Annotated in this window: 226 protein-coding genes, 5 tRNA genes and 7 pseudogenes (2 of these 238 only partly in view); 100 read left to right on the forward strand and 138 right to left on the reverse strand. The window is 65.1% G+C overall.

Annotated features, from left to right (window positions below; all coding sequences use genetic code 11):
• Positions 1-478: the 5' portion of a nitroreductase gene (locus tag ACMT1E_RS05490; RefSeq protein ID WP_414902672.1), read on the reverse strand. Its footprint begins 107 nt before the window's first position; the window shows 478 of its 585 coding nt (coding positions 1-478); its start codon is at positions 476-478; the stop codon falls past the left edge of the window.
• Between the two features lie 102 nt (positions 479-580).
• Here ACMT1E_RS05490 and ACMT1E_RS05495 point away from each other — a divergent pair, with 102 nt between their 5' ends.
• From ACMT1E_RS05495 to ACMT1E_RS05510, 4 genes are all read left to right on the forward strand, one after another.
• Positions 581-1,567 (forward strand): M48 family metalloprotease, encoded by a 987-nt coding sequence (locus ACMT1E_RS05495; protein WP_414902673.1) that lies wholly within the window; start codon positions 581-583, stop codon positions 1,565-1,567.
• A gap of 92 nt (positions 1,568-1,659) precedes the next feature.
• On the forward strand, positions 1,660-3,417 hold the full coding sequence (locus tag ACMT1E_RS05500; RefSeq protein ID WP_414902674.1) for a peptide MFS transporter: 1,758 nt from the start codon (positions 1,660-1,662) through the stop codon (positions 3,415-3,417).
• Entirely contained in the window at positions 3,404-4,813 is a 1,410-nt protein-coding gene (locus ACMT1E_RS05505; protein ID WP_414902675.1) for an amidohydrolase, read from the forward strand. The genes ACMT1E_RS05500 and ACMT1E_RS05505 overlap by 14 nt, the downstream gene beginning before the upstream one ends.
• Positions 4,810-6,108 carry an amidohydrolase family protein gene (locus tag ACMT1E_RS05510; protein ID WP_414902676.1) on the forward strand — a complete coding sequence of 433 codons (1,299 nt, stop codon included), beginning with the start codon at positions 4,810-4,812 and terminating at the stop codon, positions 6,106-6,108. The genes ACMT1E_RS05505 and ACMT1E_RS05510 overlap by 4 nt, the downstream gene beginning before the upstream one ends.
• Here the strand turns inward: ACMT1E_RS05510 and ACMT1E_RS05515 are convergent.
• Genes ACMT1E_RS05515 through ACMT1E_RS05525 form a run of 3 tightly spaced genes read right to left on the reverse strand, consistent with a single transcriptional unit; the run spans position 6,096 to position 8,846 of the window.
• Entirely contained in the window at positions 6,096-7,319 is a 1,224-nt protein-coding gene (locus ACMT1E_RS05515; protein ID WP_414902677.1) for a glycosyltransferase family 87 protein, read from the reverse strand. The genes ACMT1E_RS05510 and ACMT1E_RS05515 overlap by 13 nt on opposite strands.
• Before the next feature lie 37 nt (positions 7,320-7,356).
• Positions 7,357-7,839, reverse strand: coding sequence for a YaiI/YqxD family protein (locus ACMT1E_RS05520; RefSeq protein ID WP_414902678.1), 483 nt, complete (start codon positions 7,837-7,839; stop codon positions 7,357-7,359).
• Between the two features lie 8 nt (positions 7,840-7,847).
• A complete protein-coding gene (locus ACMT1E_RS05525; protein WP_414902679.1) occupies positions 7,848-8,846 on the reverse strand; it encodes an aldo/keto reductase in 999 nt (332 codons plus the stop codon).
• 54 nt (positions 8,847-8,900) lie between these two features.
• Between ACMT1E_RS05525 and glmM the strand changes: the two genes are divergently transcribed.
• The 5 genes from glmM to folP all read left to right on the forward strand — a co-directional run bounded on the left by glmM (position 8,901) and on the right by folP (position 14,349).
• Positions 8,901-10,238, forward strand: a complete 1,338-nt coding sequence (gene glmM, locus ACMT1E_RS05530) for a phosphoglucosamine mutase (RefSeq protein WP_414902680.1) — start codon at positions 8,901-8,903, stop codon at positions 10,236-10,238.
• Entirely contained in the window at positions 10,235-11,359 is a 1,125-nt protein-coding gene (gene thiD / locus ACMT1E_RS05535; protein ID WP_414902681.1) for a bifunctional hydroxymethylpyrimidine kinase/phosphomethylpyrimidine kinase, read from the forward strand. Before glmM ends, thiD begins: the two co-directional genes overlap by 4 nt.
• Positions 11,356-11,958 carry a ribonuclease HII gene (locus ACMT1E_RS05540; protein WP_414902682.1) on the forward strand — a complete coding sequence of 201 codons (603 nt, stop codon included), beginning with the start codon at positions 11,356-11,358 and terminating at the stop codon, positions 11,956-11,958. Before thiD ends, ACMT1E_RS05540 begins: the two co-directional genes overlap by 4 nt.
• 193 nt (positions 11,959-12,151) lie before the next feature.
• Complete coding sequence (locus tag ACMT1E_RS05545) at positions 12,152-13,270, forward strand: site-specific DNA-methyltransferase (protein WP_414902683.1); 1,119 nt, start codon at positions 12,152-12,154, stop codon at positions 13,268-13,270.
• A gap of 2 nt (positions 13,271-13,272) precedes the next feature.
• Entirely contained in the window at positions 13,273-14,349 is a 1,077-nt protein-coding gene (gene folP / locus ACMT1E_RS05550) for a dihydropteroate synthase (RefSeq protein ID WP_414903289.1), read from the forward strand.
• Positions 14,350-14,398: 49 nt separating this feature from the next.
• Here the strand turns inward: folP and ACMT1E_RS05555 are convergent, their stop codons facing one another.
• From ACMT1E_RS05555 to ACMT1E_RS05565, 3 genes are read right to left on the reverse strand one after another with little or no spacing between them, the layout of a single operon-like run.
• Positions 14,399-15,109, reverse strand: coding sequence for a glutathione S-transferase N-terminal domain-containing protein (locus ACMT1E_RS05555; RefSeq protein ID WP_414902684.1), 711 nt, complete (start codon positions 15,107-15,109; stop codon positions 14,399-14,401).
• A gap of 10 nt (positions 15,110-15,119) precedes the next feature.
• Positions 15,120-15,449, reverse strand: a complete 330-nt coding sequence (locus ACMT1E_RS05560; RefSeq protein ID WP_414902685.1) for a DUF167 domain-containing protein — start codon at positions 15,447-15,449, stop codon at positions 15,120-15,122.
• A 52-nt stretch (positions 15,450-15,501) separates the two neighbouring features.
• A complete protein-coding gene (locus ACMT1E_RS05565; RefSeq protein WP_414902686.1) occupies positions 15,502-16,935 on the reverse strand; it encodes a sigma-54-dependent transcriptional regulator in 1,434 nt (477 codons plus the stop codon).
• Positions 16,936-17,092: 157 nt separating this feature from the next.
• On the opposite strand from ACMT1E_RS05565, the gene ACMT1E_RS05570 reads away from it, so the two are divergent.
• The 8 genes from ACMT1E_RS05570 (at position 17,093) to ACMT1E_RS05605 (ending at position 22,810) form a co-directional block, all read left to right on the forward strand.
• Entirely contained in the window at positions 17,093-17,215 is a 123-nt protein-coding gene (locus tag ACMT1E_RS05570) for an aa3-type cytochrome c oxidase subunit IV (protein WP_414902687.1), read from the forward strand.
• 8 nt (positions 17,216-17,223) lie between these two features.
• Entirely contained in the window at positions 17,224-18,351 is a 1,128-nt protein-coding gene (locus ACMT1E_RS05575) for a Re/Si-specific NAD(P)(+) transhydrogenase subunit alpha (RefSeq protein WP_414902688.1), read from the forward strand.
• Positions 18,352-18,373: 22 nt separating this feature from the next.
• Positions 18,374-18,655, forward strand: coding sequence for an NAD(P) transhydrogenase subunit alpha (locus ACMT1E_RS05580; protein ID WP_136161714.1), 282 nt, complete (start codon positions 18,374-18,376; stop codon positions 18,653-18,655).
• Positions 18,656-18,659: 4 nt separating this feature from the next.
• Positions 18,660-20,078, forward strand: coding sequence for an NAD(P)(+) transhydrogenase (Re/Si-specific) subunit beta (locus ACMT1E_RS05585; protein ID WP_414902689.1), 1,419 nt, complete (start codon positions 18,660-18,662; stop codon positions 20,076-20,078).
• An 85-nt stretch (positions 20,079-20,163) separates the two neighbouring features.
• Entirely contained in the window at positions 20,164-20,343 is a 180-nt protein-coding gene (locus tag ACMT1E_RS05590) for a hypothetical protein (protein ID WP_414902690.1), read from the forward strand.
• 98 nt (positions 20,344-20,441) lie between these two features.
• Positions 20,442-21,380 (forward strand): hypothetical protein, encoded by a 939-nt coding sequence (locus tag ACMT1E_RS05595; RefSeq protein ID WP_414902691.1) that lies wholly within the window; start codon positions 20,442-20,444, stop codon positions 21,378-21,380.
• Positions 21,381-21,453: 73 nt separating this feature from the next.
• Positions 21,454-21,529 (forward strand) — tRNA-Val (locus ACMT1E_RS05600).
• 150 nt (positions 21,530-21,679) lie between these two features.
• On the forward strand, positions 21,680-22,810 hold the full coding sequence (locus tag ACMT1E_RS05605; RefSeq protein ID WP_414902692.1) for a cobalamin-independent methionine synthase II family protein: 1,131 nt from the start codon (positions 21,680-21,682) through the stop codon (positions 22,808-22,810).
• Between the two features lie 21 nt (positions 22,811-22,831).
• Here ACMT1E_RS05605 and ACMT1E_RS05610 read toward each other — a convergent pair whose 3' ends face one another.
• The 3 genes from ACMT1E_RS05610 to ACMT1E_RS05620 all read right to left on the reverse strand — a co-directional run bounded on the left by ACMT1E_RS05610 (position 22,832) and on the right by ACMT1E_RS05620 (position 25,139).
• The gene (locus ACMT1E_RS05610) at positions 22,832-23,668 is read right to left on the reverse strand and encodes an alpha/beta fold hydrolase (protein ID WP_414902693.1); all 837 of its coding nucleotides are present in this window, start codon (positions 23,666-23,668) and stop codon (positions 22,832-22,834) included.
• Positions 23,669-23,678: 10 nt separating this feature from the next.
• Entirely contained in the window at positions 23,679-24,221 is a 543-nt protein-coding gene (locus tag ACMT1E_RS05615; RefSeq protein WP_414902694.1) for a VOC family protein, read from the reverse strand.
• A gap of 117 nt (positions 24,222-24,338) precedes the next feature.
• Complete coding sequence (locus ACMT1E_RS05620; protein ID WP_414902695.1) at positions 24,339-25,139, reverse strand: citryl-CoA lyase; 801 nt, start codon at positions 25,137-25,139, stop codon at positions 24,339-24,341.
• 206 nt (positions 25,140-25,345) lie between these two features.
• Here ACMT1E_RS05620 and ACMT1E_RS05625 point away from each other — a divergent pair, with 206 nt between their 5' ends.
• From ACMT1E_RS05625 to ACMT1E_RS05645, 5 genes are all read left to right on the forward strand, one after another.
• Positions 25,346-26,494 carry a CaiB/BaiF CoA transferase family protein gene (locus tag ACMT1E_RS05625; RefSeq protein ID WP_414902696.1) on the forward strand — a complete coding sequence of 383 codons (1,149 nt, stop codon included), beginning with the start codon at positions 25,346-25,348 and terminating at the stop codon, positions 26,492-26,494.
• Between the two features lie 61 nt (positions 26,495-26,555).
• Complete coding sequence (locus tag ACMT1E_RS05630; RefSeq protein ID WP_414902697.1) at positions 26,556-27,365, forward strand: IclR family transcriptional regulator C-terminal domain-containing protein; 810 nt, start codon at positions 26,556-26,558, stop codon at positions 27,363-27,365.
• A 213-nt stretch (positions 27,366-27,578) separates the two neighbouring features.
• Positions 27,579-29,777 carry a TonB-dependent receptor gene (locus ACMT1E_RS05635; RefSeq protein ID WP_414902698.1) on the forward strand — a complete coding sequence of 733 codons (2,199 nt, stop codon included), beginning with the start codon at positions 27,579-27,581 and terminating at the stop codon, positions 29,775-29,777.
• A gap of 17 nt (positions 29,778-29,794) precedes the next feature.
• A complete protein-coding gene (gene wrbA, locus ACMT1E_RS05640; protein WP_414902699.1) occupies positions 29,795-30,406 on the forward strand; it encodes an NAD(P)H:quinone oxidoreductase in 612 nt (203 codons plus the stop codon).
• Positions 30,406-30,801: a nuclear transport factor 2 family protein gene (locus tag ACMT1E_RS05645; protein ID WP_414902700.1), complete on the forward strand. Its 396-nt coding sequence runs from the start codon at positions 30,406-30,408 to the stop codon at positions 30,799-30,801. The genes wrbA and ACMT1E_RS05645 overlap by 1 nt, the downstream gene beginning before the upstream one ends.
• Before the next feature lie 31 nt (positions 30,802-30,832).
• Here the strand turns inward: ACMT1E_RS05645 and ACMT1E_RS05650 are convergent, their stop codons facing one another.
• Positions 30,833-31,282 carry an Lrp/AsnC family transcriptional regulator gene (locus ACMT1E_RS05650; RefSeq protein ID WP_414902701.1) on the reverse strand — a complete coding sequence of 150 codons (450 nt, stop codon included), beginning with the start codon at positions 31,280-31,282 and terminating at the stop codon, positions 30,833-30,835.
• A complete protein-coding gene (locus ACMT1E_RS05655) occupies positions 31,279-33,210 on the reverse strand; it encodes an isoaspartyl peptidase/L-asparaginase (protein WP_414902702.1) in 1,932 nt (643 codons plus the stop codon). Before ACMT1E_RS05655 ends, ACMT1E_RS05650 begins: the two co-directional genes overlap by 4 nt.
• A 194-nt stretch (positions 33,211-33,404) precedes the next feature.
• Here ACMT1E_RS05655 and ACMT1E_RS05660 point away from each other — a divergent pair, with 194 nt between their 5' ends.
• Positions 33,405-36,149: a TonB-dependent receptor plug domain-containing protein gene (locus ACMT1E_RS05660; RefSeq protein ID WP_414902703.1), complete on the forward strand. Its 2,745-nt coding sequence runs from the start codon at positions 33,405-33,407 to the stop codon at positions 36,147-36,149.
• A 49-nt stretch (positions 36,150-36,198) separates the two neighbouring features.
• On the opposite strand, the gene ACMT1E_RS05665 is transcribed toward ACMT1E_RS05660, so the two are convergent.
• The gene (locus ACMT1E_RS05665; protein WP_414902704.1) at positions 36,199-36,762 is read right to left on the reverse strand and encodes a helix-turn-helix domain-containing protein; all 564 of its coding nucleotides are present in this window, start codon (positions 36,760-36,762) and stop codon (positions 36,199-36,201) included.
• A gap of 104 nt (positions 36,763-36,866) precedes the next feature.
• Between ACMT1E_RS05665 and ACMT1E_RS05670 the strand changes: the two genes are divergently transcribed.
• Positions 36,867-37,388, forward strand: a complete 522-nt coding sequence (locus tag ACMT1E_RS05670) for a DUF6456 domain-containing protein (RefSeq protein ID WP_414902705.1) — start codon at positions 36,867-36,869, stop codon at positions 37,386-37,388.
• Between the two features lie 20 nt (positions 37,389-37,408).
• Here the strand turns inward: ACMT1E_RS05670 and ACMT1E_RS05675 are convergent, their stop codons facing one another.
• The 3 genes from ACMT1E_RS05675 to ACMT1E_RS05685 all read right to left on the reverse strand — a co-directional run bounded on the left by ACMT1E_RS05675 (position 37,409) and on the right by ACMT1E_RS05685 (position 39,585).
• Complete coding sequence (locus ACMT1E_RS05675; protein ID WP_136161689.1) at positions 37,409-37,540, reverse strand: entericidin EcnA/B family protein; 132 nt, start codon at positions 37,538-37,540, stop codon at positions 37,409-37,411.
• 248 nt (positions 37,541-37,788) lie between these two features.
• Positions 37,789-39,366, reverse strand: a complete 1,578-nt coding sequence (locus ACMT1E_RS05680) for a sensor histidine kinase (RefSeq protein ID WP_414902706.1) — start codon at positions 39,364-39,366, stop codon at positions 37,789-37,791.
• A gap of 12 nt (positions 39,367-39,378) precedes the next feature.
• Positions 39,379-39,585 carry a NepR family anti-sigma factor gene (locus ACMT1E_RS05685; protein WP_414902707.1) on the reverse strand — a complete coding sequence of 69 codons (207 nt, stop codon included), beginning with the start codon at positions 39,583-39,585 and terminating at the stop codon, positions 39,379-39,381.
• A 209-nt stretch (positions 39,586-39,794) separates the two neighbouring features.
• On the opposite strand from ACMT1E_RS05685, the gene ACMT1E_RS05690 reads away from it, so the two are divergent.
• The 9 genes from ACMT1E_RS05690 to xth all read left to right on the forward strand — a co-directional run bounded on the left by ACMT1E_RS05690 (position 39,795) and on the right by xth (position 47,518).
• Positions 39,795-40,589, forward strand: a complete 795-nt coding sequence (locus ACMT1E_RS05690) for a response regulator (protein ID WP_414903291.1) — start codon at positions 39,795-39,797, stop codon at positions 40,587-40,589.
• Between the two features lie 6 nt (positions 40,590-40,595).
• Positions 40,596-40,790, forward strand: coding sequence for a hypothetical protein (locus tag ACMT1E_RS05695; RefSeq protein ID WP_414902708.1), 195 nt, complete (start codon positions 40,596-40,598; stop codon positions 40,788-40,790).
• Positions 40,791-40,800: 10 nt separating this feature from the next.
• Positions 40,801-41,430, forward strand: a complete 630-nt coding sequence (locus ACMT1E_RS05700; protein WP_414902709.1) for a sigma-70 family RNA polymerase sigma factor — start codon at positions 40,801-40,803, stop codon at positions 41,428-41,430.
• 80 nt (positions 41,431-41,510) lie between these two features.
• Positions 41,511-44,210 carry a bifunctional [glutamine synthetase] adenylyltransferase/[glutamine synthetase]-adenylyl-L-tyrosine phosphorylase gene (locus tag ACMT1E_RS05705; RefSeq protein ID WP_414902710.1) on the forward strand — a complete coding sequence of 900 codons (2,700 nt, stop codon included), beginning with the start codon at positions 41,511-41,513 and terminating at the stop codon, positions 44,208-44,210.
• Positions 44,207-44,674 carry a peroxiredoxin gene (locus ACMT1E_RS05710; protein ID WP_414902711.1) on the forward strand — a complete coding sequence of 156 codons (468 nt, stop codon included), beginning with the start codon at positions 44,207-44,209 and terminating at the stop codon, positions 44,672-44,674. Before ACMT1E_RS05705 ends, ACMT1E_RS05710 begins: the two co-directional genes overlap by 4 nt.
• Complete coding sequence (locus tag ACMT1E_RS05715) at positions 44,671-45,540, forward strand: ferritin-like domain-containing protein (RefSeq protein WP_414902712.1); 870 nt, start codon at positions 44,671-44,673, stop codon at positions 45,538-45,540. The genes ACMT1E_RS05710 and ACMT1E_RS05715 overlap by 4 nt, the downstream gene beginning before the upstream one ends.
• A gap of 51 nt (positions 45,541-45,591) precedes the next feature.
• Positions 45,592-46,317 (forward strand): M23 family metallopeptidase, encoded by a 726-nt coding sequence (locus ACMT1E_RS05720; RefSeq protein ID WP_414902713.1) that lies wholly within the window; start codon positions 45,592-45,594, stop codon positions 46,315-46,317.
• Between the two features lie 55 nt (positions 46,318-46,372).
• Positions 46,373-46,690 carry an iron-sulfur cluster insertion protein ErpA gene (erpA, locus tag ACMT1E_RS05725; protein ID WP_414902714.1) on the forward strand — a complete coding sequence of 106 codons (318 nt, stop codon included), beginning with the start codon at positions 46,373-46,375 and terminating at the stop codon, positions 46,688-46,690.
• Positions 46,691-46,741: 51 nt separating this feature from the next.
• Positions 46,742-47,518 (forward strand): exodeoxyribonuclease III, encoded by a 777-nt coding sequence (xth, locus tag ACMT1E_RS05730; RefSeq protein ID WP_414902715.1) that lies wholly within the window; start codon positions 46,742-46,744, stop codon positions 47,516-47,518.
• A 29-nt stretch (positions 47,519-47,547) separates the two neighbouring features.
• On the opposite strand, the gene ACMT1E_RS05735 is transcribed toward xth, so the two are convergent.
• The 5 genes from ACMT1E_RS05735 to lptF form a co-directional block, all read right to left on the reverse strand.
• On the reverse strand, positions 47,548-48,702 hold the full coding sequence (locus ACMT1E_RS05735) for an N-acetyltransferase (RefSeq protein WP_414902716.1): 1,155 nt from the start codon (positions 48,700-48,702) through the stop codon (positions 47,548-47,550).
• Between the two features lie 55 nt (positions 48,703-48,757).
• Complete coding sequence (locus ACMT1E_RS05740) at positions 48,758-49,531, reverse strand: sterol desaturase family protein (protein ID WP_414902717.1); 774 nt, start codon at positions 49,529-49,531, stop codon at positions 48,758-48,760.
• 86 nt (positions 49,532-49,617) lie between these two features.
• Complete coding sequence (locus ACMT1E_RS05745) at positions 49,618-51,129, reverse strand: lipopolysaccharide biosynthesis protein (protein WP_414902718.1); 1,512 nt, start codon at positions 51,127-51,129, stop codon at positions 49,618-49,620.
• A complete protein-coding gene (gene lptG / locus ACMT1E_RS05750) occupies positions 51,126-52,220 on the reverse strand; it encodes an LPS export ABC transporter permease LptG (RefSeq protein ID WP_414902719.1) in 1,095 nt (364 codons plus the stop codon). The genes ACMT1E_RS05745 and lptG overlap by 4 nt, the downstream gene beginning before the upstream one ends.
• A gap of 6 nt (positions 52,221-52,226) precedes the next feature.
• The gene (lptF, locus tag ACMT1E_RS05755; protein WP_414902720.1) at positions 52,227-53,429 is read right to left on the reverse strand and encodes an LPS export ABC transporter permease LptF; all 1,203 of its coding nucleotides are present in this window, start codon (positions 53,427-53,429) and stop codon (positions 52,227-52,229) included.
• A 124-nt stretch (positions 53,430-53,553) separates the two neighbouring features.
• On the opposite strand from lptF, the gene ACMT1E_RS05760 reads away from it, so the two are divergent.
• Genes ACMT1E_RS05760 through ACMT1E_RS05770 form a run of 3 tightly spaced genes read left to right on the forward strand, consistent with a single transcriptional unit; the run spans position 53,554 to position 55,920 of the window.
• On the forward strand, positions 53,554-54,069 hold the full coding sequence (locus tag ACMT1E_RS05760; protein WP_414902721.1) for a DUF2141 domain-containing protein: 516 nt from the start codon (positions 53,554-53,556) through the stop codon (positions 54,067-54,069).
• A gap of 4 nt (positions 54,070-54,073) precedes the next feature.
• Positions 54,074-55,039, forward strand: a complete 966-nt coding sequence (locus tag ACMT1E_RS05765; protein ID WP_414902722.1) for a diacylglycerol/lipid kinase family protein — start codon at positions 54,074-54,076, stop codon at positions 55,037-55,039.
• 14 nt (positions 55,040-55,053) lie between these two features.
• Positions 55,054-55,920 carry a hypothetical protein gene (locus ACMT1E_RS05770; RefSeq protein WP_414902723.1) on the forward strand — a complete coding sequence of 289 codons (867 nt, stop codon included), beginning with the start codon at positions 55,054-55,056 and terminating at the stop codon, positions 55,918-55,920.
• Here ACMT1E_RS05770 and ACMT1E_RS05775 read toward each other — a convergent pair.
• From ACMT1E_RS05775 to ACMT1E_RS05805, 7 genes are all read right to left on the reverse strand, one after another.
• A complete protein-coding gene (locus ACMT1E_RS05775) occupies positions 55,877-57,892 on the reverse strand; it encodes an ATP-binding protein (RefSeq protein ID WP_414902724.1) in 2,016 nt (671 codons plus the stop codon). The genes ACMT1E_RS05770 and ACMT1E_RS05775 overlap by 44 nt on opposite strands.
• 36 nt (positions 57,893-57,928) lie before the next feature.
• The gene (gene spt, locus ACMT1E_RS05780; protein WP_414902725.1) at positions 57,929-59,140 is read right to left on the reverse strand and encodes a serine palmitoyltransferase; all 1,212 of its coding nucleotides are present in this window, start codon (positions 59,138-59,140) and stop codon (positions 57,929-57,931) included.
• A 41-nt stretch (positions 59,141-59,181) separates the two neighbouring features.
• Positions 59,182-59,424, reverse strand: coding sequence for an acyl carrier protein (locus ACMT1E_RS05785; protein WP_414902726.1), 243 nt, complete (start codon positions 59,422-59,424; stop codon positions 59,182-59,184).
• Positions 59,425-59,496: 72 nt separating this feature from the next.
• Entirely contained in the window at positions 59,497-60,420 is a 924-nt protein-coding gene (locus tag ACMT1E_RS05790) for an SDR family oxidoreductase (RefSeq protein ID WP_414902727.1), read from the reverse strand.
• Positions 60,417-61,559 carry a glutamate 5-kinase gene (gene proB / locus ACMT1E_RS05795; protein ID WP_414902728.1) on the reverse strand — a complete coding sequence of 381 codons (1,143 nt, stop codon included), beginning with the start codon at positions 61,557-61,559 and terminating at the stop codon, positions 60,417-60,419. Before proB ends, ACMT1E_RS05790 begins: the two co-directional genes overlap by 4 nt.
• The gene (gene obgE, locus ACMT1E_RS05800; protein ID WP_414902729.1) at positions 61,544-62,587 is read right to left on the reverse strand and encodes a GTPase ObgE; all 1,044 of its coding nucleotides are present in this window, start codon (positions 62,585-62,587) and stop codon (positions 61,544-61,546) included. Before obgE ends, proB begins: the two co-directional genes overlap by 16 nt.
• 106 nt (positions 62,588-62,693) lie before the next feature.
• Positions 62,694-63,284, reverse strand: coding sequence for a TetR family transcriptional regulator (locus tag ACMT1E_RS05805; RefSeq protein ID WP_414902730.1), 591 nt, complete (start codon positions 63,282-63,284; stop codon positions 62,694-62,696).
• Between the two features lie 46 nt (positions 63,285-63,330).
• Here ACMT1E_RS05805 and ACMT1E_RS05810 point away from each other — a divergent pair, with 46 nt between their 5' ends.
• Positions 63,331-64,179 (forward strand): metal-dependent hydrolase, encoded by an 849-nt coding sequence (locus tag ACMT1E_RS05810; RefSeq protein WP_414902731.1) that lies wholly within the window; start codon positions 63,331-63,333, stop codon positions 64,177-64,179.
• A 60-nt stretch (positions 64,180-64,239) separates the two neighbouring features.
• Here the strand turns inward: ACMT1E_RS05810 and ACMT1E_RS05815 are convergent, their stop codons facing one another.
• From ACMT1E_RS05815 to rplU, 4 genes are all read right to left on the reverse strand, one after another.
• A complete protein-coding gene (locus tag ACMT1E_RS05815; protein WP_414902732.1) occupies positions 64,240-64,488 on the reverse strand; it encodes a hypothetical protein in 249 nt (82 codons plus the stop codon).
• 68 nt (positions 64,489-64,556) lie between these two features.
• Positions 64,557-65,111, reverse strand: coding sequence for a GNAT family N-acetyltransferase (locus ACMT1E_RS05820; RefSeq protein ID WP_414902733.1), 555 nt, complete (start codon positions 65,109-65,111; stop codon positions 64,557-64,559).
• 168 nt (positions 65,112-65,279) lie between these two features.
• Positions 65,280-65,549: a 50S ribosomal protein L27 gene (gene rpmA / locus ACMT1E_RS05825; RefSeq protein WP_136161663.1), complete on the reverse strand. Its 270-nt coding sequence runs from the start codon at positions 65,547-65,549 to the stop codon at positions 65,280-65,282.
• Between the two features lie 6 nt (positions 65,550-65,555).
• Positions 65,556-66,008: a 50S ribosomal protein L21 gene (rplU, locus tag ACMT1E_RS05830; RefSeq protein WP_414902734.1), complete on the reverse strand. Its 453-nt coding sequence runs from the start codon at positions 66,006-66,008 to the stop codon at positions 65,556-65,558.
• Between the two features lie 225 nt (positions 66,009-66,233).
• Between rplU and lepB the strand changes: the two genes are divergently transcribed.
• The 3 genes from lepB to era are packed head-to-tail and all read left to right on the forward strand — an operon-like array spanning position 66,234 to position 68,574.
• Positions 66,234-66,998, forward strand: a complete 765-nt coding sequence (gene lepB / locus ACMT1E_RS05835; RefSeq protein ID WP_414902735.1) for a signal peptidase I — start codon at positions 66,234-66,236, stop codon at positions 66,996-66,998.
• Positions 66,998-67,681, forward strand: a complete 684-nt coding sequence (rnc, locus tag ACMT1E_RS05840) for a ribonuclease III (protein WP_414902736.1) — start codon at positions 66,998-67,000, stop codon at positions 67,679-67,681. Before lepB ends, rnc begins: the two co-directional genes overlap by 1 nt.
• Positions 67,678-68,574 carry a GTPase Era gene (gene era, locus ACMT1E_RS05845; protein WP_414902737.1) on the forward strand — a complete coding sequence of 299 codons (897 nt, stop codon included), beginning with the start codon at positions 67,678-67,680 and terminating at the stop codon, positions 68,572-68,574. Before rnc ends, era begins: the two co-directional genes overlap by 4 nt.
• Before the next feature lie 31 nt (positions 68,575-68,605).
• Here the strand turns inward: era and ACMT1E_RS05850 are convergent, their stop codons facing one another.
• The 8 genes from ACMT1E_RS05850 to ACMT1E_RS05885 form a co-directional block, all read right to left on the reverse strand.
• Positions 68,606-70,375: a right-handed parallel beta-helix repeat-containing protein gene (locus ACMT1E_RS05850; protein WP_414902738.1), complete on the reverse strand. Its 1,770-nt coding sequence runs from the start codon at positions 70,373-70,375 to the stop codon at positions 68,606-68,608.
• Positions 70,376-70,798: 423 nt separating this feature from the next.
• Positions 70,799-72,295 (reverse strand): undecaprenyl-phosphate glucose phosphotransferase, encoded by a 1,497-nt coding sequence (locus tag ACMT1E_RS05855; RefSeq protein ID WP_414902739.1) that lies wholly within the window; start codon positions 72,293-72,295, stop codon positions 70,799-70,801.
• A 7-nt stretch (positions 72,296-72,302) separates the two neighbouring features.
• On the reverse strand, positions 72,303-73,007 hold the full coding sequence (gene epsI, locus ACMT1E_RS05860) for an exosortase-associated protein EpsI, V-type (RefSeq protein WP_414902740.1): 705 nt from the start codon (positions 73,005-73,007) through the stop codon (positions 72,303-72,305).
• The gene (gene xrtV / locus ACMT1E_RS05865) at positions 73,004-73,882 is read right to left on the reverse strand and encodes an exosortase V (protein ID WP_414902741.1); all 879 of its coding nucleotides are present in this window, start codon (positions 73,880-73,882) and stop codon (positions 73,004-73,006) included. The genes epsI and xrtV overlap by 4 nt, the downstream gene beginning before the upstream one ends.
• Positions 73,882-74,610, reverse strand: coding sequence for a CpsD/CapB family tyrosine-protein kinase (locus tag ACMT1E_RS05870; RefSeq protein ID WP_414902742.1), 729 nt, complete (start codon positions 74,608-74,610; stop codon positions 73,882-73,884). The genes xrtV and ACMT1E_RS05870 overlap by 1 nt, the downstream gene beginning before the upstream one ends.
• Positions 74,611-74,612: 2 nt before the next feature.
• Positions 74,613-75,941 (reverse strand): GumC family protein, encoded by a 1,329-nt coding sequence (locus tag ACMT1E_RS05875; protein WP_414902743.1) that lies wholly within the window; start codon positions 75,939-75,941, stop codon positions 74,613-74,615.
• 25 nt (positions 75,942-75,966) lie between these two features.
• Complete coding sequence (locus tag ACMT1E_RS05880; protein ID WP_414902744.1) at positions 75,967-76,788, reverse strand: SLBB domain-containing protein; 822 nt, start codon at positions 76,786-76,788, stop codon at positions 75,967-75,969.
• Positions 76,789-76,807: 19 nt separating this feature from the next.
• On the reverse strand, positions 76,808-78,013 hold the full coding sequence (locus ACMT1E_RS05885; protein ID WP_414902745.1) for an outer membrane beta-barrel protein: 1,206 nt from the start codon (positions 78,011-78,013) through the stop codon (positions 76,808-76,810).
• Positions 78,014-78,310: 297 nt separating this feature from the next.
• Here ACMT1E_RS05885 and ACMT1E_RS05890 point away from each other — a divergent pair, with 297 nt between their 5' ends.
• Genes ACMT1E_RS05890 through ACMT1E_RS05900 form a run of 3 tightly spaced genes read left to right on the forward strand, consistent with a single transcriptional unit; the run spans position 78,311 to position 80,941 of the window.
• Entirely contained in the window at positions 78,311-78,556 is a 246-nt protein-coding gene (locus tag ACMT1E_RS05890) for an XrtV sorting system accessory protein (RefSeq protein WP_136161768.1), read from the forward strand.
• Positions 78,557-78,608: 52 nt separating this feature from the next.
• On the forward strand, positions 78,609-80,015 hold the full coding sequence (locus ACMT1E_RS05895) for an AAA family ATPase (protein ID WP_414902746.1): 1,407 nt from the start codon (positions 78,609-78,611) through the stop codon (positions 80,013-80,015).
• An 11-nt stretch (positions 80,016-80,026) separates the two neighbouring features.
• Complete coding sequence (locus tag ACMT1E_RS05900) at positions 80,027-80,941, forward strand: glycosyltransferase (protein ID WP_414902747.1); 915 nt, start codon at positions 80,027-80,029, stop codon at positions 80,939-80,941.
• Positions 80,942-80,949: 8 nt separating this feature from the next.
• Here the strand turns inward: ACMT1E_RS05900 and ACMT1E_RS05905 are convergent, their stop codons facing one another.
• Entirely contained in the window at positions 80,950-81,648 is a 699-nt protein-coding gene (locus ACMT1E_RS05905; protein WP_414902748.1) for an NAD-dependent deacylase, read from the reverse strand.
• 128 nt (positions 81,649-81,776) lie between these two features.
• Between ACMT1E_RS05905 and dapB the strand changes: the two genes are divergently transcribed.
• The 4 genes from dapB (at position 81,777) to ACMT1E_RS05925 (ending at position 84,016) form a co-directional block, all read left to right on the forward strand.
• On the forward strand, positions 81,777-82,517 hold the full coding sequence (dapB, locus tag ACMT1E_RS05910) for a 4-hydroxy-tetrahydrodipicolinate reductase (protein WP_414902749.1): 741 nt from the start codon (positions 81,777-81,779) through the stop codon (positions 82,515-82,517).
• Positions 82,518-83,162, forward strand: a complete 645-nt coding sequence (gene nth / locus ACMT1E_RS05915; RefSeq protein ID WP_414902750.1) for an endonuclease III — start codon at positions 82,518-82,520, stop codon at positions 83,160-83,162.
• Between the two features lie 11 nt (positions 83,163-83,173).
• On the forward strand, positions 83,174-83,605 hold the full coding sequence (locus ACMT1E_RS05920; protein WP_414902751.1) for a hypothetical protein: 432 nt from the start codon (positions 83,174-83,176) through the stop codon (positions 83,603-83,605).
• A 334-nt stretch (positions 83,606-83,939) separates the two neighbouring features.
• Positions 83,940-84,016, forward strand: a tRNA-Arg gene (locus tag ACMT1E_RS05925).
• Between the two features lie 576 nt (positions 84,017-84,592).
• Here the strand turns inward: ACMT1E_RS05925 and ACMT1E_RS05930 are convergent.
• The 4 genes and pseudogenes from ACMT1E_RS05930 to ACMT1E_RS05945 all read right to left on the reverse strand — a co-directional run.
• A pseudogene (locus tag ACMT1E_RS05930) lies at positions 84,593-85,645 on the reverse strand (recombinase family protein); the annotation flags it as partial.
• Entirely contained in the window at positions 85,642-86,040 is a 399-nt protein-coding gene (locus tag ACMT1E_RS05935; protein ID WP_414902752.1) for a helix-turn-helix domain-containing protein, read from the reverse strand. The gene ACMT1E_RS05935 and the pseudogene ACMT1E_RS05930, both read right to left, overlap by 4 nt.
• Positions 86,037-86,390 carry a toxin-antitoxin system TumE family protein gene (locus ACMT1E_RS05940; protein WP_259583935.1) on the reverse strand — a complete coding sequence of 118 codons (354 nt, stop codon included), beginning with the start codon at positions 86,388-86,390 and terminating at the stop codon, positions 86,037-86,039. The genes ACMT1E_RS05935 and ACMT1E_RS05940 overlap by 4 nt, the downstream gene beginning before the upstream one ends.
• Complete coding sequence (locus ACMT1E_RS05945; RefSeq protein ID WP_231771426.1) at positions 86,387-86,704, reverse strand: hypothetical protein; 318 nt, start codon at positions 86,702-86,704, stop codon at positions 86,387-86,389. The genes ACMT1E_RS05940 and ACMT1E_RS05945 overlap by 4 nt, the downstream gene beginning before the upstream one ends.
• Before the next feature lie 483 nt (positions 86,705-87,187).
• On the opposite strand from ACMT1E_RS05945, the gene ACMT1E_RS05950 reads away from it, so the two are divergent.
• A complete protein-coding gene (locus ACMT1E_RS05950) occupies positions 87,188-87,985 on the forward strand; it encodes an MFS transporter (RefSeq protein ID WP_414902753.1) in 798 nt (265 codons plus the stop codon).
• Here ACMT1E_RS05950 and ACMT1E_RS05955 read toward each other — a convergent pair.
• Positions 87,982-89,159 (reverse strand): IS3-like element ISSpma1 family transposase gene (locus ACMT1E_RS05955; protein ID WP_145923348.1). Its coding sequence is split into 2 segments (ribosomal slippage): positions 87,982-88,895 and positions 88,895-89,159, totalling 1,179 coding nucleotides; the frame shifts between segments, so codons are not numbered across the junction. The genes ACMT1E_RS05950 and ACMT1E_RS05955 overlap by 4 nt on opposite strands.
• A 65-nt stretch (positions 89,160-89,224) precedes the next feature.
• Between ACMT1E_RS05955 and ACMT1E_RS05960 the strand changes: the two genes are divergently transcribed.
• A complete protein-coding gene (locus tag ACMT1E_RS05960) occupies positions 89,225-89,995 on the forward strand; it encodes a LysR substrate-binding domain-containing protein (RefSeq protein ID WP_414902754.1) in 771 nt (256 codons plus the stop codon).
• On the opposite strand, the gene ACMT1E_RS05965 is transcribed toward ACMT1E_RS05960, so the two are convergent.
• From ACMT1E_RS05965 to ACMT1E_RS06030, 14 genes and pseudogenes are all read right to left on the reverse strand, one after another.
• On the reverse strand, positions 89,992-90,216 hold the full coding sequence (locus ACMT1E_RS05965) for a DUF2274 domain-containing protein (RefSeq protein ID WP_414903293.1): 225 nt from the start codon (positions 90,214-90,216) through the stop codon (positions 89,992-89,994). The two genes, ACMT1E_RS05960 and ACMT1E_RS05965, sit on opposite strands and share 4 nt — an antisense overlap.
• Positions 90,217-90,218: 2 nt before the next feature.
• Positions 90,219-91,335 (reverse strand): annotated as a pseudogene (locus ACMT1E_RS05970) (TrbI/VirB10 family protein).
• Entirely contained in the window at positions 91,332-92,333 is a 1,002-nt protein-coding gene (gene trbG / locus ACMT1E_RS05975) for a P-type conjugative transfer protein TrbG (protein ID WP_231771430.1), read from the reverse strand. The pseudogene ACMT1E_RS05970 and the gene trbG overlap by 4 nt, the downstream one beginning before the upstream one ends.
• Positions 92,330-93,019, reverse strand: coding sequence for a conjugal transfer protein TrbF (trbF, locus tag ACMT1E_RS05980; RefSeq protein ID WP_414902755.1), 690 nt, complete (start codon positions 93,017-93,019; stop codon positions 92,330-92,332). The genes trbG and trbF overlap by 4 nt, the downstream gene beginning before the upstream one ends.
• Positions 93,016-94,374 carry a P-type conjugative transfer protein TrbL gene (trbL, locus tag ACMT1E_RS05985; protein ID WP_414902756.1) on the reverse strand — a complete coding sequence of 453 codons (1,359 nt, stop codon included), beginning with the start codon at positions 94,372-94,374 and terminating at the stop codon, positions 93,016-93,018. The genes trbF and trbL overlap by 4 nt, the downstream gene beginning before the upstream one ends.
• Positions 94,375-94,376: 2 nt before the next feature.
• Positions 94,377-94,643 carry a putative entry exclusion protein TrbK-alt gene (gene trbK-alt, locus ACMT1E_RS05990; protein ID WP_414902757.1) on the reverse strand — a complete coding sequence of 89 codons (267 nt, stop codon included), beginning with the start codon at positions 94,641-94,643 and terminating at the stop codon, positions 94,377-94,379.
• Between the two features lie 14 nt (positions 94,644-94,657).
• Entirely contained in the window at positions 94,658-95,440 is a 783-nt protein-coding gene (gene trbJ, locus ACMT1E_RS05995) for a P-type conjugative transfer protein TrbJ (protein ID WP_414902758.1), read from the reverse strand.
• Complete coding sequence (trbE, locus tag ACMT1E_RS06000) at positions 95,437-97,893, reverse strand: conjugal transfer protein TrbE (RefSeq protein ID WP_414902759.1); 2,457 nt, start codon at positions 97,891-97,893, stop codon at positions 95,437-95,439. The genes trbJ and trbE (ACMT1E_RS06000) overlap by 4 nt, the downstream gene beginning before the upstream one ends.
• Before the next feature lie 10 nt (positions 97,894-97,903).
• Positions 97,904-98,185 carry a VirB3 family type IV secretion system protein gene (locus tag ACMT1E_RS06005; protein WP_024353499.1) on the reverse strand — a complete coding sequence of 94 codons (282 nt, stop codon included), beginning with the start codon at positions 98,183-98,185 and terminating at the stop codon, positions 97,904-97,906.
• Entirely contained in the window at positions 98,185-98,517 is a 333-nt protein-coding gene (locus tag ACMT1E_RS06010) for a TrbC/VirB2 family protein (protein WP_024353498.1), read from the reverse strand. Before ACMT1E_RS06010 ends, ACMT1E_RS06005 begins: the two co-directional genes overlap by 1 nt.
• The gene (gene trbB / locus ACMT1E_RS06015; RefSeq protein WP_091517359.1) at positions 98,514-99,497 is read right to left on the reverse strand and encodes a P-type conjugative transfer ATPase TrbB; all 984 of its coding nucleotides are present in this window, start codon (positions 99,495-99,497) and stop codon (positions 98,514-98,516) included. The genes ACMT1E_RS06010 and trbB (ACMT1E_RS06015) overlap by 4 nt, the downstream gene beginning before the upstream one ends.
• 147 nt (positions 99,498-99,644) lie before the next feature.
• A complete protein-coding gene (locus ACMT1E_RS06020; RefSeq protein WP_024353496.1) occupies positions 99,645-100,124 on the reverse strand; it encodes a hypothetical protein in 480 nt (159 codons plus the stop codon).
• A 10-nt stretch (positions 100,125-100,134) separates the two neighbouring features.
• Entirely contained in the window at positions 100,135-102,120 is a 1,986-nt protein-coding gene (locus ACMT1E_RS06025) for a conjugal transfer protein TraG (protein ID WP_024353495.1), read from the reverse strand.
• A gap of 124 nt (positions 102,121-102,244) precedes the next feature.
• Positions 102,245-103,204, reverse strand: a complete 960-nt coding sequence (locus ACMT1E_RS06030; RefSeq protein ID WP_035302746.1) for a LysR family transcriptional regulator — start codon at positions 103,202-103,204, stop codon at positions 102,245-102,247.
• Positions 103,205-103,399: 195 nt separating this feature from the next.
• Here ACMT1E_RS06030 and ACMT1E_RS06035 point away from each other — a divergent pair, with 195 nt between their 5' ends.
• A complete protein-coding gene (locus ACMT1E_RS06035) occupies positions 103,400-103,909 on the forward strand; it encodes a winged helix-turn-helix transcriptional regulator (protein ID WP_042061242.1) in 510 nt (169 codons plus the stop codon).
• A gap of 4 nt (positions 103,910-103,913) precedes the next feature.
• A complete protein-coding gene (fabF, locus tag ACMT1E_RS06040) occupies positions 103,914-105,176 on the forward strand; it encodes a beta-ketoacyl-ACP synthase II (protein ID WP_081650885.1) in 1,263 nt (420 codons plus the stop codon).
• Between the two features lie 34 nt (positions 105,177-105,210).
• Here fabF and ACMT1E_RS06045 read toward each other — a convergent pair whose 3' ends face one another.
• The gene (locus ACMT1E_RS06045) at positions 105,211-106,128 is read right to left on the reverse strand and encodes a LysR family transcriptional regulator (protein ID WP_035302745.1); all 918 of its coding nucleotides are present in this window, start codon (positions 106,126-106,128) and stop codon (positions 105,211-105,213) included.
• An 89-nt stretch (positions 106,129-106,217) separates the two neighbouring features.
• Complete coding sequence (tet(G), locus tag ACMT1E_RS06050; RefSeq protein ID WP_024353491.1) at positions 106,218-107,393, reverse strand: tetracycline efflux MFS transporter Tet(G); 1,176 nt, start codon at positions 107,391-107,393, stop codon at positions 106,218-106,220.
• A gap of 104 nt (positions 107,394-107,497) precedes the next feature.
• Here tet(G) and tetR(G) point away from each other — a divergent pair, with 104 nt between their 5' ends.
• A complete protein-coding gene (gene tetR(G) / locus ACMT1E_RS06055) occupies positions 107,498-108,124 on the forward strand; it encodes a tetracycline resistance transcriptional repressor TetR(G) (protein WP_024353490.1) in 627 nt (208 codons plus the stop codon).
• Here tetR(G) and ACMT1E_RS06060 read toward each other — a convergent pair.
• From ACMT1E_RS06060 to ACMT1E_RS06105, 10 genes and pseudogenes are all read right to left on the reverse strand, one after another.
• Positions 108,121-108,237 (reverse strand): annotated as a pseudogene (locus ACMT1E_RS06060) (DUF3363 domain-containing protein); the annotation flags it as partial. The gene tetR(G) and the pseudogene ACMT1E_RS06060 sit on opposite strands and share 4 nt — an antisense overlap.
• Before the next feature lie 93 nt (positions 108,238-108,330).
• Positions 108,331-109,545, reverse strand: a complete 1,215-nt coding sequence (gene floR / locus ACMT1E_RS06065; RefSeq protein ID WP_414902760.1) for a chloramphenicol/florfenicol efflux MFS transporter FloR — start codon at positions 109,543-109,545, stop codon at positions 108,331-108,333.
• 217 nt (positions 109,546-109,762) lie between these two features.
• Entirely contained in the window at positions 109,763-110,995 is a 1,233-nt protein-coding gene (locus ACMT1E_RS06070) for a DUF3363 domain-containing protein (protein ID WP_414903295.1), read from the reverse strand.
• A gap of 216 nt (positions 110,996-111,211) precedes the next feature.
• A pseudogene (locus ACMT1E_RS06075) lies at positions 111,212-111,670 on the reverse strand (hypothetical protein); the annotation flags it as partial.
• A 460-nt stretch (positions 111,671-112,130) separates the two neighbouring features.
• On the reverse strand, positions 112,131-113,063 hold the full coding sequence (locus tag ACMT1E_RS06080; protein ID WP_050450562.1) for a lytic transglycosylase domain-containing protein: 933 nt from the start codon (positions 113,061-113,063) through the stop codon (positions 112,131-112,133).
• A complete protein-coding gene (locus tag ACMT1E_RS06085) occupies positions 113,060-113,395 on the reverse strand; it encodes a DUF736 domain-containing protein (protein ID WP_029074268.1) in 336 nt (111 codons plus the stop codon). The genes ACMT1E_RS06080 and ACMT1E_RS06085 overlap by 4 nt, the downstream gene beginning before the upstream one ends.
• A 35-nt stretch (positions 113,396-113,430) precedes the next feature.
• On the reverse strand, positions 113,431-113,976 hold the full coding sequence (locus ACMT1E_RS06090) for a S26 family signal peptidase (RefSeq protein ID WP_029074269.1): 546 nt from the start codon (positions 113,974-113,976) through the stop codon (positions 113,431-113,433).
• On the reverse strand, positions 113,973-114,491 hold the full coding sequence (locus tag ACMT1E_RS06095; protein ID WP_029074270.1) for a DUF2840 domain-containing protein: 519 nt from the start codon (positions 114,489-114,491) through the stop codon (positions 113,973-113,975). The genes ACMT1E_RS06090 and ACMT1E_RS06095 overlap by 4 nt, the downstream gene beginning before the upstream one ends.
• A 301-nt stretch (positions 114,492-114,792) precedes the next feature.
• Positions 114,793-115,626: pseudogene (locus ACMT1E_RS06100) on the reverse strand (replication initiator protein A); the annotation flags it as partial.
• Complete coding sequence (locus ACMT1E_RS06105) at positions 115,627-115,896, reverse strand: helix-turn-helix transcriptional regulator (RefSeq protein ID WP_018426335.1); 270 nt, start codon at positions 115,894-115,896, stop codon at positions 115,627-115,629.
• 463 nt (positions 115,897-116,359) lie between these two features.
• On the opposite strand from ACMT1E_RS06105, the gene ACMT1E_RS06110 reads away from it, so the two are divergent.
• Positions 116,360-116,647 carry a DNA -binding domain-containing protein gene (locus ACMT1E_RS06110; RefSeq protein WP_029074272.1) on the forward strand — a complete coding sequence of 96 codons (288 nt, stop codon included), beginning with the start codon at positions 116,360-116,362 and terminating at the stop codon, positions 116,645-116,647.
• Between the two features lie 105 nt (positions 116,648-116,752).
• Complete coding sequence (locus tag ACMT1E_RS06115; protein ID WP_033450617.1) at positions 116,753-117,565, forward strand: APH(3')-I family aminoglycoside O-phosphotransferase; 813 nt, start codon at positions 116,753-116,755, stop codon at positions 117,563-117,565.
• 294 nt (positions 117,566-117,859) lie between these two features.
• Here the strand turns inward: ACMT1E_RS06115 and ACMT1E_RS06120 are convergent, their stop codons facing one another.
• The 3 genes from ACMT1E_RS06120 to ACMT1E_RS06130 form a co-directional block, all read right to left on the reverse strand.
• Positions 117,860-118,381, reverse strand: a complete 522-nt coding sequence (locus ACMT1E_RS06120) for a DUF2285 domain-containing protein (protein WP_029074274.1) — start codon at positions 118,379-118,381, stop codon at positions 117,860-117,862.
• Between the two features lie 46 nt (positions 118,382-118,427).
• The gene (locus ACMT1E_RS06125) at positions 118,428-118,643 is read right to left on the reverse strand and encodes a transcriptional regulator domain-containing protein (protein WP_080700689.1); all 216 of its coding nucleotides are present in this window, start codon (positions 118,641-118,643) and stop codon (positions 118,428-118,430) included.
• 189 nt (positions 118,644-118,832) lie between these two features.
• A complete protein-coding gene (locus ACMT1E_RS06130) occupies positions 118,833-119,360 on the reverse strand; it encodes an antirestriction protein ArdA (protein WP_029074275.1) in 528 nt (175 codons plus the stop codon).
• A gap of 523 nt (positions 119,361-119,883) precedes the next feature.
• On the opposite strand from ACMT1E_RS06130, the gene ACMT1E_RS06135 reads away from it, so the two are divergent.
• The 4 genes from ACMT1E_RS06135 (at position 119,884) to ACMT1E_RS06150 (ending at position 125,695) form a co-directional block, all read left to right on the forward strand.
• A protein-coding gene (locus ACMT1E_RS06135) for an IS3 family transposase (RefSeq protein WP_414899752.1) occupies positions 119,884-121,055 on the forward strand; the annotation gives its coding sequence in 2 pieces (ribosomal slippage) (positions 119,884-120,157 and positions 120,157-121,055; 1,173 coding nt in all).
• Positions 121,056-121,148: 93 nt separating this feature from the next.
• Complete coding sequence (locus ACMT1E_RS06140) at positions 121,149-121,472, forward strand: hypothetical protein (protein ID WP_414902761.1); 324 nt, start codon at positions 121,149-121,151, stop codon at positions 121,470-121,472.
• Between the two features lie 19 nt (positions 121,473-121,491).
• Complete coding sequence (locus ACMT1E_RS06145) at positions 121,492-124,995, forward strand: protein NO VEIN domain-containing protein (RefSeq protein WP_414902762.1); 3,504 nt, start codon at positions 121,492-121,494, stop codon at positions 124,993-124,995.
• 10 nt (positions 124,996-125,005) lie between these two features.
• On the forward strand, positions 125,006-125,695 hold the full coding sequence (locus ACMT1E_RS06150) for a DUF262 domain-containing protein (RefSeq protein ID WP_414902763.1): 690 nt from the start codon (positions 125,006-125,008) through the stop codon (positions 125,693-125,695).
• On the opposite strand, the gene ACMT1E_RS06155 is transcribed toward ACMT1E_RS06150, so the two are convergent.
• The 5 genes from ACMT1E_RS06155 to trbB (ACMT1E_RS06175) form a co-directional block, all read right to left on the reverse strand.
• Positions 125,684-126,801 (reverse strand): IS3 family transposase gene (locus tag ACMT1E_RS06155; RefSeq protein WP_234716247.1). Its coding sequence is split into 2 segments (ribosomal slippage): positions 125,684-126,597 and positions 126,597-126,801, totalling 1,119 coding nucleotides; the frame shifts between segments, so codons are not numbered across the junction. The genes ACMT1E_RS06150 and ACMT1E_RS06155 overlap by 12 nt on opposite strands.
• Complete coding sequence (gene trbE, locus ACMT1E_RS06160) at positions 126,705-128,975, reverse strand: conjugal transfer protein TrbE (protein WP_414902764.1); 2,271 nt, start codon at positions 128,973-128,975, stop codon at positions 126,705-126,707. Before trbE (ACMT1E_RS06160) ends, ACMT1E_RS06155 begins: the two co-directional genes overlap by 97 nt.
• Positions 128,976-128,985: 10 nt before the next feature.
• Complete coding sequence (locus tag ACMT1E_RS06165; protein ID WP_414902765.1) at positions 128,986-129,267, reverse strand: VirB3 family type IV secretion system protein; 282 nt, start codon at positions 129,265-129,267, stop codon at positions 128,986-128,988.
• Entirely contained in the window at positions 129,267-129,599 is a 333-nt protein-coding gene (locus ACMT1E_RS06170) for a TrbC/VirB2 family protein (RefSeq protein WP_414902766.1), read from the reverse strand. The genes ACMT1E_RS06165 and ACMT1E_RS06170 overlap by 1 nt, the downstream gene beginning before the upstream one ends.
• A complete protein-coding gene (gene trbB, locus ACMT1E_RS06175; RefSeq protein ID WP_414902767.1) occupies positions 129,596-130,576 on the reverse strand; it encodes a P-type conjugative transfer ATPase TrbB in 981 nt (326 codons plus the stop codon). Before trbB (ACMT1E_RS06175) ends, ACMT1E_RS06170 begins: the two co-directional genes overlap by 4 nt.
• A 609-nt stretch (positions 130,577-131,185) precedes the next feature.
• Here trbB (ACMT1E_RS06175) and ACMT1E_RS06180 point away from each other — a divergent pair.
• Together ACMT1E_RS06180 and ACMT1E_RS06185 are read left to right on the forward strand one after the other, a co-directional pair.
• Entirely contained in the window at positions 131,186-132,124 is a 939-nt protein-coding gene (locus ACMT1E_RS06180) for an ATP-dependent carboxylate-amine ligase (protein ID WP_414902768.1), read from the forward strand.
• The gene (locus ACMT1E_RS06185) at positions 132,121-132,951 is read left to right on the forward strand and encodes a hypothetical protein (protein WP_414902769.1); all 831 of its coding nucleotides are present in this window, start codon (positions 132,121-132,123) and stop codon (positions 132,949-132,951) included. Before ACMT1E_RS06180 ends, ACMT1E_RS06185 begins: the two co-directional genes overlap by 4 nt.
• A 100-nt stretch (positions 132,952-133,051) precedes the next feature.
• Here the strand turns inward: ACMT1E_RS06185 and ACMT1E_RS06190 are convergent, their stop codons facing one another.
• The 16 genes from ACMT1E_RS06190 to ACMT1E_RS06265 form a co-directional block, all read right to left on the reverse strand.
• Positions 133,052-133,471: a CopG family transcriptional regulator gene (locus ACMT1E_RS06190; protein WP_414902770.1), complete on the reverse strand. Its 420-nt coding sequence runs from the start codon at positions 133,469-133,471 to the stop codon at positions 133,052-133,054.
• Positions 133,472-133,485: 14 nt separating this feature from the next.
• On the reverse strand, positions 133,486-135,474 hold the full coding sequence (locus ACMT1E_RS06195) for a conjugal transfer protein TraG (protein WP_414902771.1): 1,989 nt from the start codon (positions 135,472-135,474) through the stop codon (positions 133,486-133,488).
• A 175-nt stretch (positions 135,475-135,649) separates the two neighbouring features.
• Positions 135,650-137,722 (reverse strand): relaxase/mobilization nuclease domain-containing protein, encoded by a 2,073-nt coding sequence (locus ACMT1E_RS06200; protein WP_054589592.1) that lies wholly within the window; start codon positions 137,720-137,722, stop codon positions 135,650-135,652.
• Complete coding sequence (locus ACMT1E_RS06205; protein ID WP_414902772.1) at positions 137,719-138,039, reverse strand: hypothetical protein; 321 nt, start codon at positions 138,037-138,039, stop codon at positions 137,719-137,721. Before ACMT1E_RS06205 ends, ACMT1E_RS06200 begins: the two co-directional genes overlap by 4 nt.
• A complete protein-coding gene (locus ACMT1E_RS06210) occupies positions 138,036-138,746 on the reverse strand; it encodes a lytic transglycosylase domain-containing protein (protein ID WP_035746332.1) in 711 nt (236 codons plus the stop codon). The genes ACMT1E_RS06205 and ACMT1E_RS06210 overlap by 4 nt, the downstream gene beginning before the upstream one ends.
• Before the next feature lie 4 nt (positions 138,747-138,750).
• Positions 138,751-139,086, reverse strand: coding sequence for a DUF736 domain-containing protein (locus tag ACMT1E_RS06215; RefSeq protein ID WP_009450545.1), 336 nt, complete (start codon positions 139,084-139,086; stop codon positions 138,751-138,753).
• Positions 139,087-139,121: 35 nt separating this feature from the next.
• On the reverse strand, positions 139,122-139,667 hold the full coding sequence (locus ACMT1E_RS06220; protein ID WP_414902773.1) for a S26 family signal peptidase: 546 nt from the start codon (positions 139,665-139,667) through the stop codon (positions 139,122-139,124).
• On the reverse strand, positions 139,664-140,182 hold the full coding sequence (locus ACMT1E_RS06225) for a DUF2840 domain-containing protein (protein WP_414902774.1): 519 nt from the start codon (positions 140,180-140,182) through the stop codon (positions 139,664-139,666). Before ACMT1E_RS06225 ends, ACMT1E_RS06220 begins: the two co-directional genes overlap by 4 nt.
• Positions 140,179-140,433 (reverse strand): hypothetical protein, encoded by a 255-nt coding sequence (locus ACMT1E_RS06230; protein WP_009450548.1) that lies wholly within the window; start codon positions 140,431-140,433, stop codon positions 140,179-140,181. Before ACMT1E_RS06230 ends, ACMT1E_RS06225 begins: the two co-directional genes overlap by 4 nt.
• A complete protein-coding gene (gene parA / locus ACMT1E_RS06235; protein ID WP_414902775.1) occupies positions 140,430-141,083 on the reverse strand; it encodes a ParA family partition ATPase in 654 nt (217 codons plus the stop codon). Before parA ends, ACMT1E_RS06230 begins: the two co-directional genes overlap by 4 nt.
• Positions 141,080-142,225 (reverse strand): replication initiator protein A, encoded by a 1,146-nt coding sequence (locus tag ACMT1E_RS06240; RefSeq protein WP_414902777.1) that lies wholly within the window; start codon positions 142,223-142,225, stop codon positions 141,080-141,082. Before ACMT1E_RS06240 ends, parA begins: the two co-directional genes overlap by 4 nt.
• 19 nt (positions 142,226-142,244) lie before the next feature.
• Positions 142,245-142,526, reverse strand: coding sequence for a helix-turn-helix transcriptional regulator (locus ACMT1E_RS06245; RefSeq protein WP_035746363.1), 282 nt, complete (start codon positions 142,524-142,526; stop codon positions 142,245-142,247).
• A gap of 136 nt (positions 142,527-142,662) precedes the next feature.
• Entirely contained in the window at positions 142,663-143,166 is a 504-nt protein-coding gene (locus ACMT1E_RS06250; RefSeq protein WP_035746338.1) for a DUF2285 domain-containing protein, read from the reverse strand.
• Complete coding sequence (locus ACMT1E_RS06255) at positions 143,096-143,428, reverse strand: transcriptional regulator domain-containing protein (protein ID WP_219436409.1); 333 nt, start codon at positions 143,426-143,428, stop codon at positions 143,096-143,098. The genes ACMT1E_RS06250 and ACMT1E_RS06255 overlap by 71 nt, the downstream gene beginning before the upstream one ends.
• A gap of 128 nt (positions 143,429-143,556) precedes the next feature.
• A complete protein-coding gene (locus ACMT1E_RS06260) occupies positions 143,557-143,832 on the reverse strand; it encodes a DNA -binding domain-containing protein (RefSeq protein ID WP_309588308.1) in 276 nt (91 codons plus the stop codon).
• A 60-nt stretch (positions 143,833-143,892) separates the two neighbouring features.
• Entirely contained in the window at positions 143,893-144,159 is a 267-nt protein-coding gene (locus ACMT1E_RS06265) for a helix-turn-helix domain-containing protein (RefSeq protein ID WP_035746341.1), read from the reverse strand.
• A 318-nt stretch (positions 144,160-144,477) separates the two neighbouring features.
• On the opposite strand from ACMT1E_RS06265, the gene ACMT1E_RS06270 reads away from it, so the two are divergent.
• A complete protein-coding gene (locus ACMT1E_RS06270; protein WP_009450556.1) occupies positions 144,478-144,798 on the forward strand; it encodes a helix-turn-helix domain-containing protein in 321 nt (106 codons plus the stop codon).
• Entirely contained in the window at positions 144,776-146,017 is a 1,242-nt protein-coding gene (locus tag ACMT1E_RS06275) for a type II toxin-antitoxin system HipA family toxin (protein WP_414902780.1), read from the forward strand. The genes ACMT1E_RS06270 and ACMT1E_RS06275 overlap by 23 nt, the downstream gene beginning before the upstream one ends.
• A 94-nt stretch (positions 146,018-146,111) precedes the next feature.
• On the opposite strand, the gene ACMT1E_RS06280 is transcribed toward ACMT1E_RS06275, so the two are convergent.
• Entirely contained in the window at positions 146,112-146,438 is a 327-nt protein-coding gene (locus tag ACMT1E_RS06280) for a DUF736 domain-containing protein (RefSeq protein ID WP_009450558.1), read from the reverse strand.
• 566 nt (positions 146,439-147,004) lie between these two features.
• Positions 147,005-147,445 carry a hypothetical protein gene (locus ACMT1E_RS06285; RefSeq protein ID WP_009450559.1) on the reverse strand — a complete coding sequence of 147 codons (441 nt, stop codon included), beginning with the start codon at positions 147,443-147,445 and terminating at the stop codon, positions 147,005-147,007.
• 232 nt (positions 147,446-147,677) lie between these two features.
• On the opposite strand from ACMT1E_RS06285, the gene ACMT1E_RS06290 reads away from it, so the two are divergent.
• Positions 147,678-148,178 carry a hypothetical protein gene (locus ACMT1E_RS06290; RefSeq protein WP_009450560.1) on the forward strand — a complete coding sequence of 167 codons (501 nt, stop codon included), beginning with the start codon at positions 147,678-147,680 and terminating at the stop codon, positions 148,176-148,178.
• 32 nt (positions 148,179-148,210) lie between these two features.
• Here ACMT1E_RS06290 and ACMT1E_RS06295 read toward each other — a convergent pair whose 3' ends face one another.
• The 11 genes from ACMT1E_RS06295 to ACMT1E_RS06345 all read right to left on the reverse strand — a co-directional run bounded on the left by ACMT1E_RS06295 (position 148,211) and on the right by ACMT1E_RS06345 (position 161,436).
• The gene (locus tag ACMT1E_RS06295; RefSeq protein WP_009450561.1) at positions 148,211-149,137 is read right to left on the reverse strand and encodes a DUF2493 domain-containing protein; all 927 of its coding nucleotides are present in this window, start codon (positions 149,135-149,137) and stop codon (positions 148,211-148,213) included.
• Between the two features lie 307 nt (positions 149,138-149,444).
• Entirely contained in the window at positions 149,445-150,482 is a 1,038-nt protein-coding gene (locus ACMT1E_RS06300) for a toprim domain-containing protein (RefSeq protein WP_414902782.1), read from the reverse strand.
• The gene (locus tag ACMT1E_RS06305) at positions 150,482-154,804 is read right to left on the reverse strand and encodes a strawberry notch-like NTP hydrolase domain-containing protein (RefSeq protein ID WP_414902784.1); all 4,323 of its coding nucleotides are present in this window, start codon (positions 154,802-154,804) and stop codon (positions 150,482-150,484) included. Before ACMT1E_RS06305 ends, ACMT1E_RS06300 begins: the two co-directional genes overlap by 1 nt.
• Positions 154,805-154,963: 159 nt before the next feature.
• A complete protein-coding gene (locus ACMT1E_RS06310) occupies positions 154,964-155,608 on the reverse strand; it encodes an antitoxin of toxin-antitoxin stability system (protein WP_414902786.1) in 645 nt (214 codons plus the stop codon).
• Entirely contained in the window at positions 155,601-156,017 is a 417-nt protein-coding gene (locus ACMT1E_RS06315; protein WP_414902787.1) for a hypothetical protein, read from the reverse strand. The genes ACMT1E_RS06310 and ACMT1E_RS06315 overlap by 8 nt, the downstream gene beginning before the upstream one ends.
• 65 nt (positions 156,018-156,082) lie before the next feature.
• Positions 156,083-156,631, reverse strand: coding sequence for a hypothetical protein (locus ACMT1E_RS06320; protein WP_414902789.1), 549 nt, complete (start codon positions 156,629-156,631; stop codon positions 156,083-156,085).
• A 198-nt stretch (positions 156,632-156,829) separates the two neighbouring features.
• A complete protein-coding gene (locus tag ACMT1E_RS06325; RefSeq protein WP_015740132.1) occupies positions 156,830-156,994 on the reverse strand; it encodes a hypothetical protein in 165 nt (54 codons plus the stop codon).
• A gap of 422 nt (positions 156,995-157,416) precedes the next feature.
• Entirely contained in the window at positions 157,417-157,722 is a 306-nt protein-coding gene (locus tag ACMT1E_RS06330; protein WP_414902790.1) for a hypothetical protein, read from the reverse strand.
• Between the two features lie 96 nt (positions 157,723-157,818).
• On the reverse strand, positions 157,819-159,957 hold the full coding sequence (locus ACMT1E_RS06335; RefSeq protein ID WP_414902791.1) for a ParB/RepB/Spo0J family partition protein: 2,139 nt from the start codon (positions 159,955-159,957) through the stop codon (positions 157,819-157,821).
• Between the two features lie 124 nt (positions 159,958-160,081).
• Entirely contained in the window at positions 160,082-160,477 is a 396-nt protein-coding gene (locus ACMT1E_RS06340) for a DUF2958 domain-containing protein (protein WP_414902793.1), read from the reverse strand.
• On the reverse strand, positions 160,474-161,436 hold the full coding sequence (locus ACMT1E_RS06345) for an ArdC family protein (RefSeq protein WP_414902796.1): 963 nt from the start codon (positions 161,434-161,436) through the stop codon (positions 160,474-160,476). The genes ACMT1E_RS06340 and ACMT1E_RS06345 overlap by 4 nt, the downstream gene beginning before the upstream one ends.
• Before the next feature lie 178 nt (positions 161,437-161,614).
• Between ACMT1E_RS06345 and ACMT1E_RS06350 the strand changes: the two are divergent.
• A pseudogene (locus ACMT1E_RS06350) lies at positions 161,615-161,875 on the forward strand (IS91 family transposase); the annotation flags it as partial.
• Between the two features lie 235 nt (positions 161,876-162,110).
• Here the strand turns inward: ACMT1E_RS06350 and ACMT1E_RS06355 are convergent.
• The 4 genes and pseudogenes from ACMT1E_RS06355 to ACMT1E_RS06370 form a co-directional block, all read right to left on the reverse strand.
• A pseudogene (locus ACMT1E_RS06355) lies at positions 162,111-162,353 on the reverse strand (phosphoglucosamine mutase); the annotation flags it as partial.
• Between the two features lie 86 nt (positions 162,354-162,439).
• Complete coding sequence (gene sul2, locus ACMT1E_RS06360; protein WP_001043260.1) at positions 162,440-163,255, reverse strand: sulfonamide-resistant dihydropteroate synthase Sul2; 816 nt, start codon at positions 163,253-163,255, stop codon at positions 162,440-162,442.
• A 261-nt stretch (positions 163,256-163,516) separates the two neighbouring features.
• Entirely contained in the window at positions 163,517-164,872 is a 1,356-nt protein-coding gene (locus tag ACMT1E_RS06365) for an IS1380-like element IS1247 family transposase (RefSeq protein WP_078527637.1), read from the reverse strand.
• Between the two features lie 105 nt (positions 164,873-164,977).
• Complete coding sequence (locus tag ACMT1E_RS06370; protein ID WP_414902798.1) at positions 164,978-166,333, reverse strand: tyrosine-type recombinase/integrase; 1,356 nt, start codon at positions 166,331-166,333, stop codon at positions 164,978-164,980.
• Positions 166,334-166,768: 435 nt separating this feature from the next.
• Between ACMT1E_RS06370 and ACMT1E_RS06375 the strand changes: the two genes are divergently transcribed.
• From ACMT1E_RS06375 to ACMT1E_RS06390, 4 genes are all read left to right on the forward strand, one after another.
• Positions 166,769-167,940 (forward strand): IS3 family transposase gene (locus tag ACMT1E_RS06375; protein WP_414899752.1). Its coding sequence is split into 2 segments (ribosomal slippage): positions 166,769-167,042 and positions 167,042-167,940, totalling 1,173 coding nucleotides; the frame shifts between segments, so codons are not numbered across the junction.
• Positions 167,941-168,079: 139 nt separating this feature from the next.
• Complete coding sequence (locus ACMT1E_RS06380; RefSeq protein WP_414902800.1) at positions 168,080-168,991, forward strand: tyrosine-type recombinase/integrase; 912 nt, start codon at positions 168,080-168,082, stop codon at positions 168,989-168,991.
• Positions 168,992-169,094: 103 nt separating this feature from the next.
• Complete coding sequence (locus ACMT1E_RS06385) at positions 169,095-169,349, forward strand: antitoxin (protein ID WP_414902801.1); 255 nt, start codon at positions 169,095-169,097, stop codon at positions 169,347-169,349.
• Positions 169,346-169,660, forward strand: coding sequence for a type II toxin-antitoxin system RelE/ParE family toxin (locus tag ACMT1E_RS06390; protein ID WP_414902803.1), 315 nt, complete (start codon positions 169,346-169,348; stop codon positions 169,658-169,660). The genes ACMT1E_RS06385 and ACMT1E_RS06390 overlap by 4 nt, the downstream gene beginning before the upstream one ends.
• A 371-nt stretch (positions 169,661-170,031) precedes the next feature.
• Here ACMT1E_RS06390 and ACMT1E_RS06395 read toward each other — a convergent pair.
• Positions 170,032-171,203 (reverse strand): IS3 family transposase gene (locus ACMT1E_RS06395; RefSeq protein WP_414899752.1). Its coding sequence is split into 2 segments (ribosomal slippage): positions 170,032-170,930 and positions 170,930-171,203, totalling 1,173 coding nucleotides; the frame shifts between segments, so codons are not numbered across the junction.
• Positions 171,204-171,313: 110 nt separating this feature from the next.
• On the opposite strand from ACMT1E_RS06395, the gene ACMT1E_RS06400 reads away from it, so the two are divergent.
• A complete protein-coding gene (locus ACMT1E_RS06400) occupies positions 171,314-172,405 on the forward strand; it encodes a hypothetical protein (RefSeq protein WP_414902805.1) in 1,092 nt (363 codons plus the stop codon).
• A gap of 582 nt (positions 172,406-172,987) precedes the next feature.
• Here ACMT1E_RS06400 and ACMT1E_RS06405 read toward each other — a convergent pair.
• Together ACMT1E_RS06405 and ACMT1E_RS06410 are read right to left on the reverse strand one after the other, a co-directional pair.
• Positions 172,988-173,443, reverse strand: a complete 456-nt coding sequence (locus tag ACMT1E_RS06405) for a MaoC family dehydratase (protein WP_414902806.1) — start codon at positions 173,441-173,443, stop codon at positions 172,988-172,990.
• 67 nt (positions 173,444-173,510) lie between these two features.
• Positions 173,511-175,283, reverse strand: coding sequence for a DUF885 domain-containing protein (locus ACMT1E_RS06410; RefSeq protein WP_414902808.1), 1,773 nt, complete (start codon positions 175,281-175,283; stop codon positions 173,511-173,513).
• A 108-nt stretch (positions 175,284-175,391) separates the two neighbouring features.
• Between ACMT1E_RS06410 and ACMT1E_RS06415 the strand changes: the two genes are divergently transcribed.
• Positions 175,392-176,225, forward strand: coding sequence for an HpcH/HpaI aldolase/citrate lyase family protein (locus ACMT1E_RS06415; protein WP_414902810.1), 834 nt, complete (start codon positions 175,392-175,394; stop codon positions 176,223-176,225).
• 25 nt (positions 176,226-176,250) lie between these two features.
• Here ACMT1E_RS06415 and ACMT1E_RS06420 read toward each other — a convergent pair whose 3' ends face one another.
• Complete coding sequence (locus ACMT1E_RS06420; protein ID WP_414902811.1) at positions 176,251-176,898, reverse strand: PilZ domain-containing protein; 648 nt, start codon at positions 176,896-176,898, stop codon at positions 176,251-176,253.
• A 19-nt stretch (positions 176,899-176,917) separates the two neighbouring features.
• Positions 176,918-177,247, reverse strand: a complete 330-nt coding sequence (locus tag ACMT1E_RS06425; RefSeq protein WP_414902813.1) for a PilZ domain-containing protein — start codon at positions 177,245-177,247, stop codon at positions 176,918-176,920.
• 404 nt (positions 177,248-177,651) lie between these two features.
• On the opposite strand from ACMT1E_RS06425, the gene ACMT1E_RS06430 reads away from it, so the two are divergent.
• The 3 genes from ACMT1E_RS06430 to ACMT1E_RS06440 all read left to right on the forward strand — a co-directional run bounded on the left by ACMT1E_RS06430 (position 177,652) and on the right by ACMT1E_RS06440 (position 179,422).
• Positions 177,652-177,930, forward strand: a complete 279-nt coding sequence (locus tag ACMT1E_RS06430; RefSeq protein ID WP_414902815.1) for a helix-turn-helix domain-containing protein — start codon at positions 177,652-177,654, stop codon at positions 177,928-177,930.
• Positions 177,931-177,997: 67 nt separating this feature from the next.
• Positions 177,998-178,603 (forward strand): NADPH-dependent FMN reductase, encoded by a 606-nt coding sequence (locus tag ACMT1E_RS06435; protein ID WP_414902817.1) that lies wholly within the window; start codon positions 177,998-178,000, stop codon positions 178,601-178,603.
• 84 nt (positions 178,604-178,687) lie between these two features.
• A complete protein-coding gene (locus ACMT1E_RS06440; RefSeq protein WP_414902819.1) occupies positions 178,688-179,422 on the forward strand; it encodes a 3'(2'),5'-bisphosphate nucleotidase CysQ in 735 nt (244 codons plus the stop codon).
• Positions 179,423-179,426: 4 nt separating this feature from the next.
• Here the strand turns inward: ACMT1E_RS06440 and ACMT1E_RS06445 are convergent, their stop codons facing one another.
• From ACMT1E_RS06445 to folK, 3 genes are all read right to left on the reverse strand, one after another.
• On the reverse strand, positions 179,427-179,561 hold the full coding sequence (locus tag ACMT1E_RS06445) for an entericidin A/B family lipoprotein (RefSeq protein WP_414902820.1): 135 nt from the start codon (positions 179,559-179,561) through the stop codon (positions 179,427-179,429).
• A 105-nt stretch (positions 179,562-179,666) separates the two neighbouring features.
• Positions 179,667-179,742: transfer RNA gene (locus tag ACMT1E_RS06450), tRNA-Lys, on the reverse strand.
• Positions 179,733-180,227: a 2-amino-4-hydroxy-6-hydroxymethyldihydropteridine diphosphokinase gene (gene folK, locus ACMT1E_RS06455; protein WP_414902822.1), complete on the reverse strand. Its 495-nt coding sequence runs from the start codon at positions 180,225-180,227 to the stop codon at positions 179,733-179,735. The genes ACMT1E_RS06450 and folK overlap by 10 nt, the downstream gene beginning before the upstream one ends.
• Before the next feature lie 23 nt (positions 180,228-180,250).
• On the opposite strand from folK, the gene ACMT1E_RS06460 reads away from it, so the two are divergent.
• Complete coding sequence (locus ACMT1E_RS06460) at positions 180,251-180,925, forward strand: uracil-DNA glycosylase (protein ID WP_414902824.1); 675 nt, start codon at positions 180,251-180,253, stop codon at positions 180,923-180,925.
• On the opposite strand, the gene aguB is transcribed toward ACMT1E_RS06460, so the two are convergent.
• Together aguB and ACMT1E_RS06470 are read right to left on the reverse strand one after the other, a co-directional pair.
• Positions 180,898-181,746: an N-carbamoylputrescine amidase gene (aguB, locus tag ACMT1E_RS06465; RefSeq protein ID WP_414902826.1), complete on the reverse strand. Its 849-nt coding sequence runs from the start codon at positions 181,744-181,746 to the stop codon at positions 180,898-180,900. The two genes, ACMT1E_RS06460 and aguB, sit on opposite strands and share 28 nt — an antisense overlap.
• Entirely contained in the window at positions 181,743-182,738 is a 996-nt protein-coding gene (locus ACMT1E_RS06470; protein WP_414902828.1) for an agmatine deiminase family protein, read from the reverse strand. The genes aguB and ACMT1E_RS06470 overlap by 4 nt, the downstream gene beginning before the upstream one ends.
• A gap of 110 nt (positions 182,739-182,848) precedes the next feature.
• Between ACMT1E_RS06470 and ACMT1E_RS06475 the strand changes: the two genes are divergently transcribed.
• Positions 182,849-184,819, forward strand: a complete 1,971-nt coding sequence (locus tag ACMT1E_RS06475) for an alpha/beta fold hydrolase (protein WP_414902830.1) — start codon at positions 182,849-182,851, stop codon at positions 184,817-184,819.
• Between the two features lie 60 nt (positions 184,820-184,879).
• Here the strand turns inward: ACMT1E_RS06475 and rpsD are convergent, their stop codons facing one another.
• Entirely contained in the window at positions 184,880-185,494 is a 615-nt protein-coding gene (gene rpsD / locus ACMT1E_RS06480) for a 30S ribosomal protein S4 (protein WP_414902832.1), read from the reverse strand.
• Between the two features lie 195 nt (positions 185,495-185,689).
• Here rpsD and ACMT1E_RS06485 point away from each other — a divergent pair, with 195 nt between their 5' ends.
• On the forward strand, positions 185,690-185,998 hold the full coding sequence (locus tag ACMT1E_RS06485) for a chorismate mutase (RefSeq protein WP_414902833.1): 309 nt from the start codon (positions 185,690-185,692) through the stop codon (positions 185,996-185,998).
• A 159-nt stretch (positions 185,999-186,157) separates the two neighbouring features.
• On the opposite strand, the gene ACMT1E_RS06490 is transcribed toward ACMT1E_RS06485, so the two are convergent.
• Genes ACMT1E_RS06490 through rpiB form a run of 4 tightly spaced genes read right to left on the reverse strand, consistent with a single transcriptional unit; the run spans position 186,158 to position 189,714 of the window.
• Complete coding sequence (locus tag ACMT1E_RS06490) at positions 186,158-187,417, reverse strand: TrmH family RNA methyltransferase (RefSeq protein WP_414902835.1); 1,260 nt, start codon at positions 187,415-187,417, stop codon at positions 186,158-186,160.
• Between the two features lie 16 nt (positions 187,418-187,433).
• Entirely contained in the window at positions 187,434-187,898 is a 465-nt protein-coding gene (gene nrdR, locus ACMT1E_RS06495) for a transcriptional regulator NrdR (protein ID WP_414902836.1), read from the reverse strand.
• A gap of 47 nt (positions 187,899-187,945) precedes the next feature.
• Positions 187,946-189,259 (reverse strand): serine hydroxymethyltransferase, encoded by a 1,314-nt coding sequence (glyA, locus tag ACMT1E_RS06500; protein ID WP_414902838.1) that lies wholly within the window; start codon positions 189,257-189,259, stop codon positions 187,946-187,948.
• Positions 189,256-189,714: a ribose 5-phosphate isomerase B gene (rpiB, locus tag ACMT1E_RS06505; RefSeq protein WP_414902839.1), complete on the reverse strand. Its 459-nt coding sequence runs from the start codon at positions 189,712-189,714 to the stop codon at positions 189,256-189,258. The genes glyA and rpiB overlap by 4 nt, the downstream gene beginning before the upstream one ends.
• Before the next feature lie 153 nt (positions 189,715-189,867).
• Between rpiB and ACMT1E_RS06510 the strand changes: the two genes are divergently transcribed.
• Entirely contained in the window at positions 189,868-190,311 is a 444-nt protein-coding gene (locus tag ACMT1E_RS06510) for a hypothetical protein (RefSeq protein WP_414902841.1), read from the forward strand.
• 64 nt (positions 190,312-190,375) lie between these two features.
• Positions 190,376-190,897 (forward strand): GNAT family N-acetyltransferase, encoded by a 522-nt coding sequence (locus ACMT1E_RS06515; protein WP_414902843.1) that lies wholly within the window; start codon positions 190,376-190,378, stop codon positions 190,895-190,897.
• Between the two features lie 9 nt (positions 190,898-190,906).
• On the opposite strand, the gene hemA is transcribed toward ACMT1E_RS06515, so the two are convergent.
• Positions 190,907-192,148, reverse strand: coding sequence for a 5-aminolevulinate synthase (gene hemA / locus ACMT1E_RS06520; protein ID WP_414902845.1), 1,242 nt, complete (start codon positions 192,146-192,148; stop codon positions 190,907-190,909).
• A gap of 115 nt (positions 192,149-192,263) precedes the next feature.
• Positions 192,264-193,058, reverse strand: a complete 795-nt coding sequence (gene murI / locus ACMT1E_RS06525; protein WP_414902847.1) for a glutamate racemase — start codon at positions 193,056-193,058, stop codon at positions 192,264-192,266.
• A gap of 59 nt (positions 193,059-193,117) precedes the next feature.
• On the opposite strand from murI, the gene plsY reads away from it, so the two are divergent.
• From plsY to topA, 3 genes are all read left to right on the forward strand, one after another.
• Entirely contained in the window at positions 193,118-193,741 is a 624-nt protein-coding gene (gene plsY / locus ACMT1E_RS06530) for a glycerol-3-phosphate 1-O-acyltransferase PlsY (RefSeq protein WP_414902849.1), read from the forward strand.
• The gene (dprA, locus tag ACMT1E_RS06535; protein WP_414902850.1) at positions 193,734-194,837 is read left to right on the forward strand and encodes a DNA-processing protein DprA; all 1,104 of its coding nucleotides are present in this window, start codon (positions 193,734-193,736) and stop codon (positions 194,835-194,837) included. The genes plsY and dprA overlap by 8 nt, the downstream gene beginning before the upstream one ends.
• Positions 194,838-194,953: 116 nt before the next feature.
• Positions 194,954-197,503, forward strand: a complete 2,550-nt coding sequence (gene topA / locus ACMT1E_RS06540) for a type I DNA topoisomerase (protein ID WP_414902851.1) — start codon at positions 194,954-194,956, stop codon at positions 197,501-197,503.
• Positions 197,504-197,509: 6 nt separating this feature from the next.
• On the opposite strand, the gene ACMT1E_RS06545 is transcribed toward topA, so the two are convergent.
• The 6 genes from ACMT1E_RS06545 to ACMT1E_RS06570 are packed head-to-tail and all read right to left on the reverse strand — an operon-like array spanning position 197,510 to position 201,861.
• Positions 197,510-197,815 carry a hypothetical protein gene (locus ACMT1E_RS06545; RefSeq protein WP_414902853.1) on the reverse strand — a complete coding sequence of 102 codons (306 nt, stop codon included), beginning with the start codon at positions 197,813-197,815 and terminating at the stop codon, positions 197,510-197,512.
• Positions 197,803-198,552, reverse strand: a complete 750-nt coding sequence (locus ACMT1E_RS06550) for a HesA/MoeB/ThiF family protein (RefSeq protein WP_414902854.1) — start codon at positions 198,550-198,552, stop codon at positions 197,803-197,805. The genes ACMT1E_RS06545 and ACMT1E_RS06550 overlap by 13 nt, the downstream gene beginning before the upstream one ends.
• On the reverse strand, positions 198,549-198,989 hold the full coding sequence (dut, locus tag ACMT1E_RS06555; RefSeq protein ID WP_414902856.1) for a dUTP diphosphatase: 441 nt from the start codon (positions 198,987-198,989) through the stop codon (positions 198,549-198,551). The genes ACMT1E_RS06550 and dut overlap by 4 nt, the downstream gene beginning before the upstream one ends.
• Complete coding sequence (locus tag ACMT1E_RS06560; protein WP_414902858.1) at positions 198,986-200,245, reverse strand: bifunctional phosphopantothenoylcysteine decarboxylase/phosphopantothenate synthase; 1,260 nt, start codon at positions 200,243-200,245, stop codon at positions 198,986-198,988. Before ACMT1E_RS06560 ends, dut begins: the two co-directional genes overlap by 4 nt.
• A gap of 30 nt (positions 200,246-200,275) precedes the next feature.
• A complete protein-coding gene (gene ruvX / locus ACMT1E_RS06565; RefSeq protein ID WP_414902860.1) occupies positions 200,276-200,734 on the reverse strand; it encodes a Holliday junction resolvase RuvX in 459 nt (152 codons plus the stop codon).
• Positions 200,731-201,861 (reverse strand): DUF3089 domain-containing protein, encoded by a 1,131-nt coding sequence (locus ACMT1E_RS06570; RefSeq protein WP_414902862.1) that lies wholly within the window; start codon positions 201,859-201,861, stop codon positions 200,731-200,733. The genes ruvX and ACMT1E_RS06570 overlap by 4 nt, the downstream gene beginning before the upstream one ends.
• Before the next feature lie 106 nt (positions 201,862-201,967).
• Here ACMT1E_RS06570 and gatC point away from each other — a divergent pair, with 106 nt between their 5' ends.
• The 9 genes from gatC to clpX all read left to right on the forward strand — a co-directional run bounded on the left by gatC (position 201,968) and on the right by clpX (position 211,468).
• Positions 201,968-202,255 carry an Asp-tRNA(Asn)/Glu-tRNA(Gln) amidotransferase subunit GatC gene (gene gatC / locus ACMT1E_RS06575; RefSeq protein WP_414902864.1) on the forward strand — a complete coding sequence of 96 codons (288 nt, stop codon included), beginning with the start codon at positions 201,968-201,970 and terminating at the stop codon, positions 202,253-202,255.
• Entirely contained in the window at positions 202,255-203,736 is a 1,482-nt protein-coding gene (gatA, locus tag ACMT1E_RS06580) for an Asp-tRNA(Asn)/Glu-tRNA(Gln) amidotransferase subunit GatA (protein WP_414902866.1), read from the forward strand. The genes gatC and gatA overlap by 1 nt, the downstream gene beginning before the upstream one ends.
• 96 nt (positions 203,737-203,832) lie before the next feature.
• Positions 203,833-204,993 carry an acyltransferase family protein gene (locus tag ACMT1E_RS06585; protein ID WP_414902867.1) on the forward strand — a complete coding sequence of 387 codons (1,161 nt, stop codon included), beginning with the start codon at positions 203,833-203,835 and terminating at the stop codon, positions 204,991-204,993.
• 38 nt (positions 204,994-205,031) lie between these two features.
• Positions 205,032-206,504, forward strand: a complete 1,473-nt coding sequence (gene gatB, locus ACMT1E_RS06590; protein ID WP_414902869.1) for an Asp-tRNA(Asn)/Glu-tRNA(Gln) amidotransferase subunit GatB — start codon at positions 205,032-205,034, stop codon at positions 206,502-206,504.
• Positions 206,505-206,585: 81 nt separating this feature from the next.
• A tRNA-Leu gene (locus tag ACMT1E_RS06595) sits at positions 206,586-206,670 on the forward strand.
• 59 nt (positions 206,671-206,729) lie between these two features.
• The gene (tig, locus tag ACMT1E_RS06600) at positions 206,730-208,358 is read left to right on the forward strand and encodes a trigger factor (RefSeq protein WP_414903297.1); all 1,629 of its coding nucleotides are present in this window, start codon (positions 206,730-206,732) and stop codon (positions 208,356-208,358) included.
• A 65-nt stretch (positions 208,359-208,423) separates the two neighbouring features.
• Positions 208,424-209,398 (forward strand): glycosyltransferase family 2 protein, encoded by a 975-nt coding sequence (locus ACMT1E_RS06605; RefSeq protein WP_414903298.1) that lies wholly within the window; start codon positions 208,424-208,426, stop codon positions 209,396-209,398.
• A gap of 38 nt (positions 209,399-209,436) precedes the next feature.
• A complete protein-coding gene (clpP, locus tag ACMT1E_RS06610; protein WP_414902871.1) occupies positions 209,437-210,087 on the forward strand; it encodes an ATP-dependent Clp endopeptidase proteolytic subunit ClpP in 651 nt (216 codons plus the stop codon).
• A 109-nt stretch (positions 210,088-210,196) separates the two neighbouring features.
• Complete coding sequence (gene clpX, locus ACMT1E_RS06615; protein ID WP_414902873.1) at positions 210,197-211,468, forward strand: ATP-dependent Clp protease ATP-binding subunit ClpX; 1,272 nt, start codon at positions 210,197-210,199, stop codon at positions 211,466-211,468.
• 289 nt (positions 211,469-211,757) lie between these two features.
• Here clpX and ACMT1E_RS06620 read toward each other — a convergent pair whose 3' ends face one another.
• Together ACMT1E_RS06620 and ACMT1E_RS06625 are read right to left on the reverse strand one after the other, a co-directional pair.
• Entirely contained in the window at positions 211,758-212,549 is a 792-nt protein-coding gene (locus ACMT1E_RS06620) for a toll/interleukin-1 receptor domain-containing protein (protein WP_414902875.1), read from the reverse strand.
• Positions 212,550-212,604: 55 nt separating this feature from the next.
• A tRNA-Ser gene (locus ACMT1E_RS06625) sits at positions 212,605-212,694 on the reverse strand.
• Positions 212,695-212,910: 216 nt separating this feature from the next.
• Between ACMT1E_RS06625 and ACMT1E_RS06630 the strand changes: the two genes are divergently transcribed.
• The 10 genes in view from ACMT1E_RS06630 to mazG are tightly spaced (at most 53 nt apart) and all read left to right on the forward strand, a layout consistent with a single transcriptional unit that may run on beyond the window.
• Positions 212,911-213,939, forward strand: coding sequence for a lytic murein transglycosylase (locus tag ACMT1E_RS06630; protein ID WP_414902877.1), 1,029 nt, complete (start codon positions 212,911-212,913; stop codon positions 213,937-213,939).
• The gene (locus ACMT1E_RS06635) at positions 213,923-214,732 is read left to right on the forward strand and encodes a septal ring lytic transglycosylase RlpA family protein (RefSeq protein WP_414902879.1); all 810 of its coding nucleotides are present in this window, start codon (positions 213,923-213,925) and stop codon (positions 214,730-214,732) included. The genes ACMT1E_RS06630 and ACMT1E_RS06635 overlap by 17 nt, the downstream gene beginning before the upstream one ends.
• A 53-nt stretch (positions 214,733-214,785) precedes the next feature.
• Positions 214,786-215,925 (forward strand): D-alanyl-D-alanine carboxypeptidase family protein, encoded by a 1,140-nt coding sequence (locus ACMT1E_RS06640; RefSeq protein WP_414902881.1) that lies wholly within the window; start codon positions 214,786-214,788, stop codon positions 215,923-215,925.
• The gene (gene tmk, locus ACMT1E_RS06645; RefSeq protein WP_414902883.1) at positions 215,922-216,548 is read left to right on the forward strand and encodes a dTMP kinase; all 627 of its coding nucleotides are present in this window, start codon (positions 215,922-215,924) and stop codon (positions 216,546-216,548) included. The genes ACMT1E_RS06640 and tmk overlap by 4 nt, the downstream gene beginning before the upstream one ends.
• Positions 216,545-217,543, forward strand: coding sequence for an AAA family ATPase (locus tag ACMT1E_RS06650; RefSeq protein WP_414902885.1), 999 nt, complete (start codon positions 216,545-216,547; stop codon positions 217,541-217,543). The genes tmk and ACMT1E_RS06650 overlap by 4 nt, the downstream gene beginning before the upstream one ends.
• Positions 217,544-217,547: 4 nt before the next feature.
• Positions 217,548-219,113, forward strand: coding sequence for a methionine--tRNA ligase (gene metG, locus ACMT1E_RS06655; protein ID WP_414902887.1), 1,566 nt, complete (start codon positions 217,548-217,550; stop codon positions 219,111-219,113).
• The gene (locus ACMT1E_RS06660; protein ID WP_414902889.1) at positions 219,113-219,889 is read left to right on the forward strand and encodes a TatD family hydrolase; all 777 of its coding nucleotides are present in this window, start codon (positions 219,113-219,115) and stop codon (positions 219,887-219,889) included. The genes metG and ACMT1E_RS06660 overlap by 1 nt, the downstream gene beginning before the upstream one ends.
• Complete coding sequence (locus tag ACMT1E_RS06665; RefSeq protein ID WP_414902891.1) at positions 219,886-220,650, forward strand: MBL fold metallo-hydrolase; 765 nt, start codon at positions 219,886-219,888, stop codon at positions 220,648-220,650. Before ACMT1E_RS06660 ends, ACMT1E_RS06665 begins: the two co-directional genes overlap by 4 nt.
• On the forward strand, positions 220,647-221,246 hold the full coding sequence (locus ACMT1E_RS06670; protein ID WP_414902893.1) for a TIGR02281 family clan AA aspartic protease: 600 nt from the start codon (positions 220,647-220,649) through the stop codon (positions 221,244-221,246). The genes ACMT1E_RS06665 and ACMT1E_RS06670 overlap by 4 nt, the downstream gene beginning before the upstream one ends.
• A gap of 46 nt (positions 221,247-221,292) precedes the next feature.
• Positions 221,293-221,574 carry the start of a nucleoside triphosphate pyrophosphohydrolase gene (mazG, locus tag ACMT1E_RS06675; RefSeq protein WP_414902895.1) on the forward strand. Its footprint extends 492 nt past the window's final position, so 282 of the gene's 774 nt are visible here — the first part of the coding sequence; its start codon is at positions 221,293-221,295; its stop codon lies beyond the right edge, outside the window.

The raw sequence follows: 221,574 nt of genomic DNA on the forward strand, positions 1-221,574 counted from the left end.
GTGGCGCGGCGCCGAATGCGTCGCGGACCCGGTTCGAATAGGCGGCCCAGCCGGTCAGCCAGCCGGCGCCGAACCCGGTGGCCGTCGCCGCTGCGACGAGCGAATGGCAGGCGGCGCCGGCGGAAAGTTCCTGTTCCCACAGCGGGATGTGGCTGTCTTCGCGCGGGGCGGAGAGAACGACGATTAGCGTGGGCGCTTGGTGGGCGAACTGGGCGATCGCCTCCATTTCCAGCCGGCCGGCGTCGGGCTTGTCGGCGCGGTAGGCGTCGGCGAGGAGGGCGGCGAAGGCATCGCGCCGGTCGGCGCCGACGATGACGAAGCGCCAGGGCGCCAGCTTGCCGTGATCGGGCACCCGCGCCGCCGTGGTCAGGATGGCGCGCAGCGCCGCATCGTCCGGCCCCGGCGCGACAAGATCGCGCGGCTTGGCCGAGCGGCGGGTGGCGAGGAATTGGGCGGGGCTGCTGGGATCGTTGAACATGGCGTGGAGATATGGACGGGCGGGCGCGGCGGCAAGGTGGAGCGGCGGCGGCGCGCGCGGGCGGTTGGCGAAGCGACGGGTTTATGCGCTACAAGCGGCGGCATGTTTGCGCGGATGCTGCTTGCCCTTGTCTCTCTGTGCCTTGCCGCGCCGGTGGCGGCGGCCGGGGTCGATGCCTCCGGGCTGGCGGCGTTGCAGCAGCTCGATTCGCGGCTGGCACAGGTCGGCAACCGGCTGGCGGTGGCGGCGGCCGGGCTGTGTGCCGATGCGCGGCCGTTGCCGGGCTTTGCCGTCCACGCGCTGAAACAGTACCAGCCCGCCGCGCGCGCCGCCGCGGCCGAACAATTCGGCCTTGGCGAACAGCCGGCGGTGCTGGCGGTGGTGCCCGGATCGGCGGCGGAAGCGGCCGGGCTGCGCGCCGGCGACGCGATCCTGGCGGTGGCCGGTGCGGCGGTGGCGCCGGTGCCGGCCGAAGGGCGCGCCGACTATGCGGGGGTGGCGGCGGTCGAGCAGCGGATCGAACAGGCGCTTGCCCAACCGCCGTTGCGCCTGTCCGTCGCGCGCGACGGCGGGGTGGCGGCGGTGGCGTTCACGACGGACAGCGGCTGCCCGACCCGGTTTCAGGTGCTGGCGACCGACGGGTTGAAGGCGTCGGCCGACGGCACCTATGTTCAGGTATCGGCGGCGTTGATCCAGTTTGCCGCGAGTGACGACGAACTGGCGATCGTCGTCGCGCACGAACTGGCCCACAACATATTGCGCCACCGCGAGACGCTGGACGCGCAGAAGGTGTCGCGCGGCATGCTCGCCGCGTTCGGCAAGAACCGCAGCCGCATCCGCGCGACCGAGCGGCAGGCCGACCGGCTGGCGATCTGGCTTGCCGCGCGCGCGGGCTATGCGATCGCGGCGGCGCCGGCGTTCTGGGACCGGTTCGAACGGCGGACGGGGTGGGGTATTCTGTCCGACGGCACCCATGACGGCCGGCGCGAACGGGTAGCGGCGGCCGAGGCGGAAATCGCGGCGGTGGAAGCCCGGCGGGCGGCGGGCCTGCCGCTCGATCCGCCCCCCGCGCTGCGCCCCGCGCAATAATCTTCTTCACACGCGCAATTTTCGCGTTAGTTTCACGGGCTTAAAGCGGGGGGTGCCCGACGCCCGTCGCACAGCGCGAGGGAATAGTACGCATGGCGACGCCGGCAGCCGACACACAAGGGGGCAAGACCTGGTTCGGGCACCCGCCGCAGCTTGCCCGCCTGTTCACCACCGAGGCGATGGAGCGGTTCGGTTTCTACGGCATGCGGGCGCTGCTGACGCTCTACCTTGCCAATTATTTCCTGTTTTCGGACCAGACGACCAACGGCCTGTATGGCGGGTTTACCGCGCTGGTCTATCTGACCCCGCTGATCGGCGGCCTGCTCGCCGACCGCTATCTAGGGTCGAAGCGGTCGGTGAAATTCGGCGCCGTGCTGATGGCGCTCGGCTATTTCATCCTGTGTTTCGAGGGCGGCGCGGCCAAGCCTTATGCGACGATAGAGGGCGCGCGGTACGAGGTTGTCGTTGGCTCTGCCTCCGATGCCAAGCAGCAATATGTTATCGACGGCGACCGCCATCTGGCGATCAAAGGCCAGGAAGACGGCACGATCCAGCTACTGGCCGAAGACGGCGCCGTTGCCCGCACCATTGGCAAGGGCGGTTTCGTCGCCGGGGCGGACCGGTCCGAATTCTACGTGCTGCTGATGCTGATCGGGCTGACTTTCGTTACCATCGGCAATGGTTTCTTCAAACCGAACATTTCGACGATGGTCGGCACGCTTTACGCCCCCGGCGACCGAAGGCGGGATGCCGGTTTCACGATATTCTACATGGGCATCAACCTTGGATCGCTGTTTTCGCAGCTTTTGTGCCCGTTGCTGGCGACGACGGTCGGCTGGTGGGCGGGGTTTGGCCTGGCCGCGATCGGCATGATGCTGTCCTGGTACCTGATCCAGTTCGACCATGGCGCGCTGGACGGGGTCGGCGAGCCGCCAGAGACCGGCGGGCGCGACCGCAGCCTGCTGATCTATGTCGGTGCGTTGCTTGCCGGGCCTGTCGTGCTGTTCCTGTTCTACAACCTGATGAACACCCCGCATGTCGAGCCGGGGGCCGGTTTCCTCGGTTATCTCGCCGGGCTGCCGCTGATGGGCAAGCTGCTGTTCGGCACCTTCCTGCTGTCGGTCCCGGCGATCCTGATCTGGTCGGCGAAGGTCGGCAGCCGGGTCGAGTTCCAGATGATGCTGGCGGCGATGGTGCTGGTGGTGTTCAACGTGGTGTTCTGGACGCTGTTCGAACAGGCCGGGTCGTCGCTGACCTTGTTCGCTGACCGCAATACCGACCTGTCGGTGTTCGGCCTGTTCTCGATCTCCGCCGGGCAGACGCAGTTCTTCAACGCCTTCTTCATCGTCACGCTGGCGCCGTTGTTCAGCATGCTGTGGGGCGCGCTGGGCCGGCGCGGGCTTGAGCCGTCGATCCCGGTCAAGTTCGCGATCGCGCTGATCGGCGTCGGCGCCGGTTTCCTGCTGCTGGTCTGGGGCACGCAATATGCCGATTCCGGGTTCAAGGTGGCGCTGTGGTGGCTGGCCGGCCTGTATTTCGTCCATTCGGCAGCGGAACTGTGCATTTCGCCGGTCGGGCTGTCGATGATCACCAAGCTGTCGATCGCCCGCGTCGTCGGCCTGATGATGGGCGTGTGGTTCCTGTCGATCAGTTGCGCCCAGTACGTCGCCGGGCTGGTCGCCCAGGTCGCCAGCGTTCAGACCGTCGGCGGGCAGGTGACCAATCTGAAGGTCAGCCTGGAAACCTATGCCGGGGTGTTCTGGACGATCGGTGTCGCCGCCGCCGCTATCGGCCTTGTCCTGCTTGCTCTGTCACCCCTGATCAAGAAGTGGATGCATGGTGTTCAATAAGCGCTTCGCCGCCCTCCTCGCGACTTCGCTGCTCGCCGCGTGCGCGAACGGCGAGGCGCCGAAATCGGCCGCCGCCACGCCGCCGCCGAACAAACCGGCGTTCAGCGCCGACCCTTATCCGTCGACCTACAAGCCCTATCCGGGCGTGCCGACGGTGGTTACCGGCGTGACCATTTACGATGGCGAGGGCGGTCGGATCGACAACGGCCAGATCCTGTTCGCCGACGGCAGGGTGGTGGCGCTGGGCGAGAGTGTCGACGCGCCAGCCGGGGCGACCCGGATTGACGGCACCGGCAAATGGGTGACGCCGGGCGTGATCGACATTCACAGCCATTTGGGCGTCTACCCAAGCCCGTCTGTCCGCGCCCATTCGGACGGCAACGAGGCGACGGCGCCGGTGCGGGCCGAGGTGTGGGCGGAACACAGCGTCTGGCCGCAGGACCCGGGGTTCAGCCGCGCGCTGGCCAATGGCGGGGTGACGACGCTGCAGATCCTGCCCGGTTCCGCCGACCTGGTCGGCGGGCGGTCCGTCGTGCTGAAGAACGTCTATGCCCGCACCGCGCAGGGGATGAAATTTCCCGGTGCGCCCTACGGCCTGAAGATGGCGTGCGGCGAGAACCCGAAGCGGGTGTTCGGCAGCCGCAACCAGATGCCGTCGACGCGGATGGGCAATATGGCGGTCGACCGGCAGGCTTGGGCCAAGGCGGCGGAATACAAGCGCAAATGGGACAAGTATAACACCAGCGGCGGCGAGATGCCGGCGCGCGACCTGCAGATGGAGACGCTGGCCGGGGTGCTGGCCGGCGAAATCCTGATCCAGAACCACTGCTATCGCGCCGATGAGATGGCCAATGTCATCGATATGGCCAAGGAGTTCGGTTACAAGGTCACCGCGTTCCACCACGCGGTCGAGGCGTACAAGATCGCCGACCTGCTGAAGGCGAATGACGTTTGCGCTGCCGTCTGGGCCGACTGGTGGGGCTTCAAGATGGAAAGTTACGACGCGATCGACGAGAATCTGGCGCTGCTCCAGAATGGCGGTGCGTGCGCGATGATCCACAGCGACGACGAGAACGGCATCCAGCGGCTGAACCAGGAGGTGGCGAAGGCGCTGTCCGCCGGGCGGCGCATGGGCCTGACCATTCCCGACGAGGTGGCGTGGACCTGGCTGGCGATCAACCCGGCCAAGGCACTGGGCATCGCCGACAGGACCGGCAGCCTGAAGCCGGGCAAGGAAGCCGACGTGGTGCTGTGGAACGGCGATCCGCTCAGCGTCTATTCGCGGCCGGAGAAGGTGTGGGTCGACGGGGCGCTGCTCTATGATTCGAGCGACCCGAAACGGCGGCCGGTCAGTGATTTCGAGCTGGGCCAGCCCGGCGAGGGAGACGTGAAATGAAGGGGCTGCTGCTTGCCTGCGCCGCATTGATCGCCGCGCCCGCCGCCGCCGAGACGATCGCGATCACCGGCGGCACTGTCGCGATCGGCGACGGAACGGCCCCGGTCGAGGGCGGCACCGTCGTCATTCGTGACGGCCGGGTGGTTGCCGCCGGCAGCGGCGTCGCCATTCCCGCCGACGCCCGCCGCATCGACGCGACCGGGAAATGGGTGACGCCCGGCATCTTCGCCGGGTTCAGCCGCATCGGCCTGGTCGAGGTCGACGGGGTTGACCAGACCAACGATACCAGCGCGCGCAACGCGCCATTTTCCGCCGCGATCGATATCGCGCCGGCGGTCAACCCGCGCAGCAGTGCGATCACCGTCAGCCGCGCCCATGGCGTGACGCGGGCGATCGTCGCGCCGGAAACCGGGCCGGGGATGTTCGCCGGGCAGGGCGCGATCATCGACATGGGCGCCGACATGGACGCGGTAAGCCGACCGCGCGCCTTCCAGTTCGTCGCGCTGGGCGAAGGCGGGGCGGCGAGCGCCGGCGGCAGCCGGGGCGCGGCCCACACCTATCTGCGCAACGCGCTCAATTCGGCACGCGACTATGCGCGCAACCCGGCCGGCTATGGCGGCGGCGACAAAACCGCGCTGTTCAACCGCGCCGACGCTGCGGCGCTGGTGCCGGTTGTCACCGGCAAGGTGCCGTTGCTCGCCCATGTCGAGCGCGGCAGCGACATTCTGGCCGCGCTGGCGCTGGGCAAGGAGTTCCCGGAGCTGAAGCTGGTGCTGGTCGGGGTCAGCGAAGGCTGGACGGTGGCGCCGCAGATCGCCGCCGCCGGGGTGCCGGTGATCGCGTCCGCGCTGAACGATTTGCCGGCGGCGTTCGAGACGCTGGCGGCGACCCAGTCCAACATCGGCCGGATGGTCAAGGCCGGGGTCACGGTCGGCATCGGCATGATCGGCGACAACGATACGCGGCAGGCGCGGCAGGAGCTGCAATATGCCGGGAATCTGGTTGGTCTGGCCAAAGTGCCGGGTGCGACCGGGCTAAGCTGGGCGCAGGCGCTGGCGGCGATCACCTCCGGCCCGGCCGAGGCGATGGGACTGGGCGGCGAATATGGATCGCTGCGCCCCGGCCGCCGGGCTGACGTGGTGGTGTGGAGCGGCGATCCGCTGGAGCTGAGTTCCGCCGCCGAGGCGGTGTTCATCGACGGCGTCGCGCAGCCGACCGTCACCCGCCAGCAGCGGCTGCGCGACCGCTATGCGGTGCCGGGCGAGGGGGCGTTGCCGAAAGCCTATGATCGCTGACCGGCCACGCGCCGCCACGGCGCGCGGGCGTTGAGATCGAGCAGCCAGGCGCGGCGGAGGGCGACGGCGAACAGCGCCGCCGTCGCCAGCCAGTCGACCGGGATCAGGCTGAACGCCGCGACCTGCCGGCCGAACAGCGGCGCGGCATAGGCGAGGACGAGCAGGCTCTTTTCCCAGCTCAGCCAGCCGCGAGCGCGGGCGTCTGCAACGATGAAGGCGATCGCCGGGCCGAGAATGACCAAATCATAGTCGAGCACATAGGGTGTCGACAGCACCGCCGCGCAGCAGACGGCGGCGCCGCGCACCGCCGGGCTGGCCCAGCGCGCGGCGGCGGCGGCCCCGGCGATGGCGAGGCCGGTCGCCAGTCCCTGCGCCGCGTAGGCGAGCGGCAGAGGCGCGCCGAGCGCACGGGCGGCGGCGAAGGCGCTGACGATCTTTTCCCAGCCGGTCTCGCCCGCTTCGATCACCACTGCGCGGGTGAGCGGCAGCGAATCGAGGAACGCCTGCCACACCGGCCAGCCCCAGATGGCGAGGGTGGCGGCGGTCAGCCCGAGCGACGAGGCGGCGGCGCCGAGGAAGGCGCGGCGGTTGCCGGCGGCGACCAGCACCACCGGCAGCAGCAGCGCGAATTGCGGCTTGTAGACGAGGCAGCCGAGCAGCAGCCCGGCAAGCCAGGGCCGCCGATCGAGCAGCCACAGTCCGCCGCCGAGCAGCGCGGCGGTCAGGAAGGCGTTCTGGCCGTGGCCGAGGCAGACGAAGGTTGCGGGGGCGGCGAGCGCGGCGAGCAAGGTGCCGCGCCCCGGCGCGATCCGGCGGACGACGAGCACCGCGCCGGCCAGCGTCGCCCCCTGCCACAGCGCCAGCGCGGCGAGATAGGGCAGCAGGGCGAGCAGCGCCGCAAGCAGCAGGAACGGCGGCGGATAGTGCCAGCCGTAGAACGGCACGGTCGCGCTGTGATGGACCGCCTGCTGGACCTGATAATGGTCGGGCCATGACCATGCCGTGGCGGCGTGGCCGCTGAGCGCCATCCGCCCGGCGGCGTAGACATTGGAGAAATCCGTGCCGATCGGCCGGCCGAGGTGGTCGAGCGTGCCGCTGGCGGTGAGCAGCAGCGCGGCGGCGGACAGCAGGGTGACCGCGATCAGCAGCCAGCAGACCCGCCGCACCCGCCGTTCGTTGACCCAGTCGCCGCTTGCCAGTCCCGCCCACATTGGACGGGCGATAGCAGCGCGATGGTTAGCAAGGGCTTTAGACTGGCGCAGGCGGCTGGGCGGGCAGGCTGCGCGCGAGGCGGGACAGGGCTTCGTCGAGCGCGGAAAGGAATCGGGAGCGATCGGGCTTGGAAAAGGGCGGCGGGCCGCCGATGCTGTCGCCGCCGGCGCGCAGGTCCGCCATGATCGCGCGCACGGCGATGGCGTTGCCGATCGAACTGGTGGTGAACGGTTTGCCGTTCGGGGCGAGGACGGTTGCGCCGGCCTTCAGGCAGCGGTCGGCGAGCAGGATGTCGGCGGTGACGACCAGCGCCGCCGGCCCGGCGCGCTCGGCGATCCAGTCGTCCGCCGCGTCGAAGCCGGCGCCGACCTGCACCCGGCCGATCAGCGGGTGGGGCGGGATGCGGATCGGGCCGTTGCTGACGATCGTGACCGGCACGCCCCGGCGCAGGGCGACGCGGTAGACCTCGTCCTTGACCGGGCAGGCATCCGCATCGACGAGGATTTCCGGAACGGGCATGCCGGTGCCTATAGCCGGACCATCGCCAGCGCGCGTTCGTTGCCGTAGCGCAGGCCGGCGGTGCCGCCGCGCGGGGCGGCGGCATCGAGCGCGGCGAGGTCCTCTACGCTGAGCGCGACGGCGGCGGCCGCCATGCTGTCTTCCAGCGTTGCCCGGCGTTTCGAGCCGGGGATCGGCACGATTGCGTCATCCTGCGCGAGCAGCCAGGCGAGCGCGACCTGCGCCGCCGACACGCCGAGCCGGGCGGCGATGCCGCGGGCAACGGCGACGACGCGCATGTTGCGTTCGAAATTCCCCTCCGCATAGCGCGGGTCGGTCAGCCGGTAGTCGCCGGGCGGCAGATCGGCGCGGGTGGCGAAGCGGCCGGTCAGAAAGCCGCGACCGAGCGGGGAATAGGGAACAAAGCCGATGCCGAGAGCGCGGCAGGTGGGCAGGATGTCTGCCTCCACATCCCGTTCCCACAGCGAATATTCCGATTGCAGCGCCGCGATCGGGTGGACGGCGGCGGCGCGGCGGATGGTTTCGGGCGCGGCTTCGGACAGGCCGAGGTAGCGGACCTTACCGGCGCGGACCAGATCGGCCATCGCGCCGACGGTTTCCTCGATCGGCACCGCCGGATCGACGCGGTGCTGGTAGAACAGGTCGATCGTGTCGATGCCGAGACGACGGAGCGATTCGTCGCAGACGCGGCGCAGGTTGGCGGGACTGGAATCGACGCCGGTGACACTGGTGTCGGGCGCGAAGCGGAAGCCGAATTTGGTGGCGATGACCAGCCCGTCGCGCCGGCCGCGGATCGCCCGGCCGAGCAGTTCCTCGTTGAGATAGGGGCCGTAGATTTCCGCGGTGTCGAAAAAAGTGACGCCAAGATCGATGGCGCGGTGGATCGTCGCGATCGATTCCGCTTCGTGGGCGACGCCGTACATGTCGCCGCCGACGCCCGCCATTGGCATGCAACCAAGACCAAGGGCTGAAACGACGAGCCCGTCTCCCAGCGTGCGATATTTCATGAAGGGCATCTCCGCGCTATCAGGGCGGGCCATAGTGGCGGATCGGGGTAGGATGTGAACAGGAAATTCTTCGGCACCGACGGCATTCGCGGCCGGATCAACCAGGCGCCGATGACCGCCGAGATGGCGATGAAGGTCGGCATGGCCGCCGGCGCCCATTTCGCACGCGGCGACCATGTCCACCGCGTCGTCATCGGCAAGGATACCCGGTTGTCCGGCTATATGATGGAATCGGCGCTGGTCGCCGGCTTCACCAGCGTCGGCATGGATGTGGTGCAGGTCGGGCCGATGCCGACGCCGGCGGTGGCGCTGCTCGCCCGTTCGATGCGCGCCGACCTGGGGGTGATGATTTCCGCCAGCCACAACCCGTTTCAGGACAACGGCATCAAGCTGTTCGGGCCGGACGGTTACAAGCTGTCCGACGCCGACGAGGCGGCGATCGAGGTGCTGATCGATGCCGAGCCGGTGCTGGCGCCGGCCGAGCGCACCGGCCGTGCCCGCCGGGTGGAGGATGCGCGCGGACGCTACATCCACGCCGCCAAGTCGACCTTTCCCGACCATCTGAGCCTGGACGGGCTGCGCGTTGTCGTCGATTGCGCCAACGGCGCCGCTTATCAGGTCGCACCGGCGGCGCTGTGGGAACTGGGCGCCGATGTCATCCCGATCGGCGTCACCCCGAATGGCCGCAACATCAACGATCAGGTCGGTTCGACCGCGCCGGCGCTGTTGCAGGAAACCGTGGCCGCTTCGGGTGCCCATATCGGTATCGCGCTGGACGGCGATGCCGACCGGCTGATCGTTGTCGACGAAAAAGCGCGGGTGGTCGACGGCGACCAGCTGATGGCGCTGATCGCGACACGCTGGGCACGGCGCGGGCAATTGCGCGGCGGCGGCCTTGTCGCGACGGTCATGTCGAACCTGGGGCTGGAGCGGCTGCTGGCCGGCGCGGGGCTGACGCTGGAGCGTGCCGGGGTCGGCGACCGCTATGTACTGGAACGGATGCGGGCCGGCGGCTTCAACGTCGGCGGCGAACAGTCCGGCCATATCATCCTGTCCGACCACGCAACGACCGGCGACGGGCTGATCGCGGCATTGCAGATTCTGGCCGAACTGGTGACCGAGGGGCGGCCGGCGAGCGAGCTGCTGCGCCTGTTCGAGCCGGTGCCGCAATTGCTGAAGAATGTTCGTCACAGCGGCGGCCGTCCGCTCGACGATGCGCGGGTCAAGGCGGTGATCGCCGAAGCGGAGGCGGAGCTGAACGGGCGCGGCCGGCTGGTCATCCGCCGGTCCGGCACCGAGCCGCTGATCCGGGTGATGGCGGAGGGCGACGACGCGGCGCAGGTCGAGGCGCTGGTCGACCGGATCTGTGCGTCGGTGGCGGAGGTGGCGTGACCCCGCGCATCCTGATCGTCGCCGGCTCCGATTCCGGCGGCGGTGCCGGCATTCAGGCCGATATCAGAACCGTTGCCATGCTGGGCGGCCACCCGATGACCGCGATCGCCGCGATCACCGCGCAGAACACGCTGGGGGTGAGCGCGGTCCACGCGGTGCCGGCCGATATGGTCATCGCCCAGATCGACGCGGTGGCGGACGATATTGGCATAGACGCGGTCAAGATCGGCATGATCGGATCGCCGGAAACCGCCAATGCGGTCGCCGACCGGCTGGCGCGGATGGCCGGGGTGCCGATCGTCTTCGACCCGGTGATGATCGCGACCAGCGGATCGGTATTGGCCGATGCGGCGACGATCGCCGCCTTTGGCCGGTTGATGGCGATTGCCACCGTCACCACCCCCAACCTGCCGGAGCTTGCGGCGCTGGGCGGCGATGCCGAGGCGATCGTCGCGCGGACCGGGCGGGCAGTGCTGGTCAAGGGCGGTCATGCCGATGGCGCGACGATTGTCGACCGGCTGATCGCGCCCGACGGGGAAACCCGGTTCGAGGGCGAGCGGATCGACACGGTGCACAGCCACGGCACCGGCTGCACGCTGGCCAGCGCGATTGCCGCCGGGCTGGGCGCGGGGCTGCCCCTGCCCGAAGCGGTAGCGCGGGCGCGGCTGTTCGTGCGGATCGCGCTGAAGGCGGCGCCGGGGCTGGGGCGGGGGCACGGGCCGATGGGCCACGCCGCCGTCCGGCTCGATGTTGCCGGAGATGCGCCTATGCTGAACCAGGTGACGGTGGCGGCTGCCGATCAGGTAGCGACAGCGGCGTTCTACGAGGCGCTTGGCCTGACCCGGATCGTCGACGCGCCGGGGCGCTATGCCCGGTTCGAGAGCGCCGGCGGCGCGACCCTGTCGGTCGAGGCGGGGACGGCGGGCGGCGTCTATCTGGAATGTGCCGACCCGGATGCGGCGGCAGCGCGGATGGCGGCGGCGGGCTATGCGGTGGAGGCGGCGGCGACCGACCAGCGCTGGGGCTGGCGCGAAGCGTGGCTGTGTGACCCGGCCGGCAACCGCGTCTGTCTTTACCGGGCAGGCGAGAACCGGCGCTATCCGCCGTGGCGGCTGGGGTGAGCGGGCCGGATCGGGGGCTTGAGGCCGGCCACCCGGCGCCGGTCGTCGGCGTCGACGAGGCGGGGCGGGGGCCATTGTGCGGGCCGGTCGTCGCGGCGGCGGTGATCCTGCCCGAAGGCGCGGTGCCGGACGGGATCGACGATTCCAAGAAGCTGTCCGCCGCCGCCCGCGCGGCGCTGTCCGACCGCATCCGGGCGGTGGCGCGGGTTGGCATCGGCATGGCCGACGTCGCGGAGATCGACCGGTTGAACATCCTCCACGCGACGATGCTGGCGATGGAGCGGGCGGTCGCCGCGCTCGGCATTGCGCCTGGCATGGTGCTGGTCGACGGCAACCGCTGCCCGCGCTGGGCGCACCCGTCGACCGCCATCGTCGGCGGCGATGCGCGGTGCCTGTCGATCGCCGCCGCATCGATCGTCGCCAAGCAGCATCGCGACGCGATGATGATCGCGCTGGACGCCGAATTCCCCGGTTACGGCTGGGCGCGCAACAAGGGCTACGGGTCGCGCGAGCATTGCGAGGCGCTGCGCCGGCTTGGTCCGACACCGCACCACCGGCGCAGCTTTGCCCCGGTCGCGCAGGCGTGGCTGGCGCTATAAATCCGGCGCTTGAGTCTTTTGAATCACACCACCAGCGCTTGCGGTGCCGGGTGCGACCGCGGCGCGATATGTTGGGGTCGTTCCCGTTACGTTTTCAAATATCGGGTCTTGACTCTTCGGTAAAATAAAAACCGAGACTTGACCCCGAGTCGCTGCTGACTCACTTTGCCCACCGATTTCTCGGGAGGGTATTTTGGGGGTTATCACCAAGGTCAGGCAGAGCACGGCGGCCCCGGTCGAGGGACTGCCGGTCGACCGGATTCTGATGGACGACTGCATCGCCGCGATGCGGGCGCTGCCGGCGGCGAGCGTCGACATGATTTTCGCCGATCCGCCCTACAACCTGCAACTGGGCGGCGACCTGTACCGGCCGGAAGGCGGGCGCGTCGATGCCGTCGACAACGACTGGGACAAGTTCGACACCTTCGCCGCCTATGACCGGTTTACGCGGGCCTGGCTGGCCGAAGCGCGCCGGGTGCTGAAACCCGACGGCAGCCTGTGGGTGATCGGCAGCTATCACAACATTTTCCGTGTCGGCACGGCGTTGCAGGACGGCGGGTTCTGGATTTTGAACGATATTGTCTGGCGCAAGGCCAACCCGATGCCGAATTTCAAGGGCACCCGTTTCACCAACGCGCACGAGACGCTGATCTGGGCCGCGAATGGCGAGAATGCGCGCTACACGTTCAACTATCGCGCGATGAAGACGCTGAACGACGAATTGCAGATGCGGTCGGACTGGGTGCTGCCGATCTGCGGCGGGCAGGAGCGGCTGAAGCGCGGCGGCACCAAGGCGCACCCGACGCAGAAGCCGGAGGCGCTGCTCTACCGCATCCTGCTGGCGTGCACCAAGCCGGGCGACATCGTCCTCGACCCGTTCTTCGGCACCGGCACCACCGGGGCGGTGGCGCGGCGGCTGGGCCGCCACTTCATCGGCATCGAGCGCGAGCCGGCCTATGTCGAGGTCGCGGAACAGCGGATTGCCGACGCGCTGCCGCTGGACGAATCCGCGCTGGCGACGATGCAGGCGCCGCGCGCCGCGCCGCGCGTGCCGTTCGGCACGCTGGTCGAGACCGGGATGATAACGCCGGGCACGGTGCTGACCGACATCAAGCGGCGCTGGCGGGCGACGGTGCGTGCCGACGGATCGCTGCTGTCGGGCGACGCGACGGGGTCGATCCACAAGGTCGGCGCGGTGGTGCAGGGGGCGCCATCGTGCAACGGCTGGACATTCTGGCACCATGAGCAGGACGGGACGCTGAAGCCGGTCGACAGCCTGCGCCAGACCTATCTGCTGGCGACCCAGCCGTGACGCTGCCGGCGATTCCGCCGGGCGCCAAAGTCTATCTGCGGCCCGAGGGCTTCGTTGACACGCCGGTCGGCAATGACGGGCAGGTCGCGCGGCTGGCCGGCACGATGTTGTGGCACGCGGCGTGGGAAGTGATTGTCGAGAGCGGCGGCGTCCGCTGCGGACGGGCGCTGGTGCCGGTGACGGAACAGGACCGCCTGCCGGACGAAGTCGTGCCGCTGCTGGCCCGCTTCGCGGCGGCGCGGGCGCCGATTACGGTCGGCCAGCGCGTGATCCGGCTCGATCAGCCGCAGGTCGCCGGGATCGTCAATGTGACGCCCGACAGCTTTTCCGACGGCGGCAAGGCGGCAGATCCAGAGGCGGCGGCCGATGCCGGCTTCGCGATGGCGGAGGCGGGCGCGGCGCTGGTCGATGTTGGCGGGGAGTCGACCCGGCCCGGCGCCACGACGGTCTGGGAAGGCGATGAGATCGCGCGGGTGGTGCCGGTGGTCGAGCGTCTGGCGGCGAGCGGTGTCGCGGTGTCGATCGACACGCGCAAGGCGGCGGTGATGGAGGCGGCGCTGGCCGCCGGTGCCGGGCTGGTCAACGACGTGTCGGCGCTGCTCCACGACGAACGCGCCGCCGAAGTGGTGGCGAAGGCCGGTTGCCCGGTCATCCTGATGCACCACAGCGGCCGCAACCTGCACGACGGGCCGAAGCTGAGCGACCCGGTGATCGAGGTGTACGACTGGTTGGCCGACCGCGTCGACGCCGCGGTTGCCGCCGGTATCGCGCGCGAGCGGATCATCGTCGACCCCGGCATCGGCTTCGGCAAGGGGGTGGCGGACAATCTGGCGCTGCTCAACGGGCTGGCGATGCTGAACGGCATCGGCTGCGCGGTGATGCTGGGCGCCAGCCGCAAGCGTTTCATCGGCGCGCTGGCCGGCGAGGTGCCGGCTGACGAAAGGCTGGGCGGATCGCTGGCGGTGGCGCTGCACGGCATGGCGCGCGGCGCCCATCTGCTGCGCGTCCACGACGCGGCGGAGACGGTGCAGGCGGTGAAGCTGTGGCGCGGGATGCGCGATCAGGCGCTGGTCGGGTAACCGCGGTATCCGCCACCGCGTGCGTGCGATGACGGATACCGCGAGACTATCAGGCCGCCGGGCGGGCCGGGATGGTCAGCCCGCGCTGGACGGCGGGGCGGGCGAGGCCGCGATCGAGCCAGGCCGGAACGTGGGTCAGGCTGTCGTAATCGACGAGATCGCGGGCTTCGTAGAAGGTGATCAGGTTGCGTACCCAGCCGAGGGTGGCGATGTCGGCGATGGTATAGGCGTCGCCCATGATCCATTCGCGCCCGTCGAGCCGGGTTTCCAGCACGCCAAGCAGGCGTTTTGTTTCGGTAGTGTATCGTTCCAGCGGGCGCTTATCGGCATAGTCCTTGCCGGCGAAGCGGTGGAAGAAGCCGAGCTGGCCGAACATCGGCCCGATCGCCGCCATCTGGAAGAACACCCACTGGATCGTTTCATAGCGCAGCGCCGGATCGGCGGGCAGGAACTTGCCGGTCTTTTCGGCGAGGTAGAGCAGGATCGCGCCGGATTCGAACAGGCCGATCGGCTTGCCGCTGGGGCCGTCAGGGTCGATAATCGCCGGGATCTTGCCGTTGGGGTTGAGTGACAGAAATTCGGGCGTCCAGGTCTCGTCCTTGCCGATCTCGATCAGGTGCGGTTCGTAGGGCAGGCCGGTTTCCTCCAGCATGATAGACGCCTTCACGCCGTTGGGCGTCGGCAGCGAATAGAGCTGAATGCGGTCGGGGTGGGCGGCGGGCCAGCGGCCGGTGATCGGGAAAGCGGACAGGTCGGTCATGCGGAAACTCCTATGATTCGGATGCGAGAAGGGTGCCGAGACGGGCGGCGAGCGCCGGGCCGTCGCCGGCGACATGCACCATCTTCACCCGCGCGGTGGCGCCGGACAGCAAGGTGACGTCGGTCTTGCGGACGCCAAGGGCGCTGGAGAGGAACGCGACGAGCGCGGTGTTGGCCGCCCCCTCGACCGGCGGCGCGGCGACGCGCAGCTGAACGAGCGGGCGGCCATCGGCGTCGGCGCCAAGGCCGGTGATCGCGCTGCGCCGCGCGCGCGGGGTAAGCCGCAACGGCAGGCGTAGCCCGTCGGCGACGATCATGGAGGACAGGATGGCGGTGGGCATTGTCGCCTATGTAGGAGCGATCATAGCCGAATTGAAGGAAGGGGAGCGGCGATCAGGCCGCCGCGTCACCGATACCGAGTTCCGCCAGTTTGCGGTAAAGCGTCGAGCGGCCGATGCCGAGGCGGCGGGCGACTTCCGTCATCCGGCCGCGATAATGGCCGATGGCGAGGCGGATCACGTCGGCCTCGATCGCTTCGAGCGAACGCAGGTGCCCGTCCGATTCGAACAGGGTGACGCCGGAGCCGGTGGCATTGAGTGCGGTAGCCGATGCCTGGGGCTGTTCACCGTCGCTGAACCGCTGAGCGATCTGCGGGAAATCGTCGGTGGTCAGCGCGTCGCTTTCACACAGCACGGCGGCGCGGAACAACGCGTTCTGGAGCTGGCGGACATTGCCCGGCCAGTCATAGCCGGTCAGCAGCGACAGCGCCTCGTCGGTAATGCCAAGGCCGCGCAGGCCCGGCTGGCGGGCGATGCGGGCGAGAAGATGGCGGGCAATCGCCGGGATGTCGCCCTTGCGGTCGCGCAGCGGCGGGATGACGAGCTGGACGACGTTCAGCCGGTAGTAGAGGTCTTCGCGGAAGCGCCCGGCGGCGACCTCGTCCAGCAGCACCTTGTTGGTCGCGGCGATGACGCGCGCGTCGACATCGTGAATGACGCGGCCGCCGACCGGCTGGATGTCCCCGGATTCCAGCACGCGCAGCAGCTTGACCTGTGCATCGAGCGGCAGTTCGGCGACTTCGTCGAGGAACAGGGTGCCGCCATCCGCCTCCTGAAAGCGGCCGACCTTGCGTTCGAACGCGCCGGTAAACGCGCCGCGTTCATGGCCGAACAATTCCGATTCGACGAGGTTTTCGGGGATTGCGCCGCAGTTTACCGCGATCAGCGGGCGTTTGGCGCGGGGCGACGCGGCGTGGATCGCCTCGGCCACCAGTTCCTTGCCGGTGCCGCTTTCGCCTTCGATCAGCACGGGGACGCGGGCGCGCGCCGCCTTGGCGGCAATGGCGAGGGCGGCGCGGAAGCGGGGCGCGGCGCCGACGATCTCGTCGAAACCGAGCGGGGCGCTGATCTTTTCCGACAGCGGGCGCAGTTCGCCGCCGCCCGCACCGCTGGTCACCGCGGCATCGAGCGCGGCGAGCAGCCGGTCCGGCGCGATCGGCTTCAACAGAAAGTCGGTGGCGCCGGCGCGCATTGCCTCTACCGCGACCTCGGCGGAATCGAGCGCGGTCATCGTCACCACCGGCAGCGCCGGCCGACGGTCGCGGATGGCCCGGATCAGCCCGGTCAGATCCGCCGAGGGCAGGGCATGGTCGATCAGTACGGCGTCGAGCGACAGGCCGTCCTGGGTGCCGAGCGTGGCGATCGCGGTTTCGCCGTCGGCGGCGCCGATCGTCCGCCAGCCGGCCCGCGCCGCGATGGCCGAAACCAGCCGGCGCTGCGCCGGTTCGTCATCGACCAGCATCAACAGGCGAACTCCGTTGCGCGCCATGATCCCCCATCCAGCAGTCCCTTTGAGAGACGGGGTCTAACATCGCAATGTAAATGGCGGATTAAACCGCGCGGCCGGCGCACGGACCAAGGGGCTTGAGAAGGACAGGCCGGCTGGCTAAGGAGGCGGCGTAGGGATTCAAGGGGAGGGCGCGCACGTGGCGACCAATGATTACGACGTTCACGAGCGGACCTATTCCGGCTTCATGTCGCTGGTTAAATATTCGGCGATTATCAGCTTTGTAGCGGTGATGATCATTGTCATGCTGATCGCGCGCTGAGCGCCGCGATGAAGATAGCGGTCCTGAAGGAAACCGCCGCCGGCGAAACGCGCGTTTCGGCCAGCCCGGAGACGGTGAAGAAATTCATCGCGCTGGGCGCCGCCGTTGCGGTCGAGACCGATGCCGGCGCCACCGCGTCGATTGCCGATGCCGCCTATGCCGATGCTGGCGCCACCGTCGGCCCCCGCGGCGCGACACTGGCCGATGCCGACATCCTGCTCGGCGTGCAGGGGCCGACGCCCGACAGCCTGAAAGGCGTGAAACCGGGCGCCTGGCTGGTCGCCGGGCTGAACCCGTTCGGCGAGCGGGCCCGCGTCGACGCTTATGCCGCGCTGGGGGTGGACGCGCTGGCGATGGAGTTCATGCCGCGCATTACCCGCGCGCAGTCTATGGACATATTGTCTTCGCAGTCGAACCTTGCCGGGTACAAGGCGGTGATCGACGCGGCCGGCGTCTATGGCCGGGCCTTTCCGATGATGATGACCGCCGCCGGCACGATTTCCGCCGCGCGGGTGTTCGTGATGGGCGTGGGCGTCGCCGGGTTGCAGGCGATCGCCACCGCGCGGCGGCTGGGCGCGCAGGTTTCCGCCACCGACGTCCGTTCCGCGACCAAGGAGCAGATCGAGAGCCTCGGCGCCAAGGCGATTTTCGTCGAGGCGGTGAAGGGGATCGAGGGCGAAGGTTCCGGCGGCTACGCTACCGAGATGAGCGACGAATACAAGGCGGCGCAGGCCGAGCTTGTTTCCAGCCATATCGCCAAGCAGGACATCGTCATCACCACCGCGCTGATCCCCGGACGGGCGGCGCCCCGGCTGATTTCCGACGCGCAGATCGCGTCGATGCGGCCGGGCAGCGTCATCGTCGACCTGGCGGTCGAGCAGGGCGGCAACGTCGAGGGCGCGGTTGCCGGCGAGATCGTCGAGAAGCACGGCGTCAGGATCGTCGGCCACCGCAACGTGCCGGGTCGGCTGGCGGCGGACGCATCGGCGCTGTTCGCGCGCAACCTGTACAATTTCCTCAGCGCGTTCTGGGACAAGGAACAGGGCCGCCCGGTCCTGCCCGACGACGACGAGATCACACAGGCGATCCGCCTGACCCAGGGCGGCAAGGTGGTGAACACCCGGCTGCTCGGCTGACCGCGAGACAAGGACCTCGACGATGGACTTCATTTCGATCCTCTCGATTTTCGTGCTCGCCTGCTTCGTCGGCTATTATGTCGTCTGGTCGGTGACGCCCGCGCTGCACACGCCGCTGATGGCGGTGACCAACGCGATTTCGTCGGTGATTATCGTCGGGGCGCTGATCGCCAGCGCGGCGGCGGGGTCGCCGCTGTCGAAATGGCTGGGGCTGGCGGCGGTGGTGCTGGCCAGTGTCAATATCTTCGGCGGCTTCGCGGTGACCGAGCGAATGCTGGCGATGTACAAGAAGAAGGGGCGCTAGGACCATGCACGAGGCGCTCGCCGTCAATCCCTGGGTCGCGCTCGCCTATCTGGTGGCGGGCGTCTGCTTCATCCTGGCGCTGCGCGGGCTGTCCAGCCCGGCATCGAGCCGGCGGGGCAACCGTTTCGGCATGGCCGGCATGGCGCTGGCCGTCGCGACCACGCTGGTCACCCACGACATCGCCAGCCTGCCGGAGATCGCCGGCGCTATCCTGATCGGCGGGACGATCGGCTTCATCGTCGCCCGGCGGATCGCGATGACCGCAATGCCGCAGCTGATCGCCGCTTTCCACTCGCTGGTCGGCATGGCGGCGGTGCTGGTCGGCGCGGCCGCCTTCCTGAACCCGGAAGCGTTCGGCATTCTTGCCGCCGACGGCCTCGACATCGCGTTCAACAGCCGGATCGAGATGGGTCTGGGCGTCGCGATCGGCGCGATCACCTTTTCCGGGTCGGTCATCGCCTTCCTGAAGCTGAACGGCAATATGAGCGGCGCGCCGATCATCCTGCCGCTGCGCCATGTCATCAACCTGGCCATGCTGGCGGCGATCCTGGCGCTGGTCTTCCTGTTCCACGCCGATACGCCGGAGCTGTTCTGGGCGATCGTCGTGCTATCCTTCCTGATCGGGTTCCTGCTGATCATCCCGATCGGCGGGGCGGACATGCCGGTCGTCATATCGATGCTGAACAGCTATTCCGGCTGGGCGGCGGCGGCGATGGGCTTCACCCTGCACAACACCGCGATGATCATCACCGGCGCGCTGGTCGGATCGTCGGGCGCGATCCTGTCTTACATCATGTGTAAGGCGATGAACCGTAGCTTCATCAGCGTGATCTCCGGCGGCTTCGGCGCCGGGGACAGCGATAGCGGCGGTGCGGCTGTGGCCAAGACCGACCGGCCGTGGAAGCGCGGCTCCGCCGAGGACGCCGCCTTCCTGATGAGCCAGGCCGAGCAGGTCGTCATCGTCCCCGGTTACGGCATGGCGGTGGCGCAGGCCCAGCATGCGCTGCGCGAGATGGCCGACAAGCTGAAGGAGCATGGCGTCGCGGTCAAATACGCGATCCACCCGGTCGCCGGGCGGATGCCGGGCCATATGAACGTGCTGCTTGCCGAGGCGAACGTGCCCTATGACGAGGTGTTCGAGCTGGAGGACATAAACTCCGAATTCGCGCGCACCGATGTCGCCTTCGTTATCGGCGCGAACGACGTGACCAACCCGGCGGCCAAGACCGACAAGAGTTCGCCGATCTACGGCATGCCGATCCTTGACGTCGAGAAGGCGAAGACGGTGCTGTTCGTCAAGCGGTCGATGGGCGGGGTCGGCTATGCCGGTGTCGACAACGACGTGTTCTACCGCGACAACACGATGATGCTGCTCGCCGACGCGAAGAAGATGGTCGAGGAAATCGTCAAGGCGATGGAGTAGGCGCGGGCGGCGACGCTCCGCCGCGGATCAATCGCCGCGCAAGCCGTCACGGCATTGGTCGTCCTCCGTTCTGGAGGACCGACCCTTGGATATCGACGAAATCGCCGCCGCGTTACGCGCGGCCAGAGCCGCGCTGGCGCGGACCGGCGCGCCGCCCGGAACACGCGCCGACCATGCCGCCTGTCTGGCGGCGGTAGATGCGGCAATTGGCGAGGCCGAAAGGCTGGCGCGCGACCGCCAAAATTCCGCTATGTCACAGACCTGATTGCATTTTTTGTCCGGAATGGACAAGTATTCGCTGGAGTCCGATCCAGGATCGGGCATGGTCCAGTATGGATCAAACGCGGGGCAACAGGGGTGGCCATGGAACTTTGGTATCGCAACGGCGGAACGACGGCGGCCGACAGGGCGGTGGTGGTGCTGGCGGATACGCCAGCGGGGCTGTCGGTCGCGGCACAGGCCGCCGATGTGCTGGGCGCGCGAGTGCTGCGTTCCGAATTGCTGGAGCCGGGCGCGGCGGCGGATGCGTGGTTGATCGCGATCGGCGGCGCCGACGCCCTGATCGTCGAGCTGGACAGCGACGGCGGCCTGGAACTGGACGCGTTGCTTGCGCTGATCGACCGGACAGCACGCGATAGCGGGATTGACGCGGTGATCTGCTTTCCCGAGTCGCTGATCGACATTGTCGCGGCGGCGATCGGCAGTGGGCGTATCGCCCTGCTCTGCGCGCCGACGATGATCGAGCGGGTGGCCGCGCTGCAACTTGCCGTTCAACCCCGCCAGCCGATGTTGGCGGATATCGGCTCGGAGTCCGAGGCGCAGCGGCTGATGCAACTGAGCCGGGAGGTGGCGCGGATCGCCAAGGCGCTGGCCGAACTGTCCGCCGGCGAACCGGGGCCGGGCCCGGCGGTACATGACGGCGCCGGGCGCTTCGCCGCCGAGACGCGGAGCGACCCGGTCGATGCCGCGACGGTCCGAGCGGTGATCCGCGCACGGCGATTGCGCGACCAGTACCTGCCAGCGGCGCTGTTCGCCGACCCGGCGTGGGACATGTTGCTCGACCTGATGGCGGCGCGGCTGGAGGGACGGCCGGTCGCCGTGTCCAGCCTGTGCATCGCCGCAGCGGTGCCGCCGACGACGGCGCTGCGCTGGATTCAGGCGCTGGCCAATGCCGATCTGATCGAACGCCGGCCGGACCAGCGCGACGGGCGGCGGGTGTTCATATCTCTGGCTGACCGGGCGGCGGAGGCGATGCAGCACTATTTCACCGCCGCGCGGCAGGCGGGGGCGATTCTCGCCTGATCCACCCACCCATGACCGTTCGGGCTTGGCGAACGCGGCCAAACGCCATAAAGGCCGCCATTCCCGTCAGGCGGGGCGCTTAGCTCAGTTGGTAGAGCATCTCGTTTACACCGAGAGGGTCGGCGGTTCGAGCCCGTCAGCGCCCACCATCCCCGGCCAGTTGTATGCGTTTTCCTTATGCGGGCAGGTCCACGCGTTTGTGGGCAATTGATCGCGCAATCGCCATAGAGCGAACTTGACTTCGATATGCGAATATCTAGCGTGCTCGGCTGATATCCAGCGCATATTGGGGAGGCGGAATGGCGGCCGATCGCTTTTTGACCACGCATACCGGCAGCCTGCCGCGCCCGGCGGCGCTGATGGCGATGATGTTCGCGCAGCAGGCGGGCGAGGCGATCGAACCGGAGGCGCTGGCGGTGGCGGTCGACGAGGCGGTGGCGCTGATGGTCGCGCGGCAGGCGGAAGCCGGTATCGACGTGATGAACGACGGCGAGATGTCGAAGCCGAGCTATGCCACCTACATCAAGGATCGGCTGAACGGTTTTGGCGGAGAGAGCGGCAGCTACAGCTTTCGCGACCTCGACGAGTTTCCGGGGACCAAGGCCAAGGTGTTCGCCGATACCGGCCGGGCGCGGCGCACCGCCCCGGCGTGCAACGGCCCGATCTCCGTCAAGGACATGGAGGCGCCGCGCCGCGATGCCGAGCGGCTGAAGGCGGCGGCGGCGGACCGGCGGCTGTTCATGAGCGCGGTGTCGCCGGGAACGACGGCGCTGTTCTTCGGCAACACCCATTACCCCGACTATGAATCCTATCTGTTCGCGATCGCCGAAGGGCTGAGGCACGAATATGAGACGATCGCCGCCAGCGGCATCGACCTGCAGATCGACTGTCCCGACCTGGCGATGGGCCGCCATGTCCAATATGCCGACCTCGACGTTGCCGGGTTCCGCAAGAAGATCGCCCTGCACATCGAGGCGCTGAACCATGCCGTCGCCAACATTCCGGCGGAGCGGCTGCGGATGCACCTGTGCTGGGGCAATTACCCCGGCCCGCACCATTGCGACGTGCCGCTGGCCGACATTGTCGATATCGTGTGGACCGCCAAGCCGCGCACTGTGCTGCTCGAGGCGGCAAACCCGCGCCACGCGCATGAGTTCGCGCTGTTCGAAACCGTTCGCCCGCCCGAGGACAAGATATTGGCGCCGGGGCTGATCGAGCCGCAATCGCCCTATATCGAGCATCCCGATCTGGTTGCCCAGCGGATCGGCCGATACGCCGATCTGGTCGGCCGCGAACGGGTGATTGGTGGCGTCGACTGCGGTTTTTCGATCCATGTCGGCAGCGGCGGGCTGGACCCGGAAGTGGTGTGGGCCAAGCTTGGCGCGCTGGCCGAAGGCGCGCGGCGGGCAAGCAAACGCTACTGGGGATAGCGGGCAGCCTTCCGCTGGCGGTCAGGCCGGGGTGACGAGCGGAGAGCGGATGCGGTCGACGAAGCTGGCGAGCGCCGCGTTGTACGCGTCAGCATGGGTCAGGTTGCACAGATGGCCGGCGGCGGCGATGGTCATGCGGCGGGCGTTGGGCAGGCCGTAGGCGAGTGCATCGGCGACCAGACGGCGCCAGGGCGTGTCCTGTTCCCCGGTCAGCACCAGCGCCGGTGCGTAGATGGCGTCGAGCTCACCGGCGAGCGGCGTCAGCGGTGGCGGCGCGGCGGCGGCAAGGTCCCGCGCCTGATAGGCGGCGAGCAGCCTATCGACGGTGCGGCGGGCGGCGGGATCGTCGACCCGCATCAGCGGATGTTTGCGCCACAGCGCCTTCATCCGGTCGATCCGCCCGCTGCGGACCAGCGCGGCATAGCTGGCGATCGGTATCCGGTCGTCGCCGCGCGGGCCGGGCAGGAAGCCGTCGAGCGGCGCGCCTTGCAGGACGACGCCGATCACCCGGTCGGGATGGGCCATGGCGAAATGCAGCGCGACCCGCCCGCCCTGCGACATGCCGACAATGACCGCGCGCGCCAGCCCCAGCCGGTCGAGGATGGCGAACAGGTCGCCATCTTCATCGGCAAGGCCGGGTGGGGCGGTCGAGGCGCCGAAGCCGCGCCGGTCGACGGCGATGACCTGAAAGCGGGCGGCCAGCGCGCCGAGTTGGGCGTGCCAGACGCCGCGATCGAGCGACCAGCCGTGGAGCAGGACCAGCGGCAGGCCTTCGCCGGCGACCTCTATACGGACGGTGCCGTCCGCGACCGGGATGTCGTGGACCATCGTCGCACCGGCTGCGGGCAGGCTGGCCATGGCCGGGCGATCAGGCGTGCTCTTCGTGGCGGAAATGATTGTTGGTTTCGTGATCCCCCGATAGCCAGCGGCGCAATTCCTCATGCGCGACGGCGCGGCGCTTCGCGTTGATTTCATCCGCGTTCGGCGCGTCGAGGGTGAATTCGAGGATCATGCCGTTCGGATCGGTGATGTAGACCGAGCGGCAATAGCCATGTTCGAGGACATAGGTGTCCGGTTCCCGGTAGCCGGCGGCCTTGATCCGCTGTTCGATCTCCGCCTGCGTTTCGGCGTCGACACTGAGTGCGATGTGGCGGAAGGGGGAGGGGGCGAGATCGGGATCGAACAGCGCCTGATCTTCCGGCGTGGCGAATTGGAAGAAGGCAAGGGCACCACCATCGGCAAGGCCGAAGAAGCAATGGCAATAGACCCGTTCCGCGCCGAACAGCACGTCCTTCTCGCTCCACGTTGCGATCAGTGGCAGGCCGATCACCTCTTCGTAGAACTTGCGGGTCGCTTCCAGATCCTTGCTGACATAGGCGGTGTGGTGCAGCCGCGACGGCAATCTCGTCATGGTCGGTTCCTCTCCTCAACGGGTTGAGCGTCGCGCGCGCCCGGCCCCGCTGGAAGGCTAGCACAGGCGACGAAAGCCATCAATTCGTTTTGCGAAGTAAAGTTCGCATATCGAAAATCAATGGGTTTCGGGATCGGAACTGGCGCCGTCCGCGCCGGGACCGTCATAGGCGATCGCCGCCGCCGCGTGCCCGGACAGGATGAATCCGATCGGCCGTTCGCTTTCCTCCTGCAGATGGCCGATCAGGCTGGCGGTGCGGGCGAGCAGGGCGATGCCCTTCAGCGCCCGCAACGGGAAGCCGACGTCGAGCATCACCGCCGGGATCGCGCCGTTGACGTTGATCGGCAGGTCGCGGCCGATGGTGGCGGGGAGGGCGGCCTTCACCGCGCGCAGGGCGGCGATGTGCGGCCCCTCCGTGCCGCGTTCCGCCGCCAGCCGCAGCAGCAGGTTGGCGCGCGGATCGCCCTCGTTGTGGAGCGGGTGGCCGAAACCGGGCACCGCCTTGCCCGCCGCGCGCAGGGCGCGCACCGCATCTTCCGGCGTCCGGTCGTTCGCGACGATGTCGGCGAGGAAGGCGCCGGCCACCTCCGCGCTGCCGAGGACGACCGAGCCGCAGCCGAGCAGCCCGGCGGCGACCGCGCCCTGAAAGGCCTCCGGCGCAGCGGCGTAGGTCATCCGCGCGGCGACGACGCTGGGCACCAGGCCATGTTCGGCAAGGGCGGTGAGCACGGCGTTGGCGAAGAACAGCTGGTCGGCATTCGGCTCCACGCCGGTGACGAGCAGCCAGAAATAGCTGGTGAAGTCGGTCTGGCCGATCACCTCTCCGCACAAATCCTTGCCGCGCACGGTGATCGCAGCCGGGGTCGAGGTGGAAATCGCGCTGTACGGTTGGTCCTGCTTGCCTATTCTCATCGCCATCTCACTGGTCTGTGCCCGGCCCCGCTGGCCGTGCCCGGCGGCGGAAACGGCCGGCCGGGCGGGGTGGCGAGGCTATCGGCGGACATGCCGACTCACAACCTTTCGCATTTCGAAGTTGTTTTCGCTATACGAATTTTCTTATATGCAGGCGGTCCGGTCGTGCGGCGCTGCCCGTGACCGGGGCGATTCGTTTGGGAGGGTGGTTGATGGCGAAGGTTCTAGGCGATGTCCGTGTCCTGGAAATGGGTACGTTCATCACCGGCCCGGCCGCCGGGATGCTGCTCGCCGACCTGGGCGCCGACGTCGTCAAGGTGGAGAACAGCGACGGCGGTGACCCGTTTCGCGCGTTCAAGGGCGGGTTCTACAGCCCGCATTTCCAGACCTACAACCGCAACAAGAAAAGCATCACGCTGAACACCAAGGCGCCGGAGGACCTGGCCGCGCTCGACGCTCTGGTCGCCGATGCGGACGTGTTCATCCAGAATTTCCGGCCCGGCGTTGCCGCCCGGCTGGGCGTCGACGCGGCGCGGCTGCAGGCGATCAACCCACGGCTGATCTATTGCGCGATTTCCGGGTTCGGCGCGACCGGGCCTGACCGCAAGCGCCCGGCGTTCGACACGGTGGCGCAGGCGGCGAGCGGTTTCCTGCGTTTGCTGCTCAATCCGGCCCAGCCCCGTGTCGTCGGCCCGGCGATCGCCGATTCCGTCACCGGATTCTACGCCGCCTACGGCATATTGGGGGCGCTGCACGAGCGCGCGACGACCGGGCGGGGCCGGGTGGTCGAGGTGTCGATGCTGGAGGCGATGTGCCATTTCAACCTTGACGATTTCACCCATTATTTCTCCGCCGGCGAAGTGATGGGGCCGTACAGCCGGCCGAACGTATCGCAATCCTACGTCTTCCAGTGCGCCGACGGCGGCTGGATCGCGCTGCACATGTCGTCCCCCGCCAAATTCTGGGAGGCGCTGGCCGAGGCTGTCGGGCGACCGGACATGCTGGCGTTGCCGGCATTCGCCGACCGCAATGCGCGCATCGCCAATTACGAGGGTGTCGTCGCCTTTCTCGCGCCGATCTTTCGCACCCGCGACCGGGAAAGCTGGCGCCGGCTGCTGCTGGAAAAGGAAGTGCCGTCGTCGCCGGTCTATGCGTCGGACGAGGTGCTGGAGACCGAGCAGGCGCGGGCGCTGGCGTTGGAGGTATCGGCCAGCCACCCCGAGACCGGGCTGTTCCGCACAATCCGTTCGCCGGTCAGTTTCGACGGCGAGCGGGCGGACACGGTGGTGCCGCCGCCGGTGCTGGGCGCGGACAACCCGGCGGTGCTGGGCCGCCCGGCCTGGACGCCGCCCGGCAAATAGCGCGGCTGGCGCGCGGGGCCGCGCCTGTCTATAGCCGCCGGAACGACGAAGGGGCGGCAGGATGGCTGAGACGCCGAAGGTGCGACAGGACCCGGAATATCTCTCGACGCTGGCGCGCGGCCTGTCGGTGCTGCGCGCGTTCAACCAGAGCCGGCCGGAAATGCAACTGAGCGAGGTGGCGACGGCGACCGGGCTGAACCCGGCGGTGGCGCGGCGATGCCTGAACACGCTGGTCCAGCTCGGCTATGTCGCGCAACACGGTCGGCGCTTTCTGCTGCGCCCGGAGGTGCTGGTGTTCGGCTCCGCCTTCCTCGCGTCGATGAACGTCGAGGGGGTGGCCGGGCCGCACCTGCAGGCGCTGCGCGACGAGACCGGCGACAGTTCGTCGATGGCGGTGCTGTCAGGCGAGGACATTTTGTACATCGCCCATGTTTCCACCAACCGCCGCATTCGCATCGGCGCCAGCGTCGGCACCCGTTTTCCCGCCTATGCCACCTCGCTGGGCAAGGTGCTGCTCGCTTATCAGGGCGACGCGGCGATCGACGCCTATCTGGACTCGGTGGTGCTGAACCGGTTCACCGAACATACGGTGACCGACAAGGCGGTGCTGCGCGAAAGCCTGCACGCGACGCGGGTCGACGGCTATGCCTCCGCCCAGGACGAGCTGGATTACGGCGTCGTGTCCGTGGCGGTGCCGGTGTTCGACAAGGACCGGCAAATCGCCGCCGCGATCAACTGTTCGACATCGACCACCCGGATCGCGCGTGACGAACTCGTCTCCAGTCGGCTGCCGCTGCTCCAGCGCGCCGCCGTCGAGATGGAGAGCGCGTTGCAGCGCTGGCCGTTCCTGTCGCACGCGCTGCGGCCGTAACGCCCCTTTTCTGACCGTAAGAAAACCGCGCTGCCGCGCCGGATATTGTTTCCGGCGCGCAACAGTCGCGCCGCTTTATGTGAATTTCGCAATGCGAACTTGACTTCGATAATCGAAATTCGTACCCCGATCGATGATCGGAGAGGTGCCCGCCGGCCGGCAAAACGACCGGTGCCGGGTGCCGATCCGAGCCAACAAAAGCGGGGAATGGGGATGAGGAAGCTTCGGTCTGCGCGTGTCCTGCTGCTGGCGGGCGTAATGGGAATTGCCGGTATCGCCGCGAGCGGGGCCGAAGCGCAGTCGGCGGCTTCCGCCGGTGGCGATGCGGCGGCTTCCACCGGTGACGGAGACATCGTCGTTACCGCGCTGCGCCGTTCCGAATCCTTGCAGGATGTGCCGGCGGCGATTGCCGCCTATACGTCGGAGACGATCGCGGCGGCGGGCATCGAGCGGCCGAGCGACTTCATCAACCTGACGTCGAACGTCAACCTGGTCGAGACCCAGAACGCCGGCAACGCCTTCATCATCATCAGGGGCATCACCCAGGCGCGCAATTCCGAGCCGTCGGTCGCGGTCGTCGTCGACGGGGTGCAGCAGGTCAACCCGGCCCAGTTCAACCAGGAACTGTTCGACATCGAGCAGATCGAGGTGCTGAAGGGGCCGCAGGGCGCGATTTACGGCCGTAATGCCATTGGCGGCGCGATCGTCATCCGCACCAAACAGCCGACCGACACGTTCGAGGGGCAGGCGCGCGCCGGCATCGACAACGGTTTCGGCTACTGGTTGCGCGGCGGAGTCAGCGGGCCGCTGTCCGACACCGTGCGCTTCCGCCTTGCCGGGTCGTGGTATGACACCAACGGTTTCATCCGGAACGCCTATCTGAACGAAGACGCGGACCCGGTGAAGGACCTGGGCCTGCGCGGCACGCTGCTGTGGAACCCGACGCCGGAATTCACCGCCGACCTGCGCGGATCGATCAGCCGGCTGCGGACTCAGGCGCTGTATTTCAACATCGTGTCGGACGTGAACGACACCAGCCTGCCGGTCAGGGTCAACAACCGCGGGCAGAACGACCGCGACATCAACAACCTGTCGCTGCGCCTGACCTATGACACCGGCGCCGGGGTGATCAGTTCCGTCACCTCCTACGACACGCTGAAGGAGATACTGACCGGCGACGCTTTCGACTTCCTGCCGATCCAGGAGTCGTTGTTCTACCAGATATTCGGCTTCGACCTGAACCAGAGCCAGTATCTGAACGTCAAGGCGTTCAGCCAGGAGATCCGCTTCACCTCTCCGGCGGAGAACAGGTTCGGCTATATTGTCGGCGCCTATTTCATCGATACCAACCGGTTCATTTCGACCGGCAACATGATCGATACCGGCAACGACGCTTTTCCCGTCTATCGCGAGCCGAGCACAAACCCACTGAACCCGCAGTTCAGTTTCCTGTCGGACAAGCAGGATAATTTCGCCTGGGCGGTGTTCGCCAACCTGTCCTATGATTTTTCGGACCAGTTCCGCGCCGATTTCGGCATCCGCTATGACCGCGACCGCCGCCGCAACACGACGCTGACGCCGGCGCAGTTCATGAACGGCCCCGGCCTACCCGACGGCACCACCGGCGAAATCCGCAAGGCGACGTTTGACGACTGGCAGCCGAAGTTGACGCTGACCTGGAAGCCGACCAACATGCTGACCGTTTATGGCGGTTACAGCCGGGGTTTCCGCAGCGGCGGTTTCAACCAGACCGGGGTCGGCGGCGTCGCGGCGACAAACGGCATCGTCGGCGTCGAGGATATTTTCCAGGCGGAGACGGCCGACACCTTCGAGATCGGCACGCGCGCCCAGTTGCTCGACCGGCGACTGACGCTGAGCGCCAATGCCTATACGACGGAATCCAAGAACTCGTATTTCTTCGTCTTCCTCGCCGCCAACTCGACCCAGAATCTGGGCAACGTCCCACGCACCCGGATCAAGGGTTTTGAGCTGGAGGCGACCGCGCGGCCGGCGCCCGGTTTCGACCTGAACGTCGGCTTTGGCTATACCGCCAGCGATATCAGGGCCTTCCCCGATCCGGCGGCAATCGGCAACGAGGCGCCGCTGATCTCGCGCTACACCTTCAACACCGGCGCGCAGTACCGTACCGCGGTGAGCGACGATGTGACGCTGACCGCGCGGGTCGATTACCGCCGGACCGGCAAGACCTGGTGGGATGTCGAGAATTCGACGGTTCGCAAGCCGGTCGACCTGGTCGATGCGCGGGTGAGCGTCGATTTCGGCGGCTTCACCGTCGCCGGTTTCGCCAGCAATCTGTTCAATGAGACATATAACGCCGAGTTCTCGCCCGGCGGGTTCGTGTTCAAGGCCCGGCCGCGCCGTTACGGCGCCGAGCTTGGTTTCAGGTTCTGATCGTTCGGGAGCAGGCAATGCCGCGGATTCTGGTTCTGTATTATTCAAGCTACGGCCATGTCGAGACGATGGCGCAGGCGGTGGCGGAAGGTGCCGCCGCGGCCGGTGCCGAGGTGGCGGTGAAGCGGGTGCCTGAACTGATGCCGGAAGCGGTGGCGCGCAGCGCCGGCGTGTTGCTGGATCAGGCCGCGCCGATCGCCGACCCGCAGGAACTGGGCGATTACGACGCGATCATCGTCGGGTCGCCGACCCGGTTCGGGAACATGGCCGCGCAGATGCGCAACTTCCTCGACCAGACCGGTCCGCTGTGGGCGAAGGGCGCGCTGGTCGGCAAGGTCGGCAGTGCCTTCACCTCCACCGCCAGCCAGCATGGCGGGCAGGAGATGACAATTACGTCGATCCACACCACCCTGCTGCACCACGGCATGATCATCGTCGGCCTGCCGTACAGCTTTGCCGGCAACACGATCATGACCGAGATCAGTGGCGGCACACCGTATGGCGCCAGCACCATCGCCGGCCCGGACGGCAGCCGCCAGCCGAGCGGCAATGAACTGGACGGCGCGCGTTTTCAGGGGCGGCATGTCGCCGAGATTGCCGCGCGGATGAAAAAGGGAGGGCAGAACTGATGACCCATGCAGTGACCGAAGCGGCGTTTGCCGCCTGGCTCGACGGCTACAAGGCGGCATGGGAAGGGCGCGACCCGGAGGCCGCCGCCGCGCTGTTCACGCCGGACGCCCGCTATCACGAAACGCCCTACGACCCGCCGCTGGAAGGGCAGGCGGGGGTTCGCGCCTATTGGGAAAAGGTGACGGCCGGGCAGGCGGGCGTCGTCTTCACCTATGACGGCGTGACCTGCACGGGCGACACCGGCCTGTGCCACTGGCACGCCGCGTTCAAGGGCGTTCCGGGCGGCGAAGCGATCGACCTGGACGGCATGTTCCGTTGCCGTTTTGCCGCTGACGGCCGTGTCGATCGGCTGGAGGAGTGGTGGCACATACAGGTGGTGCCGTCGGCGGCCTGACGGCGCCGATGCCGATGAAACGGAACGTCGCCTAGCGTTCCAGCTTGGTCGCCAGGATGATCGATGTGGTGGTGCGCTCGACGCCGTCGAGCAGGCCGATCTGGTCGATCAGTTCGTTCATCTGGGTGCCGTCTTCCGTTTCCAGCACGGCGATGATGTCATATTCGCCGCTGATCGCGTGGATCGCCTGGATCAGGGTGATGTCCGCCAGCGCCTGTTCGACCTCGCGGTGGAAGCGCGGGCGGGTCTTGATCATCATGTGCGCGCGCAGGCGGCTGGCGACGAAGGCGGAACCGAGCCGGACGGTATAGCCGGCGATCACCCCTTCCGATTCGAGCCGCGACAGGCGCGAATAGAGCTGCCCGCGCGAGATGCCGAGATCCTTCGCCAACTGAGCGATCGCCTGGCGCGCGTCCTCGCGCAGCCGGGCGAGCAGCCGCTCGTCGATATCGTCGAGCACGGGGCGGGGCATTGCCATCATTCACCGATCCTTTCATCGGCAAAGATCGCGGTGGCGGGGGCGGACACGGCGGTCATCCGGCCGCGATACATGCCCAGATCGTTGATTGCGAAAGCGGGTTGCCCGTCCGGTCCCATCGCGATCAGCCCGCCGTCGCCGCCGATCGCGCCGACCGCCATGATTGTCGCCCGCGCCGCGTCGGCCAGGCTTTCGCCGTGCCAGGCGACCCGGTCGCATAGCTGGCGCGCGGCGCTCTCGCGGATGAAATATTCGCCGGAGCCGGTGGCGGAGACCGCGCACTGGCCGTTCTTCGCATAGGTGCCGGCGCCGATGATCGGCGAATCGCCGACCCGGCCCCAACGCTTGCCGGTCATGCCGCCGGTGGAGGTGGCGGCGGCGAGATTGCCGTCGGCATCCAGCGCGACCGCCCCGACGGTGCCGAACAGGTGGGTCGGATCGATCGCCGCCTGCTGGTTGCGGCGCCAGGCCTCCAGCTGCTGCCAGCGCTGTTCCGTGCGGAACCAGTCTGGATCAACCTGCTCCAGCTTTTGTTCGACAGAGAAGCGGTCGGCGCCGGCGCCGATCAGCATGACGTGCGGGCTGTGGTCCATCACCGCGCGAGCGAGGTCGATCGGGTGGCGGGTGCGGGTGATGCCGGCAACGGCACCGGCTTTCAACGTCTTGCCGTCCATGATCGCGGCATCCAGTTCATTGCGGCCTTCGGCGGTGAACACCGCGCCGCGCCCGGCATTGAACAGCGGATTATCTTCCAGCACCCGGACCGCCGCCGCGACCGCGTCGAGCGCGGGGCCGCCGCGGTCGAGCACGGCGCCGCCGGCCCGCAGCGCCTGATCGAGCGCGGCGCGATAGGCGCGCTCCTTGTCCGGGGTGAGCGTGCCCCGTTCAATGACGCCGGCGCCGCCGTGGATGGCGAGCGACCAGCGCGGCACCTCCGACACCGCGCCGGCGCGCACGGCATAGTGGCGCACGAAGCTGGGCCGGTCGATGGTGCCGGCGGGCAGATGGATGAGGGAATTCGTGTCGATGCCGGTCACGCGGATACGCGGCGCGTCGAGCGGGCCGCGCCGGTCCAGCCCGCGCAGGGCGGCGCCGTCGACCAGCCAGGCGCCGCCGCCCGGTTCCGTCGCATAGATGCGGCCGGTGCCGTCCGGTTCGACCGCCAGCGCCGCGCTTTCATCGACGCCGAGGCCGAGCATCGCCGGCTGGTCGGCGGGAAGCGATTCCTGCGCCTTGGCGACGAAGGCGAACAGCCGGCCGAGCCGGTCGCGTTCCTTGAAATGGGTGTCGGTGACGATGCCCTTCAGCAGCGCGATATGCAGGAAATCGCCCTCGATCGTGTTGGCCGGGCCGAACGGAGCGGCCAGCGCCTCCGGGCTGGTGATGCTGCCGTCGTCCATCGCGCCGTAGAGCCGCTCACCGAGGATCGCCAGCCCGGCGCTGGTCCCGGCCAGCGGCTTGCCGGCGGCGACATGAGCGTCGAGGATCTCGGCCACCGGTGTGCCGCGCCAGTAGCGGACGTAGCGGGCCTGGTCGCCGCCGGCGATGAAGATGCCGTCCGCCTTGCGCAGGCTGGCGAGCAGCTTCGGATCAGTGGCGGCGGCGCGGCTGGCGAAAACGAAGGTTTCCGCCGACTGGATGCCGCCGACATCGCGGTAGAATTCTTCGCCGATTTCCGGCCCCTGCGACGCGCGCAGGATGACGATGTGGCCATGCCCGGCCTTGGCCGTGAACCAGCGCATCGCGTCGAGATTGCGATCGCCGCCACCCATCAGCAACAGCCCGCCCGATACCGCGGCGGGGGTGGGGGAGGACAGCGTGCCGATCACATGCCGGCGATAGGCAGCCTCTCGTGCCGCCGCCGGCGAAACCGCCAGCATTATTCCTGCCGTGAGCAGTGCAATCGCCTGGAACAGCGTGGGTCGCAGCATGATCTTCTCCCCCTCGCGCCCGCTTGGTCGGGGCATATTGGAACACGTATGTTACATAATGAACGCACAAAAAAACAATATGGTCGTTGATTATGTCATAATGATTGAAATGTCCGACGATTTCTGAGAGCGTGCCATGGTCAGGAGAGGAAGGGCAGGGGTCAACCCGCCCTTTGCGACAAGGGGGCATCGCCATGAATGCTGTTGAACGCCGCGCGTTTCGTATCATCGGGTGCTGCCTGCCGGCATTGGCCGCGCCGGCATTTGGCCAGGCGAACGAGACGCCCGCCGCCGCCGCGCCGGACGAGATCATCGTCACCGGATCGCGCATCCCGACGATCAGGGATGAGGGGCCTTCGGCGGTTACCGTGATCGATTCGAACGCGATTCGTGCCAACGGCTACACCAGCGTTCCCGAACTGCTGGCGTCGATGACCCAGAATAGCGGCGAGACGATGAGCCCGCAGTCGGGCAGCAGCGCCGATTTCACCCCCGGCGCGCAGCAGGTCGACCTGCGCGGCCTTGGCCCCAATCATACGCTGGTGCTGGTCAACGGCCGGCGCATTGCCGATTTCCCGCTGCCCTATGTCGGGCGCAGCAACTTCACCGACATTTCCAATATTCCGGTCAGCCTGATCGACCGGGTCGAGATACTGAGCGGCGCCGCTTCCGCCATTTACGGGTCGGACGCGATTGCCGGCGTGATCAATTTCAAGATGAAGGAGAAACTGGACGGCATCACCCTCGATTATCGCTATGGCCGGACCCAGCATGGCGGTGGCGCGTCACACCGGATCACCGCGACGGCGGGCTGGGCCAGCGACCGGTTCAGCATTGCCGGCGGCATCGAGTATATCGATCAGCGGCCGCTCTGGGCGTATAGCCGCAGCGTTCAGGACAGCACCGACGACAGCCCGGTCGCGTCGACCGCGATCCCGCGCCGTACCTTCCTGCGCATCGACGACAATGTCGACTATATCGACCCGCCGGCGGGGGCCTGCGATGCGCTGGCCGGGCTGGATTACGGATCGATCATCACCGCATTCCGGCCGCGCTATGGCTATTACTGCGGCAGCAAGACGTCGATCGGCTACGGCACGATCGTTTCCGCCCGCAAGGGGTTCAACAGTTTCGGCACGATGTCTTACGAGCTGTCGGACAATGCCAAGCTGTTCACCGATTTTCAGTTAGGGATCAGCAAGCTGCGGCTGATGTACGACGTGACAAGCTGGGCGTTCGAGCAATCGTCGAGCAGTTCCGACAATTATTTCTTCAATACGTTCACCGGGCAGCTTGAGGACTGGTCGCGCAAGTTCACGCCGGAGGAAACCGGCGGGTTGCAGATGCAACACACCAAACAGACGACCTACAGCATCACCCCCGGCATCCGCGGCGATTTCGGTAAGAGCTGGAACTACGAGCTGTCGTTCAACTACAGCCGCTATTCGTCGACGGTGCGCTGGCCGCAGATCGTCGGCAAAAAGGCGCAGGACCTGTTTTTGGGGCCGCGCCTGGGTATCGATGCCGGCACCGGCTACCCGATGTACAATGCCGACCCGGACCGGCTGTACACGGCGCTGACCCGCGCCGAATATGACAGCATTTTCGCCTACACCACCTACCGACCGTATAGCTGGACCAACAACCTGCAGGCGACGTTGACCAACGGCGAGCTGTTCCAGTTGCCGGGCGGCGCGCTGGGCGTCGCGCTGGTCGCCGAATATGGCAAGCAGGGGTACAACCTGCGCCCCGACCCGCTGGCGCTGACCGACTATTACTATAGCTGGCAGGACAGCGACGGCGTCGGCAAGCGCAGCCATGCGGCGATCGGCGGCGAGGTTCGCGCGCCGGTGATCGACGGCGTGACGCTGACCGGTGCGGCGCGCTACGACCGTTTCGGCTTTGCCGGCCGCAATGTCGGCAAGTTCACCTATAACGGCGGCATCGAGGTGCGGCCGACCAAGAGCCTGCTGTTCCGCGCTGCCTATGGCACCGCATTCCGCGCGCCGGACCTGCATTACCTGTTCACCGGGCCGGGCAATGTCGAATCCACCATCACCGACTATCGTTTGTGCCGCGAGGTCGGCCAGCCAATCGACGTATGCGATTATGCCGATACCGGCATTGTCGCCAGCCGTTCGGGCAACCGTGCGTTGAAGCCGGAAACCGGCCGCACGCTTACCGCCGGCATGGTGTTTTCACCGACGCCGCGCCTGCACCTGTCGGTCGATTATTTCCGCGTCACCCTGACCAATCAGGTCAATGACCTGGATGTCGAGAACCTGATGCGGGTCGAGGCGAACTGCCTGCCCGCCACCCCCGGCGGCGCGCCGGTGCTCGACCCCGGTTCACCCAGTTGCCAGGATGCGTTCGCCCGCATCCGGCGTTTTTCCGGCGGGCCGCTTGACGGACAGGTCGAATCGATCCTGATCAACCCGATCAACGTCGCGCGGGAGAAAACCAGCGGTATCGACGTGGCGCTGCGCGGAACGTTGCCGACCGGGATCGGCGATTTCACCCTGTCCGTCGGCCATAGCCATGTGTTCAGCCACAGTTTCCAGCGGTATCCGGGCGACACGCCGATCAACAAGCTGGCCTATGACAGCAGCTATTACATTCCCCGCGACAAATCGAACGCCAGCCTGACCTGGGCGGCGGATGCGGTGAAATTCACCCTGTCGGGCACCCGGCTCGGCAAGCTGCCGAATTACTACGAAGACGCCTATATCAAGTCGAGCTATCTGCTGAACGCGACGCTGCAATATGATTTCACCGACTATCTGCGCGGCTCGCTGACGGTACGGAATCTGCTGGACAAGATGCCGGTCAAGGACCCGACCTGGTCGGCCTACCCGTATTACAACGCCAGCTGGTTCGACAGCATCGGCCGCAGCATGTTCCTGCAACTGACCTACAAGATCGGTGGTGAGGCGCTGTAAAGGCATGGAGCGGGGGTCGGTGCCGGTCCGCTGCCTAATACGGCAAACTCTAAAGCGGGCGGACGAGGCGGGTGGCGCGGGCGAGCCAGGGCGGGGCGGCAACAACCTGCTGGCGGGCGCCGGCGCCGGGCGGCAGCAGGTGCAGCCGCTCGCCGTCGCGGCCGATCAGCCGGCCGAACAGGAAACGCCCGGCCGGGCGCGGCACCAGTACGTCGCAATTGAGCGCGGTGGCGAAGGCGGCCGGTGCCAGACGGTCGCACCAGATTTCGTCCCCCGCGCGATAATCGCCGACGCCGGTTTCCACCAGCAGCGCGACCAGGCCGGGGCCGGGCAGTGGCGGTGCCACCGTGGCGGCGTGCCGCGGCGCATGGGCGCCATCGGCGGCGAGGATCGCGGCGACGGGCAGGTCCGGCCGTTCCGGCAGTTGAACAAGATCGGCGGCGGTGACGCCAAGCGCGTCGGCGATCCGGTTCAGCCAGGCGACGGAAACGGTGCGGGTGCCGGTTTCCAACCGCCCGATCGTTTGCGCCGTCGTCGGTGGCTGGCAGCGAGCGGCGACGTCGGCGAGGGTCAGGCCGCGGGAGCGGCGGATTTCGCGGATGGCGGTGATCATCGACAATCCTCGTTAGTCGGCATTTGAACCATATTGGTTCTTCTCTGTCCTACATAATTGCCGACATGGCAAGGAGTCCGGTGAGGAAATTGGTGGAGGGCGGAATGGCGGGGCGTGACATCAGGCGGGTAGGGGCACGGTTGCTGGCGGAACGCGCGGTTCGCGCCGACGGTGCGGCGGAGGACCGGCCGGTGGCGACGGTGGCGCGGACGGTGACGGTGAACCTGGCGGAATCGCCGCTGGTCTGGTTGCGAGCGCGGGGGCGGCTGAGCGCCCGCCAGTTCGATGCCGGAGAACAGCTGCGCGCGGACTGGGAACGTGCCGGGATGGCACCCAGAGTGACGATGCGCTGGGACGGTGCCGGGCGGGGCGGTCGAGGGCGGGGCGCAGCCGATCCATCGCTAGCCGCTCTTGATGCACGGCGCCGGTTCGACGCGGCGATAGCGGCGGTCGGCCCCGGCCTTTCCGATATCGTCTGGCGGGTGGTGTGTGGCGGTGAAGGACTGGCGCCGGCGGAACGGGCGCTGGGATGGCCGGCGCGGGCCGGAAAGCTGGTGCTGGGTTTGGCGCTGGACCGGCTGGCGGATTTCTACCGGATCGGCGGGGCGGGGGGCCGCCCGCGCTGATCCGGTGGTGGCGCGTGGGCTTATTTGTTGATCGCGTCCTTGGTTTCCTGACTGGCCGATTTCAGGTCGTCACCGGCGCCCGAAACCGTATTGCACGCCGACACGGCGAATGCGGCGGCAACCAGCGCCACGGCGATGATCTTGCGGGTCATATCCTGTCTCCTTGTCCTATGGCTCCCCGGCAGGGGAGACGTGCAGGAGACAATGCGCGGCCGCGTATTTCGTTCCGATGCTGAAATAAACGAATTGGACCCGGAACCGCCGCCGGGGGGGATGGCGACGACTCCGGGTCCGTTCCTTGGATAGCGAGAGCGGGGGGCAAAAGGTCACTATCCGTGGCTTAGAACGCCCGATCCAGAGGCCGGTTCCCGCTAATTTCGTATTTTTCGGAGTCGTTGGGTTAGCCGCCAGAGACCCGCGCGAAAACAATGGAATAGCTGAAATTCAGCGGGTCGACGTGGAGCGGCGCGCGCAGTTGCCGGGCCAGCCCCTCCAGCACCCGGCCGTAGCGTTCGTCGAGCCGATCGCGCAGACGGCGGCTGTCGGTGAGCGCGGTTGAGGTCACGGTCAGCCGGCTCTGCGCCGGCGTGTCGGCCGGGGTGACGGTGATGCGGATCGCGGCGGCCGGATCGGTCAGCATCGCCAGTTCGACCAGTTCGGTGATAAGGAAGGCGAGCGCGACAGCGACGTCCTGGGTGACATGATCGGCCGCCGCCTCGACGCTCAATTCCGCGCCCGCGCCGGTTGGCGCTGTTGCCCGCAGGCTGGCGGCGATTTCGCCGACCAGCGGCCGCAGAGCGACGCCGCGGCTGTTTTCCAGTTCGGCGTAATGGTTGCGGTGGACGACGGCGAGGGCGTCGACCCGGCGCTGGATAGACGCATAGGCGGCAACGGTTTCCGCCGACTTGGCGCCGCGGGCGTGCAGGTTGATCAGGCTGGCGATGATCTGGAGGTTGTTCTTGACCCGGTGGTGAACCTCGCGAGTCAGCCGGGTCTGTTCGCGCAGGCCGAGCGCCAGTTCGGTTTCGTGGGCGGCGAGTGATTCGGTGATCGTCCTGAACGTGTCGCCAAGGGCGCGGATTTCCCGGGCCGGGGTGACGAGCTTTCGCCCTTCGCCAAACGGTTCGCCCGGCTGGTAGGATTCGATCGCGGCGCGCAGTTCCGCCAGCGGCCGCAGCACCAGCCGGTCGACCACCAGCCAGCCGATCAGCGACGCCGCCGCCCACATCAGCAACGGCACCAGCATCGTCAGCAATTGCGGCGGGGTGAGCGGAATCGCGCGGACCTGCATGGTCAGGGACAGATTGGTGTCGCGGATGCGGTTCGTTACCTCCTCCGTCCGGGCGAGCGGCGGCAGGTGGGCGATGTCGGCGAGAACGGCGACATGGCGACTATCCGATATCTCAAGCCGGTAGGGCAGCTGGAAATCGAGCGGGCGGGCGAGGCGGGCGAGCTGCGTCGTGGTCAGCGCCACCGCGCCGGCATGACCGCCGATCGCGCCGCTTAGGCTAATGCGTAGCACATTGCCGTCGAGAGTCAGCGTTGCCGGCGGGCCGAGCGGGCCGGTTCCGCGCGCCGGCGGCGCCACCCCCGGTGTGCCGCAGATCGGATTGCCGGCGGGGTCGACAAGCACGAAGCCGGCCAGATCGCCGGCGGCGGTGTGGATGATCGCCCGGGTGCGCGCGCAGGCGCTGTCGGCGGAGCTGCCGGCATCGAGCGCGGCGGTGGCGGCGCGCAATGCCTCTATATCGAAGGCGATTTCGGAGGCGACACGCCGGGTGCTTTCGCTCAGCGCGACACGCAGGACGGCGCGGCGTTCAAGGTCGGCGGTGCGGCTGGTCTGTAGCGAGGCGAGCAGGATGATCAGGCCGAGCGGCAGCAGCGCGATGCTGAGCAGGCCCAGCATCTTAGCGGCGGTGGACAGCCGGCCGAGCCGGTCGAGAATGCCGTCGGGGGGCGCGGGCGCCGGGCCGCTCACCTCCGTCAGCCGTCAGTCCAGTTTCCGCAGAAGTTCAAGCATGTCGTCGGGCACGCGTTCGTCCACGGTCTGCTGGTACACCGTCCGCAGGGCGCGGCCGATGCTGCCATTGGCATTTTCGACATCCCGCCTGCGGCGCTTGCCCTTTGCGCCCGGTGTCCGGTTGGCGGTATCGGAAACCAAGGCAGACCCCCCATTCATGTGCGCCGTTTCCAGCATGGCCTTCTCTCATCCGTCCCGGCGGCTACCCGGGGCCGTCGAGCACACTATCTGTAACTGCGGTGAAACCAAATCACCGCTGGTTTGTTCCACGTCAATTGCGCTTTCCATGCGAAAAGCGGACATTCAACTCAAGCCCGGGGGGCGGGGCGTGCCTCTTTTCCCCTGGCTGCGTGATGAGCCAGCAAGAAGAAGGAGTGCAGGAACCCATGTCGCTTGGCCAGAAACTGGCGCCCCATCTGCCTTTCCTCCGCCGCTATGCGCGGGCGCTGACCGGTAGCCAGTCCCACGGGGATTCCTATGTAAAAGCCGCGCTGGAGGCGATTATCGAGGCGCCGGAACAGTTTCCGCTCGATGTCGATCCCCGGCTTGGTCTCTATCGAACATTTCAGGCGATCTGGAGTTCCGCCAACCCTGAATCCGACGACGGCAGCGCCCACCCGGCGGGGCGCGAAGGCATTGCCAGTGCCCGTCTTGGACGAATCACGCCACTGTCGCGCCAGGCGCTGCTGCTGACCGCGATGGAGGGTTTTACCGCCGAGGACGCCGCCTATCTGATCGATTCGACCCCGGCCGAGATCGATGAACTGGTGGCCGACGCGTTGGCCGAGATTGCCCGGCAGACGCGCTCGCGGGTGCTGATCATCGAGGATGAGCCGATCATCGCGATGGATCTGGAGACGATCGTTCGCGATCTGGGCCACGACGTTACCGGCATCGCCGTGACCCGCGACGAAGCGGTGGCACAGGCGCTGGCCGACCGGCCGGGGCTGGTGCTCGCCGATATCCAGTTAGCCGACGACAGTTCCGGCATCGACGCGGTCAAGGACATTCTGGCGCGTTTCAACGTGCCGGTTATCTTCATCACCGCGTTCCCCGAACGGTTGCTGACCGGGGAGCGGCCGGAACCGACCTTCCTGATCACCAAGCCGTTCCAGCGGGCGACGGTGAAGGCGGCGATCGCCCAGGCGCTGTTCTTCGACGCGGAAACCGTTCCGGCATAGAAACGATTGGAACTCGCCGCATGGGGAAGCGTTTTGCTGCCGGAATGGAAGGGAGCGCGTGGAGCCATGCGAGACGAGGAGATACATCGCAGCAAGACCGAAGCGCGCGCCGGGATCACACCGCATGTCGTGCGGTATATTCTATTGATTTCACTGGCCCTGGCGGTGCTGGCGATGATCGTCGCCGCGCTGGTCAATTGATCGGACTTGCATGACAGTCACATCGGATAGCGTCGAGGCAGCAGCGCCGCCGCACCAGAGCCTGTCGGACGCGGATTTCAAGGCGGAGCTGTCGCTGGTGATTCCGCATCTGCGCGCGTTCGGGCGCTCCTTATCGGGTAACCGCGATACCGCTGACGATCTTGTTCAGGAAACCCTGATGAAGGCGTGGGCGGCGCGCAAGCGCTTTCAGGCCGGCACCAATATGCGTGCCTGGACCTTCATCATCCTGCGCAACCTGTATCTGTCGCAGATGCGGCGCGCCCGCTTTCGCGGCGAATGGGACGATCTGGTCGCCGACCGCATTCTCGCCGCGCCGGCCGGGCAGGACAAGCAGGTTGAACTGGCCGACATGCAGCGCGCGCTGCTCCACCTGCCGCAGCCGCAGCGCGAGGCGCTGATCCTCGTCGGCGCCGGCGGCTTTGCCTATGAAGAGGCGGCGGAAATCTGCGGTGTTGCCGTCGGCACGATCAAGAGCCGGGTGGCGCGGGGCAGGGTGGCACTGGAAGGGCTTATGAACGGCGGCGCCCTGCCATCGCGGCGGGAAGGGCCGTCGAACGGGGGGCGCAGCGCGCTCGACACGATCATGGCGGAAGTCGACGCGTTGAGCGGACAGCGCTGATCGGCCTTTCGGGCGCCGAAAAGAGGGTTGCGGGCCAAGGCGCCATTGCCTCTTGGCGCCGGGCACGCGAAACAGCGCCGATGATCGACACGCCAACAGACGGTATCGCCGGCGCGCTTGCGCGAGCGGAAGGCCATTCGCCGTTTCTGCGCCATGCCATCGGCCGGCGGCCGGATATTGCGGCGTGGCTGGCCGACGGTGCGCTCGATGCGGCGCTGGCGCTTGCCTGGCGCGGCGACGCGGACCCGGATGCACCGGTTGCGCGGCGGCTGCGGCGGCTGCGCGAAGGCGTGATGATGGTGCTGGCGATCGGCGACCTTGCCGGGGCCTATACGCTGGAACAGGTCGTCGAGCCGCTGTCCGACCTTGCCGATCAGGCGCTGGACGAGGCGATTGCGGCGGCGATCGCCGAACGCACGCCGGGGGCCGAAGCGCGCGGTTTCGCGGTCATTGCGCTGGGCAAGCATGGCAGTCGCGAGCTGAATTTTTCGTCGGATATCGACCCCATTCTGCTGTTCGACCCGGAAACCCTGCCGACCCGGCCGCGTGAGGAGCCGGAAGACGCGGCGGTCAGGATCGGCCGACGTGTCGTGGAACTGCTGCAGGCGCGCGATGCCGACGGCCATGTCTTTCGCGTCGACCTGCGCCTGCGCCCGGCACCGGAGGTGACGCCGATCGTGCTGCCGGTCAACGCCGCGATCAGCCATTACGAATCAAGCGCGCTGCCGTGGGAGCGCGCCGCCTTCATCCGCGCCCGCGCCTGCGCCGGCGACTGTGCGCTAGGCAGTTATTTCCTTGATGCGATCCGGCCGTTTGTCTGGCGGCGGACCCTGGATTTTGGCGCGATCGGCCAGATCCGCGCAATGTCGTCGCGCATCCGCGACCACCACGCGCAGGGCCAGATCCTCGGCCCCGGATACGACTTGAAGCGCGGGCGCGGCGGGATTCGCGAGGTCGAGTTTTTCGCCCAGATTCACCAGATGATCCATGGTGGGCGCGAACCGGAGCTGCGCGCGCCGGCGACGCTGTCCGCGCTGGCCGCGCTGGCCGATGCCGGGCGGATCGACCCGCGCGACGCGGCGGCGCTGGCCGCTGCCTACCGGGTATTGCGTACCGTCGAGCACCGGTTGCAGATGGTCGACGACCGCCAGACCCACAGCCTGCCGGTGCAGGCGGAGGCGCTGGATAATGTCGCGGCGCTACATGGGCTGGCCGATGGCGCCGCGCTGGTCGCCCGGCTTGCGCCGCATGTCGAGCGGGTCGGCCATGTTTACGATGCGCTGGATGACGGATCGGCGCCGCGGCTGCCCCGCGACCCGGCGCTTCTCGCCGCCGCGCTGGCCAAGGCCGGCTTTGTCACCGACGCGGCGGCGACGCGGATCACCCGCTGGCGCGACGGCACGATCCGCGCGTTGCGCAGCGAACCGGCGCGTGCGGCGCTGGAAGGGGTGTTGCCGGCGCTGGTTGCGGCGTTTGGCGCGGCGCCGGACCCGGATGCGGCAATCAACCGTTTCGACGCGCTGGTCGGCGGGCTACCGAGCGCGATCAATTTCTTCCGGCTGATGGAGGCGCGGCCCGGCCTGACCCGGATGGTGGCCGACATATTGAGCCATGCCCCGGCGCTGGCCGAGCAGATCGGGCGACGGCCGGAGTTGCTCGACGGGCTGATCGACGCGACCGCGCTCGCCGCGCCGGGGGATGTGCCGACGCTGGTCGGCGCCTTCGCCGCCGGGGAAGAGGGGGAGGATTATCAGGCGCTGCTCGACGGGGTTCGGCGGCGGGTCAACGAGAAGCGCTTTGCGTTGGGCGTGCAGCTTATCGAGGGCGGTCGCGATCCGCTGGCCGTCGCCGCCGGCTATTCGCGGGTGGCGGAGGCGGCGCTGACCGTGCTCGCCGACGCGGCGGTCGCCGCGTTCGAAGAAGCGCATGGGCGGGTGCCGGGCAGCGAGCTGGTTATCCTTGCCCTTGGCCGGTTTGGCGGCGAAGCGCTGACCCACGCGTCCGACCTTGATCTGGTCTATCTGTTCACCGGCGATTTCACCGCCAGTTCGGATGGGCGGCGGCCGCTCGACGCCACGCTCTATTACAACCGGCTGGCCCAGCGGGTCAGCGCCGCGCTGTCGGTGCCGACCGCCGCCGGGCCGCTATACGAGGTCGACACAAGGCTGCGTCCGTCCGGCAACCAGGGGCTGCTGGCGGTGTCGTTCGACAGCTTCGCCCAGTATCAGCGCGAAAATGCGTGGACCTGGGAGCATATGGCACTTGCCCGCGCCCGGCCGGTCTACGGATCGGCGGCGGCAAGGGCGGCGCTGGCCGACATCGTCACCGATGTGCTTCACCGCCCGCGCGCGGCGGGCGAGGCGCGGCGGGCGGCGGCGGAGATGCGGGCGGAAATCACCCGCCATAAGCCGCCGGCAGGCCTGCTGGACGCGAAGCTTATTCCCGGCGGGCTGGTCGACCTGGAATTCTGCGTTCATGTCGCGCAACTGGAGAATCGCGCCGGTTTCGACCCGCATCTGCCCGGCGCGATCGCGGCGCTGGCCGCCGCCGGGCACCTGCCCGCCGCGCTGGGCGAAGCGAATGAGATGCTGACGCGTTTGCTGGTCGTGCTGCGGTTGATTGGTCAGGAGCCGGCGCCGGCGACCCAGGCGCTTGCGGCGCGGGCCTGCGGTTTTACCGATTGGGCGGCGCTGCTTGCCGCCTATGCCGAGGCGCGGCAGACGGTCAGCGCCCTGTGGCGGCCGATTGCCGCCGGTATCGAGGAGGAGACGAAGCCATGATCCAACCCGGAGAGCACGCACCCGACGTGGCGTTCGCGCTGGGCGATGTCGGCAGCGGCAAGATTTCCGATTATCTCGGCCGCCCGCTCGTCCTGTTTTTCTATCCCAAGGACGACACCAGCGGCTGCACCCGCGAGGCGCTGGACTTCACCGCGCTTGCCGGTGACTTCGCGGCGGCGGGCGTCCAGTTGCTCGGCGTGTCGCGCGATTCGCTTGAATCCCACCGCAAATTCGCCGCCAAGCACGCGCTGACGGTGACACTGGCCAGCGACGAGGACGGCGCGGTGTGCGAGGCGTTTGGCGTCTGGGTGGAAAAGAACCTCTATGGCCGCAAATATATGGGGATAGAGCGCGCGACTTTCCTGATCGATGCCGATGGCAAGGTCGCGCAGGTCTGGCGCAAGGTGAAGGTCGCCGGCCATGCCGAAGCGGTGCTGGCGGCGGCGAAGGCGCTCGGCGATTGACCCTGGCCGAAGGGACGGGTGTTGCCGATGCCGCCCGCGCGGTTCTCGACGCCGCCGATCCCGCCGCGAAGGTGAAGGCAGCGCGCGCGGCGGCGCGGGCGTTGCGCGCGGGCCGGCTCGCCGCGCGTTTCGATACGCCGATGCCGGATCGACCGGCACGGCCGGATAGCCCCGAACTGCTGCCACCGGGCAGGATGCCGAAGCGGGGCAGGGGCGGATCGCTGCGCGGGCGGATCGCGCTGCTCCATGCGATTGCCCATATCGAATGGGTGGCGATCGACCTGGCCTTCGACATGGCGGGCCGGTTCGGCGGCCGTTTCCCGCCCGCATTCGCCGCCGACTGGTTCCGTGTCGGGGCGGAGGAGGCGATGCACTTCGCGCTGCTCCAGCGCCGGTTGCGCGCCTTCGGCAGCCACTATGGCGCGCTTCCGGCGCATGATGGGCTGTGGGAGGCGGCCGCCGCGACGACGGGCGATCCGGTGGCGCGGCTGGCGGTGGTACCGATGGTGCTGGAAGCGCGCGGGCTGGACGTGACGCCGACGATGATCGCCCAGTGCGAAGCGGCGGGCGATTCGGCGACGGCACGGGTGCTGACCCGTATCCTGAACGATGAAATCGGCCATGTCGGCATCGGCACCGCGTGGTTTCAATACGCCTGCGAATCGTCCGGCCTCGACCCGGTCGATCAATGGAAAAAGCAGGTTGAACGCCATGTTCCAGGCGCCGTTAAGCCGCCGTTCAACGACTCGGCGCGCGGTGCAGCCGGTTTAACGCGCGATTATTATGCCGCTATTGCTATGCCCGGCGGGGCGCGACACACCGTCAATACCGAATGCGGGGGGCTTGATCCGCACTCGCTGGAATAATCAGGCGTCTGCCCTGCGGGTGGCGCAAGAAAAGGGTTGCGCCGCATCGCTATGGTTTTTTCGTCGTCCAGCTATAACGATCGCCGTGCCGTGCGGTTCCCGATTTCAGCCTGTGTCTGGGTTGCCGCAGTTTCCGGCCTTGTCGCCACCGCGCCCGCCATCGCGGCCGGCAAAACGGCAGCGCCGGCCGAAGCGACCGTTGACGGGGGCACCGGTGGCCCGTTCGAAGCGATTGACGCCGGCGCCGGAGACCCGCAGTTCAAGGCTTTGTTTCAGTCCTGGGCGCGCCCCGATAATGGCAGCCAGGGCGTCATGGCGGTCCCGTCGCGCAAGCCGGTCGCCGACATGGCGTTCAGCAGCATGTACGGCGTCCGTTCCGACCCGTTCCGTGGCGGCGCGGCGATGCATGCCGGTGTCGACATTCCCGGCCCGACCGGCACCGAGGTTTACGCGACCGCGGACGGTGTGGTTGAGCGCGCCGGCTGGAACGGCGGTTACGGCAATCTTGTCGAACTGAACCACGGGCGGGGTGTGCAGACCCGCTACGGCCATCTGTCGCGCATCCTGGTCGCGCCGGGCGCGCGGGTGAAGCGCGGCCAGCTGATCGCCCGCGTCGGTTCGACCGGCCGGTCGACCGGCCCGCATCTGCATTATGAAGTGCGGCTGGACGGGCGGGCGGTGAACCCGATGCCGTTCCTGCAATCCGCCGATTACGTGCTGGCCGTGCGCGAGCGCACTGGCGCCGACGCGCTGGCACTGGGCGGCCCGGCCGAGTGACCTTGCGGCGCGCGGCCTGCGCGCCTATCTCCGGGGGGTGAGCGAAACCCCTGCCATGGCCCTGACCGGATCGGCCGCCGCGCGCGTCGCGGCGATCGCCGCGCGTCAGGGCAAGCCAGCGATATTACGTCTTGCGGTCGAGGGCGGCGGCTGTTCCGGCTTTCAGTATCGCTTCGGCCTTGCTGATGCCGTCGAGGCGGACGACGTGCGGATCGAGCGCGATTCCGTCATCCTGGTCGTCGACCCGGTCAGCCTTGACCTCGTGCGTGGCGCCAGTGTCGATTATGTCGAGGATCTGGGCGGCGCGGCGTTCAAGGTCACCAACCCTAACGCGGCTTCCGGCTGCGGTTGCGGGTCCAGCTTCTCGGTCTGAAACCGCGCCGATGCACTGGCGCCGACGCGCCGGCTGGGGCATGACCGCGCGATGCGCATCGTCACTTACAACGTCAACGGCATCAAGGCGCGGCTGCCGCGCCTGATCGAGTATCTCGCCGAGCAGCAGCCGGACATCGTCTGCCTGCAGGAACTGAAAAGCAGCGACGAGACCGTGCCGGAGGCGGACATCCGCGCCGCGGGCTATGGCGTGGCGTGGCACGGGCAGAAGGGCTTCAACGGCGTCGCCATCCTGACGCGCGGCGCCGATCCGCAGGATGTGCGGCGCGGGCTGGGCGGCGACCCGGAGGACAGCCACAGCCGCTATATCGAGGCGCGGGTCGGCGATATCGTCATCGCGTCGCTCTACCTGCCCAACGGCAACCCGCAGCCGGGGCCGAAATTCGATTATAAACTGGCGTGGATGGAGCGGCTGGCAGCGCGGGCCGCCGAACTGATGGCGCTTGAGCTGCCGGTGATTCTGGCCGGCGATTACAACGTCATCCCGACGCACAGCCATGACGACACTTATTCGGTGCGGGCGATGGCGGACGACGCGCTGATGCAGCCGGAAAGCCAGCAGGCCTTCCGCCGACTACTGGCGCAGGGCTGGACCGACGCGCTGCGCGCCCGCCAGCCGGAAGGGGCGCTCTATACCTTCTGGGACTATCAGGCCGGGGCGTGGCAGCGTGACGCCGGTTTCCGCATCGATCACCTGCTGCTTAGCCCGGAAGCGGCCGACCGGCTGACCGCCGCCGGCGTCGACAAGGCGTATCGTGGGCGGGAAAAGGCGAGCGATCACGCCCCGACGTGGATCACCCTGCGGTAGAAACGGCGGATGTGCGCCGTTTACGGGCGCTACAGTGTTTTCGCGAAGATCACATACTGCTTGTTGATCTTGCTCTGGATCGCGTCGGCGATGGCGATCATGCCCTGATTGTCATCGAGCACCCAGCCGATCTCTCCCCGGCTGGCGCCGTAATGCGCGATCGCGTCGCGGCGGATATATTCGATCATCATGAAGGCGAGCTGGCTCGCCAGCCGCGAGGATTGCAGGCGGCTGACCACGCCCATCAGCGGCACCCGCATCGTCCGCGTTCTGGGCTTGCGCAGCCATAGCAGCAGCTTTGCCCAGCCGAACGGCAGCAGCGACCCGTTGAGCGGCTTGATGGCTTCGTTCAGGTCCGGCAGCGTCATCATGAACGCGACGGCTTCGCCGTCGACTTCGGCGATGCGGATCAAATCCTCGCGGACGATCGGTTTCAGCTTTTTGCCGATGTCGGCGATCTCGGCATCGGTCAGCGGCACGAAACCCCAGTTGTGCGACCAGGCATCGTTCAGGATGCCGAGGATGATCGCCGCCTCGTCACCGAAGCGGCGCTTGTTGACGCGGCGGATGTTGATCCGCGCATTCTTCTCGCCGGCGGCGACGATCCGGTCGACGATGGGCGGAAAGCCGCCGGTGATGTCGAGGTCGTAGGTACTGAGCGTCTTGACCGGGTGGTAGCCGGCATTCTCGATCCAGGCCCGGTAGCGCGGATCGGCATGGCCCATCATCACCGTCGGCGGGTGGTCGAAACCGCTGACCAGCAGGCCCGGTTCTTCCCAGATCGACAGGCTCATCGGGCCGAGCACGCGGGTCATGCCACGGGCGCGCAGCCAGTCCTCCGCCGTGGCGATCAGCGCGTGGGCATCCGCCTCGCTATCCGCGTCCATGAAGCCCCAGAAACCGGTGCCTGGACCCATTCCCTGTTCCGGCGGCTGGGCAAGAGCCAACCGGTCGATATGCGCGGCGATTCGGCCGACGACCTGGCCGTCGCGCCGGGCGAGAAACAGCTTCACCTCGGCATGGCCGAAGAACGGGTTCTTCGCCGGATCGAGCATGCCGATCGCCTCGCCACGCAACGGCGGCACCCAGTTCGGGTCGTTGGCGTAATGCCGGAAAGCGAAGGCAACAAAGGCGGCGCGGCCGGCCTTGCCGTCGACGGGGGCGATGGTGAGCGCGGGTGTCATAGCCGGGGGCTAGCCCAAGCCGCGTCGCTTGTCATGCGTCACCCGCCGGCCGTGTTCAGCCCTGCTGCTGGTCGCGGTAGCGCGGGTGGCCAACGGCGACGCCGCCGGACAGGCGCGAAACCCACGGGTACTTCTCCGCTGCTTCCTGCGTGTAGCCGAGGTTGAACACCGTCGGGCTTTTCGGCCGCTCGCCGGACCGTTCGTACATCGTGCCGAACAGCCGGTCCCAGAAGAAGTTGGTGATGCCGTAATTCCCGTCTTCGTCGTGGAAATGGTGCATCATGTGCCGCTGTTTCATCAGCGCCAGCTGCTTGTTCTTTGGCTTGTAGGACAGGTGCTGGATGCAATGGCAGAATTCGTAGAAGCAGGTGGTCAGCAGCCCCGCCGCCATCGCCGCGGCCGCGCCGCCAATGCCGCCGACCATGTACCCGAACGGCGCGGTCACCAGCGCGATCGTCGGCAGGGTGGTGTGCAGCGCGCCGAACAGAACCTCCAGATGATTGGGGTCCTGATGATGGTCGTAGTGAATGCGCTTCCACGTGCCCGCCAGGAACGGCACCTTGAACATCCAGCGGCTGTGCAGGACATAGCGGTGCAGCAGATACCAGGCGAGCGGATAGGCGAGGACCGCCGCCGAGACGGAGACCGCCGTCGCCACTACGCCGGCCGGTTGCCACGCCCACACGCCGATCATTGCCGCCGCCAGCAGCAGATAGGCGATGATCGCCGGATACTGGAAATAGGCAATGACCAGTTCGCGGAAGGTCATCCGGTCCAGATGATGCGATCGCTTCCAGAAGGCGGAAGCATTGGCGTCAGCAGTTTTCACGGGACGTTCCTTAGTCATGCGCGTCGCGCGCTTCTGGCCGGGCAATGCGGCGGTTTTGCGACCGCATCACCGATATGATGCCATAATCAGCCGCGTACAAGACGCAGCCGGCGGGCAACCGGGCCGAGCGCGCGGCGATCCTCGCCGTTCAGGCCGGCGCGCAGACCGATCCACAGCGCGGGGAAAAAGGCGATCAGCAGCAATGTCGCGCGCAGCGGCGCCGGGCGAGGGACGATGAAGGCGAGGGCGACGAGCAGTCCCGCCGCCAGCCCCGCCGCCGCCAGCGCCCGCCATGTGCCGCGATCGAAGGCGGAGAGGCCGTCGCTGATCCGCAGTTCGATGCTGGCCATCCACGCGATCAGCACCGTGCCGATGCTGACCGCGATCGCCATGCCGGTCGCCCCGTGCGAGGGGATCAGCCAGTACCCAAACGCCGCCCAGGCGGCGAAACCGGCGACGGTGTTGACCAGCGGCAGCAGCCGGTGCCCGATCATCTCGATCACCGGCGTTGCCGGGCCGACGATCGTCTCCATCGCCCGGCCAAGGACGAGGATGACGAGCAGCGGCAGTCCGGCCATGGTGCCGGGCGCGAAGGCGCTCAGTATGTCGCGGCCGGTCAGGATCAGCAGCGTCGACAGCGGTACGACGACCGCGACCGACAGCCGGGTCGAAAAGGCATAGAGCGGAGCAATGCCGGCACGGTCGACCGCTGCTTGCGCCGAAGCGAGCGGCGCCAGAACATACTGGAATGCCTGGCGCACGATCAGCGGGATCGTCGCGATCTTGCGGGCGATGCCGAACAGGCCGGCGGCGGTCGCGCCCTTCGCGCCAGGCAGCACCAGGTTCAGGATCACCGGCGGTAGGTCGATGAACAGCCGCCGGGCAATGTTGGTAGGCAGCAGGGCGAAGCCGGTGATCAGCAGTTCGCGGCGCAGTTCCGGACTGGCGCGCACCGACAGCAGCAGCGACAGGTCGTAATAGCGGCCGAGCAGCCGCACCGCGAGCAACGCGGTCAGGGTCAGCGACAGCAGGTGCGCGACGAGCAGGCCAAGGCTTTGGAAGCCGACGGCGAACAGCAGTACGGCAAAAGCCAGCCGCGCCACCTGTTCCCAGAAAATCCGTAGCCGGATTTCCGGGCCGAAGGCACGCCGCGCCCGCGCCGCCGAGGTCGCCACCTCGATGAATGTCCACAAGGGCAGCGCCCAGGCGAACAGCGCAATGCCGAGCGGCAGGGTGGCCCGGTCCCCCGCCGCCGTCTGGAGGAAGCCGGACAGCGGCACCGCGAACAGAGTGACGGCAATCGCGATCACCGTTGCCGGTACGACCGAAACGAGCAGCGCGAAGCGCACGGCGGCATGGGCGCCGCGTTCGTCCTCACGCGGGACGATGCGCTGCAACGCCTGGGTCATCGACAGGTCGATGATGTTTTCAACGATGTTCACCACCGCCCACAGCACCGTGTAAATGCCGTAGGTGGCAATGCCGAACATCCAGGTGAAGGCAGGCTGGGAGATAACCTCGATCAGCGCGCCCAGCCGGGACAGCGCGGCCAGCCCGGCGCCACGGGCAACGTCCCGGCGCCCGATGGTGCCACTCATTCCTCTGTACGGACCAGAACGGTTTCGCCGATCAGCAGGAACAGCAGGAAGGGTGCCCACGCCGCCAGAAATGGCGGATAGGCGCCGAGATTGCCCATCGCGAGCGCGAAATTGTCGGCGACGAAATAGGCGAAGCCAAGCCCCATGCCGATCACCGCGCGGAGGAACAACTGGCCGGAGCGCGCCAGCCCGAAGCCGGCGACCGCGCCGAGCAACGGCATCAGCACCGACGACAACGGGCCTGAGAATTTATGCCACAGGCTGGCTTCCAGCGCGTCGGTCGGCCGCCCGGCGGCTTTCAGGTCTTTCACCGCGGCGGCGAGTTCGGTGAAGGACAGCCCGTCCGGGTCGACCCGGGTCAGGGTGAACTGGTCCGGCCTGACGCCGCGCGCGACCAGCACCGTGCCGAGCGTTTCCACCTCGCCGGTCGCGACGCTGAACCGCGATGCGTCGGTCAACTGCCACCCGCCGGTGGCGCGGTGGGCATCCTTGCCCCGGATGATCGCCGACAGGGCGCCGTTGGTCCGGTCATAGACGGTGACGCCACTAAGGCGGGTCGCCTCGCCGCGCCCGGACACCGTGTCGGCATGGATCAGGTCGTCGCCCTCGCGCGCCCAGATGTTGGTCAGCACGCCGGTGCCGGGGGGGAGGGGGCCGTAATTCACCGCCTGCCACCGGCTGAGCGTTGCCGTCGAACGGGCGACGACGCGCTCGTTGAATGCAAAGGAGATGGCGGCGACACCAAGGCTGGCGACGATCAGCGGCGCCAGAATCTGATGGGCGGAAAGCCCGGCGCTCTTCAACGAGATGATCTCGCTGTTCTGGTTGAGCGTGGTCAGCGTGACCAACGTACCGAGCAGGACCGAAAAGGGCAGGAAGCGCGCGATGATCTGTGGCGTGCGCAGGCTGGCATAATACCAGAGCTGGGCGTCTCCGTTGCCGGGATAGGCGAGAACGTCGCCGGATTCGCCGAGCAGATCGAGCGCCAGCAGGACGAGGACAAGCGCCGCCAGCACCGAGAAGGTGCGGACGAGGAACATCCGCGCCATGTAGAGCGTGCTGGTGCGTGACGGGAAGAATTGCGTCTGCATTGCGGATCAGCCTCCCGTCGCCCGGCGCTTGCGGATGTGCAGCCAGCGCCGCAGCGCGCCGCCGATCTTCGCCGCAACCCGTTCCAGTCCGCCGATTGGCTGGCCGCCCGGCACATAGGCGATTTGCCGGTACATCCAGAAGATCAGCAGCGCGAACAGCAGGAACGGGCCCCATAGCGCCAGCGCCGGGTCAACCCGGCCGAGCGTGCCGATCGCTTCGCCATACTCGTTGATCTTGTGATAGGTGACGACCATCACGATCGACAGGAATACGCCGAGCGCGGAGGACGATCGTTTCGGTGGCACCGCCAGCGCCACCGCGAGCAACGGCAGCAGCATCATCATCGCCACCTCCGCGATGCGGAAGTGAAAATTGGCCCGGCTTTCGTTGCGGACGGCAAGGCTGGTGTCCGGCGCGCCGCCGATGCGGACCAGTTCGGGGATGGTCAATTCGCGATCGGCCTGGCCGCGCCCCCGAAAGCTTTCGATCTTCGGCAGGTCGATCGGCAGGTCGTGCGACGAGAAGCTCAGCACGCGCGGCGCGGCGAATTCGGGTGCGTTGTTGACCAGCGTGCCGTTGGTCAGCCGCAAAATGATGACGTTGGGATCGTCGGTGGCGAGAAAACGGCCGTGCTGCGCGGTCACCGCCACGGTGTTGCCGTCCTTGCCCTCCGCCCGCACGAACAGACCGGACAACTGGGTGCCGTTGTCGCGGCTCTGTTCGACCCTGAGCGTCATCTTGCGGCCGAGATTGGTGAACTCGCCGACCTTGATCGACGCGCCGAGCGCGCCTGAACGCAGCTCGAACTGCAGCCCTTCGTATGCGTAGCGGGCATGCGGCTGAACGAAGCCGACGATCGCCAGATTCACCAGCGCCAGCCCGATCGCGTACATATAGGGTACGCGTAGCAGCCGCCCGTAGCTGAGGCCGAGGGCGCGCATCACGTCGAGTTCCGACGACATCGCGATCCGGCGGAAGGCAAGGAGGATGCCCAGCATCAACCCGATCGGTATGCCGAGCGACAGATACTCGGGAATGAGGTTGGCGAGCATCCGCCAGACGACGCTGACCGGCCCGCCTTCCTGCGCGACGAAGTCGAACAGACGCAGCATCTTGTCGAGAACAAGCAGCATCGCCGCAATCACCAGCGTCCCGAACAGGGGCAGGGCGATGAGCCGGGCGATATAGCGGTCCATGGCCGTCAGCATTTCAGGATTTCGACGCCTCTCGACCATGTTTTGGCCGCAAACGCAGCCGATCTAGACCAGCATTGGGGGCAAGCACATCGCCTGCCGCTCGGCAGAGCCTATAGCTTCCAGGAGTGGGTTGGTCATGTCGAAATTCGCTTTCATCGCCTTCACCGCCGCTACGGCGATGATTGCGCCGTTGGCGGAGGCGCAGGCGACCCCGATTGGCCCGGACGCGGCGATCTGCGCGCGCGGCGGTGAGCCGGCGGTTCTGGTCCGGGTGGAAGGGTTCAAGGCACGCACCGGCACGCTGCGCGTCCAGATTTACGGCGACAAGCCCGAAGATTTTCTGGCCAAGGGCCGCTGGCTGAAGCGGATCGAGGTTCCCGTCCGGCCGCACGGCCCGGTCGAGGTCTGTGTCGGCCTGCCGAAGCCCGGCGCCTACGCGGTCGCGGTGCGCCATGACGTGAACGGCAACGGCAAGTCGGGCGACCGCAGCGACGGCGGCGGCTTTTCCCGCAACCCCGGCCTGTCGCTGTTAAGCCTGAAACCGAAATATCAGGATGTCGCGATTTCGGTCGGCGGCCATCCGCTGCCGGTTGACGTCGTCCTCAACTATTTCCGTGGCCTGTCGATTGGGCCCATCAGGGAGGCTCGCTAGCCAGATGGTCAGTGTCGCGCTTCTGTCCAACCCGAAATCGACGGGCAATCGCGCGCTGCTGCCGAAGGTGCGCAGCTATTGCGCCCGGCACCCGGACATTTTCCATTATGAGGTCGAGCATGTCGACCAGATCGCCGACGCGATGCGGTCGATCGCCTGCGTCAACCCGCGTGTACTGGTTATCAACGGCGGCGACGGCACCGTGCAGGCGGCGCTGACCGAACTGCATGTCGGCGGCCATTTCAACGGCGCGCCGCCGCCGGTGGCGGTGCTGCCCAACGGCAAGACCAACCTGATCGCGCTCGACTTGGGTGCGCATGGCGACCCGCTCGCCGCGCTCGACCGGGTGGTGGAAATCGCTAAGGCGGACATGGCGCCGCACATCGTGCTGCGCGAGCTGATCGCGCTCAGCAACGGCGAGGAGGATGACCGGCCGGTGCTCGGCATGTTCCTCGGCGGCGCCGGGCTGGCCGATGCGATGCTCTATTGCCGCAACAAAATCTATCCGCTCGGTCTGCCCAACGGGATCAGCCATGTGATTGCCTTTCTGGCGGTGCTGGTCTCGCTGGTGTTCGGCAGCGCCGGCTTCCTGCCACCGCGCCCGCGCCCGATCAGCGTTTCGCTGATCCGCGAAGGGCAGATCAGCGGGCGTTTCACCCTGCTGATCGTCACCACGCTGGAGAGGATGCTGTTCGGCAGCCGCACCGAAACCGGCGACGACGGCCGGTTGAAACTGATGGCGGTGGACCAGAGCCCGATGGCCTTACTGCGTGCCGCCTATGCCAGCCTGCTCGGCCGGCTGGGGCGGGGCTTGCTGACCGGCGTGCATGTCGAGCGCGGTGACGTCATCCGCATCGACGGCGACCGGTCGAGCGTGATCCTTGACGGCGAATTGTTCGAAGCGCGGGTCGGCCAGCCGATCGTGCTGCGCACCACCCAGCCGGTATCCTTCGTCAAGCTGGCGGCCTGACGCCGCCGCTGCCGATGGCATCGACACCGATCGAGCGGCTGGTCGCGGCCGAGCTGGACAAGCCGATAGATCCGCGCGTCGCCGTCGCCGCCGCCGCGGTTGCCGCGCGCTACCCCGGCGCGGCGCGGGCGGTTCTGTTCTACGGCTCCTGTCTGCGCAGCGGCGAGATCGACGGGCAGATGCTGGATTTCTACCTGATCGTTTCGGACTATCGCGCCGCTTATGGCGGCGGCTGGCTGGCGGCGGCAAACCGCGTGATCCCGCCCAATGTCTTTCCGTTCGAGGCCGATGGCGTTGCCGCTAAATTCGCGGTGTTGAGCGAGGACGATTTGACGCGGCTGTGCCGGCCGGACGCAGCGACGGTTTCGGTCTGGGCGCGCTTCGCCCAGCCGGTGCGGCTGGCCTGGCGGACGGACGACGCGGCGGCGCGGGCGGTGGCGGCGGCGGTCGCGCAGGCGCCGGAAAGCCTGCTGGCGCTGACCCCGGCAGAGGCGACGGACGGTGCGCTGGATCGCTGGCGGCGCGGCTTCACCCTGACCTATGGCGCGGAATTGCGGGCGGAGAGGGGCGACCGGCCGGGGGCGATCGTCGATTTCGCGCCGGACTGGTATCGTGCGCTGTCCGTCGCGTTACCTGCTGTCGCCCCGTTGCCTGGCCTTGATCGGCGCTGGCGCGGGCTGCGTCGGCGCGGCAAGCTGCTGACGCTGGTCCGGCTGGCCAAGGCATCGCTGACCTTTGCGGGTGGCATCGACTATCTGGCGTGGAAGATCAGCCGCCATTCGGGCACGCCGATCGTGCTACGCCCCTGGCAGCGGCGCTGGCCGATCGCGGGCGCGATCAGCCTGCTGCCTCGTCTGCTGCTATCCGGCTCGATCCGCTGACGGTTTTTGACGGGGCGGCGGCGGTCAGCGCCTTTTCAACCGCGCGGGCAAGCGCCGCCATCGTGAACGGCTTGCGCAGCACCTCATGCCCGCCAAAGGCATCCGCGTTCTCTACTTCGCCCGCGAAACCGGTGACGAACAACACGGCGACATCCGGATAATCCGGGCGCAGCGCGGCGATCATGTCCGGCCCGGACAGGCCCGGCATCACCACGTCGCTGACGATCAGCGCAATGTCGGGCTGTGCCGCCATCATTGCTGCCGCATCGGCGGAATCGGCGCAGGGCACCGGCACGTAACCCAGTTCCGCAAGGGTTTCCGTCGTCGCCGCCAGAACGCGCGGATCGTCTTCGACCACCAGCACCCGCTGCGCCGCACCAACGGCGACGGCCGGGGCGCCGGGCGGCTGCGTTGCCGGCATCGGCCCGGCATGGCGCGGCAGCAGCACCGTCACCGTCGTGCCCTCTCCGGGGGTGGAAGCGATGTCGATCCCGCCGCGCGACTGGCGGACAAAGCCGAATATCTGGCTGAGGCCGAGGCCGGTGCCCTTGCCCGCCGGCTTGGTGGTGAAAAATGGTTCGAACACATGTTCAAGCACGTCGGGCGTCATCCCGGCGCCATTGTCGATGACACTGATTGTCGCATAGTCGCCGGCGGGGGTGTCGGGCCGCTCGCCGGCCGCCAGCCGTTTCTGGCCCAGCGCGATGGTCAGTTCGCCGGCGCCGTCCATCGCGTCGCGGGCATTGACCGCCAGATTGAGCAGCGCGTTTTCGAGTTGGTGGGAATCGACCCAGATCAGCCAGGCAGGACCGTCATCGTCGTTGCGGACGGTGACGGTGATTCGTTCGCCCAGCGTGCGGTCGAGCAGATCTGACATGCCCTGGATCAACTGGTGCGGGTCGACGGCGCGAGGCAGCAGCGGCGCCGAACGGGCGAAGGACAGCAGCCGGCGGGTGAGGGCGGCTGCCCGTTTGGCACCGTCCATCGCGCTGTCGATATGGCGGGCGGCCTCGGCGGTGTTGTCGGCCAGCCGCCGCCGTGCCAGTTCCAGCCCGCCGACGACCACGGCCAGCATATTGTTGAAGTCATGGGCGATGCCGCCGGTCAACTGCCCGACCACTTCCATTTTCTGGACCTGACGCAGTTGCGCCTCGGCCTGCTTGCGCTCCGTTGCCTCGGCGCGGAGCAGGCGGTTGGCGTCGCGCAGTTCGGCGGTGCGGTCGCGCACCGCTTCTTCCATCTCGTCGGCATGGCGGGCAACTTCCGCCGTGTCGCGCCGGGCAAGGCGGCGCTGGGCCAGTGCCTCCAGCGTCGCCCAGCCGAGCAGGATCGCGCCGATCACCGCGGCAATGCCGAACAGCGACAGCGTTTTCGCAAGCCGGTTCGAGTAGGCGATCGAGCGCGCGGCGGCGCCGTTGCGCCGATCGAGCACCGACGCTTCGTTGGCGATGATCCGGTCCAGCGTTTCCGACAATTCTTCCAGATTACGGGCCTGCCCGGCCTGGTAATAGCGCGACAGCGCGTTCCAGCCCTGGCCGTAATTGGTGCGTAGCGCGGTTTCGGACAATTGCTGGCCACGCTCGCGATAGATGCCGCGCAGCGTCGTGATCAGCGCGGTATGTTCCGCGTTGTCGCGGGTTACCGTGTCCAGCCGGTCGATGATCGTCCCGGCCCGGCGCCATTCGTCGTAATAGAATCGGCCGACCTGCTTGTCGCCACTGACCACGAAGCGGCCGAGTGCAGCCTCTGCCCGGGTCATCGTGCTTTCCAGCGTGCGAGCGAGGATCATCACTTCGAAGCTGTGGCGCTGGGCGGCGAGGGCGCGGTCGCGGTCGCGGTTGGACATCGCGACCATGACGATCAGTACGACGAGGGCGACCGCCGCGGCGACACCACCGATGGCGAGCAGGACCCGGCGCCAGCCGATCGATGCCGTTTCTCCGGGGTTAGCCGGAAGCGCGTCTTCGTCCATCAATCAGGGTCCAAAAGGCCATCGCCTTTCGTCACCCTACACAGCCGGCGGGATAACGCCAACCGCGCGACCGGCCGCCGCGAACATGCCGAGGATCTGCTCGACCTGTTCGGCCGAGTGCTCCGCGCAGAGCGAGCAGCGCAGCAGGAAAGTGCCGGCCGGAGTCGCCGGTGGCCGGGCCATGTTGACGTACAGGCCAAGCTCCAGCAGCGCCGCCCACATGCCGACCGCCTGCTCCTGATCGGGTAGCATCACCGCGATGATCGCGGACTGGGGCGTTTCGGTCCCCAGCGTAAAACCAAGCGCGCGCAGCCCGCCGTGCAGACGGCGGCTGTTTTCCCACAGATGCTGGCGCTTGGCGCCGGCGTGCATCAGCTTGCGGATCGACGCGGCGGCCGTCGCCACCACCGACGGCGGCAGCGACGCGGTGAATACGTAGGGCCGGCAGACCAGCCGCAGCACTTCGAATTTCGGGTGGTTCGATACGCAGAAACCACCGACGGTGCCGACCGATTTGGAAAAAGTACCGACGACGAAATCGACATCCTTCTCAACGCCGGCTTCCTCGAACACGCCGCGCCCGTTGGCGCCGAAGAAGCCCATGCCGTGCGCCTCGTCGCACAGGATCATCGCACCGTGCTTCTTGGCGACGGCGACCATCTCCTTCAGCGGGGCGATGTCGCCGACCATCGAATAGACGCCTTCGAGCACGACCAGCTTGCCGGCCTCGGCAGGCAGCCGGCCCAGCCGCTTGTCGAGGTCCTCGACCGAATTGTGGCGAAAACGGACGATCTCCGCATTGCCGAGGGCGCAGCCGTCGTAGATCGAGGCGTGGCTGTCGGCATCGAGGATGATGTATTCGCCCTTGCCGGCCAGCGTCGACATCATGCCCAGATTGGCCTGATAACCGGTCGAGAACACCATCGCGTGTTCCGTTCCGTAGAAGGCTTTCAACGCCTCCTCGCATTCCTTGTGGCCCTGATAGGTGCCGTTCAGCACCCGGCTGCCGGTGGTGCCGGACCCGAAATTGTCGAGCGCATCCTTGCCCGCCTGGATCACGTCGGGGTCGAAGGTCATGCCCATGTAGTTGTAGGTACCGAGGAGGATCGTCTCCTTGCCCTTGATGACGGCAAGGGTAGGCGATTTCACCTCGTCCATCACGATCGAGAACGGATCGCGCACGCCGGTGTCGAGCAGCGCCTGCCGCTCCGCGATCAGCGGATCGAATTTGGAAAGCAGATCGGTCATTTCGGTGTCCCTGGGCGCGGCCCCCTGGCGCGCATTGTCATTCAGCCCTTCAGCTTCGCGACCGCGTCGACAAGCTGGCCGACGGTTTCGATTTCCGCTTGCATGTTCATCGTGATGATGATGTCGAACTCGTCCTCGATGGCGGCGACGAAATCCATCACGGTCAGGCTGTCCCATTCCAGATCGCCGGCGAAGGTCGTCGTCTCCGTCAGTGCGATGCCTTTCTTGTTGAACGGCGCGATCTGGGCGGAAATCGTGTCGAATATCTGTGCGCGGTCGGTCATCGTCCGTCCTTAAAGGGGATGGTCGCGGCTTGCCAAGGGATTACGGCAGCGATGGGGCAGGATCGGGACGTGCTACAGCAGCCTTGCGGCACGGTAGGCGTTGGCCGTCGCTTTCAGCCCGACCAGCGTCGCGATATGCGGTTGCCATATGTCGACGGGCGGCCGCCGGGCCGGGTCGATCACCCAGTCCGGGTGGCAGAAATAGGCGGCGCGATCGAGGGTCAGCTTGGCCCGCCCGCGCCGGACCAGCCGGTCGATCCGCGCCGCGACGCGGAGCAGGGGCGCTGGCGCGTGAATGGCGGCGGCGCGGCGGCCGACGGCGGCGGCGATCGCTTCGGCAAACTCGGCATGGCTCCACCCCCCGGGCCGCGCGTCGTCCGCTTCGTAGATCGCGGTCAGCGTCTCTTCATTCTCCGGCACCAGCGACAGCAGTAGCCGGGACAGGTCGCTGACCTCGATCACCGATATGCGGCCGGGCGGCGGCAGCAGGATCAGTCGCCGCTTCGCCATGCGGAACAGTTCCAGCATCTCCAGGTCGCCGGGGCCGTAGACGGCGGGCGGGCGCACCGCCGTCCAGTCCAGCCCGCTCGCCGCGACGATCTGCTCGGCCCGCGCCTTCGACCAGCCATAGTCGGACAGGTCCGGCTCGCGCGCCGCCAGTGACGAGACATGGATGAAGCGCCGCACGCCGACAGACTTGGCCGCTTCGACCATCGCCAGCGTGCCTTCGGGGTTGCCGGCGGCGAAACCGGCGCGGTCGCGCGCATTGACGACACCGGCGACGTGGATCACCGCATCCGCCCCTTCCGCCAGCCGCTTCAGGCTGTCGGGCCGATCAAGTGCGCCGTCGATCCAGGTAACGCCTTTCAGCGCATCCTGGGGCCGCCGGGTCAGGGCGCGGACCGGGTGACCGCGCCGGGCGGCGTGGCGGATCAGCGTTGAGCCGACGAAGCCGGTGCCGCCGGTGATCGCCAGCGTCGGGCGCGGCGGCTTCACAGCAGCACCAGATGGTCGCGGTGGACAAGAGCGGAGCGTGGGGCGTGGCCGAGCAGGTCGGCCAGTTCACTGCTGCGGCGGCCGGCGACCAGCGCCGCTTCCGCCGCCGGATATTCGGCCAGTCCGCGCGCGACGACGGCGCCGTCCGGCCCGGTGATGTCGACGACCTGGCCGCGCTCGAACCGCCCTTCGACGCCGACCGCACCGGCGGGCAACAGGCTCTTGCCGGCGCGCAGTGCGGCGACCGCCCCGGCGTCGACCCGGATGCGCCCGCGTGCGGTCAGCCGGCCGCCGAGCCAGCCCTGCCGTGCACGCGCCCGACCGTTGGCGACGAACAGCGTGCCGCGCCCGTCGGCGGCGAAGGCGGCAAGCGGATTGGCGCGGGTGCCGGAGGTGATGGCAAGCGCGATGCCGGCACGGGTGGCGATCTCCGCCGCCTGCAATTTTGACGCCATGCCGCCGGACCCCATGCCCGAACCGCTGTCCGCCCCGGCCATCGCGCGGATACCGGCGTGGACCGCCTCGACCCGCTCGATGAGCGTAGCGCACGGGTCGCGGGCGGGGTTGGCGGTGAACAGCCCGTCGACATCGGAGAGCAGGACGACGCCGTCGGCACCCGCCGCCTGACCGACACGGGCCGCCAGCCGGTCATTGTCGCCGAAACGGATTTCAGCGGTGGCGACACTGTCGTTTTCGTTGATTACCGGTACCGCGCCCAGGCTGAGCAGCCGGCCGAGGGTGGCGCTGGCGTTCAGATAGCGGCGGCGATCCTCAAGATCGTCCAGGGTGACGAGCATCTGCGCGGCGGCCAGCCCGCGCGCACCAAGCAATTCCGCCCAGGCCTGCGACAGCGCGATCTGGCCGACCGCCGCCGCCGCCTGCGCATCCTCCAGGCTGGCGCGGCCGCCCTTCGCCAGCGCCAGCCGGCGCGCGCCGAGCGCGATCGCACCGGATGAGACAATGACCAGCCGTTGCCCGGCGGCGTGGCGCGCGGCGAGGTCGTCGGCGAGCCCGGCCAGCCATTCGCGTCGCACCGCGCCTTCGCGGTCGACGAGCAGCGACGAGCCGATCTTGACGACCAGGCGCGGGCAGGCGCCCGGCGCGAACGGCGCGGCGGCGTCGCTCATAGCGGCGACCATTCACCGTCGGTTTCGCCGTCGGCGGCGGCATCGTCCGCGCGCGACGGGGGCAGGGCGGCTTCCAGCCGGTCGAGCACCGCCTCTAGGCCAATGCCGGCGGCGCCGGACAGGGGCAGCACCTCCGCGTCGCTGGCCGCCGCCAGTTCGGCGCTGATCGCGGCGATCAGCTCGGCATCGAGCAGGTCGACCTTGTTCAGCGCGATCACCTCCGGCTTGTCGGACAGGCCGGCGCCGTAACGCGCCAGTTCCTCGCGGACGATGCGGTATGCCTCGGCCGGGTCTTCGCCCTCGGCATCGACGAGGTGGAGCAGCACCTGGCACCGCTCGATATGGCCGAGGAAGCGGTCGCCGATCCCGGCGCCTTCCGCCGCGCCCTCGATCAAACCGGGGATGTCGGCGACAACGAATTCGCGCTGGTGGCGGCTGACGACGCCAAGCTGCGGGCGGGTGGTTGTGAAGGCATAGGCGCCCACCTTCGCCTGGGCATTGGTCACCGCGTTGATGAAGGTCGACTTGCCGGCGTTGGGCAGGCCGACCAGCCCGACATCGGCAAGCAGCTTCAGCCGCAGCCAGACCCACATCTCCTCGCCCGGCCAGCCGGTGCCGTGCTGGCGCGGGGCGCGGTTGGTCGACGTCTTGTAGCTCAGGTTGCCGCGCCCGCCGTCGCCGCCCTTCAGCAACACGATGCGCTGGCCGGCGCGGGTGAAGTCGGCGAGCACATGCTCCCTGTCTTCCGACAGCACCTGGGTGCCGACCGGGACCTTGATGATCAGGTCCGGGCCACCGGCGCCGGTCCGGTTGCTGCCGGAACCGCCATTGCCTCGTCGGGCGCGGAAATGCTGGGTGTAGCGAAAATCGATCAGCGTGTTGAGGCCGGGCACCGCTTCGAACACGATGTCGCCGCCCTTGCCGCCGTTGCCGCCGTCCGGGCCGCCGAATTCAATGAACTTCTCGCGCCGGAAGCTGACGGCGCCGCCGCCGCCGGCACCGGAACGGATGAAGATCTTGGCTTGGTCGAGGAAGTGCATCGCCGGGTGCCTAGAGCATTTCGGGCGTGCACGAAACAGGGCGGCGCGCCGAAAGAGGAAAGGACGGAAAGTGCCGGCGCGCTTTTCGCGCCGGCCGGGCCATGCCCTAGGCGACAACGCCCTCCGTGCCCAGCCCCGCTTCGGCCAACTGGCGAAGGGCCAGTTCGCGCGCCTTGCCGCGCGGCAGGCCGAGCGCGCGGGCCATCGGCGCGCCAAGCAGCGCGTCGCCCATCGCCATCAGCACCAGCGACAGCGTCCGTTCGGCGACAAAGGCATGGCCGTGCTCGACCGACAGGTCCTCGACCAGTTGGCGGATCGCGTCGAGGATCGGGTCGAGCGCGTCGTGGCTGCCGGACAGGATCATCCAGGACGCGAGCGCCCCGGCGCCTTCCTTGTCGAACGCGTCGAACGTCAGGTCGACGATCTCGTCCGGTCCCGCGTCGCCGCGCCGTTCACGCAGCACCGCCTCACCGATGCTGAGCGTAACGGTTTCCGCCAGGTGCTGGGCCAGCGCCTTCTGCAGGCCGGCGGCCGATCCGAAATGGTGGAGCAGATTTGCGTGTGTCCGGCCGACCCGCGCGGCGACCGCCTTCAGCGTGACGGCCTGCGGCCCCGCCTCGATCAGCAGCGCGCGCGCCGCCTGTAGCGCGGCGGCCCGGCTTTCCTCAGGGGTAAGCCTTTTTCTCACTATTGACATTTATGTAAACAAACACCAGCTTGTTGCAATCAATGGAGCCGATAGCATGGCGCAGGATAAAACACCCGTCGACTTGACGATCACGCCGCGCGACCGGCGTTTCGGCCGTGGGCTGGCGCAAAAACGCTGGTGGATGAACGGCGATCCGATCGGCACGGCCTTCTATAACGCGCTGTCGATCACCTTTCCGCGCGGCGAGGCGTTCTTCATCGAATCGGTGAAGGCATTCCGTGACGGCGCCCCGCCCAAGCTGGAACGCGAGATCAAGGCCTTCACCCTGCAGGAGGTGATGCACAGCCGCGAGCATGTCGCGTTCAACAAGCGGGTGACCGATGCCGGTTATGACGTTTCGGCGCTGGAAGACCGGGTAACCGAATCGCTGGAGTTGACCAGGGACCGCCCGCAGATACTCAATCTGGCGGTGACGATGGCACTGGAGCATTACACCGCGATGATGGCGGCGATGATCCTGCGCGGCGACCTGTTCCAGGGCGCCGACCCCGAAATCGCTGAAATGTGGCGGTGGCACGCGGTCGAGGAGATCGAGCATAAGGGCGTCGCCTACGACACCTGGATGCACGCGACCCGCGACTGGAGCGCGTGGAAGCGGTGGAAGGTCCGTGCGATCATGATGCTGCTGGTCACCCGCGAATTCTGGATTCGCCGGGTACAGGGCATGCTTTGCCTGCTGCGGCAGGACGGGATCACCGGCGCTCGCGCCTATTGGGGGATCGCCCGCTACCTGATAGGCAGCCCGGGCGTGCTGCGCCGGCTGGTGCCGGCGTGGGTCGCTTACTTCATGCCGGGCTTCCACCCGTGGAACCATGACGACCGCGCGCTGATCCGGCTTGCCGATAGCGCCTATGAAGCCGCGCTGATGCCGAGCGTTGCCTGATATACGAAGCGCCGCCCCGGCATTGGCCAGGGCGGCGCCGCTTCCCGCTCGGTAGCCGGTTCAGGCGCTGGCGGGCTTGTCATCCTTGTCGTTGTTGATCGCGGCCAGAACGACGATGGCGGCGATGCCAGCAGCCAGAGCCAGCGCGATCACATTCCCCCCGCCGGCCTCGCTCGTCTGGGCGCTCGGCGCTGCCACGCGCGCATTTGAGACCGACAGGCGGCTGGCGCTGGTCCCGGCGGCAAGCACCGGGCTGGTGACGAGCATCGCCGCTGCGGCGGCAAGGGCGGAAAAACGGAATTTCGACATCGACTGAACTCCAACGCTTGTAAAACAGGCTTGCGATCAACGCCCGGCGCGCGGGGCGGGTTCCGGGGTCAAGCCGCCTGCAACTGCGGCATGTCCCCGCCACAGGGCATTCCGTCGCCTTCGCTGACATAGCACAGGCTGGGTGCTGCTTCGCCGCGCGCAATGCTGAAACGCGAGGCAACACAGCCGGTTGGACGAAAGCCGAGTTTGCGCAGCACGTGGCCGGCGGCGGGATTGTCGACGAAATGCGCCGCTGCGATCATCGGAAGGCGCAGCGTATCGCGCGCCGCCGCCAGCATCGCTTCCCCGGCCTCCGTTGCATAGCCGAGACCCCAGAACCGCCGCGCAATCCAGAAGTCGAGTTCAACCTGTCCGCCGGCCGCCGGGTGCAGCCCGATGCCGCCGACCAGCCGGGGGGCGCCACGAGTGCGAGCAAATAGCAGGCAGGCTGGCAGGTGCTTTTCGGCGCCGGAAAGAAAGGCCTCGGCATCGCTCAGGCGATAGGGCCAGGGCGCCCGCGCGAGGTTGCGAACAACCGCCGGCTCGGCGATCGCGGCATGCAGGGCCGGTGCGTCCTCGGCCCAGCCCGGCCGCAGCAACAGTCTATCGGTGCGCGCGAACATATCTCTCTCCAAATTCCGGCGCCGCCATGCCAGCGGGGCATGACAACGGTGCGACAGGGATTTGAGGGAGAAATGCAAAAAGGGAGCGGGGGCTACCCGTCTCCCTCTACACCTGCCGCAGCAGGCTTTCGGGTCGCCCCCAGGACGACCCGATAACCGGTCCGTCCGTTATTCGGCCGCCTCGGCCATAATATCCACGGATACGTATTTGCGACCGAGTTTGCCTTCGTGGAACGCCACGCGGCCCGCGGTCAGCGCAAACAGGGTATGATCCTTGCCGATGCCGACGTTGCGGCCCGGGTACACGCGGGTGCCGCGCTGACGCACGATGATGTTGCCGCCAACGACTTCCTGGCCGCCATATTTCTTCACGCCAAGGCGACGGCCAGCGGAATCACGACCGTTACGCGACGAGCCGCCTGCTTTCTTATGTGCCATTGCTCGTTACTCCTTGTCAGCCGCCGGCTTCTTCGCCGGGGCCTTCTTTGCCGGTGCCTTCTTCGCCTCGACGGGCGCTGCGGTTTCCGCAGCGGCCTCGGCCTTGGCGGGGGCGGCCGGCTTGTCTTCGGCGGCGGCCTTCTTCGGCGCAGCCTTCTTCTCTTCGCCAATCGCGACGATCTTCAGGATCGTCAGCTGCTGGCGATGGCCGTTGCGGCGCCGGTAGTTGTGCCGGCGGCGCTTCTTGAAGACGATAACCTTTTCGCCCTTCGCCTGCGCGACGATTTCGGCCGAAACGGTCAGCCCGTCGGTGGGGGTCAGATCCCCGCCGTCACCGGCCAGCAGCACATCGCTGAGCGCGATGGTGTCGCCCGCCTCACCGGCAAGCTTCTCAACGACGATCTTGTCTCCTGCGGCAACGCGATACTGCTTGCCGCCCGTGCGCACGACTGCGAACATGGCTCTCATCACTTCTTCAAGACTGAATTCCGCGACCAGGCGTTAGCCCGGCTCGGAAAGCAGGCCCGCTACGGGACAAGCGGCTGGTTGTCAACCACGGAAGGCCGCTTTCCTGCCGCGCGGGCCGCCGTCCTTGACGATCGCGGCCGGTCGCCGCAAAGGCCGGCAATGCCCAGAAACGCCGCCGGCGATCGCGCCCGGCGCCGCTCGCGATCCCGGTCCGAGATGCGCGACTTCCTCTTCTTCCTCGTCAAGCTCGCGCTTGTCGTGTTCGTCGTGCGCAGCTTTGTCGTGGCGCCGTTCACCATTCCGTCGGAATCGATGCAGCCGCGGCTGCTGATCGGCGACTATCTGCTCGCCGCCAAATGGCCCTATGGCTATTCGCATTACAGTCTGCCGTTCGACGCGCCGCTGCTGCCCCGTCGGGTGCTGGCCGCCCAGCCGGAGCGCGGAGATGTCGTCATCTTCCGCGCGCCACCGGCCAACCAGCGCGACTATATCAAGCGGGTGATCGGCCTGCCCGGCGACAGCGTGCAGTTGCGTGGCGGCCGGGTCATCCTGAACGGGCAGCGGTTGCCGCGCGAACGGATTGCCGATCTTGTCGTGCCGGCCAGTCCGAACAGCCCGTGCTTTTCCTCTCTCTACCGCGAGGGGGCTGGGGAAGGCGCCGCCTGCCGCTATCCGCGCTATCGCGAAACGCTGCCCGGCGGGCGCAGCTACGAAACGCTCGACATCGGTGTAACCGGCGCAGACGATACCCCGGTGTTCAACGTGCCGGCGGGGCATATGTTCGTCATGGGCGACAACCGCGACCGCAGCGAGGACAGCCGTGTCGCGCCCGAGGCCGGCGGCATCGGACTGGTCCCGCAGGATAATCTGATCGGCAAGGCGCTGATCGTCGTTTATTCGACCGACGGCTCCGCCAGCCCGGCCAGACCGTGGACCTGGTGGCCGGCGGTGCGGGCCGAACGGATCGGAGGGTTATTCTGATGAGCGGCGACCTGACCGGATGGCTGACCGGCGCGCTTGGCCATCGCCCGGCGGACGAGGCGCTGTTCCGGCGCGCGTTGACCCATGGCAGCCGCGAGGCGGAGGACTATCAGCGGCTGGAATTCCTGGGCGACCGCGTGCTTGGCCTGATCGTGGCGCGCTGGCTCTACACCCGTTTCGCGGATGAACCGGAAGGCAAACTGTCGCGCCGGCTGAACCTGCTGGTTTCTGGCGAAACCTGCGCGGAAATCGCGCGGGAAATCGGAGTCGGCCCGAATCTGCGCCTTGGCAAGCAGGCGCGGGACGACGGCGCGATGGAAAGCGACCATGTGCTGGGCGATGTCGTGGAGGCATTGATCGGCGCGTTGTATCTGGACGGCGGTTTCGACGCCGCCGACCGGTTTGTCCGCGCGGCATGGGGCGAACGGATCGCTCGTGAACGGGCGCCTCAGCACCCGAAATCGGCGCTGCAGGAATGGGCGGCGGCCAACCGCCGCAAGCCGCCGGTCTACGAGCTGGCCGGGCGATCCGGCCCGCATCATTCCCCGCGCTTCACCGTGTCGGTGACGATTAAAGGGGCTGGGGACGCGCAGGCCGAGGGCAGCTCGAAACAGGAAGCGGAAACGGCGGCGGCGCGCACGCTGCTCGCGCTGCTGACCGGTGTTGAAGGGAACGAAGGATGAGTGGTCAATCCTGCGGACTGGTCGCCGTGGTCGGCGCGCCCAACGCCGGAAAATCGACGTTGGTCAACGCGCTGGTAGGCCAGAAGGTGGCCATCGTCAGCCCGAAAGCGCAGACGACGCGAACCCGTCTGCTTGGTGTTGCGATTGCCGGTGACGCGCAGATCATGCTGGTCGACACGCCCGGCATCTTCGAACCGCGCCGGCGCCTCGACCGGGCGATGGTCGCCGCCGCGTGGGGCGGCGCGGAAGACGCCGACCTGATCGCGCTGGTCGTCGACGCGCGCGCCGGTCTCGGTCCGAAGGTGATGACGATCGTCGAGGCGCTGGCCCGGCGGCGGGAGCCGAAGCTGCTGGTGCTGAACAAAGTCGACATCGCGGCGAAAGACAAGCTGCTTGTCCACGCCGACAGGCTAAGCGCAACGCTGGCGTTCGATGCGGTGTTCATGGTCAGCGCCGAGACCGGCGACGGTATCGCCGACCTGAAGCAGGGATTGGCGGAGCGGATGCCGTCCGGCCCCTGGCATTTCCCGGAAGATCAGGTCTCGGACGCGTCTGATCGAATGCTGGCTGCGGAAGTGACCCGTGAGCAGATCTTCCTGCAGCTCCATGCCGAGCTGCCTTATGCCAGCGTCGTCGAGACCGAGCAGTATCGCGAGCAGGACGACGGATCGGTCGAGATCCATCAGCAGATTCTGGTCGCACGGCCGACCCAGCGGGCGATCGTTCTGGGGAAGGGCGGCCAGCGCATCCGGGAAATCGGCGCCCGCGCGCGTGCCGAGCTTTCACAACTGCTTGGCCGTCGCGTCCACCTCTACCTGCACGTCAAGGTCAAACCCGACTGGGACGAGGACCGCACCGTCTACCGCGACATCGGCCTCGACTGGACCGAGTAGGCGGCCGGCGCGGGCCGCCCCTGTCGCCGGTTCAGGCGAAATTCTCGGTCCGCAGCCACGGCATGACGCCAGGGCTGCTATGGCTCATGTACAGATAAGGGTTGCCAGACGCTTCATGTGCGGCGCCGAAGCCGAATCCGGGCAGGGCATTGCCGATCAGCCCGCCGATCCCGGCCGCCGCCGCACTGTCGCCGATGCCGGCAATCACCGCGTGGTGAACTTCCTGAGCACTCGGTGCGGCCGGCGCCGTATCGCGGCTATCGACGGGCTCGATCACGTTCAGCGCCCTGGACAGCGACAAAGTGGCGCTGCCGCGCGCATTGGGGGACAGCATAAGGTCCTGCAACGCATGGATGATCGCCGTGCCGAACAGGCTACCTGCATTGTGCCCGGCTGCCGGTAACGTCGGTTCCGGCGTCGGCGTTGGTTCCGGCGTCGGCGTTGGTTCCGGCGTCGGCGTTGGTTCCGGCGTCGGCGTTGGTTCCGGCGTCGGCGTTGGTTCCGGCGTCGGCGTTGGTTCCGGCGTCGGCGTTGGTTCCGGCGTCGGCGTTGGTTCCGGCGTCGGCGTTGGTTCCGGCGTCGGCGTTGGTTCCGGCGTCGGCGTTGGTTCCGGCGTCGGTGTTGGTTCCGGCGTCGGTGTTGGTTCCGGCGTCGGTGTTGGTTCCGGCGTCGGTGTTGGCTCCGGCGTCGGTGTTGGCTCCGGCGTCGGTGTTGGCTCCGGCGTCGGTGTGGGTTTCTCGACCGGACGCTGATAGCCATAGCCGGCAATTAGCAGATCGGCGATCGTGGTTCCTGCCCCGGCCAGCAGATTGGGGATCAGCGCGGCGGCTTCCGTATTGCCGCTCAGCAACAGATTGTGGTCGGTCACCAGGCCCGCGGAGTTAACGTTCAGAATCTTATCCGCCACATTGTTGCTGACCGTGCTGTTCGTCAGGCGATCAGCCAGGATCCAGTACATCTTGCTGTCATTGCTCGGCGAAGTGACCGTGTTGCCGATGATCCGGACGTTGTCGCCGTGATAGACAGAGATGCCATGATACTGATCGGCGGAGAAAAGGATATTGTTCTGAATCAATACGTTGGTGTAAGGAAGCGTGCCGACTTCTTCGCCCATGAAGATGCCCTGCGGGCCGACGCCCTTGCCTTGCAGCATCGCATTGTTGGTGATGACGATGTTGGACGAGCCGACCGTCTGGCCGTTGGTCCAGAACTGGATCGTGTCCGGGTGATCGCCATCCGCCGGGAAAAAATCGGTGAAGGTATTGCCGTCGATCAGCACGTTGTTGACCGCGCTGAAATTGGCCGCGTCGCTGCGGAGCGTGTGGACGAAATTATTCTGAAATACGATGTCGTTGGTCTTGTCGAAGATCACACCGCGGAAGGCGTCGCTGATCTCCGAATTTGTGATGCTGATCTGGCTGGAGCGCACGACATACATGCCCCAGGCGTCGTTCGTTACATCATTGTCCTGTGACGTATGGATATGGACGTTGTTGAAGCTGATGTTGGTTGAGGCATCGACCCGGTTGATCTGCGTGTACTCAGGCTCGCCGGCCTTTAGCGCCCGCCCCATGTCGATGCCGTCGAACGCCATGTTCGTGACATTGTTCAGTTTGATGCCGTCGAAATGAACTGAATCCCCGGCGGTGGCCGCCTTGATCGTCACCGTGTCGAGGAAGCTGCGACCGGACACTGACAACGTGCCATAGTCGCCCGCGGCGAGAATGAAAGTCTCGCCCCCGGTGGCGCGGCTAAGCGCGTCGAGCAACTCGGCCCGGCCGTTGATGTGTATCTCGTCCACTCGCGACCCCCACTCGCCGACCGTTCCTGGGGCCGACGCATCTATTGAGGGTTCGATCTGTACTGCGGTGAGCATTATATATCGGTTCATTTCAATAGTTAATTTCAGGAAACCAATTAACCGGTTTGGAATGCGGGCAATATTTCGCCGTCGTCACAATCGACTGTCGATTGCGCCGTTGGTTAACGGTTGCGATTTTATAGAAATAGTTGGTGAGTATTTCAGGGACTGAGCGGGTTTGGTCAGTTCATTTCGGTGGCGTTATCCAATTTGAGAATTTTGACTTTATTTATCTCGATCGGACTGGCCGCTTGACGCAAGTAAAATATGGTGAATGACGGCGAATCGCCAAGCTTTCGGGGCGAAGCGTTGGCGATGCGTTGTTGTCGTGGAACTTTCCGCGCGCGGGTGCGCGCCTGCTGATCAGTAAGCGGTGCGTTGGAACGCCAGTGCCAGGGCGGTGCGGGCCATGATGTAGATGTCCAGCCCGACCGACCAGTTTTCGATATAATAGAGATCGTGCTCCAGCCGGCGGAGCAGTTTCTCCTCGGTGTCGGTCTCGCCGCGCCAGCCGTGGACCTGCGCCCAGCCGGTTATTCCCGGCTTCACCTTGTGCCGCGCGGCGTAGTGGCCGACGACCTCGGAGAACAACCGCTGTCCGGCACGGGTTGACGGCGCGTGCGGGCGCGGACCGACCAGTGACATCTCGCCGGTCATCACATTGAACAGCTGCGGCAGTTCGTCGATGCTGGTCCGGCGCAGGAAGCGGCCGACCCGGGTGACGCGGGGGTCGTCGCGGGTCGCCTGGACGATCGCGTCGGTCTCGCAGCGATCGGTCCGCATCGACCGGAATTTCCAGATGCGGAAATGGCGGTTGTTGAAACCTTCGCGTTCCTGGCGGAAGAACACCGGGCCATGGCTGTCGAGCTTGATCGCGATCGCGGTCAGCAGCAGCAATGGCGACAGCAGGATCAAAGCCAGGCTGGCAAGGACCAGATCCTCAACCTTCTTGACGATCTGATCGAAACCGGAAATCGGCCGTTCGAACAGCGTCATCACCGGCAGGTCGCCCAGCAACACCACCTGCCGCTGGGCAAAGGCGAAACTGGCCAGATCCGGCGCAAGGCGAATACGGACCGGCGTGATCGCCAGTTCGCCGACGATTTCCTGCAAGCGTGATTCCGCCGACCACGGCAGCGCGACGATGACCTGATCGACGTCTCCACGCCGGATCAGGTCGATCAGGTCGTGCAGGTTGCCGCGCAGCGCCAGCGCGGTTTCACGCTGCGGCAGACGGTCCGGCAACCGGTCGTCGAAGAAGCCGACCAGGTCGATGGTCAGCTTCTCGTTGCCGCTGATATAGCGAGCCAGCCGGTCGCCCTGCGCGGCGGCGCCGAAGATCGCGACGCGCTGGTTGAACACGCCACGCCGCTTCATCCGCAGCATCCACGCGGTGCCGGCGGCACGGACGACGAGCAGTGCCAGGCCGCCGATCGCGAACCAGGCCAGCGCCCAGCCGCGCGAATAATCGCTCGATACCTTCAGCAGGAAACCGAGGGTCAGCAGGAAGATCGACGTTGCTGTCCACGCGGTCATCACCCGCGTCCACGCCGCCCGCGCGGAAAAGCGCACATCGACGTCGTAACAACCGGTGATTTCCGCCAGTCCGCCGAAGAACAGCGTCGCGATCAAAGCCGTGTTGAAATAGGCCGACTCCATCCCGTCCGGGATGACGTCGAGGGTGAACAACGCCGCCAGCGCCGCCGCCGCCGGAACGGCCAGCAACTCGGCGATGCGCATCAGGAATGTCGTCAGATCGAGCAGGACCGGCGTGCGCGGCGGCAGATCGGCGACTGGCGCACACGTCGTCGTCGAATCGGCGATCGCGGGTTTCAAGCCTGTACGGTCGGTATCCGGCATGGCGGAGTCAGCCCTGGCCCAGGCGCCGCGCCAGTTCCTGCGCCTTCTCCGTCGTGATCAGCGCGGCCCGCATGTCGGGGCGCATGGCCCGAACCATCGCCGCGGCGAAGCGTTCGTTCAACCGGGTTGCGGCATCCGGATCGTTCAGGCCATTGGACAGGCGAACCAGCACGCCGTCCGGAATTTTGCCCTGAAAGGCGGTGCGCAGTTTCATTACGCGCTGCTCGTTGCCGTCGACCGGCAGGTACTCGCCGATGCGTGTCCAGTAGCTGATGTGTTCGACCCTGTCGGGGGTCGATGCGGTCAGCCGGCGACCGGGGATCGAGAGCCCCGCGTCCAGCGCCAGTTGCGTCGGCGTGCTGTCGGATACCTGAAAGCCGAACGCCGGATAGCAGACCTCCGGCCGGTGCAACTGCAACGTGTCGCTCTGCGTGTCGCCATAGGCGATCAGCAGCATCACGTAATTGCGCTCGTCCAGCACGTAGAGCCGCGACACCTGTTCCGAATACAGCTTGGCGGCGAGGCTGTTGTCGCTTTCCGGCGCGACGATGGCGTTGCTGTCCATCTTCTGCCAGCCGCCAAAGCTCTCTGGGATCGCGTCGGCGATCTTGCGGCCGTGGACCAGTGACATGCGGTCGCGAGGGCGCAGCGCATGGGCGCTGCCGGCTGCGGCGAGGCAGGCGCCGCCAATCAGGAGGTCCCGCCGGTTCATGCCGCATTCTCCCGCGTCAACGCCTTGCGGATCGGGGTCATCAGGCTGTCGGCGGCGAAGATGCCGAGCAGCGCCGTCACGAACATGATCAGCCCGGCGGTCGAATGCAGGAAGCCCTGCGCCGCCTCGTTACCCATGTAATAGGTGATCAGCACCAGCGCGATCACCCGCACCAGGTTGGCGAGCAGCGCCGCCGGGATCACCCACAGCATCAGCAGCAGCGAATAGCGCCACGACGCATTGTGCAGGATGTAGATGTAGAACAGGCTGATCGCGGTCAGGCTGATCAGTGAATTGAGGCCGGCGCAGGCATCCTCGACCAGCAACTGGTACTGGGCGATGTACAGGACGACGCCTTCACGGATGATCGGGTAGCCGGCCGCCGACAGCAGCCAGGTGGCGCTGTGGGAAACATAGGATTTCAGCGGCGCGGTCAACGAATCCACAACCCAGCCGGGGATCGGCACGACGAAGAACAGGTAGAGGATCGGGAACCACATGCGCTTCGTCGCCTCGAAGCCGAACAGCGCATAGAACAGCACGACGAACTGCAGGATCAGCGCGCCGACCTCGATCGCCAGGAAATCGAACGCCCGGCCGAACACGTAGGTGAGCAAGGCGAAGGCGGTGGCGGCGATGACCAGCGCGCCATTTCCTGGCGTGCGGATCGCCTGCAATTCGTGCCAGCGCCGGGCGAACAGCCAGATGCCGGTGGCAAGAATGATCGGCCCGTGGACGCCGGCATCGGTCGACCAGGTCTGCTCGCCAAGCGAGATCAGTGTCGGGATCAGCAACGCCAGCAGCCCGATCGCCAGCGGCCAATGCGCGGCAAGCAGCGGGAAGGGCGTGCGCGGGGCGGGGGCGGTCGCTTCCATCAAAAATCGTTGAGTACGGTGCCGACCACCGCCGAACGGTCTGCACGGAGCAGCCGCGCCAGCGTCTGGATGTCGGAATAATGGGTCTGGTGCTTGCGCGCGACGATCGCACTGTAGCCGGCGACGGTGGCGACGCGCTGCGCGTCTGTGCAGGTGTTGGCCGGCGTGGTGTCCAGAATGGTCAGCTGGAACTGGCGCAGCAACTGGTCGACCAGCGTGCGGAAACGGTCGCTGGACAGCAGTTCCTGAGGGTTGGTCGGCCGGTTGCCGGCCGGCAGCACCGACAGGTTCGGCAACACTTCGCCGTGAATGGACTGCGCCATGTGGGTCGTGTCGTTGCCGAGCAGTTCAGCCAGGCCGGGTTCGTCTTCGCCGATGCCGCACAGTTCGGCGATGCCGGGATTGCGCAGGTCGCAGTCGACGATCACCGTCGGGATGCCGATCTGCGCCATCGCCACGGCGAGGTTGAACGCAACGAATGTGCAGCCCGATTCGGTCGACGGCGTGCAGAAGGCGATCGCGCGCCGGCCCTCGCGGACGTGCTGCGCGACGATGCGGGTGCGCAGGCCGCGAATCGCTTCCGCTTCCAGCCCGGTCGGGTCGGACAGCATGACCGATGCGATATGATATTCGCGCTCGGCCTCTGCTGCATCGCGCGCGGTTTCCGCGTCGATGACGGGGGCGGCCGTGTCGTCGATGGCTTCGTCGGTCATAACGGACTCGCTCACGCTCACGCCTCCACCAGTTGGTCGCGTTGCCTGCGTCGGTTGTACCAGGCGACAAGCCGGCTGACCCAGCCGTTGGGGTTGCGGCGGTTGCCGACGATCGCGAACACCGGCGCGTCGGCCGCGTGCTCAAGATCGCTGTCGCTGCGGACGCGCCGGTTCAGCAACTCGACGAGCAGCGCGAGGCAGACGCCGAGGATCGCGCCGAGGAAGACGGAGCCGATGATGATCAACGGCACGTTGGGGAAGCTCGGCCGGGTTGGCGCGGTGGCGTTGCCCAGCGGTTCCAGGCTGGTCTCGCCGACGTCGGCCTGCGCGCGCAGGGTGGACGCGGATTCCGCGAATTTCTGGTACTGTTCGCGCCTGATCTCGATGTCGCGCTGCAACTGGTTCAGGTGGTCGATCTTGTCGCGCTCGCTCAGCACGCGGGACTTCTGCGCGGCATATGCGCTCTGGATCTGCCCCTGGCTGACGCCGCCGAGGCCGCCGCCCGAACGGGCGACTTCCGCCGCGACCACCGCGCGCTGCCGCTGCAGCGCCTGGAAGGTCGGGTGGTTCGGACCGAGGGTGCTTGCCGCCTGGGCAAGTTGCTGGTCGATCTGGTCGAGCTGGACCTTGGCGGGGGAAATCGGGGCCGCCAGCGCCGCCGTCGGCATCGCGCTCGACGTGGACAGCGCCTGCAGCTTCGAGCTTTCAAGATCGACATTGTTGGCGTCGAGGACGATACCGTTTTCCTTGGCGTAGGCGGTGCGGGCATTCTCCGCCACTGCCAGCGCGCGCAGCGTGCGGTCGGCCTGGTCGCGATACCAGTCGGCGCTGCGCGCCGCGGTTTCGCGCTGGCTGCGCAGATTCTGCTCGATGAAAGTGTCGCGGATCAGGTCGGCGATCTGCTTGGCAAATTCCGGCGAGGAACCCTGATAGCCGATTTCGAGGATGTTGCTGCCCTCGACGCTGCTGACCGTGGTGTTGTCGATGATCTGCTGCGCCAGCCAGCGGCGGATGTCGGTGCCGCGGCCGTCGGTTGCGTTCGCATAGCTCTGGATCAGGGCCGGATCGTTGGCCCAACCGAGCTTGTCGATGACCGGCCCGGCGATCTGCATGTCCTTGATCAGCTGAATCTGGGTGCTGATATAGTTGCGCAGCATGTTGGTGGCGAGCAACTGTCCGGTCGCCGGGTCCGCCTTCAGCGTGTTCAGGATCACGCGGCTGCGCGCCTCATAGCGCGGCGGCAGCAACTGCGACACGATGACCGCCGTGAACAGCGATGCGAGCAGCGTCACCAGGATGATGGCGCGCCGCGCGAGCAGGATGCGAAAAAACTGGATGATATTCACGGGGCGGTTCCTCTCGCCTGCCGGATCAAAAGACCCGTTCGCCGACGACGACGACATCGCCGGCGCCGATGACATGGTCGAGGTTCACTTTCAGCTCTTCGCCGTCGTGATAGACCTTGATCCGCTTTTCGGAGCCGGACTGGGTCAGGCCGCCGCCACGGGCGATGACCTTGCGCAGCGTCATTCCCGGCTTCAGCGGGTAGGCGCCTGGCGCGTTGATCTGGCCATAGATGTAGAACAGGTCGGCCTGCGGCACGAACAGCTTGTCGCCCGCCTGGATCATCGGGTCGTCTTCCGGGCCGCCGGCCGCCAGTTTCTCGAACGGCAGCTTCAGTTCCTCACCGCTGGCGCGGCGGACGACGACGTAGTCGGCGCCGGTTTCGCGCAGTCCGCCGGCGCGCGCGATCACTTCGGACACGCGGTAGGAACGGTCGACCGGCTGCAGGCCGGGGTTGGCGATCTGGCCGAGGACGATGACGTAGCGGCTGGCGAAGCTGACCACTTCGACGTTCATGATCGGCTTGGCGTAGAAGCCGCCGGCCCGCAGCCGCTCACCGATCATCTCGCCGAAGCTGATCGGCGTCATGCCGGATGCCTTCACTTCGCCGAGAAAGGGCAGGGCGATCATTCCGTCGGTGCGGATGCGAGCGCGGGTCTTGAATTCCGGCTGACCGAGCACATCGACCTCGATCACGTCATCCGGACCAAGGATATAGCCCTTGAGAGCATCCTTTTCCTGGCTGGCGACCGCGGGCTGTTCAGCCGGCGCCGCCGCCGGAACCTGTGCAACCGCGCCGGTCGCCCACAGGCTGGCAGCGGCAAGGAGCCAGGCGGTGGTCGTTCTCATTCTACTCATCCTCATACTACTAGAGACGGAGGCTTACGCCAAAGCTGACCTGACTGCCGTGATACCGCTGGAACAGCGCATCCGAATCGCGCCGCACCTGAGAAAAGTGGGTATCGAACATCAGTCTTTCATTCATGCGATAGCGTAGCCCGACTCCTCCGGTGATAACCGTGTCATCCTGCAGCATGAGGCCCTGAACCACCGCCGGCCCGCGCAGCTTGCGGCTGCGGTGGCTGGCGTCGAAGGTCAGGGTCAGCGACTGCCCGAGCGCATAAGTACCGCCCAACGAATAAAGATCCGTTATCGTGTAGCTGACGTCGAGCAGATTGGACGCCGAAACATCCCGCCCGGCGGACAGGGTGACCTGAAAACCGTCGGTCGGCATCAGCGTGATGTCGGCGCCATAGGATGCGCCGTTGAACCGTGGCGAGATCGGCAGCTTGGGCCGGACCCAGGTGTAGCCGAGCGAGACGGAACCGCTGATTCGCGAGCCGATGTTACGCTGGAACTCGACGCCGGCGGCATAGGTTTCGATGCCGTCGTTGACGATGCCGACGCCCGGCACCAGGAACCGGCGGTTCAGATAGGACGTGGTCGTGTAGTTGCCGTAAAGTGACAGCACGCCGAATGTCGGCCGGATATAGCCGACATTGGCGCCGATCGTGTCGGAATTGTAGCTCTGCCGGTCGAAGAAGGCACCGCTGTTCCGCGATTCGGAATGGCTGTAGCTGGCACCGGCCTGCAGGCCGAGCGGCCCGCCGCACACCGCGCTCGCGCCCATCGTCTTGCGTGTTTCGACATTGCCGCGGCCGGTCGGGGTGAAGATGTCGGCGAAATTGCTCTGCGCGCGGGTGTAGCCGACATTAAGGTTTGGGGCGCAGCCGGCGATATCCAGATTGGCGCCGGCGTCGACGCCGATCCGCTCGCGGTTCAGGCGGTGATTGCGCTTGTAGAAATCGTAGCCGACCGAGCCGTGAGCGTAGACCGACTGGCGGCTGACCGGCAGCACCACGTCGAAATCCAGTGACGGGGTCGCGCGGATGTCGCTGCCATGCTGTCCGAATAGCTGCTGGGTCACCGCGTTCGTGTTGAACACGTTGGAATCATAGGTGAGGGTGGTCGCGGCCTGAATGTTGACCTGCCGTTCCACCGGCGCCTTGAGTTGCGCGAAAGCGGCGCTGCTGGTGGACAGCAGCCCGAGTGCGATGATCGAAGCCAGTCTCACAGTGCCACCCCACATATTACGCCACAGAGGCCATCCGGCAGCCAGACGAAGGCGCCGGGCCAGCCGGTGAGCTAACCTTTTGCGGGCGAGGACACAATATCGTTGGCCTTTTGGAAACCATGATTCCAGAATCAGCGGTTTTTTCAGGCAACACCCGCGCGCGGTCTGTCCGGTCCGCCCTGTCACCCGGATCGCACTGTTAACGCATTTTCGCGCCGTCGTGAACGCGAGGGGGCTTTGTCTTGGGCGGGGTTCGATGTTAGGCGGTCGCACCACCGGTATTGGGGGTTGATGACGATGCAGACGCCGTATGACTGGATTACGATCGCGATCTTCGCGGGGCTGATCGTCATTTTCTTGCAACGGTCGGTGCCAGACGACGAACCGCAGGATTCGATCTGGAGCTACCTGCCGCCGTCGGTTGGCTGCGCGGTGGCCAATTATCTCGGCAATGAAGGTTATGACGCCTTCGCCGTTATCGTAATCGTAGCAGTTCTTGCGTACAGCTACTTCGTCCTGAAGCCGTTCGGGCGAAGGAAATAGCACAGGCATGCGGTTGCTCCGCGTTCGGGCGGTCGGTGCCGGGGAGTAAAGAGTGGCAGCGTTGTTCAACTGGATTCCTCGCCTGTTCAGTCGGCGGAAACGCACTTTCGACGGGCCGGAGCGCGTGTCTTTCCGTGCCGGCGATCACCGCCATCTGCGGATGGGGTGGAGCGCTGAAGACGCGGAGCAGCCGGCGGAAGCGCAGTTTCCGGCATTTCGCGCCACCGCGATCGACCAACTGAACACGTTGACCGACAACAACAAGCTGATGCGCGCCCGCCTTGCGCTACGCGACGTATTCACCCCGGCCCAGCCGGTGACGGAACGGACCCGCTTCGCCGGGCGACTGGGTGTCCTCGCCAAGCTGATCGAGGATCTGGAGGAACAGCGCAGCCACGTCGTCGTCTATGGCGAACGGGGCATCGGCAAGACCTCTCTGGTGCATATCCTCGCCGACGTCGCGCGGGATTCGCGTTATCAGGTCGTCTATGCGTCCTGCGGCGCCAATTCCCGTTTCGACGAGATGTTCCGCGCGATCCTGAACGAGATTCCGCAGCTTTATCTGCGCAACGTCGCGCCGACCGCGCCGGAAGCGGAAGGCGGCGCCGTGATGGCGGACCGGCTGCCAAAAGGCGTGTTTGGCCCGCGCGAGCTGAGCGAACTCTGTTCGCAGATCGTCGGCACGCGGGTGCTGATCATCCTCGACGAATATGATCGGATTACCGACCCGGAATTCCGCCAGTCGGTCGCGGAACTGATCAAGAATCTGTCGGACCGCGCCGCGCGCGTGCAGTTGATCCTGACCGGCGTCGCATCGAACCTGCAGGAACTGATCGGCTACATCCCCTCGATCCGCCGCAACATCGTCGGCCTGCCGATGCCACGGCTGACCGACGCGGAAGTCGACGCGCTGATCCGCATCGGCGAAAACGCCGCCGGCGTCACCTTCGAGGAGCCGGCGGTCAAGATGGTCCGGCTGCTGTCCAACGGCTCGCCCTATCTGGCGCGGCTGATCTGCCACCATTCCAGCCTGCGGGCGATGGACGAGGGGCGGTTGTCGGTCACGCTCGCCGATGTGTGGGGCGCGCTCGACAGCATCGTCGATGAAGCGCAGAGCCGGATCTCTCCGCTCAGCAAGGCGGCGACCAAGCAGTTGCTGGAAAGCCGCGACGGCACCGCGCTTGCCGCCGTGGCCCGTGCCGCCAGCACGCCGGACGGCTGGTTCGCCGCCGAAGACGTCGGCCCGCTGATTGACGGTCGGACCGACGCCGCGACTTTGCTTGCCGAACTGGCCGAAACCGGCGAGCTGTTCGACGTCGACGCTTCGGTCGACCCGCGCCGTTACCGCTTCCGTGACGAAGCGCTGCCGACCTATCTGCTGATGCGGGTCGCCCGCGACCAGTTCGCCGGCAATGGTGAGCAGCAGCGGCCGGCGCGGCGGCGGGCCGGCGCCGCCTGATCGGGGCGGCGATGACCGCTTCGATGGAGGATGGCCCGGCGCTGGTCAGCGTCGTCATCCCGCATTTCAATCAGGTGACGGCGGCGGCGCGCTGCCTCGAATCGCTGCGCGCGCAGAGCTGGCCGGCAGAGCGGACGGAAATTATCCTGGTCGACAACGGGTCGGTGCAGGACCTGGCGCCGCTCCGCGCCGCTTTCCCCGAAGTGACCTTTCTGATCGAGAGGGAAGCCGGCCCCGGTCCGGCGCGCAACCTCGGCGCACGCAGCGCGCGCGGCAGCCTGCTCGCGTTCATCGATGCCGATTGCCGCGCCCATCCGGACTGGCTGCGGCAGGCGGTCGCGGGGCTGGCGGCGCCCGGTGCGACCGGCGTCGTCGGCGGCGATGTCCGTATTGATTTCGGCGACCCGGCCCGCCCGACCGCGCTGGAAGGTTATGAGGCGGTCTTCGCCTTTCGTCAGCGCGAATATATCGAAAAGATGCGGTTTTCCGGCACCGGCAATCTTGCCGTCATGGCGGATGTCTGGGCAAAGATCGGGCTGTTCGGCGGCATCGGCATCGCCGAGGACCGCGATTGGGGGCAGCGGGCCGCCATCGCCGGCCACCCGGCCCGCTATGTGCCGGGGATGATCGTTTATCACCCGGCGCGCGCCGCCTTCGCCGACCTCGAATCGAAATGGCGCCGCCATATCGCCCATGACCGGGCCGGGCCGCGCGGCCGTTCGCGTCTGCGCTGGCTGGCGCTGACCGGTGCCACATTGCTCTCCGCGATCCCGCACGGCGTGCGGCTGCTCGTTTCGCCCCGCCTGCCGGGCTGGCGGGGGCGGATGGGCGGGCTGGCGGTGCTGTTCCGTATCCGCGCCTTCCGCGCACTGGAGATGCTCCGCGTCGCGGGCGGCGCCGATACCAGCGGCGACTGGAGCCGCTGACGGTGGCGTTACGCTAGCACCGCCTCAACCCACTTGGGCACCAGCACGCCCGCCGGGCCGACCCGCGTTTCGTCGAACAGCGCGCTGCCCTGTGACGGTTCCAGGTTGATCTCCAGCGTCGCCGCGCCATGCATCCGCGCGGTCCGGACGAAACCGGCGGCCGGGTATACCGCGCCCGACGTGCCGATTGACACGAACAGGTCCGCCGTCGCCAGCGCCTGTTCGATCCGCGCCATGCCGTAGGGCATCTCGCCGAAGAACACGATGTCCGGGCGCAGCGCTGCCGTATCGCAGGCGGGGCAGGGCGGTTGTCCACCCATCGGCCCGTCCCAGCGCCGCCGCCGTCCGCAGGCCGTGCACAGCGCCGACAGCAATTCGCCGTGCATATGGAGCATCCGCCGCGCCCCGGCCCGCTCGTGCAGGTCGTCGACATTCTGGGTGACGATCAGCAGCCCGCCCGGCCATGCCGCGTCGAGCCGCGCCAGCGCCGCATGCGCCGGGTTCGGCGTCACGTGCGCCAGCGCCGCCCGCCGCGCGTCATAGAATCGGTGGACCAGCACCGGGTCGCGCGCCAACGCCTCCGGCGTGCAGACATCCTCGACCCGGTGGCCTTCCCACAGCCCGTCCGGCCCGCGAAACGTCGCAAGGCCGCTTTCCGCGGAAATGCCGGCGCCGGTCAGCACGACGATGTTGCGGCGATTGGTCATTTGCCCGCATAGGCCAGCGATCGCCGCATAACGCAAGGCGGGCGGCGCGCATTATCGCCTGTTCCGCCCCGCGATCCTCTGCCAGAACGGCGCGGCGCGGATTGGAACGATCGAACGGGAGTTGACGGGTGACGGGCATCGGCATCTTGGGGGCGGCGGGCCGGATGGGCAAGGCGATCATCGCGGTCGCGGCGGAAAAGGGTGTCGCCGTCGCCGGCGGGGTCGACCGGGGCGAGGCTATCGTCGGGCCGTATGCGGACGCCGCCGCGCTTGCCCGCGCCAGCGCGGTGCTGATCGATTTCTCGGTGCCCGCCGCGCTTGCCGGCCATCTCGACGCCGCCGTAGCCGCCGGAACGCCGATCCTGATCGGCACCACCGGTCTCGGCTCGGAGGACCATGCGCGGATCGACCGCGCCGCCGCCTCCGTCGCCGTGCTGCAATCGGCCAACACTTCGCTCGGCGTCAACCTGCTCGCCAGCCTGGTCGAACAGGCGGCCGCCCGGCTCGGCCCCGATTGGGACATCGAGGTGGTCGAGATGCATCACCGCCACAAGGTCGACGCGCCATCCGGCACCGCGCTGCTGCTCGGCGCCGCCGCGGCCAAGGGGCGCGGTGTCGCGCTCGATGCCGTCGCCAGCACCGATCGCAACGGCCGGCGGACGGAAGGCGCAATCGGCTTCGCGTCGCTGCGCGGCGGTTCGGTTGCCGGCGATCACATGGTCGTGCTGGCCGGGGAGGGGGAGCGGATCGAACTCGGCCACCGCGCCGAAAGCCGGGCGATCTTCGCGCGCGGCGCGGTCGCGGCGGCGGAATGGCTGATCGGCCGCCCGGCCGGGCGCTACACGATGAATGATGTCCTCGGCCTGTAAATGAACAAGGCCGACACGTTCGAATTCTTCCGGCGGCTGGCGGAGGCCAACCCCGCGCCCGAAACCGAGCTGCGCTGGACCAATCCCTACACCCTGCTGGTCGCGGTCGTGCTGTCGGCGCAGGCGACCGACGTCGGCGTCAACAAGGCGACACAGGCGCTGTTCGAAACCGTCGACACGCCGGACAAGATGGTCGCGCTCGGCGAAGACGGGCTGAAGCAGCACATCCGCACGATCGGCCTGTTCAATACCAAGGCAAAGAACGTGATCGCGCTCAGCGCCCTGCTGATCGCCGAACATGGCGGCGTCGTCCCCGCTGACCGTGCCTTGCTGGAACGGCTGCCCGGCGTCGGCCGCAAGACCGCCAATGTCGTGCTGAACGTCGCCTTCGCGCAGGAAACCTTCGCGGTCGACACCCATATTTTCCGTATCGGCAACCGCACCGGCCTCGCGCCGGGAAAAACGCCGCTCGCGGTGGAGCAAAAGCTGGAGCGGCGCGTTCCGCAGCCGTTCCGGCTGGGCGCCCATCACTGGCTGATCCTGCACGGACGCTATGTCTGCAAGGCGCGGCGCCCGGAATGCTGGCGGTGTATAGTCGCCGACCTGTGCCGATACCGGCCGAAAACGCCGGCGCCGGCTGCTTGAGGAGAATGACGATGCGCTCATTGCTGATCGCCGCTGTCCCACTGGTCCTGCTCACCGCCTGCGCCGGCACCGCCGCCCAGCGCGCCGAACAGCGCGCCGCCGACGCGCGGGCGGCCGACCTCGACGCCGGCGGCACCCGCTATGGCGACGGCGCGACCAAGGCCGGCACCGCGCAGGATTGCGTTCAGACGATCAACATCCGTTCGACCCGCGTCCGCGGCGACCGGGTGATCGATTTCGAGATGACGGGCGGCAAGGTGCTGCGCAACGTCCTGCCCAACGCCTGCCCGTCGCTCGGCTTCGAACAGCGTTTCGCCTACAGGACCTCGACGGCGCAGCTCTGCTCGGTCGACATTATCACCGTGCTGCACACCCCCGGTCCCAGCCGCGGGGCAAGCTGCGGCCTCGGCCCGTTCCAGCCAATCGACCGCCCCGCCAACTAACGCTGGCGGAGCCGGTATCGCTTTGCTAAGCGCCCCCCCAACGCACCCGTAGCTCAGCTGGATAGAGCGCTGCCCTCCGAAGGCAGAGGTAAGTCAAGTGGCTTTGTTGTGGGTGTAGAAAATGTCGATAGAAACCAAGGAATTGGTGGAAGTCGATAGAACTGTGAAAATCGCTCTCTTGGTCGCGGAAGCACCACGGAAGCAAACTTTAAGGAGGTTGTAGAGTAAGAACGACGGAAGTTGGCGGCCCTCGGAACCGCATGAATGACGTTGATTCGAGTAACTGGTTTCGGGATTGACCTTGGTTGATCTCGCACACTATCAAAACGACGATGCACCCGTAGCTCAGCTGGATAGAGCGCCACCCTCCGAAGGTGGAGGCCACACGTTCGAATCGTGTCGGGTGCGCCATTTCAGTACAGAACTCTGAACGCCGAACGCCGCCGTTTCTACGCTGGAAGCGGCGACCAGCGTTCGCAGCAATTCCGACTTCGATCCAATGATGCGCACCTCGTCGTCAGCAACCTCGACGCGTTGCGCTAGCGCGCGCAGGTGGTCGCGGCGGTAGCCGCCATCGTCGAGCCTTATGCGTTCACGGGCCTTACGGGCGAACCCCTTGAGCATGTCAGGGGTGACGCCCTGATTGCCTGAACTGTCGAGGGCGAGCTGCGTGCGCTCGGCATCGGCCGTTGCCTGATCCCGCAACGCCTTGAGGCTCGCCATGCGCTCTTTCGCTATGGCGTCGTCCTTGTCCACCATTCCCGCTTCGATAGCGTCAAAGAGACGGCCGAGCCGCTGGTCGGCTTCCGTGATTCGCCTGTGAAGCTCGGCAAGATGCTCGCGGCGGCGCTCGGCGCGCTCCTGCCGCCGGTCGATGACGCTGGCGAGGACAGTTTCCAGTCGCTTGGGCTGGAGCAGCCGATCCCCGATATGATCGGCGACAAGATGGTCCAGCTTGGCCATCGGGATCGTGCGGCCCTTGCAGCCGGTCTTGCCCTGCCGCGCCTTGGTCGAGCAGGTGTAATAGCGGTATGTCGCTCCCGTGCTGCCTTGGCCGGTGCGCAACGTCATCGCACCTCCGCACTTGGCGCAGAAGCAAATGCCGGTCAGCAGCGTCGGGCCGCTGGAGATGCGCGCGGGCGTCACCATGGGATTGCGGGATTTGAGGCGGGCTTGCACCGCATCGTATAGCTTGCGCTCGATCAGGGGCGGCACCGCCATGATGGCGACCTCGCTCTCCGGCTTCTTCTCCCGGTCCTTGTGCGAGCGGGTGTTAAACCTGTGCTCGCCGATATAGGTGGTGCGGGTCAGGATGGCGTGGATTTGCGCCAGCCCCCAGCGTCCGCCGTCGCGGGTGAAGAAACGGCGCTCGTTGAGATAGGTGGCGATAGCCTTGACGCCCATCGCGCCGCGCGTGCCGTCGCCTTCAAGAAACAGCCGATAGATCAGCCGCACGGTGTCGGCGTGCAGCGGGTCGATCTCCAGTTTCTTCTTGATCTTCGATCCGCGCTGCTCGGCCGCAACGATGCGATAGCCGATAGGAGGTCGCGCGCCGTTCCAGAAGCCCTGCCGGGCGTTCTCGTTCATGGCGCGCAGGACGTGCTTGGCGTTCTCCTTGGACTGATACTCGTCGAACAGCGCCATGATCTGCCGCATCATCTGGTGCATGGGATCATCGCCCATCTCCTGCGTGATGGACACCAGCTTGACGCCGTTCTTCGCGAGCTTGCGAACGTAGAACTCCATCTCGAAGTGATCGCGGAAGAAGCGCGAGAAGCTATGTACCACAACAATATCGAAGGGGGCAGGCTTCGACGTGCCCGCTTCGATCATGCGCTGGAACTCGGGGCGCTTGTCGTTGGTGGCGGTTGCGCCCGGCTCGACATAGGTTTCAACGAGCTGGTAGCCGCGTTGCGCGCAATAGGCTTCGCCCTGCCGCTTCTGGTCGGGAATGGAAATGTCATGCTCGGCCTGTCGGGCAGTCGAGACGCGCAGGTAAAGCGCGGCGCGGGCGGTAAAGGTTGAGCTGTGCATGTTCATGGCCGATCTCCTGTAGCCTTCCTCGGCTTGGCGCGGTCTATCAGGGGCAACGCCAGCTCCACGCGGTCATGCACCACCTTGGGCGCGAGCTTGCGGCCGTGGCCCGGCTCAAACCGCACAAGGCCGTAGCTCTCCATGGTTTTCAGGGTGCGTGACAGATTGGAGCCGGCCCGGCCGGTGATTTCCGCCAGTTCCTCCAGTGACGCCGGGGCCTTCTCCGCGATGACGCGAAGCAACTCGCGGTTCCCGGCCGACAGCACCTTGGCGAAGGATTCGGTGGAGGTGAACCACACCTTCGGGTCGCCGGGCGCGGGCTTTTCCTCGCCCTTGGCAATCCGCATGGTGCGGGCCTTCATTTCTTCATAGTCGGCAATCCCGACCTTCAATGTGGTCATAGGGCACCTCGCTCCTTCAAAACCGCGTCTGCCGCCTGCCAGAAGTCGGCCAACAGCGTGGCCGCATCCTCGTAGGCGTAGGGCTTCACGGTCTGGAGACGATGCCTATGGTCCATCGGCTCGCCCCGCCTGCCTCGGCCGACCGGATGGGCGTTATCGAAGCCGACCAGCCGTTCGCCCGAAGGCCCGTGAAGCGTGAGCGAATAATCTAGGCCGTGCGGCTTTTCCGGCGAGGCCGGAACGCGGGTGACGACAAACTTCACCCAATAGCCGCCTTCGGGATCGACAAAGAGCATCTGTCCGTCGAGGTCCAGAAGCGTGTCGAGGCCCGGATCACGATCCGCGCTCACGCCTTTTTCCTATCAGTTTGTGATAGGAATTGCAAGCCATCATCCGGCTTTCTCGGGTTCAGAAGGTCGTCGAACACATCGCCGAACCAACGCTCGAACACGTCAATCTCGGCCTCGGTGATGGGAATATCCTCGGGCCAATCATCAGTAACACGCATCCTCTGCCCATTCGGTGTAAGAAGCGGCGCGTCGCCGGCTTGCGCCCGGCCCTCCGGCGCGGGATCGTCCGCGTAGTCGAAGAGATCGTCGGGAAGTGGCTCGGGGATCGATTGTCGCGGTCGCCCTTTGCGGGCGTGGCGGCACTCTGCGCACATGGAATCCTCCTTGGTTCTGGTCGATTCCGGGGCGTTCAGAGCCCCGGAATTAAACGAACCATGGAGGGTGGTCGGCGGCCTGTAGCGTGCCGCATTTGCGTAGAGGTGCTGGCGGCACCCTAACTTAATCGAGCTAGAAGGACATTGCGGCAGGGTGTCATCCTTAAGGCGGGCGGAACGTTACGAGCCTGCTGCACTTGGCTCTTCCAAGCGACTTTATTCGTAGAACGAACCATTACGCAGCATGCATCACCAGACTGCCAACCGTTCCTATTGACATACTGAAGCTGCGATGGCAGCTTCGAAGGCATGATTAGTCTTGATTCTGAATCGGCGGCAGCCGCCGCAGCTTCCGCAGTGACTAGAACGCTCCGCTAGCGGCGGAACGTTCTTAGGCACTCTTCACGTTTCGTCGCTGTTAGTTAGCTCGGCGCGGCATGCATTGCTTCGTCGTTGTTGTTACTTCAGCAGCGGACTTTTTCTATGTTTCCATACATTCCTGTCGCGCGGTCTAATCGCGCATCGGCAGTGCGTCCATGGGTGGTGCTTATCTGCCTGTCGGCATTGCAATTTCTAATCGCCGTCGATGTGACTATCGTCAATATCGCGCTACCTTCAATCGGTCACTCGTTTGAGATTGACCAGAACACGCTACCATGGATCGTTATCGCCTATACTATTACGGGCGGCGGCCTGCTTATGCTCGGCGGGCGTCTAGGCGATGCCTTCGGGCGTCGCAATCTTCTTATCATTGGAACGATTGTTTTCGGCGTAGCTTCACTTGCAGCGGGTTTGGCAGAATCGTTCTTAGTTCTTGTAATTGCTCGGATATTCCAGGGGGTCGGGGAAGCGTTGGCCCTTCCGGCCGCTATGGCAATGATTGTGCTACTCTTCCCCGAAGGTCCTTCTCGCTCACGCGCCCTGAGCATATGGGCGGCTGTGGCCAGTTGCGGTCTAGTCTTAGGTTTTCTCCTGTCTGGCATCATCGTCGAGTTTCTCGGGTGGCGATGGATATTCCTGATTGCGGTTCCAATTGTCTTGTTCGTTCTCGTGACCACGGCAGCACTATTGCCGCGTGATAAGCCTCGAGAGCGTAAGCCCCTCGACGTTTTCGGATCTATACTGCTGACCTGTGCTCCACTCCTATTTTCCTATGGCATTGTTGAAATTGGGAAGGGAAGAAACATCGGGTGGTTGCCATTCCTTGCATTTATCGGAGCTTCGGTATCGGTAGCGCTGTTTGTGGTCTGCCCCCACCGAGTGGACCGATTGGTTTGTTAGTGCATTAAGCTCATCGCCGCCATATCCGGACGGAGGTGGAGCGAAGCGGAACCGGAGGCCGGATATGGCGGTGTCGCCGTTTCCGGTGCCGGTGGCCGGTAGCCCAGGCTGCTATGCGGGCGGACGGTGTTGTAATGCCGCCGCCATGCCTCGATCAGCACCCTGGCCTCGGCGAGGCTGTAGAAGATCTCGCCATTGAGCAGTTCGTCGCGAAGCGACCCGTTGAAGCTTTCGTTATAGCCATTTTCCCATGGTGATCCCGGCGCGATGTAGAGGGTCTTTACGCCGATCTGCCCCAGCCATTTCTGGACGGCGGTCGCGATAAACTCGCTACCATTATCGGATCGTATATGCGCTGGCGGCCCACGCGAGATGAACAGGTCGGCCAGGGCCGCCAGAACATCCTCATGCTTGAGCTGCCGTGCAACGATGAGCGCCAGGCATTCCCTGCTGGCCTCGTCGATGATCGTGAGGATGCGGAACTTGCGACCGTCATGCGTCCGCCCCTCGACGAAATCGTAGGCCCAGACATGCCCCGGATATTCGGGGCGTAGCCGGATGCACGATCCGTCATTGAGCCATAGACGCCCGCGCTTTGGCTGGCGCTGCGGGACTTTCAGTCCTTCACGCCGCCATATCCGCTCGACACGTTTATGGTTCACCGTCCATCCCGCATGGCACAGCAACGCCGTGACCCGGCGGTAGCCGTAACGACCATATTGCTTCGCCAATGCAATGATGTCCTCGGTCAGTGCCTGTTCGTCATCCGCCCCGCGCGGCATCTTGCGCTGCGTCGATCGATGCTGACCCAGCACCCGGCATATCCGTCGCTCGGATACCCGCACTGGCAGATCCCGTCGTACCTGATCGATGCAGCGCCGCCGCCGCGCGGGGCTCAGAAGTTTCCCCGTGCAGCCTCCTGCAAGATCAGCTTGTCCAGGGTCAGGTCCGAGATCGCCCGGCGCAGCCGCTGGTTCTCCTTCTCCAGATCCTTCATCCGCCGCGCCTGGTCGGTCTTCAGGCCGCCATACTCCTTGCGCCACCGATAATAGGTCTGCTCGCTGACCGCGATCCGGCGGCAGGCTTCAGCCGTGCTCGCTCCCTGCGCCAGCACAATCTCAACTTCACGCAGCTTGCCGATGATCTCTTCCGGCTTGTGCTTCTTGCTCGGCATTCAATGTCCCTTTCATGGTCCAGACTATCATAGTCTCTGGGCCACTCAGCGGGGGGCAGATCACATTGGAGGAAGAACTCGGCATCACGATATTTGAGCGCAACACCCGAGGCGTTCGGCTTACGGAAGCTGGAAAAAACTTTGTCGCACGTGTTGCGGTCGGAATTGAGCAAATCGATCATGCGGTAAAGACAGCGGCTATGATCCAGAGTGGCAAAGCTGGAAGGATCAGAATTGCTGTCCCCACACCCATATTGGCAGGTTTCCTTTCAGAGCTATTGTATTCCTATCGTCGAGGGTGGCCAGATATCGAAATAGAATTTTTTGATGGCCGCGCGCGGGAAGCAATCTCTCGAGTTCGTGAAGGGCGGCTAGACGTGGCATTTGTGGCGGCGGTAACGGAAGTTCCCGATTGTCATTCGCGGCCGCTATGGGCGGAACCCCTCTTTATTGCTGTGGCCCAAAGTGATCCACGCGCGCATAAAAATGGCCTGTCTTGGAGCGATCTCAGAGACGACCTTTTCCTTGTTCGATATGAGGGAACCGGCCCGCAAGCGCATGAACACATAGCCCGCCGTTTCGGGGAACGAGGGCTTCAAGCGAAGGTGCAGCGATGCGACGTGGATCGCTGCACCCTATTGTCGATGGTTGGGGCCGATTATGGTGTTACGCTTGTCAGCGAAGCTACCAGTAAGATCGTTGTTGCAGGCGTGGCTTTCGTTCCGATTGTGGACGAACCCGAGCCGATCAGCTTCGGAGCCGTATGGTCGCCGCACAATGGCGGCAACGCACTTCGGGGTTTGCTCGATCTTGCACGCAAGCGAGCAACTATTTAGCGCAGCGGCGTCCGCCGCGCCTTTGCGAACCCGCGATCGGTGGCGATGAACCGCTCCAGCATCGGCACGATGAGCTTGACGGGATCGGTGACGGGCTTGCTGGTTTCACGGGCCAGCACCTCGGCGTAGGCGGTCAGATCGCGGTGAAGCGGCGCGGGTAGCTCCACCGTAACTTTTACCGGCTTATCGTCAGGGAGCGGGCCGAGTTTGAGTTTTATCATGGTCATCCTCCTGGGTTCTCGAACACAAGGTCGCGGGTGACGATGATCCTGACCGGAAAGCCCGGCCGGATGGTCAGCGCCGGCGCGACCTGCAACTGGCGCTGGACGATCTGCTGTCCCGCCTGATTGACGGTATCCTGCGCCCCGTCTCGGATAGCGCGGATCAGCCGGTCCTCGTCGCTGGTCGCCAGTTCCGTGCCCATGCCAAGCAGCGTGGACAGCCCTACGGCCTTCATCAGATCCCACCAATGATAGTCGATGCCATCCTCAAGCCCGGCATAGCCGCTGGCATCCGCGCCCGGCAGGCGCTCCAGAACGATAGAGCGACCGCCCGGCAGGATCAGGCGGTTCCACACCAAGAGCACCCTGCGCTGGCCGAAGGTCACGCCATCATCGTATTGGCCGATGATGCGGGTGCCCTGCGGGATCAGCAGCAGCGAGCCGGTGGGGCTGTCATAGACGTTTTCCGTCACCTGTGCGGTGATCTGGCCCGGAAGATCGGAACGGATGCCGGTGATGAGCGCGGCCGGGATCACCGCCCCGGCGTGGAGGATGTAGGGCGATGCCGGCGGCGCGACACGATCCGGCGCGACGGTCTGCCGGTCCACGGGTCCATTGAGGAAAGCCGCGTGCCGGTCCTGCGTCGCGGACTGTCCGCCAAGGCCAAGACCGGCAAGGCCGGGCATGGTCGTCCCTGCCGGCGCTCCCGTGCGCGGGCCGGACTCGAAGAACACATTGCTCAACCGCGCGGCTTCTTCCTCGGCGCGGCGGCGTTCTTCCTCGGGATCGACGGCGGGCATCGCCATGGCGGGCGGCACGACTGGCTGTCCCCGGTTCTGCGCGTCGAGAATGGGGCGGCCCAAATCTCCGGGCAGCGTGGGGCCGAGCACCGTCGCTCGGCAGGCCCGCCAGCCCATCGGCAGTTTGCCGGTTGTTGGTCGAATAGAGTTCTTCGCCTCCCGGCCCTGCATCGCGGGTCTGGAGCGCGTATATCAGTGCGCCGCCGATGCCGAGCAAGGCGACAGCGCCGACGCCTGACAGCATCTTGCGCGACAGGCGGGTGACGCGGGGCGATTCAGCACGCAAGCGCATAGGGGCTGCGGTATCGGTCTCGCTCATGAGGACGATCCTCCCGTGGTCGTGCTGGCTGGTTCTGCTGCGGCCTGCGTCGGGTTGGTGCGGACGATCCTGACGACCTGCTGGCGGTTACCGCTGCCAAGGCGCAGCTCGGCCGCGCCGAACAGGCGGTCCACGATCAGGACGTTCTGGTGGACTCGGCTGTTGACGATCTGCGGCTCGCCGTTCGATCCGAGCACGAAGATCGGCGGCATCTCGCCCTGAACGATCCCGGCCGGGAAGACGACATAGACGCGCCGGCCATCGTCGAAGACGGAAACCGGCCGCCATGGCGGACTATCGCCCTGCACCTGCAACCCATAGCGATAGTTTCGCGCCGCCTCGGCCGGGATGACAGGGGCTGCCGGAACCGTCTGGCGCTGCCCGGCCGGCGGTGCGGGATAGGCCCAGGCGACGGCTGGCATGTAGAGTGATTCCTGCGCACGCAGCTCAATCATATAGGTGCGTCGGTCGGTTGTGACCACAAGGTTGGTCGAAATGTCCGTCCGCGTCGGCTTCACGAGGATATGGACGCGGCGGTTCGCACCGCTGCCGCTCTCGGTATCGCCGATGATCCAGCGGGCGGTGTCGCCCGCCGCAATCGGTCCCGCGCCTGTCAGGCTTTCGCCCGGCTCCAGCGCGATCGTCGTGATCTGCCCGACTGCGGCATAGACCTGATAGAGCGCACCTTCCGACCACGGATAAATCTGGATCGCGTTGTAGTAGCCTTCCCGGCGCGGCTCGACACGGGCGGCGGCGTTGGCGTTCTCGACGCGGCCGGTCGGCGTGCCTGCGGCGATGCCGCCGCGTGCGACGGTCCATGCCGGGGGCACATGCAGCGGACGGGGCGTGTTGTCGGTTGCCGCCACCTGCACGGTCGGCAGCGGCGGCACGCTGGTATCATAACTGAATTGCGGCGTCCGGTTGGTGGCGCAGCCTGCGAGCATGGTGGCCGAAAGCAGGACGGTCGCGATTGTCGGGGTGCGGGTGATCGTCCTCATTGGCTCATCTCCCGCGACCACGAAATTGCATTGACATAGATTCCCAACGGGTTGGCGCGCAGGCGCTCGGCGTCGCGCGGCGGCTGGATGACGATGGTGAGGATGGCTGTCCATCGCTCCGTGGTGGAAAGCTGGCCGTTCTCGAAATGACGTTCGGTCCACGCCACGCGGAAGCTGTTGGGGGACGCACGGATGACGCTCGACACCTCGACGGCGACCTGCTGGCGGCCGACCTTGGCGAAGGGATCGTTTGCCCTCGCGTAGTCGTTCAATGCTGCCGCGCCGCGATCCGTGGTCCACTCATAGGCGCGAAGCCAGTTCTGGCGGACAATGATCGCGTCGGCCGGGATCGCACGCACCTGCTCGATGAATCGGCCGAGATGGAAAGCAATCTGCGGATCGGTCGGCCGATAGTCGGCGTTGGCAGGCGCGACGGTCTGCGCCTGACCCAGATTGTCGACCTGCACCACCCACGGCACCACGGTCCCGCGCGCGGACTGCCAGACCAGCGCCGAGGCGAAGCCGGCCGAAAGGATCAGTGAACCGAACGTCATGTAGCGCCAGTTCTTCGCCTGCACGCGGGCCGAGCCGATGCGTTCGTCCCACGCCTGCGCGGCCTTCTGATAGGGTGTCTCTGGTTCCGGCGATTTGCCGTAATGGGTGGCGGGTCGTTTGAAGATGCTCATGAGCGGTCACTTTCGGAAAGGTTGATGGAGGAACCGGAGCCGTGGCTGTCGCCGGAGCGCACCGCATGGGCGGCCATGGTCGTGCCGTGGTTCATGGCCTGGGAACGCTGCATCCGCTGCGCCCAGGCGGGCGGCGTGCCTGCGGCTGAGGCGGACGGCGCGGCAGCGGCGCTCGCGCCTCCGACCGTGCCCATGGAGGATGTGCCGCCTCCGGCAGCAAAGCCTGCGCGTGCGCCATCGGTGAAACTGGACTTGACGGATTCGCTGGCACTCGCGGCGGCACGTTTGAGGGGCGAGATGGCGGCCGAGCCTGCGGCACGCGCGACGCCGCCAAGGCCGGAGGCGACACCGGCCGCGCCGGAGTGGCCGAGCGAGCCGACACTGTAGGCGGCGGTCGCCGCGCCCGCGGTGGTCGCACCGCCGCGGACGGCCGCGGCACCGCCGGACAAGGCGTCGGCACCACCTTTTGCGGCCAGCATGGTCGCGCCGCCAGCGGCGACGCCTGCACCTGCGACCGCAAGCCCGGTTCCCACGGCTGCGCCCGCGCCGAGCTGCGGGCCGCCCGAGACGATGCCGTTGGCGATACCGGGGCCGAAGATGCCGAGGCCGAGCAGCGACAGCGCGGCGAGCACAATCGCCATGGCGTCGTCGATGCTCGGGGTCGCCCCGCCGAAACCGGCCGTGAATTGCGAAAACAAGGTGCTGCCGATGCCGATGATGACGGCGAGGACCAAGACCTTGATGCCGGACGACACCACGTTGCCCAAGACTTTCTCGGCCATGAACGCGGTCTTGCCGAACAGGGCGAAGGGGATGAGGATGAAGCCGGCAAGCGTGGTCAGCTTGAACTCGATCAGCGTCACGAAAAGCTGGATGGCGAGGATGAAGAAGGCCAGCACCACCAGCGCCCATGCGAACAGCAGGCACGCGATCTGGATGAAGTTCTCGAAGAACGCGATCCAGCCCATCAGGTCGGAAATGGAATCGAGCAGCGGGCGGCCGGCGTCGAGGCCGGTCTGCGCGACGCGGCCCGGCCGCATCAGGTCGGTGACGGAAAAGCCTGTGCTCGACGCCATGAGGCCGAGGCCGGCGAAGCTCTCGAAGACGATGCGGGCGAGGTTGTTCCAGTTTGAAATGATGTAGGCGAATACGCCCACGAATAGGGTCTTCTTCACCAGCCGCGCGATAATGTCGTCATCCGCACCCCATGCCCAAAACAGCGCAGCGAGCGTCACGTCGATGACGATGAGCGTCGTGGCAATGAAGGCGACCTCGCCGCCGAGCAGCCCGAAACCGCTGTCGATGTAGGAGGTGAATACGCCGAGAAAATTGTCGATGACGCCCGTGTTGCCCATGGTCAGCGCGCCTCGCTGCGGTCACGGCCGAGAAAACGGTCGCGGGATTCAGCCCATGCGGCGAGGCAGCCGGCGTCACTCGCGGCCGCCTCGCCGAGCTGCTGGCAACGGCGCAGGGTTTCGCGCAGGGGATCGGTCGGCGGCTGGAAGGCCGGCGCTGGGGGTGGCGCGGAAGGTTCATCCTTCCGCGCCATGTCGATTGCGGTCGCCGTGACGGCGATGGCGACGAACACCACGGCCCCGAGCTGGGCCAGCATCTTGCCGTCCATGGCGAGCCTCCCGGTCAGTTGTTGCCGTTGTTGAACATTTGCGCGTTGCCGGGCTGATAGCCGCTACCGGGCGTGAGGAAGCGGCGGCGCTGCTCGCGGCCCTGTTCGGCGGCGGTGGCGCGCTCGGCCTCGGTCAGCGCGTCGGCGCGGCCGTTCGCCGAGATGACCGCGATCAGGTCGGAAAGCTGTTGCGACTGGAGGGCGAGAAGCTGGTTGCCCGCCTGCGTGGCTTGCAGCGCGCCGGTCGCGCCTTGGCTCTGGCCGACAAGCGCGGCCATCTCGGCACGGTTGCTGTCGATATTGCCGACGACGCCTGCCTGCACGCGCATGGCGTCCTGCAAACCGCCAACCGTATTTTCCCAACGGCCGCGCGCGTCGGCGACAAGCTGGGCGTCGGTCGCCGAAAGCGAGACATTGCCATATTGGCTCTGGAACGCCTGGTCGATCTGGCCGACCTCGAACGCGAGATTTTGGGCCTGCCCGAGAAGCTGCTGCGTGCGCTTGACGTTCTGCTGGATCTGCTGGAGCGACGAATGCGGCAGGCTCGCCAGATTGCGGGCCTGATTGATGAGCATCTGCGCCTCGTTCTGGAGGCTCTGAATCTTGTTATTGATCTGCTCCAGCGTCCGCGCGGCGGTAAGCAGGTTTTGCGCATAGTTGGTCGGGTCATAGACGATCCGGCCGAAGCCGAATTGCGCATGGGCCGGGCCTGCCAGCATGGGCGAAAGCGCGACTGGCACGGCGAGAACCGCCGCCGCGATCAGAGCGGCGCGAGGGGTCGGGAAACGGATAATCATTGTGTGGACTCCTTTTCAGGCTGGGGGATGAGATTGATGAGGTTCGGGATCAGCTCGGCCGCCCAATCGACGCCGCGCGCGCGCAGCCATGCGGCGAGGAAGCCGTCGCGGCCGTGTTCGGCGACGATCTGCGCAATGAGCGTCTGGTCGGATTTGGCCGATGCGGCGCAGAGCGCGAGGCCGACTTCGGACAGGCCAAGCTCGAACAGGCGATTGCCCCTGCGGCTTTGGCAGTAATAGTCCTGCTTGGGCGTGGCCCGTGCGAGGATTTCGATCTGCCTGTCATTGAGGCCGAAGCGGCGATAGATGGCCGTGATCTGCGGCTCGATGGCGCGCTCGTTTGGCAACAAGAGTCGCGTCGGGCAGCTCTCGATGATGGCGGGCGCGATGTTGCTGCCGTCAATGTCGGACAGGCTTTGCGTGGCGAAGATGACGCTGGCGTTTTTCTTGCGCAGCGTTTTCAGCCATTCGCGGAGCTGGCCGGCGAAACCCTCGTCGTCCAGCGCAAGCCAGCCCTCGTCGATGATGAGCAGCGTGGGGCGTCCGTCGAGTCTGTCGCCGATGCGGTGGAACAGGTAGGCAAGCACGGCCGGGGCCGCGCCGCTCCCGACAAGGCCCTCGATCTCGAACGCCTGCACGTCCGCCGAGCCGAGATGTTCGCTCTCGGCGTCGAGCAGCCGGCCATAGGCACCGCCGACGCAGAACGGCCGGAGCGCCTGTTTCAGATCGTTGGATTGCAGCAGCACGGCAAGGCCGGTGATGGTGCGTTCCTCGACGGGGGCCGAGGCCAGCGAAGTCAGCGCCGTCCAAAGATACTCTTTGACCTCGGGCGTGATGGTTAGCCCCTCGCGCATGAGGATGGCGGCGATCCAGTCCGCCGCCCACGCGCGTTCATAGGTATCGTGGATGCGGGCAAGCGGCTGGAGCGAAACGGACGTCTCGGCCCCTTCCGTGAGGCCGCCGCCCAAATCGTGCCAGTCGCCGCCCATGGCGAGCGATGCGGCGCGGATCGAACCGCCGAAGTCGAAGGCAAAGACTTGGCTGGCCTCATAGCGCCGGAACTGTAAGGCCATGAGGGCGAGCAGCACGGATTTGCCCGCGCCAGTGGGGCCGACGACAAGGGTATGGCCTACGTCGCCGACATGGAGGCTTAGCCGGAACGGGGTTGAGCCTTCGGTCTTTCCAAAGAGCAAAGGGGGCGCACCGAAATGCTCGTCCCGTTCCGGCCCCGCCCACACCGCCGATAGCGGGATCATGTGGGCGAGATTCAAAGTGCTGATGGGCGGCTGACGGACATTCGCGTAGGCGTGTCCGGGCAGGCTGCCGAGCCATGCATCAACCGCGTTGACGCTCTCGGGCATGGCGGTGAAGTCGCGGCCCTGAACGATCTTCTCGACCAGGCGCAGCTTCTCGTCGGCAAGGCGCGGGTCGGCATCCCATACGGTGACGGTCGCCGTGACGTAGGCCATGCCCGCCACGTCCGCCCCAAGCTCCTGCAACGCCATGTCGGCGTCGAGCGCCTTGTTGGCGGCGTCGGTGTCCACAAGCGCGGACGCCTCGTTTGTCATGACCTCTTTCAAGATCGCGGCGACGCTCTTGCGCTTGGCGAACCATTGGCGACGGATGCGGGTCAGCAGCCGGGTTGCATCGGTCTTGTCGAGCAGGATCGCGCGGGTGCTCCACCGATATGGGAACGGCAGCCGGTTCATTTCGTCGAGCAGGCCCGGCGTCGTCGCGGTCGGGAATCCCACGATGGTCAGCACGCGCAGATGCGCGTCGCCAAGGCGCGGCTCCAGCCCGCCGGTCAAGGGCTGGTCGGCGAGCAGCGCGTCGAGGTGCATGGGCACCTCGGGCACGCGCACACGATGCCGGTTGGTCGAGATGGTGGAATGGAGATAGGTCAGCGTCGCGCCGTCATCCATCCAACGGCACTCGGGCATGAAGCCGTCAAGCAAGGCCAGCACGCGGTCGGTGCGGTCGATGAAGCCGCGCAGGACTTCCCACGGGTCCACCCCCGTTTTCTCCCGGCCCTCGTAGAGCCATGCCTCAGTGCGGGCGGCTTCCTCGGCCGGGGGCAGCCAGAGGAAGGTGAGGAAGTAGCCGGACACGAAATGCGCGCCCGCTTCCTCGAAACCGGCCTTACGCTCGGCATCGACCAGCGCCGACGCGGGATCGGGAAAGGTGCTGTCGGGATAGGTGGCGGCTTCGCTGCGCTGCGCCTCGACGAAGATGCTCCAGCCGGAGCCGAGGCGGCGCACGGCATTGTTGATGCGGCCGGCGACGGCGACTAGCTCGGCCGCGACGGCGGAATCCAGATCGGGACCGCGAAACTTCGCCGTCCTCTGGAAACTGCCGTCCTTGTTGAGCACAACGCCCTGACCGACCAGCGCGGCCCATGGCAGATAATCAGAGAGGCGCGCGGCGGTGCGGCGGAATTCGGAAAGGTTCATCATGGCTGCACCCTCAAACCGCCAAATGACCGGGGATGCGGAGATGCCGCCGCCCGACCTCGACAAAGAGGGGATCGCGCTTTGCCGCCCATACGGCCGCGAAGTGGCCGATTGCCCAGATGGCGATGCCGATCAGCCAGAGGCGCAGGCCGAGGCCCACGGCTCCGGCCAGCGTTCCGTTCATGATGGCGATGGCGCGCGGAGCGCCGCCGAGCAGGATATGTTCGGTCAGCGCCCGGTGAACCGGGACCGTGAAGCCCGGCACGGCGTCCAGTTGCTCGAACGCGACGGCCATCAAACGAGCGCCCCGCCGCCGAACGAGAAGAACGACAGGAAGAAGCTCGACGCGGCGAAAGCAATCGACAGGCCGAACACGATCTGGATCAGACGGCGAAAGCCGCCGCTGGTGTCCCCGAACGCGAGGGTCAGGCCGGTGGCGATGATAATTATCACCGCGATAATTTTTGCGACGGGTCCCTCAATGGACTGAAGGATTTGCTGAAGCGGTTGCTCCCACGGCATCGACGATCCCGACGCATGGGCGGCCGGGGCGAGCATGAAGCTGATAGCAAGGGTGGATGCGGCGGTCGCGGCGAAGCGATAGCCGCGCGAAATCGTGCGGATCATGAAGATTCTCCTGTGCTGGTTTGGATTGCGGGGGTGATGCGGTAGTCGCCGTCCGGCCCCAGCCCTTCGACGCGGGCAAGCTCGGCAAGCCGGCGCGCGGAACCGCGCCCGGAAAGGACAGCAACAAGGTCGATTGTCTCGGCGATCAGGGCGCGCGGGACGGTGACGACAGCCTCTTGGATGAGCTGTTCAAGGCGACGGAGCGCACCGATGCCGGTGCCTGCATGGATGGTGCCGATGCCGCCGGGGTGTCCCGTTCCCCACGCTTTCAGGAGGTCGAGGGCTTCCGATCCGCGCACCTCGCCGATGGGGATGCGGTCGGGGCGCAGGCGCAGCGAGGAACGCACCAGATCGGAAAGCGTCGCCACGCCGTCTTTCGTCCGCATCGCCACTAGATTGGGCGCGGCGCATTGCAGCTCGCGCGTATCCTCGATGATGACGACGCGATCCGCCGTCTTCGCCACCTCGGCGAGCAGCGCATTGGTCAGCGTGGTCTTGCCGGTGCTGGTGCCGCCCGCCACGAGGATATTTGCGCGGGAGGAAACGGCCGCGCGTAACGTCGCGGCCTGATCGGTGGACATGATCCCCGCCGCCACATAGTCGTCGAGGCTGAACACGGCGACGGCGGGCTTGCGGATGGCGAAGGTCGGGGCGGCGACCACGGGTGGCAGCAGGCCCTCGAATCTTTCGCCAGACTCCGGCAGCTCGGCCGAGATGCGCGGGCTGCGGGCATGAACCTCCGCGCCGACATGATGCGCGACCAGCCGAACGATGCGTTCGCCATCGGCGGCGGACAGGCGCTCGCCCGTATCGGAAAGCCCTTCGGACAGGCGGTCGATCCACAACCGCCCGTCCGGGTTCAACATCACCTCGACCACGGCCGGGTCTTCGAGCAGCCGGGCAATGGCGGGGCCGAGCGCGGTGCGCAACATGCGTGCGCCGCGCGCAATGGCTTCCGGTCTTTGGTGGTTGGTGGTCATGTCGGCCCCGGCTTCTTGCGGGGACGCGACAGGCCATCCCCGGATCGGGGTCGATTAAGAGAGGCCGAAATCTGGCCGGTTCAACAAGTATCTAGCTGCGTGCGGTGATCGGCGGCGAACGGCGGTAAATAGGATGGGTCCGAATACTTATTCTTGATCGCCGTTGCTCTCGGACTCGTCCGGCAACGGATCGTCGGGAAGTGAGTCGAGGTCACGCGACAGCTCTTTGAGGAACCTGTCGCCCGTCGCCAGACGCCGTCCGAGATTCTGCATGAAGCCCTCAAAGCGCTCCGCGCCTTTGGCGCGGGCAGCGGATTGTGCGGCTCCCGTAAGCGGCGGCGTGAGGGTCATCCAGAAATGGATGAACTGCGCGACCGCCTCGCCAAGGACGGCGAGATCTAGGTCGAGCGTGTCGATCTGGCGGCCGAGCTTGTCCAAGCGGCGCGACATGGCGGCTTCAAGCTGGTCGGCGGAATCGCCGGACAGGTAGGACATGACCGCCGCCTCAACGATGGCGGATTTCGAGACATTGCGGCGCAGCGCCACCGAGCGGCGCAGCGCCATCGCCTCGATCTGTGGAATGAGCGCGGGGTCGAAATAGAGATTCAGGCGGGTTCTGGTTGCCATGGGCGTATCCTCAAAGGTCGATTCCATCATCGGGGTTCATCGCCACCTGCCGCGCCACCATCCTCATGCGCTGGCGCATGGCGCGGGCCTTGGCCGCGTCAACGTCCGGCTCGTCGTCCAGAAACTCGAACTCCTGTTCGGGGGATGGCGGCGGGGCGACGATTTCCTCATGCTCGGGCAATTCCGGCTCGCGGCGGATGCCCGCATTGGCCGGATCGCCTTCGGCCTCGCTTCCGCACGTCGCGGAACGGCTTTCCGCCGCGACCACGCGGCCGGACCAATCATCGGCGGATGGGCTGGGCGCCAGCGGAGCGGCGACCAGATCGGGCGGGGTCAGGATGCGTTCCTGCAATCGCGCATCCTCGAAATAGCGCGCCTTGATGGCGCGGATCGGCGGCGTGCCCGCGACCATGACGATTTCGTCGGTGGGTGGAAGCTGCATGATTTCGCCCGGCGTGAGCAGCGGCCGGGCCGTCTCCTGCCGCGACACCATCAAGTGACCTAACCACGGGGCTAGGCGGTGCCCTGCGTAGTTGGTGGAGTCGCGCAGCTCGGTCGCCGTGCCTAATGCGTCTGAAACACGCTTCGCCGTCCTTTCGTCGTTCGTGGCGAAGCTGACGCGGACGTGGCAGTTGTCGAGGATCGCGTTGTTCGGGCCATAGGCGCGCTCGATCTGGTTGAGGCTCTGCGCGATCAGGAAGCCTTTGATTCCGTAGCCCGCCATGAAGGCGAGCGCCGATTCAAAGAAATCGAGCCGGCCGAGCGCCGGAAACTCGTCCAGCATCAATAGCAGCCGATGGCGCTTGCCGGAGGTGGTCAATTCCTCGGTCAACCGCCTGCCGATCTGGTTGAGGATCAGGCGGATAAGCGGCTTTGTGCGGTTTATGTCGGACGGCGGCACGACAAGGTAGAGCGTGACGGGCTGGCGGCTGCCGACCAGATCGGCAATGCGCCAGTCGCATCGCGCCGTCACCCGCGCCACCACGGGATCGCGGTAGAGGCCGAGAAACGACATGGCGGTGGAGAGCACGCCCGACCGTTCGTTCTCGGATTTGTTCAACAGCTCGCGGGCCGACGACGCGATGACGGGATGAACGCCCGCCTCGCCGAGATGCGGCGTATCCATCATGGCGCGCAAGGTCGCCTCGACCGGACGGCGGGGATCGGACAGGAAGTTGGCGACGCCCGCCAAGGTCTTGTCCTTCTCCGCATAGAGAACATGCAGGATCGCGCCGACCAGCAGCGAATGGCTGGTCTTTTCCCAATGGTTGCGCTTGTCGAGACTGCCTTCGGGATCGACCAGAATATCCGCGATGTTCTGCACGTCGCGGACTTCCCATTCCCCCTGCCGCACTTCGAGCAGCGGATTGTAGGCGGACGATCTGGCGTTCGTGGGATCGAACAGCAGGACGCGGCCATGCTGGGCGCGAAAGCCGGCCGTCAGAGTCCAGTTCTCGCCCTTGATGTCGTGGACAATGCAGCTTCCCGGCCATGTCAGCAGCGTCGGTACCACCAGCCCGACACCTTTGCCGCTGCGAGTCGGGGCGAAGCACAACACATGCTCCGGCCCGTCATGGCGCAGATAGTGCCGGTCGTATCTGCCGAGCACCACGCCATCGGGGCCGAGCAGACCGGCGGCGCGGATTTCGCGATCCTCCGCCCATCGCGCCGAACCATAGGTGGCGACGTTGCGCGCCTCCCGTGCCCGGATGATCGACATGAGGATGGCGGCGGCGATGGCGATGAAACCGCCGGACGCCGCGATGATGGCACCTTCGACGAAGATTGCGGGCGCATAGGCGTCAAACGAAAACCACCACCAGAAGAAGGCCGGCGGATAATAGACCGGCCAGCCCGCCAGCTCGAACCACGGATTGCCAAGCTGGAGCTGGAAGCGGAGGCGGAACGCCGTCCATTGCGTCGCTGCCCACACCATCACCAGAACGATGGTGAAGACGACAGCGATTTGACCCCAAAGGATTCGGCCTCCGCGCAATGCAGGCTCCAGTCGGCAAAAGAAACGGAGCCGATCAGAGAGTAGGCAAAACCGGACAGGCAACAGGAAAGGGGGTGCGGGAGGGCTACCGGATACTATCGGCGGCAAATAGGACGGGTTGCGTTCACCGCCATCCGGCCGGGTGATCGCCGCTGCGCAACTGGCCGGGCGAATCGCCGCAACGCCTCATATTGTTTGCAAGGTTGAGCAGGTTTTTCAGGGTGGCGCTGCGATTGAACGGCGACCAGACGGCGGTGAACGCAACCGGCTCTGGCTCATCGGCGAAAGGCAGGAAGACGATGCCGGACGTGGGCAGCAGCGCCGTAGCTGCTCCGACGATGGTGATGCCGAAGCCCTGTCCGACCATGGACAGCAGCGCGCCACGCCCCACGTCGAAGCGCAGGATTGACGGCGCGGGCCAGCGCCCGGCATGGCGCAGCACGATATGGCTATGAACCTGCGGACCTGTGCCGCCATGCCGGACAAGAAACGTCTCGCCTGCCAGATCGGCCCATGTGACGGCCGACTGCCCGGCGAGTGGATGCCCATCCGGCAGCACGGCAACCAACTGTTCGGTCCAGATCGGGTGGGTGTGGCAGTCTGGCAGCTCGGGCGTGCCCGCGACAAACACCACGTCCAGCCGGTCGGCGCGAAGCTGCATCACCGCTTCGCGAGCTGTCCCTTCCGTCATCTCGACTTCAACGCCGGGATGGTCCTCGCGGTATTGGCCGATCAGCTTTGCGAGGAAGCTGTGCGGGATCAGGGCATGGATACCGATACGAAGCCGGCCGCTTTCTCCCGCTGCCGCCATGCCGGCGGTCTTCACTGCATGGTCCAGTTGATCGACGCCGGCCGCTATCCGCTCGACGAAGTGGTGTCCGGCCTCGGTCAGTCGGACGCCGCGCGCGTGACGCTCGAACAGAAGGATACCAAGGTCTTCTTCCAGCGCCTTCACGCGGGCGCTGACGCTGGATTGCGCCACGCCGAGCGCATTGGCGGCGTGGCGGAAGTTCAGATATTCGGCGACGGCGAGTGTCTGGATCAGCGATGCGAGGGGGATACGCGATCCGAGCGTGGTCGGCATACCCCATGGGCAACCATCCATCGGTGCTGATCGCCGCCGCATCGCTCAAATGCCACTACAGTGCTTTGTTCCACGCCGTAGCAGACGCAGGTGCTTGGCTCCCTTAGAATGACGCATTGGATTACCCCTCCTACTATGTCGCCTACTGCGCATAGGTGACTTGCATGATGGAAGTTACACCATTATGGATGTGTCATGCAACGAACAAGCTTTCTGTCATTCGAGTGTCCCGCAGCCCGAGCGCTGGAAAGCGTCGGTGACTGGTGGAGCATCCTGATCCTGCGAGACGCCTTCCAAGGGCTTAGCAAATTCGATGAATTCGAGAAGAATCTCGGTATTTCCGCGAACATTTTGGCGAGGCGATTGAAGCATCTCACGGCGGAAGGACTGTTTGAAAGGCAACGATACAATGATCATCCGCCTCGATTTGAATACGTCCTTACCGACAAGGGGCGAGATTTCTATCCGGTAGCAATCGCCCTGTTCGCATGGGGGAACCGGAACCTTGCGCCCAATGAAATAGCCATGCGCCTTGGTGACAAGAAAACCGGACAGGAGAGGACCGCCGTTATCATCGACGCGAATACAGGAGAAGCAATCACTCCCGAAAACACCGTTCTTCTGGCAGGCCCCGCCGCAACAGAGGAAACGATGCGCGTCATAAATCGCATGAAGCGAATAAGCTCAGAAAAAGAAACGGAATAATCCAATGCGCCGAATTGTTGTAACCGGCATGGGTTTAGTTGGCCCCCTTGGTTCTGGCACTGAAATAAGCTGGAAAAGACTCCTCGACGGGAAATCGGGAATCAGGAATTTGCCTGATGAAATCTCCAATGATCTACCGGTGAAAATCGGGGGAATCGTTCCCAGCCTGATTGAAGATTCCGAAGCCGGTTTTGATCCAGATTTAATCGTTGACACAAAGGATCAACGAAAAATGGATCGCTTCATTCTGTTTGCACTTGCGGCCGCGAAGGAGGCTCTTGAAACGGCAGGATGGCATCCCACGAGCGACTACGAACGTGAGCGCACGGCGACAATTATCGCCTCTGGTATAGGCGGGTTTCCTGCTATCGCTTCGGCAGTTCGCATAACGGATACACGGGGAGCACGGAGGCTCTCACCGTTTACCGTGCCGTCGTTTCTTGCCAACCTTGCAGCAGGACACGTTACCATCAGGCATGGATTTACAGGCCCAATTGGCACGCCTGTAACCGCCTGCGCTGCGAGCGTTCAGGCCATCGGAGACGCCGCGCGGCTGATACGCTCCAACGAAGCCGATATCGCTCTGTGCGGTGGAGCAGAAGCGTGCATTGACAAGGTTAGTCTCGGGGCATTTGCTGCCGCGCGAGCACTATCTACCGGCTACAATACTACACCTGAAATGGCGTCAAGGCCGTTCGACACCGAGCGCGATGGTTTCGTAATGTCCGAAGGGGCGGGTCTGATCGTCATAGAAGAATTGGAACATGCCCTTGCTCGGGGTGCCAAACCCATAGCCGAATTGGTAGGATACGGCACAAGCGCTGATGCACACCATGTGACTGCCGGTCCAGAGGACGGTCGAGGCGCGGCCCGTGCAATGAAAATCGCGCTACAAAGTGCCGGTTTGAAGCCCAACGATGTTCAACATCTGAACGCTCATTCAACCTCCACCCCCGTAGGGGATCGAGGAGAAATAGCCGCGATAAAATCCGTTTTTGGCGATCATGATGTAGCTGTAAGCGCCACGAAGTCAGCGACGGGGCACTTACTCGGTGCCGCTGGCGGCATTGAGGCGATCTTCACGATACTCGCCTTACGGGATCAAATCGCTCCCCCAACGAGAAATTTGGAGAGCCCCGATCCTATTGCCGTAGGTATCGATCTGGTTCGCCAATCTGCACGGCCTGTTCTCATGGAACATGCCATTTCCAACGGATTCGGCTTTGGCGGCGTTAATGCAAGTGTCGCTTTCCGGCGATGGCAATAACAGTCCCGGACGGTGCTTCCGCGACCACTTCGGCTCACGCCCTCGCTATCCGTGGCAGTACTGAATTCGTGCAGACCTGCCGGCCCATGTCGTTGGCGAGGCTGAGCAGGTTACGAAGCGCCGCGCTGCGGTTGGACGGCGACCAGACAGCCGAGAAGGCGACCGGCTCCGGCTCGTCGGCGAAGGACAAGAAGACAATGCCGTTTGTCGGCAACAGCGCCGTGGCCGCGCCGACGATGGTGATGCCGAAGCCCTGTCCGACCAAGGACAAAAGGGTGCCACGCCCCACGTCGAAGCGCAGGATCGACGGCGCAGGCCAGCGCTCGGCATGGCGTAGCATGATATGGCTATGAACCTGCGGTCCAGTGCCGCCATGCCGGACAAGGAACGTCTCGCCTGCCAGATCGGGCCATGTGACGGCTGACCGCTTGGCGAGCGGATGCCGTTCCGGTAGCACCGCCAAGAGCGGTTCGGTCCATGTGCGACGGGAATGGCAGTCGGGTGGTTGGGGCGTGCCCGCGACGAACGCCACGTCCAACCTGCCGGCGCGAAGCTGCACCACCGCTTCACGGGCCGGGCCTTCGGCGATCTCGACTTCAACATCGGGGTGATCCTTGCGGTATTGGCCGATCAGCTTTGCGAGGAAGCTATGCGGAATCAGGGCATGGATACCGATACGAAGCCGGCCGCTTTCTCCGGCTGCCGCCATGCCGGCGGTTTTCACCGCATGGTCGAGTTGGTCAATACCTACGGCTATCCGCTCGACGAAATGGCGTCCGGCCTCGGTCAGCCGAACGCCGCGTGCATGACGCTCGAACAAGAGGATGCCGAGGTCTTCTTCCAGTGCCTTCACGCGGGCGCTGACGCTGGACTGTGCAACGCCGAGCGCATTGGCGGCGTGACGGAAGTTGAGATATTCGGCGACAGCGAGAGTGTGAACTAAGGTCATCATTGGCACTCGCCCCGAAAGGAGATGATTGCTCAACGGATTTAATCCGTCATTTCTCGTAAGTCTACGCATACCAATTCGCCATGACTCAATCACAATGAAGTTGCGAAAGGTCTGCGTAGTATTGGCAGACATATTAAATAGAGGATCGCGCCGAAAATCCAAACCCAACCGTTCCATGCTCCTACGGTGGCAGAATAGAGTGCCGTGAAGCCAAGCGGTCCCGCGATAGAGCTTAGATTGGTGAGGCTTGTAAGCGTTCCCTGTAAAGCTCCTTGCTTGTTACTGCTGACATTGTTTGAAAGCATTGCCTGCAAGGCCGGCATGCCAACACCTCCGGCGGCAAGCAGCAACAAAATCGGGAACACCATCCATCCCTGCGTGGCAAAAGCCAGAAGAATGAAGCCAGTCGCATCCGCAGCCATGCCAAACAGTAGCGTGCGCCGTTCTCCAAGCCGGCTTGAAAGAGGGCCGGTAACAAACGCCTGAAAAATCGCGTGTGTTGCTCCAAACGCCGCGAGCGACAAGCCAACGGTCGTGGTGTTCCACTGAAAACGATCCTCGCCATATATGACCCATAGGGCCGCAGGGACCTGGCCGATCAGTTGAATAATGAAGAAAACTGCGAAAAGGGCCACTAGCCCGCGCAATGCATCATCCAGCCGGAACAGAACGAATGGTTTGATGCGAACCGGCTTTCCGGTCTCGCCATCGCCGCGACGAGTCTCCCTGAGGAAAATGCAGGCTAGCAGGAACGCGAAGCCGTTGAGAAGGGCAGCGGCGATAAACGGAGCATGGGCAGAAATACCACCGAGCATACCACCAAGTGCTGGCCCGGCAATCATGCCTGCCCCATAACAGGCCCCCATGTAGCCGAACCAGCGTGCGCGAGAACCTTCCCCCGTCGAATCCGCAATGGTTGAGGCAGCTACAGCTCCGGTTGCGCCCGTGATGCCGGAGACGAGCCGGCCGATATAGAGCACCCATAAGACCGGCGCTGATGCCATAATCGTGTAATCGACTGCGGCCCCCGCAAGGGAAGCCAGAAGCACCGGACGCCGACCGTAAGCATCTGAAAATTGTCCAAGCACGGGCGCGAAGATGACCTGCATCAACGCATAGAGTGACAGCAAAGCACCATAGTGACCAGCGACCTGCTCCGCCGGCACAAGCTCGCGCAGAAGCGTCGGAAGGACCGGCATGATGAGGCCGAGTCCCATGGCGTCGAGACTGACGATCAGCAGGGCGATGATGGCAGAGCTGCGCACCTGAAACTCCAGCGCCGCTCAATGCGAGCGACTTTATCAATGATAAGGACATGGACATAGAACTTATCGGTGATAAATTGTCAAGCGTTGGCGAAGGAACGTGAATGACCAAACTGGACAAGGGCACCGTGATCGCAGCGGCGCTGGAGCTGCTGAACGAGGTTGGCATGGACAACCTGACGACGCGAAAGCTCGCTGAACGCCTCAAGGTTCAGCAGCCTGCGCTTTACTGGCATTTCCAGAACAAGCGCGCGCTGCTTGACGCACTGGCCGAGGCAATGCTGACGGAACGCCACACCCGCTCGCTACCCGAAGAGAACGAAGACTGGCGGCTATTCCTGAAAGAGAACGCCCAGAGTTTCAGAACGGCGTTGCTCTATTATCGCGACGGGGCGCGCATCCATGCCGGCACTCGACCGACAGAACCGAATTTTGGCGCTGCCGAGACACAAATACGCTTTCTCTGCGCGGCGGGCTTTGGTCCGAAGCACGCTGTTTGGGCGCTCCGGGCGGTCAGTCACTATGTGGTCGGTTCCGTTCTCGAGCAGCAGGCATCTGATGCCGATGAGAGAGTTCCGGACAGGCCAGATGTGTCCGAGCAAGCACCGTCGTCCTTCCTGCACGATCTGTTTCACGAGTTGGAAACAGACGGCATGGATGCTGCGTTCAACTTCGGACTCGACAGCCTCATCGCTGGTTTCGAGCGGCTGCGTTCATCTACAACAGATTAGAGGCTTATGCCCCTTTGCCGCCCCAACTGCCACGACACCGATCCGCTTTGCACGATGCCGATGACCTCACGGCCGAGCTGGCGGTCGATGACCGGCCGCCACGGGACAAGGGAAATGAGCGGTATCTTGCCGGACAGGATACCGCCATTCACAAGGTTTCGATGATTATTGCGCCGCATCGGAGCGGGCTTGCTTCCAGTCGTCGGCTAGACGACTGGCGACTTCTCGGTGGCAGCATCACGGGATCGAAGGAGCGCCAGCCCCAACGACACCAGCACTGCCATTGCCGTGGCGTAACAAATCACGGGCCACGCTGTATCGCCGTTTAACAGCGTCACCGCCAATGTCCCGACGATACTGACTATCAGGCTTTGGATGCAGAAGTAGAACGCGACCGCTGATCCCGCGATGTCGTCGAACTCTGCCAAAGCGCCGTTCGCGGTAACGGACACCGTGAAGACAATACCGACCGCGACAACCCACATTGGTAGGATGAAGGTGAGGAATGACGGCGAGCCGTAGAGTTCGCCGATCCCCAACAGGACCGCTCCGCAAACAAGCAACGCCATCCCACGCGCCACGCATCCTGCGATGCCCCATCTGGCGACAAAGGACTTCGCGAAACGGGTTGTCACGATCATTACAAGCCCGACAGTGGCGAAGGCAAAGCTGAATCCGATCTCGGAATATTCCGCTTGGCCTATGAGCACACGGGGAGCCGTCGAGAAGAAGACGAAGAAGGTGCCCATACCGGCGCTAAAGCCGACAGTGTAAACCCAAAAAGCCGGGCTCGCGAAGATCGGCAAGACAGATCGGCGCGTCTTGACTTGATCCAGAGGGCGGGTTTCGTGCCACCTGAAACCCGCATTTAGGAGTGCGAGCATCGCCAGTATAGCCAAAGTAATGAATATCGCCTGCCATCCCAAGAACTCGCCGATCAATGCTCCGGCGATAGGGCCGAGCGCAGGCACGAACGCCAGCATCGAACTGAAAAGGCCGTAGATGACGACACCCTCAGGACGGTTGGCATAAACGTCGCGAACCGTCGCGAACGTCGCCACCAGCATGGCCGACGCGCCCACTGCTTGAAGTAGACGGAAAGCGACAAAGGCCGGTGCAGTTGAAGACCAAGCTGCTCCCAGAGACGCAATGACGAAAGCCGTTGCGCCCGCAAGTAGAATTGGCCGTCGCCCGATTCTGTCTGAGAGCGGACCAAAAATCACCTGGCCCACGCCGAGCATCACCATATAGAGGCTCAACGTGAGTTGGATCATAGCGGGCGTCGTGTTCAGGATGCCGGGCATCGCTGGAACGACAGGGAGATAAATATCCATCGCCAGTGAAGCGAGGATGTCGAAAGGAGCCATCAGCAGCAGTGCTGCCGGCAGCGTATAGGCCCACGCGGGGCGTGTGGTGGTCATGACGAATCAACCGCTCGATTAAGGAATACCGGGCGACGTCTGCTCGTCAGCAATCAGATGAGACTAGCCTTACAGAGCGCCGCAACAACAATACTGGTTGTTGCGGCTTACTTGTCTGCTGACTTGGAATTTCCCATCTGATTACTCCACGCTTACGAATATGAATTGCTACCTTTTATCCGATTATCTTTTGCTTCGCAATGCGGCATGGGCGCACTCAGCGTTCCAGCCCCCTCTGCCGCCCTAACTGCCACGACACCGATCCGCCCTGCACGACGCCCATGACCTCGCGGCCGAGCTGCCGGTCGATGACCGGCCGCCACGGGACAAGCGTGAACTCATGGGATTTCTCGACCACGGCGAACTTGCCGCTCGATAGCTGCACGGTGCCGGTGAACTTGCCGCTGACGTTTTCGCCGTCCGTAGCGGCGCGGAACGGCAGTCCCTTGCTCTCGGCCATCTCCGCGCCGACGCGGGCAACCTCGCGCTCGCGCAAGGTGCCGAGAAGATTGCGCCGGTAGAAGATGCGGCCGTCCCTGTTGCGCGTAGCGTCGCGCTGTTCGATATGATGCTCGCGGCGCTGGTCCATGGCTTCGCGGACCTGTTGCCCGAAGCCGGTCGGCGCAAGGTCGGCCGTTTCGCCATGGACCAATCGCCGGTCCAGCCATGTCGCGCCGTCCGAACGTATCTGCCTTTGCAGATCAACCGGGGAAAGCACGCGAACGCTGGCCTGCCGGTCGCGGCCGGCATCGTAATCAGCCGCGTGGCTGACCAGATCATCTGGGATGCGCCATTGGTCGGCGTCGATGCGCTCGACGATGCCGGCCCGGCGCAGCGCCTCCAGCCGCCGGACATGGGCATCGATATAGCCCTCATAGTCGCCGCCGGGAACGCGGCCCTCGAATTTCGCCTGCTCCAGATGACGGCTCGGCCGATAGATGCCGTCCTCGGCGATGGCGGTGATGGTGCGGTCGGACGGTCGGGCTGCCGCCTCGGCCGGGCCGATCTGGACGACGCTGCCGATGCGGGCGTCCTCCAGCCGCTCGGGCGCGATGCCGGCAATGTGGTGTGTGCGGCCGTCGATCCCGTCCACCACGATTGTCAGGTTCTCGCCCAGCTCGTCGGACAGGTGCTTGTCCACGACGCGGCCGACGATGGGCGTCTCGGGCGCTCCGTCATGGATTTGGAAGCTCATGGGATCGCGTTCGCCGCCCTGCGGCCCAAGCGCCTTGTGCATGGTGCGGATAATGTCGCCCCGCTCGCCCAACTCGCGCAAGACCGGTTCCATGTCCTTGCTCAATTCCCAAACACCGGGCGCGTGCTCGGTCGCCAGCCCCATCTTCTCCAGCTTGGCGAGCCTGCGCAGGCGTAGCGTTCGCTCGAACTGCCGCCTCGGCGCTGCCGGCTCGTGGCGCAGGTCGACGAAACGGGCATCGGCTTCCTCGGCCATGGCGCGATCGATGCGGGCGAAACGGTCCTGGTCGATTTCGGCGGACAGCTTGCGGGTCTGCTCAATCTCGGTAACGGGGCCGAGTTCCAGACTGGCAAGCTCGCTGGCGCGCTCGCGCAGGCCGTTGGCGAGATAGTCGCCGTTGATGACTAGATCCCCGCCCGTATCATCGCGGCCGTTGACGATGACATGCACATGGGGATGGCCGGTGTTGTAGTGATTGACGGCAACCCAATCCAGCTTCGTGCCGAGGTCGCCTTCCACCTGTTTCATGAAATCGCGGGTGTAGGCCGTGAGGTCCGACAGCTCCGCGCCATCCTCGGGCGAGACGATGAATCTGAATTGATGGCGGTCATCCTGACCACGATCAAGGAAGGCGTCGCCATCGGCGCGGTCTTCATGCGCCGAATAGAGCTGGCCGCGTTCGCCGTCGCGCGAGGTTCCGTCACGCTGGACATAGCGCAGATGCGCGCGGGCACGGCCGCCCTTCCATGCGGCCCGGACGCTGCGCTGCTTGACGATCACGCGGCGGCTGCCCGGCTGGCGATGATGCCAGTTGCCGGATATGTTCCGGGCGCGCACGAAGCTCGCGCCCCGGCCGCGCTTCACGCCCTTGCCGCTGGCGGCCATGGCGCGAGACCGCCCCGGCGATGACGGGCGCGCGGATGACGGCATGGAAGGATCGCGTGAGGCTGCCGCCTGATGCTGGCGGGTGATCTTCCTGACCTGCGTGAAAAAGCTCTTGGTCTTGCCGGCCTTCGGCGTGTCGGATCGGATGCGGCCGGGCTTCGGACGGAAGCGGTTTTCGTCGTCGGCGCTCAAGGGCGCGACTCCAGCCCAAACCGCCGAAAAACGGCCGATCTGCGCCTATGGTGCCGCTCGAAACCCTGCAAAGCCAAGGCTTTGCGCAAAATCGCGGCACGCGGCCCCTCAAAACCATGGTGCCGGAACCGGCCACCTAACCAGTGTGCAGACAACAACAATTTCCAGAAGCGGCCCCATATGGTGCCGTCTTCTTTAATCTTGCCCTCCGCCCTTTCTGCCTTTTCCACCCCTCCTGCCGGGAAGTCAGCCGGGCAAGAACCTGCCTGACTGGACACCGGAATGAGCGCCGCCGAGTGCGGGAACGCCGCCCTCATGGCGTTCCCCCGCCGCTCGCGTCGGCGACAAAAATGCTGCCGTACTGCGGCTCCGCACGGGCAGGGTCGCGCGCCGGAACGGCAGCGCGGCCGTCGCCTGATTGCACCTCGGACGGCGGCGCGGCGGTAGCTCGCGTGTCGGCCGGGCGCATGACGAATAGTGGTGCCTCGCGCCAGTCGGGCGGCGGTGCCGGTGGTTGCAACGGCGCATCCGATGGAGCCGCGCCGCCAAGGATCGGGGCGAGTGCGGCGACATAGGCGCGCGTCTCGGCGGGAAGCGGGCGGCCCGTCGCACGGTGCTCGTCATAGCGGCCGGGGCCGGCGTTATAAGCCGCGAGCATCGCGCCGACATTGCCGTAGAGGTCGAACATCTCGCGCAGATAGGCCGTGCCTGCAAGGATGTTGTCGCGCGGGACGTAGGGATCGCGGCCGAGGCCATGGCGGACGCGCAAGCCCGCCCATGTGTCGGGCATCACCTGCATCAATCCCATCGCCCCAGCCGACGATACGGCGCGCACGTCGCCCGCGCTCTCGGCGCGCAGCACGGCGCGAATCCAGTGCTCGGGGATGCCAAAACGCTGTGACGCCTCGGCGATGTGGATCGCATACGGATGGGCGGCGACCGGGCGCTCGACCGACGTGGATTGCGCGACAGCGACGCCCGATCCGATGCAGACGGAAATCGCCCCCGCCAGCAGCAGGACAGCATAATGCCATGCCGGCCTGCTTCCGGTTCGCCGCCAGCCTGCCAGCGTGCTCGCTGCGGTCAAGGGCAAGGCGCAAGCGCCGGCCGATGGCCGCCCCTGACCTTCGCTGCGCGCGCCGGCCGTCTGGCCGCCGAGCGGGACGAAGGGATGAGACGGCTTTTCCGCGAACAAAGGGATGACGATCTTGGACCGGATGGCGGGCCGTACGCGCGCGGCCGTCATTCCTCGTCCTCGACTTTCCGGGGGTGCTTCCAACGCAGCGTCCAGACCGAAGGATCGTCGTTGGACTGGAACAGCTTGGCGCGGATCGGGGACGGAAAGATCGGTCCCTCCAGCCTCATCGACACGAAGTCGCCGGCATTTTCGCTTGCGTCCTTCCATGCCGGGCCGGCGTCCGGCCCGTCCTCACTATCGAGGCGCAGGCGATAGTCGGGCGCGTTCTTCATATCGCTCGGCTTGGCCGGAACGATGAACAGCTTTTCGTGGAGGCCGAACGAATGAAGCTCCCCGGCATAGCCGGTTTCGGTGCGGGTGAAGGTGCCTATTTCTGCCATGGAAAATCTCCTGTGATTGGCTTTCGGGGATCGTTTCAGTGCGTCGGCGTGCGCCACTCGTAGCGGCCGACGCCTTCCTCATCGGTCCAGAGCGGGACCGCTCGACCGATGACGGAAGCTGCGGGGATGGGTCCGAAATAGCGGCCGTCGAGGCTGTCGCGGACTTCCCAGTTCATGAGGAAAAGCTGGTCGTCGCCGATGACGCGGCAGCCCTGCCAGACGGGCAGATCGCGGCCGAGGTTATCGCGCTCCAGCGCCTCGCCCATCTCGATCCCGTTCACCGTGATCGTGGATCGCAAGCGGCAAACCCGCTGCCCCGGCAGGCCGACGACGCGCTTCAACAGCGGGACGCCGCGCGCGATATAACCGCGCTCGACCATGAAGGCGGCGAGCGGTTCGGGCGGCATGACGGCGACCAGCTCGGGCACATCAAGCGCGTCGGCCGGCTCGACGGTGTAGAACCCGACCGGCGCGCTGGCGGTGGCGTTCCATATGAGTTTCGTCGGTGTCTCGACCGCGCTTGCGGCGGCGATGCCGATGACGGCGAGCGCCGTCACCGTGAGGGTGCGGCTGCGCGTCATGGGGCGATCCTTCGGCAGTGAAGCCAAGCGGCGTGTCGCTCGGGGGTGTAGGCGTGCGGCTCCAGATTGGCGGTTAAACGGTTGTGGACGTGCCGCCAGTGATCCGGCGAGGCATCGGCCGGATCGAGGCCGAGCGCATCCACGGCGTCGATAGCTACAAGCGCACGCTGCACCTTGGGCCAGCTATCGAGGCGCAACAGGATTTCGCCGCCGGGGCGCACGAACGGCAATGTCTGGAACGGCTCGCCCCGGCCGATGGCGCGCACGATGTCGATGCGGGAAACGACAGTGCCGTGCTCGCCCTTCGCCCATCGCACGAAGGCAAAGACGCTGCTCGGCGCGAAACCGACGACGCTGCGGCGACGGTCGATGATCTGCTCGTAGGTCTTGCGGCCGAAGCGTATCCAGTGCTCGACCTTGCGTTTCTCGAAGGTCAGCTCGACCAATGTGGTGAAGGGCGCAGGCCCGTCCGGCAGCGGACGGCCGTGCGCGCTGCGGTGGGCGCGACGGGTCATTGTTCGTCTCCGGGGATGTGCTGGGGGCTGCGCGAGCGCAGCGCGTCGAGCGCGGGCGTCATGGCTCGCCCCTTCGGGCAGAACCGGCACCACGCTTCGCCTGCGCGCGCGTCAAACAAAGAGAGTTAGATTCTCTGTTAGATAAGTTAGCGGTCGGATTCCGCTTTTCAGGCCAAAGCGTTAGCTGCGGTTCGTGCGCCTGATCTGCCGATAGTCGTGCGCCTGATGTGCCGATACCCCGTGCGCCTGATCTGCCGATGGCATTAACAGGGTTGTCAACAGTGCCTGTGGACAAGTTTTCGGGGCGGATGTGCAGCAACTCGCGGCCGTCTTCCCGCTCGATCTGGAGCAGGTAGCCGGGAAGCTGCTGGCGGGCCGCGATCCGGCGCAGGTCGAGCGCGAAGTCGGACGGCCGCGCGAGGCTGCCGGATTTCTGGTGAAGGTGCGCGACCTCGAAAACCCAGCCGTGGCGCTGGTGCCCGGCGTGCTTTCTGGCGACGCGGTAAAGCCATCGCTCGATGCCGCCAGTCAGCCGGAAATAGGCCGGGTCGATGGTCAGGACCAGCGAGCGGTCGATGACGCTGTTGTAGAACCATTCGGGCAGGACGAACTCCATGCCCTCGACGCGGCCGGCGCGCGTCGTCATTTCCTCCCACTCGTTGATCCATGAGAATTGCCGGCGACGCCAATGCGGGCGGTTGCGGATGGTGGTGGCGATGACGGTCGATTGCAGCCGCGCCAGCGCGGCTTTCAGAAGCCGGTATTGGTGATTGCCGGTCGGCCGCCCGATGGCGCGCAACAGATGGTAGGGGGTGAAGCGGACAAAGCGCGACGTGGTTAGGCCGTTGTTCTCGGCCGCGACGATCTGCGAGGCCGCCCATATCAGCACATCGGCGTCCCATATGGTCGCCATGCCATGCTCGGGCATCCCGAACACCTGCACCTCTATGTCGGCGGCCTTGTAGAGAATCGGCTTGGTGCGCGGGGTCTTCGCCAGCGAGAAGAACGGCCGTTCCATCAAATCGCGCTGGTCACGCGGCGGCGCGTCGCCCGTTGCGACCACGAAAGGGTCCAGGCGGCTGCGCTCGCTGTCCTCGGCCGGCTGCGCGGGGTCGTGATCGTCCTCGCGCAGCATCTAGCAGTCGCCCCGTTCTTCGGGCGTAAGCGGACGCGCGGGAAAGACGGTGCCGGCGGTCTTGTCGCGGGTGGATTTGCGCTCGCCCGCCGCGCTCCAGTCTTCCAGATCGCGGACGGTATAGAGGACGCGCCCGCCGACCTTGCGATAGGTCGGGCCGGTGCCATAGGTGCGATGCTTCTCAAGGGTGCGGATGGATATCCCGAGGAAGCGGGCGGCTTCCTTGGTGCGCAGCAGGCGCGGCGGCAGGCCCGCAAGCGGGTTGGGCATGGATCACCTCCAGTCGGGATTGGGCTGCCGGGGGCGGCAGCGGACTGTGGCGAACCATGGCGGGGGATCGGCGGCGCGTAGCGTGCCGCATTTGCGCCTATGCGCTAACGGCACCCCCCTTCGGGGCGGCGCGCGTCCAATATGATGAGGGATTTCAGCGGCTCAACGCCTGCCATGCCGAATAGGCAAAGACATTTGCGCACGGTTCGGCTAGGAATGTAGGCGGAGCAGACGCGCTGCTCTGGGGCGTCGAAACCCCTCACGAATGGCTGGTGCTGGCCAGAACGGCACCAACTCCTTGACCTATGGTCGGGGAGCCTGTGGCGTATACAACAGGCTTTCCGAGCTAAAGGCCATGGGGCCGTTTCGTGACGGTTTCGAACTCCCCGATCACCAAGAGTCAGAGAGAATCGTTTGCGGGGGCGCACCGCAGACAAAAATCTCTCGGATACGGGGAATGACTATGCGGGTTCCCGTCGAACTCGATCCCGATGTGGACGACATCGCGCCGACAGGCGACAGCATAACCGTCTATGACGAACGGCATTTCGTGACGTATCTGCGCCTTCTCGATGCGAAGGCCGAAGATGCGGACTGGAAGGAGGTCGCGCGGATCGTGCTGCACCGCGATCCCGTCGCCGAGGAACTTCGGTCGCGCCGATGCTGGCAAAGTCATCTGGAGCGCGCGCAATGGCTGTCGCGTGAAGGCTATCGGAAGATTCTGGAGCAGGCGGTAGCCAACAAGGTATGAAGATCGGAGACAATTTCAGCTTGTTTCTTGTCGCAGATTTCGGGATTGTTGCGACAACTACCCGCAAGTAGATTTACGCAAGCTATGGATGAATATAGGCAAGCTATGGATGAATATAGGGAAGTAAACTGCGTGGCGATGCCAGTGCCGGCGGGTTTATCGGAAGAGGTGAAGGGATATTCGTGGGCGCGGAATAATGTCGGTGAGTCCGGGGGAGTGGTATATCGGCTCTACGGCAAGGCAGGTGCACCCGATCTCTTCCTGAAGCATGGTCGCGATACCGTTGCCAATGATCTCGTGGATGAGATGGTTAGACTGCGTTGGATGGCCAACCACATCGCGGTTCCCACCGTCACGCATTTCGTCAGCACTACCGACGAAGCCTGGCTCCTTATGACGGCCTTGGCAGGTGAAACCGCATATCAGGCTCTGGAAGCGCGTCCAGAGGAGAGAACGACCATTGTTGATGCGCTGGCGGACTTCCTTCGGACGCTACATGCAATTCCGATCAGCGAATGTCCATTTACCAGCGATCATAGCTATCGACTCGGACTGGCGCGCAAACGGATCGACGCCGGCTTGGTCGAAGAAGACGATTTCGATGAGGAACGCGAAGGCTGGACAGCAGAACAGGTTTGGCAGGAAATGCATCGACACCTGCCTTTCATGGCCGATCAGGTTGTCACACATGGGGACTTCTCGCTCGATAACCTTCTTATGGTGGATGGTGTGGTAATCGGCTGTATCGACGCAGGCCGTGTCGGTATTGCCGACCGCTACCAAGATTTGGCGATACTCTGGAACTGTCTCGGAGAGTTCGATGAGGCGTTACAGGACAGGTTTTTCGCCCGGTACGGCGTTCCTAAGCCAGATCCAAGCAAGCTGCTATTCCACCTGATGTTGGACGAGCTTTTTTGATATTAGACGACAGCTACCACGGCAAATGAAACACAGGCTGGCAGTGGCAGAACCACCAAACTCCGTCATTCTCGAAATTGCATCCCTTGCGAGATAGGGGGCGAGAAGCGTAAGTGCTATTTTTAACGGCCCCTATCGATCTGACCGGCAAATACCATCACCGTCACGCAATTTCTAAAATTCTCTAACAGATCGGCCGGTCTCGGAGAAGCAAGGGGTTTCCGTGTTGCATGTCATTGTCGTAAGTGGCACAAATTTGCGACACGATTTTCGACAGATAGGGCTCGCAGACGATTAACGCTTGCAGGGTTTGATCGGGTAATGAAGCAACAGGCGATAGCCGCCGCGCATCATCTTGATGCCATGCGCAACTAGGCGGCGGGCCTTGTTCTTGCGCGGGTCGTTCTCAAAATCCTCCTTCCTGCCGCGAAAGCCGAGCAGGACTTTGGCGATGGTGCGGTAGCTTTCGCCGCGGAACCGTGCGTCGAGCGCACGCAGGGACAGGATGTGCCATTGCCGGAGCTGGGCGGGGATCGCCCGGAAGTCGGGACCGGGCGCGCGGCCATTGAGGGACCGCCAGAATCGACGGACAGCGTGAGCGCGCAGCTCCAGAAAGGCGTCCATCGGTAGCGTGACGGCGTAAAATGCGGCGGTGTCCGGCACGGCCACGGGTAGCCAGAATTGATGCGCAACGCCGTCCGCCTGCCAGATGCCGTGCCAGCCATCGGCAGCGCGGCGCATATCGAGGCCGTCGAGATGCGCCAACGTCAGTACCGGTTCGGTGTCGTCGTCCTTGTGATTGACTGGCGACAACATCACGGCTTGCGGTTGAAGGCGCGGACTCCAGATCGGCGATTGCCGATCATGCGGCGCGTCGGGATCGCACGGGAAATCGCAAACCCCAGCGATGCGCGAACTCTTCGAGGTCGCGGGCAGCCGCCCCTGCGGTCAATGCGATGGTCCGGCAGTCCCGACGATATTCGTCGTTGCGGCGCAGGTATTCCCAAGCGAAACCAGCGGCAGGGATGTGCTTTGTGTGCCCGTATGCCGCCGGTGATCGCCAATCGATGTTGAGCATGGCGTCACCTCCCCGAGCCGGGATGCTGGGCAGCGCCCGGCAAGAAGAGGTTCAATCATCACTGGAAATATAGAAGCCGCTCAAAGCAGATACCTTGAGCGGCTAACCCGATCATTTTTGGTATTTTTGGCGACAGCCCGGCGACTCCGCGACGCCTGCCCGTATGAGGACGGACAGGCAGTCATGTTTTCACCTGTTGGAAAACACATGGACCTCGCCGTGCGCGGTCTCGATAGTGAACAGGTCGCCGCCCATCTCGGCGTCGCGCGCCATCCTCTCCCAATCGACATAGTAGCGCAGCGCTTCGGGGATCGTGACGCTCTCGGTGGTCAATTCCTCCATGTAGTCGGCGAGGCTGGCGAACTGACCATGATAGCAATCCTCCAACGTGGATTCGGCTTGGTCCATGTCGCCGCTGAACTGCTCCAGCAGGCCCGCGCCAAGTGCGCCATGCTCTGCGATGAAACTGGCCATCCGCGCCACGATGTCGATGCCGGCATATTCCGAGATGCTGACGCCCTCGAAGCCCTCGTAATCGTGAATGGCGTATTCCTCCGCGTCCTCGACAGGGGAACGGGCAAGCATCGCGGCAATCGCGCCCCTAATCTGGTCCGCGTCCTGATCCGCGTCGATCCAAGCGCCATGCAGATAGCCGTTGTTGTAGGCGGCAAGGCAAGCGACATAGATGCGGGGGGTACTGTCGGATACGTTGGTCATGTCTCTGATCCTCGGGTCTGAAGGTCAGCGAAGCGGAACGCCGCGCCTGACCTTCTGGCCGTCGCCGAGACTGGGGTAGCAACGAGCAAGGGCGGCCGGGGTGGAGGGGGATCACCCGGTCTGCACAAGCGAAGCGCGGAAGGCCGGGGATACCGCCCCGGACGGTTCCACTTACCTTGCTGGCGCGAGGGCAACGCCCTTAGTGACTATCTTGAAGTAGACGAGGCAAGCAGCCAGTTCGGCCAGAGCAAAGTCGAGATCGAGCGCGTTAACTGGATCAGGATGTAGCAACGCGCAGGACTGGAGACACTGGCATCCGGACCGCCGTTCCTTGTGGAATGATCTCTCTTGCGGATGTGTATCCATTGGGTACACTTCCCACATGACCAAAAAAGATGTCGGGTTGCGCATCAGGTTGGACCGGGATCTGCGGGACGAATTCGTCGCGGCGTGCTGGTGTGCCTTGAGAAAGTTGGTCCAATTCTGAAGAGAGCCCGATTGGGCGAAAGGATTGGAGAAATATATGGGACGTCAGCGATTTACGCCGGAGCAGATCATCGCGAAGCTGCGTGAGGTGGATGTGATTGTTGGGCGGGGCGGGACCGCGGTCGAGGCTTGTCGGCAGATCGGGATTGCCGAACAGACGCTCTATAGGTGGCGCAAGGAATATGGTGGCCTGAAGGTCGACCAGGTGCGTCGGATGAAGGATCTGGAGCGGGAGAATGCGCAGTTGAAGAAGCTGGTTGCCGATCTCGCCCTCGACAAGGCGATCCTGCAAGAGGCGTCAAAGCTGACTTTTTGAGCCCCTCCCGTCGCCGCGAGGCGATCGAGCAGGTCCGACGCATTCTTCCAGTATCGGAGCGTCGGACCTGCCGTGTTCTGGTTCAGCATCGCTCGACGCAGCGACATCGTCCAAAGGATGACAGCGACGAGCAGCGTCTGACAGCTGATATTGCCGCACTGGCCAAGGATTATGGCCGGTACGGCTATCGCCGCATCCATGCTCTGCTCGGCCATGCCGGCTGGCAGGTCAGCCTATCGGTTGTCGAGCGCATCTGGCGGCGGGAGGGTCTTAAAGTGCCGAAGCGGCAACCGAAGCGACGTCGGCTCTGGCTGGGCGACGGATCGTGCATCCGATTGCGCCCGCAGCATCGCGGACATGTCTGGTCATACGACTTCGTCGAGGATCAGACGCGCAATGGGCGCAAGTTCCGGATGCTCAACATCATCGATGAGTATAGCAGGGAATGCCTGGCGATGGTGCCGCTGCGGCGGTTCCGGTCCAATGACGTCATCGACGTGCTGGCCGATCTGTTCATCGAACACGGGCCGCCCAAGCATATCAGGTCCGATAACGGCCCTGAGTTCGTCGCGCATGCGGTGCGTGAATGGTTGGGCCGGCTCGGGGTCACCACGCTCTACATCGAGCCGGGCAGCCCGTGGGAAAACGGCTACATCGAGAGCTTCAATGCACGCCTGCGCGATGAGCTGCTCAACGGCGAGATCTTCTACAGCCTTGAGGAGGTCCGCTGCGTCACCGGCTGGTGGCGCGATCATTACAACCGACTGCGTCCGCACAGCAGCCTCGGCTATCGCCCGCCAGCGCCGGAAACCATCAAGATGCCAGCCTGGCCGCTCGGCTCCGCTGCGCTCCACCTCCCGCCCAGGCTGGCATCAGAAATGCGGATCAGCTAATCATGAAACCGGACCAGTCATCGCGGGCAGTCCAGTTTTCGCTGGCACGCGCGAGCCTATTGCCATCTAGAGCATAAGTTCAAAGATTTCCTGTTGCCACGCGTTCTGGATGCTGGCGCCAAGAGTGAACCGGGAGAACTCGGAGAGCGGGACTGGCTCTGGAACAATTATTTTGACGTGATTATCGGTCCGCATCCCGCTCTAACGGCTAGTCAGAAGCAGGTTGTCGCCAAAGATTACGGACTAGATCACGGCAACGACGTGCTCACAGTTCGTTATGCGATGCTCTTCTATGTATTAAAGCGCCTTGGTTTGCTTGGTGATGCTTCAAAGCAAAGTCCGTACACTCAACATATCGTGACAATAAATCGCAAGGAAACTGAAGACGCGCTTGAACGAGCGGAGCTTCAGCTATGAGTGCCCGGGGAGATGAATGATGGCAGCGAAGCTTGAGGAGATTAAGAACGGCGCGTCTGTTCGAGGCGTGGCTTCGGCCCAAGCTGTGCATGTTGTTTCCGTCGACTGGATCGGGGACCAGGCGATCAGTGTCGTTTTTCGTGATCACAACGGTGCGGTGGCAGAGGCCATTTTGTACCGAGACGACGAGCATCGCCTTGAAGTTGAACAAAGCGGACGGGCTTGGTCGTTCGATGCCGATGGCGCGTTGCTGCGCTTGGTGACGGAGGCCAATCGCATCAAGTTGGCGCATTTTTTCGACCCGTATCTGGCTATCCACACGAGTCTTGTCGATCCGCTGCCGCACCAGATTTCGGCGGTCTATGGCGAGATGCTGCCGCGCCAGCCGCTGCGCTTCCTCCTGGCCGATGATCCCGGTGCCGGCAAGACCATCATGGCTGGGTTGCTGATGAAGGAACTGATAGCCCGCAGCGATCTGGAACGCTGCCTCGTGGTTGCGCCGGGCAGCCTGGTTGAACAGTGGCAGGACGAACTCGGCCAGAAGTTCAATCTCGAGTTCGACATCCTTTCCCGCGACATGATTGAGAACTCGCGGTCGGGCAATCCATTCAGCGATCGGGATCGGCTGATCGTGCGTCTCGACGTGTTGGCGCGCAACGAGGAGCTTCAGGAGAAGCTCATGAGCGCGCGCGAATGGGACCTGATTATCTGCGACGAAGCCCACCGCATGTCGGCCACCTATTTCGGCGGGGAGGTCAAATATACGCGGCGCTATCAGGTTGGCCAGAAGCTCGGCCAGGTCTGCCGCCACCTGCTGTTGATGTCGGCGACGCCGCACAACGGCAAGGAGGAGGATTTCCAGCTCTTCATGGCGCTGCTCGACGGTGATCGGTTCGAGGGCCGGTTCCGCGATGGTGTCCACTATGCCGACACCGAAGACATGATGCGGCGACTGACCAAGGAGGAACTGCTCAAGTTCGATGGTCGGCCGCTATTCCCTGAGCGGCGGGCGCGCACGGTCAAGTATCAGCTCTCCGAAGGGGAGGCCGCGCTCTATACCGCTGTCACTGAATATGTGCGTACTGAGATGAACCGCGTGCAGCGCTTCGCCGAGGGCGATGGGAAGAAGCGCAACAATGTCGGTTTCGCTTTGCAGATCCTTCAGCGGCGTCTCGCCTCGTCGCCGGCCGCCATCTACCAGTCGCTCAAGCGCCGCCGGGAACGGCTGGAAAACGAGCTGGGCGAAGCGCGCCTTGCCGCCAAGGGCCGCAGGCCCGGCGCATCGGAACCCGCGATCAATGCCGACATGCTGCGGAACATCGAGGAGTATGGCCAGGAGGAGATTGACGAGCTTGAGGATCTGATCTCGACGGGCGCGACGACGGCCGAGACGGTCGAGCAGCTCGCCCTGGAGGTCGAGACCCTGAAGGGACTGGAGACGATGGCGCTCGGCGTGCTGCGCTCGGGCGTGGACACGAAATGGAGCCAGCTCAACCGGATCCTCGACGATGATTTGATGATCGACGCGGCCGGCAATCGCCGCAAGCTGATCATCTTCACCGAGCCCAAGGACACGCTGCACTACCTGCTCGACAAGGTGCGGGCGCGGCTCGGCAATCCCGAGGCCGTCGAGGTGATCCACGGCGGCGTGTCGCGCGAAGAGCGACGAAAGGTCGTCGAGCGCTTTATGCAGGACAAGGACATGCTGGTCCTGATCGCCAACGACGCGGCAGGCGAAGGCGTGAACCTCCAGCGCGGCCATCTCATGGTCAATTACGACCTGCCGTGGAATCCGAACAAGATCGAACAGCGGTTCGGCCGCATCCACCGCATCGGCCAGATGGAGGTCTGCCACCTCTGGAATCTCGTCGCGGCCGATACGCGCGAAGGCGAGGTTTACGCGCGGCTGTTGGAGAAACTGGAAGCTGCGCGCGAGGCGCTGGGCGGCCGTGTCTATGACGTGCTCGGCGAATTGTTCGACGGCGTTGCGCTCAAGGATCTGTTGTTCGAAGCGATCCAGTATGGCGAGCAGGAGGACGTGAAAGCGCGTCTTTTCCAGCAGGTCGATGGTGCGGTCGATCAGGCGCACTTGCTCGAACTGCTGCGCCGCCGCGCTCTGACCAACGACACCATGCCGGAAGCAAGGGTCGAGGAATTGCGGCTGGAAATGGAACGCGCTGAGGCGCTGCGCCTACAGCCCCACCACATCCAGAGCTTCTTCGTCGAAGCGTTCCAACATCTGGGTGGCAAGATCAAACGCCGGGAAGAAGGGCGTTGGGAGGTTACGCATGTCCCGGTGCGGATCCGCGAACGGGATCGCCAGATCGGAACCGGTGCGCCGCTTCAGACGCAGTATGAGCGCATCTGCTTCGAGAAGGACAAGATCAACCAGCAGCCGGTCGCCACCTTCGTTTGTCCCGGCCATCCGCTGCTCGAAGCCGTGATTAGCATGATCCGCGAACAGTATGAGCAGATCATGCGGCAGGGCGCGATCCTGGTCGATGACACAGATGCGGGTGATACGCTGTCGGCGATTTTCCTGCTGGAACATGTTGTCCAGGACGGTCGCGTCACCAGCGCAGGCAAGCCGCATGTGATCTCGCAGCGGCTCCAGTTCGCTGCGATCGACAAGGCGGGAAGCACTGTCAACGCCGGCATCGCGCCGCATTTGAATCTGCGCCCAGCAACGCCGGAGGAGGTTGCCTGCGTGCGCGATCTTCTGGACGAGACTTGGCTGACCACTGATCTGGAGAAAGCCGCGATCCGGTTTGCGACAGTCGAACTGGCCCAAGGCCATACTGCCGAGGTCAAAGCGCGACGTCTGCCTGAGATCGAAAAGGTTGAGCAGGAGGTACGCGCCCGCCTCAAGAAGGAGATCAATTACTGGGACTCGCGCGCCTTCGAGCTGAAGGAGGAAGAACGCGCCGGCAAGAAAACGCGGGTGAACTGGCAGAATGCGCAGCGCCGGGCCGAGGAGCTCGCAGATCGGCAAAAGCGACGCATGGACCAGCTTGAGCGGGAACGTTTCATCTCGTCGCAGCCGCCGCGTGTCCGGGGAGGCATGGTGGTTATTCCGCGTGGCCTGCTGGAAGCACGCGGGGCATCAAGCGTGCCAAGTCATTTCGCGGAAGACCCTGCTGCACGTCGCGCCATCGAACTCGCGGCGATGGAGGCCGTCATGGCAGCCGAGCGGGCGTTGGGTAATGAGCCGGTCGACGTTTCAGCCCAGAAGATCGGCTACGATATTGCTTCCCACGATCCGAGGTCGGGGCATCTGCGCTTCATTGAGGTCAAGGGGCGCATTGACGGCGCGGACAGTGTGATGGTTACGCGTCAGGAGATCATTACGTCCCTGCACGAGCCGGAAAAGTTCATTCTTGCTATCGTCCAAGTCGCCTCCGGTTTCGTCCATGAACCCCGCTACCTGCGCGGGCCGCTTGTGGAGAGGGAACCATCCTTCTTGGAAACAGCGATCCAGTTTCATTTACCGCGGCTCCTTGAACGCGCGACGGCACCAGTATGAGGGGGAAAGAATGACAATAAATGCGCAAAACAGGCTTCTGCCAGATTGGTTCTCCCGGGTGCGGACACGGCAGACTGTTCTTCCCCGGTTTCAGCGTTTCGAAGCATGGGGGTATGCCAACGTCACGCAGATGTTCAACACCATTTTGCGTCGGCTTCCGCTCGGAGCTGTCCTGATCTTGGAAATCGGGAATGAGGAACCTTTCATTTCCCGGCCAATAGTTGGTGCCCCTACCGATGGGGAAAGGATTACGGAGCATCTGTTGGATGGTCAGCAACGCCTGACAGCGCTGTGGCGCGGGCTACACAACAATTACGAGGATCGGACCTATTTCCTCTATCTCTCGGAGGATGAGGAATCAGGCATGCCTTACTATGTCGATTCCATAGGCCGCTGGAAGAAGACCGGAGACAAGGAGCGGCGGCCATTCTGGGCAAATAACCCAGCGCAGCTTTGGAGCCGTCGCATGATCCCGCTCGATTTGTGCGCACCGGGAGACGCTGCCAATGACCGTTACAAGCTGTGGGCCAAGGAAGCGATTCCGGACGCCGACGAGCGCGAGGAGGTTGGCGAGATCCGGGCAAAGGTTCGTGAAACCTTCGCGACTTTCAACATGCCCTATCTCTCACTTCCAGTCACGACCAGCAAGGATACTGGTCTGCCCCCACCGAGTGGACCGATTGGTTTGTTAGTGCATTAAGCTCATCGCCGCCATATCCGGACGGAGGTGGAGCGAAGCGGAACCGGAGGCCGGATATGGCGGTGTCGCCGTTTCCGGTGCCGGTGGCCGGTAGCCCAGGCTGCTATGCGGGCGGACGGTGTTGTAATGCCGCCGCCATGCCTCGATCAGCACCCTGGCCTCGGCGAGGCTGTAGAAGATCTCGCCATTGAGCAGTTCGTCGCGAAGCGACCCGTTGAAGCTTTCGTTATAGCCATTTTCCCATGGTGATCCCGGCGCGATGTAGAGGGTCTTTACGCCGATCTGCCCCAGCCATTTCTGGACGGCGGTCGCGATAAACTCGCTACCATTATCGGATCGTATATGCGCTGGCGGCCCACGCGAGATGAACAGGTCGGCCAGGGCCGCCAGAACATCCTCATGCTTGAGCTGCCGTGCAACGATGAGCGCCAGGCATTCCCTGCTGGCCTCGTCGATGATCGTGAGGATGCGGAACTTGCGACCGTCATGCGTCCGCCCCTCGACGAAATCGTAGGCCCAGACATGCCCCGGATATTCGGGGCGTAGCCGGATGCACGATCCGTCATTGAGCCATAGACGCCCGCGCTTTGGCTGGCGCTGCGGGACTTTCAGTCCTTCACGCCGCCATATCCGCTCGACACGTTTATGGTTCACCGTCCATCCCGCATGGCACAGCAACGCCGTGACCCGGCGGTAGCCGTAACGACCATATTGCTTCGCCAATGCAATGATGTCCTCGGTCAGTGCCTGTTCGTCATCCGCCCCGCGCGGCATCTTGCGCTGCGTCGATCGATGCTGACCCAGCACCCGGCATATCCGTCGCTCGGATACCCGCACTGGCAGATCCCGTCGTACCTGATCGATGCAGCGCCGCCGCCGCGCGGGGCTCAGAAGTTTCCCCGTGCAGCCTCCTGCAAGATCAGCTTGTCCAGGGTCAGGTCCGAGATCGCCCGGCGCAGCCGCTGGTTCTCCTTCTCCAGATCCTTCATCCGCCGCGCCTGGTCGGTCTTCAGGCCGCCATACTCCTTGCGCCACCGATAATAGGTCTGCTCGCTGACCGCGATCCGGCGGCAGGCTTCAGCCGTGCTCGCTCCCTGCGCCAGCACAATCTCAACTTCACGCAGCTTGCCGATGATCTCTTCCGGCTTGTGCTTCTTGCTCGGCATTCAATGTCCCTTTCATGGTCCAGACTATCATAGTCTCTGGGCCACTCAGCGGGGGGCAGATCAATGTCCGAGAGCGACTGCGTTGCGAAGATGACGGAAGCGTTTTTCTTGCGGAGCGTCTTCAGCCATTCGCGGAGCTGATTGGCGAAACCCTCGTCATCCAGCGCCAGCCAGCCTTCGTCGATGATGAGCAGGGTTGGCCGACCATCGAGCCGGTCGCCGATGCGATGGAACAGATAGGCCAGCACGGCCGGGGCCGCGCCGGTCCCGACCAGTCCCTCAATCTCGAAGGCTTGCACATCGGCGTGGCCGAGATGTTCAGCCTCGGCATCGAGCAACCGGCCATAGGCGCCGTCGATGCAATAGGGTCGCAGCGCCTGTTTGAGGTCATTGGATTGCAGCAGCACCGCAAGGCCGGTGATGGTGCGCTCGCTGACGGGTGCGGATGCCAGCGAGGTCAGCGCCGTCCAGATATGTTCCTTCACCTCCGGCGTGATGGTCATGCCTTCACGCATCAGGATCGCAGCGATCCAGTCAGCGGCCCATGAACGCTCATAAGCGTCATCAATTCGCGCGAGCGGTTGCAGGGAGACGGAAACCTCCGATCCCTCGGTCAACCCGCCGCCGAGGTCATGCCAATCGCCGCCCATGGCGAGCGCGGATGCCCGGATCGATCCTCCGAAATCGAAGGCGAAGATCTGACTGCGTTCGTAGCGGCGGAATTGCAGCGCCATCAGCGCCAGCAGCACGGACTTGCCCGCGCCGGTCGGGCCGACGACGAGGGTATGGCCCACGTCGCCGACATGAAGGGAAAGCCGGAACGGCGTCGAACCTTCGGTCTTGCCATACAGCAAGGGGGGCGCTCCGAGGTGTTCGTTCCGTTCCGGCCCCGCCCACACGGCCGATAGCGGGATCATGTGGGCAAGGTTAAGCGTCGAGATCGGCGGCTGACGGACATTGGCGTAGGCATGTCCGGGGATCGAGCCGAGCCAGGCATCGACGGCGTTGACGGTTTCCGGCATCGCTGTGAAATCGCGGCCCTGAATGATCTTCTCGACCAGACGCAGCTTCTCGTCGGCGATACGCGGATCGGCGTCCCAGACCGTGACGGTGGCGGTGACATAGGCCATGCCCGCGACGTCAGCGCCGAGTTCCTGCAAGGCCATGTCGGCATCGAGCGCCTTGTTGGACGCATCGGTGTCTACCAGCGCCGATTGCTCGTTGGTCATCACCTCCTTGAGGATCGCGGCGATGCTCTTGCGCTTGGCAAACCACTGGCGGCGGATTTTGGTGAGGAGCTTCGTCGCGTCCGTCTTGTCCATCAGGATGGCGCGGGTGGACCAGCGATACGGGAACGCGAGCCGGTTCATCTCGTCGAGCAGGCCGGGCGTGGTCGCTGTCGGGAAGCCGATGATGGTCAGGACGCGCAGATGCTGATCGCCCAACCGCGGCTCCAGTCCGCCTGTCAGGGGCTGGTCGGCGAGCAGCGCATCAAGATGCATGGGCACTTCAGGCGCGCGCACTCGATGACGATTGGTGGAAATAGCCGAATGGAGATAAGTCAGCGTGCCGGTATCATCGAGCCAGCGGCATTCCGGCATGAAGCCGTCGAGCAGCGCCAGTACGCGGTCGGTGCGGTCGATGAAGCCGCGCAAAAGTTCATGCGGATTGACGCCGGATTGCTCGCGGCCTTCATAGAGCAAGGTCTCAGCGCGGGCAGCGTCTTCCGCAGGCGGCAGCCAGAGGAAGGTCAGGAAATAGCCGGACACGAAATGCGTGCCCGCTTCCTCGAACCCGGCCTTGCGCTCGGCATCGACCAGTGCGGAAGCCGCATCTGGAAACCTGCTGTCGGGATAGGTTGCGGCCTCAGACCGCTGCGCCTCGACGAAGATCGACCAGCCCGAACCCAGACGGCGCACGGCGTTGTTGATGCGGCCGGCGACCGCAACCAGTTCGGCGGCGACGGCAGAATCCAGATCCGGCCCGCGAAACTTCGCGGTCCTCTGGAAACTGCCATCCTTGTTCAGCACAACACCGGGGCCAACCAGGGCTGCCCATGGCAGATAGTCGGAAAGCCGAGCGGAGGTGCGGCGATATTCGGTGAGGTTCATCATGCTCGCGCCCTCACACCGACAGATAACCGGGGATGCGCAGATGCCTGCGACCGACCTCAACAAAGAGCGGATCGCGTTTGGCTGCCCACACCGCGAGGAAATGACCGACCGCCCAGATGGCGATGCCAACCAGCCAGAGACGGAGGCCGAGGCCGACGGCCCCGGCCAGCGTGCCGTTCATAATGGCGATGGAGCGCGGCGCGCCGCCGAGCAGGATATGCTCGGTCAGCGCCCGATGGACCGGGATCGAAAATCCTGGCACCGCGTCTAGCTGTTCGAGACCGCCTGCCATCAGATCAGCGCCCCGCCGCCGAATGAGAAGAACGACAGGAAAAACGAACTGGCGGCGAAGGCGATGCTGAGGCCGAAGACGATCTGGATCAGGCGGCGAAATCCGCCCGAGGTATCGCCGAAGGCCAGCGCGAGACCGGTGGCGATGATGACGATCACCGCGATGATCTTGGCAACCGGCCCCTCGATCGACTGGAGGATCGACTGAAGCGGCGCTTCCCAGGGCATCGACGAGCCGGAAGCATGGGCTGCGGGCGCCAGCATCAGGCTGATGGAAACAGTGGCGGCGGTGGTTGCCATGATGCGGCAGCCGCGCGAAATCGTGCGGATCATGAAGGATCTCCTTTTGAGGTGGTAGCGGGGGTGATTGCGTAGTCGCCATCCGGTCCCAGCCCATCGACGCGGGCGAGTTCGACCAGCCGTCGCGACGATCCGCGTCCGGCAAGCACGGCAACAAGGTCGATGGTCTCGGCTATCAGAGCGCGCGGGACGGTGATGACGGCTTCCTGGATGAGCTGTTCGAGGCGGCGCAGCGCACCGATGCCGGAACCGGCATGGATGGTGCCAATGCCGCCGGGATGGCCTGTTCCCCAGGCTTTGAGCAGGTCGAGCGCTTCGGACCCGCGCACCTCGCCGACCGGGATGCGATCAGGGCGAAGGCGCAGCGAGGAGCGGACCAAATCGGAGAGCGTGGCAACGCCATCCTTGGTTCGCATGGCGACGAGATTGGGCGCGGCGCATTGCAGCTCGCGCGTATCCTCGATGATGATCACGCGATCCGAGGTCTTCGCCACCTCGGCCAGCAGCGCATTGGTCAGTGTTGTTTTGCCGGAGGAGGTGCCGCCTGCGACGAGGATGTTAGCACGCGTGGCGACGTTCAGGCGCAGCACTTCGGCCTGAAGATTGGTCATGATCCCGGCGGTCACATAGTCATCAAGCGTGAACACCGCGACTGCAGGTTTGCGGATGGCGAAGGCGGGCGCCGCGACGACGGGTGGAAGTAGTCCTTCAAACCGCTCACCGGTTTCGGGCAGCTCTGCCGAGACGCGGGGTGCGCGGGCGTGAACCTCCGCGCCGACATGATGGGCGACAAGCCGCACGATCCGCTCGCCATCGGCGGCGGACAGGCTCTCCCCCGTATCGGCCAGACCTTCGGACAGACGATCCACCCAGATCCGGCCATCGGGGTTCAGCATGACTTCGACGACACCGGGATCTTCCAGAAACCGGGCGATGGATGCCCCAAGCGCGGTGCGCAGCATCCGCGCGCCACGGGCAATCGTTTCCGGTTTTTGATGTGATGCAGTCATGGCGGCCCCGTTCATGACGGGGAGCGCAAAAGACGGACCCCGGATCGGGGTCGATTAAAAGAACCTGATTTTGGGCTGATTCAACAGATGTTTACGCGCGTACGGCCAGCGGCGGCGAACGGCGGCAAATCGGACGGATCATGCTTGACGGGTTAAAGATAAACGGCATTGATCGAAGTTGGGCCGATCTTGGATAAGAAGGGGGAGTGATGAGCAGAGCAATAGCGAGCGCGCTAAGGGTAACCGAACCTTACCTGTTACAGTTTGCAACGCCGCGTAGCGGCGAAACACCGAGTATGGCCGGATACTACTGTGAGACGAGGCAGCTTTGGATGGTCGATTCAGGCGGAATATCCCGGCCCATAATCGAGGAAGCGACGGATCTACTTGCCCAAACACAAACTAAAACCATGACCCAAGTTGAAGCCGATGACGACGATCAAGGCCGAGGCGCCATGGCTGATACAAGAACGATAACGGAAGTGAGACAGGAGGCCGATGACCAGGACGCATCCCTAATGCTACCTGAGATTCAGACGAAGACAGACGTCCAGCAGGAGACGGACGATCAAGCGGTGAACTTGGTATGATGCTGAGAGAGTTTGCACGTTGATCCTCCTCGCCACCAATCGCAGGGATGTTACGACCGATTTTATCGTGCTCGAACTTGAACGTAGGGGGCTGGAATTTTTTAGGCTGAACACTGAAGATATTCATACCTATCGTACGACGCTTCCGGACGGTGACCCTACGAGGCTGCGACTCGAAGGAAAAGATAGGACGTTGGAGTTAAGCGAAGTCAAAGGAGCCTATTATAGGCGTCCGCTGCCACCGGACTTTAATGATCAAAGTCCCGCAACGGCCAGCTATCTTAGCGCCGAGTGGTCCGCGATACTGAGGAGCATTTGGAACGCCCTAGACGGTCTCTGGCTGAACTGTCCATTTGCAATATTGCGTGCCGAAGACAAACCGCGACAGTTGATGATTGCGCGTCGTTCGGGCTTCGAAGTGCCCGAAACGATCATCACTAGCGATCCCGACCAAGCATCTCGTTTTAGTAAGCGCGGGGAAATCGTGGCAAAGCCTCTGCGCCAGGCCCTCATCGAGGATGGCAAGCTCGGTAAGGTGATCTTCACGTCGCGCATCGGGGCATCCATAGAGGGCTGCGCAGATAACATTGAGCTGGCACCTGTTATTTTTCAGCGCGAAGTGCGGAAGAAATCGGACATTCGTGTAATTGTCGTTGACGATCACGTCTTCGCTACAGCTATAGCTTCACAGGAGCACGAAGAAACCAGTGTCGATTGGCGCAAGGGTGTCAGGACCGACCTTGTGCATCGTACGATCTCATTGCCTCATGACATAGAGCGGGCGTGCATTGCAGTCACCGCTGCCCTTGATCTCCGGTATTCAGCCATTGACCTCGTTGAGGATATGGACGGCGGATATTTGTTTCTAGAAGCGAACCCCAATGGACAATGGGCATGGATAGAACAACGAACTGGTGCGCCGATCAGCGCAGCAATCGTCCAAGGGCTTTCTAGATGAGTTTCTGGAAATGTCTGGACGCAATTTTCCCTTATATTGAGCCCCTTACTGACCAGCAGAAGAAGGCTCACGCCGAGGACATGGTTAATGACATTTCTGCAATTAATGCCGCCAAATTCTCGAAAGATCCAGGGCGTGCCTTAGACGAAGCGCAACGGGTTGCCACTGCTGAAATAGAAAGATCGAGGACTGCAGAGAGCAAGGCAACAACCTACTTGGCGGTTCTTGCCGCTCTAGTCCCACTAATCATCACACTTCAAGCCGCAACGTGGGAAGATAAGTCGGGACCAGCACCTGAGTGGATCAAGATCTCTATTTTATTAATCGCGACCATCTATGTCGCCGCTGCTGGTTACCATGCCTTTCGAACGTTGCAGGTCTCAGGTTTTCAGCGCGTGGTGGAAAGGGATGTTGCAGCCGCTTGGCGAACGTCCTCACCATTACAAAGATTGACAAAGAGCACTTTGCTGGCCTCGCGAATGTCGAGGGACGCGGTCAACGCCAAGGTGACGAGGATCAAAGCAACCCATCAGCACCTAGTGAGAGCCTTTGGTGCGTTTGTGCTGCTGCTATCTCTAGACCCCGCTTTTTATGCGGCGGGCTCAATCCGAGACATCATTGGACTTCATACAGCAACCATGGTGGAACAGGCAAACGACTCTCAAAAATTGAAGCCGCAACCTACGGAGCTGCCGCCGACACCTGATTACGGTCTCAATGAATTCGAAGAGAGCTTTGAATCAGAAGCTTCCGCCGAAGCCCTTGCTCGACCCGAAGTATCCCAATCGGTGAATTCGGACTGCGACGAGGGAACGCAACCCGAGTGATCATGCGCATCTTGCTGAAACGTCCGAACTGTGATCGGCAATATTTGGAGTCTGGCGCAGGAAATGTCGCAACGATAAGTTAGCAAAACTGCTTATTTTTTCAGCATTCATCAGCGGCCATATCGCGCGACAATTCCTTCAGAAACCTGTCACCGGTAGCGAGGCGCTTACCAAGGGATTGCATGAACCCCTCGAAGCGCTCGTTTCCCTTGATGCGCGCAGATTGTTTTGCACTGTCCGGCAGCGGCGGCGTGAGGGTCAGCCAGAATTGTACAAATAGCGAAAGGGTTTCGCCCAGCACGGCGATATCCTCGTCAAGCATGTCGATCTGACGGCCGAGCTTGTCGAGGCGGCGCGACATGGCGGCTTCCAGCCGCTCAGTTGTATCGCCGGACATGAAGGATGCTACCGCAGCCTCGATCACTGCGGATTTCGAGACATTTCGGCGTAAGGCCAGGGCTTCCACCTGTTTCAGCAGAGCGGGATCGAAATAGACATTCATGCGGGTGCGCGTCGTCATGCCTGTCTCCGCTCTCAAAGCTCAATGCCGTCATTTGGGTCAAGTGACGCCTGCCGCGCCACCATGCGCATACGCTGGCGCATGGCACGGGCCTTGGCGGCATCGACGTCCGGCTCATCATCGAGGAAATCGAACTCCTTCGATGGTGGCGGAGGTGGCGGGATAATTTCCTCATGCTCAGGCAGTTCCGGTTCACGGCGGATACCCGCATTGGCCGGATCGTCATCGGATGTATCTGAGGCGGAGACATTGCCGGTCGCAGCCGCAACAACGCGGCTTGTCCAGTCGTCTTGCGCCGATGTGGCGATTTTCACCGGCTGTTTGCGCAGATCGGGCGGCGACATCACCCGCTCCTGAAACCGCGCATCAGCATAGTAGCGTGCCTTGGCCGCACGGATCGGCGGCACGCCCGCCACCATGACGATCTCGTCGGTGGGCGGAAGCTGCATGATTTCGCCCGGCGTCAGGAGTGGCCGCGCCGTTTCCTGCCGCGACACCATGAGGTGCCCCAACCAGGGCGCGAGGCGATGGCCGGCATAGTTCGTGGAATCGCGCATTTCTGTGGCCGTACCGAGCGCATCGCTGATCCGCTTGGCAGTGCGTTCGTCATTGGCCGCAAAGGCAACGCGAACATGGCAGTTGTCCAGAATGGCATTGTTCTGCCCATAGGCGCGCTCGATTTGGTTGAGCGATTGGGCGATCAGGAACGCTTTCAGGCCGTAGCCGGCCATGAAGGCCAGCGCCGATTCAAAGAAGTCGAGCCTGCCCAATGCCGGAAACTCATCAAGCATCAACAGGAGGCGATGCCGCTTACCGGACGTTTCTAGTTCTTCAGTCAGCCGTCGTCCGACCTGATTGAGGATGAGGCGGATCAGCGGTTTGGTGCGGTTGATGTCCGAGGGCGGTACGACGAGGTAGAGGCTGACGGGTTCTTTGCCTCCGACCAGATCGGCTATGCGCCAGTCGCAGCGTTCAGTCACGCGGGCAACAACCGGATCTCGGTAAAGGCCGAGAAACGACATGGCGGTCGAAAGCACGCCGGAGCGTTCGTTCTCTGATTTGTTCAGAAGCTCCCGCGCAGACGAGGCAATAACGGGATGCACCCCGGCTTCGCCCAGATGCGGCGTGTCCATCATCGCGCGTAAGGTCGCCTCGACGGGGCGGCGCGGATCGGACAGGAAATTGGCGACGCCCGCCAATGTCTTTTCCTTCTCAGCATAGAGAATATGCAGAATCGCGCCCACGAGCAGGCTGTGGCTGGTCTTTTCCCAATGGTTACGCTTGTCGAGGCTGCCTTCGGGATCAACGAGAATATCCGCGATATTCTGCACATCACGGACTTCCCATTCACCTTGCCGCACTTCCAGAAGCGGGTTGTAAGCTGCCGAGTGCACATTGGTCGGGTCGAACAGCAGGACACGGCCATGGCGGGAGCGGAAGCCTGCGGTCAGGTTCCAATTCTCCCCCTTGATGTCATGGACAATGCAGCTGCCCGGCCAGGTCAGCAGGGTCGGCACGACGAGGCCCACGCCCTTGCCGGACCGGGTTGGCGCAAAGCACAGCACATGCTCGGGGCCGTCATGACGCAGATAATCCTTGCTGTGCCGCCCCAACACGACGCCATCGGGGCCGAGCAATCCGGCGGCATGGATTTCCTTATCCTCGGCCCATCGCGCTGAGCCATAGGTAGCGACATTACGAGCTTCCCGCGCCCGGATGATCGACATGAGAAAGGCGGCGGCTATGGCCAGAACCGCGCCTGCCGTGGCGATGAACGCGCCTTCTGTAAAGATGCCCGGCGCATAGGCGTCGTACGAAAACCACCACCAGAAGAAGGCCGGTGGATAGTAGAACGGCCATCCGGCAACATCGAACCAGGGATCGCCGAGCTGTGGCTGGAAGCCGAGCCGGAAAGCCACCCATTGCGTTGCAGCCCAGACCATCACCACGACGATGGTGAACACGACAATGATCTGGCCCCAGAGTATTCGGCCTCCACGCATACAGGCTCCAATCGACAAGAGAGACGGAGCCGATCAGAAAATAGACGTTTTCGAAAGCCACAACAGGAAAAGCAGGGGTATCGCGTTGCTGGATACCATCGGCGGCAAATCGGACAGGCCTTTTCATATGCCGATTTCGACCGAACAATTTATGAGGCGCGAGTTCGGCAAAGGCTCAAACGCCGAGCCCTCGCGTCCGTCCCATTTGCCATGAGACTGATCCACCCTGCACGATGCCCGCAACCTCGCGGCCGAGCTGACGGTCGATGACCGGCCGCCAGGGGACAAGGGTAAACTCGTGGCTCTTTTCGACGATGGCGAACTTGCCGCTCGATAGATGTGCGGTCCCGGTGAACTTGCCGCTGACGTTCTCGCCATCGGCAGCCGCACGGAACGGCAATCGTTTGCTCCCGGCCATCTCCGCACCGACGCGGGCCACTTCCCGTTCCCGCAGATTGGCGAGTAGATTGCGCCGATAGAGGATGCGTCCATTCTGCTGCCGCGTGGCATCGCCCTGTGCGATATGGTGTTCACGCCGCTGGTCCATAGCCTCGCGCACCTGCTGGCCGAACCCTGCCGGGGTAAGGTCAGAGGCGTCCGATGTGACCAATCGCCGGTCCAACCAGGTCGCGCCATCGGCGCCGATCTGCTTTTCCAGATCGAAGGTCGAGACGACACGGATGCTGGCTTGCCGGTTGCGACCGGCATCATAGGCGGTGGCGCGGCTCTCGAAGTCTTCCGGGATGCGCCACTGGTCGGCGTCGATCCGCTCGGCAATCCCGGCCCGGCGTAGCGCCTCCAGTCGCCGGACATGGGCATCGACATAGCCCTCGTAATCACCACCCGGCACACGTCCCTCGAACTTCACCTGTTCGAGGTGGCGGCTTGGTCTGTAGATACCATTCTCCGAGATCGTAGCGATGGTGCGATCAGAGGGACGTTGTGCTGTGTCAGTGGGGCCGACTTCCACGATACTGCCGATCCGGGCGTCCTCGACGCGGGCCGGATCAATGCCGGGAAGATGGTGGGTTCGCCCGTCGATGCCGTCCACCACGAGCGTCAGGTTCTCGCCCATCTCGTCGGTGAGGTATTTGTCCACGACGCGACCGGTGATGGGTGCCGCCGGTGCTGCATCGTGAAGCTGGAAGGTCATCGGGTCGCGCTCCTGCCCATCGGCCTTCAACGCCTTGTGCATGTTGCCGATGATGTCGCCGCGTTCTCCGAGATCACGCAGCGCCGATTCCATCTTCGCGCCAAGCTCCCAAACGCCGGGTGCATGTTCCGTGGCCAGCCCCATCTTTTCCAGCTTGGCGAGACGGCGCAGGCGAAGCGTGCGGTTGAACTGGCGGCGTGCATCTGCGGGTTCATGGCGCAGATCGAGGAACCTTTCATCGGCCTCCTCGGCCATGGCGCGGTCGATGCGCGTGAAGCGGTCCTGATCGATTTCGGCAGACAGCTTGCGGCTCTGTTCGATGTCGGTCACGGGGCCGAGTTCCAGCGTGGTCAATTCGCTGGCCCGCTCGCGGATGCCGTTGGCGAGATAGTCGCCGTTGATGACAAGATTCTCGCCCAGGTCATCCTTGCCCCGGACGATGACGTGCACATGGGGATGGCCGGTATTGTGGTGATTGACCGCCACCCAATCGAGTTTCGTGCCAAGGTCGGTCTCGATGCGGCTCATCAGATCGCGGGTGTGTTCGGTGAGGTCGGAAAGATCGGCAGCATCTTCGGGCGAAACGATGAAGCGGAACTGATGGCGATCATCCTTGCCGCGATCAAGAAAGGCATCTCCATCAGCACGATCGTCGGTGGCGGAATAGAGCTGGCCACGCTCGCCATCGCGCGAGGTGCCGTCGCGCTGGATGTAGCGCAGATGGGCAGACCCTTTGCCATTCTTCCCCGCGCTCTGGACGTACCGGGTCTTGACGACGACGCGGCGCACGCCGGCCGCACTGTGACGCCAGCCGCCCGACAGGGTTCGGGCGCGGACAAAGGCCGCGCCGCGGCCACGCCTGACGCCCGGACCTTTGCCAGCCCGCGACGCCTTCCCGCTCTTTCCGGCCGAACCAGATGAAGGCGACGAGGACGTCCGTGATGCGAATGATGATGACCTGCCCGGGCTGTTGCTATGCTGACGCGCCAGCTTCTTCGCCTGCGTCAGAAAGCTCTTCGCCTTGCCCGCCTTCTGGACGTCGGATTTGATCCGGCCCGGCCTGGGGCGAAAGCGGTTGTCGTCGTCGCCACTCATGGGCGCATCCCATGCTGTTTAGGCACGCAAACGGCAGGTATTTGGCTATAGTGCCGGTCAAAACCCAGCAAAGCCAAGGCTTTGCGGCAGATCGCGGCACGCGAGGCCCAAAAGCAGGGTGCCGTGCGCCGCGCCTCAAAACAGTGTGCAGACAAGGGCTTGCCCAGAAACCGACCCGACAGGGTGCCGGTTTCCTTTATCTTGCCCTCCGCCTTTCCTTCCCTTTTTGCCCTTCCTGCCGGGAATGCTGCCAGGCGCCCCCAAGCCTGACTGCACACCGCAAATGGACCGAACGAGCGCGAAAACGCCATGCTCATGGCTTGTCGCCATCGCCCGCAAGGGCCACGAATATGCCGCTGTCCTGCGGTTCCTGAACGGCGGGATCGCGCAGAGAAACGGTTGCCTGGATGTCGCCCGACGGCTGATTGGCCGCCGCTGAAATGCCGCCGGATTGCGCAACGAAGAGCGGGGCTTCGCGCCAATCCGGTGGTGGTGGCGGCACGATTGTCGGCACATCGGGCGCAGTCGCATGCCCAAGAAGCGGCGCGAGCGTGGCGACATAGGCGCGCGTTTCTGCGGGCAAAACGCGGCCCGTCGCCAGATGCTCGTCATAGCGACCGGGTCCGGCATTGTAGGCGGCAAGCATGGCCGCAACATTGCCGTAGCGGTTCCACATCTCGCGCAGATACGCCGTGCCTGCGAGGATGTTATCGCGCGGATCGTAAGGGTCGCGCCCGAGACCATGGCGGCGGCGCAGGCCCGCCCAGGTATCGGGCATGACCTGCATCAGTCCCATCGCGCCCGCCGATGAAATTGCGCGCACATCGCCCGCGCTTTCCACGCGCAGCACGGCTCGAATCCAGTGCTCTGGAATGCCGAAACGCTGTGACGCCTCGGCAATGAACGCAGCATGGGGATGCGCGGTGACAGGCGCAGGTTGCAGCGTGACCTGCGCCATGGCCGGCATCGAGCCGCTGCCAGCCGACAGCAGGGCCGTGAAGAGAAGAAAGGTGCGGGATCGCATGATCTCAGTCGCGATCTTCGCGGGGCCGCGGGCGGCTCCAGTGCAGCGACCATGACGAGCCTGCATCGTCGTCGCGGAACAGGTTGGCGCGGATCGGGTGCGGTAAGGCCGGATCGTCGAGCAGCACCGAGAGATATTCGCCAGCCTTTTCGCCGGTGCGTTTCCATGCAGCACCGACCTCGGGACCGTCATGCTCAATGTAATGGACGCGATAGTCCGGCGCATTCTCCGCATCGGAATGTTCAGCGGGCACGATGACGAGATCGCGCTTCATGGTGAGCGTGACGAGCTGACCGGCGAAGCCGGATGCGTCACGCGCAAATTGACCGATCTGTGGCATGGTATGTCTCCTGTGTTGGTGGGTTTGGCGTGGGTTCAATGCGTGACCGCCCGCCATTCGTAGCGGCCATCGCCTTCCTCATCGGTCCAGAGCGGAAGCGCCCGGCCGATGACGGAACTGGCGGGAACAGGTCCGAAGTAACGGCCGTCGAGGCTGTCCCGGATTTCCCAATTCATGAGGAAGAGTTCGCCGTCGCGGATGATGCGGCAGCCCTGCCAGACCGGCAGATCGCGTCCCATCCGGTCGCGCTCCAGTGCATCGCCCATCTCGACGTTATCGACGGTGATCGTCGCACCGTTGCGGCAGACGCGCTGTCCCGGCAAGCCGAGGACGCGTTTCAGCAGCGGCACGTCCCGCCCGATATAGCCGCGCTCGACCATGAACCGCTCCAGCGGTTCGGGCGGCGCGATGACGACGAGTTCAGGAACTTCGACCACATCGGCAGGAACAACTGTGTAGAAGCCGATGGGCGCGCTGGCGGTCGCATTCCAGATCAGCCTGGTTGGCGGATCGGCAACGGCCGTGGCGACAAGCGTACCGACGGCCAACATGGACACGGCGAGGATATGACGGCGGCTCATGGTGCGATCCTCCGGCGGCTGACCCATGCGGCATGGCGTTCCGGCGTGTAGGGGGTGGGGTCCTGACCGGCGATCATGCGGTTGTGGACGTGCCGCCAATGGTCCGGCGCAGCATCCGCAGGATCGACGCCAAGCGCGTCCACGGCGTCGATGGCGGCCAGCGCTTGCTGCACCTTTGGCCAGCCATCAATACGCAGCAGGATCTCGCCGCCGGGGCGAACGAAGGGCACGGTCTGGAACGGCTCGCCACGCCCGACAGCGCGCAGGATGTCGAGCCGCGAAACGATGGTGCCGTAGTCGTTGGAGGCCCAGCGGACGAAGGCGAAGATGCTTTCGGGTGCGAAGCCGACGAGACTGCGGCGGCGGTCGATGTTCTGCTCAAAGCTCTTGTGGCCGAAGCGTATCCAGTGCTCAACCTTCCGCTTCTGGAAGGCCAGTTCGACAAGTGTGGTGAAGGGCGCTGGACCGTCCGCCAGCGGATGTTCATGCGCACCACGCCCGGTTTTGCCGGTCATGGCCGGTCTCCTTCGGTGGGTGGAAACTCGCGGCCCAGCAGCTCGCGCAACATCACGGCGACGGTGACGCCGCGCCGGAAAGCGGCGACCTTGATGCGCCCGCGCAGTTCGGGTGTGATGTCGATGGTCAGGCGGGCGGTAAAAGCCTCGGCAGCCATCTTTCCGGTTGCCGGCGCATCGGCGGCCCTGACCCAGCTATCGGGATTACCCGGACGCGATGCGAAGCCGGATTTGGCGGGTGGACGTGTCATCGCACAATCCTCCCGATCCCGAGGCTATCGATCTCGGCCACCAGCGCTGTGACCTCCTGTGCAGCCCGTTCGCCGCCATCGGTCTCTGAGACCAGTCGCCCAGTTTGTGCGGCTTCAGCAAAGGCGACGCGCTGGCCGATGGTCGTGGCCAGCAACGGCGGATCTTGGTCCGCCAGTGTCTCAGCCGTTTCGCGGGCGATGACGGTGCGCGCAGCGCATCGGTTCAGCAGAAAACGGGCGGCCAGTTCAGGACGATAGATGCGTGCTTCGTTCAGAAGCGCCAGCATCTCGGCGGAGGCCCAGCCGTCGAAAGGAGATGGCTGCACCGGGACCAGCACCAGATCGGCTGCAAGCAGCGCTGAGCGCATCAGACCAGCGACACGGGGCGGACCATCGATGACGACATGGTCGGCGTCACGCGCCAGCTCCGGCGCTTCCCGGTGCAGCGTATCGCGGGCCAGGCCGATGACACTGAACAGCCTTGGCAGCCCTTCATGGCCACGCCGCTGCGACCAGTCGAGTGCGGAGCCTTGCGGATCGGCGTCGATCAGGATGACGCGTTTGCCTTCCGCAGCCCACGCACCGGCGAGATGCAGCGCCAACGTGGTTTTTCCGACACCGCCTTTCTGATTGAGGAGAGCGATGATCATCGCTGTCCTCCCGGCTTGCTGAGAGGAAGTTCAGGCGTGCTTGTTGACGCGGGCGATCCTTGCTTTGGGGGTGTCAGCTTGCCTTTATGGGCACCCGATCTGAGGGCCGCACCAGCCTTCGCGATGAGCTTTTCCACATCGCGCCGCCGCTCTTCAAAGTTAGATTCTGTGTTAGACTCTAAGTTAAGGGCGCGATTTTCGCTTTTGTTACCGAAGGATAGGAGGTGTTTGGGTTCCCGATAGCACGAGCCTCCGGTTCCTGATGGCACGATAGTCCGGGTTCCCGATAGCACGAGACTATCCACAGGTTTTCCACAGGCCGGGACAGGCTCGAAAGCGAGCAGCATCCGGCCGCCGGTTTCGACCTCGGCGAACAGGGTGTAGCCGGGCAGTGGCTGGCGGCGGATAATGTCGCGCAGCTCGAAGGCGAAGCGCTTGAACGGCGACAGACTGCCCGATTTCTGGTGCAGGTGACGGAAGTCGAACCGCCAACCGTTTGTCTGCCGCCCACCATGCTTGCGCACCAGGCGATAGAGCCAGCGGTCCATCCCGCCGGTCAGATTGAAATAGGCCCGGTCGATGGTGAGGATCAGGGCGTCATCCAGAACCGCACTGTAGAACCAGTCGGGCACGATCATCTCGATGCCGTCCGGACGGCCATTGGCATCGGTCCGCTCGTGCCATTCGTTGATCCACGAAAAACGATGTCGCCGTCCATTCGCGCGCTGGCGGATCGAGGTTGCAACCGTGGTCGATTGCAGCCGGTCCAGCGCCGCCTTCAGGCGCTGATAGTCCCTCAGGGAGGTTCCGCGCCCTGTGAATGTCAGGATTTCATAAGGCGTTGCCGCCATCAGGCGCGACGTGCGCAGACCGGCGTCCCGCGCTTCCACGATCTGGCTGGCCGCCCAGATCAGTATATCGGCGTCCCAGATCGTCGCCATACCGTGATCGGGAACAGCTTCGACACGGATCGAGACGTTGCCCAAGGCAAAGTCAATCGGGCGGATACGGTGCGATTTGGAAAGGGAAAAGAAAGGATAGGCCATGAGATCCTGCGCGTCTCGTGGTGCGAATTCCCCGGGAAGCGCCCGAAAGAGATCGAGTTGCCCGCGTTCCGAGGCGGATGGGTGCTGCGCTGCCATCAGGGGCTGACTGCCGTGTTCAGCGCGTGATGCGCTTGGGCGAGGTGAATGCGGTCGGCGGCATAGGTTTCGCCGGGAGAACTTGTCCGCGTGGGTCCGACGTGGAGGTAACCGATCCGCGCGCAACCCAGGCTGCGAGATCCTCGACCGAATAGACAACGCGGCCGCCGAGCTTGTGATAGGCAGGTCCCGTTCCGTAGGTTCTGTGCTTTTCCAGCGTGCGCGCGGACAGACTGAGGAAATCGGCGGCTTCCTTGGTGCGCAGATAGCGTGGCGGCAAGGCGGCGAGATCAGGTCGCATGGGGTGGCCTCCGTGGTTGTGCAGGATGCCGCTGACGATCAACGGCATGACATGCGCACGGTGGCGAAGGCGCGGCGGCATGGGGGATGAGGAAGATCGAAGGGGTAGAATCCTCACCCTCGATCAGACGTCAGTGTCAGGGTTTGCGACGATGGCGCAAAAGGTCCTGATAACCGCCGTCGATCAGCGCGGCGGCAGATCGGACAAGGGCGATGACAGAGGCGCGCAAAGCCGATGTCTTCCACGGCTCAGCGCGAACGCGCGCCTCTCCGTAGATGGCGATGGCAATCTCACGATAGGTCGCGTGGTTGGCGTTTCCGTCGGCAGCTTGCATCATCAGGCGAAACCGCCGGCGCTGATACGGCGTCATCCTGGGATCGCGGCGCGCGGGTTTCCCGGCCAGCATGTGCCAGAGCCTGAGAATGGCTTCGAGCCGATCCGGCAGATTTTCGTCAAGTGGCAGAATGATCGCCGGCTGCGAATTGGCATCGGTGTCGGCGAGGATCAGATATTGAACGCCGTCTCTGGCGTCGCAGACACCATATGTCCCCTCTGGTCCGCAGATGGCATCAGCAAGATCTACCGATAAGGCGGACGGAGAAGGCGGAAGAAAATCGGGCGCTGCCCCGAGCATCAGCATGTCCGGATTGGCAACAGGCGACCAGATGACCGGTTGGTCGAGCGCGGAAAAGCCGGGGTCTGCCGGGAAATCGCAACCCCCAGCGATGTTGGACATCATCCGCAAAGGGAAGATGCCCGGCGCCTTGCGCTACAAGATCATCGAAACTGGCCTGGTAGGAGGCGTTACGCCGCAGGCATTCCCAGGCGACACCCTCAACGGGCAGCGCATCGTAGAATTCATACTGGTTCTGGTCTCGCCAGCGGGATGTATCCGGCTTCATTGCTCCGCTCCTGGTTGAAACTGCACAGGTGGAGCGTGAAAGAATTGCGGCGCCTCTACCGAGATGGAAGCCGGGACAAAGACATGGGGTGATGCTCTGAAGGCATCACTGGTGCGACGGCGGCGAGGTCAGGTCCGATCTGTCGGATGACGCAGCAGCTGACGATAGCCGCTCTGTGTCATCCAGCGCGCCCGTGCCAGATGGCTGTCATGGACCTGCCGGGCGCGTTCAGGTTCCCGAACAGGGTCAATTCCGAACAGCACATTGACGGCTTCGGTCCATTCCGCCCCATCACCGGCGGCATCGAGCAGCCGCATATAGAGCTTGATATGCGCGCGATCATATTTGGTCAGCTCGTCGCTAACAGGTGCAATATCGTCGAAGGGAGGAACCGGAGATGTCATGTCGCGGGTCGCCACAGAGCATAGCCCGCCGCAGCGGATTGATGATGTCGCCGGCGCCGGTCAGGCGTCACGGATCTGTCGGTATCTCTTCTCGTCTTGGTCATGAACCAGCAATACTCCTTGCCCGCGATCCGTGGACAGGAGAACAATCCCTGCTGCTTCAAGCGCCCGGCGCACCTGATCCCGCGTTGTCTCATACACCTCGAGCCGGTTCTCGGACTCAAGGCGTTTCAGGGCAGTCAGCGATATTCGGGCCTTGTCAGCGAGCGTCTCCTGCGTCCAACCCAGCAACGCGCGTGCGGCCCGCGACTGTCGAGCGGTGATCATGCATGATCACCTCCCATCGCGACCGGCGCGCATTCCAGAACTACGGCTATTTTAGTCGCCTTCGCCTGATACGCCATACGAAATCGTCGAATCTGGCCAGGGCGTTATCTGCACGGCTGAGCATGCAGCCGACTGATTCGCCTGTATGTCACAATTGCAGCGCTTGTGCTGGCCGTAGCGCCGACCAGCGCAAGATGATCTCCAAACGCTCCACGGGAAATGATCGTGATATGTTTGGAGATCATTGTCGTTGCATTTTACACTGGATATGATACCTATTCAGATCAATGCGACAGTAATGATCCGTAAAGGCATCACATGAAGGCGGAAGAAGAAACACTGAGGCTGATCGGCGACCATTTTCGCCGCGCGCGTCTTGCAGCGGGGTTGACCCAGGAGCAGGTGGCCGATCTTGCGGGCATTTCGCGCCCGCGCTACCGCGACATCGAGACGGGGGCGGCGGCTGCGCGCACCACGACATTGATCAACATTGCCAGGGCGCTTGGGCTGGAAATGATGCTGGTCCCGCAGGCGATGGTGCCCGCCATCGAGGCGCTTTTGCGCCCCGAGGCCGAGGATGATCATCCGGCCTTCAGCCCGCAACCGGAGAGCGACGATGACAGCCGTCCGTACCGCTGAGACCATCACCGCGCTGGACGTGTTCCTGAACAGTGCGAAGGTTGGCATGATCGTCAGGACGCCGGGTGATTTCAACGCCTTCAGCCTTGATCAGGCCTATCGCGCGACCGGCGGCATTCCGGTTCTGAGCCTGTCGCTGCGCGCGGCATCAGGGGGGCTACGCAAGGATCCGCGACCTGTCGCAGGCAGCCTGCCGCCCTTCTTTGCCAACCTGCTGCCCGAAGACCGGCTGCGCGAGGCGATGGAAAGACACCATGCGGGCAATGTGCGGCCGGGGAATGATTTCGATCTCCTGGCAGCTCTGGGCGCGGACCTGCCGGGTGCCGTTCGGGTGGTGCCCAGTGACGGTCAACCGGGCATCGGGGCGGCGCCCGCCCAAGGGCGGCCCAAAGCCCGCTTCTCGCTGGCGGGCGTGCAGATGAAGCTCTCGGTAATGAAGAACACGGGCAAAGGCGGGGGGCTGACCTTGCCGCTCGGGGATGACGAGGGCCAGTATATTGCAAAATTCCCCTCGACCGCCTTTCCGGGTGTGTCGGAAAACGAGTTCGCGAACCTCGCGCTTGCCGAAGCCATCGGCATGGACGTGCCCGAGCGGGAACTGGTCAGCCGAGGGCAGTTCGAGGGGATTCCCGAAGAGTTCGAAACACTTGCCGAGGGGCTGGTCCTGCTCGTGCGGCGTTTTGATCGCGGGGCAGACCGGCAGCGCATCCATATCGAGGATTTCGCGCAGGTTTTCGGCCTGTACCCGGCGCGCAAATATGATGGCGCCGCCTCCCACGACATCGCCTCTGTGCTGAATGTGGCAATCTCGCCGTTCGCCGCGCTGGAGTTTGTCCGGCGGCTGACCTTCTCGGTGGTCATGGGCAATGGCGACATGCACCTCAAGAACTGGTCACTGATCTATCCGGGCGACGGCGACACCCCCGCTCTTGCACCGATCTACGACATGCTTTCGACCATTCCCTATATTCCGGCAGATGGGCTGGCGCTGTCTCTGGGCGGCGAGCGGGCCTTCAAGGGCCTGGCCCCGGCCCGCTGGAAGACGTTTGCCAATCGGGCAAGGCTTCCCGAGCCTGCCGTGCTCAAGGCCGTTGTCGAGACGGTGAAACGCATCGATGCGAAATGGTGGACACTGCCGGAACGCGAGGTGGTCCCCCCGCCCGTGCTGGAACGGATCGACGCCAATGTGAAAACCATGATCCCGATCCTGACCGGCTGAGCAGTTCCAGCCCGGTCAGGTCACCGGGCCTGGCGGCTTTCCCGCGGGCACGGGAAAGGCCCCGACCTTGCGGTCGGAGCCTTTGTTCCGCGCCTCAGTCGCCGCGGCGACCGTTGGGGCGGGACCAGATGAGGGAGAAGGTTTCGCCGTCCTCTTCGTCGAAGAGGTTGGCGTAGATCGGAGCGTTGAAGCTTGGATCGTCCAGCTTGAGGCCCAGATAGTCGCGGCCCTCGTTGGAGCGCTTGGACCAGGCGGCGCCGATTTCAGCGCGACCGACCAGAACGCGGTGGCTGGGGGCATTCTCGCCGGTGGCGCGCAGGTCGGGGATGATGCGCACGCCCTTGGCCTGGACGCTGAGGGTGACGATTTCGCCGGTGAATTCGTTCGAGCCGGTCTTCTTGAAGGTGCCGATGGTTGCCATTTTAAGTCTCCGCTTTCCGTTTCCGAGCCCGCACCATTGCGGCCTCTATGGCGATCGACCGGCCGGAGACGAACGCTGGCGCACCCCAAAGGGGCTGGACAGCACAGGAGGAACTTTCTTGTTCCGCGCGGAATGGCGGCTTTGCCGACAGGGGAAGAAAGTTGTGACGACGCTGTTGCGCTAAAGCGGTCGAAGCGCATCGCGCTGTTCTTCGGCCAGATCAGGCCATTGAAGAGGCCGTTTGGAGCGGTCGAGACACGGGGGTGAACGGGGACGGTGGCAACCTCGAGGCTCCATCAGGATGACCAGACCGGCGCACCGGCTTGTCTGGTCCCCCGCGTTTCAGGTCGTGCACATCCTTTTCTCCGGCCTGTGCTATCGGCATTGCCCCAACCGGTTTTCGGTCAGTCCTCGAATGCTGGCACTGACCGTCCTGCGCTCCTATGGACCGTGCCTGTGCCTCACGCTGCCCTGGGATCCACACGCTATCTACCCACCCGCCTCCTGACGAAGACGGCAGATGATCCGTATCCGCTTCTGGTCCTGCCTCTACGGGTCACTCCAGTTCAGGTGCGTGCAAGGTTCCCGTCCGCAGGGCCGGTTGCCGCCATGCCTGCAACGCGCAGGAACGCCGTCACGCCCACCGCGACCGCACCGACTACCGAAAAGATGATCTGCCACGTCTCGGACGGCATCATGTGTTTGACGATCCCGAGCGTAGCGTAAAACCCTGCCACGCCCGCCGGGGCAACGAAGGTCAAAGCGATCAGCAGCCGTGCCCAGATCGGACGAACCAGCATGAGCAGGCCCTGACCGACCGCCACTGTCAGACCCGCAGCGATAAGACCGATGAGGATGCCGCCAAGCCAGCCAGCGCCCGTGCCATAGGCCCATATGCCTGCGTTCAGGCCGATAAAGAACGGCAGGGCAAAAACGGCGAGATTGAACAGCAGCCAGCACATGGTCCCGATGGCTGCAATGGAAACAATAATTCCGAGAACGATCATGGCGGTGACTCCGTGCAAAAGGTCGGACGGCTGCGCCTTCCACCACCACCACCATGGCGCAATCACAGCATAGCAGCATTCCTCTCACCGCGCGAGAAGCGATGGCTTTCGAGGCCAGGCCTGTCCGAAAACTAGCAGGTTGAATGAGAAACCTTATGCGTCTGGTGGACCAGTATCTGCTGCACCTCTACGATGACCATATCGTTGGGCGGAAGGATGCGGGTTAAACTTTATGGCAGAAGTCGATTGGTCAGATCGGGCATTTTACGACGATGGCGAATGGGTAAGCTGGTCAGACATTGACGAACAGCTTCGCCACAAGGAATGGGGAGCGAAGTATCCAAACGCCATCCGATCAATGATCCCGTATTTTGAGGACCTGATCTCACTCGCTGAGAGCTACCATCTGGAGACGGGCCTGCATTTGTCCGTGTATGGCGACATCGGTGAGCTGTTCGGTGCCATCACCTACGGCATCAAGTTGAACAAGACCTACGCGCAGGGTTCGGACGGCAGGCTCGAAAACGATCATGTCGAAATCAAAACCATCACACCTTTCAAGACCAAGGACGTAGTGATGGTGGATACATCGAGGCATTTCAACAAGTTGCTCGTGGTCAAAATAAATGCGGAGTTCCAGGTCTCCGGGCGAATGGTCAGCCGCAAGCAATTGCCAAAGCGCTCAGGCCGTTATCTCCGGATTCGCTGGGAGGACCTGGCGCTCTTGCAGTAGTGCGCAATGGCGTTATGCCGAACCGGCAGCGCTCACGCGCTGCCGGTCCCGAAGCGATAGACTGGGATGCCCATCTTGCGGGCCTTGTCGGCAAGGTTGTCCTGAATGCCGGTGCCGGGGAAGATGATGACCCCGATCGGCATGATGTCGAGCATCTGGTCGTTGCGCTTGAACGGTGCTGCCTTGGCATGTTTCGCCCAGTCAGGTTTGAAGGCGACCTGTGCGACCTTGCGGTTATTAGCCCATGTGGCCGCGATGCGTTCCGCGCCCTTGGGCGATCCGCCATGCATCAGCACCATGTCCGGGTGCTTGGCGTGGACCTGATCGAGCTTGGCCCAGATCGTCCGGTGATCGGTGGTGTCACCGCCCGAGAAAGCGATTTTCGGTCCGGCGGGCAGCAGCACCTCGTTGTCGGCCCGGCGTTTTGCGGCGATGAAGTCGCGGCTGTCGATCATGGCCGAGGTCATCTGGCGATGGTTGACCCGTGAGCCGGAGCGTTGCGACCAGGGCGTTCCGGTGGTGCGCAGATAGATGTCGGCGGCGGTATCGCGGAAGGTTTCCATGCTGTCGCGGCGCTCGATCAGGCTTTGTCCCGCGCCGATCAGGGTTTCGAGCTGGACGGATTTGACCTCGCTGCCATCCTGTTCACGCTGAAGGCGCTTCTGTGCCTGCTCGTTATCGTCGAGTTTGGTCTCGATCCGCTCGACAGCGCGGTGGAAGGTGTTGACGGTGGACCAGAGGATCTCGTCGAGGTCGAAATCGAGGCTGGTGTCGGCCATGGTGGAAATCAGGGCGTCGAAGATGTCGGAAACTGCGCCCTGGATGACGTGATCTTCGGGTGTAATCCGGGGATCGGCCTCGTCTTCGGAGGGACGGTAGCCGTAGAGTTCGAGTTCTTCGATGGCATGGCCGGTCGGGGACGTGCTGTGATCGGGTTCGAAATCGTCGTGCGCGTACATGGGATGCTTCCGTCAGTTGGACCGCGACCGTCGCGGCCTTCATGGCGAGACACGCCCACGGGCGCTCCGGTCTGGCAGCGCGAGCCTCTGGCGAGGGCCTTGATGGCAAAGCCCGGCTGATTTGTTTCGCGCTGTAAAGGCGGGCTTGCCCGCCGACGGAAATCAGTCGGGCGCCGCCATTGCCTGACCGGAGCGTTTGTGGGCCGATCGCCCTCTCGGAAGGCCAAGGCGCGGTCCTCTGCTGATGACAGGATGCAGCCTGCACGCATGACAGGATCGGAACGGTCCGATCACGGCCCCGTGCCGGCTATGCAATTGAAGCCATGAAGCGGCTGACGTCCTCGGGAGCGATTTGCACCCGGATCTCTGTCCGAACGGCATCCAGTCCATGAGTTGTGAGATCTTCGTTGAAGTCCCCCATCATGGGGGAGAGCGTGATGGTCTCGATCCCGACCTCGTGCGCCCGGTCCACCAGGCTATCGCGGGCGCTGTCACCTGCCGGATCGTTGTCGCGGACGATATAGAGCCTGCGCAGGTGCGGCGGGAACAGGATGGCAGCGAGATGCCCGGCCGAGAGTGCGGAAACCATTGGCATGGTGGGCAGAGCCTGACGCAGCGACAGGATGGTTTCGATACCTTCCCCCGCTGCCATGACATCCCGCACATCCCCGAAACGAACCGCATGTCCGAGCAGGTCGCCCATTGCCTTCCTCGGCGGATCGACAGGTGCCTTGCCGGAACCGTCAGGGGCCAGCCATGTGCGGTGCGCACCGGTGATCCTGCCATCGAGGTCGGTGACGGCGGCGATCATGGCGGGCCATGTTTCGGTCGTGCCATCGTCCTCGGGCCGCCAGTAGCAGTTGGGATGGAAGCGCAGATTTGCGGTTTGGCGTAAATCCGTAATGCCGCGTCCGCGAAAATACGCTTCTGCGGTACTGCCGATCAGCGGCTGCGTCATGCGCCAGAGGCGGCGTGCTGCCTCGGATGATCCCGATGGTGCTGGCGTTCTGGACTGACGGGATGGCGGCTGCGGTTCAGGATGCGGCAGGCTGAGGAAGCGCCGGGCCTCTTCGGCAACGTCTGCGAAGTCGATCAGGCCGAGCGAGTCCCGGATCACGTCCAGCAGATCGCCATATTCACCCGTGGCCGAGTCCTGCCATTTGCCGGCAATGCCTTTCACGCTGTCGTGCAGCCGGACGAACATGGAGCGGCCAGCCGTGTTTCGGACATCACCAACCTGCCAGTAATTGCCCTGTTTGCGACCATTCGACAGATAGTGACGGCACACCGCCTCGGCCTGTCGGCCGAGACGCTGCGCCAGTTCGGAAGCGTTGAGACGCGCCATTATGCGGCCTCCCGCTCACCGATGCGCAGGGCCGGGAAGCGGTCAAGCAGTTTGCCGATGATCTCCGATCCCGTTGCATCGACGGGCACGAAGAAGCGCAGTTTCCACGAGATGATCTCGCTGAAGAGGCCATAGGCCCGCAGCCGTTCGCGCATCGCGTCAGTAAAGCCGGTCAGTTCGATCCGGTTGGCGCCCATGACGCGGACGCGGCGCAATTGCAGTCCCTCGGCGAGATCAAGGATCGTGCGACCTTCGATCAGCGCGGTATAGGCGGCATCCGGTGTCAGGCTGTTGGTGACGCCACTGGTCGAAGCTTTGGCGGCCCAGGCCGGCGATACCCGGCGACCGATGATGCGTTCGCCCTCGTCGGTCTGGAGCCGATAGACGCGGGCGGAGTCCTGCGGCAGGCGTTTCCAGATCGGCAGAAGCAGCCCTGTCACCATATGCAGGATGCTGTCGGTGAACTCCGGCACCTGGGCCAGTTCCGCCTTCCAGGCTGTGGTGAAGGCGGCACGGTCAGCCTCGATCCAATGGGTCTCGCCCGTCGCCCGCACCGGAATGTTCATCGCCTCCATGGGACGGATCAGCCGCACGCGCCGTTCGATCTCGCCATCATCCAGCATGACGCTGGTGGTCGGGATCTGCACGGCGGCGCGACCGGATCGCTCGTTGATGAGCAATCTTGCGCGGGGATCATCCAGTTCCGCGAGGGCCGCATCGAGCGTGACCGGCTGATTGCGTTTGCGCTCGGTGAGCGTCAGGAGCCGGGTTTCCGCGCCGGTGCCCGGATGGGTGTGGATCACTTGCCGGTCGGTGACGATGAAACTTTCGGCCTTCAGCGTTTCCAGCCCCATATCATAGGTGCCGGATGCAATCGCCCCGTCGATACGCGCCTGCAGAAGCTGCTCGAAGGCGGCGAACAGGATACCCTGCAATTCGATGGTCAATGCTAGCAGGCGGTTGAGGAAGGTGGTGATCGGCGGCAGGTCGTCCTTCACACCATTGCCGTCCATCAGCTTCAGGCCGGTTGCGGATTCAAACCGTTCGAGCGAGCATCCCTCGACCTTGCCGCGCACAATCAGAAGATAGAGCTGGCGCAACGCATCGCGAGCATAGGCGGATTCCAGATTATCCTCGGGACGGAACAGCCCCTGACCGCCGGTCTGGCGCTGGCCGCGTGTGATCGCGCCCAGCGTGTCGAGGCGGCGGGCGATGGTCGAGAGAAAGCGCTTCTCGGCTTTGACATCCGTGGCGATGGGCCGGAAGAGCGGCGGCTGCGCCTGATTGGTACGGTTGGTGCGACCCAGCCCCTGAATGGCGGCATCGGCCTTCCAGCCAGGTTCCAGCAGGTAATGCACGCGCAGCCGCTGGTTTTTCGCCGAGAGTTCGGCGTGATAGCTGCGCCCCGTACCACCGGCATCAGAGAAGACCAGAACGCGCTTCTGGTCATCCATGAAGGCCGAGGTCTCGGCAAGATTGGCAGAAGGCGCACGGTTCTCGACCGCAAGACGTGCCGATACCCCGTCACCCTTGCGCACGATCCGGCGCGAACGGCCTGTGACCTCGGCCACCATATCCGTGCCGAAGCGCTGCACGATCTGGTCGAGCGCTCCGGGGACAGGCGGAAGCGAACCCAGCTGCTCCAGCATCTCGTCGCGCCGCGCCACGGCTTCACGGCATTTCACCGGCTGACCATCGCGGAAGACGGGGCGTGACGACAGGTTGCCCTCGCCATCGGTGAAGGGTTCATAGAGCTGCACCGGGAAGGAATGCTGCAAATACGAGCCGACATACTCCCTCGGCGTGACATCGACGGAAATATCGTTCCATTCCTCGGTCGGGATCTCGGACAGCCGCCGTTCCATCAGGGCTTCGCCAGTCGAGACGATCTGGATGACGGCGGCATGGCCCGCTTCCAGATCGGCCTCGATGGACCGGATCAGGGTCGGGGTTTTCATGGAGGTCAGCAGATGGCCGAAGAAGCGCTGCTTCGTGCTTTCAAAGGCCGAACGGGCGGCGGATTTGGCCTGCCGGTTCAGCGTCCCCTCGCTGCCGGTGATGTTGGCGGCTTCCATCGCCGCGTCCAGATTCCCATGAATGACGGCGAAGGCGGCAGCATATGAGTCGTAGATGTGCCGCTGTTCGTCCGTGAGCTGATGCTCGATCAGTTCATATTCGACGCCATCATAGGAGAGTGAGCGGGCGGTATAGAGGCCGAGAGATCGCAGGTCGCGGGCCAGGACCTCCATGGCCGCAACGCCACCGGCTTCGATCGCCTCTACGAACTCTGCACGCGTCTGGAACGGAAAATCCTCACCACCCCAGAGGCCGAGGCGCTGCGCATAGGCGAGATTGTGGACGGTGGTGGCGCCGGTTGCCGAGACATAGACCACGCGGGCATCGGGCAGCGCGTGCTGAAGCCGCAGGCCCGCACGTCCCTGCTGTGAAGCGGCGACATCACCGCGTTCGCCTTTGCCGCCACCGGCATTCTGCATGGAATGGCTCTCGTCGAATATGATGGCTCCATCGAAATCGGACCCCAACCATTCAACGATCTGCTTGACGCGGGAAACCTTCTCGCCCCGGTCGTCGGAGCGTAGCGTGGCATAGGTAGTAAAAAGGATGCCTTCCGACAGCTTGATCTTTACGCCTTGAGGGAAGCGTGACAGCGGCGTGACCAGCAGCCGTTCCATGCCGAGCGCCGACCAGTCGCGCTGCGCGTCCTCGATCAGCTTGTCGGATTTGGAGATCCAGATCGCCTTGCGCCGACCGCGCAGCCAGTTGTCGAGAATAATGGCGGCAGACTGGCGACCCTTGCCAGCGCCGGTTCCGTCACCGAGCATGAAGCCCCGGCGGAAGCGGATCGATCCTTCAGCATCCTCCGGCGCGGCGCTCACATTGTCGAAATGCTCGTCCACGGTCCAGGCGCCGGCGAGATGATCGGCGTGGGCTTCACCTGCATAGATCACCGTTTCAAGCTGGGCGTCCGACAGACGCGCGCAGATGTCGGGCGGCAGCATGGGCCGGTAGGACGGCTTGGGCGGTGCGACCGAGGCCATGGCGGCGGATTGCACCAGCTTGGTCGGATGCGGCTGTGCACCAGCGATACGCAGCGATTGCAGCGCATATTCCTCATAGATCGCGTCGGACAGGCGAGCGCCTTCCGGTGGCGTCCAGTCCACGGTCTCATAGGCGAGTTCGACGCCATCAGGATCATTGGCCGAAGCAGCGACAGATCGCGTAACCGCCGAGCGTGCGAGATAGCCCCGCACGGTCTTCGGCGCGGTGGCCGAAGCGGAAACCACGATCTTCGGCAATGACACTGGCAGGCGCGGCGGAACCTGTTCCTCGATCCATCTGATCAGCGTGGCAACATCAGGCGCGATCCCCGGCGAAGCCGGCAAACTGGCGGGATCGTCGGCGGGCAGTTTGTCGATCACGGTCAGCCGCGTGTCGATCGTGGTGCCGTGCTTTGCATAGACCGCGCCATCGACGGCAGCGCTGAACACCACGCGGCCACGGGCCTGCAAGCGGATGAAGGCGTCCCGCCATGCCGGAGCTTCGGGGCCAAAGCCAGCGCCGGTGATCGTCACCAACCGCCCGCCGGGAGCAAGACGGGCCAGTGCCGCGGCAACATGGCGATAGGCCGCATCCGCGACACGCCCGCTGACATTGGCCATGACCGAGAATGGCGGGTTCATCAGCACCACGGACGGGACAGCATCCGGAGCCAGATGATCATCGATCTGGGCGGCGTCGAAGCGGGTGACGGCAAAAGCCGGAAAGATCTGGGCAAGCAGATCGGCGCGGGTCTCGGCCAGTTCGTTGAGGATCAGCGAGCCACCGATGGTCTGCGCCAGGATCGCCAGAAGGCCGGTGCCCGCCGATGGTTCCAGCACCCTGTCATCGGGCGTAATCGCGGCAGCCGTCAGAGCGGTAAGGCCGAGCGGGATCGGCGTCGAAAATTGCTGGAGGTTTTGGCTTTCCTCGGAACGCCGGGTCTGCGTGGGCAACAGCGCCGCGATCTTTGCCAGCACGGAAATGCGTGTAGCCGGAGACGCGGCTTTACGGAAAAGCGCCTTTCCGTATTTGCGTAAGAAAAGGACGGTAGCGACTTCGCACGCCTCATAGGCCAGCTTCCAGTCCCAGACGCCAGTAGCGTCGGACGCGCCGAAGGCCGTTTCCATAGCACGGCGCAAGGTGGCGGCATCGATGCGTTCACCGCGTTCGAGAGACGGAAGCAAAAGATTAGCCGCAGCCAGAATCGCGGGCGCAGCCGCCAGTGGCGTGACCGGATCGGCCACGGGAAACACCATGTTCATGTCGGAAACCTCAGGAGAGCAGAAATGGAAGAGTCCGAACAGCGCTCTCTCTCGACCGCCCGGACTTAACCCCTTCCGGCCCGCCTCTGACTCTCAAAGCGCAGCATAAAAAAAGCGCCCCGACCGGACGGTGGGGCGCTTGTCAGTGTCTTCTCGGGATCATCCGAAGCGGTGACCAGCTGCGGTGAAGGTGTATTCATTGGCGGCAATGGTTTCATCGACAGCCTCGTCCGAGGACAGATAATCATACTCGCGCTCAAGCTGGCGGTAGAGCCAGCGGGCCAGATCGCGCAGCGCCTCGATGACCGCCTCCTCGGCATCAGCGGTCATGTCCTGCCAGGTCGGGCTGTCGCGCTCGACCGTGATCGACATGCAGTATTCGTGATAATAATGGCCGCGATGGCTGGCATCGGCGCGAAGCTGATAGAAGTTGCGGCGCTGGACCGCCTGAAGGGCATCGGCGATACGATGCAATTCGGTGTCCTGCGGTGCGTGCTCCCGGATAAGGCGCGGAGCATGTTTGCGGTAGGAATAGAGAGATTCGAAGCAGGCACCGTCCCCTTGTGACCAGAAGCCCCGGAACCAGATGCACGGTTCCTGCCGTGTGCCGCCGTCCATCAACCGGACGGTGCGGGTCTTGAGGTTGAGCCCGAGGATTTCGGCGATGCGCTGGAAATCCTCATAGACGGCATCGTACCAGTCATAGTCGAAGCCGCCCTCACGATACCAGGCACGGGCCTTGTCCTTTGCCACATCAGACAATTCGTTGAGGCGATAGACGGTGGTTTCGATGACCTCAGGCATAGGGGTCTCTCCCTTCCAGAACCGAGGAAAGCCAGCCATCGGTATAGATCCAGTCCACTGTCTCGCCGGTGGCGAGATCAAGGACATGCGCCCCACCACCAAATCCGTCGATGCGCGGTTTCGAGCAGCTGTTTGCGTACTGGAAACCCCATAATCCGCTGAGGCCAAATTCGGCAGCGCAGCGTTTGACAAACTGAACGACATGCTCGGGATCGCCGGTGACATCATCGCGCATCCAGAGTTGCGTGCTGCCATGTTCTGGCTGGATGGAGAGCAGGAAGCCATCTGAAGGCGGATCCTCAACGGCATTGTCATCCGCCAGAGCGTTGTAGAGATCAAGCGCGCGGGCGGCGTTTTCGGGGGTGCCCACGTCAAGCAGGCAGGAAAAGTGCGTGTAATAATCGGCCATGACGGTCTCCGGACATGACATGGCCCGGCGTATGGCCGAGCCGAATGGGATGGAATGGGTGAAGCTCAGGCGGCCTGCGGCAGGCGGAGCAGATCGGCCGAGGTTTCGCGCCAGAAGGGATCGACCAATCGGGCCTCCAGCGCAGCGGCGCGGTAACGCAGCCGTCTCGCATCGCCGGGGTCCGAAGCCCGGAACGCCATACCGCGCAGGCGGCTGGCCTCGGTCACGATCCTGCGTGCCTCGGCATCGGACGCGACTGGCTGTTGCCAGAGGATAATGCCGGCGCGGATTTCGCCGGCGAGGACCAGGCGCTGATCTCGGTCCTGAATGAGCATGATGCGCGGTTGAAAATACGGGAAGCTGTCCGGCCCCGTGCAAATATTACCGCGCGCCACGCGCAAGGCTGCGGTCTGTATGGCCTCTTCCAGTGATGGGCATTCCCCAAGCGGGATCACGCGGTCAAAGCTGTTCGCCGCGTCACTGGCGTCATAGCTGGCCGCGCCGAGGCATGAGATGCGCAACGGCAGCTTTTGCGACCGATAAAGCGCGGGCAGAACATCGGCAGCCAAAATCTGACCGATGGAACGGAAGGTTACGGAACGGACAAAGGTCATCGGGATCACTCCATGACGGGCGCCGGTGAGCCTCTCTCTCCGACCCTCAACCCGTCACGGCCGAACGGCCCGCACTCTTCCTCTCTGACCGGGGCAGCCCGGTTCCGCCGTCGGCGATGGGCAACCATCGCGACGCGCTGAAGGCCCGGTCGCGGGCTTGTCGCGGCCAGGCCGTCGGGGATGAGGCGCGGTCGCGCCTTACCCCCAAGGATCCAGCTCCAGCTTCACCATGTCGTCGTCGCCGTCGAACTCGGCGGCGGGACAAGCGGCGTGGGTGCCGTCCCCGGCCTGGAACACGACGATCTCGACCATCAGCGTGGCGGCGAGGCTGGCGGCGAAGGCGGTGGCATCTGCATAGGACATGGGTTCCGGCTCCTGTCTTTGGAGGCGGGGGACCATCCCCCGCGCGACAGGCGCCCGAAGTGTCTGACCGGATCTGCAATCACCCTCGGGCGTTCGGACTTTTTCCGAATCCCCGAGGGCGGCACGCTCGCGTAAGCCGACCCTTTACGGGTTGATTGTCAAAGAGACGGATCGGACCAAGGTTTGCGAATGGAAGCGGGGGTGGTGCTTTGCATCTGACAGGATGCCGGATACCCGCCCGCAGATGCTCTGCCGCGCCAGCCTTGCCGCCATGCGGGCATCAGGATCGTGTTCCCATCAGGCTGGAAATGGCCGTCGCTTGCCCATGTGCAGGGATGGCCGGGTTTTGTGGTGAAGCTGGAGGTGGACCTGTGGGGTGAACAGCTATCATCCTCACGGCCCGACACCCCGCGATCGAGTCTTCAGGTCCAAAGCCCATCGGCGATCTCACGCGCGATCATAACGCGGGCCTTCATCATCAGATCGTCGCCTGATGTGTCGACATGACCGAAGAAACGGGCACGAGCGCCATGAGCCGTCCAGTCGGCGTAGCGGCAATATTCACGGGAATCGAGCCGGAAGACGCGCATGTCTTCGGCCCAATGGGGCTTTGGCTCCACAACAACGGTCATGCCGTCGCGGCTTTCCTCCCAGGGCAGGGTGCGCTCCGATGGGGAATGTTCGCGATCCTCAAGAAAGATTTGATCGACGTCGATGATGGCGGGCATGGAAGCGCTCCAATGAAAAAGCCCGATCACAAGGACCGGGCGCGTTGCGGAAACGGAGGGTGCAAACGGGGCAGCCGAAGCCACCCCGCCTGAGAACTATTCAGCAGCGACCATGTGCTGTTCTTCCTCGTCGTCAGCCGGGTCGTCCTCGCTATCGCCGGAGAGGAAATCGGGCAGATCGTCGGCTTCTACGTCAGTGCCCGCTGCCGGATCGGTCCCGATTCCGTCATCCACCATGCGCAGCGGCTCGGGCAGCCAGCCGGATTCCGCCAGGAGGCGTTCGGCTTCCTTGGCCATGTCTCCCTTCTTCAGGTGCCCGATCAGATCGGCGGCCCGATCACCGGCCCCTTCGCGCACGGCTTCAAGGATACGGGGCTTGGTCACGCGACCGAGATAATTGCCAACCGTCGGCCGCCAGCCCACGGCTACCATGTCAAGGTCGGTCGAACGGGCGAGCCGGTCAGCCTGCGACAGGCGGATGTCCAGCCCGTGCTGACTAACGCCCGCGCCGCTGTAAGGGTTGGGCTTTTCATAGAGCGCGTTGACACCGAAGCTGACGCAATGGGCGAGCAGATCCATGCGCGAACCGTCGTCCAGATCGGTCAGCCAATCCCAGAGGGCGGCATCGTCTGCCGGGACATGATCGCCCCAGCGTTCGTGGCGGTCAGCGATGGCCTTGGCCGAAGCGCTATCGCGCAGATCCTCGGCCTGAGCGGGCAGATGAACCTCCCGGACCTGGGCTTCGAGGCATCCCTTGCTGGAATGCGGCATGAAGCAATCCATGACCAGCCTGTGCAGCAGTGCCGTCATAGCGACATGCGGGTTTACTGCCACCGCATCCCGCAGCGCCAGCGTCCGATGCGCGGTCAGCTCGCTGACCAGGCGATCGGGCAGCGGCTTGATGGTGTCGGCCTCGTCTTCCTCCTCAGTTTCGACCGTCTGGCCGCCCAGCGTGATAACTGCACCCATGCGGCTTACCTCCGGTTCTGCCCGCTGGATCACCTCGCCGGTTTCCGGGTCAACGATTTCAGCTTCCGGTTCCGCAGGCGTTTCATCTTCGGCGCGAACATAGCCGCGCTCGATCAGCAATGCGCCATCGGCGTCGATGCTGATGAAGACACCCGCCATGCTGATCTGGTCCGGCTCGAAGGTCATCGGACGGCGCTCGAAGGTTTCCAGCGCCTGTTCGATCTCACCGAGGCGGGCGTCGATCTCGTCCGGCAGTTCGTCGGCCTCGCCATATTCCGCTTCAAGCCGCTCATATTCGTCGCGCAATGCCTCGCGGGTGGCGCGTTCATCTTCGGTCAGATCGACCGTCGTGCCGACAATCTGGCGAAGGCCATGGTCGTGACCATAGGGAAAGGTGATGGCGACTTCGATCCATTTCCAGCCCTCGGCGGCGATGGCCTCGGCCTCGGCCCTCAGCTTTTCGCCCACCAGCCGGTCGAGCAGCACCGGATCTTGCAGCCAGCCGCCATCGTCCTGCTGGAAGAGATCGCGCAGCACGCAACCGCCAGCCTCCTCATAGGCGGCAATACCGACAAAAACCGCCCGCTTGTCGGCGGCGCGGACCGTGGTTTCTGTCAGCAGGCGGCGGATGTGGTAGGGTTCTTTCTGCCAGCCATCCTTGATCGCTTCCCAGACCTGCTCCTGCCGGGCATGGTCAGAACTGACGCTGAAGGCCATGAGCTGTTCCAGCGTCATGCCATCCTCGGCATAGACGTCGAGCAAGGCCGGTGAGACGGAAACCAGACGCAGGCGCTGTTTCACCACCTTGGCATCGACGAAGAAGGCGGCGGCGATGGCTTCCTCGGTCATGCCCTTTTCGCGCATGGCCCGGAAGGCGCGGAACTGGTCGAGCGGATGCAGCGGTGCGCGCTCGATGTTCTCGGCGAGCGATACCTCGTCGATCAGCACATCGGCGCTGGCTTCCGACACGACGCAGGGGATCGGCGCGGTTTTGGCGAGGCGCTTTTGCTTGACCAGCAGTTCCAGCGCCCGGAAACGGCGACCGCCGGCGGGCACCTCGAACATGCCGGTTTCCTTGCCCTCGGCATCCACGACCGGGCGGACATGCAGGGACTGGATCAGGCCGCGACGGGCGATAGACTCGGCCAGTTCCTCGACCGAGATGCCAGCCTTGACGCGCCGGACGTTGAACTGGCTGAGGACCAGCTTGTTGAAAGGAATGTCGCGCGAGGACGACAGGGTGATCTTCTGAACGGCAGTGGCCATGTCAGTTACTCCATGACGGACGCCGGTGAGCCTCTCTCTCCGGCTATCAGCCCGTCACGAAGCGAAGCGCCGCCCTCTTCCTCTGAAGAGAGCGACGCCAGCCGCAGAACCTGAAACCCGGAAATCAGGCACTCCGGTTTTCTGTATCGGCGGATGTACAGGAAAAGCTCGCGCCGACGCGGTAGAGCAGACGCTCGGCGGCGCGGATGCTGCCGGTCTCACGGGCGGCCTCGGCCCAGACCGAGATCGGGAAATCGCCGGTGAACAGCAGATCGCGCTCGATGACCATGCCGAAGGGCAGCCGGACTGACTGCATCTCGCCAAGGCTCCACGAACCCAGTTCGGGATGGCCGAGATCCGCCAGGCCGAACATGATGTCGCCATCCTCATCCAGCTCGGTAGCGAGCCAGACGCCTTCACCGAGGGGATTGAAGAACTTCACGACCGGGATGTGATCTTGATCGCGCTGGTGACCATTGGCCAGCAGGCGGTCGTGCTGTGCGCCTGTCAGGAGGATCATGCCGCCGCCCTCCGGTCGGTTTCGCTCGCATCCGACTCCCCGGTGTCTTCGGCAAGCTGATGCGACAGCAGCCAGTCCGCCGCCTTGCTGGCCTGCGAGGCCGCGCGGACAATCGCGCGGGAATCCTCGCGCATGACCTCCAGCCACGACCCGATGTAATCGGCATGGCGGACGGTCGGCATGATCCCGAGCGCGGCGCAACTGAAGGCCGCGGTCTGTTCGGCAATCATTTCCTCGAAGGCGTATTTTTTCGAGCCAAACGAGCCGGTCAGATCGCGGTTGAGGCGGCTGTGATGGCCGCTGGCGTGCCCCAGCTCATGCAGGGCCGTCCTGTGCCAGTTGATCGGCTCGAAATAGGCTTGCGGAGGCGGCACCTGCACATAGTCGAGCGACGGCATATAGAAGGCGCGATTGCCGCCAATACGGAAGTCAATGCCGGTGGCCCGGATCAGCGCCTCGACCTGAGGTTCGATAAGGCCCGGCGGCGGTGGCGGCGCGACTGCCGTGATCTCATCGGGTAGGCCATCGCATTGCGCGGCGTTAAAGACCGTGAACCGCTTCAGGAACGGAATGGCATGCGCATCCTCACCCGTTTCGCGGGCACGGCGCTTCTCGTCCTCGGGGGTGAAACGGTCGGCATAAACGACAGTCGTGCCACGCTCGCCCTTCCTGACATTGCCGCCAAGCGAAAGCGCCTGGCGGAACGTCAGCCACGCCTGAGCGGGGAAACCATGCTGGATGACAGCCCCCCAGAGGATGAGAATATTGATGCCGGAATAGGACCGGCCGGTTGAAGCATTTCTCGGCAGGCCCAGCGGGGCGGTATCAGGCGACGCACCCCAAGGCTGGACCCATGGCAACCGCCCTTGCTCCAGCTCGGCGATGATCTTGTTGGTGATGTCGTCGTAAAGGTTGCTGCGCGCGCCACCTTCCGCGAGGTTACGACCCTGTCTGGCCATCGGGATGATCTCCGCGACGGGTGCCGGAAGCCTCTCCTCCAGCCCTCAACCCGTCACGGAAAATCCGTCCGCACTCTCACTCTGAAGGGGGCGTTGCGGGGTTTCCCCGCAGAAGGGGTAGGCCGAGACCAAGGCTCGGCCTCAGGGGAAGGCTTTCCCCGTGATGTCCTCTCGTATTCTGGCTGATGAACCGGCAACACCAGCACAACGGCGAGCGTCGATGACATGGGCGCAACGGCTCAAGCGTGTTTTCAATATCGACATCGAGACCTGCAGCGGCTGCGGCGGCGCCATGAAAGTCATCGCCTGCATTGAAGACCCTATAGTGATCAAGCAGATCCTTGATCACCTGAAGCACAAAGCCGAAACCAGCGGGACCAGGGCGTTACCCGAAAGCCGGGCGCCACCGGCTGAGCTGCTCCTGGGTCTGTTTGACTGACGAGCCTGAAGGCCAACGATACCAATCAAAATGCTGCGTTCACAGCGCCGCGGCAGGGATCCGCCGTGCTGGTTGTCGGAAAAGGAGCCGCTAGTGGGAAAGAGGAGGGTAAATTTTCAGCGTTGCTGGCTCCCCGTCAGCCGGATTGGGTTGCATCGCAGGGGTGTCGAAAGAGTCAACTGCGGTCCAAAGCTGTTGGACTTGGGTGAAAAGGGCGTTTATTCTTCCTATACGTTGTCGGCAGCGGGCCAAAAAGGAATACGTCCATGCCCATCGAGGTGAAACCGGCTGTGAGCGCGGGTTCAAGCATATAGCCCGACAGGCGCGTATCCTTGCCGATCACGACACGATGGCGGTGGTCACCGCGACGAAAGACACGGCCAGCCGCCATGCCGACGCGCAAGGCGGTTTCCGCCGTCATCGCGCCTTCGTTGGCTTTGCCACGAATACCGTCTGTGCCGAAATATTTGCGCACCATAAGGTCGATTATCCTGTCGTCGGGTCGCCCTCAAAGGGGACATGCCTGCTGAACCGCGAATATAGAGAAATATCCCGAATGTGCAGTTAACGAATTCTTGCGGTTTCTTTCAGCGCCGCCAATACCGCCAGCCCGTCGCGCAAGGGGCGCGGCTCGTGTGTGCGGATGAAGTCAGCTCCACCTGCGGCGGCGGCAAGCTCTGCAGCGAGTGTCGCGGCCCCGACATCCCCCGGACCACGGCCTGTGAGCGCGCGCAGAAAGGATTTGCGCGAAACAGACAGAAGCACCGGCAAATCGAAGCGCAGCCGCAATTCATCGAACCGCGCCAGCACCGAGAGCGAGGTTTCGGGAGCAGCCCCCAGAAAAAACCCCATGCCGGGATCAAGGACAAGGCGGTTGCGTTTGATACCGGCACCCGTCAGCGCCGCGATGCGCGCGTCAAAGAACGCCGCAATGTGATCCATGATGTCGCCAGCGGGTGCCTCGCGCCGATCTGCCTGCCCGTCTTGCACCGAATGCATAACGACGAGTTTGGCAGATGATTTCGCCAATTGCGGATAGAACGCAGCGTCTGGAAAACCGCGAATATCATTGAGATAGGCCACACCACGCGACAAGGCATAGGCTTGCGTCGCGGGTTGATAACTGTCGAGCGAGACGGGAATGCCATCTGCCTTGAGCGCGTCCAGCACCGGCGCGATACGCGCGATTTCTGTGTCGGACGAAACAGGCGCGGCGTCGGGATTGCTGGATGCCGGACCGAGGTCGATCACATCTGCCCCCTCGGCCATCAGCTTACGCGCCTGCGCAATGGCTGCGTCTGGCGCCAGATACCGGCCTCCATCGGAGAAACTGTCCGAGGTTATGTTGACGATGCCGAAAATGATGAGCGATTTATTCATGGGGGCTTCTATAATAATAATAATCGAGCATGAGTCTCATCCTGCATTCCCCAAGTGGCGTGTCGTTTGAGGTGAAGATCGCCTGTATCCGAGCGCTAGACAAGGATTTTCTGCCGCAAGCGGCACCTGCGGTCGCGCAGACTGCTGGATCTGGACGGATCAGACCGCGAAGCCGCTGTTTCCTTGCCCAGGGGCGGCGTTTTTCAGCGCAGCGGACAGATCTGTCCAGCCGCTTTCGTTCAGTTTGAGCGTGGATCGCGATCATGCGCATAGCGGTGGCGCTCGCAATCGGCGGATAGCGGCGAGGATGGCGCGTACCATCGTGCCGGTGACAGCGACCTCGGCCAGCTGGAAGGTGATGGTGCGGGCGTGACGGACCACACGTGCCCCGATCTTGATCAGCTTCAGTTGCAGGCTGGTCAACGACCAGTCGGCCATGGCCTCGGGCAGCTCGATGCAGTGCAAGAAGGTGGCCAGGTTGTACGCCAGGGCGTGCAGTTGCAGCCGCACCTCATTGTCGCGGAACTTCCGGCACGACAGCCGCGTCCAGCGAAAGGCGTATTTGCCCTCTTTGATGTGCTGCTCGGCGGTGCCGCGCTGGTTGTAGAACCGCACCACCCAGTCCGGCTCCATCGGCAGGTTGGTGACGATGAAGCCGACACGCGGGAACAGTTCGCCCGGATGCCATTCGATCTTGGCGATCACCCGGCGTTCCTTGTCCCAGGACGCCGCCTGATACTCGAATTCCTCGAAGAACCGCTTGACCTTGGTCAGTGACGGCCGCCCGACAGGGCGCGTTAGCCGATGCGCGATCTTGTCCTTGAGGACCGCGTTTGCGGGCAGCCGGATGGCGTAGAAGAACCGCGCTTCTTCCAATCGCTCATAGATCGCCGGGATCGCGTAGGCAGCATCGGCCCGGAAGAACCTGCCACCAAGGTCGCGCTCCGCGTAGCGCGCAATGACGGGGTCGAGAACATCACGCCAGCCATCGGCGCTGTGGACGTTGCCATGGCGCAGGGCGCAGCGTTCCAGCATCCCGAACTGGTTGAACAGAAAGTTGGGGTGATAGCAGCTACAGTCGAAATGGCCATTCCAGGCGGACCCTTCCTGGTCGCCATGGGTCGGGCTGACCGAGCTGTCCATGTCCAGAACGATGTACTTCAGCCCGTTACGGTCATGGAACCGGTCGATCCATTGCCCGTTCAGGTCGGCCAGCGCGGCACGGTTCCCGGCCAGAGCCAGCGTCTCGGTCTCGAACCGTCCCATCTGCGATGCCGAGGCCGCTTGTGCATCGACCGCTCTGCCGCCGACAACTTGGCGCATGACCGGATCGCAGGCGAGACGGTTGGCGTCGTTGACATCCTCGTATCCGGCCAGCCGCCCAAAGACTGATTGCCGGAACAGGCCGTCGAGCCGATGGACCGTGTTCTTGCCAGAGCGAGTATCGCGCAGCGCCGCTGACGCCAAATCGGACAACCCGAGCGCGTCATCAAGCTCGCGCATCACCAGAAGGCCGCCGTCGGAACTGAGCTGCGTGCCGCGAAATTCCAGCCGCACGCGAGGGTCGAAATCCACCCGATCTGCCCGTTGCAAGCCCGCACCCTCTGGGTGATCCATGAAACGCGCCCCTCGCAGCCTTCAACACCATGTTTTATATAGGAAATATAATGGTCAGGACAGCGAAATCAGCGCCTTACTTGGGAAATGTGGGATTCTATGCCTTCAAGCGGCGAGTTGATGGCCTTCAGGCTTCAGCGCATCGTCTCCCGCGGCATTGCGGAGGAAGAGTGCGAGAGCAGTTTTTCTGGAATCCCGATCAAGCGCATAGGCGGTTTGCTTGAATTCAATCCCATCAAGTAGTCCCTGAATGTAGCCAGAAATTGTGTCGGCAGCCATGATCAGGGCTGTATCGAGAGTATGGATATATTTGCTCGTAACGGTTCCTTTGGAGTGGCCAACCAATGCGGCAATTGTGACCTCGGTAAACCCAAGGTCATTGGCGATACTCGCGAAGCTGTGACGGAGGACGTGCGGGGTTACATCGGCGAGCTGAGAGGTTCTGAAAATCTGTTTCCAATGGTTGGGGAAGCTGCCAAATGCATTGTCCTCGTCCTGGCCGGGAAAGACGTACGATCCCGTCGCCGTCTTTCGACGCTCCTCCAGATATTCGACGACGGCAAGCCCGACCGGGCGAACGGACGCACCTTCCTTGCTGTCTGTCAGGCGCAGGCAGCTCGCGTCGGTGTCGGCCTCGCGCCACATGAGCCCGATAATTTCACTTCGCCGACATCCGGTAAGCGCAATCTGACGAATTACATCGACCGTCATTGTGAATTTTGGGTTCTCGGCTGCTGCGCGAAGTATCTCCCCCAGAATCCTGTACTCGGCTTCCGTCAACCGTCGGTCACGAACATTGTCCTTTGGCTTGCGGATGCCATGTGCCGGATTGGTCGTTATGATCCCGGCTTCCATTGCATAGGTGAAGATTCCGCCCAAAAGCCCGATCGTTCGTGTGGCGGTGCCGGCGCCGCCCGTGACGACGGCCTTGCCACGCAGTTTTTTGGTTTTGACAGACACAGCGGTCTTGCCCGCCATAATGTCCTTCATGACCTTGGTGATGTCGGTTTTCGTGAGATCTTTGACGCGCCTGTTGCCGATGAGGGGCGTGATGTGTCGGTGAATTCGACCAGTGTCGGTGATGATGGTGGTCGTCTTTTTCGGCCGACCGCCTTTCCCAAGGATAAGACCAGCGTCGAGATCCTTCAGATACATGGCGCACAGCTCCTTCACGGTGAGCGCCTGATGGTCGAGCAGGCGTTCTTCTGAAGGGTTGTCACCCTGTGCTACGCGACCGAGTTGCACCTTGGCTTCTTGGCGCGCGGTTTCTGCGGTCCAGATTCCGTGAAGCCCGATGGTGTAGCGACGGGTTCGACCCGCAGCCCGATACTGGATCAGGTAGCTGCGCTTGCCGGATGCGAACACGCGTAGGCCGAAACCTGGCAGTTCGTCGTCCCAGATGAAATAGTCCTTCTCACGGACTGCTGCCGCGTCCACGACGCGCTTCGTCAGCTTGGCCATTATGCGATGCCTCCTTCGTGAACCTGCTGTTTCCGCGGAAGCACCACGGAAGCAGCAGGAGGAAAGTCAGAGCGAAGCTTCGGATATGAATTTCGGCGTGAGAAACTGAATTGTCTATTAGTTTCAGTGGTGTATCGTGCCATGGCGTGTCCTAGCGTGCAATTCGGATAGTCAGCCCAAATTGCTCCGAAGGCAGAGGTCACAGGTTCGAATCCTGTCGGGTGCGCCAGTTTTCTATTAAATATCAATGGATTGTCTGGATTCGTGCAGCCCGCCGCACCGGATGCGCCTAGGTTCGCGTAAGCACGAAGCCAGCTTTTGTGATACGCGGGACGCGCCAAAAGCCCATTTTCCCGTTGCCTGGATTGGTGTGCCTTGAGAAAGTTGGTCCAATTCTGAAGAGAGCCCGATTGGGCGAAAGGATTGGAGAAATATATGGGACGTCAGCGATTTACGCCGGAGCAGATCATCGCGAAGCTGCGTGAGGTGGATGTGATTGTTGGGCGGGGCGGGACCGCGGTCGAGGCTTGTCGGCAGATCGGGATTGCCGAACAGACGCTCTATAGGTGGCGCAAGGAATATGGTGGCCTGAAGGTCGACCAGGTGCGTCGGATGAAGGATCTGGAGCGGGAGAATGCGCAGTTGAAGAAGCTGGTTGCCGATCTCGCCCTCGACAAGGCGATCCTGCAAGAGGCGTCAAAGCTGACTTTTTGAGCCCCTCCCGTCGCCGCGAGGCGATCGAGCAGGTCCGACGCATTCTTCCAGTATCGGAGCGTCGGACCTGCCGTGTTCTGGTTCAGCATCGCTCGACGCAGCGACATCGTCCAAAGGATGACAGCGACGAGCAGCGTCTGACAGCTGATATTGCCGCACTGGCCAAGGATTATGGCCGGTACGGCTATCGCCGCATCCATGCTCTGCTCGGCCATGCCGGCTGGCAGGTCAGCCTATCGGTTGTCGAGCGCATCTGGCGGCGGGAGGGTCTTAAAGTGCCGAAGCGGCAACCGAAGCGACGTCGGCTCTGGCTGGGCGACGGATCGTGCATCCGATTGCGCCCGCAGCATCGCGGACATGTCTGGTCATACGACTTCGTCGAGGATCAGACGCGCAATGGGCGCAAGTTCCGGATGCTCAACATCATCGATGAGTATAGCAGGGAATGCCTGGCGATGGTGCCGCTGCGGCGGTTCCGGTCCAATGACGTCATCGACGTGCTGGCCGATCTGTTCATCGAACACGGGCCGCCCAAGCATATCAGGTCCGATAACGGCCCTGAGTTCGTCGCGCATGCGGTGCGTGAATGGTTGGGCCGGCTCGGGGTCACCACGCTCTACATCGAGCCGGGCAGCCCGTGGGAAAACGGCTACATCGAGAGCTTCAATGCACGCCTGCGCGATGAGCTGCTCAACGGCGAGATCTTCTACAGCCTTGAGGAGGTCCGCTGCGTCACCGGCTGGTGGCGCGATCATTACAACCGACTGCGTCCGCACAGCAGCCTCGGCTATCGCCCGCCAGCGCCGGAAACCATCAAGATGCCAGCCTGGCCGCTCGGCTCCGCTGCGCTCCACCTCCCGCCCAGGCTGGCATCAGAAATGCGGATCAGCTAATCATGAAACCGGACCAGTCATCGCGGGCAGTCCAGGTCTCATTCTGGGAAAACGGGGACGGCCAAAGAAGGCATCGACGATCATCACCGATGTCGGGCGCATCCAGCGCCATATCATTCCGCTGCTCGGCGCACGGCGCGTGCGCGACCTGAGCAAGGCCGACATCGCCCAGGCCATGAAGGACATCATGGCAGGAAAGACGCAGGTGAATGTGAAAACGGGGAAACTGCGTGGGCGTGCGATCGTGCGCGGTGGGGTCGGCACGGCGACGCGCACGATCGGCCTTTTGGGTGGGATTCTGAGCTACGCCGTTGATCTCGGCATCATCGAGCAGAATCCGGTGCACGGGGTTCGCAAGCCCAAGGACAACGTCAACAGCCGGCGTCTGAGCGAGCGAGAATATCGCACGCTCGGAGCCATCCTGCGGAAGGCGACCGCGGACGGGCAATATGCGATGGCCGCGCAGATGATCCGTATCATCGCGCTGACCGGATGCCGGCGCAGCGAGATCATCAACCTTCGCCGGGAAGAGGTCGATATCGATGGCAGCTGCCTGCGCCTTACGGACAGCAAGGAGGGCGCATCGGTGCGTCCGGTCGGCCTTCCCGTGCTGGAGTATTTCAGGGACGGGCACGGAGATGGGGCAGAAGGCTATGTCTTTCCCGGTTGGGCTGAGGATACGCCCTTCGGGAGTTTTCCCAACCATTGGTCGAAGATATTCACCGACACCGACCTGGCGGACATCACGCCGCACGTCCTGCGGCACAGCTTCGCCAGCATTGCGAATGACCTTGGCTTCACCGAGGCGACCATCGCCGCCCTGGTCGGCCATTCGCGTGGAACGGTGACGAGCCGCTACATCCATACGGTCGATACCGCGCTCGTCATGGCGGCGGACAATATCGCCGGCTACATCCAGGGCCTGCTGGATGGCGCCGCGTTCACGCACACTTCCTACGCGCTTGACCCGGAATCCCGGAAGGCCTCGCTTGCTGATTTTCTCGGAAAGACGGCGTCGGACGACAATAAGGGCGAGCAGGCTGTGATCTGAGTGCTCAAACCCATGGCGGGCAGCGATTGCGCGCTAGCGCACGGTGGATACAAACCCACATATGTGCTAATGTGGGTTTGTAAGAAGTGATAGGAGGTATCCGATGAGTCGCTTGACCATCGATATAACCGACCAGCAGCATCAGAGCCTGAAGGCGCTGGCTGCTTTACAGGGCAAAACGATCAAGCAATATGCGCTCGAACGGCTGTTCCCCGGCGACGCGGACGGCGACCGAGCGTGGTCGGAGCTCAAGTCCTTGCTCAATACGCGCATCAGCGAAGGCTTGGCGGGGAAGGTTTCCGCGAAGAGTATTGGCGAAATCCTCGACGAGGAATTAGCCGGGAATAGCCGCGCTTGAGCAAAAGCTATGTGCTGACGAGTGCGGCGGAAGCGGACCTGCGCGACATCATCCGCTATACCCGCCGGCAGTGGGGCGATGCACAGGTGCGTCGTTATATCGGCGTGCTGGAACAGGGCATTGCGCGCCTGGCGGGCGGTGAAGGCGCGTTCAAGGACATGAGCGCTCTTCACCCGGCGTTGCGCATGACGCACTGCGAACATCACTATATTTTCTGCCTGCCGCGGCGGGATGCGCCGGCGCTGATCGTGGCGATTTTTCACGAACGCATGGATCTGATGGCTCGGCTGAGCGGCAGGCTCGAAATGTGAAATATTGGTGGGCGTTCGGCATCGCCGAATTCCCAGGCCGCTCTTCCCGGTTCGCAATCAGAACCGACCCGGATCACTGCGCCAGCTTTGGTGTGCGCATCGCTTTGCTTTCTCCGCAGGTTCGAAAGGCTCACTGCTTTGGTGCGCCATGAGCGCATATCCGGCTGCTCCGCGCTGACGGAGTGAGCGTGGCGCGGCCTCCTAACAAGGAGAAGAGCAATGACTCGATCTGTAAAACCCCACCCCGTATCGCCTCGCGCCCAGGTGGCGACTCTGCTCGCAGAGCAGATGCCTGATCCCGGCGTCGCGGTGGGACCCCGTTTTCTGAGGACGCCGGTGGACTGCCCGCGATGACTGGTCCGGTTTCATGATTAGCTGATCCGCATTTCTGATGCCAGCCTGGGCGGGAGGTGGAGCGCAGCGGAGCCGAGCGGCCAGGCTGGCATCTTGATGGTTTCCGGCGCTGGCGGGCGATAGCCGAGGCTGCTGTGCGGACGCAGTCGGTTGTAATGATCGCGCCACCAGCCGGTGACGCAGCGGACCTCCTCAAGGCTGTAGAAGATCTCGCCGTTGAGCAGCTCATCGCGCAGGCGTGCATTGAAGCTCTCGATGTAGCCGTTTTCCCACGGGCTGCCCGGCTCGATGTAGAGCGTGGTGACCCCGAGCCGGCCCAACCATTCACGCACCGCATGCGCGACGAACTCAGGGCCGTTATCGGACCTGATATGCTTGGGCGGCCCGTGTTCGATGAACAGATCGGCCAGCACGTCGATGACGTCATTGGACCGGAACCGCCGCAGCGGCACCATCGCCAGGCATTCCCTGCTATACTCATCGATGATGTTGAGCATCCGGAACTTGCGCCCATTGCGCGTCTGATCCTCGACGAAGTCGTATGACCAGACATGTCCGCGATGCTGCGGGCGCAATCGGATGCACGATCCGTCGCCCAGCCAGAGCCGACGTCGCTTCGGTTGCCGCTTCGGCACTTTAAGACCCTCCCGCCGCCAGATGCGCTCGACAACCGATAGGCTGACCTGCCAGCCGGCATGGCCGAGCAGAGCATGGATGCGGCGATAGCCGTACCGGCCATAATCCTTGGCCAGTGCGGCAATATCAGCTGTCAGACGCTGCTCGTCGCTGTCATCCTTTGGACGATGTCGCTGCGTCGAGCGATGCTGAACCAGAACACGGCAGGTCCGACGCTCCGATACTGGAAGAATGCGTCGGACCTGCTCGATCGCCTCGCGGCGACGGGAGGGGCTCAAAAAGTCAGCTTTGACGCCTCTTGCAGGATCGCCTTGTCGAGGGCGAGATCGGCAACCAGCTTCTTCAACTGCGCATTCTCCCGCTCCAGATCCTTCATCCGACGCACCTGGTCGACCTTCAGGCCACCATATTCCTTGCGCCACCTATAGAGCGTCTGTTCGGCAATCCCGATCTGCCGACAAGCCTCGACCGCGGTCCCGCCCCGCCCAACAATCACATCCACCTCACGCAGCTTCGCGATGATCTGCTCCGGCGTAAATCGCTGACGTCCCATATATTTCTCCAATCCTTTCGCCCAATCGGGCTCTCTTCAGAATTGGACCAACTTTCTCAAGGCACACCAATCCAGAGGATTTTGAAGCGGCCGCGATCGAGGAGCCCACGTTGCAGGCAGATGAGACGGACGGACTCAAACTGCATTCGTTGATCCTTACCGATGAGGGACAGCTTTTAGCGGCTGCGGCCATTCCCCCACAGGTCGCCGACATCACGCTTCGAATATTCAAACGCGACGAGGCGCTGCCGACATTCTCGTGGAAGATCGATCCCGCAAAAACCGATATCACTCTGTCACTGAAGGATGACGATCAGGCCAAGTTTGACCGACCGGCGGTCGGTCAACTGCAAGGTGTAATTGACGGCTACGAGGTGAAAAGCCCGCTTTGTTCGGTGAAGCAGCTTTCGCGACTGCTACGCGATCGAGCGGGAGGCAACGCTGCGGGTAACCGACTGCAGCGAGTCATGGAAAGTGGCGACGGGCTGATCGAATATGTAGATGCGCTCGACGGGATCGACGCGGCGATCGATTTTATGAACAACACGACTATCCGGTTCAACGATGACACCCCTTCGGGCGGCGGTGGCGGGGGACGTTGGCGTTCGCGCGATCCATTTTCGGGCGACATTCCCGATCATTGGGAGATCGGATCGAGTGGCGGATCGGTAACGGAGTTGCGCGGCGCGATCTGGACTTTCGTGCAGCGCCACATCCAAATGCGACTTGAACGGCACGCGGGCCGGGGAAATTTGGGCGGGCTGGCGAATTTTCTCGATATTTATCGCACCGTCAGCGGGGTGCTGCTCGCCTGGCATAACCGGCGCATCCACGACGAGATCGTTATCCCCGCCCCCTTCGTCACTAGGGGCATGCAGGAGATATTGGCCACGCTGATCGGCGCGCGCGGAGAAGAGGAGGCTGAGGCACCAGGATACGGCAAAGCCATTCTCGCCAGCTTGAGCGCCGACGAGCGTCTCGTCAGGGCGGAGCTGGACCGTCATCGGGTTCCGGCGATCATCCGCGCCACCTTGGACGAAATGATCCGGGTTCGCGCGATCTCGCTGCGACGGCCGATTTACGATGCGTGGTCGCAAGATAAGCGTGACTGGGTCTCAAACTGGATCGAGGATATGCAACTAGCCCTCCCCAGTGAAGCAGATATCCAAGAAATTGGCACGGAATTCAGACTCGCCGCCTAGACACAGCTTGCGACCGGTCGGCGAACGGACCAAGTATAGCCGTTAGAGGTGACAGCGAACCTCCGCTTCCGCTCACAGCAGCGGTGCCCCACCAGCGCTCGACAGGAATGTCCCATCTGCGGATGTTGAAGCACGCGCCGAAACGCTCGGGAGGACTGCTGATTTCGGGATTGTTGGCTGGTATCTTGAACAGCGGCCCGAGGGTGTGGGAGTTACCGTTATCGTTTGTTTTGCGATTGCCCGACGATGACCGACCAGTTCTCATCTTCATCATCTTGGGTGCGCCAATAGAATCAATTTTTATACGGATTTCCTGTGGGTTCTGCAGAAAGCAGCACTCACCAGAAGCAAGCGTGCTGCGGCGTAGAGGCTGGCAATTTTCCGCCTCACCTTCCTTCAATATCCTTAAGAGCGGCGCTGTTTTGGCTCCAATGACGATGAAGAACCGTGTTCGGACGGGCAGGTTTCGGGGCTTGATAGGAGGCAAGCTCACGATCGCCCGAATCTAGTCGACGTCCGCAAATAGCTGCCTCACGTTGTCAACGCAGCCCGGTCGAGGGCGGGTGTTGTGGCCCGCCCGGTTCAGCCTGCGCCGCCGCGCAGCATCAGCGCGGCGCGGCGGCAGCGGCAGACCAGTTCGTCGCGCTGGTTCAGCCCGCGATGTTCGAACGTGACGATGCCCTGCGTCGGGCGCGACTTGCTGGCGCGCAGGCCGATGACGGTGGTTTCGGCGCGCAGCGTGTCGCCGACGAACACCGGCTTGGGGAAGGTCACGTCCTCGAACCCCAGATTGCCGACGGTGGTGCCGAGCGTCGTGTCCTGCACCGACAGGCCGACGATCAGCCCCAGCGTGAACAGCGAATTGACCAGCGGCTGGCCGAATTCCGTGCCCTTCGCATATTCATGGTCGATGTGGATCGCCGCCGGATTGTGGGTCATCGCCGAAAACAGCATGTTGTCCGTTTCGGTCACCGTCCGGCGGATCTCGTGGGCGAAGCTCTGCCCCTCGACGAATTGTTCGAAAAACAGTCCGGCCATCATGTCTGTCCCTGAATGGCGGTGGCGCGGGGCGCGCCGCCGTGTCGGTGGTATGCGGGTCCGGCGCTCAGGCGCCCGCTTTCTCTCGCGCGATATAGGCTTCGATCTGCTGCTCCAGCACCGGCAGCGGCAGGGCGCCGGTCGACAGGATCGCATCGTGGAAGCGCCGCTTGTCGAATTTCGCGCCCAGTTCCGCTTCCGCCCTGGCACGTAGCCGGCGGATCGTCAGCTCGCCCAGCTTGTAGGCCAGCGCCTGGCCCGGCCAGCTGATATACCGGTCGACTTCCGTCGCCACTTCGTGCTGCGACAGGGCGGTGTGGGCGGCGAGGTAGGCGATCGCCTTGTCGCGGCTCCAGCCATAGTGGTGGATTCCGGTGTCGATCACCAGCCGCACCGCGCGCCACATCTCGTAGGAAAGCTGGCCGAATTCCTCGTACGGGTTGCGGTAGATGCCCATCTCCCGCCCCAACCATTCGGTGTAGAGGCCCCAGCCTTCGCCATAGCCGGAGAAATAGGTCGCGCGGCGGAATTCCGGCCGGTCCGTCGGCTGCTCCAGCGCCAGCGCCGCCTGGAAGCTGTGCCCCGGCGCGCATTCGTGCAGGGTCAGCGCCGGGATGTTGTAGAGCGGCCGCGACGGCAGGTCGTAGGTGTTCATCATGCACGCCTTCAGCCCGCCGCGCCCGGCGGTATAGAACGGCGCGATCGCGTCCGGCACCGGGATGATGGTGAAACGGAAGCGGGGCAGGGTGCCGATCTGTTCGGCCAGCTTGCCGTCGGCGCGCTTGGCTACATAGGCGGACACGCCCATCAGTTCGTCCGGCGTCTTGGCGATGAACTGCGGGTCGGTCTTCAGGAATTTCAGATAGGCGGGGAAATCGCCCTTGAAGCCGCTGCGCACCATGGTGTCGCGCATTTCCGCCTCGATCCGCGCCACTTCCTTCAGGCCGATGTCGTGGATCTGCTCCGCATTCAGGTCGAGCGTCGTGTATTCCCTGATCTGCGCGGCGTAGAACGCCTTGCCGTCCGGCATTGCTTCCGCCGCCAGCGTGGTGCGCGCCTTCGGCATATATTCGTCGCGGATGAAGGCAAGCAGCCGCGCATAGGCGGGCGCGACCGCCGTGCTGATCGCCGCCCTTGCATCGGCGCGCAGCCGGTCCTGCTCCGTGGCCGGCATCGCCGCCGGCAGAGTACGGAATGCATCGTAGAACGGATTCTTGTCCGGGATGGCTTCGGCATAAGGCGCGATCGAATCGGCGCGGCCGTCCAGCGTTGCGCGCGGCACGCTGAACCCGCGTTTCAGCCCGGCGCGCATGTTGGCGATCTGCTGGTCGAAATAGCGCGGAATGTCCCGCATCCGGGCGACGGCACGGGTTAGCGTGGCGGCATCGGCGCCGTCGTCGACCCGGGCGAGGCCGCTCCAGAAATTGCTGTCGCTGTTGAACGGCATTTCCCAGCTATTGAACGGCGCGCTGGCGATGTTGGCGCGCAGCACTTCGTGAAGCACGGCGGCGTTCAGCTTCTCCTCCGCCGACAGCTCGGCGACCGGGATCGCCTCCAGCTTCGTCATCGTTTCGCGCCAGTGGGCAATCCGCCGTTGCTGCGCCGCCGGGCTGACATCGGGCAGGCGATCGCCCGCGACCCAGCGGTCGCCGGCCCTGATCTGCTGCTCGTCGGCCTTGGTCCATGCCCAGTCCGCTTCGTACAGCGCCTTCAGCCGGGTATCGGCGATGGATTGGGTCGCGGCAGGCGTGGCGCCGTTGCCGGCGGCGAGGGCGGTGACGGGGAGGGCGGTGACGGGGAGGGCGGCGAGCACCGCCCCGGCCAGCACAACAGCGCGCATTCCAATCCCCTTTTCCTGCAATCTCTTGCCGGTAGGTTAGGCGATCCTGTAGCGGGGCTGCAATCGCCGCATGACGCGCGCCGGCGTAAAATCGACGGAGGGCAGGGGATGAGGCTGCGGTCGTTGCTGTTCGTGCCGGGGGACCGGCCGGACCGGATGGAAAAAGCACTGGGCCTTGGCGCCGACGCGTTGATCCTCGATCTGGAGGATTCGGTGGCGCCGGCGGCGAAGCCGGCCGCCCGCGCGGCGGTGGCGGCATTTCTCGCCTCCGCCCGGCGGGCCTGTGCGCTGTTCGTCAGGGTCAATCCGCTCGACGGCGGACTGGTGGAGGACGACCTGGCCGCCGTGCTGCCCGGTGCGCCCGATGGCGTCGTACTGCCGAAGGCGGAGGGCGCGGAGTCGCTGCGTCGGCTCCACGCCCTGCTCGCCGGCAGCGATGCCCGCATCCTGCCGGTGGCGACGGAAACGGCGGCATCGGTGTTCCGCCTTGGCGAGTATGGCGGCGTTACGCCCCGCCTTGCCGGGCTGACCTGGGGCGCGGAGGATTTGCCGGCCGCCGTCGGCGCCACCGCCGCGCGCGAGGCGGACGGCGGTTATACCGCGCCGTACCAGATGGTTCGTTCGCTGGCGCTGTTCGGCGCCGCCGCCGCCGGGGTGCCGCCGATCGAGACGGTCTACCCGGACTTCCGTGATCTCGACGGCCTGCGCCGCTATGCCGAACGGGGTGCCCGCGACGGTTTCACCGGGATGATGGCTATCCACCCGGCGCAGCTTGCGGTGATCAACGCCGCCTTCGCGCCGACCGAACAGGCGATCGCCCATGCCCGCGCAGTGGTTGACGCCTTTGCCGCCAATCCCGGCGTCGGCGCGCTTCAGCTTGACGGCCGGATGATCGACGCACCGCACCTGAAGGCGGCTCGGCGGCTGCTCAGCCGGTTGTAGAGCCCGCTCATTCGGATCGCGGCGGTTAGCTGTACGACGGCTGCCGCCGGATCGCCCATTCCGCCAGCGTGTCGAACGGCAGAAGCTGGAAGAAGGACACGCCGGCGCGGCCGTCATGCGACCAGACGATCGAGCTGCGCTGCGGCACCAGATCGTCGATGGTGATGATGACGTCGTCGCCTTCCTTCAGGAACTTGCTCTCGATCTTGGCACCGCCCTGCGACACGTCGATGACGTTGACCTTGTAGTGGATGTTGTCGAGCAGCAGGTCCGCGGCACAGGGTATGTTGAGCCGCGGCATCCGGCGCGGCATGCCGGCGGCATCCTCCTCGCTTGGCGCGTGCAGAATCTGCAGAACGTCGATCCGCTCGTCGAACTGGATGCCGATCATCGAATCGGCGGTCCACACGATTCTGCCCGGCGCGACATAACCGGATCGCAGCTCGACGCAGACCGGCGCGCCGATCGGCAATTTGGTGTGGATCTTCCCCATCATCCCGCCAGAGGAGATGTTGCGAATCAGGCACAAGCCCTGAAAACCGGCCATGGTCAGTGCCGCCGAACGGTACATCGAAAGGTGCCGGCGGTCTCCCCGCCGTTCGCCCGAGGGCATCGGGACATCCGGGGAAAATGAAATGCCGGTCAGGTCAACATTGTCATAATCCAGTGCCATGGGAGCTCTCCTGCGCGAATTATCTGGGGCTGTGGTCGGGCGCCGGGCGCCGCAGCATGGGAAGCGTCGTGCGTGCGCGGTCGGCGGCGGCTGCCGCGAAACCGTCTATGCTCTCGTTGCCGAGCATGCGGAGCAGGTCGATCCATCCGTCGAAACGAATACCGGCCAGTACGCCGTCGGCCCACAGCACCTTGCCCGCGATCGGATGGCCGGGCCGCAACTCCACGCTCACCCGGTCATGCGGGGCCAGCGCCAGCCCGGTTTCGGCCATCATCCCGCCGGCGGAGACCATATGAATGTAACATATGGCGCGTACCCCGTCGGTGGTCAGGTGCCCGGAACGTAGCATCCGGGGGTCGCGACCCGAGTCATGAAAATTTTTATCGGGCGGATTGGGCACGTCACCGGACAGCGAAACGACGGTCAGGTCGGGCGTGGCGACCGGCCTCCCGTCGCCAGGCTGATAATGAGCATTCACAACGCCGCCTCCTTGCATACCGCAGAGAAAAGGCCACGCATCAGATCGTGCAGCGCTTGGTTTCCGTAGCGTAAACCAAGATCGACTGCCCATCTCCTATTGCGCAGGATCTTTTCTATTCTTGCCCGATACCGGGGCTACGCAACGACGCCTTACATTGGCGATGCACACAGCTAGAATTTCGCATTCTGGCTGCATTTTGTAAAATACATCAATTTGGTGTACTGATCGTTGCCAGTGCCTCTGGCTGCTCATGTTTGGTAAAGGGGCGGTTCATGGCGAAAGGGATTACGGACGATCGTTATCGTCAACTTCTCGTTATCCTTATAGAGGCCAGAAAGGGCGTCGGTCTTTCACAGGCGGACGTCGCCACCAAGTTGAACAAGCCGCAACAGTTCGTCTCGCGCTACGAACTGGGCGAGCGTCGGCTCGACGTTATCGAGTATCTCGATATCGCGGCGGCGCTCGGTCTCGACGCGTTGACCACGCTGCTGGGTCTCGCCGAGTCGCATCCCGAAGACGGGGGTGATTCGCAGACGAAAAACCGGCGGTAAGGCGCAAAATAATAGTAGAATAATAAAGTATCTTGTCCCTGCGCGCCGAAGCTGGCAACCATGAGGCATGAGCAAGCCCCTTTCGATCGTAGGCATCGGCGGCACCACGGCGCCCAATTCTTCCACCGAGCAGGCGTTGCGCCTGGCACTCGCCGCCGCGGCGGCGGAAGGCGCGACCGTCACGCTGTTTGACGGGCCGCAACTGGCGGCATTGCCGCATTATGCGCCAGGCGTCCTCGCCGGCTCCGACGTAGCCTGTGCGCTGGTCAACGCGGTGCGGCAGGCAGACGGGCTTGTGCTGGCCAGCCCCGGCTATCACGGTTCGATTTCCGGCCTGGTCAAGAACGCCATCGATTATGTCGAGGAAACCTCGAAGGACGCCCGCGTCTATCTCGACGGTCTGCCGGTCGGGTTGATCGTCACCGCCTATGGCTGGCAGGCGACCGGGTCGACGCTGGCGACACTGCGCTCGATCGTCCACGCGCTGCGCGGCTGGCCGACGCCGCTTGGCGCCGCGATCAAGAGCGACCGTGGCATGTTCGTCGAGGGGCGCTGCAACGACGCGGCGGCTTCGGGCCAGCTCGATCTGGTCGGCCGCCAGGTCGTCGAATTCGCTCGCCTGCGCCAGCGCGCGCCGTCGATCGGTGCGACCGGCCCGGTCGAGGACGCTTGACGGGCCGCATGCCGACACCGGCTTTGTCCGTCTGATCCGCCCAGCCAGATTGGCGTCGCGGCGCCGATCGCGTATGGCGCGGCGATGACCGTCCTTGCCGATGATACCGCTCTTGCCGCCGCGCTGGCGGAAACCGCTGGCCGCCTGTTGCTGGCGCTACGCGACAGCGCATTGCTGACCGGCAAGGCGCTGGGTGACGCCGGCGACCGCACCGCCAATGCCTTTCTGATGGCGGCGATCGCCACGCAGCGCCCCGACGACGGCGTACTGTCGGAAGAAAGCGTCGATGATCGGTCGCGGCTGGCGAAGCGTCGGGTGTGGATCATCGACCCGCTCGACGGCACGCGCGAATATGCGGAAGCGCGCGCCGACTGGGCGGTGCATGTCGCGCTGGCAATCGACGGACACGCGGCGGTGGGTGCTGTCGCGCTACCGGCGCAGGGGCTGGTGCTGCGGTCCGACGCCCCGCCGCCGTCGGTCGACCGGCCGGCGCGGCCGCGCCTGCTGGTCAGCCGCAGCCGGCCGGCGCCGGAATGCGCCCGCGTCGCCGCCGCGCTCGATGCCGAAGTGGTGCCGATGGGTTCCGCCGGGGCCAAGGCGATGGCGGTATTGCTGGGGCAGGGGGACATCTACCTGCACAGCGGCGGCCAGTATCAATGGGACAATGCGGCGCCGGTGGCGGTGGCGCTTGGCGCCGGCATGGTTGCCGAACGGATCGACGGCAGCCGCTGTATCTATAACGCGGCGGACACCGCGTTGCCGGATTTGCTGATCTGTCCGCCCGAATACCACGAACGGGTACGCGCCGCGTTCGGTTGAGCGGTTATTTCGCGCTTTCGGCGGTTTTCGACACCGTCTTGCCGACAGAGGCGACGTCCTTGCCGGCGCCGGAGATCGTGTTGCATCCCGCCAACGCGATCAGCCCCGCCAGACAGGCCAGTGCGGTCATCTTGTTCATCGTGGCATCCCTAGTCGAATGGGTAGGCGCGCCGGGCGCGTGGCTGCATATTACGGCGCGGAAGGCCGGATGCAATTGGCGATTCCGCGCGTGTGCGGGAAAGTCTGGTGGGCTCGCCGGGATTCGAACCCGGGACCTACAGATTAAAAGTCCGTTGCTCTACCGACTGAGCTACGAGCCCCCAGAGGCGGTCGCCCTATAAGCCGGCCGCCGCCGGGTCAACCGGGCGTGAAGCTGGCGGACGGTCAGGCCGGTGATCGGGTCGCGCCAGTCCGGCGCGATCATGGCCAGCGGCCCCAGCACAAAACCGCGTTCGCGAAAGGCCGGGTGCGGAATGGTGAGGCCGGGGGAGGCCCAGGCGCCCTCCGACCACAGGATGATATCCAGGTCGAGCGGCCGGTTGCCCCAACGGCGGCCCGGCCGACGCCCGGCCGCGCGCTCCATCCGTTTCAGCGCCGTCAGCAGGGCGGGCGGGGCAAGCGGGCTGGTGATGATGCAGGCGGCGTTGGCATAGCGGCGGATCGACGGGCCGATCGGCGCGGTGCGGATGATGACGGATGCCGTCCCGCCCAACTCGGCGAGCGCGGCGGCCAGCGCCGCTTCCGGCGCGCCGTCGCGGCCGGGGCGGTTGGCGCCGAGCGCGATCGCATAGCTTGTCGTCACCATGCCGCTGCGCCTAACCCATCGCCATGCCTGTCGAAAGCCCGCTTGCGGCGACGGAGCCGCCACACGATTGCCCGCGCTGCCCCCGCCTCGTCGCGCTGCGCGAAGACCTGCGCGCCGAGTATCCGGGCTGGTGGAATGCGCCGGTGCCGGCGTTCGGCGACCCGAACGGCTGGCTGGCGATCATCGGTCTTGCCCCCGGCAAGCACGGCGCCAACCGCACCGGGCGGCCGTTCACCGGTGATTTCGCCGGGCCGCTGCTGTTCGACACGCTGGCGGCGTTCGGACTGACCAGCGGGCATTACGACGCGCGGATCGACGACGGTTTCGGCCTGCGCGGCGTCATCATCATCAATTCGGTCCGTTGCCTGCCGCCGCAGAACAAGCCGACCCCGGCGGAATCGCAGGCCTGCCGCCCGTTCGCCGCGGCGCAGGTCGCGGCGCTGCCCAACGTCCGGCTGTTCGTCGCGCTCGGCCGGATCGCCCATGATTCGGCGGTGCGGATATTGGGCCTGCGCCCGGCCGCCGCGCCGTTCGCCCATCTCGCGGAACATGCATTGCCGGACGGGCGGGTGCTGATCGATAGCTACCACTGCTCGCGCTACAACCAGAATACCGGGCGGCTGACGCCGGCGATGTTCCGGGCGGTGTTCGCGCGGGCGGTAGAGCTGGCTCAGATATCGGCGACCAGCCGGCCATAAAGCTCCGGCCGTCGATCGCGGAAGAAGCCGAAGGCCGCGCGGTGGCGCCTGACCAGCGCCAGATCGATCGTCGCGGTCAGCACGCCGGTTTCGTTCGCGCCGAATTCGGCCAGCAGGTCGCCGCGTTCGTCGCAGATGAAGCTGTAGCCATAGAAACGCTGTCCGTCTTCCGTCCCGATCCGGTTGGCGGCAACGACCGGAACGACATTCGACACCGCATGGCCGATCATCGCCCGCCGCCACAGCCGGCTGGTATCCAGGTCCGGATCGTGCGGCTCGCTGCCGATCGCGGTCGGGTAGAACAGGATTTCGGCGCCCATCAGCATCATCGCCCGCGCCGCTTCCGGGTACCATTGGTCCCAGCACACGCCGACGCCCAGCGCCGCGCCCGGTGTCGGCCATACCTTGAAACCGGTGTTGCCGGGGCGGAAATAGAATTTCTCCTCATAGCCCGGCCCGTCGGGGATGTGGCTCTTGCGGTAGACGCCCATGATCGCGCCCTTGTCGTCGATCATCGCCAGGCTGTTGTAATGGTGCGGCCCGTCCGCCTCGAAGAAGCTGGTCGGGATGAACACGCCCAGTTCCGCCGCCAGCGCCCGCATCGCGACGACCGCCTTGTGCCGTTCCGTCGGCTGGGCGCCGGCGAACAGCCCTTCGTCCTCGACCCGGCAGAAATAGGGGCCTTCGAATAGCTCCGGCGGCAGGATGACGGTCGCGCCCTTCGCCGCCGCCTCGCGCACCAGCGCGGAGACGTTGGCGATATTCTCGTCGATATTGCCGGTGAAGGCCAATTGCAGCGCGGCGACGGTGATCTCGGTCATGGCATGTCCTGAACGGCGGGGATCTGCTGGCTGATGCAGTGGAGGCTGCCGCCGCCGGTCAAGATATGGTCGGCGCGCTGGCCGACAACCCTGCGCGTCGGAAACAGCGCCGCGATCGCCGCGACCGCCGCATCGTCGTTGGGCGCGCCATATAGCGGAACGACCACCGCCGCATTGCCGATGTAGAAGTTCATGTAGGAGGCGGGGATCACCTCCCCATCGCGCAGCACCCGGCCGGGCGAGGGCAGGGGCGCGACGGCCAGCCCGAACGCCTTTGCCCGTGCCGTGGCGTCGGCATAGATGACGGCATTGGGGTCGTCCGTTCCGGCGGCGACCGGGATGGCGACCGTGCCGGGCGCGACGAAGCGGGCGAGGTTGTCGACATGGCCGTCGGTATGGTCGTTGGCCAGCCCGTCGCCCAGCCACAATATCCGGTTCAGGCCCAGGTCGGCGTGGAGGCGCGCCTCGACCTCCGCCTTTGTCATGCCGGGGTTGCGATTGGGGTTCAGCAGGCACTGCTCGGTGGTGACCGCCAGGCCGCTGCCGTCGCCGTCGATCGCGCCGCCTTCCAGCACCCAGTCGCAGCGCGCGACCGCGATGCCGCGCTTCGCCGCCAGCCGGACGCCGATATCCTCGTCCCCGGCCAGTTGATATTTGCCGCCCCAGCCGTTGAAACGGAACGACCGCGCCGCGCCGTCGCCGATCAGGATCGGCCCGGTATCGCGCAGCCAGATGTCGCCGAACGCCGCGACGATGACCGATACCCGCGCCGGCACCAGCGCCCGTGCCGCCGCAGCCGCGGTTTCGTCGGCGGCGACCAGCACCACCTGCTCCCCGGCGCCGTCGGCGTCGACCGCCGTCGCGAACGCCGCCACCTCCGCCTGCGCCGGCGTCAGGTCGTCCTCCCATAGCGCGGCATGGCTTGGAAACCCGATCCAGACCGCATCGTGGCGCGCCCATTCGGGGGGAGGAGGAAGGATGGCGTCGGACATGCGATCCCCATCGCTTACTCGCCGGCCTGCCGCAAGCCGGCTTCATCTGCTCGCTTGCAATGCTGGGTATTTTGCAGGATTTATGAAGCACTTAATTTCGGGGGGCGGATATGAAATGGAGGATTCTCGCGGCGGCGTCGGTCATCGCCGCGACACCGCTAATGGCGGCTGACCCGGTGCCGGGGGACATGGCGGAACGTTTTGGTGCGCTCGATACCGTCATCGACATCAGCCTGTCGCCCGATGGCAAGCAGATCGCCTATGTGTCGCCGGGGCCGGACCGGTCGATGATCGTGATGACCGCCGACATCGCCACCGGCGCCAGCCATGCCGTCACCCAGATTGACGCCAAGGTCGGCCATATCGGCTGGTGCGCCTGGTCCGCCGCCGATCGCCTCGTTTGCCAGCAACGCAGCCAGACCAAGGTCTATGGCGATATCGGCGTCAACTTCACCCGGCTGTTCGCTATCGATCTGGACGGAAAGAACGTGAAGATGCTCGGCCAGCGCAGCAGCGACCGGGCGCTGGGGATCAGCCTGGCCGACGGCAATATCCTCGACTGGGGTACCGGCGACGGCACCGTGCTGATGGCGAAAATGTTCATACCGGAACGGGCGATCGGCACGCTGGTCGCCGAAAAGCGGGACGGGCTGGGCGTGCAGTTGATCAACACCCGCACCTTGCAGGCACGCAATCTGGAAATCGCCAACCGCCAGGCGAGTGGCTACATCTCGGACGGGCGCGGCAAAATCCGCATCATGTGGGCCAACCGCTATGACACGCTTGGCAACCTGACCGGCGAGACCGAGTATTTCTACCGCAAGTCCGGCAGCAATAGCTGGGCGACTTTTTCGCGGTCCGATAGAAATGGCGAGAACGCATTCGTGCCGATCGCTGTGGATGCGGAATGCGACTGCGCTTACGCAACCCGGCGCAGCAAGGGGCGCCGGGCGCTTTACAGCGTCGCCCTGAACGATACGCTCGACGCCAAACAGGTCTTCTCCCACGCCGATGTCGACGTGGACGATGTCGTGCGGATCGGCCGGCGCGGTCGGGTGATCGGTGCGAGCTACGTTACAGAGGAACGGCACGCCACATATTTCGACAAGGAATATGGCGCGCTGGCCGAAGCGCTGACCAAGGCGTTGCCCGGCCAGCGGCTGATCGGCTTCGTCGATGCCAGCGCCGACGAGAAGCAGTTGCTGATCCTGGCGACCAGCGATGTCGACCCCGGCCGCTATTACCTGTTCGACCGGACCAGCAAGACGCTGGCGGAGGTGTTGCTCCGCCGCCCGCCGTTGGAAAAGGTGCAGCTCGCCAATGTGCGGGCGGTCAATTACCGCGCTGACGACGGGACGATGGTGCCCGCCTATCTGACCCTGCCGGTGAACGGTGCCGCTAAGGGCCTGCCGACGCTGGTGATGCCGCATGGCGGCCCGGCGTCGCGCGACGAATGGGGGTTCGACTGGCTGGCGCAGTATTTCGCCCAGCGGGGATGGGCGGTGCTCCAGCCCAATTTCCGCGGTTCCAGCGGCTATGGGCAGGCGTGGTTCCAGGATAACGGGTTCCAGTCCTGGCGCCGCGCGATCGGCGACGTCACGTCGGCCGGAAAATGGCTGGTCAGCGAGGGCATTGCCGATCCGCGTCACCTCGCCATTCTCGGCTGGTCCTACGGCGGCTATGCCGCGTTGCAGGCGCAGGTCGTCGCGCCTGACCTGTTCAAGGCGGCGGTGGCGATTGCTCCAGTCACCGACCTTGCGATGCTGAAGGCGGAATCGAAGCGTTTCACCAATGCGGAAATCGTCGCCCGCTATATCGGTTCCGGCGCGCATATCGACGAGGGCTCACCCGCCCGCCATGCCGACGCATTCAAGGCGCCGGTGCTGATGTTCCACGGCAGTGAAGACCTGAATGTCGACGCGACCGAATCGAAGGAGATGGACCGGGCGCTGCGCAAGGCCGGCAAGGCCAGCACGCTGGTTATCTATGACGGCCTCGACCACCAGCTTCGCGATTCGAAGGCGCGGATCGACATGCTGCTGAAAAGCGATGCGTTCCTGCGCGGCAGCGTCGGGCTGTAAAACAAAAATGGGGCGGCACCGTTGCCGGGCCTCCCCATTTTGAAAGCGTGATCCGACCGATCAGCGCGAATAGAATTCGACGACCAGGTTCGGCTCCATCTTCACCGGGTAAGGCACCTCGTCCAGCGTGGGCACGCGGGTGAAGGTGATCTTGGCGGCGCCGTCCGGGGCGACGTAATCGGGAATGTCGCGCTCGGCCAGGCTCTGCGCCTCCAGAACCAGCGCCATTTCCTGCGCCTTCTTGCCCAGCGTCACTTCGTCGCCCGGCTTTACCAGCCGCGACGCGATGTTGCACTTCACGCCGTTGACCAGAATGTGGCCGTGGCTGACGAGCTGGCGGGCGGCAAACACCGTCGGCGCGAACTTGGCGCGGTAGACGATCGCGTCCAGCCGGCGTTCCAGCAGGCCGATCAGGTTCTGCGAGGTGTCGCCCTTCATTCGGGCGGCTTCGACATAAGCCTTCTTGAATTGCTTCTCGGTGACGTCGCCGTAATAGCCCTTCAGCTTCTGCTTGGCGCGCAGCTGAATGCCGTAATCCGACACCTTGCCCTTGCGGCGCTGCCCGTGCTGGCCGGGGCCATATTCGCGCTTGTTGACCGGGGACTTCGGACGGCCCCAGATGTTCTCGCCCATGCGGCGATCGAGCTTGTACTTGGCGCTGCTGCGCTTCGACATCAGTCTTTCCTTTGCAATTGCCAACAACCCCCGCCAAAACGGCGGAATTCCCGGTCATCGCTCTGCTTGTCCATTGGATGGGGCAGGGCCGCCGCTTCACCGGGGTGCGGGGCCATTGCGAAGGCGGGCGACTAGCGGGCAGACGCCCTCAAGTCAAGTTGTGGACAGCGCCGCGCCACGGACTATGACGCGCGCATGGACGAAACCGTAAAGGCGCCGGAGGACTGCGCCACCATGCTGGACGTGCGCGCCGGGGTCGATGCCGTCGACCGCGCGTTGATGCGCCTGATTGCCACCCGCTTCGGCTATATGGACGCGGCGGCGCGGATCAAGCCGGACCGCGCCGCCGTCCGCGACGAACCGCGCAAGGCCCAGGTCATCGCCAACGCCCGCCGCTCGGCCGCCGCCGCCGGCGTGCCGGAAGATGTGGCCGCCGGCCTGTGGGACTGGCTGGTCGAGGCATCAATCGCCTATGAGTTCGAGGCGTTCGACCGGAAGATGTGAGGGCGGGGGGCGTTGTGCGTCCCTCGACTACGCTCGGGATGGCCCCTCGACTACGCTCGGGATGGACGGGGGTTAAAATGTGGGTGCTTCCCCTCTCCGTCCATCCGAGCGAAGTCGAGGGACGCAGTAAGGGCGGGGCACCAAAACCTTGATCCGCCCCTACCGCCGCCGTGGCCGGGCCAGCGCGCTCAGCACCCCGCGCAGGGTGCGGACCTCCAGGCTGTTCCAGCCGGGCTTGGTCAAAAGGGTGCGCAAGGTCAGCCGGGTCGCCGGTGCGCGGTCCGGCGGGTAGAAATAGCCGGCCGGCTCCAGCAGCGCCTCCAGGGAGGCGATCAGGCCGTCCAGCTCCGCCTGCGGCGCCGGGGGCAGCAGCGGCGTCTCGGTCGGGCTGGCCAGCGCCTCGCCCTTCGACCATTCATAGCAGATCAGGTTGACCGCCTGCGCCAGGTTGAGCGAGCCGAATTGCGGGTTGATCGGCACGGTGACGATCGTCCGCGCCAGTGCCACGTCCTCCGTCTCCAGCCCCGATCGCTCCGGCCCGAACAGGATGGCGGATCGCCCGCTGGCGCCGTGGATCGCATCCGCCGCCTGCGCCGGCGTCAGCACCGGCTTGGTGACGCCGCGCTTGCGCACCGTCGTCGCATGGACATGCGCGCAATCGGCAACCGCCTCTGCGACCGTGTCGAACACGCGCGCCCGTTCCAGCACGACATCCGCCCCGCTTGCCGCCGGCCCGGCATCCGGGTTCGGCCAGCCGTCGCGCGGCGCGACCAGCCGCATCTCGGTCAGCCCGAAATTCAACATCGCCCGCGCCGCCTTGCCGATGTTCACGCCCAGTTGCGGGCGGACCAGCACGACGACGGGCTGGGTGGGGGCGGGCTCCGTGCGCTCCTGATCCGCTTGTCCCTCGACTACGCTCGGGATGGGGCCGCTGTTGTGTTCGGGGTCGTCCCTCGACTGCGCTCGGGATGGACGGGGGAAGGGGGATGCAGGGCGGGGCGCCGGCACATCCCCATTCATATCGCCATCCCCATCCCTCAATCCGTCCATCCCGAGCGCAGTCGAGGGACGCACCAACGGAGAACGCACCAGCAGGGCCCCCACATCCGACCCATCCGGCACCCCCCGAACCCCGCGTTCCCCCGGCGGCACCGCGGCCGCCTTCAATCCGGCCCAATCCCCCCCGATCAGCGCCTCCTTCTTGGCCCGCGACCACCCCTTGATCCGCGCCTCCGCGGCGCGGGCGTCGTCGCGGGTCTGGAAGGCTTCGCTCCACACCAGCGTCACCGGGCGCCGGGTGGCGGTGTAGCTGCCGGTCGCGCCGCTCTCATGCTCGGCGATGCGGTGGTCGAGGGCGTCCGTCTGGCCGGTGTAATAACTGCCGTCGGCACAGCGCAGCATGTAGACGTGGAAGGTCATGGCCGATCCGCAGCGGTCATTCCGGCTCGCCGACGCCGGCGATGGTGCCGGCGAAATCCTCGAAGTCGCGGGCTTCGGTGAAATCCTTGTAGACGCTGGCGAAGCGAATGTAGGCGACATGGTCGATCGCGTGCAGCCCGTCCATCACCAGCTCGCCGATCCGCTTGGCCGGAACCTCGCCATCACCGGCGGTTTCCAGTTGGCGCTGAATGCCGGAAACCAGCCGTTCCAGGCGCATCGGTTCGATCGGCCGCTTGCGGCAGGCGATCGAGACGGAACGGGCCAGTTTGTCGCGGTCGAACGGCTCGCGCTGCCCTTCCGCCTTGACCACGGTCAGTTCGCGGATCTGGACGCGTTCGAAGGTGGTGAAGCGCGCGCCGCAGCCCTCGCACTGGCGCCGTCGGCGAATGGCGGCGCCGTCCTCGGTCGACCGGCTGTCCTTGACCTGGCTGTCGTCGTGGCCGCAGAACGGGCAGCGCATCTACGTCGCCTTGCGCGGCGTCCGCCGCTGCCCGCATGCCGCCATCCTTACGCCTCCGGATAGATCGGGAAGCGGGCGCACAACGCGCGAACGCGGTCGTTTACGGCCTTTTCGACCGCCGGGTCACCGGTCTCACCCTTGGCGCGCAGCCCGTCGAGCACGTCGGCGATCATGTCGCCGATATCGCGGAACTCGGCGACGCCGAAACCGCGGGTGGTGCCGGCGGGCGATCCGACGCGGATGCCGCTGGTCTTGACCGGCGGCAGCGGGTCGAACGGGATGCCGTTCTTGTTGCAGGTGATACCGGCGCGCTCCAGCGCCTCGTCGGCGTCGCGGCCGGTCACGCCCAGCGGCCGCAGGTCGACCAGCGCCAGATGGGTGTCGGTGCCGCCGGCGACCAGATCGGCGCCGCGTTCCTTCAGCCGGCTGGCCAGCGCCTTCGCATTCTCCAGCACCGCGGCGATGTAGCTCTTGAACGACGGCTGCAGCGCCTCGCCGAACGCCACCGCCTTGGCGGCGACGACGTGCATCAGCGGCCCGCCCTGAAGGCCGGGGAACACCGCCGAGTTGATCTTCTTGGCTATGCCCTCGTCATCGGTCAGCACCATGCCGCCGCGCGGGCCGCGCAGCGTCTTGTGGGTGGTGGTGGTGACGATATGGGCGTGGCCGAACGGCGTCGGGTGTAGCCCGGCGGCGACGATGCCGGCGAAATGCGCCATGTCGACCATGAACAGCGCGCCGACTTCGTCCGCGATCGCGCGGAAGCGGGCGAAGTCGATATGGCGGGGATAGGCGGAACCGCCGGCGATGATCAGCGTCGGCTTATGCTCCTTGGCCAGCCGCTCGACCTGGTCGAAATCGATCAGATGATCGTCGGGGCGGACGCCGTACTGGACCGCGTTGAACCATTTGCCGGACAGCGCCGCACGCGCGCCGTGGGTCAGGTGACCGCCGGCGTCCAGGCTCATGCCGAGGATGGTGTCGCCCGGCTTGGTCAGCGCCAGCATGACCGCGCCGTTGGCCTGCGCGCCGGAATGCGGCTGGACGTTGGCGAAGCCGCAGCCGAACAGCTGCTTCGCCCGCTCGATCGCCAGCGTCTCGACCTCGTCGGACGGGGCGCAGCCCTGATAGTAGCGCTTGCCCGGATAGCCCTCGGCATATTTGTTGGTGAAGACGGAGCCTTGCGCCTGCAACACCGCGCGCGACACGATGTTTTCCGACGCGATCAGCTCGATCTGGTTCTGCTCGCGGTCCAGCTCGTGGGTCATGCCGGCGAAAACGGCGGGGTCCGCTTCCGCCACGCCACGGGTGAAGAAACCGTCCGGCTGGACGTCGTTCAGGGTCCTGGGGTTGGTGCTCATGCCGGCTCCTTCGCGCTGCTGGGGTGGGTCAGTTTGTCGATGCGGCGCTGGTGGCGACCTCCATCGAATTCGGTGGAAAGGAAGGCGGTGACGCAGGCCTTGGCCATGTCGATGCCGACCAACCGGCCGCCCATCGCGATGACGTTGGCATCGTTGTGCCGCCGCGCCAGTTCCGCCGACAGCGGCTCGTCGACCAGCGCGCAGCGGCAGGCCGGGTTGCGATTGACCGCGATCGAAATGCCGATGCCGGACCCGCACAGCGCGATGCCGACCGGCGCATCGCCCTTCGCCACCGCCTCGGCCAGGCGATAGCCGAAATCGGGGTAATCGACGGAATCGGGTCCGTTGGTGCCCAGATCCTGCACGGCGTGCCCTTCCGCGCGCAACCATTCGACCAGTGCGGCCTTCAGCGCATAGGCGGCGTGGTCAGAGGCAATGGCGATCGAACGGGGCATGGCTTTGTGTCCGCGAATGACTCGGATGGCGGCTCTCTAGGGACTTGCGGCCGCGCACGCCACCTTTGTCAGCACCGGACGGCGTCCGCCATGGCTTTCCCGCCCCGCCCGCCGCCTGTAGGCTGGGTAACCGTCCGTGGGAGGAAGTTGCCGATGTCGTTCCGTTCCGCCGCGCTGACCACCGTCGCGCTGCTGCTTCTCGCCTGTTCCGGCAAGGGTCCCGCCGACAACGCCGCCGAGGCCCGTGACCGGTTGCCGCCCGGCAACGCGCTGCCTCCGCCGGAATTCGAGGTGGTGCCGCCAGACGAATCGGCTAGCCCGACCGATGCGTGGATCGGCAGATGGGCCGGCGTCGAAGGGCTGGTTCTGGATATCGCGTCCGCCGACGCGCCGGGCCGTTACGCCCTGACCGTCACCCTGCTTGACGGGACCAGCCGCTATGAGGGCGTCGCCGACGGTAATGTCATCCACTTCACCCGCGCCGGTCGCCCGGAAACGCTGCGTGCCGTGCTGGGCGAGGAAACCGGCCTCAAATACCTTGCCGGCAAGCATGACTGCCTGATGATCAGAGCGGGCGAAGGCTTCTGCCGCGACTAGCGGCGGAGGGTCGCCAGCGCGAGATGATTTCCCTGGCAAGAAAAAAAGCCGATAAACCCTGCGGATGATCGAAACCGACAGGCTTGTTCTCCGCCGTCACGGCGAGGATGATTTCGACGCGCTTCACGCACTGTGGAGCGATCCGCTGGTCATCGCCCATGTCGGCGGCGTCCCGCTGGGCCGCGAGCAGGTCTGGCACCGGCTGCTGCGCTACATCGGCCATTGGGCGGTGCGCGGTTACGGCATGTGGGTGGTCGAAACCCGCGACGGCGCCTTCGTTGGCGATGTCGGCATATTCGAAGGGCGGCGCGGCCTCGGTCCCCGTTTCGATTCCGCGCCGGAGGTCGGCTGGGTGCTCAGCCCGGCCGCCTGGGGGCGGGGCTATGCGACGGAAGCGGTGCTTGGCGCGCTGGGCTGGATAGAGGCGACGCACGGCATCGATCGCACCGTCTGCCTGATCGAGAGCGGCCACCGCCCGTCCATCCATGTCGCCGAACGGGCGGGGTTCGCCCATTACGACGCCGCCGAGTACAAGGGCGAGGCAATCGTGCTGATGGAACGCAGGCGCCCGGCGGCGGGCGGCTGAGCGCGCGGTTCAGGCCGCCTTGCGGATTTCCAGCCGGTCCCAGATCTCGGCCAGCGCCTCGACCAGCTCGCGCATCATCGCTTCGCTGTGGGTCGGGCCGGGCGTGAAACGCAGCCGCTCCGTGCCGCGCGGCACCGTCGGGTAATTGATCGGCTGCACATAGACGCCATATTCGGCGAGCAGGATGTCGCTGATCTTCTTGGCCTTGACCGGGTCGCCGACCATCAGCGGGACGATGTGGGTGGTCGACGCCATCACCGGCAGGCCGGCATCGCGCATCATCGCCTTCAGCCGCGCCGCCGCCGCCTGCTGCCCGTCGCGCTCGGCGCTCGACGCCTTCAGGTGGCGGACGCTGGCGAGCGCCCCGGCGACCAGCACCGGCGACAGCGAGGTGGTGAAGATGAAGCCCGGCGCATAGCTGCGGATCACGTCGATGATCGTGCGGTCGGCGGCGATATAGCCGCCCATCACGCCGATCGCCTTGGCCAGCGTGCCTTCGATGATGGTCAGCCGGTGGGCAACGCCGTCGCGGTCGGAAATGCCACCGCCGCGCGGGCCGTACATGCCGACGGCGTGGACCTCGTCGAGATAGGTCAGCGCGTTATACTTGTCGGCCAGGTCGCAGATCTCGGCGATCGGCGCGACGTCGCCGTCCATCGAATAGACGCTTTCGAACGCAATCAGCTTGGCAACGCCAACCGGCGCCGCTGCCAGCAATTCTTCCAGGTGGGCGAGGTCGTTGTGGCGGAACACCCGCTTCTCGCAGCCGGAATGGCGAATGCCGGCGATCATCGACGCATGGTTCAGCGCGTCGGAAAACACGATGCAGCCGGGCAGCAACCGGCCGAGCGTCGCCAGCGCCGCCTCGTTCGAGACATAGCCGGAGGTGAACAGCAGCGCACCGTCCTTGCCGTGCAGATCGGCCAGCTCGCCTTCCAGGTCGACATGGTAATGGGTGTTGCCGCCGATATTGCGGGTGCCGCCGGACCCGGCGCCGACATCGTGCAGCGCCTCTTCCATCGCGGCGATCACGTCGGGGTGCTGGCCCATCGCCAGATAATCGTTGGAACACCAGACGGTGATCGGCTTCGGCCCGTTATGACCGGCGAAACAGCGCGCGTTGGGGAACATGCCCTTATTGCGCAGGATGTCGATGAACACGCGGTACCGGCCTTCGCTGTGCAGCCGGTCGATCGCCTGGGCGAAAACGTGGTTATAGTCGAGCGCGCGCTCGTCGCTGTTCTGGGTCATCTCGGCCGTGCCGATAGCCCCGGAATGCCGCCATTACCAGTGAGAACAGCTCGCAACAGCATGGTTTTCGCGGGATTCGCCAAGGCGGGGCCGTGGTTTGCGGGGCAGGCGCCGGTTACAGTGCATCTATCCTCTCCAGCCCGAAACCGGCCAGCGCGGGGATCAATGCTTCCTGTCCCGCGTCGCGTCGCGTGAACAGGGCGATGCCGGGCGGCGGCGCCTCCGGCCATGTCTGCCCCTGGGTCAGGTAAGCGATGCGCCGGGCGATGCCGTCTGCCCCGTCGACCAGCAGCACGCCCGGCGCGGCGCGGGCCAGTTCATCCTCCACCAGCCGGAAATGGGTGCAGGCGAGGACAATCGCGTCCATCCCCGCGCCGCCCGGCTGGCCGGTCAGCGCGGTAATGATCGCGGCATATTCCTTAGGGTCGCCGGCATCGCCGCGCAGCTTCGCCTCGGCCAGTTCGACCAGCCGTGCCGATCCGTGACGCAGCACGGTGCAGTCGGCGGCGAATTCGGCGGCCAGCCGATCGACATAGGGCTGGCGCACCGTCGCATCGGTGCCGAGCACCCCAATCACCCGGCTTTTCGATGCGAGCGCCGCCGGCTTGATCGCCGGCACCGTGCCGACGACGGGCAGGTCGAGCGCGGCGCGGATCACCGGCAGCGCGATCGTCGATGCGGTGTTGCAAGCGATGACGACCAGCCGCGGGCGATAGCGTTCGACCAGCCGGCCGAGCAGCGCCGGTACCCGCGCCGCGATCTCCGACTCGCTTTTCAGGCCATAGGGGAACCCAGCCGAATCGGCGGCGTAAACGATCGGCGCGGTCGGCAGCAGCGCCCGCGCAGGCCCGAGAACGGACAGGCCGCCGACACCGGAATCAAAGAAAAGCAGGGGGCGGGTGTCGGCCATCGCGCTTTTGCTGTAAGTTATTGCCGGTGCGGATCAAGGCCCTAAACTGGGGCCTTGCAATGGGGGCCGGGGAACTGATCGACATGCTCTGGATGGGACCGGCTGCGGCGTTGGCGCTGGGCTATCTGCTCGGTGCGATACCGTTCGGGTTACTGCTCGGTCGCATGGCCGGGATCGGGGACATCCGCCAGGCTGGCTCCGGCAATATCGGCGCGACCAACGTGTTGCGTGTCGGCGGCAAGGGATTAGCGGCCGCGACGCTGTTGCTGGATGCGGGCAAGGGCGCGGTGGCGGTGCTGCTCGGCGCGTTGATCCTGCCCGAATCCGGGGCACTGCTCGGCGCGGCGGGGGCGTTTTTCGGCCACCTCTATCCGGTGTGGCTGCGGTTTCGCGGCGGCAAGGGGGTGGCGACCCTGCTCGGCATCACCCTGGCATTATACTGGCCGGTCGGCCTGATCTTCGCCGCCGTCTGGCTCGGCGCGCTGGTATTGTTCCGCTATTCCTCGGTCGGCGGCATGGCCGCGGCCGTGTCGGCGCCGCTCGCGGCCGCCATCTTCGGGCGGTTCGAACTGGCGCTGCTGCTGATCGCGCTGGCGCTGATGGTGTTGTGGCGCCACCGTGCCAACATCGAACGGCTCCTTGCGGGCACGGAGCCGCGCATCGGCGGCGCGCGGGGTGGCTGACGCCGATTCCGGCGACGATGCTTTTACCAGATTGCGGCTGATCCGCTCGGCCAATATCGGTCCGGTGACCTATGCCCATCTGCTCGATCGTTTCGGCACCGCGGCGGCGGCGCTGGCGGCGATCCCGGCACTGGCGGCGCGCGGCGGCGGACGGGCGCCGCGGCTGGCGGATGCCGGCGCGATCCGGGCCGAAATCGATTGCGTCGCCCGGCTCGGTGCCCGTCATCTGTTCCTTGGCGGGCCCGGCTACCCGCCGCTGCTCGCTCATGTCGAAAGCGCGCCGCCGGCGTTGATCGTGCGCGGCACCGTGTCGCTGGCGGCGCGGGCGACAGTCGCCATCGTCGGCGCGCGCAATGCCTCCGCCGCCGCCTGCCGCTTCGCGCGCGGGCTGGCGCAGGCGCTGGCGGACGATGGGATCACCGTCGCCTCCGGTCTGGCGCGGGGTATCGACACGGCGGCGCATGTCGGTGCGCTCGACGGCGGCACCATCGCCGTCGTCGCCGGCGGCATCGACGTCGTCTTTCCGCCCGAAAACGTCGCGTTGCAGGAAGAGGTGGCAGCGCGCGGCCTGCTGATCGCGGAACAGCCGCCGGGCACGGAACCCCACGCCCGCCACTTTCCCTGGCGCAACCGGATCATCGCCGGGCTGGCCGCCGGCACGGTGGTGGTGGAAGCGGCGCCGCGCTCCGGCTCGCTGATCACCGCGCGGCTGGCCGGGGAGGCGGGCAGGGCGGTGATGGCGGTGCCCGGCTCGCCGCTCGACCCACGCGCGCAGGGCTGCAACCAGCTGATCCGTGACGGCGCCATTCTGGTCCAGAACGCCGCCGAGGTGGTCGAGGCGATCCGCCCGCTCGATCCGCGCGTCGTCGCCCAGCCGGTCGATCTCTTCGCCGCCCAGCCGATTGCCGCCGATGCGAGTGACGGGGAACGCCGCGCCGTCATCGCGCTGCTCGGCCCGACCCCGGTCACGGTCGACGAGCTGATTCGCCAAGCCGGGCTGGCCCCGGCCGTGGTTCAGACGGTGCTGCTCGAACTGGAACTCGCCGGTCGGCTGGAACGGCATGCCGGCGCCCGCGTTGCGCTCTTTGCCGGCTAGGGGCATAGCGCGCCAATGTCGGCGGGCGGCCGCCGTTCTTATCTCCCTCTTGACGGGGCGTGTCGAGGCTTCCCATCCTCGCATGCGCACGTGAAGCGTTTACGATCCGGGGTTTCATGCAGCTTGTCATCGTCGAATCGCCTGCCAAGGCGAAGACCATCGAGAAATATCTCGGCGGGGCGTACCGCGTCCTCGCCTCCTACGGCCATATCCGCGACTTGCCGCCGCGCGACGGATCGGTGCGGCCGGACGAAGGCTTCGCGATGGACTGGGAAGCCTATGCCGACAAAGGCAAGCAACTGCGCGCGATCGTCGACGCGGCGAAGCAGGCGGACCGGCTGATCCTCGCCACCGACCCCGATCGCGAAGGGGAAGCGATTTCGTGGCACGTGCAGGAAATGCTACGCCAGAAAAAGGCGCTGCCGAAGGATGTCGAACGCGTGACGTTCAACGCGATCACCAAGGCAACGGTGACGGCGGCGATGAAGGCGCCGCGCGCGCTTGATGATGACCTGATCGACGCCTATCGCGCCCGCCGCGCGCTCGACTATCTCGTCGGCTTCACCCTGTCACCGGTGCTCTGGCGCAAGCTGCCCGGCGCCAAGTCGGCCGGGCGGGTGCAGTCGGTGGCGCTGCGCCTGATCGTCTCGCGGGAGCGGGAGATCGAAAGCTTCGTTCCGCAGGAATACTGGTCGGTCTTCGCCGATATGGAACAGGGCGGCCAGGCGTTCGTCGCCCGGCTGGTTCGCTGGCGCGGCGAAAAAATCGACAGGCTGACGATCGGCGCGGCTGGCGATGCGGCGGCCGCAAAAGTGGCGGTGGAGGCCGGTCGTTTCACTGTCGTATCGGTTGAAACCAAGCCTGCGACCCGCAACCCGCCGCCGCCCTTCACCACCTCCACCCTGCAACAGGAAGCGGCCAGAAAGCTGGGCTTTTCCGCCAGCCACACCATGCGCGTCGCCCAGACTCTCTATGAGTCAGGGGTGATAACCTATATGCGAACCGACGGCGTCCAGATGGACGAAAGCGCGATCTCCGCCGCCCGCCGCGCGATCGCCGACCGCTATGACGGCAGCTATGTTCCCGACAAGCCGCGTCACTACACCACCAAGGCGAAGAACGCCCAGGAAGCCCACGAAGCGATCCGCCCGACCGATTTCGCCAACGACCGCGCCGCCTCCGGCGACGAAGCGCGGCTCTACGACCTTATCTTCAAGCGCGCGCTCGCCAGCCAGATGGCATCCGCCCGGCTGGAACGGACGGCGGTCGAACTGGCCGACGCCACCGGCCAGACCGCGCTGCGCGCCACCGGCCAGGTCGTGCTGTTTCCCGGCTACCTCGCCCTGTACGAGGAAGGGCGCGACGACCCGGCTGGCGGTGAGGGCGATGAGGATTCGCGCCGCCTGCCCCGGCTTGCGGAAGGCGACGCCCCGGCGCGCAAGGCCGTCCATGCCGAGCAGCATTTCACCCAGCCGCCGCCGCGCTTCTCGGAAGCCAGTCTGGTCAAGAAGCTGGAAGAGCTGGGCATCGGCCGCCCGTCGACCTACGCCTCGATCATCCAGGTGCTTAAAGACCGGGCCTATGTCCGGACCGAGAAGAACCGCTTCTTCGCCGAAGAGAGCGGTCGGCTGGTGACCGCCTTCCTCGAACGCTTCTTCGAGCGGTATGTCTCCTACGACTTCACCGCCGGGCTTGAAGACGAGCTTGACGAGATCTCCGGTGGCCGCGCGCAGTGGCAGGCGGTGCTTGAGGCGTTCTGGAAGGATTTCAAGCCGAAGACCGAACAGGTCATGGAACAGAAGCCGTCGGACATCACCGCCGCGCTCGACCAGTTCCTGGAGCCGTATCTGTTTCCGCCGCAGGCCGATGGAAGCGACCCACGCCTCTGCCCAAGCTGCAAGGCCGGGCAGCTGGCGCTGCGCGGCGGCCGGTTCGGCGCCTTCGTCGCCTGCTCCAACTACCCGGAATGCAAATACACCCGCCGCTTTGCCCAGCCGGGCGGCGACAATGGCGGCGACAGCGGGCCGGAGTCGCTGGGCACCGACCCGGCGAGCGGACTGGACGTCACCCGGCGCAGCGGCCGGTTCGGGCCCTATATCCAGTTGGGCGACGGCAAGGAGGCGAAGCGCGCGTCGATCCCTAAGGACTTGCCGGGCGACGGCCTGACCCTGGACTGGGCGATCAAGCTGCTGTCGCTGCCGCGCGAGATCGGCCCGCACCCGGAGAGCGGCAAGCCGATCACCGCGTCGATCGGCCGCTATGGCCCCTATCTGGCCCATGACGGCAAATATGCCCGGCTGGGCAGCACGATGGAGGTGTTCGAGACCGGCATGAACGCCGCCGTGGTCAAGCTGGCCGAGGCGGCGGCCAATGGCGGGCGACCGGCGCGGGGCGCCGCCGCCGCGCCGCTGCGCGTGCTCGGCGCCCACCCGCGCACCGAGGCGGAAATTCGGGTGATGGCCGGCCGCTATGGTCCCTATGTGACCGACGGCACCACCAACGCGACGCTGCCCAAGGGGTTGGAGCCGGAGGCGGTGACGCTGGAGGAGGCGGCGCAGCTGATCGACGCGCGCGCGGCCGCCCCGGCGCGCGGCAAGAAGAAGGCTCCGGCCAAGAAAGCACCGGCCCGGAAGAAGGCGCCGGCGAAGAAGGCAAAGAAGGACTGAGCGCCGTCAGACGGTGGTGATGCGGTCGTCGTCCGCCCCGGCGAGCAACGACACCAGCCCGCCGCCGGCGATGCGCGGATCGAGCGTGTCGAGCGCCAGCCCGGCGGCAGCCAGGCCGCTTTGGCAGGCGATGACCTCTACCCCCAGCGCCAGCGCATCGTCGAGCGGCGCGCCGGGCAGCAGAGTGACGGCGCGGTCGTGCAGGTAGAGCCGGGCGCGCCCACCAAGCGCGGCGGCGGCGCTGGCGATGGCAATCGCGGCGTCCAGCCGCTCGCGATCGGCGGTCAGCACGATCAGGGTCAGCCCGCGCATCGGCACCCCGGGTCTTTCGGCAGCGTGGCGGTGTGGAATCGGAAGGCGAGGGCGTCGAGCCGTAGCAGCTGGCCGGCACTGTCGGCGCCGAACGGCACGATCTGGCGGATCGCCTCGATCGCGGCGAGGGCACCAAGCGTCGCGGTCAGCGCGCCGAGCACGCCCTGGTCGGCGCAGCTGACATCCGGCCGGTCGGGATCATCGCCGATCAGGCAGCGGTAGCAGGGCTTGCCGACTTCCCAGCCGCGATAGACTGCCAGTTGCCCGTCGAACTGGCCGACCGCCGCCGAGACTAGCGGGATGCGGAGGGCGAGGGCAGCGTCCGCGACCGCCAGCCGGGTGGCGAAATTGTCGCAACCGTCGAGCACGACATCGGCACCGGCGAGCAGGCCGGCGGCGTTGCCGGCGTCCAGCCGTACCTCCTGCCGAACGACATGCACGTCGGGGTTCAGTCGCGCGACCGCATCCGCCGCCGCGTCGACCTTAAGCCGCCCAACGTCGGCGGTCGCGAACAGCGTCTGGCGTTGCAGGTTGGACAGCGCGACCCTGTCGTCGTCGATCACGGTCAGCCGGCCGACCCCGGCCGCCGCCAGCGCCGCGATTGCCGGGCAGCCGATGCCGCCGGCACCGATCACCACGACGTGGCCGGCGAGCAGCGCTCGTTGCCCGGTGCCGCCGATCTCCTTCAGGATGATGTGGCGGGCGTAACGGTCAAGCTGGGCGTCGCTGAGCGTCACACCCCGGTCGAGCCGAAGCCGCCGGCGCCGCGCGCGGTTTCATCCAGCTCAGCGACCTCGGCGAACTGGGCGGCGGTGACAGCGGCGGGGACGAGCTGGGCAATCCGGTCGCCGCGCGCGATGGCGAACGGCTCGCTGCCCAGGTTAGCGAGGATCACCTTCACCTCGCCGCGATAGTCGGCATCGATGGTGCCGGGCGCGTTGAGGCAGACGACGCCGTGCTTCAGCGCCAGCCCGGAGCGCGAGCGGACCTGCACCTCATGCCCTTCGGGGATGGCGAAGGCGAAGCCAGTGGCGACGGCATGGCGGGCGCCGGGGGCGAGGGTCAGCGCCTCTGCGGCGACCACGTCCATCCCGGCGGCGTGTGCGGTGGCATAAGCGGGGAGGGGCAGGCCGTTGCCGTGGGGCAGCCGTTTGATCTCGATGGTCAGCGTCATTGTATGGCCCCAAGTGCGTCGGCGATTCGTTCGGCCAGCCGCTCGGCCACCGCCAGCTTGCTGCCCTGCGGCCAATCCTCGACCCCGTCGGCGGTGACGAGGTGGACGCGGTTTTCGGCGCCGCCCATCACGTCACCGGACACGTCGTTGGCGACGATCCAGTCGCTGCCCTTGCGCGTTCGCTTGGCGACGGCGTTGTCGACGACATTCTCGGTCTCCGCCGCGAAGCCGACGACCAGCGCCGGGCGGCGCGGATCGCGCGACAATTCAGCCAGTATATCGGGGTTTTCGGACAGGCCGAGCGTTGGCGGCTTGCCGTCGGGCCGCTTCTTGATCTTGCCCGCCGCCGGTTCGACCCGCCAGTCGGCGACGGCGGCGACCATCACCGCCGCGTCGGCGGGCAGGGCGCGGCCGACTTCGCTGGCCATCTGGCGTGCGGTTTCGACATCGACGCGGTCGACGCCCGGCGGGGTCGGCAGCGTTACCGGGCCGGAGACCAGCGTCACCCGCGCCCCGCGCGCGGCGAGGGCGCCGGCGATCGCATAGCCCTGCTTTCCCGAAGAACGGTTGGCGATGTAGCGGACCGGGTCGATCGGCTCATGCGTCGGCCCGGCGGTGACGATGATATGGCGGCCGGCAAGCCGCGCGTCGCGGCCGATCCATGCCGGGCCGTCGGCGGGTGGCGGCAGCTTGGCCGGGCGGTCCGGCGCGGGCTCAGCCGCCAGCATCGCATGGATGGCGGCGAGGATGGCGGTCGGTTCCGGCAGGCGGCCGGGGCCGTATTCGCCACAGGCCATCGCGCCTTCGTCCGGTTCCATCACCGTCACGCCGTCGGCGCGCAGGCGTTCGACGTTGCGCCGGGTCGCCGGGTGCAGCCACATCCGTACGTTCATCGCCGGGGCGACCAGCACGGGCTTGTCGGTCGCCAGCAGCAGCGTTGTCGCGAGATCGTCCGATATGCCGGCGGCCATCCGCGCCATCAGGTCGGCGGTGCCGGGAGAGACGACGACAAGATCGGCTTCGCGGCTGAGGCGGATATGGCCTATCTTCGCCTCGTCCTTCAAATCCCACAGGCTGGTGTGGACCGGCTGTTCGGACAGGGCGGCGAGGGTCATCGCGGTGACGAAATGGGCGCCGCCGTCGGTCAGCACGCAACGCACGCCAAGCCCGTCCTTGCGGAGCAGGCGGATCAGTTCGCACGCCTTGTAGGCCGCGATCCCGCCGCCGACGATCAGAAGAATGCGCTTCGCTGTCATCACCGCCTCATTGCCGCGTGCCGGCCGGGGTTACAAGCCGGCGAGCGCGTCGATCGCGCCCTGCAATATGTAGGAGGCGGCGAGCTTGTCGACCAGTTCGGCGCGGCGCGCGCGGCTGGCGTCGGCTTCGATCAGTGTGCGGGTGACTGCCTGGGTCGACCAGCGTTCGTCCCATAACAGGATCGGGCGCGCGCCAGACATGTTGCGGGCGAAGGCGCGCGTCGACTGGGTGCGCGGCGAGTCGCTGCCGTCGAGGTTGAGCGGCAGGCCGATGACGATGCCGGCGACCAGTTGTTCGGTCATCAGCGCTTCCAGCGCCGCGCGGTCGACCGAGAATTTCGTCCGCCGGACGAGGAGCGCCGGGCTGGCGATGGTCCATCCGGCGTCGCACAATGCGGTACCGATCGTCCGGGTACCGACATCCAGCCCGATCAGCCGGCCGGCGCCGGGCAACGCCGCGCGGAAGGCCGCGGGGTCGGTGCCGATCATTGCGATTTGTCGGTCTGATGCGCCGCCTGGTACGTCGCCAGGCGGCGAGCGATGTCGACACGGACGTTCGCCCAGAACAGCGGGTAGTCAAAGACATGATAGTTGTTGCCGGGCAGGGTGTAGGGGCCAAGCTCAGGCGGAGCGCCGATCAGCAAAATCCCGCGCTCGTCGCATCGCGCCGGTACGCGTCCGGGTTCGAGCGTCGCGCTTTTCAGGTCCTTGCTGGGGAAAAGGGTGCCAAGATTGGCATCGGCATCGGCGGCGGTGAACGGGATGCCGGTTAGCGGATTGGTGCACAGCATCGCGCTGCCCGCGCGCGGGGCGCCGTTGAAGCCGGTGGTCTGGTCGTAATGTTCAAAGATCAGCGACGGGTCGGCTGGCTCGGCGAAGCTTTGCCAGGATAGCAGGCAGCCGGCCTGTTCAGCCTGTTCGCACGGCGGCAGGCCGAGGGCGACGAGGTCGGTATCCACTGAAACCGGCCAGCCGACGATGTAGACGGCGACGATGCGGCCGACGATCGGCCGGCCCGCGACCCGCTCACGGAGCAGGCGGGTCAGGTGGAGCGAACCCTGGCTGTGTCCGGCGAGAATGATCGGCCGGTCGGCGGGGATGTCCTTTACGAAGCGATCGAACGCGGACAGCACGTCGCCATAGGCGAGGGCGAGCGCCTTCTCCGCATCGGCGCGGTCGGTCAGGAAGGCGCCGAATGTCGCCTGCCGGTATTTGGGCGCCCAGACGGTGGCGACGCCGTTGAACGCGCTTGCCTGCGCGCGCAGGAACAGGCGGGCGCGCTCGCTGGCTTCAATGTCGTCGAGCGGGGCGTTCCAGGCGGAACGTTCCAGGAAGGTTGTCGGGTGAATATAGAACAGCGCGGCGGGCGGTGCCCCGGAAGGCTGATAGCCTTCGGGCACCCAGAGTGACGGATCGGTCGGGCCCTTGCCGGGGTAGGAATACCACATCGCCGGATCGGCATAGGCGTCGGCGGCGACTTTCGGCGCGGCCTGGAACGCGGCGGTCGGTACGAAGGCGGCGCGCATCATCCGGTCGCCGAACAGGCGGTAGGCGAGGGCGGCGAGCAGCACGAGGACGATTGCGCCGGCGACGAAATACAGGAATTTACGGGCCAAGAGGGTGCTCCGAACTGCGCTTTCCGCCACCTAGCGGGCGGACAAGATCGCGTCCAACATTACCGTCGCGCTTGAAGCAGGACGGGCCGGATGCTAGCCGCGCGGCATGTCAGTCGATACAGCCACAGTCCGCCGGATCGCCGGCCTCGCCCGGATCGCGGTCAGCGATGCCGAAGCAGAGGCGATGGTGCCCGAACTCAACAACATTCTTGGCTGGATCGAGCAACTGGGCGAGGTCGACACCAGCGGGGTTACCCCGATGACCGCGGTCATCGCCAACAGCCTGCGGCTGCGCGACGACGTCGTCACCGACGGCGATGTGCGTGACGCGGTGCTGGCCAACGCGCCGCAGGCTGAACACGGCTTCTTCGCCGTGCCGAAGGTGATCGAATAATGGCTGAGTTGACCGACCTGGGTATCGCGGCGATCCGCGACGGGGTGCGAGACGGCACGTTCACCGCGCGAGAGGTGGCCGAGCAGTTCGTTGCGCGCGTCGCCGCGGCGCGCTCGCTGAACGCGTTCATCACCGAAACGCCGGAACATGCGCTGGCCGCCGCGGACGCCGCCGACAAGGCGCGCGCTGCGGGGACGCTGGCGCCGCTGTCCGGCGTGCCGATCGGCATGAAGGATCTGTTCTGCACCGCCGGCGTGCGTTCGACCGCCGCCAGCGCGATGCTTGGCGATTTCGTGCCGCCGTATGAATCGACGGTGTCGGCGAAGCTGTGGGCGGCCGGGGCCGGCATGCTCGGCAAGCTGAACCTGGACCAGTTCGCGATGGGGTCGTCCAACGAGACCAGCGCGCTCGGCGACGTCGTGTCGCCGTGGCGACGGAATGATGGCGGCAACGCCGCGCTGACCCCGGGCGGATCGTCTGGCGGGAGCGCCGCCGCTGTTTCGGCGCGGTTGTGCCCGGCCGCGACCGGCACCGATACCGGCGGTTCGATTCGCCAGCCGGCGGCGTTCACCGGTATTTCCGGGATCAAGCCGACCTACGGCCGCTGTTCACGCTGGGGCATCGTCGCCTTCGCATCGTCACTTGACCAGGCCGGGGCGATGGCGCGCGACGTGCGCGACTGCGCGCTGATGTTGCACGCGATGAGCGGTTTCGATCCGAAGGACGCGACCTCGCTCGACCTGCCGGTGCCCGACTGGGAGGCGGCGCTGTCCGCCGATCTGCGCGGCAAGCGCATCGGCATCCCGCGCGAATACCGGGTCGACGACATGCCCGCGGAGATCGACGCGCTGTGGCGGCAGGGCGCAGCCTGGCTGAAGGACGCCGGGGCCGAGGTGGTCGACGTGTCGTTGCCGCACACCCGCTACGCCCTTCCGGCGTACTACATCGTCGCGCCGGCTGAGGCGTCGTCCAACCTCGCCCGTTATGACGGCGTTCGCTACGGACTGCGCGACCTGCCCGAAGGCGCGGGGTTGCAGGACATGTACGCCGCGACCCGCGCCGCCGGGTTCGGGGCCGAAGTCAAGCGCCGCATCCTGATCGGCACCTATGTGCTGTCGGCCGGTTTCTATGACGCCTATTACACGCAGGCGCAGAAAATCCGGACCCTGATCGCCCGCGATTTCGAGCAGGCCTGGGCAAGTTGCGACCTGCTGTTGACGCCGACGGCACCGTCCGCCGCATTCGCGCTGGGCGAGCGCAGCGCCGATCCGATCGCCATGTATTTGAACGACGTGTTCACTGTGCCGTCGTCGCTGGCTGGACTGCCGGCGATGTCGGTTCCCGGCGGACTGGACGGACAGGGGCTGCCGCTGGGCCTGCAGCTGATCGGCCGTCCGCTGGACGAACAAGGGGTCCTGAACGCCGGTCTGGCGATCGAGGCGCGGGCCGGGTTTAGCGAGCGCCCCAGCGACTGGTGGTGACGAAATAGCGCCCTATCGCAGAAAAAGATGCTAAATCTGCTCGCGCGGCCGTGCAAAAGCTGAGAGAAGCGCCGCCGGTTAGCAAGGGGACGCGTTTTGTCGCATCGTTTCGAGGTGCTCGACAGCCTTCGAGGACTATGCGCCTGCGCCGTAGTGCTGTTCCATTTCCACACCATGGGCGTGCTGTCTAACCTGGACATTGTCCGGCATAGCTGGCTGTTCGTAGATTTCTTCTTTGTTCTTAGTGGCTTCGTTATAGCCAACGCCTATTTGGGGCGTTTGCAGGCGGGCTATTCAGGCTGGCGCTTCCTTGGCCTGCGGATGGGGCGCATTTACCCGCTGCACCTGTTCATCCTCCTGGTGATGCTGGTGGTGGAGCTGGTGCTGCTGCTGTGTGGAAGCGGTGGTTTGTCGACTCGGGTGCCGTTCACCCACGGCCGCAGTCCATTCGAGTTCGTCGGGTCGCTGCTGTTGCTCAACACCTTCGGCCTGACCGACGTTCTGCAATGGAATGGCCCCGCCTGGAGCATCGCCGCCGAGATGTGGGCGTATGTCCTGTTCGCTGTCGTGGTCTGTTTCGGCGGGCGGCGCGCGCTGCCGCTGTTCGCGCTGATCGCGATCGCGTCGCTGACCGGATTGTGGCTGTGGTCCGACCGGGCGCTGGATGCGACCTATGATCTGGGCTGGCTGCGATGCTTCTACGGGTTCAGCCTGGGTGTGCTGCTGTACAGCGCGCTTGGCGCGGTGCGCTGGCGGCCGGCGACGGCCGGGGCGGCGACGCTGGCCGAGGTCGCCGTCGTTGCGGCGTGTATCGCCTTCGTCACGCTGATCGGTACCGGGCCCGCAACGTTCGCGGCGCCACTGCTGTTCGCGCTCACGATTTTCGTCTTCGCCGGGGAAGGGGGCGCGATCAGCCGCGTGCTGAACCGGCCGTTGCCCCGGTTGCTCGGTACGCTGTCCTATTCGATCTATATGATCCACGTATTCGTGCAGGCGCGGCTGATCGACGGATTGCAACTGATCGGCGGCGACAGGTTTGTTCGCCCCAACCCGGCGCTGGGCGGTGCCGACTGGATCGTGCTGCCGGCGCCGTGGAGCGATGCGGTGACGGTGGCGATGGTAGTCATCGTCGTCGGTTGTTCCTGGCTGACCTATCACTGGGTCGAACAGCCGGCGCGAGCCTGGTCGCGGCGGTTGCTGGCCGACGGGCGCAAGGCGAAGGTTAGCCGCGCCGAAAGCGAAGCGCCGACTTTCTGACGCTTGCGATAGCCGCCGATCCGATTAGAGACGGTGCGATGACGACCAGCAGCTACCGAATCCAGGGCGCCACCGGCGAATGGGAAGTGGTGATCGGGCTTGAAGTCCACGCCCAGATTACGTCCAACGCCAAGTTGTTTTCCGGCGCGGCCACCGCGTTTGGCGCGGAACCGAACACGCAGGTTTCGCTGGTCGACGCGGCGATGCCGGGCATGTTGCCGGTGCCGAACCGCGAATGCATCCGCCAGGCGGTGCGTACCGGCATGGCGATCGAGGCGGAGATCAACCGCTGGTCCCGGTTCGACCGCAAGAATTATTTCTACGCGGACCTGCCGCAGGGCTACCAGATTTCGCAGCTCTACCACCCGCTTGTCGGCGAGGGATCGATCGCGATCGAGCCGGCCGAGGGCGAGGAGAAGATTGTCGGGATCGAGCGCATCCATGTCGAGCAGGATGCCGGCAAGTTGATGCATGACCAGCACCCGACCCGGTCCTATGTCGACCTGAACCGGTCCGGCGTGGCGCTGATGGAAATCGTGTCGCGGCCGGACATGCGTTCTCCGGCGGAAGCCGGCGCCTATGTCCGCAAGCTGCGCTCTATCCTGCGCTATGTCGGGTCGTGCGACGGCAATATGGAGGAAGGATCGATGCGCGCCGACGTCAATGTCAGCGTGCGCCGCCCCGGCGAGGAATTCGGCACCCGGACGGAGACCAAGAACGTCAATTCCGTCCGCTTTGTGATGGCGGCGATCGAGTATGAGGCGCGGCGCCAGGTCGACGTGCTGGAAAGCGGCGGCCGCATCGTGCAGGAAACTCGCCTGTTCGACCCGGACCGGGGCGAGACGCGGTCGATGCGGTCCAAGGAGGACGCGCACGACTATCGCTATTTCCCCGATCCCGACTTGCTGCCGCTGGAGTTGGACGAGGCGTTTATCGCCGAATGCCGCGCCAGCCTGCCGGAGCTGCCGGATGCCAAACGGGCGCGTTATCGCGATGTTCTTGGCGTCACCGCCTACAATGCGGCGGTGCTGACCGCCGAGGTGGAGACGGCGCGCTGGTTCGAGCGGCTGCTCGCGGCGTGCGGCGACAGGGTGACGGCGAAGGCGGCGTCTAACTGGGTGATTTCCGACCTGTTCGGCGCGCTCCACCGGGTCGGCAAGGATATCGACGCCAGCCCGGTCAGCCCCGAACAGGGCGCCGAGCTGCTCGCGCTGGTCGCCGACGGTACCCTGTCCGGCACGCTGGCCAAGCAGGTGTTCGAGATTATGCTGGAAACCGGCGGCGACCCGGCGAAGATCGTCGCGGAACGCGGGATGAAGCAGACCAGCGATACCGGCGCGATCGACGCGGTGATCGCCGATGTGCTGGCCGCCAATGCCGACAAGGTCGCGCAATACAAGGACGGCAAGGAGGCGCTGTTCGGCTTTTTCGTTGGCCAGACGATGAAGGCGATGGCCGGCAAGGCCAATCCGCAAGTGGTGAACGCGCAGCTGAAGAAGGCGCTCGGTTAGGCTTTCGGGCTGGCCGGTCGCCCGATCCGCTTGCTCTGGAGCGCCCTCCTGTTATAGACGCCGCCGACCGGCGGTCCTGACGCGGGCGTGGCGGAATTGGTAGACGCGCTGGATTTAGGTTCCAGTATCGAAAGATGTGGGGGTTCAAATCCCTTCGCCCGCACCAGTTTCGCCCATGCACGCTGCCGCCATCGCCATTCAGCTTGAAAAGGCATGTTGACCGAAATGCAGACTGTCGAGACGTTGAACGAAGGCCTGAAGCGCGCCTACACGCTCACCATCACCGCCAAGGACATCGACAAGCGCGTCGAGGCCGAGTTGAAGACCGTCGCGCCGCAGGTGCGGATGCCCGGTTTCCGCCCCGGCAAGGTGCCGGCCAATCTGGTCCGCAAGATGCACGGCCCGGCGTTGCAGCAGGACGCGCTGAACAGCTCTATTCAGGAAGGCGTGCAGAAGATTCTCGCCGACAACAAGCTGCGCCCGGCGATGCAGCCGTCGGTGGAGCTGGCCGAAGGATATGAACCGGGCAAGGATGCCCAGATCACCGTTTCGCTGGAGGTGCTGCCGCAGGTGCCGACGCCGCAGATCGACGGGCTGAAGCTGGAGCGGCTGACCGTGCCGGTGACCGACGCGCAGATCGACGAGGCGGTGGCGCGGATTGCGGCGCAGAACAAGAGCTGGGACGACGCCAAGCCGACCTACAAGGCGAAGACCGGCGACCTGGTGACGATGGATTTCGTCGGCAAGGTTGGTGGCGAAGAGTTCGCCGGCGGCAAGGGCGAGGGCATGGCCATCGAGATCGGCTCTGGCCAGCTGATCCCCGGTTTCGAAGACCAGCTTGTCGGCGTGAAGGCCAATGACGAGAAGACCATCGAGGTCACTTTCCCGGAAAACTACAACGCCAAGCATCTGGCGGGGAAGCCGGCGACGTTCGACCTGGTGATCACCGCGGTCAAGACGCCGAAGGAAACCGTCGCCGACGAGGAATTCGCCAAGGCGCTGGGCCTGGAAGGGCTGGACCAGCTGCGCGAGCTGTTCAAGGGACAGATCGAGCAGGAACATAACGGCCTGACCCGCACCCATATGAAGCGCCGGCTGCTCGACCAGCTGGCCGCCGCGCACGACTTCGACGTGCCGCCGTCGATGGTCGAGGCGGAGTTCAACCAGATCTGGGCGCAGCTTGAGCACGAGGCGGGCCACGAGGAGGACCCCGAGGCCGCCCGCGCCGAGATGGAGAAGGACCGCGAGGATTATCGCGCCATCGCCGTGCGGCGCGTGCGCCTGGGCCTGTTGCTGTCCGAGATCGGCCAGGCCAACGGCGTCGAGGTGAGCCAGCAGGAAATGAACCGCCTCGTCCAGCAGGCGGCGCAGCAGTACAACCCGCAGGACCGCGAGCGTTTCGTCCAGTACATCCAGCAGGAGCCGATGGCGGCCGCCCAGCTGCGCGCGCCGCTCTACGAGGACAAGGTCGTCGACTTCCTGTTCTCCAAGGCGGAGATCAGCGAGCGCGAAGTGACGCGCGAGGACATTGAGGCGGAAATCGAGTCCGAGGACGATGCCGGCCATGTCCATGGCCCCGGCTGCGGCCATGACCACCACGATCACGACCACGCCAAGCCGAAGGCCGCCAAGAAAGCGGCGCCGAAGAAGGCGGTGAGCGAGGACGCCAAGGCCGAGGCTTCCGCCAAGCCTGCGGCGAAGAAGGCGGCGCCGAAGAAGGCCGCTGCCGCCGAGGATGCGCCGGCCCCGGCCAAGAAGCCGGCCGCGAAGAAGGCCGAGGCAGCGAAGGACGAAGCGCCGGCCAAGGCCAAGCCTGCAGCGAAAAAGCCCGCCGCCAAGAAGACGGAAGGCTGAACATCGCCAAGGTCCGCCATTCTGGCCTTCGCCAGAGTGGCGGAACCCGCTAAGGCAAGGCGATGATGACCGATCCCGCCCGGTTGCCGCGAATCGCGGTGCTGTTGCCCTGCTATAACGAGGAGGCGGCGATCGGCCCGACGGTCGCCGCGTTCCGCGCCGCGCTGCCGCAGGCGACGATCTACGTCTACGACAACAACAGCACCGACCGCACCGCCGATGCCGCGCGCAAGGCCGGCGCGGTCGTTCGTGACGAGCGGATGCAGGGCAAGGGCCATGTCGTCCGCCGGATGTTCGCCGACATTGAGGCCGACATCTACGTGATGGCCGACGGCGACGCGACCTATGATGCCGCCGCCGCCCCGGCGATGGTGCGGATGCTGGCCGAGGAGCGGCTCGACATGGTTGTCGGCGCCCGGCAGAGCGAAGTGGAGGCGGCCTATCGCCGCGGCCACCGGCTGGGCAACGTGCTGTTCACCGGCATCCTCGCCTGGCTGTTCGGCCGCAGCTTCAGCGACATATTTTCCGGCTACCGGGTGTTTTCCCGCCGGTTCGTCAAAAGCTTTCCGGTGCTGTCCTCCGGCTTCGAGATCGAGACCGAGATCAGCGTCCATGCGCTTGAGCTGCGGATGCCGGTGGCCGAGAAGCTGACATCCTACGCCGCCCGCCCGGAAGGGTCGGCGTCGAAACTGTCGACCTGGCGCGACGGCTGGCGCATCCTGCGGACGATCGTAACCCTGTTCCGGATCGAGCGGCCGGTGCTGTTCTTCGGCGGGGTCGGGGCGCTGCTGGCGCTGGCGGCGCTGATCCTCGCCGCGCCGCTGGCCGTCACTTACAGCCAGACCGGGCTGGTTCCGCGCCTGCCGACGGCGGTGCTGGCGACCGGATTGATGATCCTCGCCATCCTGAACGGGCTGTGCGGATTGATCCTCGACACGGTGGTGCGCGGCCGGCTGGAAGTGCGGCGGCTGGCCTACCTGGCGCATCCGGCGCCGGGTGGGGTTGAACCCGGCTTGCCTTCACCCGATCTTAGCGCCTAGGCATTACCCCCCGACGAGCAGGAAATCAGGGATTCTTCATGAATAATCCGTTCGAAAACGGCCAGGTCCACGACGCGCTGGTGCCGATTGTCATCGAGCAATCGAACCGCGGCGAACGCAGCTTCGACATCTATTCGCGGCTGTTGCGCGAACGGATCATCTTCGTCACCGGGCAGGTGGAGGACCATATGGCCTCGCTGATCACCGCCCAGCTGCTCTTCCTCGAGTCCGAGAACCCGAAGAAGGACATCTACATGTACATCAACTCGCCGGGCGGGGTGGTGACGTCCGGCATGGCGATCCACGACACGATGCAGTACATCCGCCCGCGCGTCGGCACGGTGTGCATCGGCCAGGCGGCGTCGATGGGCAGCTTCCTGCTTGCCGCCGGCGAGCCCGGCATGCGCGTGGCGCTGACCAATGCGCGGATCATGATCCACCAGCCGTCGGGCGGTGCCCAGGGGCAGGCGACGGACATCGAGATCCAGGCCAAGGAAATCCTGCGCATCCGTCACCGGATGAACGAGCTGTACGCCAAGTACACCGGCCAGCCGATCGAGACGATCGAAAGCTCCATGGAGCGCGACAAGTTCCTGAGCGCTGACGAAGCGAAGACGTTCGGGCTGATCGACGAGGTGTTCGACAAGCGGCCGCAGCCGACCGAGGAACAGGCGGCGCCCGCCGCCTGACCGGGGGCGGCGCGGCGAAACGGAAAATTCGGCATTGTCGGATAGAATGGGCGCGGTCTAGGATACCCCGCCCGAACAGGCCCGCACGGCGGGCCGAAGGAAGGAACGGATGACCAAGTTGAGTGGCGGCGATTCGAAGAGCACGCTCTACTGCTCCTTCTGCGGCAAGTCGCAGCATGAGGTTCGCAAGCTGATTGCCGGACCGACGGTGTTCATCTGCGATGAATGCGTCGAGCTGTGCAACGACATCATCCGCGAGGAAACCAAGTCCGCGCTGGTATCCAAGCGCGACGGCGGCGTGCCGACGCCGCATGAGATCTGCGAGCATCTCGACCAGTATGTGATCGGCCAAACCCAGGCGAAGCGGGTGCTGTCCGTTGCGGTGCACAACCACTACAAGCGGTTGAACCACGGCGCCAAGGGCGGCGATGTCGAGCTGGCCAAGTCCAACATCCTGCTGATCGGGCCGACCGGTTCGGGCAAGACGTTGCTTGCTCAGACGATGGCGCGGCTGCTTGACGTGCCGTTCACCATGGCCGACGCGACGACGCTGACCGAGGCCGGTTATGTCGGCGAAGATGTCGAAAACATCATCCTGAAGCTGCTCCAGGCATCCGACTACAATGTCGAGCGGGCGCAGCGCGGCATCGTCTACATCGACGAAATCGACAAGATCAGCCGCAAGGCCGAGAACCCGTCGATTACCCGCGACGTATCGGGTGAGGGCGTGCAGCAGGCGCTGTTGAAGCTGATGGAGGGCACCACCGCCTCCGTCCCGCCGCAGGGTGGCCGCAAGCACCCGCAGCAGGAATTCCTGCAGGTCGACACCACCAACATCCTGTTTGTCTGCGGCGGCGCTTTCTCCGGGCTGGAAAAGATCATCGCCGACCGTTTGCAGGGCAAGTCGATCGGTTTCGGCGCCTATGTCGCGGCGCCCGAGGAGCGGCGCACCGGCGAGGTTCTGCGCCAGAGCGAGCCGGCGGACCTGCTGAAGTTCGGGCTGATCCCCGAATTCGTCGGCCGCTTGCCAGTGATCGCGACGCTGGAGGATCTGGACGTCGACGCGCTGGTCAAGATCTTGTCCGAGCCGAAGAACGCACTGGTCAAGCAGTACCAGAAGCTGTTCGAGATGGAGACGGTGACCCTGTCCTTCACCGAGGACGCGCTGGTTTCGATCGCCAAGAAGGCGATCGAGCGCAAGACCGGCGCGCGCGGCCTGCGTTCGATCCTGGAAGGCATTTTGCTCGACACCATGTTCGACCTGCCGTCGATGGACGGCGTCGACGAGGTGATGATCGACCGCGACGTGGTGGAAGGCCGCAAGGAACCGATCCGCGTCTACGCCAAGAAAGAAAAGGAAAAGGCCGGCGACGCCGCCTGACGGGCGGCATCACTGAAGCATGAGGCGCGGATGGGGGATAATGCTCACCCGCGTTTTTAATGGGCGCGGACGCGCATGGCGAGGCCGGAGGCTGCTCGGTAGCCGCGACCGTCGCCCATCGTCATCATGTGCGGTTCGTTCGATGCATTCGCCGATGCCGCATGTGCGGAGGTGATGGCGGGCACGCTGGCGGGGGACTTCTTGCTGATCCTCGACCATCTCCGCGAATGAGAAGCGGGCAGCGGATGGCGCTAGCAGATGCGCTGCTGACGCCTCCGCCCTACACTTACTAAGGGCAGTTTGGTACAGGGCTCCAAAGATTTTCGCCTCGTTCGTGCAGTACGTCGATCAAGTTCAATGGCGCAGAACCAGTCCGCTTAACCTCAAAACGAACGGGGTGACTGGGCGTTAGAGGTGCCCCGACAGGCTTAACGGTTATAACGTTGACGATTTGGTCGTTCGCTAGCGAAATAGCATTCTTTTTGTAGCCGCCATATTGCATAGAATGGTTCTTTACGGTGACGCTGATTTCATTTTCCTCATTCTCTGTAACAAAAGCGAAGCTAACGCTGGGCTCCATCAAATGTGATGCTTGAATTATAATTTCAAAAGAACCGTCTCCTGCATTAACTCTCTTGTAGGTAAGATTAGAAAACCCAAGATGCTGCGGTGTAAACGAGGCATTTCCTTGGGTGACGCTAACTATCTGAGCTATCGCTGATTCCAGTCCAATTGTATACATATCGATGAATAAGGTCTGTTTGAGCACGGCGGGCATTTCGCTACCGTCCATCCTGACTGGGATGATTCGGGTTTCACCTTTGGACGCAGAGTAGAGCGCGTTCTGCCACTCGAGTGCCACCATTCCGCTGGCGAGGCTATTTTTAGAGACAAAAAAGAACACAAACTCGGGCGCATCGAGGCCCTCGTTCATTTTATCAATGATCCCATCGCCGGGTTTGATCGACCACGAGTCATAGAACACTAGGTCCTGACCAAAAATCGCCGCTAATTTTACGGCGACGGCTTCGACAAGCGGTTTGTCGTTGCAGTTGTGACTCAAAAATATTTTGTGCGGCATCGACTTTCCCCAAATTACACAGAAGCTAACGGGTAGCGCCTTAATGTGAAGGGGGTGGCGGAAGAGGTGGGATTCGAACCCACGGACGGCTTGCACCGTCGCTGGTTTTCAAGACCAGTGCCTTAAACCACTCGGCCACTCTTCCGTGCCGCTTCCGGGCGTTTCGCCAAGGGCGGCAGGGGCGGATCTGTTGGTCCGCCGCTTACCGGGAACCGCTTATCCGGCTGGCGCGGGCTGGCAAAGCAAAAATCGTTGGTACGGCCTTTCGTGCATCCTGCGCGACGAAGGGAATGTCTTGTGCGGGGCGGCTGTGGCACTGTGAGCGCGCGGCGCTGGGGCGCTGTGGTTGCAGGGGAGAATGATGCGGGATTGGTTGGCGATTTCGGCACTGGCACTGGCGCTGGCGGCGACGCCGGCGGTGGCGCAGGACGAAGCGGGTTTTCAGGCGTTTCTGGGGGAGCTGCGCGGGCAGGCGGCCCGTGACGGGGTGAGCCAGCGGACGCTGGACGCGGTGATGCCGACGCTGACCTTCAACCCGCGTGTCGTTACCCTCGACCGGGCGCAGCCGGGTGGCAACCCGAGCGCGCCGCCATCGGCCATTCCCGCCTTTGCGCCTTATCGCGCCCGCCATGTCGACGCGGCGCGGATCAACCGTGGGCGCGCCAAATATCAGGCGCTGCGCCCCCGGCTGGAGCGGATAGAGACCGAGACCGGGGTGCCGGAATCGATCATGGTCGCGATCTGGGGGCATGAGACCAATTACGGCGGCTATACCGGCGATTTCGACCTGCTGCGCTCGCTCGCCAGCCTGGCCTATGAAGGGCGGCGGCGGCCGCTGTTCACCGGCGAGTTCATCGCCGCGCTGAAGATGATGGACCGGGGCATTTCGCGCGAGCAGCTGAAGGGGAGCTGGGCGGGCGCGACCGGCTATCCGCAGTTCCTGCCGAGCGTCTACCTGCGGGTGGCGCGCGACGGCGACGGCGACGGCAGGGCCGACATCTGGCGCAGCGAGCCGGATACGCTGGCCTCTATCGCCAATTACTTCGTCGATGCCGGTTGGCGGCGGGGGCAGGAATGGGGTTTCGCCGTGTCGGTACCGGCGGGGCTGGACCGCGCCGCGATCGCCAACCGGACCAAATCGCCGCGCTGCCCGCGCGTTCACGACCGCCACAGCCGCTGGCTGACCATGGCGGAATGGCGCGCGCGCGGGATTGTGCCGGAAAACGGCGCCTGGCCGCAGGACAGCCAGCTTGCGACGCTGATCGAGCCGGACGGGCCGGGCAAGACGGCCTATTTGCTGGGCGGCAATTACCGCGTGATCCTCGATTACAACTGCTCCAATTTCTATGGGCTGTCGGTGGGGTTGCTGGCGGATGCGGTGGCGCGCTGAACTGACCGCCCTGCTGCTGCTCGGCGGGTGCGGGACGACCGGTGGGCTGAACGACAGGGTGGTCAAGATCGGCCAGCCCTATGTCGTGGGCGGTGTGCGCTACGTGCCGGAGGACAGGCGCGACTACGACGCGGTCGGCTATGCCAGCTGGTACGGCCGCGACCATGCCGGCAAGCCGACCGCGAATGGCGAGCGTTTCGACCCCGGCGCGCTGACCGCCGCCCACCCGACATTGCCGATGCCGTCCTATGTCGCGGTGACCGCGCTGGACAGCGGCCGCACTATCGTTGTCCGCGTCAACGATCGCGGGCCGTTCTCACGCGAAAAGTTGATCGACCTGTCGCAGGCGGCGGCGCGGATGCTGGGAACGGAAGCGGCGGGCAATGCCCCGGTGCGGGTGCGGCGGGTTTACCCGACGGCCGAGCAGCAGCGCGCGGTGGCCCGCGGGCGCCGTATCGCGATGCTGCCGGAGCCGACGCCGGGCGAGCGGGCGGAGCAGCGGCGCCGGCTGGCGGCGCAGCCGCATGGCGGGCTGGCCCCGGTCGGGGCGCTGGTGGCGGCGGGGCGGGAAGGCGAAGCGGGGGCAACGTTCGTCCGCGTCGCGAGTTTCGCCAGTCGGGCGAATGCGGACGGGCTGGCGGCGGCGCTGGGCGGCAGCGTCGTGGCAACCGGACGCTATTGGCAGGTGCGGCTTGGCCCCTATACCGATGGTGCAGCGGCCGCGCGGTCGCTGGCGGATGTCGTCGCAAAAGGCTATCGCGACGCATCGGTCGTCGCAGCCGAGAGTTGGTGATTGTAACGAGTCGCAGGTAGGTCATGAAAGCATTTGTAATTCCGCCTCTTTTTATGATCGCCCTGGCGGCGCCTTCGGGCGCCGCGGCGCCGCCTTTCGACACAACGGCGCCGGTTGCGTTCATGAAGGACCTGTCGTCCGGCGCGGTGCTTTACGCCAAGGATGCCGACCGGCGGATGCCGCCGGCGTCGATGGCGAAGATGATGACCGTCTACATCGCCTTCGACCTGATCCGGAAAGGCGAGTTGAAGCTGGATCAACAGTTCACCGTCCGGCCGGAAACCTGGAAGCAGTGGCACGGCCCGTCGGCGGGATCGACGATGTTCCTGTCGCCGGGCGAGCAGGTCAGCGTGAAGGACCTTCTGCACGGCATCGTCACCCTGTCAGGCAACGACGCCTGCGTCGTGCTGGCGGAAGGAATACGCGGCACCGAGGCGGCATTTGCGGCGGAGATGAACCGCTATGCCCGCGCGCTGGGCATGGCGAACAGCCATTTCGGCAATTCTAACGGCTGGCCGGACGAGGGGGTGACCTATACCACCGCGCGCGACCTGGCGACGCTGGCGGCGGCGACGACGCAGAATTTCCCTGATCTTTACAAGGCATTCTATTCCCAGTCCGAATTTACCTGGGGCAAGACGATGGGGGGCGGCCAGCCGATCACCCAGCCCAATCGCGACCCGCTGCTCGGCCGGGTCGACGGCGCCGACGGGTTGAAGACGGGGCATACGCAGGAGGCCGGTTACGGTTTCACCGGGTCTGCGGAACAGAATGGCCGGCGACTTGTGATGGTCGTTGCCGGGATCGACAGTTACAACAACCGGATCAGCGAATCCGTCAAGTTCATGCAGTGGGGTTTCCGCGCCTGGACGGCGAAGCCGCTGTTGAAGAAAGGCACGCAGATCGAGACGGCGGAGGTGCAGCTGGGCGACAAGGCGTCGGTCGGGCTGGTCGCGCCGCGCGACCTGTCGGTGACGCTCCCCGGCGGGGCGGCCGGGGCGATGCAGGTCAAGGTGGTTTATGACGGGCCGGTAAAGGCGCCGATCAAGGCCGGACAGCACATTGCCGATCTGGTCGTCACCACCCCGGACATGCCGGCGCAACTGCTGCCGCTGGTCGCCGCGGACGATGTCGGCCCGGCCGGGTTCTTCGGCCGCGCCTGGGCCGGCCTCATGTCGTTTTTCGGGCGTTGAGCGGCCGGTTCATCTCACTGGAAGGCGGGGAGGGGGTCGGCAAGTCGACCCAGGCCCGGCGTCTGGCCGAGGCGTTGATCCAGCGCGGCGTCGATGTCGTGCTGACCCGCGAGCCGGGCGGTTCGCCGGGGGCCGAAGCGGTTCGCGCCCTATTGCTGGAGGGGGAGGGCGAACGCTGGACCCCGACGACCGAGGCGTTGCTGTTCGCCGCCGCGCGCGCCGACCATGTCGCCCGGACCATTCGCCCGGCGCTGGCCAGGGGCGCGACGGTGATCTGCGACCGCTTCATCGACAGTTCGCGTGCCTATCAGGGCGCCGCCGGGGTCGACGATGCGGCGATCATGGCGCTGCACGCGATCGGCAGCGGCGGCCTGCTGCCTGACCGCACCCTGCTGCTCAGCCTCCCGCCGGGTGAAGCGGCGGCACGGGCAATGGCGCGCGACGGCGGCAATGCGGACCGGATCGGCGGGCGCGACGCCGCCTATCATGCGAAGGTCGCGACGTTGCTCGCCAGTTTTGCGCGGGCCGAGCGCCGCCGTTTCCGCTTTGTCGACGCGGCCGGCGCGGAAGATGTGGTGACCCGTCGCCTGCTTGTCGCCGCGCTGGACGGCACGGCCGGATGACCAGCCTGATCGGCCATGACGCGGCGGTTGCCGCGTTTCGCGATGCGACCGACGACGGGCGGTTACACCACGCCTGGCTGATCACCGGCCCACGCGGCATCGGCAAGGCGCGCTTCGCCGATGCCGTCGCCAAGCGCCTGCTGGCCGAGGCGGCGGGGCCGCCGCCCGAGGCCGGGCTTGAGGTAGCGGAAGACCACCCGATCGTCCGGCTGATCGCCGCCGGCAGCCACCCGGATTTTCGCCGCCTCGAACGCCTGCCGCGCGAAGGAAGCGCAGGGGCTGGCGGCGAGCTGGCGCGCAACATATCGATCGCGCAGGTGAGGGCGCTACAGGCGCTGTTTGCGACGACGCCGTCGCTGTCGGCGCGGCGGATCGTGCTGATCGATTCGGTCGACGATCTGGAGCGCGCCGCCGCCAACGCGCTGCTCAAGAACCTGGAAGAGCCGCCGGCGGGCACGATTTTTCTGCTGATCAGCCATGCGCCCGGCCGGTTGCTGCCGACGATCCGGTCGCGCTGCCGGCTGCTGGCGCTGCGCCGACTCGACGCGGCGGCGACGGCGCAGGTGATCCGCGCCGAATTGCCGGAGGCGACGGAGGCGGAAGTGGCGGCGCTGACCGAGTTGGCCGACGGGGCGCCGGGCGCGGCGTTGCGCTTCGCCGGACTGGACGTTGCCGGGCTGGACGCGACGCTGGCGACGATTGCCGCGACCGGAGACGTGGACAACAGCGCCCGATCCGCATTGGCGCGCGCGCTGGCGCTGAAGGCCGCGCAGCCGCGTTATGAGGCGTTTCTGGAACGGGCGCCGGCGTTTATCGCCGGTGCCGCCGGTGCGTGCAGCGGCGCCGCGCTGGCCGATACGATCGCCGCCTGGGAAGAAGCGCGGGCGCTCGCTGCCTCCGCCGTACCGCTGGCGCTGGACCCGCAGGCGGTGGCATTCCAGATGGCGACGCTGGTCGCCGGCCTTGCTCCGGGGGCGCCAGCGGTTAAAGGCTGACCGCATGGCCGAACCATTCTACATCACCACCGCTATCAGCTATCCCAACGGCCGGCCGCATATCGGCCATGCCTATGAAGCGATTGCCACCGATGTCGTCGCGCGTTTCCAGCGGATGATGGGTCGCGACGTGCGGTTCCTGACCGGCACCGACGAGCATGGCCTGAAAATGGCGCAGACCGCGCGCGGGCGCGGGGTGACGCCAAAGCAGCTCGCCGATGAGATGTCCGGCTATTTCAAGGCAATGGATGACCGACTGAATATCAGCTACGACCGGTTCATCCGCACCACCGATGCCGATCACCACGCGGCCAGCCAGGCATTGTGGCGGGCGATGGCGGCCAATGGCGACATTTATCCCGGCCGCTATGAAGGCTGGTATTCGGTGCGCGACGAGGCGTTTTACGACGAGAAGGAACTGATTGCCGGGGACGGGGGCGAGAAGCTGTCGCCGCAGGGCACGCCGGTCGAGTGGACGGTGGAGGAAAGCTGGTTCTTTCGCCTGTCCGCCTACCAGCAGAAGCTGCTCGACCATTACCGCGCCAACCCGGACTTCATTCGCCCGGAAAGCCGCCGCAACGAGATGATCGCCTTCGTCGAGGGCGGGCTGTCCGACCTGTCGGTCTCGCGCACCAGTTTCGACTGGGGCGTGCGGGTGCCGGACAGCGACGACCATGTCATGTATGTCTGGGTCGACGCGCTGACCAATTACCTGACCGGCGCCGGCTATCCCGATGGCGACTGGGCGAAATGGTGGCCGGCCGACTTGCACGTCATCGGCAAGGATATCGTGCGGTTTCACACCGTCTACTGGCCGGCCTTCCTGCTGTCCGCCGGCATCGCGTTGCCGAAGCAGGTGTTCGGCCACGGTTTCCTGCTCCACCGCGGCGAAAAGATGTCGAAATCGCTCGGCAATGTCGTCGACCCGCTGGAGCTGGCCGAGCATTTCGGTGTCGACGCGCTGCGCTATTTCCTGCTGCGCGAAGTGGTGTTCGGGCAAGACGGCAGCTATTCCGCCGAAGCGATCGTTACCCGCGTCAACGCCGATCTGGCCAACAGCTTCGGCAATCTGGCGCAGCGGACGCTGGCGTTCATCGCCAAGAATCTTGACGGCGTAGTGCCGGTGGGCGGACGTGCCGACCCGGCCGATGCGGCGCTGCTTGCCCAGGTTGAGGCCGCTTGCGCGCAGGAACTTCCCGCTGCTTTCGCCGATCTGGCATTGGCGCAGGGAATAGAGGCGTGGATGCGCGCGGTGTTCGCGTGCAACCAGTATATCGACGCGCAGGCGCCCTGGGCGCTGCGCAAGACCGACCCGGAGCGGATGACGGCGGTGCTCGCCACGTTGTACCGGGCGATCGGCGACCTGGCGATCGCGATTGCGCCGGTGGTGCCGGCCGCGTCGGCGACGTTGCTCGACATGATGGGCGTGGCAGAAGGCGAGCGGAGTTATGCCGCGCTGGGCGACAGCGCCGGCCGCCACGCGCGGATCGCCGCGTCCGGCTTTCGCCTGTCGCCGCCGGCGCCGGTGTTCCCGCGGCTGGAACTGCCGACGGAGACAGGCGCTGATTGATGTTCATCGATAGCCATTGCCACCTGAACTATAAGGGGCTGATCGAGCAGCAGGCGGCGGTGCTCGACAGGGCGCGGGCGGCCGGTGTGACCGGGATGCTGAACATCGCGACACGGGAAACCGAATGGGACGCGGTGCTTGCCACCGCCGAGCGCGAGGCGGATGTCTGGGCGACGGTTGGCATCCACCCGCATGAAGCGGACGACCACAGCCATGTCGACACCGCGCGGCTGGTCGTGCGGGCGGCCCACCCACGGGTGATCGGCATCGGCGAGACCGGGCTGGATTATTATTACGACCACAGCGACCGTGCCCGGCAGCAAGCGAATTTTCGCGCCCATATTGCCGCTGCGCGCGAAACCGGCCTGCCGCTGATCGTCCATACCCGCGATGCCGAGGCGGATACCGCCGAAATTCTGGCCGAGGAGATGGGGAAGGGGGCTTATCGCGGCGTCATCCACTGCTTCACCGCCAGCGCAGATTTCGCCGACAAGGCATTGGCATTGGGGCTTTATATCTCCATATCCGGGATCGTGACCTTCAGGAACGCCACGGCCTTGCAGGAAACGGCGGCACGGTTGCCCGCTAACCGGCTGCTGATCGAAACGGATTCGCCGTTTCTTGCGCCGGTGCCGCATCGCGGCAAGCCGTGCGAGCCGGCCTTCGTGGCTGACACGGCGCGATTCCTGGCCGCGCTGCGCGGGGTGCCTGTTGCCGAACTGGGGGCGGAGACGGCGGATAATTTCAGGGCGTTGTTCACGAAGGCGGCGGCGTGAAGCTGCGCATTCTGGGTTGCGGCACATCGTCTGGCGTGCCGCGTATCGGCAATGACTGGGGCGCCTGCGACCCCGCAGAGCCGCGCAACCGCCGCCGCCGCGCCTCAATATTGATTGAAACGGCACAGAGCCGGGTACTGGTCGACACCACGCCGGACATGCGCGAACAACTGCTCGACGCCGCTGTCGCCGACATCGACGCGGTGCTGTGGACCCATGACCATGCCGACCATTGTCACGGCATCGACGATCTGCGGCAGCTCTACCACGCGCGCGGACGGCCGGTTGTCGGCTATGCGCGGCCGCAGACGCTGGCGTCGCTGCGCCACCGCTTCGCTTATGCGTTCGACGGCAAGGGCGATTACCCGCCCAGCGTCGACGGACGGACATTGCCGGACAGGCTGACCATCGGCGACCTCGACATTCAGATCGTCGACCAGCCGCACGGGACGATCACCTCCGCTGGTATTCTGTTCACAAGTGGTGAGAAGTCCATTGCCTACGCGACAGATTTCAATGAACTAACCGATGAAATGGCGGCGCTGTACGCTGGTGCGGACATCTGGGTGGTCGATGCGTTGCGGCATCGGCCGCATCCAACCCACCCGAACCTGGCGGCAACGTTGGGCTGGATCGCGCGGTTGCGGCCGGGGCGGGCGATCCTGACCCACATGGATCAGTCGATGGACTACGCAACGCTGGAGGCCATGTTGCCGGCTGGCGTGGCGCCCGGTTACGACGGGCTGGAGGCCGAAGCATGAACGAAGACCAGTCGCTCCAACTCGTCTGGCTGATCGGCGCGCTGATCCTCGTCGGCAGCGGCCTGATCGTCCGGCGGATGCCGTTTGGCCAGACGTTGAAACTGGTTGCCGCATGGGTCGGTATTTTCGGCGTCGGGCTGGTCATCGTCAGCTTTCGGGGTGAATTGACCGACCTGTGGCACCGGGTGGCCGGCGACCTGAGCGGCAGCCAGACCGTTGGCAACACGTTGCGCCTGCCGATGAGCGATGACGGCCATTTCTGGGTTTCGGCCAGCGTCAACGGGCATAGCCAGCGCTTCCTGATCGACAGCGGCGCGACGACGACGGCCTTGTCGGCCGGGACCGCGCGCGCCGCCGGTGTCACGATTGACGATGGCGCGCTGCCGGTGCTGCTGAACACCGCCAACGGTGTGGTCCGTGCGCGACGCGGGCGGGCGGAACGCTTCGTCGTCGGGCCGATCACCGCGCGCGACCTGCCGGTGGTCATCGCGGCGGAGTTTGGGGATACCAACGTCATTGGCATGAATTTCCTGAGCACGCTCAAATCCTGGCGGGTCGAGGGGCGATCGTTGGTTCTGGAGCCGCGAGGGGGCTGAGGAGAGCAAGAGATATTTTACATAATGTATATTATCGGACTTTGATATGACGGATAAAACGGCGCCCCCTCTCGGCGATCTGGTGGCGATCATGGCGCGGTTGCGCGATCCGCAGGGCGGCTGCCCGTGGGACGTGCAGCAGGATTTCGCATCGATCGCGCCGTACACGATCGAGGAAGCTTATGAGGTTGCCGACGCGATCGCCCGCGACGACATGGCGGCGCTGAAGGACGAGCTTGGCGACCTGTTGCTGCAGGTCGTGTTCCATGCGCGGATGGCCGAGGAAGCCGGCCAGTTCGCGATCGCCGACGTGATCGCCGCGATCTGC

This window comes from Sphingomonas flavalba (assembly GCF_047553045.1).
Classification (GTDB): domain Bacteria; phylum Pseudomonadota; class Alphaproteobacteria; order Sphingomonadales; family Sphingomonadaceae; genus Sphingomonas_L; species Sphingomonas_L flavalba_A.

What these genes read in the sequence shown, in the direction of transcription:
- ACMT1E_RS05495 (WP_414902673.1), top strand. Translation starts at nt 581, where the DNA reads ATGTTTGCGCGGATGCTGCTTGCCCTTGTCTCTCTGTGCCTTGCCGCG.
- ACMT1E_RS05500 (WP_414902674.1), top strand. Translation starts at nt 1,660, where the DNA reads ATGGCGACGCCGGCAGCCGACACACAAGGGGGCAAGACCTGGTTCGGG.
- ACMT1E_RS05505 (WP_414902675.1), top strand. Translation starts at nt 3,404, where the DNA reads ATGGTGTTCAATAAGCGCTTCGCCGCCCTCCTCGCGACTTCGCTGCTC.
- ACMT1E_RS05510 (WP_414902676.1), top strand. Translation starts at nt 4,810, where the DNA reads ATGAAGGGGCTGCTGCTTGCCTGCGCCGCATTGATCGCCGCGCCCGCC.
- ACMT1E_RS05515 (WP_414902677.1), bottom strand. Translation starts at nt 7,319, where the DNA reads ATGTGGGCGGGACTGGCAAGCGGCGACTGGGTCAACGAACGGCGGGTG.
- ACMT1E_RS05520 (WP_414902678.1), bottom strand. Translation starts at nt 7,839, where the DNA reads ATGCCCGTTCCGGAAATCCTCGTCGATGCGGATGCCTGCCCGGTCAAG.
- ACMT1E_RS05525 (WP_414902679.1), bottom strand. Translation starts at nt 8,846, where the DNA reads ATGAAATATCGCACGCTGGGAGACGGGCTCGTCGTTTCAGCCCTTGGT.
- ACMT1E_RS05555 (WP_414902684.1), bottom strand. Translation starts at nt 15,109, where the DNA reads ATGACCGACCTGTCCGCTTTCCCGATCACCGGCCGCTGGCCCGCCGCC.
- ACMT1E_RS05560 (WP_414902685.1), bottom strand. Translation starts at nt 15,449, where the DNA reads ATGCCCACCGCCATCCTGTCCTCCATGATCGTCGCCGACGGGCTACGC.
- ACMT1E_RS05565 (WP_414902686.1), bottom strand. Translation starts at nt 16,935, where the DNA reads ATGGCGCGCAACGGAGTTCGCCTGTTGATGCTGGTCGATGACGAACCG.
- ACMT1E_RS05575 (WP_414902688.1), top strand. Translation starts at nt 17,224, where the DNA reads ATGAAGATAGCGGTCCTGAAGGAAACCGCCGCCGGCGAAACGCGCGTT.
- ACMT1E_RS05580 (WP_136161714.1), top strand. Translation starts at nt 18,374, where the DNA reads ATGGACTTCATTTCGATCCTCTCGATTTTCGTGCTCGCCTGCTTCGTC.
- ACMT1E_RS05585 (WP_414902689.1), top strand. Translation starts at nt 18,660, where the DNA reads ATGCACGAGGCGCTCGCCGTCAATCCCTGGGTCGCGCTCGCCTATCTG.
- ACMT1E_RS05595 (WP_414902691.1), top strand. Translation starts at nt 20,442, where the DNA reads ATGGAACTTTGGTATCGCAACGGCGGAACGACGGCGGCCGACAGGGCG.
- ACMT1E_RS05605 (WP_414902692.1), top strand. Translation starts at nt 21,680, where the DNA reads ATGGCGGCCGATCGCTTTTTGACCACGCATACCGGCAGCCTGCCGCGC.
- ACMT1E_RS05610 (WP_414902693.1), bottom strand. Translation starts at nt 23,668, where the DNA reads ATGGCCAGCCTGCCCGCAGCCGGTGCGACGATGGTCCACGACATCCCG.
- ACMT1E_RS05615 (WP_414902694.1), bottom strand. Translation starts at nt 24,221, where the DNA reads ATGACGAGATTGCCGTCGCGGCTGCACCACACCGCCTATGTCAGCAAG.
- ACMT1E_RS05620 (WP_414902695.1), bottom strand. Translation starts at nt 25,139, where the DNA reads ATGGCGATGAGAATAGGCAAGCAGGACCAACCGTACAGCGCGATTTCC.
- ACMT1E_RS05625 (WP_414902696.1), top strand. Translation starts at nt 25,346, where the DNA reads ATGGCGAAGGTTCTAGGCGATGTCCGTGTCCTGGAAATGGGTACGTTC.
- ACMT1E_RS05630 (WP_414902697.1), top strand. Translation starts at nt 26,556, where the DNA reads ATGGCTGAGACGCCGAAGGTGCGACAGGACCCGGAATATCTCTCGACG.
- ACMT1E_RS05635 (WP_414902698.1), top strand. Translation starts at nt 27,579, where the DNA reads ATGAGGAAGCTTCGGTCTGCGCGTGTCCTGCTGCTGGCGGGCGTAATG.
- wrbA (WP_414902699.1), top strand. Translation starts at nt 29,795, where the DNA reads ATGCCGCGGATTCTGGTTCTGTATTATTCAAGCTACGGCCATGTCGAG.
- ACMT1E_RS05645 (WP_414902700.1), top strand. Translation starts at nt 30,406, where the DNA reads ATGACCCATGCAGTGACCGAAGCGGCGTTTGCCGCCTGGCTCGACGGC.
- ACMT1E_RS05650 (WP_414902701.1), bottom strand. Translation starts at nt 31,282, where the DNA reads ATGATGGCAATGCCCCGCCCCGTGCTCGACGATATCGACGAGCGGCTG.
- ACMT1E_RS05655 (WP_414902702.1), bottom strand. Translation starts at nt 33,210, where the DNA reads ATGCTGCGACCCACGCTGTTCCAGGCGATTGCACTGCTCACGGCAGGA.
- ACMT1E_RS05660 (WP_414902703.1), top strand. Translation starts at nt 33,405, where the DNA reads ATGAATGCTGTTGAACGCCGCGCGTTTCGTATCATCGGGTGCTGCCTG.
- ACMT1E_RS05665 (WP_414902704.1), bottom strand. Translation starts at nt 36,762, where the DNA reads ATGATCACCGCCATCCGCGAAATCCGCCGCTCCCGCGGCCTGACCCTC.
- ACMT1E_RS05670 (WP_414902705.1), top strand. Translation starts at nt 36,867, where the DNA reads ATGGCGGGGCGTGACATCAGGCGGGTAGGGGCACGGTTGCTGGCGGAA.
- ACMT1E_RS05675 (WP_136161689.1), bottom strand. Translation starts at nt 37,540, where the DNA reads ATGACCCGCAAGATCATCGCCGTGGCGCTGGTTGCCGCCGCATTCGCC.
- ACMT1E_RS05685 (WP_414902707.1), bottom strand. Translation starts at nt 39,585, where the DNA reads ATGCTGGAAACGGCGCACATGAATGGGGGGTCTGCCTTGGTTTCCGAT.
- ACMT1E_RS05690 (WP_414903291.1), top strand. Translation starts at nt 39,795, where the DNA reads ATGTCGCTTGGCCAGAAACTGGCGCCCCATCTGCCTTTCCTCCGCCGC.
- ACMT1E_RS05700 (WP_414902709.1), top strand. Translation starts at nt 40,801, where the DNA reads ATGACAGTCACATCGGATAGCGTCGAGGCAGCAGCGCCGCCGCACCAG.
- ACMT1E_RS05705 (WP_414902710.1), top strand. Translation starts at nt 41,511, where the DNA reads ATGATCGACACGCCAACAGACGGTATCGCCGGCGCGCTTGCGCGAGCG.
- ACMT1E_RS05710 (WP_414902711.1), top strand. Translation starts at nt 44,207, where the DNA reads ATGATCCAACCCGGAGAGCACGCACCCGACGTGGCGTTCGCGCTGGGC.
- ACMT1E_RS05720 (WP_414902713.1), top strand. Translation starts at nt 45,592, where the DNA reads ATGGTTTTTTCGTCGTCCAGCTATAACGATCGCCGTGCCGTGCGGTTC.
- erpA (WP_414902714.1), top strand. Translation starts at nt 46,373, where the DNA reads ATGGCCCTGACCGGATCGGCCGCCGCGCGCGTCGCGGCGATCGCCGCG.
- xth (WP_414902715.1), top strand. Translation starts at nt 46,742, where the DNA reads ATGCGCATCGTCACTTACAACGTCAACGGCATCAAGGCGCGGCTGCCG.
- ACMT1E_RS05735 (WP_414902716.1), bottom strand. Translation starts at nt 48,702, where the DNA reads ATGACACCCGCGCTCACCATCGCCCCCGTCGACGGCAAGGCCGGCCGC.
- ACMT1E_RS05745 (WP_414902718.1), bottom strand. Translation starts at nt 51,129, where the DNA reads ATGAGTGGCACCATCGGGCGCCGGGACGTTGCCCGTGGCGCCGGGCTG.
- lptG (WP_414902719.1), bottom strand. Translation starts at nt 52,220, where the DNA reads ATGCAGACGCAATTCTTCCCGTCACGCACCAGCACGCTCTACATGGCG.
- lptF (WP_414902720.1), bottom strand. Translation starts at nt 53,429, where the DNA reads ATGCTGACGGCCATGGACCGCTATATCGCCCGGCTCATCGCCCTGCCC.
- ACMT1E_RS05760 (WP_414902721.1), top strand. Translation starts at nt 53,554, where the DNA reads ATGTCGAAATTCGCTTTCATCGCCTTCACCGCCGCTACGGCGATGATT.
- ACMT1E_RS05765 (WP_414902722.1), top strand. Translation starts at nt 54,074, where the DNA reads ATGGTCAGTGTCGCGCTTCTGTCCAACCCGAAATCGACGGGCAATCGC.
- ACMT1E_RS05770 (WP_414902723.1), top strand. Translation starts at nt 55,054, where the DNA reads ATGGCATCGACACCGATCGAGCGGCTGGTCGCGGCCGAGCTGGACAAG.
- ACMT1E_RS05775 (WP_414902724.1), bottom strand. Translation starts at nt 57,892, where the DNA reads ATGGACGAAGACGCGCTTCCGGCTAACCCCGGAGAAACGGCATCGATC.
- spt (WP_414902725.1), bottom strand. Translation starts at nt 59,140, where the DNA reads ATGACCGATCTGCTTTCCAAATTCGATCCGCTGATCGCGGAGCGGCAG.
- ACMT1E_RS05785 (WP_414902726.1), bottom strand. Translation starts at nt 59,424, where the DNA reads ATGACCGACCGCGCACAGATATTCGACACGATTTCCGCCCAGATCGCG.
- proB (WP_414902728.1), bottom strand. Translation starts at nt 61,559, where the DNA reads ATGGTCGCCGCTATGAGCGACGCCGCCGCGCCGTTCGCGCCGGGCGCC.
- obgE (WP_414902729.1), bottom strand. Translation starts at nt 62,587, where the DNA reads ATGCACTTCCTCGACCAAGCCAAGATCTTCATCCGTTCCGGTGCCGGC.
- ACMT1E_RS05805 (WP_414902730.1), bottom strand. Translation starts at nt 63,284, where the DNA reads ATGTCAATAGTGAGAAAAAGGCTTACCCCTGAGGAAAGCCGGGCCGCC.
- ACMT1E_RS05810 (WP_414902731.1), top strand. Translation starts at nt 63,331, where the DNA reads ATGGCGCAGGATAAAACACCCGTCGACTTGACGATCACGCCGCGCGAC.
- ACMT1E_RS05815 (WP_414902732.1), bottom strand. Translation starts at nt 64,488, where the DNA reads ATGTCGAAATTCCGTTTTTCCGCCCTTGCCGCCGCAGCGGCGATGCTC.
- ACMT1E_RS05820 (WP_414902733.1), bottom strand. Translation starts at nt 65,111, where the DNA reads ATGTTCGCGCGCACCGATAGACTGTTGCTGCGGCCGGGCTGGGCCGAG.
- rpmA (WP_136161663.1), bottom strand. Translation starts at nt 65,549, where the DNA reads ATGGCACATAAGAAAGCAGGCGGCTCGTCGCGTAACGGTCGTGATTCC.
- rplU (WP_414902734.1), bottom strand. Translation starts at nt 66,008, where the DNA reads ATGTTCGCAGTCGTGCGCACGGGCGGCAAGCAGTATCGCGTTGCCGCA.
- lepB (WP_414902735.1), top strand. Translation starts at nt 66,234, where the DNA reads ATGCGCGACTTCCTCTTCTTCCTCGTCAAGCTCGCGCTTGTCGTGTTC.
- rnc (WP_414902736.1), top strand. Translation starts at nt 66,998, where the DNA reads ATGAGCGGCGACCTGACCGGATGGCTGACCGGCGCGCTTGGCCATCGC.
- era (WP_414902737.1), top strand. Translation starts at nt 67,678, where the DNA reads ATGAGTGGTCAATCCTGCGGACTGGTCGCCGTGGTCGGCGCGCCCAAC.
- ACMT1E_RS05855 (WP_414902739.1), bottom strand. Translation starts at nt 72,295, where the DNA reads ATGCCGGATACCGACCGTACAGGCTTGAAACCCGCGATCGCCGATTCG.
- epsI (WP_414902740.1), bottom strand. Translation starts at nt 73,007, where the DNA reads ATGAACCGGCGGGACCTCCTGATTGGCGGCGCCTGCCTCGCCGCAGCC.
- xrtV (WP_414902741.1), bottom strand. Translation starts at nt 73,882, where the DNA reads ATGGAAGCGACCGCCCCCGCCCCGCGCACGCCCTTCCCGCTGCTTGCC.
- ACMT1E_RS05880 (WP_414902744.1), bottom strand. Translation starts at nt 76,788, where the DNA reads ATGAGAACGACCACCGCCTGGCTCCTTGCCGCTGCCAGCCTGTGGGCG.
- ACMT1E_RS05890 (WP_136161768.1), top strand. Translation starts at nt 78,311, where the DNA reads ATGCAGACGCCGTATGACTGGATTACGATCGCGATCTTCGCGGGGCTG.
- ACMT1E_RS05900 (WP_414902747.1), top strand. Translation starts at nt 80,027, where the DNA reads ATGACCGCTTCGATGGAGGATGGCCCGGCGCTGGTCAGCGTCGTCATC.
- ACMT1E_RS05905 (WP_414902748.1), bottom strand. Translation starts at nt 81,648, where the DNA reads ATGACCAATCGCCGCAACATCGTCGTGCTGACCGGCGCCGGCATTTCC.
- nth (WP_414902750.1), top strand. Translation starts at nt 82,518, where the DNA reads ATGAACAAGGCCGACACGTTCGAATTCTTCCGGCGGCTGGCGGAGGCC.
- ACMT1E_RS05920 (WP_414902751.1), top strand. Translation starts at nt 83,174, where the DNA reads ATGCGCTCATTGCTGATCGCCGCTGTCCCACTGGTCCTGCTCACCGCC.
- ACMT1E_RS05935 (WP_414902752.1), bottom strand. Translation starts at nt 86,040, where the DNA reads ATGACCACATTGAAGGTCGGGATTGCCGACTATGAAGAAATGAAGGCC.
- ACMT1E_RS05945 (WP_231771426.1), bottom strand. Translation starts at nt 86,704, where the DNA reads ATGTGCGCAGAGTGCCGCCACGCCCGCAAAGGGCGACCGCGACAATCG.
- ACMT1E_RS05950 (WP_414902753.1), top strand. Translation starts at nt 87,188, where the DNA reads ATGTTTCCATACATTCCTGTCGCGCGGTCTAATCGCGCATCGGCAGTG.
- ACMT1E_RS05965 (WP_414903293.1), bottom strand. Translation starts at nt 90,216, where the DNA reads ATGATAAAACTCAAACTCGGCCCGCTCCCTGACGATAAGCCGGTAAAA.
- trbG (WP_231771430.1), bottom strand. Translation starts at nt 92,333, where the DNA reads ATGAGGACGATCACCCGCACCCCGACAATCGCGACCGTCCTGCTTTCG.
- trbF (WP_414902755.1), bottom strand. Translation starts at nt 93,019, where the DNA reads ATGAGCATCTTCAAACGACCCGCCACCCATTACGGCAAATCGCCGGAA.
- trbL (WP_414902756.1), bottom strand. Translation starts at nt 94,374, where the DNA reads ATGGGCAACACGGGCGTCATCGACAATTTTCTCGGCGTATTCACCTCC.
- trbK-alt (WP_414902757.1), bottom strand. Translation starts at nt 94,643, where the DNA reads ATGGACGGCAAGATGCTGGCCCAGCTCGGGGCCGTGGTGTTCGTCGCC.
- trbJ (WP_414902758.1), bottom strand. Translation starts at nt 95,440, where the DNA reads ATGATTATCCGTTTCCCGACCCCTCGCGCCGCTCTGATCGCGGCGGCG.
- trbE (WP_414902759.1), bottom strand. Translation starts at nt 97,893, where the DNA reads ATGATGAACCTTTCCGAATTCCGCCGCACCGCCGCGCGCCTCTCTGAT.
- ACMT1E_RS06005 (WP_024353499.1), bottom strand. Translation starts at nt 98,185, where the DNA reads ATGGCCGTCGCGTTCGAGCAACTGGACGCCGTGCCGGGCTTCACGGTC.
- ACMT1E_RS06010 (WP_024353498.1), bottom strand. Translation starts at nt 98,517, where the DNA reads ATGATCCGCACGATTTCGCGCGGCTATCGCTTCGCCGCGACCGCCGCA.
- trbB (WP_091517359.1), bottom strand. Translation starts at nt 99,497, where the DNA reads ATGACCACCAACCACCAAAGACCGGAAGCCATTGCGCGCGGCGCACGC.
- ACMT1E_RS06020 (WP_024353496.1), bottom strand. Translation starts at nt 100,124, where the DNA reads ATGGCAACCAGAACCCGCCTGAATCTCTATTTCGACCCCGCGCTCATT.
- ACMT1E_RS06030 (WP_035302746.1), bottom strand. Translation starts at nt 103,204, where the DNA reads ATGCCGACCACGCTCGGATCGCGTATCCCCCTCGCATCGCTGATCCAG.
- ACMT1E_RS06035 (WP_042061242.1), top strand. Translation starts at nt 103,400, where the DNA reads ATGCAACGAACAAGCTTTCTGTCATTCGAGTGTCCCGCAGCCCGAGCG.
- fabF (WP_081650885.1), top strand. Translation starts at nt 103,914, where the DNA reads ATGCGCCGAATTGTTGTAACCGGCATGGGTTTAGTTGGCCCCCTTGGT.
- ACMT1E_RS06045 (WP_035302745.1), bottom strand. Translation starts at nt 106,128, where the DNA reads ATGATGACCTTAGTTCACACTCTCGCTGTCGCCGAATATCTCAACTTC.
- floR (WP_414902760.1), bottom strand. Translation starts at nt 109,545, where the DNA reads ATGACCACCACACGCCCCGCGTGGGCCTATACGCTGCCGGCAGCACTG.
- ACMT1E_RS06070 (WP_414903295.1), bottom strand. Translation starts at nt 110,995, where the DNA reads ATGGCCGAGGAAGCCGATGCCCGTTTCGTCGACCTGCGCCACGAGCCG.
- ACMT1E_RS06080 (WP_050450562.1), bottom strand. Translation starts at nt 113,063, where the DNA reads ATGACGGCCGCGCGCGTACGGCCCGCCATCCGGTCCAAGATCGTCATC.
- ACMT1E_RS06085 (WP_029074268.1), bottom strand. Translation starts at nt 113,395, where the DNA reads ATGGCAGAAATAGGCACCTTCACCCGCACCGAAACCGGCTATGCCGGG.
- ACMT1E_RS06090 (WP_029074269.1), bottom strand. Translation starts at nt 113,976, where the DNA reads ATGACGCGCAGCCGCACCCTCACGGTGACGGCGCTCGCCGTCATCGGC.
- ACMT1E_RS06095 (WP_029074270.1), bottom strand. Translation starts at nt 114,491, where the DNA reads ATGACCCGTCGCGCCCACCGCAGCGCGCACGGCCGTCCGCTGCCGGAC.
- ACMT1E_RS06105 (WP_018426335.1), bottom strand. Translation starts at nt 115,896, where the DNA reads ATGCCCAACCCGCTTGCGGGCCTGCCGCCGCGCCTGCTGCGCACCAAG.
- ACMT1E_RS06110 (WP_029074272.1), top strand. Translation starts at nt 116,360, where the DNA reads ATGCGGGTTCCCGTCGAACTCGATCCCGATGTGGACGACATCGCGCCG.
- ACMT1E_RS06115 (WP_033450617.1), top strand. Translation starts at nt 116,753, where the DNA reads ATGGATGAATATAGGGAAGTAAACTGCGTGGCGATGCCAGTGCCGGCG.
- ACMT1E_RS06120 (WP_029074274.1), bottom strand. Translation starts at nt 118,381, where the DNA reads ATGTTGTCGCCAGTCAATCACAAGGACGACGACACCGAACCGGTACTG.
- ACMT1E_RS06125 (WP_080700689.1), bottom strand. Translation starts at nt 118,643, where the DNA reads ATGCTCAACATCGATTGGCGATCACCGGCGGCATACGGGCACACAAAG.
- ACMT1E_RS06130 (WP_029074275.1), bottom strand. Translation starts at nt 119,360, where the DNA reads ATGACCAACGTATCCGACAGTACCCCCCGCATCTATGTCGCTTGCCTT.
- ACMT1E_RS06145 (WP_414902762.1), top strand. Translation starts at nt 121,492, where the DNA reads ATGGCAGCGAAGCTTGAGGAGATTAAGAACGGCGCGTCTGTTCGAGGC.
- ACMT1E_RS06150 (WP_414902763.1), top strand. Translation starts at nt 125,006, where the DNA reads ATGACAATAAATGCGCAAAACAGGCTTCTGCCAGATTGGTTCTCCCGG.
- trbE (WP_414902764.1), bottom strand. Translation starts at nt 128,975, where the DNA reads ATGATGAACCTCACCGAATATCGCCGCACCTCCGCTCGGCTTTCCGAC.
- ACMT1E_RS06165 (WP_414902765.1), bottom strand. Translation starts at nt 129,267, where the DNA reads ATGGCAGGCGGTCTCGAACAGCTAGACGCGGTGCCAGGATTTTCGATC.
- ACMT1E_RS06170 (WP_414902766.1), bottom strand. Translation starts at nt 129,599, where the DNA reads ATGATCCGCACGATTTCGCGCGGCTGCCGCATCATGGCAACCACCGCC.
- trbB (WP_414902767.1), bottom strand. Translation starts at nt 130,576, where the DNA reads ATGACTGCATCACATCAAAAACCGGAAACGATTGCCCGTGGCGCGCGG.
- ACMT1E_RS06185 (WP_414902769.1), top strand. Translation starts at nt 132,121, where the DNA reads ATGAGTTTCTGGAAATGTCTGGACGCAATTTTCCCTTATATTGAGCCC.
- ACMT1E_RS06190 (WP_414902770.1), bottom strand. Translation starts at nt 133,471, where the DNA reads ATGACGACGCGCACCCGCATGAATGTCTATTTCGATCCCGCTCTGCTG.
- ACMT1E_RS06195 (WP_414902771.1), bottom strand. Translation starts at nt 135,474, where the DNA reads ATGCGTGGAGGCCGAATACTCTGGGGCCAGATCATTGTCGTGTTCACC.
- ACMT1E_RS06200 (WP_054589592.1), bottom strand. Translation starts at nt 137,722, where the DNA reads ATGAGTGGCGACGACGACAACCGCTTTCGCCCCAGGCCGGGCCGGATC.
- ACMT1E_RS06205 (WP_414902772.1), bottom strand. Translation starts at nt 138,039, where the DNA reads ATGAGCATGGCGTTTTCGCGCTCGTTCGGTCCATTTGCGGTGTGCAGT.
- ACMT1E_RS06210 (WP_035746332.1), bottom strand. Translation starts at nt 138,746, where the DNA reads ATGCGATCCCGCACCTTTCTTCTCTTCACGGCCCTGCTGTCGGCTGGC.
- ACMT1E_RS06215 (WP_009450545.1), bottom strand. Translation starts at nt 139,086, where the DNA reads ATGCCACAGATCGGTCAATTTGCGCGTGACGCATCCGGCTTCGCCGGT.
- ACMT1E_RS06220 (WP_414902773.1), bottom strand. Translation starts at nt 139,667, where the DNA reads ATGAGCCGCCGTCATATCCTCGCCGTGTCCATGTTGGCCGTCGGTACG.
- ACMT1E_RS06225 (WP_414902774.1), bottom strand. Translation starts at nt 140,182, where the DNA reads ATGACCGGCAAAACCGGGCGTGGTGCGCATGAACATCCGCTGGCGGAC.
- ACMT1E_RS06230 (WP_009450548.1), bottom strand. Translation starts at nt 140,433, where the DNA reads ATGACACGTCCACCCGCCAAATCCGGCTTCGCATCGCGTCCGGGTAAT.
- parA (WP_414902775.1), bottom strand. Translation starts at nt 141,083, where the DNA reads ATGATCATCGCTCTCCTCAATCAGAAAGGCGGTGTCGGAAAAACCACG.
- ACMT1E_RS06240 (WP_414902777.1), bottom strand. Translation starts at nt 142,225, where the DNA reads ATGGCAGCGCAGCACCCATCCGCCTCGGAACGCGGGCAACTCGATCTC.
- ACMT1E_RS06245 (WP_035746363.1), bottom strand. Translation starts at nt 142,526, where the DNA reads ATGCGACCTGATCTCGCCGCCTTGCCGCCACGCTATCTGCGCACCAAG.
- ACMT1E_RS06250 (WP_035746338.1), bottom strand. Translation starts at nt 143,166, where the DNA reads ATGCTGATGCTCGGGGCAGCGCCCGATTTTCTTCCGCCTTCTCCGTCC.
- ACMT1E_RS06255 (WP_219436409.1), bottom strand. Translation starts at nt 143,428, where the DNA reads ATGAAGCCGGATACATCCCGCTGGCGAGACCAGAACCAGTATGAATTC.
- ACMT1E_RS06260 (WP_309588308.1), bottom strand. Translation starts at nt 143,832, where the DNA reads ATGACATCTCCGGTTCCTCCCTTCGACGATATTGCACCTGTTAGCGAC.
- ACMT1E_RS06265 (WP_035746341.1), bottom strand. Translation starts at nt 144,159, where the DNA reads ATGATCACCGCTCGACAGTCGCGGGCCGCACGCGCGTTGCTGGGTTGG.
- ACMT1E_RS06270 (WP_009450556.1), top strand. Translation starts at nt 144,478, where the DNA reads ATGAAGGCGGAAGAAGAAACACTGAGGCTGATCGGCGACCATTTTCGC.
- ACMT1E_RS06275 (WP_414902780.1), top strand. Translation starts at nt 144,776, where the DNA reads ATGACAGCCGTCCGTACCGCTGAGACCATCACCGCGCTGGACGTGTTC.
- ACMT1E_RS06280 (WP_009450558.1), bottom strand. Translation starts at nt 146,438, where the DNA reads ATGGCAACCATCGGCACCTTCAAGAAGACCGGCTCGAACGAATTCACC.
- ACMT1E_RS06285 (WP_009450559.1), bottom strand. Translation starts at nt 147,445, where the DNA reads ATGATCGTTCTCGGAATTATTGTTTCCATTGCAGCCATCGGGACCATG.
- ACMT1E_RS06290 (WP_009450560.1), top strand. Translation starts at nt 147,678, where the DNA reads ATGGCAGAAGTCGATTGGTCAGATCGGGCATTTTACGACGATGGCGAA.
- ACMT1E_RS06295 (WP_009450561.1), bottom strand. Translation starts at nt 149,137, where the DNA reads ATGTACGCGCACGACGATTTCGAACCCGATCACAGCACGTCCCCGACC.
- ACMT1E_RS06300 (WP_414902782.1), bottom strand. Translation starts at nt 150,482, where the DNA reads ATGGCGCGTCTCAACGCTTCCGAACTGGCGCAGCGTCTCGGCCGACAG.
- ACMT1E_RS06305 (WP_414902784.1), bottom strand. Translation starts at nt 154,804, where the DNA reads ATGAACATGGTGTTTCCCGTGGCCGATCCGGTCACGCCACTGGCGGCT.
- ACMT1E_RS06310 (WP_414902786.1), bottom strand. Translation starts at nt 155,608, where the DNA reads ATGCCTGAGGTCATCGAAACCACCGTCTATCGCCTCAACGAATTGTCT.
- ACMT1E_RS06315 (WP_414902787.1), bottom strand. Translation starts at nt 156,017, where the DNA reads ATGGCCGATTATTACACGCACTTTTCCTGCCTGCTTGACGTGGGCACC.
- ACMT1E_RS06320 (WP_414902789.1), bottom strand. Translation starts at nt 156,631, where the DNA reads ATGACCTTTGTCCGTTCCGTAACCTTCCGTTCCATCGGTCAGATTTTG.
- ACMT1E_RS06325 (WP_015740132.1), bottom strand. Translation starts at nt 156,994, where the DNA reads ATGTCCTATGCAGATGCCACCGCCTTCGCCGCCAGCCTCGCCGCCACG.
- ACMT1E_RS06330 (WP_414902790.1), bottom strand. Translation starts at nt 157,722, where the DNA reads ATGCCCGCCATCATCGACGTCGATCAAATCTTTCTTGAGGATCGCGAA.
- ACMT1E_RS06335 (WP_414902791.1), bottom strand. Translation starts at nt 159,957, where the DNA reads ATGGCCACTGCCGTTCAGAAGATCACCCTGTCGTCCTCGCGCGACATT.
- ACMT1E_RS06340 (WP_414902793.1), bottom strand. Translation starts at nt 160,477, where the DNA reads ATGATCCTCCTGACAGGCGCACAGCACGACCGCCTGCTGGCCAATGGT.
- ACMT1E_RS06345 (WP_414902796.1), bottom strand. Translation starts at nt 161,436, where the DNA reads ATGGCCAGACAGGGTCGTAACCTCGCGGAAGGTGGCGCGCGCAGCAAC.
- sul2 (WP_001043260.1), bottom strand. Translation starts at nt 163,255, where the DNA reads ATGAATAAATCGCTCATCATTTTCGGCATCGTCAACATAACCTCGGAC.
- ACMT1E_RS06365 (WP_078527637.1), bottom strand. Translation starts at nt 164,872, where the DNA reads ATGGATCACCCAGAGGGTGCGGGCTTGCAACGGGCAGATCGGGTGGAT.
- ACMT1E_RS06370 (WP_414902798.1), bottom strand. Translation starts at nt 166,333, where the DNA reads ATGGCCAAGCTGACGAAGCGCGTCGTGGACGCGGCAGCAGTCCGTGAG.
- ACMT1E_RS06385 (WP_414902801.1), top strand. Translation starts at nt 169,095, where the DNA reads ATGAGTCGCTTGACCATCGATATAACCGACCAGCAGCATCAGAGCCTG.
- ACMT1E_RS06405 (WP_414902806.1), bottom strand. Translation starts at nt 173,443, where the DNA reads ATGGCCGGACTGTTTTTCGAACAATTCGTCGAGGGGCAGAGCTTCGCC.
- ACMT1E_RS06410 (WP_414902808.1), bottom strand. Translation starts at nt 175,283, where the DNA reads ATGCGCGCTGTTGTGCTGGCCGGGGCGGTGCTCGCCGCCCTCCCCGTC.
- ACMT1E_RS06415 (WP_414902810.1), top strand. Translation starts at nt 175,392, where the DNA reads ATGAGGCTGCGGTCGTTGCTGTTCGTGCCGGGGGACCGGCCGGACCGG.
- ACMT1E_RS06420 (WP_414902811.1), bottom strand. Translation starts at nt 176,898, where the DNA reads ATGGCACTGGATTATGACAATGTTGACCTGACCGGCATTTCATTTTCC.
- ACMT1E_RS06425 (WP_414902813.1), bottom strand. Translation starts at nt 177,247, where the DNA reads ATGCTACGTTCCGGGCACCTGACCACCGACGGGGTACGCGCCATATGT.
- ACMT1E_RS06430 (WP_414902815.1), top strand. Translation starts at nt 177,652, where the DNA reads ATGGCGAAAGGGATTACGGACGATCGTTATCGTCAACTTCTCGTTATC.
- ACMT1E_RS06435 (WP_414902817.1), top strand. Translation starts at nt 177,998, where the DNA reads ATGAGCAAGCCCCTTTCGATCGTAGGCATCGGCGGCACCACGGCGCCC.
- ACMT1E_RS06440 (WP_414902819.1), top strand. Translation starts at nt 178,688, where the DNA reads ATGACCGTCCTTGCCGATGATACCGCTCTTGCCGCCGCGCTGGCGGAA.
- ACMT1E_RS06445 (WP_414902820.1), bottom strand. Translation starts at nt 179,561, where the DNA reads ATGAACAAGATGACCGCACTGGCCTGTCTGGCGGGGCTGATCGCGTTG.
- folK (WP_414902822.1), bottom strand. Translation starts at nt 180,227, where the DNA reads ATGGTGACGACAAGCTATGCGATCGCGCTCGGCGCCAACCGCCCCGGC.
- ACMT1E_RS06460 (WP_414902824.1), top strand. Translation starts at nt 180,251, where the DNA reads ATGCCTGTCGAAAGCCCGCTTGCGGCGACGGAGCCGCCACACGATTGC.
- aguB (WP_414902826.1), bottom strand. Translation starts at nt 181,746, where the DNA reads ATGACCGAGATCACCGTCGCCGCGCTGCAATTGGCCTTCACCGGCAAT.
- ACMT1E_RS06470 (WP_414902828.1), bottom strand. Translation starts at nt 182,738, where the DNA reads ATGTCCGACGCCATCCTTCCTCCTCCCCCCGAATGGGCGCGCCACGAT.
- ACMT1E_RS06475 (WP_414902830.1), top strand. Translation starts at nt 182,849, where the DNA reads ATGAAATGGAGGATTCTCGCGGCGGCGTCGGTCATCGCCGCGACACCG.
- rpsD (WP_414902832.1), bottom strand. Translation starts at nt 185,494, where the DNA reads ATGTCGAAGCGCAGCAGCGCCAAGTACAAGCTCGATCGCCGCATGGGC.
- ACMT1E_RS06485 (WP_414902833.1), top strand. Translation starts at nt 185,690, where the DNA reads ATGGACGAAACCGTAAAGGCGCCGGAGGACTGCGCCACCATGCTGGAC.
- ACMT1E_RS06490 (WP_414902835.1), bottom strand. Translation starts at nt 187,417, where the DNA reads ATGACCTTCCACGTCTACATGCTGCGCTGTGCCGACGGCAGTTATTAC.
- nrdR (WP_414902836.1), bottom strand. Translation starts at nt 187,898, where the DNA reads ATGCGCTGCCCGTTCTGCGGCCACGACGACAGCCAGGTCAAGGACAGC.
- glyA (WP_414902838.1), bottom strand. Translation starts at nt 189,259, where the DNA reads ATGAGCACCAACCCCAGGACCCTGAACGACGTCCAGCCGGACGGTTTC.
- rpiB (WP_414902839.1), bottom strand. Translation starts at nt 189,714, where the DNA reads ATGCCCCGTTCGATCGCCATTGCCTCTGACCACGCCGCCTATGCGCTG.
- ACMT1E_RS06510 (WP_414902841.1), top strand. Translation starts at nt 189,868, where the DNA reads ATGTCGTTCCGTTCCGCCGCGCTGACCACCGTCGCGCTGCTGCTTCTC.
- ACMT1E_RS06515 (WP_414902843.1), top strand. Translation starts at nt 190,376, where the DNA reads ATGATCGAAACCGACAGGCTTGTTCTCCGCCGTCACGGCGAGGATGAT.
- hemA (WP_414902845.1), bottom strand. Translation starts at nt 192,148, where the DNA reads ATGACCCAGAACAGCGACGAGCGCGCGCTCGACTATAACCACGTTTTC.
- murI (WP_414902847.1), bottom strand. Translation starts at nt 193,058, where the DNA reads ATGGCCGACACCCGCCCCCTGCTTTTCTTTGATTCCGGTGTCGGCGGC.
- plsY (WP_414902849.1), top strand. Translation starts at nt 193,118, where the DNA reads ATGGGGGCCGGGGAACTGATCGACATGCTCTGGATGGGACCGGCTGCG.
- topA (WP_414902851.1), top strand. Translation starts at nt 194,954, where the DNA reads ATGCAGCTTGTCATCGTCGAATCGCCTGCCAAGGCGAAGACCATCGAG.
- ACMT1E_RS06545 (WP_414902853.1), bottom strand. Translation starts at nt 197,815, where the DNA reads ATGCGCGGGCTGACCCTGATCGTGCTGACCGCCGATCGCGAGCGGCTG.
- dut (WP_414902856.1), bottom strand. Translation starts at nt 198,989, where the DNA reads ATGACGCTGACCATCGAGATCAAACGGCTGCCCCACGGCAACGGCCTG.
- ACMT1E_RS06560 (WP_414902858.1), bottom strand. Translation starts at nt 200,245, where the DNA reads ATGACAGCGAAGCGCATTCTTCTGATCGTCGGCGGCGGGATCGCGGCC.
- ruvX (WP_414902860.1), bottom strand. Translation starts at nt 200,734, where the DNA reads ATGATCGGCACCGACCCCGCGGCCTTCCGCGCGGCGTTGCCCGGCGCC.
- gatC (WP_414902864.1), top strand. Translation starts at nt 201,968, where the DNA reads ATGTCAGTCGATACAGCCACAGTCCGCCGGATCGCCGGCCTCGCCCGG.
- gatA (WP_414902866.1), top strand. Translation starts at nt 202,255, where the DNA reads ATGGCTGAGTTGACCGACCTGGGTATCGCGGCGATCCGCGACGGGGTG.
- gatB (WP_414902869.1), top strand. Translation starts at nt 205,032, where the DNA reads ATGACGACCAGCAGCTACCGAATCCAGGGCGCCACCGGCGAATGGGAA.
- tig (WP_414903297.1), top strand. Translation starts at nt 206,730, where the DNA reads ATGCAGACTGTCGAGACGTTGAACGAAGGCCTGAAGCGCGCCTACACG.
- ACMT1E_RS06605 (WP_414903298.1), top strand. Translation starts at nt 208,424, where the DNA reads ATGACCGATCCCGCCCGGTTGCCGCGAATCGCGGTGCTGTTGCCCTGC.
- clpP (WP_414902871.1), top strand. Translation starts at nt 209,437, where the DNA reads ATGAATAATCCGTTCGAAAACGGCCAGGTCCACGACGCGCTGGTGCCG.
- clpX (WP_414902873.1), top strand. Translation starts at nt 210,197, where the DNA reads ATGACCAAGTTGAGTGGCGGCGATTCGAAGAGCACGCTCTACTGCTCC.
- ACMT1E_RS06620 (WP_414902875.1), bottom strand. Translation starts at nt 212,549, where the DNA reads ATGCCGCACAAAATATTTTTGAGTCACAACTGCAACGACAAACCGCTT.
- ACMT1E_RS06630 (WP_414902877.1), top strand. Translation starts at nt 212,911, where the DNA reads ATGCGGGATTGGTTGGCGATTTCGGCACTGGCACTGGCGCTGGCGGCG.
- ACMT1E_RS06635 (WP_414902879.1), top strand. Translation starts at nt 213,923, where the DNA reads ATGCGGTGGCGCGCTGAACTGACCGCCCTGCTGCTGCTCGGCGGGTGC.
- ACMT1E_RS06640 (WP_414902881.1), top strand. Translation starts at nt 214,786, where the DNA reads ATGATCGCCCTGGCGGCGCCTTCGGGCGCCGCGGCGCCGCCTTTCGAC.
- ACMT1E_RS06650 (WP_414902885.1), top strand. Translation starts at nt 216,545, where the DNA reads ATGACCAGCCTGATCGGCCATGACGCGGCGGTTGCCGCGTTTCGCGAT.
- metG (WP_414902887.1), top strand. Translation starts at nt 217,548, where the DNA reads ATGGCCGAACCATTCTACATCACCACCGCTATCAGCTATCCCAACGGC.
- ACMT1E_RS06660 (WP_414902889.1), top strand. Translation starts at nt 219,113, where the DNA reads ATGTTCATCGATAGCCATTGCCACCTGAACTATAAGGGGCTGATCGAG.
- ACMT1E_RS06670 (WP_414902893.1), top strand. Translation starts at nt 220,647, where the DNA reads ATGAACGAAGACCAGTCGCTCCAACTCGTCTGGCTGATCGGCGCGCTG.